The sequence below is a fragment of the Leptospira langatensis genome, from assembly GCF_004770615.1.
GTDB lineage: Bacteria > Spirochaetota > Leptospiria > Leptospirales > Leptospiraceae > Leptospira_B > Leptospira_B langatensis.
Map to the genome: position 1 here is coordinate 172,453 of NZ_RQER01000011.1, position 230,686 is coordinate 403,138.

A 230,686-nucleotide genomic window follows, 5' to 3' on the forward strand; every position below is an offset into this window, starting at 1 on the left:
AGCTCGCCTTCCAGCAAGCCTACCAGGAATCCGGAAAGACCGCTAAGGATATCCAAGTCGCTGAGTTGCACGATGCGTTCACCATCTTCGAGATCATTGCGGCAGAAGATGCAGGCCTTTTTGAAAGCGGAAAGGCACTAGCAGCAGTAACGGAAGGGATCACAGACAAGAGGGGAAGGCTTCCTATCAATCCTTCCGGAGGTTTGAAAACCAGAGGACATCCGGTAGGAGTTTCCGGTCTCGCACAAGTTGCTGAGCTTAGCAATTATTTACAATCGAATTCTGCAAATACGGCACTCGCTCTTTCCATCGGAGGATTGGGTGTGAATAACTTTGCTACGATCCTGGAGGCGAAGGACTGATTATGAAAGAGAATATCCTTGTCATACAAACTGCCTTTCTGGGAGATCTCATTCTTACTACTCCATTGTTCCGGGAGATCAAGAAGAAGTTCCCAGACTCCAAGATGACAGTGATCGTGAACAAGGGAACGGAAGCTGTACTCGAAGCAAATCCGTGGATCGATGAGATCATTCCTTTGGACAAGAAGCAGATCAAATCCTCTCTCTTCGGATTTTGGAATTTCTGCCAAGCGATCCGAAAACGAAAATTTACTCTTTGCATCAGTCCTCATTTTTCTTTTCGATCTTCCATCATTGCCTGGAGAAGTGGAGCCAAGAAAAGGATCGGATACAAGAGCGCCGGGTTTTCCTTCTTGTTGAACGATAGAAAGCCGAGACCATTACTCGGTCCTCATGAAGTGGATAAACTTCTTTCCCTTCTCTATACGGAAGAAGAAAGAAAGAAGATCTCCCGAAGACCGGAGCTGTTTTGGAAACCCGAATCGGTTATAGGCATCCAAGCGGAAATGAAGAAGCACGGCTTGGAGAAGGGAAACTTCATCCTTGTATCTCCTTCTTCTGTCTGGGAAACAAAACGTATGCCCGCCGAGAAGTTTCGGACCGTAGCCGAGGGACTTGCCGAGAAGACGGGATTCAAGATCGTTCTCACCGGAGGCAAGGGAGACATTCCTCTTTGCGAAGAAGTAGGAAAAGGATTCGGTATCAATCTGGCTGGAAAGACCAGTCTTCCGGAGATGAGTTATTTGATGAGCCAGGCGGCGCTTCTTGTGACCAACGATTCTTCTCCCATTCATTTTGCCTCCGCCTTTAATATTCCCACCTTAGCCGCGTTTGGGGCCACCATTCCCGCCTTCGGTTACACTCCGCTTGCGGATAAAATATTTATTTCCGAGATATACGGACTAGACTGCCGTCCTTGTGGGATCCATGGGGGAAGGGTTTGTCCCAAGGGACATTTTCGTTGTATGTTAGAGCAGGATACGGATGCTATGATCCGAGAGGCGCTCCGTCTAATAAAAGGATAAACATGGACCAAAGTATTTTTCGCAAACGCATTCGTAATGTCCAAGATCATTTGAAGGAATCCGAAGTCCTTCTCGTATTCGCCGCTCCTCAGCGCATTCGGAACAGGGATGTAGAGTATAAGTTCCGACAAGACTCCGACTATTATTACCTCACAGGCATTGAAGAAGAAGACGGGATACTTGCGCTACGTCGCGATTACTCCACTCATTTTGCGCTTCCTAAAGACAAGGAAAGAGAGATCTGGACCGGCATTCGTCTCGGAAAGGAAGAGATCCAAAAAAGATTAGGATTGGATGAGAGTTTCTCTTTGGGGGAATGGGATGCAAAGATCTATGAAATACTCACCAATCAGTTCACCCTCTATCATTTTTTCGGAAAAGATAAGGAGAGGGATGCAAAACTACTGGAGTTGATCAGCTCCTTGAATCTCAGACTGAGAGAAGGAAAATTCGGGCCTCAGAGATGGGAGATCCCGAACTTCTTGCATGAGATGAGAATGTTCAAGACTCCGGAAGAGGTTGAGAAGCTAAAAGAGTCTTCTCGTATTACTGCTCTCGGTCATGAAAGATTGTTCAGGGAAACAAGAGTGGGCATGTATGAATTCGAACTGGAGTCCATTCTGGAATCCGAATATTTGAAACATGGTGCCTGGGGTGGAGGCTATGGACATATAGTCGCTGCCGGAAAGAACGCTACCATTTTGCACTATACAACCAACCGAGCCAAGATCGGAGAGAATGAGGCGATCCTGGTGGATAGCGGTGCAGAAAAGGATTATTATACCGCAGACGTTACTCGGGTCTTTCCTTCCGGAAAGAAATTCACGCCGGAACAAAAGACGATCTACCAACTCGTACTCGATGTGCAGAAGAAAGCGATTGCGGAATCAAAGGCAGGAGTGGAGTTCAATTCCGTTCATGAGAAGACCATTCACAATCTGGTGCTTGGCCTTTTGGATCTAGGTTTACTGAAAGGAAGCGCTTCGGATATCATAGAGAAGGGCGAATATCGCAAGTTCTACATGCATAGGACAGGACATTATTTGGGAATGGATGTGCATGACGTAGGAAGATACTTCGAGAACGGAAGAAGTAAGCCGATGAAGGATGGACTTGTGGTCACGGTTGAGCCCGGACTGTACTTTGATCCGACGGATGAATCTATTCCCGCTGCATTTCGTGGGATAGGGGTTCGGATCGAGGACGATATTCTAGTGAACGGGGATTCTCCGATCGTTCTGACTTCCATGATCGCTAAGGAAGTGGACGAGATCGAAGCGATGAGAGGTTAGTTCTTTAGTTTATAAGGCGCTTTTCTAGGTTTGAGATGTTTCTATTCCATGATTCGCGGTTTCGAAGCGTTTCTTGAAATCGTGAAGTGCGCATTGTCTTGGATTAGCTGTCGAAATTGCTTTCCGTCTTAAGTCTCTAAAATTTACGCGATAGATCCATTTGCCGCAGTATCGCGTAATATTTGCAAAAATTTTAATATTCCATTCTCTTTCTGATTGAGAGAAGGAGTTCCTACCACTTCTATGCACTCCGTAAAACGGAGGAAATATGAAAGAAGAGATCCAAACAAACGAAGAAACGGGGATGATCCAGATCGACTGGAGGATCCCACCAGAGGCGGAACAGGCCTGGAAGGATTCTATCCAAGCTTTCGGAGAACCAAGGAAAATACTCAAATACTTGGTAGGAAGTTTTCGACGAAGAAAACGCTTTGGAAAGATCTCCGCATTAAAATTCGATCAAGTAAGAGTTGGCGACTCGCGCAAAAGGATAAAGGTCTTAGGTTTCGATTATTGGGAGGCACAAAGCTTTGCGAGAGGATTCAATGTGTCCGTAAGTAGTTTCTTGTCTTCTATTCTATATGCGGAGTGGAAAGAGACTTTCGGATTCCGTTCTGACAAGATCAAGGCGGAATATCTAGAAGAGAAAAGCGAGGAAGAAAGAAACGCCGAGGAGAAGATCAAAGACTTCCCGGTGCAAAAGGGAAGTCTCTTGCCGAAAGGTGCCTAATTCTCTTCTAGATAGAGACGAATTGCTTCTTTCATCACGGAGAGTCCGATGGGAAGGGAGCTTTCGTCCAGATCGAATTTGGAGCTATGATGAGGATGAACAAATCCCTTCTCCTCATTCATGGAACCTATAAAGAAATAGCAACCAGGCACCTTCATGAGGAATGCGGAGAAGTCCTCTCCTCCCATGGTCTTTGTATGCTCTTCCGTAATAGAATCCTGTCCCAAGATATTCTGAGATGCCCTTCTCACAAGACTTGCCATATTGGGATCATTGATGGTAGGAGCATTCGTTCTTTCGTATTGAATGATCGCCTTCGCACCGAATGCAGAGGCAGTATTCTCTACTACTCTTTTGAAAAGTTCCGGAGCCTTATCGAACATTTCCTTGGTGAAAGTGCGGATCGTGCCTTTTAGTTCCGCAGTTTCCGAGATCACATTGAATGCATGACCGGAATGGAAGGCTCCCACAGTCACCACGCAGGAATCCAATGGGTCCGTATTTCGGGAGACAATACTTTGGAGAGCCGTTACGATATGAGCTCCTACTAAGATGGGATCCACAGTATGCTGAGGCATGGCTCCGTGTCCGCTCACTCCTTGGACGGTGATCTGGAACTCGTCTACGGCCGCCATCATGGGGCCGTCCACTACGCCTACCTTACCTACAGGGATATGGTTCCAAACATGAAGAGCGAGGGCTGCGGATACATTGTATTTTTCTAATATACCTTCTTCTATCATTTTGTCGGCGCCTTGTCCGCCTTCCTCGGCGGGTTGGAACACCAGTAAGACTCGACCCTTTGGAATAATGGATCGGATATCCTCCTTTAGTTCGGAGGCCAAACCCATTAACACGGAAGTATGAGCGTCGTGTCCGCAGGCATGCATGACACCGCTATGAATGGATGCGTATTCTACTTGGTTTTCTTCTATTATAGGAAGGGCGTCCATGTCGGCTCGAACGAGCAGGGTCTTGCCCGGGATGCCTGAATCGATCAGACAAGCGATCCCGGTCTTTGCGATCCCTTCCTGAAATTGGAATCCTAAAGAGCGCAAATGGGCTGCCACAAAGTCGGCCGTTCCCTTTTCTTCGTATTTCAATTCCGGATGCTTATGTATGAAGCGTCTATACTTGACTAGTTCTGCAAGTCTGGAAGAAGTTTGAGCAGTCATGAGTAAAGTGTTTTGGAACGGAATCTTTCCAGTCTCTTCTTTTTTAAAGAAGGAGGGCTTTTTCATTCGGAATCCCTGCAATCTAGAAAGCTTAGGGTTGTTTTTATCAAAGAAGAAGGATGCAATTCGAATGCAAATGGGTTTTGGGATGAAAAAGAATGGAGCCAGACTTCTTCTGATAGGGATTGCACATTTTGTTTTCTGTCTAGGGTGTAAACCGCCTGGAAATTCTTCTATACTCCCTCTCTTTTTCTTGGGGGAAAGCAAATGCACGGAGTCTAGGGTCCCTTCTTGTCTAAAGACTACCGAGATCGCTTCCGGTTTTAGTGCGTCTCTTTTTGTAGGAGCTCCTACAGGAGATACGACCCGTCTTTTCGTGGTGGAGCAGGGAGGAAAGATCCGGATCATTAAGAACGATACAGTACTCGGAACTCCTTTTTTAGATATAGGGTCCGAAGGAACGGATCTCATCGATTTTTCCGGCGAAAGAGGATTACTCGGTCTCGCATTCCATCCCAATTATTCTTCTAACGGAAGATTCTGGGTGGATTATACCCGCAAGTCCGACGGTGCCATAGTACTTGCAGAGTATTCACGCTCGGCAGGGGATCCGGATATAGCGGATCCTTCTCCTGTGAAGGAAGTATTCAATATTTCTAAACCTTTCGCAAATCATAACGGGGGAATGATCGCATTCGGACCGGACGGATTCCTGTACATTGGAACTGGGGATGGGGGAGGTGCCGGAGATCCGAACGGGAACGCGCAGAACCTGGAAGTGGGGCTCGGTAAGATCCTCAGGATCGATGTAGATTCTTATCCGACTCCCGCTCCTGGAAATAGACCCGCTACAGGTTTAGAAAATCCTCATATATGGGACTGGGGACTTCGAAATCCTTGGAGATTCAGTTTTGATAGAAGCAATGGGGACCTGTACATTGCGGATGTGGGACAGAGTCTATACGAAGAATTGAATATAGAAGCTTCCGGCCAAGGATTGAAAAACTATGGATGGAAGATCATGGAAGGCAAGCATTGCTTTAGTCCTTCTTTTGGATGTTCCGTTACCGGGATCACACAACCTCAATTAGAATACACTCATTTCACGGGACAGGCGATCACAGGTGGTTATGTGTATCGTGGAACGAATCTACCAGACTATGTGGGAAGGTATTTTTACGGGGACTTCATGACCCAAAGAATATGGTCCCTGGTTTGGGACGGGACCAAGATTGACAATATCATCGAGCACACCCAAGAGATGGGATTTCACTCTCCGCTTCCTTCCTTTGGGGAAGATGCAAACGGAGAGATCTATATCGTGGATTATAGCGGAAGGATACTAAGAATCGATGCTCAATAGATCACAAGGTCCTATCGTACTCGCTTAATTCCCTTTTCCAGACTTGGGTTCCGCAATAATGATCTCCTTCCGGGCAGTACGGTTTCACGTCTCCCTGGAGTCGGATCCAGCAAGGAGCCTTGATCCATTTCGCGATCTGAGGATGGACCTGGTTTAGGTCCGTAAGCTCGTTTATGGAAGCTTGGAAGATCTCTTCTTGGGCATTGTAGCAGGTGCGAGCTCTCCATTTATGATGAAGGTTCAGTAGGTCCCCGCCTTCATAGAAACGGATCGGGAAGGCGTTCGGAAGAAGATACGAAGCATATTCCGCGCTTCCTCCTGCCTCGATAAAACGGTTCAGGTTCTTGAAGATCCCATCCATCTTCCTTCTATACGTTTCTTCTAATTGAGAATATTTTAATACTACTTTCGGAACGATATAGTCCGGCATTCCCGTATACTGGGACATGAGCACCGGTCTTGCTCCTGGGACCATTCTATGTCTTTGGTCCTGGCTATCCGCAGTATGAGAGATCCTTTTCTTAAATGCATAATGCACATTGAACATGGCCCTTGCCAGAGGGCTCATAGTGGTCTCGTTCAGGGTCGAAGTCAGATGTTTATTCTTAGAAGGATCTAGTACCAAGCGGATGGCATCCTCGTCGTTTAAAGAGGACTTAGGGACTCCTAGGACGGAGCGCACAGCCGAGGCCAATACCTCCGGACCGCTGGAAGAATAAGATACCAAGCGAGAGTAACGTGTGTCCAGATCCTCATCGAATTCCCTCACGAAATTCTTAGCTGCCTCCGGCCTAAACTCGGAAGAACCGTCCTTATAGAACTCGTGGAAGAATCGGTATTCGGCAGTCTCTTCGAGAGGGATCGGGTCATCCATCTCTTCCACATAGAGAGGATCGATCTCTCTTACTTTTTCGATCATTGCCTCTACTACGATCCTTTGTTCTTCCGGAACGTCAAAAGAGTTCATGAGGCGATGGTATCTATGGAGAGTGAGCCCATTCACCGTGTGATATAGATATGTGAATGTTCCCAAAGGAAGAAGGTAACGTGCTACTTCCAAGCATTTCTTCTTGATCGGTTGCTGCCACTTCTCCGGATAACTTGCTCTCGCTTTATAAACCAGGAAATACTCATCCTGGATAAAAGGATGTAATAGCTCTACAAATTCGAAATACGCGTTAGACGCGAATTCGATCGCTTCCAAATACAATTCTCTTTGCTCTCCGCTGAGGGAAGGGGGAATATAATAATTCTCCTTTTTGACTTCGACGTATCTTTGGCTCACCTGCTCGGAGTTATAGTAAGGGTGGGAATGTAAAAAGGACCAAACGAACTGTCGGGAAACCTTGTCCAAGGTAAAAATAAAATGAGGATGTTGGCGAGTAGTTAGGTGGCCCGCCTTCTTGGTGGACTTGGCCACTTTGTCCCGGATTTCCAGGGATTTTTCCGTGCGGACCATATCCTCGGGAAGAAGGACCCCTTTGGAAGAGTAGCAAGTCCTTGCAGAAGCGATTGCAAGATTGAATGGCTCCTTGGTTGCATCTAGTAGTTGGACAATTGGTTTCTGGCTTTCCATGGGGGTTTGCTTACTCCGGAGCACTAACTTGGAATTCGGAGTAAAAGCGGAAAGCAAATTTCGGACATAATTCGCTAGTTATGTCTCGTATCAGGGATATTCTGGGGCTTGTAGGATCTTCGACAGGAAGGAGTTCCTTCTCAAATTTTGCTTGCATATAGTTACAAATTACAATATATATAATTTGAAACTATATGGAGGTTTCCGAATGCAATTACGAAAATTAGGTACAAATGGTCCCATGGTTTCCGAGCTGAGTCTGGGCTGCATGGGAATGTCCGACTTTTATGGCACCAAGGAAACGAGGGATCGGAAGGAATCCATCGCGACCATTCACGCTGCTCTGGATGCAGGGGTGAATTTGCTGAATACAGGGGACTTTTACGGGATTGGCCACAATGAGCTTTTGATCTCCGAGGCGATAAAGACTCGGTCGGAAAAGCCTTTGATCAGTGTGAAGTTCGGAGCACTTCGTACTCCGTCGGGAGATTTTATCGGCTATGACGCTAGACCTTCTTCTGTGAAGAATTTTGCGGCTCATACTCTGACAAGGCTCGGGACCGACGTGATCGATATTTACCAGCCTTCTCGTGTGGATCCGAGTGTTCCAATCGAGGAAACGGTCGGCGCGATCGCGGAGCTGATCCAGGATGGGAAGGTCCGTTATCTCGGACTCTCGGAGGCTTCTCCCGAAAATCTCCGAAGAGCTCATAAGGTGCATCCTGTCACCGCTCTCGAAGTGGAATATTCCTTGGCGACCAGAGTGATCGAGAAGGAGCTCCTACAAACAGCAAGAGAACTGGGAGTGAGTGTCGTCGCTTACGGAGTGGTAGGAAGAGGACTTCTTACTGGGGCGATCGAGACCAAGTTGGGAGTCGCGGATTTTAGGGCCAATTCTCCTCGCTTTCAGGGAAAAAACCTTGAAGCGAATTTGGAACGTGTGAGTCTGCTTCAAGAGCTTGCCAAGAAGAAGGGTTGTAGCACCGCTCAACTCGCGATCGCTTGGGTACTGCACAAGGGAGCTGATATCGTTCCTCTCATTGGATCTACGAGAAGGGCGAGTCTGAAAGAGAATCTGGAAGCGCAGTCCGTGAAACTAAGCGCCGAAGAAATAAAGACTCTGGACGAGACCTTCCCCGAAGGAAGCTTCCAAGGAGACAGATATCCTGCCCATGGGATGCAGCTCGTAGTTAAATGAACGAATGCCTAAGACTGGTCTAAAACCGGAAGAACTGCAAGAAAAAGTGCTCGATGCCGCCGAAATGGAAATTCGTCGGAATGGTGTCGAGCGCCTGAAGTTAACCGATGTTGCTCGGACCTTAAACGTAAGTCACGCCGCTCTCTATAAACATTTCGCAGACAAAGAAGCTTTGCTCGATTCCATTTCCAAAAGATGGTTGGATCGCATAGACACGGCCTTAGAAGAAGTTACTTCTCGTCCTGGGTCCTTGGAGCAAAAGATAGAAGATTGGTTTCTCACTCTTCACAAAATGAAACGGGAGAAGGTGCAGTCCGACCCTCGTATCTTTACCGCATTCAATATGTCCGCCGAAAAGACTAGGCCTTTCGTCCAAAAACATTTGCAAAGCATGCACGATCAGTTGCAAAAGATAGTGGGGGAAGGAATAAAAGAAGGTTTATTTTTTTGTAATACTCCTTTGGAAGGAGCAAAGATCCTATTCGATGGGACTCTGGCTTTTCATCATCCTCGCATCGTATTTGAACGGATCTCCGAAGACAGGATCGATCTCTTGAAAGCAGTCGTTCGAGCCCTGATCTCCGGCTTAAAGGAAAAGAAGAACTAGATCCTGAAAGGTCCGCAAGGTTAACGTTTCGTCTTCTTCTTGCTCCCGTTCTTGCTACGTTTGGATTTGGAGAAGGAGTCTTCCTCCTCTTCTTCCAGGATCTCCTCCGAATCCCAAGAGATCTCTTGTAATGGTTGCGTAGGTTCCGAGAGTCTTTCCTGAACCCTAGATGCTTGGAACTCTGCCTCTAATTTCCTTTTCTGGGCTCCCTTTCTTCTTTCCTGGTGCTGATATATATTCAGTAGGAACTCCATCACGATCGGAAGAAGTACCCGCGAGAGAACGGTCGCCACTATGACCCCGAAGATGACTACGGTCGCGAGAGGTCTTTGCACTTCCGCTCCCGCCATGGTAGAGATTGCCATAGGAATGAATCCTACCGCAGCGATGATCTCAGTTGTCATTACTGGACGAAGGGAATGCAATCCGGCAGAGATCACCGCCTTGGAGATCTCTGCTCCCTTGGCGAGTTCTTCTTTTAACGTAGAGGCATAAACGACGCCGTTCAATACTGCGATACCGCTTACTGCGATAAATCCTACACCTGCGGGAATACTGAAAGGAAGTCCTCGGAGCACAAGTCCTATGATCCCGCCTGCGACTGCAAGTGGTACTACAATGAACACTCCTGCAGCATAATATACGTTGCCGAAGGCAGCAATAAGCATGACAAATATGATTGCGAGTGCGATAGGGACCACTAGGATCAATCTGTTCTTCGCTCTTTGGAAGTTCTCGAATTGTCCTCCCCAGTCCGTTCTATATCCTTCGGGAAGGTTCTTTTCTATCTCTTCGGTGACTTTTTGTGCTTCGTTTACGAAGCCTACTAGGTCCCTTCCTCTCACGTTGGCCTCTACCATGATCCTACGTTTAAGGGATTCTCTATAGATAGCTGCGGGTCCTTCTACGAATTCGATGGAAGCTACCTGTCCAAGAGGGATGGTGAATCCTCCTGAGGTCATGACCGGGATATTCTCTAACTTATCCAGATCGGAGACATCCAATTGCAAGCGGACCACCAGGTCGAAGCGTTTGAAGCCTTCGAATACCTTTCCGGCCCTTCTTCCGATCCGTAAGGACTCCACAGTAGTGAGGATCTCTTCGGCCTCCACTCCGTAACGGGCCATTTTCTGTCTGTCTGCCTTGATCTGTATTAAAGGAAGTCCTAATACTCTTTGTACTCTTAGGTCTGCGGCTCCAGGGACCTTGCGTATCTTTTCTGCGAATTTTCCCGCGGTGTCCTTTAGGGTTTGCAGATCGTCCCCGTAGATCTTGATCACTACGTCTGCCTTGGATCCGGAGAGAAGTGCGTTCACCCTGTTCTCTATCGGTTGAGACAAAGAGATAGTGCTCGAAGGAACCGATTTCAGAATGGCATCCTTCATCTTGTCCATGAGTTCGTCCCTAGAAGAAGCGCTTACCCATTCCTTATGAGGAGTGAGCTTGACTGTTGTTTCTCCTTCTTCTGTTCCGATGGGTTCTGCAGCGGACTCTCCTCTTCCCATCTTACTTACGATACTAACTGCTTCCGGAAATTGAGCGATTACCTTCTCCATTTCCGTATTTGTATCCCTGGAATAATTGATCGCCGTGGAAGGGAGGCGTTTGATATCGATCGCGAACTCTCCTTCGTCGATACGAGGTAAGAACTCGGAACCCAATGTGGATCCTAATATTAAAGAAGCTGCAAATACTCCCAAACCTGCTCTAAGGAAAAGCTGCTTATTTGCCATTCCAAAATGAAGTAGTTGTAGATATTTCTCTTCTGCCATATCCCAGAACTTACTATGATGAAAGATGGGCTTTTGGAAGATAATGCTAACTGCAGCCGGGAAGGTAGTGAGAGAGAATAATAGAGCCATAAAAAGAGAAATGGCTACAGTCATTGCCATTGGCTGGAACATTCTTCCTTCTACACCTTCTAAGGTCATGAGGGGAAGATATACGAGCAGGATAATTCCCACAGAGAACGTCGCGGCCCTGGCCACTCTCACGCAGGATTCTGTGATGATCTGTTCGGCAGCGAGCTTTCTATCTTCTTGAGAATTTTGTAATTCGTAAAAGGACTTCTTCAAAATGAAACCGTGGAGCACTGACTCCAACATCACAATGGTCCCATCTACAAGGAGTCCGAAGTCAAGTGCGCCGAGAGACATTAGATTTCCCACGATCCCGAACATCCTCATGAAGATGGTAGCCGCAAGCATCGGGATGGGAATGGCCAAGCTAACAAGCAGGGCTCCTTTTACTGTCCCGAGAGCTAGTATTAGAACGATGATGACTAAGACAGCTGCTTCTGCTAGATTCGTGAAGATGGTCCCGAGAGTCCTTCCGATGAATTCGGAACGATCATAGAAGGTAACGATCTTCATTCCTTCCGGAAGTCTGGATCGTAGGACCTCTATTTTTTCCTTCACTCTCTTTACTACTTCCAAGGAATTTTGGCCCATGAGCATCATTGCGGTGGCGCCAACGACTTCTCCCTTGGCATCCTTGGTCATCAGTCCGAATCTAAGTGCGGGACCTGTCTCTACGGTAGCGATTTGTCCCAGAAGAAGAGGAACTCCGTCTCTTTCCGTTTTAACGGCTACGTTACGTATCTCTTCTATGGTCTTGAATTGGCTCTCTCCTCGGATCACGATCTGCTCCGAGCCTTTAGAAATATAACCGCCACCGGTATTCTGGTTGGAGCTTTCCAGTTTTTCGCAGAGTTGGGAAAGTGTAATATTATGAACTGCTAATCTTTGGGGATCTATTTTGATCTGATATTGTCTCGCTTCCCCACCGACGATGTTTACATCGATGATCCCTTCCGTGGATTTGATCTCCCTGGCAAGTTCCCACTCCATATAGGTCCTGAGCTCTTCAGGGGTATGTCGATCGCTTGTAAGAACGAATTCATAAATATCCCCTAGACCGGTAGCGATAGGAGAAAGTTCCGGCGAACCGTATCCTTTCGGGATCACTGCCTCTGCCGCTCTCAATCTCTCGTTGATAAGCTGTCTTGCAAAGTAGATGTCGGTCCCATCCTTGAACACGACGGTCACACTGCTCACTCCCGTTCTTGAAATGGAACGGATCTCGGTGACATGAGGAATTCCAGTGAGCTCCATCTCGATCGGATAGGTGATGAATTGCTCCACCTCTACCGGAGAAAGACCGGGAGACTGAGTGACCACGGAGACCTGGACGTTGGTAATGTCCGGGATGGCGTCGATAGAGAGTTGATACGCATTATACAATCCCACTACGGTAACGAGTCCGGTTAGGATCAGAATGATGATCCTATTCTTAATGGAGATGCGTATCAGTTTGTCTATCATGGAAGGTCCCCGGGCAAGGATACTTACAGATTCCTAGTCTCAATTTCGTTGTCGAATGGTTTTTCATAAAAACCATCCTCTAAAAAAATGAGGAAGTAGGGAACGGAGGGAAAGAAGAAGGGTCCTTAGATCCTCTTTAAAAGAAGGAAGTGCATTCCTCTCTTCTCTTCCCTTTTTTGGAGTTCGAATTTATGAATAGAAAGAGTTTGTAATATTCTATCTATCGGAAGCACCAATTTGTTATACGAACTCATGGCTAGATCCCATTTGTTTTCATTTTTATAATGAAATAGATCTGTGACCTCGGTCTTTTCCTTTCCAAAAGAAAGAATGCAGGAGAATATCTCGGATCCTGTGTCCCGGACAACGAAACCCATTTTTTCTCCGGGAGTCCCGTAACTCAGATCTCTATAACTTAAAAATAATAGACTTCCGGGTTTTAGGAAAGAAGACCAGAGTCTGACAAGATCTTCCCATTCCGTTTCGGATTCTAAATGAGTGATTGTGTCTCCCATGCAGAGTAAGAGTTCGGGAGCCTCTCCTTGGTACAATGCGGAAGATCTGATGTCTGCGACCTTGGTCTGGATGCGCGTGCTCGGATGTCTAGTCGCAATTTCCTCTAATAGATCTTGGCTGAAGTCGGCAGCTAGAACATCGAATCCTAAATTCTCTAACGGAATGGATTGGATCCCACTTCCTGCCCCTAGATCCCAAGCGATGGAATTCGATTTGGGAGAGATGCCAAAAGATTGGAATAAGGAGAGATGTTCTTTTTCCTTTTCAGAGAGATCTCCGAGCATCCAGGAATATCTTTTGGCTAGAAAACTTTCGTAATGTTCTTTAGGAGAACTCATATTAATGCAGTTTGTAAATGAACACTTCCTTGTCTCGTCCTTTTACTTTTACTGGAGGAAGGGACTCTCCTTGCACTGCATGTTTCACTTGTTCGTACACCGAATCAGTTACAAGAAGAACAGAACCGAAGTCCTTGTTCAATTGTTCCACTCTCGAGGCTAGGTTGACCGTGTCTCCAATGATCGTGTATTCTTTTCTCTGAGAAGATCCCACATTACCCGTCATTGCCTCTCCGGAATGCAGGCCTATTCCTATCCTGGTTTCCGGGATCTTGCCGGAAAGATTTAGTTCCAAAACCTTATTTTGGATCTCTATAGAAGCTTGCACCGCATTCTCCACATCCTTTCCGTTGTCCGAGATAGGAGCTCCGAAGACTGCCATGAAACCGTCTCCTAAGAACTTGTTTATGATCCCATTATGTTTGTTCACGATCTCGATCATATCTTCGAATAGAGTGTTTAAGTATTCGATGACCTCTGCCGGACTCTTGTTTTCCGAGAATTTTGTGAAATTGCGAATGTCCAAAAACATCACACATACGTCCTTGTTCTCCGAGACCGCTTCCGTTTTCTGGCTCATGAGTTTGTCTACTACGGAAGGAGAAACATATTGACCGAACATTCCTAGGACCTCGTTCCTTTCTTCCAAATGACTGACCGAGTTCTTTAATACGTTCTTCAATCTCATCGCCACGAGTCCGGCGACTAAGCCTGATCCGACAAACATTCCTGCACGAATGTACATTGGGATCCTGGAATAGAAGAAGTTATAGGCGTAGTCTCCGGTCGGAATATTATCCGGTACGAAATATAAGGAAAGAAGAAGATACTGAACCCCTGCGATGATCCCGGTGAAAAAGGAAATGCCAAACTCCATTCTCAATACGGAAAGTATTATGAAAATTAGATATAGGTTCGGAATGGGAGAGTTGAGGGGAACTACAGGATACAAATGCTTTTGGACTAAGAATAAGAGTACAAATCCAGGAAGGGAGGTTTCGATCAAGGCATTCCCATACCTGGGAGGAGAAGGGAGCCTTCGCTCATTTTTCTGAAGGAATCTCAGAAGGCGCAAAAAACCGGATTCATAGATCGCGCCGAATACTAAGGTCCCGATCAGCAAATGGAACGGGAATGGCATCCCCATAATCTCATCGAATTCCTTTTGGAAAAACGCGAATACGATGATCCAGATCAAGCTGGCTGCGGAAAGCACAGCTAATAGGATCTTGCTACGGATCTGTTCGCTTTTTAAAATCTCCTTTTCTAGAGTATTGGATAAGGTGTCGAAATGTTTCAAGAGCATCTTCGTTTTTCTTTCTCCCATTAGCGGTTCCATCGGACAAATAAGTCCCGCTGCAGTTTCTTCTCCCGTTTTACAAGAGCAAGAGAAAATTAAGGGTCCAGTGAAGACTTAGGGGCTTTCGATCGGAAGAATTCATAAGCGAACGTGATGTATACGATGGAATGTTCCAGAATCATGACCCAGGTCTGGTCCCCAAATTGTGCAGTGGAGTAGGTAGAATAGGAAAGGATCCAGACCGCCCCCACCGCAAAAGGCCAAAGATTTCCGGAAAAGGTCGCAGCTCCCAAAATAGGAAGAACGTACCAAGGGTGCAAAGTGCTGGAAAGAATATAATAAATCCCGCATATACTGACCCAGATCTTAGGTAAGATCTCGAATTTGTCCTGGCCTTCCTTTCGAGAAACAAGAAAGGAGTAGATGCAGATCCATAGAAAACTAATAAAACCTAAGGCCGGTGCCGCAGAATACGGATACCATGTATACTTCATGGGGATCTTGACAAGGTAATAGATCGCTCCATGAAATTCGAATAGATTGAAATAGACACCCAATCCCTTTGTCCATTGTTTCCGTAAAAGTTCGTTTTCTAAGAATGGAGTAAAGAACCAATAGCTAAATCCAAAGAACAGAATGGATCCGATGCCAAGTATGAATAGGATCTCCTTACGGGATCTTTTACGGATCCAAGAAAAGAATAGATATGGAGCCAAGACCAAGGGAAGGATCTTAGTTAGGATGGAACCTATGTAAAATAGGAAGGCTAGAACCGATCTTCCTTTTTGCCAAAAGACTAAGCTCAAAAGCAAAAGCAAAAATAAGATCGGCTCAGAATGACCATTGGCCACGCCTTCCCATAGAACCAAGGGATGGAGCCAATATTTTAGAAAGGCAGTCTTTTCTTCTTCTTTGTTCCGGGATCGTATTATATAATAAATTCCTAATTCTGCCAGAAAGACTAGGATCTTCCATGAGAATACCCCGAAGAATACGGAACCGCTCTCTTTTAAGATAAAGGAAGGAAATAGGAAGAGTGCCTGAAGAAGAGGAGGGTAAACGGAATAGTACCCGGGAGAATTCATCTTCCTGAGTAATTCTTCTTTCCAGGATTCATTCGAGAATAGGAGGACGTCCTTCGGCAAAATCGAATAGGGAGAGACTCCTTCCTGGACTAAAAGCCCGTCCCAAAGGAATCGAAATACATCTTCCGAGAGAAATACCGGAGTGAAAAGTAAGCAGATCCGGAGTAGAATCCCTGCTCGGATCCCTGTGGAATAGGAGAGTCCTTGGTAGGAACTCCTTCTCACCAAAAGGAAATATCCGATCAGGCTTAAGAAGAAATGCCCCCAAAGCGCCAAGATATCTGATCTCTGGAAGAACCAAGGGAAAGCAGCTAAGGGAAGGGCCCAGAGGAGGAGGTTTGTCGAAGTTACTACAAAACCCCTGGGTTTAAAATATTCTCCATTTGTTAAATTGGATGATATGTTTGATATAGTGAAAATATTCTTGCCTTCCATGAGATTCTGTCTAAGTTAGGAAAAAGGTTTAGAAGAAGAACAATGATTCGAATCGGTAATTTTCCGGATACTGTCAATGAATATGCAGCGAGAAGCGTGGCCGGTCTCGTTGTAATCCTCAGTTTATTCACAATTTTTACTCAATCCCTATGGCTTGCGGGCGCCTTATTCTATGGATTTGCCGCGAGGGTTCTATACGGACCGAAATTCTCCCTTTTTGCAAAACTCGCCATCCATGGGATTGTACCATTATTCGGTTTAGGGAGCAAAACGGTTGCAGGTCCTCCCAAAAGATTTGCACAACTGGTCGGACTCATCTTCAGCGGATCGGCATTCGCACTTCTATTCTTCGGCCAAATTTTCTTCTTTCAAATCGTTCTGAGTGTCTTAGTATTCTTTGCGATCTTGGAAAGCGTTTTGGGCTTCTGCGCCGGATGTTTCGTATTCGGATTTTTGATCAAATGGGGACTCATTCCGGAAGAAGTTTGCGAAAAATGTAATCAACTGGATTTCGCTACGAAGAAGTAAGCGTGATCGCGATATTTTCGCATATTCGAAAAAGCAAAAACTAGAAAGCGAACCTGCGAACGAGAAAGAAAAATATTTGGGGGAACCCAGTGTCTCAAAACAATACTTATTATCACCCGGAAGATCTAAAGAAATTCGGAAACATAGGAGAATTCCAACCCGATCTGGCAAAGAAATTCTTCGATTATTATGGATCGGTTTTTGCAGACGGAGCCTTGAGTGCAAAGGAGAAGTCTCTCATCGCACTCGCAGTGGCTCATGTGGTCCAATGTCCTTATTGCATCGATGCTTATACTACTGACACTCTGGAGAAGGGAGCAACAGAAGAGCAACTATGGGAAGCGATCCATGTAGGAGCGGCAATCCGAGGCGGAGCGAGTTTAGTCCATAGCGTACAAGCTCTGAACAAAGTAAAAGAGCTCGGGATCTGATCGAAAGGTCTTTGCATGAAATCACTTCTTGCCCGAGGGAGCGAGCTTGCTTCTCCCAAGGAACAGCTTCGGATCCTATCAGAGGTTTCTTCTCGTAAAGGACTTCCTTTATTCGAGGAGAAACTACAGGAGATCGGATCATTTCCTCTTCGTCCTACGGGAATAGACATCTTACAAGTCAATGTAGGAAAACTTTGTAATCAGAGTTGCAAGCATTGCCATGTGGACGCGGCTCCGGATAGAAAGGAAGTCATGTCCAAGGAGACCATGCAGGAATGCCTGGTTGCATTAGCAAGTCCTAATATTACAACCTTAGATATTACGGGTGGAGCTCCCGAGATGAACCCGAACTTTAAGTGGTTCGTAGAAGAGGCTTCCAAACTAGGCAAAAAGATCCTGGTCCGTTGCAATCTCACCATCGTTCTCGCCGGAGAGAAGTATAGGGGTCTTCCTGAGTTTTTTGCTAAGCATAGAGTCGAAGTTATCTCGAGCCTTCCCTATTTCCAAAAACGTAGAACGGACGCTCAAAGAGGGGAAGGCGTATTCGACCGTTCCGTCCAAGCATTACAGAAATTGAATGAAATAGGTTATGGGATCCCTGGTTCCGGTCTGATCCTGAATTTGGTGTACAATCCTGGAGGTGCCTTTCTGCCTGGAGGACAATCCACTTTGGAATCCGACTTTAAGAGAGAGCTGAAGCAACACTTCGGTGTAGAATTCAATTCTTTATTCGCTCTTACGAATATGCCGATTAGCCGTTTTCTGGAATTTCTTTTGGAAAGCGGGAATTTGGACTCCTATCTGGAGAAGCTTGTGACTACTTTCAATCCGTCCGCTGCGGCCGGGGTCATGTGCAGGAATACTCTTAGCGTGGGTTGGGATGGTAGTCTCTACGATTGCGATTTTAATCAAATGCTCGACATGCAATTAGAAGGGGAAGTGACCAAGATCTCCGATTTCAATCAGGCCAGTCTGGATGCGAGAGCAATTCGTTTGGAACAACATTGCTATGGTTGTACTGCGGGGGCGGGTTCTTCTTGCGGGGGATCCTTGGCCTAATCCTTGGTTGGGTATTTTAGGATAGCCTCCGCCATTCCAGGTAGATCGTCTAACGCTGAAATTTTTCCGGTAAGCTTCCAGATCTGCAAGACTCCTTCGTAACAGGCGAAAACCCTTCTCGCGAGTATTTGGGAATCTACGGCTTTGGGAACCTGTCCCTTACTCTGTGCTTCCTTTAAATAGACTGCTAAGAAATCAATGGTCCTTTGGGTCAGCTTCTTCACTTCTTCCGAGATAGGAAGGGAGGTGGATGCGATCTGAGCTGCGATATTTGCCATGGGACAGCCTGCAAATTGACTATTCCGCGCCTGTCTCCTTAATATTTGGGTCCAAGCTTGGATGAATTCCTTTGCATTCTTAGATCTTGCTTTCAATTTTTCTAATAGAACGATCTGCTCTTTCCCGTAAAATTCTATATAGGCACGACCTAACGCGTCTTTAGAGGGAAAATAATCATAAAAACTGGCCTTAGCAGTCTTGGATTCTTGTATGATCTGGTTGATCCCGGTATTCCCGAATCCCTGGAGTTGGAAGAGTCGGACTGCAGTTTCTAAAATTCGGTCTTTGGGGCCAGTTTCTCTGCTTGACAGTTTTGTTTTCATGGGGTTTCATAACAGACAGACTTGTCTGTTCGTTTTCTATCTGTTTAGAAGATACTAAAAACGTTCTAAAAAGCAAGTCCAATTCGGAGGTTTTATATGTCTTCCTTCTCCTCAGAACTGGAATCTATCGATATTGCAGGGGTCTCTTCCACCGTCGAAGATGCAGTCTTTACTAGGCACAGCATTCGAGATTACGAGTCTAGAGCAATTGAGGATTCTGTATTAAAGGATCTATTCTCTAAGTCTTTGCGTTCTCCTAGCTGGAAGAATAGCCAGCCTTGGAAGGTGCATGTAGTGAGTGGAGCTAAGAAAGATAGATTGGCAAAGCTTATGATGGAAAGAGCCAAACAGGACTCCGCTCCTGTTCCGGATACGATTTGGCCCACCGGTTTTCCTTCCGATGCGAAGAAGAGAATGTTTGATCTGGGAATGAAGATCTACGGAGCGGCTGGCATCGAGAGAAAGGATAAGGAGGCCAGAGATAAATTTATGCTCCGTAATTTCGAATTCTTCGGGGCTCCTACAGGTGTCTTTATTACTACAGAATTCGATCTGAATTTTTATATTGCCTTGGACATAGGTTGTTATTTGAACACCGTCATGCTCCTTGCTAGAAGCTATGGATTAGGGAGCGTTCCTCAGGCGGCTCTTTCTGCTTTTCCGGAAGTAGTGAGGCAAGAGCTTGGACTTTCCGAGTCGGAGAAAGTGGTTTGCGGTCTGAGCCTCGGTTATCCGAAAGCGGACTCTAGTCTCAACCGCTTCCATACTCCTAGGGAAGAAGTTTCCAATTTAGTAAAATTCTACGAATGAGAAGAAGGGAAGACGACCCTCGTCTTCCCGGATCTTAACGGGAATTTAACGCCTTCCCATCTTCTTCTAATTCGGCTTCGCATTGACGAATTCCGAAAAAATAGGTAGGTTTTTCTTACCTGGCGTGAGTGTATTTCAACGCCAAGGAGGAGCAACTTGTCTTATCCATTTCTTATCTTTCTAGTGCTCGCGCTCTGCGGGTATCTAACGTTTGCGATCGTTCGGCCGGAAAAATTTTAGGAGATCTGAATGAACGGAAACGATGCGATCTTCTTCTTTCTATATTTTGCGGCACTCTTCCTTCTCTCTCCCTGGCTTGGGATCTATATTGCAAGAGTCATGGACGGGGACCTTCCGAAAATATTCGGACCGATTGCCCACTTGGAAAGTCTCTTCTATCGAATTACCAAAACGAAAGAAGAGACTCCTTCCGGCTTCGGAAGATATGCCTGGGATATTCTTTCATTTACGATCCTTTGTCTATTCTTCGTAACGTTAGGGCTTCATTTCCAGGAATATATACCTGGAAATCCGGAATCCAAACCGGGAGTTCCTTGGGACCTTGCTTGGAATACCGCAGTCAGTTTTGTGACGAACACGAACTGGCAGGCGTATTCTGGAGAAGTTGCGCTCTCTTATACAAGCCAGATGCTTTTGCTCGGAGTGCAGAACTTTGTAAGCGCGGGCGTTGGGATTGCAGTTCTTGTCGCCTTAGTAAGAGGGATTGCTTCTAAGCCGAGCGGATCCGGAATTCTCGGGAATTTCTATCAGGATCTTACGAGAAGTATATTATATATTCTTTTACCGATCTCCCTTGTGGTTGCACTCGCCTTAGTCGCTCAAGGAGTCGTGATGGATTTTTCGCCTTACGTGAACTCCATTGGATTGGAGGGACAATCGGTTAAGATCCCTCTTGGACCGGCGGCTTCTCAGATCGCGATCAAACAATTGGGGACGAATGGGGGAGGATTCTTTGGAGTGAATTCCGCTCATCCGTTCGAGAATCCCACTTCTTTTTCCAGTTGGGTCCAATGCCTCTTGATCCTTTTGATCCCGGGAGCTCTTCCGTTTGCATACGGAAAATGGGTGGGTTCTTGGAAAGCAGGGCTTTCTATTTTTCTTGGAATGGCGATCCTATTCGCTATCAGTCTGGGAGTGGCTCTATATTCGGAACATATCTTTTCGGGAGCTTGGGAAGGAAAGGAAACTCGCTTTGGGATCTCGCAAAGCATTCTTTGGGGGACTGCTACTACAGCAGCGTCTAACGGATCAGTGAATGCGATGCATGATAGCTTTTCTCCCTTAGCGGGAGGTGTGGCGGTTTGGAATATACTTTTAGGGGAAGTTGTCTTTGGCGGAGTGGGAGTCGGTCTCGTGGGAATGCTGTTCTACGTCATTCTCACCGTATTCATTGCGGGCCTGATGGTAGGAAGAACTCCCGAATATTTCGGCAAGAAGATAGAATCCAGAGAAGTGAAGTTTGCACTACTTGGTGTCTTAGCACCTGGTTTGAGTATCTTGGTCTTCACTGCAATTGCACTCGTCTCCGATCTAGGATCGTCTTCGAGAGCGAACCAGGGGCCTCACGGTTTGACGGAGATCCTATACGCGTTTGCTTCTGCGGCGGGGAATAACGGGTCTGCATTTGCGGGTTTGAACGCGAATACTCCTTTCTATAACTCGGCTCTCTCTTTCTGTATGCTGCTTGGAAGATTTGCAGTCATCCTTCCTGCCCTTGGACTGGGCGCGGCCTTATTGGGTAAGAAGCAGGCTCCTAAAGGAGAAGGTACATTCTCTACAGAGAGTCCACTCTTCGTACTGCTGCTTCTTTCCATTATCATTTTAGTGGGAGCTCTCACATTTCTCCCTATGTTAGTGCTCGGACCGGGAGTGGAGCATATCCTTCTTCCCGCGGGAACTAAGTTTTAAGGTTTTATAATAGTATGAAAAACAAAAATACTTCTTTTTTCCAAGATCCGAAGTTGATCTTACGGGCCGTTTTGGATTCCTTCTTGAAATTGGATCCCAGGATCCAATGGAAGAATCCCGTCATGTTCCTGGTATATGTGGGAGCTATCCTTACTACAGTGGATCTTTTTTCGGAGAAGGGCAATTTCTATTTCGGAATGCAGATCTCTCTTTGGCTTTGGGCCACAGTTCTATTTGCGAATTTTGCGGAGGCATTGGCAGAAGGGCGAGGAAAGGCCAAGGCAGAATCCTTGAAGAAGACTAGAAAGGAATCCCAGGCACGAAAATTAAACGGCTCCTCAGAGATCAGTCTTCCTTCTTCCGAATTGAGAACGGGAGACAAGGTGATTTGCGAGGCAGGCGATCTGATCCCGGGAGACGGAGAAGTGATCCAAGGGATCGCCTCTGTGGATGAATCCGCGATCACCGGGGAATCCGCACCCGTGATCCGAGAATCCGGAGGAGACAGATCCGCAGTCACAGGAGGGACCAAGGTATTAAGCGATAAGATCATAGTGCAGATCACTACCGACCCGGGAAAGACCTTCTTGGATAAAATGATCTCTCTTGTCGAAGGAGCCTCTCGCCAAAAGACTCCGAATGAGATCGCTCTCTCTATATTATTATCCGCATTGTCCTTGGTATTTCTAGTGGCCATTACGGCTCTCGTTCCTGCAGTTTTCTATAGCCAAAAAGAGGGAGGAGGAAGCTTGGGTCTCGCCGGATCCTTTCCTGCGTTAGTCGGTCTATTAGTGTGTTTGATCCCTACTACCATCGGAGGACTTCTTTCTGCGATTGGGATCAGCGGAATGGATCGCTTGATGAGAAGGAATGTGATCGCTAAGTCGGGAAGGGCTATTGAGGCGGCCGGAGATATCGATGTGCTTCTTCTCGACAAAACAGGAACAATCACTCTCGGGAACAGAATGGCGACCAGATTCGTTCCTTCTCCAGGGATCAGCGAACGCACATTAGCTGATGCGGCTCAACTTTCTTCTCTCTCCGATGAAACTCCGGAAGGAAGATCGATTGTCGTCTTGGCAAAGGAGAAGTTCGGTTTAAGAGCAAGGAATCTTTCCGAGTTAGGAGGAAGGTTCGTCCCGTTTACCGCAAAGACGAAGATGAGCGGTGTTGATTTCGATCCTAGTCCGGACAGGAAGTCCAAGCCTGGAATTCGAAAGGGAGCCTCGGAATCCATTCGAAATTATATCGTTAGCTTGGGAGGAGAATTCCCTAGAGAAGTCACCGACATCGTGGATGAGATTGCAAGAGAAGGAGGAACACCTCTGGTTGTCTCCGAAGGAAGAGAGATCCTGGGAGTCGTACATCTGAAAGACATAGTGAAAGGGGGCATCCGAGAAAGGTTTGCAAGACTTAGGCAGATGGGAATTCGGACAGTGATGATCACAGGGGATAATCCATTGACTGCAGCGGCAATCGCAGCGGAAGCGGGAGTGGATGATTTTATCGCGGAAGCAACGCCTGAGACCAAACTCAAAAGGATCCGAGAAGAACAGGCGGGCGGTAAGTTAGTCGCAATGATCGGAGATGGAACGAATGATGCGCCTGCTTTGGCACAAGCGGATGTGGGAGTTGCCATGAATACTGGGACCCAAACCGCAAGGGAAGCGGGGAATATGATAGATCTGGATAGCAATCCTACGAAGCTCATCGAGATCGTAGAGATAGGAAAGCAACTATTGATGACAAGAGGATCTCTCACTACATTCAGTATTGCGAACGATGTTTCCAAATACTTTGTGATCCTGCCTGCTATGTTTGCGGGACTCTATCCCGTATTTGGGAAAGGAGCATTATCGATCCTGAATATTCTGGGATTTGAAAGTCCTGAATCTGCAGTATTGAGTGCGGTGATCTTTAACGCATTGATCCTGGTATTTCTTGTTCCTCTCGCTCTAAAGGGAGTGGAATACAAGCCCATTGGAGCGGACTCTGTGCTTGCAAGGAACGTATTCATATACGGGTTTGGAGGACTGATCCTACCATTCTTGGCGATCAAGCTGATAGACATGATCTTGAAATTTACAAAAGGAATCTTTGTATGATACGAGCATTGGCGCATTTTATACTTTGGAGTCTGGTCTGTGGGATCTTATATCCCGCCTTTGTGTTTGGGACCTCTAAACTTTTCTTTTCTAAGGAGGCTTCCGGTTCCATATTAAAAGAAGGGGATAGAGTAGTGGGGTCGGAACTACTGGCTCAGCAGTTTGCATCCCCCAAATACTTTCATGTAAGACCCTCCGCTTCGAATTACGATCCGTCGGCAGGGGGAGCTTCCAACCAGGGGCCTACGAGTTCTAACCTGCAAAAGAGTGTGGAAGAAAGAAGAAGCTATTGGATGGCAAGGGGCGGGGAAGGTCCGGTTCCTTCCGAATTATTGCATGCATCTGCAAGCGGTTTAGATCCTCACTTGAGTCCGGAGGCGATCCGATACCAGATCCCTTTGGTCGCGAAAGAAAGAGGATATTCTAAAGAAGAGTTGCAGGCCTTAGAGAATTTAGTTACGAATTCTATAGAAGGACCTCAATGGGGATTATTCGGATCCCCTAAGATCAATGTGCTGAAATTGAATATAAAGCTGAATACGATCAGATAAGGAAATATTATATAATAATGATGTGTTTTCAGTGAGTATACCTGAAGAAAATAGATTGGATCCGGATGAATTGCTTTCTAGGATCGGAGGGGAAGAGAAGCCACACCGAGGAAGACTGAAGATCTTCTTCGGAATGGCCGCAGGCGTAGGTAAGACGTTTGAAATGCTCAGAGATGCACAGAAGGCAAGGTCGGAAGGAGCTGATGTCTGGATCGGTTATTTAGAAACTCATAATAGAAAGGAGACGGAGGTCCAAGCGGAGGGACTTCCTAAAATTCCCCGCAAGAGAAGTAAGTATAAGGGCGTCGATCTGGAAGAGATGGATCTGGATTCCATCCTAGAAAAAAAACCGGATCTGGTACTTGTGGATGAGCTAGCTCATACAAATGTGCCAGGCTCTAGACATCCGAAGAGATACCAGGACGTTTTGGAGATCCTAGATCACGGGATCAACGTCTACTCCACGTTGAATGTGCAACATTTAGAGAGCCGTGCAAGCATTGTGGAAGAGATCTCCGGAGCTCCAGTCATGGAAAGAGTTCCCGATTCCATTTTAGAAGTTGCGGATGAGGTGGAGCTCATCGACTTAGTTCCTGAGGATCTGATCAAGCGATTGAAAGAAGGGAAGGTATATCCGGGCGAGAAGGTTCCCCAGGCTCTGAATTCCTTCTTTCGGGTCCCGAACCTGACCGCCCTGAGAGAATTATCCTTAAGTTATACATCAAAACTAGTAGATCGAGAGCTTTCTCGTTTGGAACCGACTAAGGATTCCAAACTTTCGGAAAAGATCTTAGTTGCGATCGGCCCGTCAGCGGGAGGTGCGGAATTAATACGTTATGCGAAACGAATTGCATTCGGTCTGAAATGTCCTTGGGTTACGGTCTATGTGGACGAAGGAAAGAATCTAAGCGAGGAAGATAAGAACACTCTTCGAGAAAATCTACAGTTTGCCAGAGAGTTGGGATCTGAGATCCTAAGCCTCTCCGAAAAGGATCCTGTGAGAGGGATACTTCGTGCGGTCCAAAGGACCAAGGCCACTCATGTGGTGGTAGGAAGAAGCGGGAAAACAAGGATCTCATGGCTTTTAGAAGGCGGATCTTTCGTAGATAGATTGAGCCGTGAATCGGGGGATTTTCAGGTCATTCTTGCTCCAACGGACGCTTCTAAGGATAAGGCGCCAAATCGTTTCAGTCCATTCTGGTGGGGGGCCCGTTCTAAGCCGGTACAATACTTTCTGTCTTTCTTGGCGCTCATGGGGGTTACCTCCTTTAATCTTTTGTTAAATACCTTCGCAGGATATTGGTCTATAGGCCTCATATATCTATTTTTTATAATGTTCGTTTCCCTATTTGCGGGAAGAGGGCCGGTCTTAGTCACCGCTGCCTTAAGTGCAGTCTTCTGGAATTTTCTTTTTATTCCCCCCAAGTTCACATTCTACATAGAAAAGATGGAAGACTGGATGATGTTCGGTACCTATTTTTTATTAGCGATCGTGCTCGGGGTATTGACCACGCGACTTAGGTCCAGAGAGGACGCTCTGCAAAGCGGAGAAGAGGCGCTTTCCGGACTATACAGGCTTTCAACATCTTTATCTAAGGCTCATTCGTTAGACGAAATTGTTTCCGTTGCTATGGAATCCATTCGAAGTACGTTTCATTCCCCCATTCTATTGGTATTGGCGGATAAGGAAGGAAGGCTTTCCAACACTCCGAACGCAAAAAGTGATTTTAGACCGGACATGAGAGAGTTCGCGCTCGCAAATTGGACCTTCCAAAATAGAAAACCTTCCGGAAAGTCTACGGATACAGTCCCTATGTCGAGAGGCTTATATCTTCCTCTATTATCTCCTGGAGGATGTTTCGGAGTACTCGGACTAGACCGGGAAGAAAAGCCTCCCTTGGAATTAGAAGAAGAGGCACTTCTATTTTCCATGCTTAGCCAACTATCTTTAGCATTGGAAAGGATACAGCTCTTAGGGATCCGTGCCACTGCAAAAATGGCCGAGGAGTCGGAGAGATTTTACTCTGCTTTATTCAATTCCGTTAGTCATGACTTTAGGACTCCGTTGACCGTTATTCGTGCTTCCTTGGATCTGCTGGAAGGAGCGGATCCTTCTCTTTCTACCAAGGATTCCAGTCTGGTCTCTGAGATCAGGACAGCGTATAAGAAATTGGACCGATTGGTATCGGATCTTTTGGACATGTCTCGCTTAGAGTCCGGAAAATTGCATTTGGATTTGCAATGGGAAGATCCTGCCGATCTCGTAAACGATGCAGTGAAATTGGCAGAAGATGAGAAGGAGGGACATTCCTTGGTGGCGATTGCCGACGAGAATATGCCCTTAGTCAGAATGGATCATCGGTTGATGGGACAGGTTTTAGTGCATCTCATCCAAAATGCATTCCTACATTCAGGAAAGAATACTTCGGTAGTTTTGCGAGCAAGCGTTCCGAAAGATCATCTTCTATTAACGGTAGAGGATAATGGACCTGGTGTTCCTCCTGGTCAGGAAGAAAAGATCTTTGAGAAATTCCTAAAGGGTCCTGGAGAAGTGCAGGGGACAGGGCTCGGTCTATCCATTTGCAGGGGTCTCGTAGAAGCGCAGGGAGGAAAGATCTGGGCGGAGAATAAACCGGAAGGTGGGGCCAGATTCTCCATACGGATCCCGGTTTTGACCTTCCCACCTTTGGAGGACGAATTTGTCTAGCCCGATCATTCTCGTCATAGACGACGAGGTGCAAATTAGAAGACTATTGAGAATGGCCTTCGAACAAGAAGGCTATAAAGTAGAAGAAGCGATCTCCGTCGAAGACGCGTTATCAAAACTTTATATGGTCCGTCCGGATGCGATCATCTTAGATCTAGGACTTCCGGACAAGGGAGGAGAAGAATTCTTAAAGCAGATCCGAGAGTCCGGTTCCAAGGTCCCCGTCTTGGTCTTAAGTGTGCGTGCCTCGGAGAAGGATAAGATCCTTCTTTTGGATGCGGGAGCGGACGACTATCTTTCCAAACCCTTCGGCGTGGGAGAATTGCTTGCAAGAGTTAGGGTCTTACTCAGACATTCCTCTCCCGAAAAGACGGATGTAAAAGTAAGGATTGGAAATCTGGAGATCGATTTCGGGTCCCGCAAGGTTACGATCGACGGAAAAGAAGTTAGGCTCACTCCTACTGAATATTCTTTTATGAAATTGTTGGCAAGTTATCCCGGCAAGATAGTGACGCAAACCCAGATCCTGAAGGAACTCTGGGGCCCGAATCAACTAGGAGAAGCGGGTTATTTGAGGGTCTACGTGAACCAGATCCGAAAGAAGATCGAGAAAGATCCTTCGAAGCCTGAGATCCTGATCACGGAACCAGGAGTAGGGTATTTCTTGAGATCGGAGGATTAGACCAGCACGGCCCCCACCCAATCGAACGACCCATAGGGAGTGAGATTCCCATTAGGGTTGCTGAGCAAAGTGAAGCAAAATCAAGTTGGATAAGAAAGTAGGGCGGCCCCCGCCCTCATCGGGTGGGGAGGTGGGTCCCCAGTGGGACGCACTCCGTCGCTATATCAGAAAAGCCCTTTCTTTGCAAACGCAAAAATTCCCTTTAAAAGCTGTGGGAACTATGCACATGGCAGTATATTGCCTTTTTCTAATTTTCTTTTTCTTTATAACGGACCAAAAGCAGACCGGCGCCGTCGGAGAGTTCCCAGTTTCTTAATTCGGTCTCTTCTTCCCAAGTTTCGAGGCCGCAAAGAATAAGATCCGCCTCGGAAAGAACATGGGGATCTTCTCCACGAAGGATCGGGGTCTTTTCTTTTTTCAGAAGGTTCCTATCTTTTTGGGAAAGATGAGGCACTCTTCCTCTTGGGTCCCATAGAGAAAGTTTCGCACCCAGATTCTTAGAGAGGGATTGGGATAGATTCAACAGGCTCACGTCTTTGTCGGAATAAACAGCTAAGATGATCTTCTTGATATCTCCTAATTTTTCTGAGACCAATATTCCGGCGTTCCCATCCGATTCGGAGAGAAGGGTACGGATCTTCCCCCCTAACACATCGTCGCTGAATAGCGATCTTGCTCCCCCTGTTAGGAACATGCTGTAATTCCCGGTCTGAATAGTTTTCAGGATATCTCTGGTAACATTATCCGAAGGTTTGTATAATGTATTTAATTTGAGTCCGAGTTCTTTAGAAAGTTTGAATAAAGGTTCGAAGCTGGTCTTCTCGTATTTTTGCGCAGTCTTACCGGAGATCCATGAATCCGGGGTCAGGTGAAGTGCGGTAACTTCTTTTTGTCTATTCCCCTTGCTGAATAAACCACCTGCAAGTCTGAGTAGGTCTACTCCTCTCGAATGCAATGCGAATGCTACTAATATCCCGCCTTCTTTTTGGTCCTTCTCCGCGGTGAATAATTTCTCAATTAAATTTAAGGTAGGTCCGGTCATGTAAGTGGTTACAAGAGCCATGAGCACCATCATAGAGAATACTTGAGAAGAAAGAACGCCTATATCGTATCCGATATTCAGGACGATGAGTTCCATAAGACCTCTCGTGTTCATGAGAGCTCCTAAGGAGAGGGATTCTTTCCAATTCTTTCCGGAGATCTTGGCAGCGATCGCACTACCTAAGAATTTACCGGAGATCGCAACAAGTAAGATGAGTAGGAAATCGGTCCAAAGATGTCCTTCGGATAGGAGTCCGATCTGCGTTCTAATACCGGTTAACGCGAAGAACAAAGGGAGGAAGATGGCGGTGCTGACGTCCTCTACTTTTTCCGCGAGAAGTGTCCTAAGCTTGGGTTTGTCAGGCATAACAACGCCTGCCAAGAATGCGCCGAATAGAGCATGGATACCGATGGATTCAGTGATCCAAGCGGAGGCAACTGGGAATAATAGAAAGAATGCGACGGCCATCTTAGTGAAAGCTTCTCTATTGGTAAAGATCCTCCCTGCTCTATGCATAGCAGGTTGGACGATCTTCCACATAACGAAAACATAAACTAAGGCAAGGACCATTGTAAGAAGGGCAGGCAATAGACCGCCTGCCTGGACTAATGCGATCACTAATGCAAGAAGACACCAAGCCGTTATATCGTCGGAGGCCGCGCAGGTAAGAGCCAGGCCGCCTAATTTTGTCTTAGTGAGCCCTCTTTCCTGAACGATCCTTGCCAGTACCGGAAATGCTGTGATACTCATTCCTATTCCCATAAAAAGAGAGTAGGATAGGAAGTTTACTCCCGGAGGGGCCAGGTTCGTATACTGGGACATCGCGAGTATCGCACCCAATAAAAAGGGAAGAAGAATACTTGCGTGAGAGATGAGTATTGCGGAGTCCGCCTGGTTCCTGAGGATCTTCAGATCCAATTCCATTCCCACCACGAACATGAAGAAGACCAGTCCGATCTGGCTTAATAACTGCAAGGATCCCAGAGAGGTCTTGGGGAATAAGAACTGGTACATTTCGGGCGCCAGAGCGCCCAATAGGGAAGGTCCGAGCAGAATACCCGCGAGGATCTCTCCGATCACGAAAGGTTGTCTTAGTTTTACCGACAATTTCCCCACGATACGAGTGGCGACAATTACGATAGCGATTTGTAATAGTAGAAGAGGAAGAGGTTCGTGAAATCCCTTCCAAAGACGCGCTCCGGCTTTCTTCCAAGTCTCCAAAGCCGAGTCGGTGGTGATCTGCGTAGAGGCGGTTTCTGTGATCGTTCCGATCTTAGCCACTTCCAACGATTGGCCTTGTTTAACGACGAGTAGGAAGGCAGCAACGGAGAAAAGGATCAATAGCAGATAGAAGATTACGTTTCGTTTCATTCTAAAATTCTAAAAAACCAACCGGCAAGAATATATTCCATATTGCTAAAACTAATCAATTGAGAAAAGAAGAATCTGATGCTATCAGTTGGAGAAATATCTTTCCCAAAGCCCTTTTTCCCGTAAGTAAGAGATTCCGAACTTTGCCGCCTCTAGGGAAGAGAAGCTTTCTGTTTCGCTTTCTAATCGAGTGAGGAATAGATAGGATTTCTTTTCCTTCTTCCAAAGGAACCAATACCAAGAAACGCTTCTTCCTCCGGCATAGCCAGTGCCTGAGTCCGAATAGAACTCCTTATACGATCCCCAATTCCCTTCCAAGCGATGAGAGCCGGACGGATTTTTCACTTCTCCCGGGATCCTTTCCAATCCTTCTAACACTGCTCTTTTGTTTTTCTCGCGAAGGTCCAATTCCCCATCGAACAATTTCCATAAGAAGGAATAGAATTCCTCCGCGGTCCAAACATAGCCTCCGTCCATCCAGAATACGCGGTTCGGATCGCTTGGGACCGATGTGGGAAGTCCTATGGCGCCGAGCCAGCCTCCGATCTTCGCTGCACCGGTGTCCATCCAAAGCTTCTGGAAATACCAGATCGTAGAATTCTCTAAGGCGGATCTTAAGTTCTGTTCCTTCTGCCAGCGCAAGTACGGGAATTTGGTCTTATCCCAAGGAAGATTTCCATGAGGATCCTTTAAGCCTCCGGTTTCCAAGGCAGCAAGCGCAAGTACCGGTTGAAATATATACATAGAAGGAGCAGTTTGCTTGCAAGAGGCTTCTCCTACACGGAGAAGGTTCCCTTCTCCCAATTCTGCGAGAAGGATACAGACCTTTTTGTCGGATAAGGAGAGTTCTTCTTTTTCTAACTTAGGGGAATCGGTTCCTGTTCTTACGGAACAAGATACAAAAATTAGAATACAAGAGAAACATAATATAACTTTCATGAGAACCAGGCGTAAATAGTCAGATAGGTCACAAAAATTGCGATCGGAATATAGAAGAATAAAAAGATCCTGCCTATCCTTCTCCAATTGATCCGGGTATGATCCTGCACGAACTCCGTCATTTCTTCCCGATCCATGGAATAGAGCTCGCTTGCATCGTTCCAGCCGAAGATATTACGGGCTAGCCTTCCTACGATCTCCTCCCGATGCGAATGGATGGTTTCCCAAGCAAGATCCCTTTCGGAAGCATCGTTTGAGAGAAGCCCAAGAAAGATCTTCGGGACGAGATAGACTCTACCGATCATAAGGCTCGCAGTCCTAGTAAACAATCCCAAAAAGAACATAGCGGAGAAGAGGGGATCCTCTTTTTTGAACGCAAATACGATGGATAAGCTGATTACGTAAGCGCCATACCCGATATAGAGTCCTGCGAGTTCGAACCTTCGGTTCGTTCTCTTCTCCCGAAGAAATTCTTCGTACAAGGATCCTATCGTTTTGTTTGCCAGCATTCTTTCTCTCTCGTTCTTTCCTCTCTAAACAGAGAAGATATTGCTAGCATTTCTCGGTTCTTCTTCCGGACAAGTATTTCCGTAGGACTTCCCAGTTTCGTTTTTTATGTCCCAGACAAGTTTGTAAAAAGCCCGCGGCCAATTCGCTCCTTCTACCGAAAATTTAGAAAAGAAAGGCGGGACGGATGAACGGAGCAGTTCGCAAAAAAGAAAGAAAGATACTAACCGGGGAATTCTGGACTTCCAAACAAAGACAGGCTCATCCGATCCATTACGTCGTTAGCTACAGAGCCTCTTTCAAACCGGAGCTTCCTTCCTTCTTCATCGGGAAATATTTGGGAAATAAAAGAGGAGTCGTATTCGATCCGTTCGGTGGAAGAGGGACCACTTCTGTCCAAGCGAACCTAGAAGGACATGCCGCTATCCACAACGATATCAGCCCAATGTCCTTGTATTTAGCGAAGGCGAGACAGTATGTTCCTTCTCTTGAAAAATTGGAGAAGACTCTTTATTCTCTGGATCTAAAGAAGAAGCTTCCGGAAGAAAAAGAAGACTCGGACCTTCTGCATTTCTATCATAAGGATACCTTAAAAGAGATCAAGAACCTGAAGAGGATCCTTTCTCAGGAAGATTCTCCCGAGTTGCAGTATCTTGGACTGACCGCACTTTCTCGTTTGCATGGCCATAGCAACGGATTCTTTTCCGTATATAGTTTTCCTCAGATCTCTATTCCTCCCTTGGCCCAAAAAAAGAATAATGAGAAGAAGGGACTCTTTCCGGATTATAGAGAGATCCAACCTAGGATCTTCCAGAAGATGAAGCGGGATTTGAAGGAGATCCTACCACCTTTCTACCATGAGTTTTCTTCCCGAAATCGCTATACCAACAATTCTTCTTTGGACCTATTGGATCTGCCTGAGAGCGCGGTGGATCTGGTAGTGACAAGCCCTCCCTTCTTGGACAAGGTCAATTACGAGGAAGACAATTGGCTCCGTTACTGGTTCTTAGATATCCAACTAGAGAAGGACCAAAAACCCAGCATCTTCGCGACCTTGGCGGGTTGGTGCGAATTCATTCAGGGAACCCTGGCTGAACTTTCCCGAGTCGTGAAGCCTGGCGGGATCGTGGTAATGGAAGTTGGAGAGGTTCGAAAAGGAAAGACTGTCTTCAATCTGGACGAATATGTGATCCGCTGTGCCGAAAATACCGGCCTGGTTTGGGAGAATACCTATATCAATGACCAAAAGTTCACGAAACTCGCCAATTGTTGGAATGTTTCGAATAATGAGAAGGGGACGAATTCCAATCGCTGCGTAGTGTTCCGGAACCTGAAATAGAGTCTGTAGGATCTCCTTCCACCGAAAATTCCCCGGAAAAACGCCAAAACCCCTGGGGAAATTTCGGAATCCGCCGATAGGTACCCAGAGGTACAACTCAAATGATGCGTTCTCTTTGGACCGCTGCGACAGGAATGATCGCACAGCAATTTCATATAGATACGATTTCCAACAACTTGGCGAACGTAAACACCACCGGATTCAAAAAGAACCGAGCCGACTTCGAAGATCTCGTTTACCAGCATATGGTACTGGCAGGAACTCCTGCTACTTCCGTGAGTGAGATCCCCACCGGAGTGAATGTGGGTCACGGGGTAAGAGCGGCCGCTTCTCAGAAATTATTCGAGATCGGTTCCTTTCAAGCAACCGGGAATAAGCTCGACCTCGCGATCACAAGCGAGATGGGATTCTTCAAGATCCAAATGCCGGACGGAAGTTTCGCTTATACCAGAGACGGTTCTTACAAAATAGATTCCAACCAACAAGTAGTTACCTCTAATGGATATCTATTAGAACCGCCTATCATTCTTCCGGAAGGAGCCATCCTGAACACACTCATGATCTCCGAGCAAGGAGAAGTTACCGTAAAGATCGGCGCTGATATTCGTCCGACTGTGATCGGACAAGTGGAATTGTATCGCTTCGTGAACCCTGCCGGTTTGCAAGCGATCGGTAAGAACTTATTCCAAGAGACAGTTGCATCCGGTCCGGAGATCCCTGGAACCCCAGGCATGGAAGGGTTCGGGAATGTTCTCCAAGGTTTCTTAGAGATGTCTAACGTGAAGATCGTAGAAGAGATGGTGAACATGATCGTGGCTCAAAGAGCATACGAATCCAATTCCAAGGCCATCCAAACTTCCGACAATATGCTTTCCACTGCGATCGGTCTTAAACGTTAATTAGGATGAGCCTGCGTCTTTTCCTTCTATTCTGCATTCTGACGGGGTTAAGTAGCCTTCGTTGGAATTCTTTGGATGCGATGGACGCAGTATACCTACGTGGTAAATTACTCACTCAAAAAGAAGAAGTCACACTTTCCGAGATCGCAAAACTTCCGGGCGGGATCAAAGATAGGGTCGTTCTAAGGAATATAAAGGAGCCCATTCTTTTGAGGCCGGACGATCTAAGACAGATCTTACCTGAGATTGCGGTGAGCGGAAAAGAAACCTTGATCCTACCTTTGAACTCTGAACTAGATCCGGAAGATCTCCAAGAAAGTCTATCTCAAGAGATCGCAAAACTTCCGGAAACCAAGTCGGAAGATTTTAGGATCACTTATCTAGATGGAGAAAGGTTGGTTCCGAGCAAGGGAGTGGATCTGAAATGGGCCGGTCTTCCCCAGGTATTGCATGCGGGCCAGATCGTAGCTTCTTTAGATTTTTATTATGAACATAGAAAGGTCCATACTCAAAGGATCAAATTCAAGGTAGAGAAGAAGACTTCCGCACTTTTCGCAAATAAGGAAATCCCGAAAGGCCAAAAACTGAAGGCGAGCGATCTGGAAGAAAGGATCGTATATATGGAAGACACCTTTACGGACGGTCTCTCGAATGCGGATATCGGTTCTACCGCATTGAAAGATATACAAACCGGAGAGCTACTTCGTAAGAAACAGTTCCGGTTCCTATACGATGTGCAAAGAGGCGGGGATGTAAACCTCGTGTATACTAAGGGAAACCTAGTCATAAAGGCGAAGACAAAGGCATTAAGTTCCGGTAATATAGGCGAGTCTGTAGAGGTTTCTTCTCATTCTAAAGAAGGGAAACTCATGGCAAGAGTTGTGGAGAAGGGCACTGTCCTTTTGGAGAATTGATATGATCCGTAAAGTTTTCCAAGCACTGATCACTCTTCTGCTTTTTAGCCTGGCGGGAATATTCGCTCAGGATCTTTCTCAATGGCAGGATAAGAATCCGTATTCTCGCAATCAGAACTTGAGAGTGGGTTCTACCATCTTCGTGAAATTGAAAGAAGGGTTCACCGCGGATTTCGAGATAGAATCCACTGCGGATGAGAATATCACGATCAAGGCCGTTCCGGATAAGAAGATCATTCCGGACAATCCCGCTTACAATACCGACCGTACGATCGTCAGAAAGAACAAAGGCAAGATCAAGTCCTTAGGAAGATTGAAAGGGAATATGACCGCTGTAGTGACTGCAGTGGACGCGAATACCGGACTTCTAACTCTGCAAGGCCAAAGATCTTCTACCTATAACGGAGAACCTTCCCAGGTCCTACTAAGCGGAAGAGTGTCTCCTGAATTCTTGGCGAGAGATAATTCGGTAGATGCGGATCGGATCGCAGATCTGCAGATCCAATTCACCGGAAGAATAGAACCTAAGAACCTGCAGCCTCCGATCGCTCTGAAAACGATCAATAATCCGGATGGAACGGTTACCGTAAAAGCGGAACTTTCGGAAGAAGAAAAGCAAAGATATATTTTAGAGCAGTTGAATCGACTCTTAGGAGAATCTAGATGAGAAAACTACTTTTTCTTTTTCTAATATTCTCTCTTTCCTTGTCCGCTGCGGAAGTCCGTTTGAAGGATTTAGCAAAGATAGAAGGGATCCGAGACAATCAGATCACAGGTTATGGGATCGTGGTCGGTCTTCCTGGAACGGGAGATACGAAGACTCCTATGACCAGCGAGGGTTTGAAGAATTACTTAAAGAATCTTGGCGTGGATGCGAATCTCAAGCCCGAGCAAACCAAGAATATCGCATCCGTATTGATCACCGCTAATATTCCTTCTTACGCAAGAAAAGGGGACAGACTGGACGTTACCGTTTCTTCTATAGGAGATGCAAAGTCTTTGGAAGGCGGTGTACTCTTACAATCTCCTCTGAAAACTGCAAATGATAAGATCTATGCGGTTGCAAGCGGGGTCATCTCCTTTGGAGGTAAGGCCGAAAATGCGACAGGACTCGGTAGAGCCTCTAAGAAGACTGTTGGGATCGTCCACCAAGGTGCTATCGTAGAATCGGAAATGAAGGAAGACTTCTTTTCGAATCGAAGAGTAGTCGTCCGTCTCAAGTCCCAAGACTTCTCCTTAATGAACAATGTGGTCAATCGCATCAAAGAGATCGTTCCCGAGAAATTCGGCATCAAACCGGAAGCAATCCAAGCATTGACTCCCTCCGAAGTAGTAGTTGAAGTGGGCACCGGTTTCTCTGCAAAATCCCCGGGTTTACTGGATCTTCTCTCGGATCTGGAAAATCTAACCGTCGAATCCAGCTCTAAGGCAAAAGTAGTCATCAATGAAAGATCCGGGGTCATCGTTATGGGAGGGAATATTTCCATAGACGAAGTTGCGGTCGCTCGTTCGGGCTTAAGTCTTTCCGTTGCGGATAAGAACAGAAGACCTGCAAGACTTTCGAGCAGAGAGACTTTGCCAACGAAAGAAACCTTCTTGATCGAAGAGTCCACTCAAGTTTCGGATGTGGTGGAAGCATTGAACAAGGTGGGAGCTTCTACAAGAGATATTATCGCAATTTTAGAAGCGTTGAAAGCGGCAGGGGCATTGCACGCAGAACTGGAGATACAGTAATGATCGACCATATCCAAGACTATCAAAACCGTTTGAATCTTACTGAAAGACCGGAAGTGCAAAGGCTTCTGAGAGAAGAGAAAACCTTAAAGCAGGGAAAGACATTCCCAGAGGCTTTAAGAGAAGAGTTCAACGAGAATCTCTCCGGAAAAGTTTCCTCTTCCGAAGTGAAGATGCCTCATAATATTAAGGAAGAGATCAACCAGGATCCGTATCGAAAGAAGCTATATGATGCATCCGTCGAATTCGAATCCATTTTCGTTAAGATGATGTTGAAAGAGATGAAAACCACCGTCCATAAGTCGGGACTTATAGATGGGGGTTACGCAGAAGAAATTTTCGAAGATATGCTCTACGACGAGTATTCCAAAAATCTTTCCGCAAATTCTTCTCTTGGTCTTGCGGAACAAATTTATCAGTCCTTATCTTCGAATCTTCCCCCGCTTTCCAAGCTAAACGCAAAGGTCTGACGGAAAAATTTCGAAAGGGAACTAACTTTCTTTTTCTTTCCATATAGATCTCTCTTAGAATTTTCCTCTTAATTCTCGCTGAACTGAGGCGTAGGGGTCGATTGCCCTTGCAACGCCTGAGCTTTGCCCTTTACCAATCGATCTACTTTGTACATCATTAGCACGGTGATAAAAGTGGTGCAGGCTACGACATACCCTAGGTTTGCGTATCCTATCAGATATCCGCTTGGAGCTTGGACAACGATCATACCTGCAACCCCGGCGGCAACTCCTCCGGAGACCTGTTGCATCGAAGAGCTGATCGCCATATATGCTCCTCTATCCTGTACCTCCGGTACTGCCGAGTTCAGTGCGCTTGCGGAAACGATCCTAGAAGTGATCGCAGCGAAGAGCACGCAGTTCACTGTGATCACGAACCAAAGTGGCGTCGCGCCTAAACTGGTATAGTAGATGACAATCGGGATCGCTGCAATCGAACCTGCTGCAAAGACCGGATATTTTCCGACGGCGTCGCTGATCCTTCCCATGATCGGTCCAACTACAATGGAACTGATCCCGGTGATCATATAAATAAGAGCCAAGCTTTCCGGCGCTATTCCCATATTATGAACTGTGAATGCACTTCCGAAAGGCATAAGCATGTATCCGCCGGTAGGAAGAAGCATAGTGGCAGCGAACCCCGGCAGGTACTTTCCCTTGCCCAAGGTAGAGATCAGGTGAGTGAATGGATGCTTTTCCGTTCTTTGGTTTAAGTGTCCGACGATCGGTTCCATATAGACTAAAGCGATGACCCCGGATAGACCTGCAATGGCTGCGATCATTAGGAAAGGAGCTCTCCATCCCCAGATTGTGGAGAAATACATTCCGATCGGAAGTCCCGCAACTTGGCTGGCGGCGAATGCGGTCATCACTAAACCCATTACTCTTCCTCTAACTTCCATTGTGAATAGATCCGCGATGATCGCGAAGCTGATAGAGGAAATGACTCCGGCAAAGAATCCGGTGATGATCCTTGCCATCAGAAGGAAATCGTAATTCGGTGCGATCCCGCAAAGTACTGTGCCTATAACGAAACCTGCGTAAAAGAATAGCAGGAATTTTTTTCTGTCGAATTTATCCGCAAACCCCGCGGCCAAGATCCCGGAAATACCCGCACTGAAAGCGTACGCGGATACGACTAAGCCGAATTGGTTTGTTGCGATCTTCAGTTCCTTCATCACGAAGACTCCCATAGGGGAGAGGATCATAAAATCCAATACGATGGTGAATTGTAGAAAAGCTAATAAGACTATTAGAAAAATTTGATATTTAGTAAAAACTGGTTTCATGTTTTTCCGATTGGTAAACTTTTTTTAAGGTATATTCTACAAGTTAAAGTGCACTTGAAGTAAAGCCTTCTTGCAGGATTTTTCCTAAAAAATTTGCATTTTTAACTATTTTTCGACCGGGGTCGGTAGGGAATCAAAACCTCAAGCTAAAGTGAACTTGACATTTAAGATCTATAGGTTTCAAACTTCGGACATGGACGATTTACTCACCATCAGCGAGGTCGCGGAAAGAAGCGGCGTAGCTTCTTCTGCTCTTAGATTTTATGAGGATAAGAAGTTGATCCGCTCTGTCCGCGCAGGCTCCGGCCATAGGCAATATCCTCGGCATGTACTGAGAAGGATCGCATTCATCGTATTCGCTCAGAAAGTAGGATTGAGCTTGGAGGAAATTGCAGAAGAGATTGCAAAGCTTCCGGAAGATCATACTCCCAGCGGACAGGACTGGTCTAAACTTTCTAAGAGATGGACGGAAAGAGTAGAGGAGAAGATCGCAGAACTAGAGAAATTAAGAAGTGGACTGACTGCATGCATCGGTTGCGGATGTCTTTCCTTAGCTCGCTGTAAGTTTGCAAATCCGGGAGACAGATTGGGGAATTATGGACATGGTCCTCTTCGCTGGTTGGTGAAATCCAGAAAGAAAACAAAGTGAGAGTCCCCATCATCTGAGATCAGACGGATGGGATGAAATCCTTTAATCCAACAGATCCCTGAAATGGATCTGATCCAAATCCTTCTGCAGGGAGTTTTCCGCCTTTTCTATCTTGTCCTTGATCTTATCCGGATAGATCTGAAAGGAAGGATCTTCCTTTAAAAGAGCTTCCGGGATCTTACGATAGAAATCGCCCAGGCTCAAATCTTCTCCCGAAACGACCGGAAGCCAGGTGGATCCTTCGCTCGTTTCTACTAAAAGACCTGCTTGGGTCAAAGTCTTCGTGAGCCTTGGGATCTCTTCTGCACGTAAGCCGGAACAGTGGGCTAGGTCAAGATTCTTAGGAGGGACTTTATTCTCTTTTTGTACCTGATACACCGCTTTCAATACTGCGATCAGTTTTCGAAACTCATAGCTAAAAGAAGTATGATGCTCTTCTATCAATTGAAAAGGAGCGTAATATCTCTCCGGGTATTGGACGCAGGCGGTTACTTCCGCACCGAATAGAACGATCAGAGAAAGAGAATATACTCCGATCAAAAAGATCGGAATGGAGGCGAGCGCCTTATATACGATCATTGTAGTTTCGGAGAAGGAAGTAATATAGATCTTAAACCCGTATAGGAAGACTAGAAAGATCACACTAGTAAAACCGGAGCCCCAAGCGGAAGCACGAATAGGGACCTTTGTATTCGGGATGAGAGTGAATAAGGCCAAGAAGAAGAACCAAATTCCCGCCAAGGGAAATGAGAATTTTAGAATATTATAAGCGGAGAATACGGATTCCCCTCCTTGTAAAATAACGGTCTCATACTTTACATCCTTGTATTCGGAAAGACTGATCTTTTGATATTCTCCTATATTCAAAAGCCTGAATCTACCGTTCTCGCTCCTGTCCAGAAGAACGGAAGCGAATACTTTTCCTTTCGCAGGTACATAGAAAGTATTCCAATGCTCTCCGCCGTCAATGGAGACGAGTATATTTCCGAGGGCATCCAAGAGGAATATGTCTGTCGATTCTTCGTTAGAAACAGTCCAGATCTTACTGAAAGTATAACGCTTGTGGCTTAGATTCTTCCAGGAGTAACCGCCGTCCTCCGTCTTGAAGATAGAGCCTCTCTCTCCAGTTGCGATCAGTTCACCAGGACGGATCCTATGGATGTCCTTCAAACCTTGGCCGGTGATCTTAGTGGCAGACCAGGTAAATCCGCCGTCTTCGCTTTTCCAAACATTTCCGTCTTCGTCCACTATATAGCCGCGATACGATTCCGGAAAATACACCCTGTTTGCTCTCATTCTGAGAACATTCGGAAAGACAGGTTTGTAACTTCTGCCTTGGGTAAAGAAATGGAGAACTTCTCCGTTCGAGAAGATGAGATAGAAATTCCCTTCCGTAATATATTCGAAATCCTTAAAGCTCGAATTGTCGAAATAGATTGCAGTCCATACGGAGCCGTCTACCGGTTTGGAGAGAAGGAGCCCCTGAGCGGAAAGTGCGTATACCTTGCCGTCACGAACGGAAACCCGAACAAAACTTTCCTTGGAAAGATCTGGCTTCTCGCAGAAGTCCATTCGAACTCCGAAAGAATCCACGCACCGAATGTTCTTCAGATCCACATCCTTTTCGTCGATGAAGTAATCCTTTTTCAGGTTGGGATCCAGACGAAATAGGGTGCCGTTCTCTCCCGCGATCCAGATGCGATTTTCGGGATCCTTGTCCATGCTTAGGAAATGGGAAGGACGAAATACATCGGTGACCTTCTGGGCCAGATTGTCCCCGATCACAAGAAGAAGGGGACCTATGGAAAGTACGAAAAAGTAAAATACGAATTCTTGTATTAGGGATCGGTTCTCTTCGATCCTCCAGATGGAATTGAAGGAATTCTCCAAGGATCTAAGAACTGTGGTAGCGGAAAAGACGAGCAGAACGAAACCGATGGCACCTATCTGTCTCGCAGCATCTATTAATTCTCCCAGAGTATCCAGATACGGATTGATATCCAGATTGATATTGCTCTTAAGAAAAAACACATTAATTTTATCGAATATTTCTTCCTTACGATTGTCTAGTCCCGAAGTGATCGTAAGAAGGGATAGAGCCACTACTAGCATGGGGATCAGGGAAACGATGGTAGTATAAGAGATCCCGGATGCCTTGATGAGACACTCGTCCTTAATGAAACGATAGGCGGAGGCAGCCAAAACCCGGATGGTAAAATTCAATTTTCGTCCAATGCCCGCATCCGGGATATAATCGAAGAATCTGCTGTATTTTGTATTTGGATGAGGATTCATTTCTTGATCGCGTAATGCACCATGGAAGAAGTGAGAGGGCGACCCTGCTTAGAGAACTTACTTTTCCAGTGATATAAGGCGATCCTAAACCACTTCCAGTAATCCTTCCAACTAACGAAGCTTCCTCGAGACTTTAAGAGTTTCGCAGAAAGAGGGAAGTCCACTCCGAGGTAGGTAATTTGCCTTCGAAAGCTTCGATTGGCAAGAATTTTCCGAAGGTTTTTTTCAGAATAATAATATACATGACCCGGCAAATAATAGTGATACTTGCTTCCTGCTTCGATTGCCTGCCAGCCCTCGAAGTTTGCGGTCTGTATTAGAAGAAGTCCTCCCGGCCTTAAGATCCGAGAGAGTTTGTCGAAGACCAGTTTCGGGTTTTCCAAATGCTCGATCACCTCGATCAGGGTGATCACATCGAAGAAATTCTCGGGCAGATCCGCATCCAAGAACTGGCCTTCCCAAACTGTGAAGCCTCTTTCTTTCGCGATCTTTGCGGAGTAGGGAGAGATCTCCACACCGAAGGGAACGAATCCTTTCTCTTTAGCACATTGGAGAAAGCCACCGAAGGAACAACCGATATCCAAGAAGTTTCCCGAAGACTTGAACTTAGAAATATTCTTCAGCCTTGCAAACCAAACATAACGGTCGAATTTCTCGGTCTCTCTTTCGTCTCTGTAGGTAAATCCTTCTTTTCCTGTATAATATTCTTCTGTGTATAAGGACTCCGGTTCCGGTCTCGGAAATTGTGCCTGAAGACCGCAGGTCTTGCAGACTTGGATGGGAAGGTGAAAATCACCGAAAGAGGATTCGTAAAGAGGGACCCAGTCGCAATTCCCTTCGAGAGGACATTCTTTGTAGATTATTTCCGAGCGAGAAAGATCCAATGGCAAATCCTCTCCTCTAATTTTCCTAGAGGAGTTCTTTCCGTATAGCCCATCTCGAAGGAAGAGAAATTACTTAATAAATCTTGAATATCATTTTGGGAGTAGAACCAGGTGGCTCCGCCCTTTAGGTCCGAGGCCCCGATCTTTCCTTGCTCTGCCTTTAAATGGGTATCACCTACGGCTCGAACGGAGGCCGCCAAATAACCGTCCTTTTTTAGAATCCTATGTTTTTCGTTTAATATAGATTTGGCGAGATCGGGAGAATTATAATGCAAGACTCCCCAGCTAACGATCAGATCGAATTCCTCATCCGAAAAAGGATAAGGAGGGGATTGAAGGAGAGAGACCTTGGCCCAAGGATAGGATTCTTTTATGGAATGTACAGAATTCTCGCTATAGTCGCAAGCGCTTACTTCGTAACCGAAGTCCTTTAGCAAAACACAATGTCTTCCGGAGCCAGAACCGAAATCCAATGCTTTGGGAGAGGGGCTCATCGGCTGTATTTTAGACAGCATCCGAACCAAGTTCTCATCCGGATAAGAAAGCTTGGATTTGGATCTTGTATAATGAGTTTCCCAGGCTTCTTTGGAAGGATGCTCAGCGGACATCGTACTCCGCCTTCATTCTGTTTTGAACGGAACCGTTCCATTCTTCCTCCGAATTAGAGGATTTGGTTTTAATACAAAGCACTCTGGTTCTCGTTTCATTTCCAAGAGAAGTATCCAGCTTTGCACCGGGCTCTTTTAGATTTTGTTGGAACAGGATTGTCTCAGCAGAGTACGTAGGAAAATCGTCCCAGTGCTTTAAAACCGAGATCCCTCTCGGGGGAACGTCGAACCTCACCTGGGACTTTAGTTTTTTAGAAATTTCTAAAGTACTCGGAGGAGGTTCTATTTCTTCTCCGATGAGTAAATGCACAAGATTCGAGAAATAGTCATATCCGGAATATCCGGGAACAAGAACGTCCGCCAGGTATTCGCCGCCTACTTCGGGGGCAGCTTCTATCAAGACCGGTTCTCCGTTCCGATCCAAACGGAACTCGGCAACGAAAGGACAGTTCTTGAGACCGGTAGCTTTTGTGATCGCTCTGCATTGCATCTTGATCTCTCCCTCTAATTCTGTGAGAGGGAAGGGAAGTCTGTGAGCCGCTTCTAAAAAGGGAGGGAAGCTACTGGTTTCCTTCAAGGAAAGACTGACCAAATGAAAATCGTGCGAGTCGATCAGACCTAGAACGGTACATTCTAAACCGCTAATATATTCCTCTAAGATCCATGTTTCCTCGGGCTTGGACTTGCCTGCAACCTTGGATTTTGTTCCCTTCTTCGCGGCGGAAATATTAGAAATATGTTTTAGATCCGAATCGGATTCGATGAGTTGGACGCCAGTTTTGCCGGAGCCTTGGCTTGGTTTTGCGATCCATGGATAGGGGAAGGATTTGGACTTTGCCTTGATCTCGGTGAGTGGGATCTCTTTGGGGACCCGGATCCCTTTAGGCTCCAAGGTTTCCTTTAGGACCTTCTTATCCGAAAAGCGAATGACTGCGTCGGTGCTTGCATATCTCAGCTTTAACTTCTCCGCGAGATAGGCAGCGCTAAATGTGGCCTTTCCAAAAGACCTAGTTCCCACACCTAAGATCGGAGTAGGAAGGGGATTCTCCGCTACGGCCCTGAGTATCCTGCGATATTCATGAGTAGACTCGATGATCCTAAGACTGGAAAGAGCGAAGCCGGGAGCCTTGTCGTCCTTGTCCACGGAAGCAACATCTAAGCCCAAGGACCGAGCTGCAGAGATCAGGGGCAATTGGTTCTTGCCCGCTCCTAAGGAGAGAAAGTAACCTTTCTTCTGCTTCTTTTTCATTCCTCGGATAGATAGCCTTCTGCGAACAAGACTGTCAAAAGTTTTTTAGGAATGAGACAAATTTTGCGGTTTATGTCCTCAAAAACGTAAGGCGATTCGCGAAACGGTCCGATCCTAGATGCATAGGGAGAAGGACATGCTAAGAGGACTCTATACCGGATCCAATGGAATGATCATCCAACAGACTAGAATGGATGTGATCTCGAATAATCTTGCGAACGTAGACAAGACTGCGTACAAGAGAGACACCACTGTCTTCAAGACCTTTCCCGAAATGCTATTACATAGATATAATGAGGATGGAGTGGGGAAGGTGCCGATGGGTTCCTTCGATACCGCACCCGTTATCGGCAAACTAGGATTAGGTGGAGAGGTCAATGAGATCTATACCAGATTCGAACAAGGTGCCGTGAAGAAGACGGACAATCCTTTCGATCTGATGTTGCAGGATCGTCCAGGTTCGGAGCATCCCGCATTCTTTAGTGTTCTTACCAATAGAGGAGAGAGGCTTTCCCGCTCCGGAGCGTTCGTATTAGATACGAATGGATACTTGGTAACACCGCAAGGATTCCCTCTCATGGGAGAGAATGGGCCGATCAAAGTAGCTCGGGGAAATTTTTTGATCCGTGAGAATGGAGAGATCTGGATCAACGGAGAGATCGGTAACGATCCCAGAAATTCCACAGGAACGGACAAGAACCGTTTTGAGACTCCGGTACTTTTAGATAAGATCAAACTTCGCACAGTGGATCAACCCAGACATTTGGACAAGGAAGGAGATTCCTTCTATAACGAGACACCTGAGTCTGGAGAGGCTCGACCTCTTCTTGCTGACGAAGAGCCGAACCTGCTCCAAGGTTATTTAGAAGCTTCTAATGTTAGCGTAGTGACCGAGATGGTGGAAATGATCGAGGTGAACCGTTCTTACGAAGCGAACCAGAAAACCGTTCAAACCCAAGACGGTATGCTAGGCCGCTTATTCGAAGTATTGCGTTAGACGCTATTTCTTCTCGCTGAATAATCTATAATCATTTACTTTGAGAAGACGATGATAGGCTTGATGTCATAGACAGTCTTTGTTGAACCTTTCGTTTGCTTTGTCGATCAGTATAGGCAATAATCTTTCTATTATTTCCTTTTGTCGATTCTCAATGCTTTTTTCAAGAAGAGGAAGCCCGAGTATACCTCCTAATACCCACAAGTGTACTGTCCAATTAGCCTTTACTTCACGTAGAAAAGTTACCTTGCCGGCATTAACAATCATTAATTTGATCATCGACGATCTTTCGGTGCGGAATGGGATTAATCCTAATGTAATATCAAAGATGATATTTGAAATGCCTGCAGGCTCTGTTATTTCCGTATATTCGATCATTGCATTTGAAGCAATTGTAGTATTTTGGGGAAATCTATCTAATGCGGTATTAATGAAAGACCTTAATTGCAATGTATTGAACGGATCTTGAAATGTGAGCCTTCCTTCACTTGAGCTATTTGGATTAGAACTTTTGCTTAAGAACTTTGTCTCAAATGCCTTGAAGGGCAAGCGACAATGAATGGTGGATTCGATTAAGTTTCCATTAGAAAAATATTCAGGATTGCCCGAGCTTACACAGCTTGCTGTGATTAGGAGAAGCAAAATATAAATTCTTTTCATCTCATTTCCAAATATTTCTGAATGCGAGGTTAATTTTCAATAGAATTTATAGGGTAGTCTAAGCGCCATCAAAACAAGTTTGCCATAATAATTTATGGCAAGGAAGATTGTTCCAATGAAGGAAGGTGGCGTTGCTTTGTATATCGCATATAAAGCGGCACAGAGTTCTCGGTCTCCTATTGCTCAACGCCGTTTCCACTTTACTTTAATATTGTTATTCTGTAAGATTATAAATATTGAATTTACTATCTGATTGCCTCGGTCTTCCACCAACGCCAGCCTAGAAAGAGGGCAATGATTGCTATGGAATAGAGCACGATCGGCAATCTCAAGGAAGGTTTAATCGCATAACTTTCTGTGATCCGAACATCCACGTTATTTCCGATATCGTCGGAATTGGTATTTTCCACCTCACCCATTTGGATCTTTCCTTGATAAGTCCAGAATCCGTTACAGGTTTCCGCCCTTCTGATTTTTTTACAACTTGTGACTTTTGCGGTTCCGGGAGTTCCGACCGACTGACGATAGGCGAGATAACTCCCTCCGGTGATACTTCCTAAAGAAAGTATTAAGATAATTACCCTGGTGATTATATTCTGTTTTTTGCGGTTCATAAGTCCTTACGCTCTTTTATTTCTTCCTGTATATCCGTTCCAACAATTTTTAGGAAATGATTTGCTCAGGAAATTTACGGCACGCAATTACCTTTATCCGAGTACCGTAAAAATGGATTGCTTATAAGTTTTAAGGCTTAGCCTTAAAGGATATGAATGATTGTAAGGCCAAACGAATTTTCCGTTGCTGGTTCCTTGAAAATTTACGTTTGTTCAGGCGTTTGTTGCTGTTACTACTTTCGGATATCGAATTAGGGGTTCTTAAAGGATATATCCGAACGCCCATGTTGGTATTTTATATAATGAAAAACTCGCCGACATAACCTAATGCAGCAAAAGAAGTACTCATTAAGGTTATAAAGATGTGAATTCTCGCGGATATTGTAACTAACCTAGCAAATAAACGCAGCGCCTAAGATGACCCACAGCAATTCCTAAGATAGTTGCGACTCCAGCGGGTGCTCAACGAATATAACTCTTACGCCCTCAGCCGTTGCCATTAATTGCGTAATAAGAACGTAAAAGGATCCTGCTGTTAGAGCGACTGCATGCATTAAGACAAGCGGCGCCAATGCCGCATCTGCTGCTCATGCCCGAAATCTCCTACCTGAGTTTTACTTGTATACGTTATGCGCTGAATTGTACCGCGGACAGAATTCCAGCGCCTGGAGTTTCTAAATGTTGCTTTAGTTCGTGGGCGGATGAGCAGCTCTTTTTATCCTTTTGAATTCTTATAGGTCTCTTTCAATTAGTATTCCAAAGAAACTTTTAAGAATTTGTCGTAAAATGGAAAAATGTACTTCGAACTTAACTTTCCGTTGTGAAAATATGTAATGTTCTTTGTTGATTAAGAGTTATTCTTTTAGGCACTCATTATTGGAATACCCACCTAGTCAGTAAAAGCACCTTTTGAAAACAAAAATTATAAAATGGGATGGCGAGATGAAAAAAACTCTTTTACTTTTTATCATTCTTTTTCCTTGTACGTGGACGCATATACACGCTCAAAAACTCGAAAACAACCAAACATCAATTCAAAAAGCATTGCACGAAGTTGAAGGCGCTTCGTCCGAATTTAATAGTAATCTGGAAGGTCAGCTTGGACTAGATTTTGCAGTGGATAAACTGATCAAAGATAAACGAATTCAACCTGAAAACGAATTTCATCAGTTTGTATTGGGAAATCTTTTGCTTCCATTCAAATTGGATTTGGCATTTCAGTATCATGAAGCAGCGCTTAAAAAAAGGCCGAATGATCAGAATTTTGTTATGGAATATGCGATCGATCTACATCGAAAACAGGAATTTGCAAGAGCCGTCGAATATTACAAAAAGTTTGCGGCAGCATTTCCTAAATACAATGATATTTATGTTTGGTTAGCTGATTGTTATATCAATCTCGACGATCCGAAAGCTGCTGTTTATTATTGGCATCGAGCGGATCATGCTCGTCACCATGCGAATATTGATTTCGCGATTTATACAATTTATGGAGTAAATACTTATCTTAAGAGAAATTTGTATCTTTCAAAACTAAGAGACGGACAGAAGGAAGCATTATATGAATTAATTGCTCTTGACGCGAAGTGGGATACCGATTGGTGGAATTTTCATACAAAAATGAAGGTAATGCAAAGTGATATTGACTACGCCATCAAAAAGTTCGGAAATAATAACGAAGCAGTAAGAATATCGATCGCTTTCCAAAAAATTAAGGCATCTCAGGATCGAAATTTAATAAAAACTACTTTAAAGAAAAACAACTTAATTATAGAAAACGGAAAAATTCCTGAAAATGGAAGTATCGCTTCTCATCTGCTTGAAATATGCATACAGAATAAACTCGTTGATGCCGCCGATTTTTATAATAAAAGAGGAAATGAAGTCCTTGCCTTAGCTAAAACTCTTAAGGACGAACGAATGCTAAATATATATGCTCATATGCAATTGGCGGCAAAAGGTGTTGTTGATCCGGAAACTGCCTTACTCGGCTGGAAAGAATTCAAAGACGAAATGTTTGCGTATGATTTTTTCTTCCATAAAACGGGGAAGTTGAACTGCGACCAATCCGAATTGGACAAAGCTATCAAAGATTTTCCGAATTCTTCTCTCCTGTATAGTATTAAGTATGAATGTAATAAGAATAGCTTCTTTGGTGAATCTAAAAAAACTTTATTGATCGGATTGATAAAAAGAGAATTTAAATCTCTCTCAACGGATCCAATGCGATATTCGTATAAACTTAAGCATTATTTTAATTTATTGGAGAAGGAATTATAATATTTCTGTTCATAATTATAAGGAGGAATCGTTACCAGAGTAGAAGAGACATTCGTTCGGGAAGAATGTGAAAAAAGGATTTCGAACACTGTTGAACCGACTGTTTTATGGTTTTCCGAAACTCTTTAAGATATGAATTACTTTCTTAGGTATAACTATAAGAATGCTCTCGTCAATCTGCGGATGCCTTGATGTGAAAAGCTCTACTCTCAGATCCCCATCCATAAGAGACCTTCTTTGCGATATCTACAGAAAGTCTCTTTTTGGGGTTACTGCCTTTTTCTTTTTCTGGTTAAGGCTTCGATATATTTTCGCGAAGGTAAGGGCTTCGCTGTATTCGTTTCGCATTTTGTTTCTTAGGGCCTGAAGGTTATATTCGAACTTTCTGAGGCCGGGTAATAGATCTTTGTCTTGTTCGAATTTTAATCCTAGATACAATCTTCCTTTTTTATCCATGGTGCGCCAGCGAATTTTCGCGTTCATATGAATTGGAGGTTTTCCTTTGAACACGAGGTCGAATTTAAGGGAATCACTCGGGTAGACATTGTATATAATGTTTTTCTGATTTATCTTTATTCTTATTCCAGACTCGGAAATATCCAAAATGTCGAATCGATTAGTTGCTTTAATGGAATCCGAGCTTTCAATTTTTGCGATGATCTTTTCCGCGAGTGAAAAAAGTCCCGGTAGATCTTCCGAAAGAATTGGCTCTACTTTGCTTCGGACCCACAAATAAGCTCTCGGGATAGAATCCTTATCATTTTTATCGTAAAGGATCGGAAGTATAAGTTCGGAAGTAATGAATTCGTTCTTGTACTTTCGAATTGCTGAAAGGATATTCTTCCCGAAATACGTAATGTAATTCACGAATTGAGGTAGGCTTTCCGTGTACGAACTGGCCTTGCTTGCATTCGGTATATAAAAGATCTTCTTTGTTTTTCTGACTATTTCGAATTTGACATCTTGTCCCCGTTCGAATAGTCCAACTTTTATTTCACCGAATTTGGGATGCATTAAGTCCTTATTGAACGTTTCGAGTATCTCCCTAATGATGTTGGGAGACATATGTCTTTCTATCTCGAATCTTTTCGGGTGATATACTATATTTGTCGCAAATACGGAATCATTTTTAATGCGGATCCTCTCTTCTCTTCTGTTGGCCTTTGCAATATGGATCGATTCGACTTGCAGCGTGTATTCGCTATTCTTGACATGAGTCAATACTTTGCAGTTTAATTCGATATGCCTTTTGAGAGTCTTTTGGAGGAATATTCTCTCGTTCAAAACAGGATTGAGATTATTCGAAAAAGCAACGGAAATGATTCCAGAGTCGCCGAATATCTTCGTTACTATACCTTGATCCTCTTGTAATCCTCCTTTTATTCCCACATTCTCTTGATATAAGAAGGATTCGATTATTTTGGAGATTACGGAGTGATTGGATAAAGTCTCGTAATCCCTACCATGAGTTTCTCGGCTGCCCATAATTCCTAAAGTCCGTTAACCGCCATTTCTATAATTTCTGACGAAAAACCTAAGTGACCTCAACAACTTTCCTAAGATGGAAATGTAGGTCCGTTCTAAAAAGTTTGAAATATTCTATTTGTTAGATTTAAAGTGTCTTTGCTTGAAGGCTAAGATTTGTCAATATATTGCTTGAATGTTGCTCAAAATAGGTTTATGTAATTACGTTCTTCGACAACTGCCTTTGCCTTTTTACCGTTATGCGGCTTGTTTGAGGGGGGTCGGGCCTTCTTCAGGGATGTAATATTCAATTCGGAGTTAGTTGTTGGGGCACCTATGTTCAATAATACTTTTAAAAGCACATGACGCTCGTTTGCGGCGATTTGCTTACAGAAGGCAGGCTTATGCATACAGAATTAAATAAGAACCTAGCAGCGCATTCTTCTCCTACGCATTCGCAAGCCGGCAGAATATTGATTTTGGAAGATTCGTCCGAAATCAAACTACTTTACGAAAATTACTGTAGAAAAATGGATTTGGATTTCGATATCGTATCGAACGGAAAGGAGGGTATGGCGAAAGTCCTTTCCGCTAAAAACCCTTATTCTGTTTTTCTAGTCGACCTTCTTATGCCCGAACAAGACGGCTCTACCTTTATACAAAATTTAAAGCTGGAAGATCCGAATGCTATCATCATCGTCCAGTCCTCCTTGGAAGAGCCGGATCGAATTATAGAAGTGATGAAACTAGGGGTTTTCGAATATCTGATCAAACCTGTTGACCGAGAATCTTTCGAACGGGTGATAGGCCTGGCTTTTCGATATAACAGTTTGCGAAATTTCCAAGCGAATGTGGAGCAAGAAAATCGTGATGTACTAAAAAGACAATTGGATTGGCTAACATATAAGGAATCTATAAGGAAGTCAGATCAAAATTCCCTCGCCCTAACCACCATTAAGTCCCTTAACACGTCTTTTTCCCAAGGTTCAGGTATCGGTACCATTCTTTCTTTATTAGATCTTTTGAAAATGGGGTATAGGAAAACTGAAAACGGAGCTCTGGTAAGTAACGAGATATTGGATCTTCTCTATTCGAATCAGGAAATCCTTAGAAAGCAACTAGGTGGACTGTCCAAAATCCTCTCATTAGCGGGAGAAGATCCCAAAATGGAGATAATACGGAGTACGGCACTCATAGACTTTTTGAGTGAGAAGTCACAGTTCATTCTTCCGTATTTAGAAAAGAAAGGATTAAAGATGCGATTATCCACTTCGAAAACTTCGGAGTCCGTTAAAATTAATAGAGAATGGATCCAAGTCGCATTCGATGAGATCCTTTTAAACGCTTTAAAATATTCTAAAAAAGGAACCAACCTTGATGTGTATTTCGGCAGGATAGATGGCTATCTGTGTATTTCCGTCAAGAATGCAGTGGTTTCCCACCAGCCGCTTGCGGACGAGGAACAGAAAGAGCTTTTAGTGACTCGTCCTTTCTATCGGTTGCTTCCCCCTGTAGAGGAGTTTTCCGATCTCGAAGAATATGGAATGGGATTGGGCTTAACGGCAGTTGAACTCATCGTGAATAAACATGGGGGAGTTTTCAACATACATAATGTATCCGATCACACCTCCGACTTTATTGAGCCGTGCGTGATGGCGGAATTCTTTCTCCCGGTAATTGTGACAAAGCAAAATTGACTTAAGGAGAGATCGAATCGAAAACAACTATTAACGTTATGTCCCAATTAATTGATGTCATTTTGCGAACCTTTAGTCATAATAAAGAGAAAGATGAAGGTTTTGTATATAAAATCGAAAATAATTGACTAAAATCAAATTATAATGTCTAACTTGATTTCGTCTTTTTCGATATAATGAGACCGAGTTGTGTTGCTCAGGTCTTGGCTGAGAGTTTTTTTCGGGAACTGTGATAATGGAAGTCGATTACGAAAACCTATTAAAGGACTACCTCGTAGAAACGAGAGAGCTTTTAGATATAGCCGAGGAATCAATCCTGGACTTAGAGAAGGAATATCATCCTGATCATGTCAATACTCTGTTTCGTGCAATTCATACGATTAAGGGTAATTCCGCCATTTTCGATTTGCCCTTAATAACAAGTCTTACTCATTCATTCGAAAACCTTTTAAATCTTAAGAGAAAGTCGGAAGTGAAGCCTACTTCGGAGGAAATTTCTCTCTTTCTGAGATGTTTAGATGCGCTAAAGGATTTGAATGAGAACGGAGGTAATACGAACGAATCGGATATAAAAGATCTGATTTCCCAGATCGAGATATTCCTTAAGGATCCGGAAGCGCGGTCGGAGAAAGAAGAGAAGCCTTCATTCGGATTATACTTTCTACCTAAGAAGAAATCGGCTCCTTCGATAGAGAACGGAAAAGTCGAAGTGAAAGACGGGAAGATGCTGATACCGAAAAGTTACTTGAAGAAAGCGGATCACGAGCATTGCTTTCTCTTCTTAGTCAAATTCTTAGAACAGGAGAAAGATGCCGATTGTTCCGAGTTAATGAATGGATTTTCCAGCTTTGCCGAAATCTTGAGTCATGGTCATTTTTTGAACGGAGGAAACGGGCATTCTGCTTCTAACGGAGTCCATAAAAATGTTCATTATGCAATTATTATGTATTCTGGAGACAAGGAGAGTTTGGCAAAGCAATCTCCTGTCTCGTTGCTGTCAGCATCGACGATATTTACCCCTACTGAAAATTATGTAAAACCTTCGTTAGTTCCGAAAGGAGAATCATCGGAGCAGATGTCTCCTGCTCGTCAATCATCGGACTCGAAATCAAGGACTAAAGACATAGCCGCGGAATCGTATTTAAAGATCCCGTTGCAGCTATTGGATCATATGATAAATCTTGCAGGGGAAACGATCATCGTCAGAAATCAACTCGTCCAGAAGATCGAGTCATATGACGATCCGTCTTTGCTCTCGATCGTTCGGAATCTCAGCCAGCTAATCACGTCTTCTCAAGAGAGCGTTATGCGGACTCGCTTGCAGAAATTGGAGATCCTTTATAAGAAAATTCCAAGATTGATACATGATTTGGAGAAGACAACGGGAAAAGAAGTCGAATTGATCCTCGAAGGGGGAGAAGTCGAACTTGATAAAAATATAATAGATTCCATATCCGATCCTATCACACATATGATACGAAATTCTGTCGATCACGGGATTGAATCCCCTGAAGAAAGGATTGCTGCCGGTAAATTTAGAAAAGGAAAGGTATTTCTGTCCGCTTATTTGCGCGGGGGAAACGTGATCCTTAAAGTTGAGGATGACGGAAGAGGATTAAATTATGAAAAGATTCGGACCAAGGCAGTAGAGAAAGGATTCTTCAGTGATGCAGAAGCAGAAAAGAAGTCCCCGGAGGAATTATCTGAACTGATCTTTGCTCCCGGGTTTAGTACTGCCCAGTCTGTTTCCGAGACATCCGGCCGAGGAGTCGGAATGGATGTGGTGAAAATGAATTTTCAAAAGGCAGGTGGAACGGTTTCGATTAGCTCTCAACAAGGACTGGGCGCCTGCGTAATTGCAACCTTGCCTCAAACTCTTTCGATCATCAATTGTCAAATGGTCCGAATCTCCGGGATGCTATTCGCGATCCCGCAGCAAAATATCTCTGAAATGATCTTATTGGACAGGAAGTTGATATCATTCGTGGAAAAAAAGGAAGTATACCAGTTGCGGGGACACCTTCTCCCCTTGATCGATTTAGGATTGGAGTTGGGACTTTCGAAAGGAGGGCGGGAGAATAAGTATGTCGTCGTCGTTCATACCGAAAAGCATAAATACGGATTCTTAGCAGAAGAAATCGAAAATCCGGAAGAGATAGTAGTTAAGCCTCTTTCAAAAGACTTGGCAAAATTAAATCTATATACTGGGGCGGCAATCTTAGGAGACGGAAACGTTGCGCTCATCTTGGATATTTCCGGCATTAGTAAACTCCTAAAACTGCAAGCGAACACTAAGGAAGAACTTCGATCTAATGGACGACAAAAGCAAGACAATCAAGTTCATTATTTACTCTTCTCTTGCGGTGGCAATCTTTTCGGATTACATTCAAAATCGGTAATTCGCATTGAACAGGTCGATTTAAATAAAATCGAAAGAATGATGGATCGCGAGATTATGCAATATCGGGGAGAAGTTATCGAGCTTTGCCGATTGGATCGCTATTTCCGTTTCCAAAAAAATAACGGGATCCCAGAAAATACGATGGTCCTTATTCAAACGAATAAAGGTAAGAAAGGAATTCTCGTCCAAGAAATCCATAATGTGGTCAATGAAATTGATGCCTTGACTAAGAACGATGACCAAGCTTCCGGGATAATTGGAAGTGGAATCGTTTTGGGACAAACTGTCATAGTTATCGATCCTTTAATTGTTTTGGATAAGATAAGCAAAGATCTCATCCGAAACGATTTCCATTCGGAGTGAAACTTTATGGGGGAATCGGAAAATATCAGGCAATATCTATGCTTTAATATCGGTTCGGATGTTTACGGGATCCCCTTGGATGGATGTAGGGAAGTCGATCAGAATAAAAGAATATTAAAAATACCTCATGCACCGGAGCATATTGAAGGGATAGTGAATCTAAGAGGAGATTTGGTAACTATTCTCAATCTTCGTTCTTTGTTTGGGAAAGATAAGGAAAGTTCTGAAGATGGAAAATATTCGCTTATTCGTTTAAAAGGGAAAAAGGAATCTTTTGCAATATTGTCGGATTCCGTAGCTGATATTGTCGATGTGGCCGATCGAGATCTGGAAGGATGTCCGCCACATATGAACGAGAAGGAAAGTAAGTTTGTACAATCGGTAACGATCTTAAAGAATAGAACTATGATAATTTTGAGCAGGGAAGAATTACTTCGTCTCGAAGATGAGTAAGGAGAATATATGTTTGGTTTGATTTTTCAGGCAAAAGATAAGGAAAGCGAAAAAAAGCAAATGTCTGTCGTGCTGACGGATCAGGAAAGAGTAATGCGAGACGGCACTACTCTTGTCTCGATGACTGATTTAAAGGGCAAGGTAACTTACGCTAACAAAGAGTTTCTGGAAATTGCCGGCCTTACTCAGGATGAGATCATAGGGAAGCCGCATAATATCGTTCGGCACCCTGATATTCCCAGAAGCGTATTTAAGGACTTTTGGGAAACCATCCAAAGCGGTCAGCCATGGAGGGGGATTGTTAAAAATCGCTCAAATAACGGCGATTACTATTGGGTTGATGCAAATGTTGCACCTAAAGTAGAGAATGGAAGTATCGTCGGCTTTATGTCGGTAAGAAGAGTCCCTTCTCGTCAACACATCGAAAATGCTTCAAGTCTATACAAGGACATTATTTCCGGAAAAAGGACTCTGGAGCCGACGAATAAGAAAAAGATTTCGATTAGAGCTAAGTTCCTTTCTTTCATCCTTTTCACCGTATTAGGCCTCGGGTTTCTTTTAGCTTCGGAAATTCTGAAGTTAGACTCCATCATTTCGATCGGAATCGCCGCAACTTTTGCTGCAATTCAAATTGGGATAGGACTCTATTTTATTTCCTACATTTTGAGACCGCTGCGAGAGACTACTAATTTGATCAATAAAATAGCTACTGGAGATCTTTCGGTAAATATCGCCCACAATCGCAACGACGAAGTAGGTGAACTGGGCAAAGCCACGCTCAATATGTTGATCAATACTGCTGCTTTAATATCACGATTAAAGGAAAACGGTGATATCCTTCTCTCCTCTTCTCAGGATTTATCGGGAGCGAGCTTAAACTTATCGTCGGGAATAGAAGAAATGTCCCAACAGTCCCAAACTATCGCAGCCGCAGCAACTCAAATGAATCAGAATTTGAATGTGGTATCGAGTTCGATAGAAGAGATGTCGGTCTCCGTTGGAGAAGTCGCTAAAAAGGCGGCGGATTCTGCAAAGATAGCAAGAGAGGCAAATTCAACTGCAATTGAAACAAGTCGCGTTGTGACCGAACTGGGCGAGAATGCGAATGAGATTGGAAACGTCATCGAAAGCATTTCCAACATAGCGGCACAAACGAAATTGCTTGCATTAAATGCTGCGATAGAAGCTGCCGGTGCAGGGGAAGCTGGAAAGGGATTTGCAGTTGTGGCTTCCGAGGTCAAAGAACTCGCTCGCCAATCGGCTGAATCCTCGGAAGAGATCAAAAGTAAGATTTCGGCAATCCAAAAGAGTACAGAGAAAGTCATCGAGTCTATCGGAAAGATTACAAGTGTGATCGCCGAAGTGAATGAAATAAGCGGAAGCATCGCATCTGCTGTAGAGGAACAATCAATAACTACGAAAGAAATAGCGGCTAACGTAAGTCAAACTTCTCTCACTTCTAACGATGTTACTAAAAACATTAACGGGATATCGACGGCTTCCCTTGATGGAGCTAAGGATTCAAGTAGTGTTTCGAAGCTTTCACAATCTTTGCAGGATCTGGCAGCCGGAATGACCATGTTAGTCAATCAATTTAAGATATCTAATACGACTAAATAAAGACATTCTAATGCAGATCCCTACAGAAAAAAGAAAAATGGCGCGCAAAGCTTCGGTCTTCGTGGTGGATGATTCATTGGTCTACCGAAATCTCTTGCGCAATGCTTTTGCGCAAGATGATGAGATCGAATTTTTAGGAACGGCAATCGACGGAAAATTTGCGCTTCCTAAAATAGCGCAACTTAGACCCGATTTCGTGATTTTGGATGTGGAAATGCCCCAGATGGATGGAATTCAAACTTTGGAAGAGATCAAAGGAAAATTTCCGGATACACAAGTGATTATGTTGAGCTCATTAACACAGGAAGGAGCAAAAGTTACCCTAAAAGCGTTGGATAAAGGAGCTATAGATTTCGTGTCTAAGCCGGACGGCAAATTAGATGGAGCGATCTCCGATACCTTAGAGTCCTTAGTGTCCAAAATAAAGGCGCTTCACTCTCAAAAGAGCTATCATGAAACTAAATTTGAAAGCAGGTTGCCTGTTGAATTGCCAATCTTACATAAACATGGGAAGACATATAATATTTGCGCGATCGGAATATCGACCGGTGGACCGATCGCATTACGAGAACTGTTTAAAAAAATTCCGGCAGACATAGACGGAACGATAGTAATCGCGCAACATATGCCTCCTTTGTTTACGAACTATCTCGCCGAAAGTCTTTCGCAAGCGGCGAACATTCGGATCAAAGAGACAGAGGACGGAGAGATCTTACAGAAAGGGATGGCGTACATCGCACCGGGAGGAAAGCAATTAGAGATTGTAAACTCTGCGAATGGCCCAGCCGCGCGAGTGTTTAACGGCCCGGAGGAAGAGTTATGTAAACCTGCCGTGAATATTCTATTCAAATCTTTAGCGGAGAATTTTCCGAAGGAAACTGTGGCGGTGATCATGACTGGCATGGGAGAAGACGGATATTTAGGAATGAAAGAATTAAAGAAAAATGGGTCCTACCTAATTGCACAAAATAAAGAGTCCTGTACTGTTTTTGGAATGCCGAGTAGACCTGTGCAAGACGGCCTTATAGATGAGATCTTGAATGTGGAAAGGATTGCAGAAAAGATCGTATATCTATTGCAAAAAGTTTTATAGAGATGGACGAATCTACCGCCGAACTAATGGAAACGATTAAGCTGGTTACAGGTATATCCCTAACCGAGGAGAAGACATATCTTTTAGAAAGTAGATTATCCGATATAATGTCTGATTATAATTTAACCGACTTTAAAGAGTTATCCGCGAAGTTTAAAAAAGGTTTGGATGAGGAATTTAAAGAAAAAGTTATAGATCGGATCACAACCCATGAAACTCGTTTCTTTCGGGATGAAAGTATTTTTGGCGCTATTTTAGAGCGCATAATCCCTGAAATAATGGAAAGGAAACAGGGGAAAATTCCCTCAATCCGTATTTGGTCCGCCGCTTGCTCTAGCGGACAGGAGCCTTATTCGATAGCCATTGCCATTCATGAGAGATATCCGCATCTATTTGGGAATATTCGGATTCTTGCTACGGACATAGCCAAGGAGACGATAGAGAAGGCGAAGTCGGGAATCTACTCTGCATTCGAGGTGGGTAGGGGACTTTCAGAAATGCATTTGAGTAAGTATTTTAACCAGATAGCAACGGGAATTTATCAGGTGACTGATGAAATTCGTTCGGTTATCGAATTCCAGCAACATAATCTTATTTCAGATCCTTATCCGAGCAATTTCGATCTGATATTATGCAGGAACGTTTCTTACTATTTCGATCTGCAGGAGAGAAAGAATCTCTTCAACAAGATCGAAAAGGCCCTTAATCAAGATAGTTTTTTAATTCTCGGGTCGGCAGAGTCTATAACCGAATATTCAAGAAATTTTATTATTCGGGAGTTCGGCTTATGCCGTTTCTACGAATTAAATCCTTCCAACTTTACATTATTTATTAAAGGAGCATAATTTATGGCCAACGTAAAGATACTAGCAGTGGATGATTCCGCGACAATGAGAAGTCTAGTACAGCAGACTTTAGGGATCGGAGGATATGAAGTTGTGCTCGCTTCGGATGGTAAAGATGGGATCGAAAAATTCGGTGCATCCCCTTTTGACCTAGTAATCACGGATATCAATATGCCTGTGATGGATGGAATTGCATTTATCCGCGAGGTGCGAAAAAGGAATACTGACGTGCCGATCCTTACGCTCACGACAGAATCTGAAGACAATATGAAGCAAAAGGGTGCGGAAGCCGGTGCAAACGGATGGATTGTTAAACCCTTTCGACCGGCACAATTCTTGGATATCATAAAGCAAGTACTCCAATGAGTTCGATTCTTTCCGACAAACCGGTATCTGTACTTCCAGGTTCGATAGAGACTAGAGTCCTATTCGTCTCTCCAGATTCAGTTGCAGGTAGAAAGATATTTTCGGAACTTTCGGAGTACACTCTTATTTTCTCGAACTCTCCATCAGAAGGGTTGGACGAATGTTTGAATTACTCTCCTCAATGCATCATCTTGAATGTGGACTTTGATTCCACTGATGATCTTTTAAAATTTGTCGCGGCTTTCCGGAGAGTACGTCCGCAAGCAATCGTCATTCTGTTTTTGCCGAGCGAGTATTTAGAGAAAGAAGCGAAACTAAAGTCCATTATTCCGGATATTTTCGATCGCTCTCATATGGAAACTATTCTCCGCAAGGAATTACGAGGAAGACTTAGTTCAAGCAGATCGCTTTCCGACTCTAATTCAGAAATTGAAACGGATGTCAGCGAAGTTATTTCCGAATTGGAATGGTTAGTTTGGAAAGAAACCTCTAAATCCGCTAAAGGAAATTTTCCCGGAAGGAATATTATAGATAACCTTACGAATACTCTGGCTCAAGGACTAGGTATCGGACCATTACTTTCTCGCTTGGAGATGGTGGAGATCTTTCTTAAGAAGGGAGTAGACGTTGTTCGAATACCTAAGGATCTAATGGCGTCCATTTTAGAGAATAAGAACCGTTTGAGAGAAAGGAATGAAAGTTTAGATAGATTTAAGAATCTCTTCGATCTAAAGGTCGAAAAAAAAATAATACCGTCATCCGAAATGGGTGAACTTGTTTCAAAGATAGTCTCCGAATTGGGGAAGGTCGCTGCAGAAAAGGGGCAAAATATTCAATACGATGTAAAGATTCCCGATGTTACTGCTTTGGCTCACATGAATTTCCTTGAATTCGCATTTCAAGAATTGTTCGCGAATGCTTTAAAGTTCTCACCCGCGGATAGTACGATTACTTCTTATTTTTTCGTTACCGAGGATCGTTTGGTTTTTCGTGTAATAAACGATATTTTGTCGGTGTCCGAAGGGATAACCGGTATTCCTGAAGAGTTCGGATTCAGGTTATTCGAACCTTTTTTCAAGTTGAATAATATTTTCGATGAAAGGTTCTATAAATTAGAATTCGGAATGGGAATGGGTCTAAATCTAATTCAAAGTCTCGCTAAACAAGTAGATTGTAAGGTATTCGTGGCTGAAATTCCCATGGAAGGTCTTGCTCCGGATCAAAAGAAAATCTATTCCGAACTGCGGTTCTTGCTTTCGACGGAAAGCGCTGGGCAAGTCTCGGATTCGGTGTGACGATGAGCGGGAATGCTACGAATCGGACAGGAAGAGTATTTTATCGAATACTAATATTTAACGAGGAGGTATATGTGAGTAATTTGAGGACGGTTTCCTCAAATTTAACGACCGATTTTATTTCCGCGCCGGCGAGAATTGTAAGATTTGTTTTGGAAAAATTTCGCTCCTTATTAAAGAATACTCCATTTCAAGCTGCCTTAGTGGATATCTTCCCGCAAGAAATGGATCCAAGGTTCCAGGCAATTTGGTCGTCAAAGAAGATGTTCCTAATAGAGGATGCTGCGAAAGAGACGAGTTTTCGTTTGGTAGATGATTTATTTATAAATTATGAAAAAGAAGTAAGCGGAGATATATCCTCCGCTATGCGAATGTACGAAAAAACAGGGATAAGATCGGAAATTATATGTCCTGTTTTATACTCGGAATCCTCTTCAGATAAGGTGCCGGTAGGATTCATCAGAATAGCGGAAAAATCTTCTTCACTGGATAAAGCGAACGGGAAAGAACTCCTCTCTCTTACAAACAGTATCGTCGATGAAATTCATAGCTTAAATAGTTCGCAAATAGATCTCAAATCGAAAGTGGTCGATATTTCCTTTTCCGGAATTCGCCTTCGCATTCAAGATGATACGCTTAACGAACTCCCGTTTCAGGGACAGGAGTTCCTTCTCGATCTGAACTTTCAGAAAAATGTCGGCATTGCAGTAAGAGCTTCGTTGAAATGGTGGTCTAGGGATTCCGACGGATTACTGGAACTTGGATTAGAAATTTTGAGTTTTATTGGAGGGGCTGAACAAAGGAAAAGATTTAAAGAACTGATCGGGGAAATGCTTTTGCATAACCGGGAAAATTCGGATCAGAAAGAGAAGGATCCTAATGGAGAAATAGTCAAAGAGCGAATACTGCACTTGGATCAGGACATTGAAACCCTGCTTCGTGTTAAATCTCTCCTATCTGAAAACGGATTTGACGTACACAGTGTGGCAAAAGTCTCCGAAGCTTTGGATTATAGCGTAAAGAATTCTCCTAGTTTGATCATATTGGATGCAAATCTACAAAATGTTAATTCAGAAAAGCTGCTTAGAGGGTTGAGAAGAGTGTCACCGGGAAGCATTTTTATAATTCTTTCCGAAGTTTCTAAAGTTCACTATTTAAGCTGGATTTGGGCACACTTTGAAAAATCTAAGTTTGATGAAGTGCTTGTGGAAAGCGTTCGAGAGGCCTTAGACTTTTATGACAAAAGATTAGGCCAGTACAAAGTCGCGAAATCCGATCAAATCGGTCTAAAAGGCGAGATTGAATGGCTCTTATGGAAAGATTATCATCGAAATACGGAGCAACTCTCTTTCGGAAAAAATGTATTAAACAATATTACGCATAGTATGTCCCAAGGATTGGGATTAGGTTCGATGCTGATCCAGATAGATTTGGCCGAATATATGATGAAAGAGGATGGAGCCGATTACGTAGTCCCTAACGATATTATGAATTCCATCCTCGAGAGCAAAGGGATCTTAAAGGATTGGATAGATAAGTTGGATCGCATTAGGCAATTGTTTCATCTCGATGTGAAGCCTGAAAGAATTTCTGCAAACGACATTATGGAGAGAATAGCCGTTCAGGTTAAGAAATTAACAAAAATCGCATTAATAAAAAATAATCGAATCGCATTCACTAATCGGAACTTTTTCCGAGACGTTTCTGCCAGCAAAGAGGTTGTTGATTTTGTAATTCATGAATTGCTAGTAAACGCTTTGAAATTTTCTCCAAAGAATACCAAAATCCACGTACTAGTCCATAATTTTAGCAGCTTTCTTTGTATCGATATACTGAACGAGATGGAGGTATTCGGAAATCATAGCGAAATTGCGGAGCAGCAATTTTCTCTAGAATTGTTTTCACGTAGAAGTCATAATTACGATGAAAGATTTTTCTCCTTCGATTTTGGTTTGGGGATCGGGCTTAATTTGGCAAATCACTTGGCCGAAAAAACAGGAGCGAAATTGGCGGTGAGGGAAGTAGTAGACCACTCTAAAGAGATTAAGGTTAAGAAGGTCTCCGCTCAAATACTCCTTCCCCTTATGACGGAAGCCGCTACGGCTTGACAATCTCCCTTTGCTGCATGAGAGATGGGAGGAGTTTCGCTTCTATGACTGTTGCGTTTTATATCTTGTTCATTGAGGATTCAAATCTTCAAACGGTTTGGTTTGATCTTCAGGATTTCCGAACCAGGAAGAGGCTTTCCTAATAGATATCCCTGCATAAACTCGCAATCGATTTCTCTTAGAGCTCTATACGCTTTTTTCGATTCTAGTCCTTCGGCAATGACCGGAATATCCAAGCATTTTCCGAGTTGCAGGATTGTCTTTACTATGGTTGTCGCCTTGAGATCAATTCCATACTGCGAAATGAAGGACTGATCGATTTTTAAAGCATCGATCGGAAAGTTTAATAGATAATTCAAAGAGCTATAGCCGGTCCCAAAATCATCCATATAGATTTGAATTCCGAGTTCCTGCAGCTCTTGCATTATTTTTACACTTTCGGGAAGGCTATTGAAATCCAAACCTTCCGTTATTTCGATGCGAATCAATTTTGAAGACACACCATACTCTTTGCAGTATTTTCTAATTAGTCCGGCGAGGTCCTGTCGAAAGAATTGAATGGGCGAAACGTTGATACTGATCGGTATCATTATTCCTCGGTCCTGCATTCGTTGCAGTTGTTGGCAGGTTAGCCTGAATACCAAATCACCTATATCGAGGATCAGTCCCGATTTTTCAGCAATGGAAATGAATTCTGCAGGAGAAACCATTCCGTATTTCTGATGGTGCCAACGTATTAAGGACTCGAAACAGATTATCTGTTTATGCTTCCAGGAATAGATAGGTTGGAAATATAATGTTAAACTTTCATTATGAATGGCGTTTCGTAGATCGGTTTCCAAATTGAATGCCGACTTCATATTTACGTACATCTGGGGGATGAATATATCGAATCCATTTCCTCCTCTCGCCTTGACACTATAGAGTGCGATATCGGCGTCCCTTAGTATTTCACTCGAATTCTCGTACAATTCGTTTTTAATTGCGATCCCGATGCTTATTGTAATGTTCACTCGATGCCCGTCGGATAAGAGAATTGGCTCTTGCAGCTTAGCTTTCATATCTTCTACGAGGGATGTCACTGATTCGATAGACTGAAAGTCCGTGACCAAGAATGCGAATTCGTCTCCACCCAATCTGCCAAAGAAAACATTCGAGTTATCTATGAACGTCTGTTTCAACCTCTTGCCTATGGACGAGATTACTTCGTTCCCCATTAGGTGGCCTAGGGTGTCGTTGATATATTTGAACCTATCTATATCGATGAATATGACGGCTAAGCGGGGACCCTTATAAGAAGGGCGATCGTAGAACGCTTCTTCTAATTTGATCTTGAAATATTTTCTGTTTGGGATCTGGCAAAGATCATCGTGCAACGCATGGAACTTGTATTTCCTTAATTTTAATACGGTAGTCGTTACATCTCGCCCTATTCCGGATACTTTGGAACGACCGTCCTTCAATGAGATCAATAAAGTTTGGAAATGGAAGTCCAAATAACCTCCGTTTTTTGTTTTGATCCTGACGGATTGCTCGGTTGAGCTGGAGCCGTATCTCACTTCTTCTTTAAATCGACCGAATATAAGAGACTGATCTTTCGGATGAATGAGGGAATAGAATTTCTTCCCGATCCAATCATCGACCTCCCAACCGGTTACTTTTCGAAAGGCAGGATTCAGATATCGAATCCTGCCATCGGATGAAAGCTCATAGATAATATCATTCGTTCTTTCGATCAGATCGGAATAGACGGAACTAGGATCGTTCGCTGTCTGGGCATAATGATCCACCACAGCATTTCCAATAAATATAATATATCCGTTATCCAATCTACTGATTCTAAAATCTATTTGGATCGAGGTATCTTCTTTCGTAAAGAATTCGTATCTAATTTGATTGTTGCCGTCCCCGTCTTCGGAAAGTAGGGAATATTTAATCGAGCTAACAGCTTCCTCAGAGAAATAAAATGTCCAAACCGTTTCTTCTTGTGGGGAGCTTATAGCAAGGCTATCGGTGAGTCGGTTGAAGTTTTCGTTCGCGTATATGATCGTATCGATATTCGAGGCCAGAAAAATGATTTCGTTCGAATTGTCCGCTACGTAGCGAAGCATCGGTAAACAAACTCCGCTTTCGGAATTTGAATCTGTAGCCTGAAAGTAATTCATATTACTAAATTTAACTCCCTATTCCTTGCGGTTTCTAAATGAAATAAGTAAGAAATTTATTCAGATACTTCTCGTCTCGATAAGCGTCTGGCATTTCGTCATTATTTGTTAAAAGGAAGGATTCTTGAGCCTCTTAGAAATGATCTAACGATACATTTTAAGGAATTAACGCTCGGTCCCTCGCTGAACTTTCGTTGCAAGTTATAACAGTGTTTAAATAGAGGAGCCCTTCAGATCATAAAAAAAATCGTTCAAATTATAAATTGGAATAAGTGGGACCTATCATATATAATTTCGATGAAAACTTTGTCAGAACTATGAGTTTGTTTCCATGTGCATTATCTTACTTTTGATATCAAAAGATCTCTTCTGGCCCGAAGTTGATCGCTTTAGATAATCCGATCTGAACAGAGGTTGCCTTCGTACTGGATCCGATCTGGCTTGCGTAATAATTTTGAGATATACTGTCTATCAGGGCTTGCTGTGGACTCGGAGCCGTCGTTACTTGATAGGTTACAAAATCACCTTTCTGGAATTCGTATCGCCATCTGTAAGTTTCGATCCCAATCCAAAATCCCAATCCCATTTTCCAAAAATACGTTACTCTGAAAGATGCGTTGTACCCTTTTGCCTTCCAATCGATGATATCTGTCGAAGGAAGTTCCGTTAACGTAAACGGAGGGGTTACTGGAGAATAGATAAAATCTTGGCGGATGGATTGACTCCCTTTCAGGGTAATGGATTCGATCTCTGTTTTGATCTCCCATTTCGATCCGAAATGATAAGCGAAGCCGAGTCCGATCGACATTCCCTTTAGGTTTTCCAACGCATGGAATGTGGAATTCCCTGCTAAATTCCCAACTTGAAGAAGTGCTGAATGATCGTCTTTCGTTTTGTTCCAAATTTGCAGGTATCCGAGTGTAGGATAGAATTCGTAATTCGGTTTTGCAAGGAATGAATAGGAGATTTTTGCGGTAGCTCCTCTGAGTTCTTCCGGATAACTTCCTGAAATAATAGCCGGGTTGGCTGTTCCTACACCAACGTTTTGAGAGCTTGTAGTCGAACGGATCGAAAACCCTCCTGCCTCCACATTGAATCTTTTGTACTTATAGGCCGCACCTCCGGAGGTTGCATCTTTAGATGTTCTGTTTGGGCCGCTCGCGAGAACAAAAGGAATGTCTGTTGCTATGATATTTTTTATACTCTGGACTTTATAGAAGAAGCCAACTGTATGAGAGGAAAGATTACCGCTTCCTCCTCCGACATAGAATTCCAGAAAATGTCTCTGTAAAGGATCTCTAACTATTCTTGTAGGTAATTTGGGACCTGTGTTTGGAGGATTGTTGCCTTCCGTTGCGACTGAATTAACGGGGGCTTGTTCTTTGCGGGGTTCTTCTGTTTGCTCGACTAAAACTTTAGGTTTCTGAGGATCCGATTTGCCAAATGAGATTTTAAGGATCGCTTTTTTCTGGATCCGCAATACTTCGTGATTCGGTAACTCCAAGTCGACATACGTCGCCGTCTGGTTGATTATTTCTCCATCCAAAACTTTACCGTCTCGCAGATAGACTGTTTTGGCTTCAAGATCCAGGAAGGACGAGGAAGATAAGGTGAATAAGAAAATTAGAATGGAGCGTGTTTTCATTGTGAGTTACTTTCCAACTTTTCTGTTTTGTTTTCTTTCGTGGTATTCTTCGCTTTGTTTTCGATGGGGGCTCCATGTTTCCAAATCTCCTTCTTCAGCTTCTTTGGAGAAAGCCCCGTGAATCGAATGCAAGCTCGGCGAAAAGAGGAATCCGAGTTGAACCCGCATTCAAGGCCGATATCGATCAGATTTTTATTAGCGTTTTGGAGAATCTTTTGGTAGGCTTCTTGGATTCTGAGTTTGTTGATAAAATCGGTGTAACTTATTTTCTTATATTTATTTAAATAGTAAGAAACCTGATGGAGAGTGACTCCTACGTAAGCAGAAAAATCCTGCAGTCTCAACTCTTCGTGCAAAAATACTTTTTCATCAATGAATTTCTGGATCTTATTTTCCATTTGGATCAGATCGATTCCATAGAGAATGTTTAGATCCTCCTTCTCGGATGAGGAAGTCTGCAATTCATCCGAATAATGTTGAATTATCTCTCTTGATCCTGCATAGCCGTATATTCCGGAAATTCGGTGTCCGACAAATTCTTCTTCGATGACTTCGGGAAAATTTACAGCAAGAAAATAGAAATATATTATTAAAAGGCTCGGTATTGAGTCTGCGATTTTTAGTAGAAGGGGATCCGAATACATCACACCCATTAAATCAAGAATATTGCATATGCTGGCTAATAGCGCGATTGCACAGGCGTTTAAATAAACTCGAGAGAGTCCGTCCCGAAAGTAAATTACAATGGTTTCTACTAACGTGAAAGTGGAAATGAGTAGGCAGATCTGATCGCAGTAGAGGATTATTTGCAAATTATCCCTTAAAGCAAAATTCAGTAGTAGCATGATCGCTAATGAATGAGAAAAATTTATTAGAATCGCTTTAGGGTGATTTGGATAACCTAACGATCTGCGGATCAGCACCCTTAACATTAAACAGGAGAATATTAGAATGCCAAAATATATATTGATATGAACTGTTTCTGGTATTGTATTTTGGTCTCCGATCCTTGCTTCGAACCCTATAATCTTTGCAAGGAGTTGGAAAGATCCAACGCTGATGAAGACTGCCGCGTACTGTAAATTCCGCGTCTGTCTTCTTGCTTGGGACAATCTTTCCAATCCTATTAACAGACAAATTACGATCCCCGCTAGATGGAAGAAATCGGCAAACTTGTTCAGAAGTTCTGGAATGAAGATCAACATAATGAAAACCTTCTGGATCCTTTCTTTCGTTTAATATGGATCTCGGTCGCCTTCAGTGGTGTATTATAAAAATGTAAATTTGTGCCTTTGCCAAACCGGCAAAATGAAGCAGAATAATTGTCTATTTTGGTAAATGCTGAATAATGATTAAAGCTGCTGAATGCTCGATCCATGCCCGAATTCTTTACTTACTAATCGATCAGTAAGTTGATCAATGTCAATCTAAATTTCAGAATCTTATTTCCAGAGTTTCAGATCGACCTAAGATCGAATAGAGTCATGTTGAGACTTTATATAAGCTAAGAATAGAAATAAATACAAAAGGAATTCGGCTGCTCGGTGGGTTGGGAATGGACGCTACTTTTATGGGTATTAAATATAAGGTCGATGCTCACTTCTGCTTTGCTAATCCTTGCAACTGAACTGAGTCCTCGCTTGTGTATTCCAGATTGCAGCTCTTTGTATTCCTGCATATTTGATTAGAGGTACAGTCCTGTCCAGTTAGTCTTTTTGAGGCGAATCGATTTAATGTTCCAGGACTGAGCTTGCGTTACATTTCGGGATCCATGCTTATTTATATTTTTATAATGCTTTATTTAATCCTTCGCCATTGCATTGGGGGATTTTTATCGGATTGGGGAGAATTTTGTGTTTGGCACTTGGGAGAAGTGGGTGAGCTAACTTTATTCTCGTAAGCCTAACGGAGTGTTTAGGAAATTCTTGAGGTGGCTGATTTTGACTGTGCGGCCTGAGCTGTGAGGTTTATGATTTCTGAATGCAGATTTTTTCTTTCTGAATAAGAGAACGGTTTTATTGACTTAAGTCTTCCGTGTGTTGTTTGTTTATTATCTTCCTGGCACATAAAATAGATTTGTTCCGATTTGATAAAATGCTTGGGAATTGCCCGATCATCGTTTTATCGAGGAGATCTGTATTTAAACGCCTAAATAGCATTTTACGAGTGATTATAAATTACGGAAAATCCTTACTTTCGCATTGCTATTTTTCATGTTTGTCTTATACTGAGTGCCATTGTTTTATAGAAGGACCTAATATAGCCGATCACGACTTTGAATAGGCTTTGCGATAGGCAAGGGTGCAATTCGATCGCATGATTTCTAATATAGAAAAGGATTAAGGAGTGCTCTTGGGGGATAATAGGAGCTAACGTAAAGGGAGCAAGAATAGAGTTGACATAGTGTAAAAATTTAATCTTGTAACTTTAGGTAACGGTTTTTTAAGTCTCAGGTTGGTCTAAATATCATGCAAGAAACAAGTCTACGCGAAACGATTGTGACTGTTGCCGGCGAGCTTTTTATAGACCGCGGTTATAATGCAGTTTCGATAAAGCAGATTGCGGATGCGGCGAATTGTACAACTGCCGCGCTTTATTACTATTATGAGGAAGGAAAAGGGGCGATTCTAAAAGGCGTTCTTCGCTCGCTCTTGCCTGAGCCGGAGCTTGTTTTTCAAGAATGTGCGAACGCGACATCACTCAAGGAATTGTTTTCTTGTATTACGATAAAAGTTTGCGCACACGAATCGGCCAATGTTAAGAAAGACCGCTGGCTTTTGGCTGAGTTTCCGAACTTTGGCGAATCCGACAGGCAAGTAATCTATGAGAAACTGCAGGCGGTCCATTCTGCCATCTGCACGCAAGTGAGCCGTTTTCTGGACGATCCAGAATCTGTACGAATCCTATCTTGGGTCTTTATGTGCACGAGCTTTGGCTACGGACAGCTATTTGGCACATTGCAACTGGGCAAGGTCGCTCCATTCTCCATCGAAGATTTTGCCGAGAAAATTTCTGACTTACTCTCCAATAGCGTAGCGATCGACAATAAGATCGTGTAATTGGTTCTTCTTTTTGTAGCACTTAAGGGATGACCCATTCTGGGGGCTATGTTTTTATTTGACTTACTGATCGATCAGTAAGTCAAATAGGCCATAAGAGACCTGCCTCAATCGAATCAGGCAGTACGATCTCTTATTTAGAACATTTCTAAATTAGGGGAATATCAAATGATCCAAAAATTAGAGCAAATTAGGGAAGAACAGAGGAACTCTTGGAATAGATTTTCATCGGGCTGGAAAAAGTGGGACGACCTCTTTATGGACTTTTTAGAGCCGATGGGGAATGAGATCATCCGATTGCTTGATCTGAAAAGTAAAGATATAGTTTTAGATGTGGCTGCAGGAACTGGGGAACCGGGACTCACTATTGCATCGCAGATCAATAACGGATATGTAATCATTACCGACCTCGCTGAAGATATGCTAGCGATAGCAAAAGAGAATGCAGCTGCTCGCGGAATCAATAATATAGATACGATTGCCTGCGACGTAAGTGAATTGCCTTTTGGAAATGAAACATTCGATTCTATTAGCTGTCGTTTCGGCTTTATGTTCTTTCCGGATATGACATTGGCGATAAATGAAATGGTGCGGGTCCTTAAGCCGGGAGGAAAAATTGCTGCTTCCGTTTGGAATGTTCCCGAAAAGAATTTTTGGATCACCGCCATTATGGGTGTTATTAATAGAAATATGGAGATACCGGCACCTCCTCCTGGTTCACCTGGAATGTTTCGCTGTGCAGGTGACGGCGTCATTTCGGATCTTTTTTTAAAAGCAGGCCTGAAGAAAGTCTCTGTTAAAGAGGTCAATGGAAAACTGAAATGCGGTACAGCGGAAACATATTGGAACGTTATGACCGAAGTGGCCGCACCTATCGTTGCGGCTTTGAGCAAAGCCGATGATGCGATGAAGGAAAAAATAAAAAGGGAAGTGCTTGAGTTGGTTAATCAGAAATACCCGAAAGACGGTGTGATGATAGATTCAAGCTCTTTAGTCGTTTACGGACAGAAACCTTAATCGATAATCGTTGATCTACGGATCGAGTGCGATCCGTAGATCACTCTTCTATTGTATAATAAGAACCAAATAAGAAATTTAATAATAAATCGTTTTCTTACTTTATTCTTTCTTAAACTATTAAAATACTCGCAGGCCTTGATCGAATAAGATCGAAGATGCAACTGCTAATGTAAAATAACCAAAACCGCTTTTTAGATACTTTTCATTCATTTTAGAGGAAAGTGTCTGTCCTAAGATCATTCCTCCGATCCCTAAAATGCTAATGATCAGAAGCAAGGGACAGCTTTTGCTTTGCGCAGGCGTGAAACTGATTGCAAACCCGAAGAGAGAGTTTGCGGCGATAATAGCAAGGGATGTGCCGATTGCCTGCCGTATTGAAAATTTCAATAATAATACAAGAGCTGGGATGATGAGAAAGCCTCCGCCAGCTCCTACAAAGCCGGTGATCATTCCTACTGTAAGACCTTTGAAGCCGATCGCTAAAAAATCATAAGGCTCTGTTTTGGGTTTAGAAGATTCCTGACTGTTAGGATCATTGGAGCGGATCATTGCAAAAGCACTAAAGGTCATTACGATCGCAAATACGGTCATTATCAACGGGGATTTTGTTAACGTAATCCCGAATGGAAAAACCAATACATTTGGAATTGCGGGCAGAATGAGATTTCTTGCGATGTAAATGCCTAGAAAGCTTGGTATTATGAAAAGGATCCCAACCTTTATATTTGCATCTCCATTTCTGATCCTAATGAATGCTCCTACTAACGCTGCCGTCCCGACGATAAAGAGGGAGTTTGTTGTAGCGATAACCGCATCCTGTCCGAAGAGGTAAAAAAGTATGGGAACCGTTAGGATGGAACCTCCAGCACCAATCAAGCCAAGTAAGGTTCCCATAATAAAGGAGGAGATATAACCTAAGAGCAACATCTTAGGTCATTCAAGTTTGCTTTTTAGATGCATTTTCTTGTCTATGAATCCGAAGAGTAACATTCCGAATATGATACTTGCGAAGACGATGATCGGTCTGATCTCGAAACTCGCAAGAGTAGTGACTGAAACTGTAGGACAATAGCCACCAAGTCCCCAACCGATCCCGAAGATCAAACTTCCTATGACCAAAGCTGGAGTGATCTCTTGCCGGGTTGGAATAAACCATTCTTTAGAGAACATCGGCGTCTTTCTCTTACGTATTAATTTGTAAGTGATGAAATGGACTCCTACTGCGCCTGCCATAGTGAATAGCAGGGCAGGGTTCCATTTCCCGAAGACATCTAAGAATCCTATGATCTTTGCAGGTTGTAAGATCCCGGACACACCTAAGCCGATGGCGAATAATAACCCTACGATCAGCGCGCCTATATTATAAGTCATATCATTAACCCGGTTTTACGAAGGAAGGCTACAGCTGCCATTCCCGCCGACATGAAAACGATCGTTGCAACGATCGATCTAGGAGAAACCCTGCTCACTCCGCAGACTCCGTGTCCACTCGTGCAACCTCCTCCGAGCATCGCACCAAAGCCGACTAAAGTCCCGGCGAGAGCGCCTATCCATGTACTTGTCTGGACTTCGATCGCCAGGAATTGAGGAGCGGTAATTTTCAAAGAAAGTCCACCTAATAGTAGTCCGACTATGAAATACCATCTCCAGGCTATATCGCCTTTGTGAGGTACCAAGACCCCGTATACGATACTGCTCACTCCGGTAACTCTTCCGTTCCAAAGAAGCATGAGGGAAACGGCGATACCGATCATTGTTCCGCCGACTAAGCTCATCATCCATTCTGTTGACATTCTTCTGACTCCTTGGGCAGGTCTTTTTCATTCCAGTTCATCTGCCACCTGCCATGCTAGATGTAAATTTATAACCTAAAAGATTACTTTCGATCATTGATTTCACTACTTCGGATTTCCCACAGACATTGTTTGCAGGAAGAGCTATATGCATTTTCTTAGGGACAGCAAGTTGTAGCTCATCCATGATCTTTTGGAAGTCTTCCTTAGAGCGGTTCTTTCCGATCCTCGGATTGAGTTCCTTTTCCAAAGCGATAGTGGTACTTGATATTCCGTGATAATCATGAGCCGGATAAACTTGAATATCATCCGGAAGAGTGAATAACTTTTGCGTGATACTTTCATAAAGCTTGGAAGCGGATCCTTCTTGGAAATCGGTCCTTCCTGTTCCCCGGATCAGCAAGGAATCTCCCGTAAACAACATTCCCTCGAAGAGAAAGCTCATGCACGCGTTCGTATGTCCTGGAGTGGAGATCGCCTTTATTCTTTTTTCTCCCAGCTCTAAGACCTGTCCGTCCACGAGTAGAATGTCCGCGCAATCGATCTCCGCTAAAGCGCTTACTGCGGTTCTTGCCATGGTATTCTTCCGGATCTCGGAAGCTCCGGTAATATGATCCGCATGAATATGCGTTTCTAATATATACATCAAATAAAGACCTAGTTCGCTAATCAGTTTCAGATCCCTGTCTACGGTTTCCCAAACAGGATCGATAATTGCCGCTTCCTTTGTTTTTAGATCTGCTATCAGATATGTATACGTAGAAGATTGCGGTTCGAAAAGCTGGTAAAAAAGAATATCCTTCATACTTGAGTCTCATCCTTTGTAACGTGCATATACAGCAATATACATTGCCCTGATCCGTCCACCTTGTATATTCCTGCAGTTGTTTAGGAAAATTTTATGGAGAGGTTCATTTTTTTAGGGAATTTGCAGGATTATACAAGCAGTGAATGTTTTTACGTTAGTCAATAAGTGATACAGGAAGTATCACATGAAGACAAGAGAACGAGAAAGACTTCACAGGGACGGGCTTATTAATTTCTCCATGGCATTTACCGCTGCGGGTTTTTTATGGAGTATTCTATATTTTGCATTAGGGTTTCCACAATCGGCTATGATCCCGGGAGGATACGCGCTTTTGAGCCTAATGAGCCTATTATTTGTTTTTGCTACTGGCAAATACTTAGCTTTTCGATTTCTTCAGTTTCTTTTCATTTTAATACTTCCGGTGCTTCTGCAATTAAGCTTAGGAGGTTTTAATAATTCGGGAGCGGTCATCATTTGGGCAATCCTCTGTCCGCTCGGCGCGCTTTCTTTCGCTCCGGTCCGCCACGGCTTGGTTTGGTTCGGATTATTCCTGATCGTTCTGGTTTCTACCGGAGTCGCCGAAATTTACCTGGAGCTGCCTGCGCCTAAGGTAGAGCGTAATTTGCAGATACTGTTTTTCGTTATAAACATAATGGGTGCGGGGACCTTAACGTTTTTCAGCTTATACTATTTTATTTCAAAGAATAAGCAAGAGCATGATCGCGCAGAGAACCTTCTTCTGAATATCCTACCGGAACCGATCGCAGAGAGATTGAAACGAAATCCTTCTACGATTGCAGACGGATATCAAATGGTTTCCATACTATTTGCAGATATAGAGAACTTTACCGTGATCTCTCAGAAAGTTTCTCCGGAAGCCTTGGTCCATTTTCTGAACGATGTGTTCTCTTATTTCGATATTCTCGCTGAAAAATATGGAATGGAGAAAATCAAAACGATAGGAGATGCATATATGGCGGTTGCTGGAATTCCGATTTGGAATGAGCATCATGCGGAGAGTGCGATGCAAATGGCGATCGAGATGCAAAAATTCGTTAGGACCTTAAAGGATCCTTCCGGAAATCCCATGAAAATGCGGATCGGAATTCATTCGGGACCTGTTGTCGCCGGTGTGATCGGGAAAAAGAAATTCGCTTACGATCTTTGGGGAGATGCGGTAAATACCGCAAGTCGATTGGAATCCCATGGAGTATCCGGTAGGATACAGATCTCCGAAACGACTTATGATCTGTTGAGAGATACTTCTAAGATCGAAATTCGTAGATTAGTGGATGTAAAGGGCAAGGGACCGATGACAACCTATCTCAGTTATGAATGAAGAACTTAATGTCTTACGACAATTAAGCTTCTACATAACTTGCGGGCACTTCGATAAATGATCTCAGATGTCTAGTGCTTCTGAATATTTCGGATGGAGGTAAACCGAAAGTGGAGCGAAAGGTCCGAGTAAAATGAGCGGAGTCGAAAAATCCTGCCCGGTGCGCAGAATCAGTATGGCTCATTCCATGCAGAAGGGAATACACTGTTAATTTAAGTCGGAACCAAGTACGAAATGAATGGAAGGGGATGCCGATCTCTTTCTTGAATTGGTGTTCCAGATTTGAAACGGACATTCCGGCATATTCTGCCAGATCCTTTGCGGAATGATCTTCATGCGGCATTGTAGTGATCAATTCTACGATCTTTTGGATACGAGGGTCTATGATCCTTGTTCCATCCGTAGGTATCGGGGGAATTTGATTCAATAATTCTAATATTTCTTCGTCGGAAACGGAATCAGTGGATAGGATCTGATTGATCTTATCGAACAGTTCTTCTTCTTCTCGCAAGCCTATAAAAATACCTTCATTTTCTCTTTCTTCATTCGACGATCTTAGGGATTCATAATTGGGACCACTTAGATCCATAAAGAGTAGTACGCAAAACTTTCCCGAGAATCGAATCGAATGATCTACCATGGGAGGAATGAGTGCCGTCCGAAAATTGAGCCAATCGGTATCGTTCAAAGAAACTTGGAATTCCCCATCCAAGCTTATGCATACGGTTGCTGCCGCTCTTCGACGTAATGTTAGGTCGGGCAGATAACCTGCAAATAGGCAACGACTTCCCCAAATGAATATCCTTTCTTGGCGATCGAGTGGACGTGAATCAGTTATCATAGCAAGAGCCTGGCAAAGTTTTTATTCAAAGTTGCAGAATTATACAAGGAGCTTTCATCTTCCGCAAATATAATCAACCTGTCACGGAGAATTTAACCTACCCTGCGCTTGGGTAGAAGGTTGGAACGAATATACTACTCTATAATATGATCTATTGCTATATGATAAAGCTGGCTTTGGACGCAAAAACGGAAAATCCGAGCGAAAAAATATCGGAGAAGGGCGTTTTTGCCGAGATTTCTAAGCTTGCGAGTGGATCCGGAGAGGTTCCCGTAAATGACCTTGAGATCAGACCTTCTACTTCCTTGAAAGTAACAGTTACTCTGTGACGGATTCATCCCAAGAATTAAAACGTCGTGCCCTGGTCATATTGTTCGGGGTGACGATCCTGCTCGTTCCTTTCTGGTCCTTGACCTATTGGTTTTATGATCTGTATTTGGCGGCGATCATTCCCGTTATATACTCTGCCTGCGGGTTACTTACTCTTCTTTATTATTGGTGGAAGGGGGAGTCGGGTTTCTCCGTCTTTATGGTTACTTGCTTTGGACTATATTTTATCTTGCCTCCAATCTTGCAGGGAGCGTTAGGCGGGTATCAAAATGCAAGCGGTGTCATTCTTTGGATGTTTCCGGTAGTGATCGCCACGTTCATTTACCAAGGGGCCCGCAGCGCGTTTTACTGGGGATCCGCCTTCATGTTGATCGTTGTCGGATCGGTTTTTTCCCCCAAGCTGATCGGGAATCCGTCGGGACACAGACTTCCGGAGCAGTTGATAGATATCTTTTATGCGCTCAATATAGTTGCTATCGGCGGGATCGTATCTATGACGGTCTACTATTTGATAACTACTATATCAAGAAAGTCTAATCAATTAACTCTTGCTTTAGGTGAGGTCACTAAGGCGAAGGAAATGCAAGAGAAGGATTATTTCCTGATCAGCTATTTGAGCAATCCTCTCAGTCAGGTAAAAGAACATGCGGGACCAGTGAAGGTCGAATCCTTGATCGAGCAGAGAAAGAAATTCTATTATAAGAACCAGATCCATGAGATCGGCGGCGATATTTGTATTTCCGATCGGATCACTTTACGAGGTAAGCACTACACAACCTTCTTAAATGGAGATGCGATGGGCAAATCCCTCCAAGGAGCCGCTGGAGCCATCATCATGGGCAGTGTGTTCCGAGTTTGTCTCTCTAGGGCCATGGCAAAGAAATACCAACACCAATATCCGGAGCAATGGATCAAGGCTTGCTACTTAGACTTTCAGAAAATTTTCGAATCCTTTGACGGCTCTATGTTCATGTCGATTGTCTTCGGATTGGTCGACGAAGAAAGAGGGTTTCTCTATTATATCAACGCAGAACATCCTTGGACAGTTCTGTATAGGGACGGTGATGCTCGCTATCTGGAGGATGAGCTTTATATACGTAAGTTGGGTATGCCTATCATTGACAGGATCATCCAAGAAGGAAGCGACTCTCATCGCATTGAGAATGTTTTTACGTTGAAAACATTCTTACTCAAACCGGGAGATTCGATCATTCTTGGCTCCGACGGAAGAGACGATATTTCTATCAAGAAGCCGGAAACAGGAATGCAAGAGATCAATGGTGATATAGAACTTTTCCTGAAGGCTGTTCGAAAAGGTAAGGGGGACTTGGTTGAGATCAAGGATTTCCTTGTAAACCAAGGAGACCTTACGGATGATCTAAGTTTGATGCGTATTTCGTACAATGTGGAAGGCAAGAGAGAGGAAAAACCGATTGCGAATGAAAAAGAGTATGTTCGTGCAAATGGCCAAGCGCTTCGTAATGCACTGGAACGAAAGGATTTTGCGTCTGCTGCTAAAATTGCCCAGGAGCAAATCCATCATTTTCCTGAGAACGATACCATGTTTCTGATCGCATCGATCAGTAATCGAAAGATCAACAATTTAGAGCTCGCAGCAGATCTAGGAGAATGCTACCATTTCCGTTATCCGAACAGTAGAAGCAGTCTCATGAATCTGACAAAGATCTATTATTTGGCCGGAGAGCATGAACGGGCCAAGTATTTGCTGGACAGATTGAAAGCAATCGATCCGGAATATGAGCCCTTAAAAAAATTGCTCCAAAAGATCAGGAGCAAGAATCGTATTTATAATTAAGGGCCAGATCGGAAAAATAGCGACTGACTCGCTATGCAGGTTCCATGTTCGTAAAGAACTCTAGTAGGCTCTCAGGTGCATTGTCGCCGTAACAGGCCTCAAAGATCACCTCGGCGTCTAGAGCCGCAGAGGCACTGCGAGTGAAGAGTTCTTTTTCATAGGCAGCCAAGGCGACTTCAATATTTCTTGGATTCGCTGCAATCTCTTTGGCAAGTTCGGCACCGTCATACATCGCTAAGTTGGCTCCCTCTCCGGAGGGCGCCATCAAGTGTGCTGCATCTCCTAATAACGTAACCCCAGGAACGCGGGCCCATTTATGATCTGCAGGAAGGGAATGGATGGGACGAGGGGTTGCAGTCTCACCTTCCATAATAAGAGCCTTTAATTCAGGAGCCCAGTCATCAAATTCGTCGGCAACACTTACCAAGGCTTTCGTAGGATCGGAGAAGTCGATCTTCTCGATCCAGTCCTTCGGCTTCTTTAAAGCCACGTAGGTATGTAATACTCCGTTGGTCTCCTTGTGGGCCACAATTCCTTTATCCGGCGCAAGTGCGAACAACGCGCCTCCTCCGACTACATCTGCACTTGTCTTGTGGCGGTTCTCGCTATCAAATAGATACGTCTCAACGAAAGAAGTGCCAGTGTATACAGGCTTTGCTTCCGAAACAAGCGAACGAACTCTGGACCAAGCACCGTCAGCGCCAACGAGTAGGTCAGTAGTCACAGAAGAGCCATTCGCAAAAATCAATACATGACGCCCTTCACCGATCGAATATGCCTCCTGGATCTTGTGTCCCCATTGGATCGTGTCGGAAGGAAGCGAGTTGATAAGAATTCGACGAAGATCTCCTCGAAGTACTTCGGGTCTAGCGCCTGTACCATCATCGGGCTCGTCGAGTAGGATATTGCCTTCTTTATCGAGTAATCGAGTTGCTTGGCCTCCGGCATGAATGATCTTTAGAAATTCTTCAAACAGTTCTGCCGCCTTCAGAGCCAACTGTCCATTGTCTTCGTGGATATCGAGCATGCCTCCTTGTGTTCTTGCGCTTTCGGAACTTTCTGCCTCATAGATTTTAGATTTAATGCCGTGAACATGGAGAACTCGAGCGAGAGTTAAGCCTCCTAACCCGGCGCCGATGATTGCAATCGGAATGTGGTTCTGTTGGTTCATATTTAGATCTCCTTTTTATAAATAAGACGTCGGTCTTTATTTTTTAATTGACTAAAATATTTAAGTCAATTAAATTTTATTAGAATATTTAAGAACCGAGAAGGATTTTTGATTTTGGGATTACGAGAGATAAAGAAAGAGCAAACCCGCAAGGCGATCTCAGATATGGCGACAAAGCTTTTTATGGAACAAGGCTATCATGCGGTCACAACGGCTCAAATCGCCAAACTAGCCAATGTCTCTGTGCCAACCCTATTTAATTATTTTCCAAACAAAGAGTCTCTTGTCTTCGATGAGGATATAGAAAGGGAAGAACGACTACTGAATGCGGTCTTGTCCCGGAAAAAAGGAGTATCGATACTGGACGCGCTTCTTGACTTTGGATTGAAGAATCCTGCATTCAACTCTGTGAATCGCAAGCTTGTTCGAGACTTTAGGAACTTTATCAAATCGACCCCGGAACTTTCTCATTATGAGAGGCAAATTACGATGAGATATGAGAGCTCTCTTGCGAAAGTCCTTCAGAAAGAGGCGAAGAATAAATTGGGCGATGTAGAAGCGGGATCCATTGCGCATTTTATCCTAGATGCGTTCTTTAGAGCTAGCGATTCCTCTCGTCCTCAAAAGACTTTAGAATCGCTTTTTGAGATCTTAAAGAACGGATGGGAGGAATGACGTTTATTCCTTATAATAGATCCCTGTCATGCTTTCGGAAATTTTCCAAATTTTGTCGGCTGCATTTTTATCCAAAGCCCATGGCCTAACACCGAATGGAGCCTTACTGTCGATAGGAACAATAGGCGCTATATTACAGTCTTCTAAATATAGTCCTCCTTTTCCATTTAGGTCGGAACTGACCGCAGCCCAAACAGTAGTAGCGCCTCCTTGCTTTACAGTTTTGTAAATATCTCCGATGTTCTTCGGTCTTCTCAGGAAATTTAGAATTTCGGTAGCATAGAACGTCCTCAGTGTTACGGCTAATAATTTACTAAGATTTACTTTATATTCTGGTGAATAACCCACCATTGAACCTGCAAAAAGATCGGAAGTGGGAATTGGGCCCGGATGCACTGCAAAGGCTCGGATATGATATTTCTGTAAAAGCTCGTCTTCTTTTACAGTCAGAAGGGATAATGCAGTTTTACTTTGAGCATACGCTACCATTCCGTTGTATGGAGTATGTTCGAAGTTAATATCCTCAAAGATCACATTGCTAAGTCGATGTCCGCGAGAAGATAAATTCACGATCCTTGCTCCATTCGCTTTCTTCAGAGCGGGAATGAGCTTGACCGTAAGTTCGAAATGTCCCAGAACATTTGTTGCAAATTGCCGTTCAAATCCTCGTGCATCTCTTTGTAATGGAGTATTATGGATACCGGCACTGTTTACCAAGATGTCGATTTGTCTGTTCGACTTCAGAAATTTCTGTGTGAAACTTTCTATAGAAGAAGGGATCAATAAGTCCAAGTATTCGATCTCTACATTCTTTAATCCCTTCAAATTGCTTTTGGCCCATTCAATATCCGGTGCCAGTGCTATGACTTTTGCTCCGACGCTCAGAAATGCCTTTGCAGCTTCTCTTCCCGTTCCGGTGTGTCCTCCGGTCATTACTATTATCTTTCCAGTTAGATCTAGCCCTTTGACTACATCCATCGCCTCCGTACTATGACCGAAACTGTTTTGGATCGGTTGTTGCTCTTCGCTCGGAATGATCGGTCCTGAATAAAGCGGATCGGCAGATGATCCATCATTTTTTATTAATATGAATAATACAACGGCATAAAAAAATACAAGAAGAGTGAGCGGAATAGCTGCAATCAATATTGTTTTCCTTTTAAAAGAGATTTTGGGTTTCATAGTGATTTCCTTTTCCTATGGTAAGATAGATCGAGAGAGTTTGGCTTTCGGGAAAGGTTATTTGGCAGTATACTTCTTTAAGAACTTTGCAACCGTTTCTCGGTATTGTTCCGGCTGATCGTGATAGGACATTGCATGCAATGCGCCGGGAACAATCCAGAGTTCTTTAGGGCAATTTGCCGCTTCGTAAAGCTTTTGTGCCATCCACACTGGGTTATAATTGTCCTGTTCTCCGTGAATAAATAGAGTAGGGGTCTTGGATCTTTTTACTGCTTCGAGAGCACTTGCCTCTTCAAAACTATATCCGGCCTTGTCTTTCGTCTTAGAACTTGCTAAGTTCAATAGCGGGAAAGTAGGTATATGATATAAATTGTTAATTTGATGAGAAAGTTCATCATGAACTGAAGTATACCCAGAATCCTCTACAATTGCCTTTATCTGCGAAGGTAATGCTTCTCCGCTCATCATCAAGACGGTGGCTCCCCCCATGGATACTCCATGGAGTACGATCTTAGTATCTTTCCCTAATTTCTTAATTAGAATGTCGATCCATTCCAAATAATCTAATCTGTCCAACCATCCCATTCCAATGTATTCTCCTTCACTGCTCCCGTGGGCTCGGTTGTCCGCCATAAAAACGTTATAACCTAAATGTTGGTATAAGACCGCATATTTTGCCATCATTCTCGCATCAGCTCTATGCCCATGTATTAGAATTACTAATTGTTTCGAAGGACGATCATTTCGGATGTAGTATCCATGCAAGGTGGTCCCATCTTTCGCTTTTAATATTAAAGATTCTGCATTTGACTTTTTCAGCCATTCGGCACCGAATTCGTTATCCTTATAGATCATCACGCTTACAGGATTCGCAGGATTTACTTTTGGAGTCGTAGCTGGTTGCCGAACGATTGCTCCGTTGAAGACCGGGTTGCACGCGTTTAGTCCTATAAGGACTAAGAATCTCAAGAATTGATTTCTCATGTAAATCTCCTTACTGCTATCTGTTGGATCGTTTGCAATACGATCGTAAAGACTGCATATCTTAATTCTATGACTGAATAAACTATTTAATTACTTTACTAAAATAGTAAAATTAGTCAACTTAATTTAAAATTAACGTGAGCTAATAGTATGGAAATGCCGATCAACTCTTGACGAATTGTAATTCCTTAGGATTGGCTGGGGGTTTACGGGGTCTGGTTAGGTTTCGATTTGGCAGCAAACACGAATGCAAAGGCCGAATTTTTTTATTAGATCGGCTCTAGAAGTCACATCCTCTTCCTTCCAAGTGAGTCCGCAAAGAAAAAGCACTTGTGAGATCTCTTTAGGGGAATAGATATTTTTACTTCGTTTAAACTCTGTCGATTCCGCTATTGCCTTTGCTATCTTTGATCGAAACATATCTTTATATTTTTCGATCTGTACCCCGGATATACTATTGCCGGTCTTGATGATATCGAAGGATTTCGGAGAAAATGTGGCGTAATGACGACCGAACCAAGCATCCATCGCTCCAAGAAGTCGGTCATATAAGGAAGAATTTCCTTTAGATAGCTCTTCTTGTACTAAGATCAATCCATCGTCTAAGTATTTTTGTAATGATGCTAGAAAGATTTCCTGTTTGCTGGAAAAATGAAGGTAGAGCCCTTGCTTGGACAAATGAGCTGCTTCGGCTATATCGTCCACGGACGTTTTTTGAAAGCCAAATTGACCAAAGACACCGATTGCCGCATTCAAAATGCTTTCTTTTTTTGTCGGACCTTTTTCTGACAATTGGGCCATTTGATCATACTTTACTATATTAGTAAATATAGTAAAGTATATTTACGGAAACTTACATTTCTTCCGCCTAAAGAAAAAGGCCGACTCGAGTTGAGCCGACCCTAACTTCGGTCTTATCGATCTTTTAGGTAAAGAAGATCCGCCTAAAAGCTACTTGATGGATCAGCGATTCTGAACGGTAACATTTTCCGTCTTCACGTATGAAGTATCGTACCACCAGGCACGTACTTCCATAGGACGATCTACCTTGTCCGGTGAGATGCTAAAGTCGAGATCCAAATTGGTGTAAAGACCGGGGCCTGCGAAATCATGACGATACACATCTCTTGCCGCTAAGACATTCTGCCCGTCGAACACATCTAAGGTAACTACCTTATCGTTATTCGCATTTGTCACATCCACCATCATCCGGAAGATCGCTTTCTTATTTCCGCTCCCCCAGCGAGCCCTATCGTAAGGACCGTACAGAATATGATCTGCCCAGTTGTCCGCAGTGGTCACGACCCATGCGTCTCCTTCTGCGAAGCCTGTGCGATGGCCCAGATCCTTGGCCTTATATACCAAAGGAAGGTCGCCGATCGCATTCCGGTTTTGGACAGTGACGTTATCTATCTTCACATAAGAAGTGTCATACCACCAAGCGCGTACTTCCATAGGACGATCAGCCTTGTCAGGGGCAATATTGAAGTCTAGGATAAACGGAGTGTATTGGCCGGCACCTATGAATTCTTTTCTATAGATATCTCTGGAGGCCAATACGTCTTGACCGTCAAACACATCTATTGTGAGAACCTTATCGTTATTTGCGTTCGTCACATCCACCAAGATGCGGAAGATCGCTTGCTTATAGCCGGTGCCCCAACGACCTCTATCGTAAGGTCCGTAGAGAATGTGATCCGCAGAATAATCCGCGGTAGTCACGGCCCAGGCATTTCCATCCGCAAATCCTGTACGATGGGAAAGGTCCTTCGCATTATAGACCAAAGGCAGTTCTCCGCTTAAAGGAGAAGAGCAACAAAGAAGAGCAGCAGCCCCGCCGTTTCTTTGCGCGATCCCAGCAACATATTCCACATCGGCACATTGGCCTTTATAAGAACCGGGGGCCCAGTCGCCAGCACGTTGAGAAGAACGATTATCGCCACGATCGAACCAAACGGTTCGGCAAGAGTTTGCCAGAGGGATCTTGCTATGCGCACAGAGAACACCACTGGTTCCCCAGGAATGCTTGGTGGCGCCGGCAACATAATAGTCCGTAGGACATTCATACTTGGTGAAGCCACCGGCCCAATCCCCGGTATCATGAGAACGAGTAGGAGTCTCATACACTGCTTGCACATTGATCGCACGATCGCTATTCCAAAGTTTGCCGTACTTAGTATCCCCGCAGAGGGCACGTTGGTCTTGGCTTAAGCCTAAGAAGCGTTCTCCGTCGGGACAAGTCCCTTTATTCGCACCGGACAACCAATCGTTATCGATCGTGCTCGCGTTATCATCCACACCGTTAAAGTTCAAACGAGTGAAATGATCCACGTTAGACACTGTTCCTGTCTTACCATTGTTCGAGATCAAACGGCTCAAATGTTCAAAGCGCCAGTCGTCCATTCTGGTTTGGGACCAATCCGATGTCACGAGACCCCATTCGTCTTCTCCATTCAAAGGCCAGATCGCAAAATCGATATCCTTATCGATCAAGTAGTCCACGATCCTCTTTAACCATTCTCTATCCGCTGGATTGGTCTCTCCGGGCGAAGCACCGAATTCACTTAACCAAACCGGATAAGTGGTGATCGTATCCGGATTCGTTACATATCCCCATTCATCCGTGATCGTATTGCGGAAAGTATCCAGATCCATGTCCTTGTATTTGATATTCCCGCCGGAAGTGGCATCGTCCCCATTATGCTTAGGGCCGATATAAGCATAGTTATGTGCAGAATATACCAACTTGTTCATCGCACGAATATGAGCCTGAAGATCACGTACAGGTTTTAAGAAGGGACGTTCTCCGGAACCGAGGATCGGGATCGCTCCCCACCAATTGATCCCTTCGATCACGATCAAGATATCCGGATTGATGCGAAGAATATCATTTGCCGCATTTTGAGAGGCCAAGCGCCAATCGTCGATATTCCCCCAGCCCCAATTCGGACTATTCGGGAGATATGTATCGTTGAAACGCATAGTCCTCACTTCATTACGAAGATCCGCAGCAGCTACAAGCTTATTGCTTTTATAGCGATCCGCTAAGAAAGCCCAATCCGCTCTCCACATCTCCGGGGTCTGGTTGTATGCAAAAGAAGAACCGGTATGATACCATTCTCCATTATAATCGAAACCGCAACACCACTCGGAGAAGGTCGTATGGTTATTCAAGACCACGACAATCCCGGCAGAAGTCAGAGCCTGCACGGTTGCATCATAAACTTCTAAAGCAGTTTTGCCGAATAACTGAGGGTTCGCAGAAATATAATCATTCGGAACGACACTCGAATCGTGCAGCATCTTATTTGAAAAAGGAAGACGGACCGAATTAAAGCCCCATTCCTGAATCAAGGAAACGATATGCGAGATAGGCTGTTTATCCAAGCCGCCCACAACCTGACGAGTATCGCTAGCGCCATACCAGTTTACCGCTTTCAACTTAAAGCGGTTATTATTCGAATCTACGATATACCTGCCGCTCGTGCTCAAAGGGGGCACGGGAGGAGTGCTAAAGCCGGCCAAAGACATCGCAGAGAAAGCAACAGACTTAAAAGACTGGGATGCCTGCGAAAAGAACGGAAACAACGACTGCTTCGAGTCAGGCGAGCAGCTGGCCGCCGAGACCCAAAGCACTAAGATGGAACAGAAAACCTTCAATCTTTTTCCAATAAACATTTTAAATTCTCTCCAAAGAATTCCCAATCAATCACGGATGTTTGTATATGTTCGCACTATTAAACGGAGCACACTTATAAATCATTTATATTACTGAAGGGATCTAGCGTAGAACAGCCACTTTTTTCTTTTTAAAGCGTTTGTTATGTGTAGGAAGAGCAAGTTCTAATGTGAGGAAAGGGAGGTAAATTATAATTACTTAATATATACTTTCCCGGAGAGGCGGATTAGATTCTCATTATGGATGCTGTCTTGGTAAATTTGGATTAATTCCCATTTGATTAAAGCTGGAAGATTTTCGTAAACTTCCTTGCTATAGGGTGAGAAATAATATCTATGAGTAGAGGCGGTCATACCACCTAAGAATTTCATAAAAAGAGAAGGCCATGACAAAGAGTAATTTGCTGGAAATGCACAATGTAGGTATCGTTGTTGAGTCCCTCGATACTGCAATTTCATTCTTCAAAGAGATAGGGCTGACGCTAGAAGGGAGAATGATGGTCGAAGGGGAATGGGCCGGGCGAGTAACAGGATTGGGAAATCAATCCGTTGAGGTCGCAATGATGGTTACTCCGGATGGGCATAGCCGACTCGAACTCTCTCGGTTCCTTTCGCCTCAAACTGTGGCAGATCACAGGACAGCTCCTGTGAACTCCCTCGGATACCTTCGCATTATGCTCCGGGTCGACAATCTTGACGAATTGCTTTCCAGGCTCATGAGGCAAGGCGCTCAACTCGTGGGAGAAGTCGTTCAGTATGAGAACATATATCGGCTTTGCTATATCCGCGGAGTGGAAGGGCTTCTTATTGGACTCGCGGAACAAATCTCTAATTAAACAGGGATGGACATTCTAGAGAACTCATGACAAAGATTTCTATTGATTTCTCGCTCATACCTCGGTCGCTAAGTCCTAATCAAAAAATAATTTTCTTAATGAAAATGGAAGACAATCTTTCTATATATAGATAAATTCGATTTTTCTTTTACGATAGAGGGATGATATTATGAGAAAATTAATAATGTGGAATGTAGTTACCTTGGACGGGTACTTTGAAGGCGAGAAAAATTGGGACCTGAGCTTTCATGAACTCATTTGGGGGAATGAGCTGGAGGAATTGAGCCTCACTCAATTAAGGTCGGCCGATATGCTTGTCTTTGGTGCAAACACCTACAAAGGGATGGCGGACTATTGGACAAAGGCGGAAGGTGGGGACGAAGGAGAGGTTGCCAAATTCATGAATGGGCTTCCAAAGATCGCATGTTCATCTTCTCTTAAAACGGCGGACTGGAAAAACACTACGATCGTAAAAGATGCTGTGGCTGAAATTCCCAAATTGAAACAGCAAGGCAACGGAGATATGTTTGTGTTCGGTAGTGGTAACCTTTCCGAATCTTTACTGAAAGCTGGACTGTTTGATGAGATCCGCTTATGCATTGCCCCCGCACTTTTAGGGAAGGGCAAGCTCCTATTTAACTCGGGTATTCCTTATAAGAAACTCAAACTGCTGGAAGCTCGTCCTCTTGCTACTGGCGGCACAATCGTTCGATACGTTCCAGAGTAAGGATTAATAACTGTCGACGATTCCATAGTGTTTGGATATCGCTTCGTGACTCGCGAGCGATCGCTGCACATTTAGAATATATCTGAGAAGAGCGTACTTTGCTATTATGTAAAAAGTACGTTCTTCAAAGCACCTTATCCAGAAAGTAAGTTATAATAGAAAAGATAACGCGCAAGCAGGGCCGGCTAGGCTTGTCGTTATATGTGTTGCATACACTGCTAAGAAAACCAATTCGGAAGTTTTATGGGTCAATTTGGAATATCGATTTCATCGAGTGATACATATCGTGATGCCTACAGGGAATTCATGAATGCATTCAATGCCAATGTAGAACTCCAAGTTTTGTCCAACGAGATCCGCGAGAAATTTTCCTCATCCTTGGACGATCCGGACGAAGCCAATGATATCCTCTTTGCCATTGCTAAGGCGGAATGGGATTGCGGATCCTTGTCGAAAAATACCTTAACGGAAATCTCGAGGATTGTCGAATCCGGCGCCGACATTGCGCGGTGGAGGCAACTGGGAGCAAGCCCAAAAGATCTGGCAAAGCGCAATGAAGCTTTGTTAGTATTTCTAGAGAAACTAAAGACAGCTAACCCTCGTCCGAAGAAACCCAAAAAGACGAGACTCCGTGATTCTATTTTCACAGCTGGCGATTGCTTGGCAATAGATTTGAAAGGGAATTTTGGAGGTGCAATTGTCCTTACGGGGCAAAAGGAATCCGAATGGGGTTTGAATCTGATATTGGTCCTGGATTTCATGATGCCCAAGTTTCCTTCTATCGAAGATTTCAAGAAGGGCCAATGCTTGATGGTGAAAAACTTTCGCGAGCAATATGAACCCTACCTCCAATACTGTTACGCAAAGTTTTTTAAGAAAGCTGAATATGATTTTCAAAAGATCGGTAATATACAAGTAGGCGAGTCTTACGATGCTGAAAACGAAAGGTACAGTTACGGTCACTGGAACCATATTCCGGAATCTATCCTGAAGTATAATTCCAATCCTCCGACGGATGTGAAACCCAGGAAAGTCTCCGAAATGATCTCGAAAGACCCTTTTGGTTAAGAATCATGGATTATCATCATTTCCAAGCAAGCTTGCATGCGAGAGATCTGCATGGTCCGTTTGTTAGGAACATTGCTTTTACTCTTTGGAGATTGAATGTCAAAGTTATATCGTTTAACATTTGAGGATAATAATAGCGTGATGACAAGCAATGAGACCATTTCCGGCGAGAAATTGTCTTCTGCTCAACGCGTTCATTATGATTGGATGTATGCAGAGAATGGTAGCATTCATCATTCATTATGCGAGACATGCGGGAGCAAAAAGTCATTCGATTACGTTAATCCGGATTTTAAGCTAAAAAGAGGAGTTTATGACCTGAGTATAACATATGACGGTTATCTAATTGCTTCTCAAAGGTTTAAGGATTTCTGTGTCCGGAAAGATTTTTCTGGCATTCAATTTGAAAGGATTCGCCATGATGTAAGTTTCTATATTCTTAGAATAAATAATGTTCTTCACTTGAATGAGAGTAAAATGACGCATAGGAAGACGAACTTTTGTTCTTCCTGCAATGAGTATTCGTCTATCGTTAAGCCAGGGACACTACATTTTTCTGAAAATATAGATGAAGTGGAAAATTCTTTATTTGAAAGTAATATTCATTTCGGTTCTTCTCACGAGAAGCATCCATTAATTTTAGCGACGAGCGATATTGTTGACGAGTTCGCAATCGAAGGGTTTAAGGGATATTATATTAATGAAGTCTGATGAACCGGCTTGTATGACTTCCTTTGTCTATACGCCTGCTAGCCAACCTTCGGGATAGCCTGCTTAAAAAATTAAGCTGCTATCCCTCTGACAAAACAGACTACGCGAGTGTGGAAAGAAGTTTCTCGAGTCCCTGGTAGTTTTCTTCCCATCCTTCTACCATGCCGCTTTCGAGTATCTCTTTGCGCGCTTCGGCCGATGCAAACTGGCAGACATGGGTCATCAATGTCCCGTTTCCTTGCGCAGTGAAGGTCCGTGTCTCCACAAATGCGTTCGGATCTTCCGGAGCATTTGGATCAAAGGTAGTCATGTCCATCGCGTAATTTTCGGTATTGGCTACGATTTCCGGTACAACCACTTTCCGAAAACTTCCATAGACGCCGAATTTCTTTCCTTCTGCAGCGGCATAGACAAATAGGTATTTGCCTCCCACTTTAAGGTCAACCTCGCAAATTTCCAGCACCATACCTTCTGAGCCTAACCATCGACGCATCAGTTCCGGTTTGGTGTGGCAGTCGAATACTAATTTACGCGGAGCGTCAAAATAACGCGTGAATACGACTTCGGTTTCACCTTTTAATTCGATCTTCAGTTTTGGGTCAGCGTTCATTTTTGATATCTCCTGGTATTTGCATAGCCGTATATTTATATAACTATATGGATATATAATGAGTAATTGTCAAACTTTTTCTTTCTTGCCGAAGATCTTGCATTGGTTCATCTTTATCTAAAACGTACTTTACTTTCAAGTGATTATGCCTTCTTTAAGAGCTTGAAATGTGCTTTGTGAGTGGGATCTGGAGAGATCCGATTGGAACGGGGAGAGAGAATATCTCCAAAAGAGAATTTCGGAGAAGATATAAAAAATCGTAAGCAGGTAGAATAATGAGGAAAGTTATTTTTGCGATCAATATGAGTGCGGATGGATATTGCAGTCACACGGACATGGTAGCGGCCGATGATGAGTTACATAAGTATTTTGCAGATCTATTGCGTAATGGGGATGTCTTATTGTATGGAAGGGTTACTTACGAATTGATGGTCCCTTTTTGGCCCGATGTCGCGAGAGATCAGTCGGAGTCAGAGATCACGAATGAATTTGCCTTAGTGTTCGATTCAATGGAGAAGATTTTATTCTCTAAAACATGGAAAAAGGTAGAGGACCCACATACTAGACTTGCGAAAGAGAGCCTTGCGGACGAAGTTATTTCTCTAAAGAAGAAGCCGGGAAAGGATATCTTGGTCGGCAGTTTGAGTCTTGCTTCGCAGCTTTCAGAACTTCATTTGATCGATGAGTATCGTTTCGTGATTCATCCGGTAATTTCGGGGAATGGTCCTAAGTTATTCGATGCCGTGAAGTTAAACGAAAGGCTTCGGCTAGACCTTCTTGGTTCGGAAACTTTCGAGTCCGGCGCCGTTGCCCTTCGTTACAGAAAAAGTGTGTGAGTGGAATTCTTTTCTATTGAGCCGACGTTATCTTGCAAGAGCGATACAACGTCGGCTTTGAACTACCACTGTTGGTTTGTGCTATCCCAATTCCTTGGAGCCAACCAGAGAGCCTCTGCGATTGCCACCAATCGTTTCGAGTCTGATTGGAAAATAGCAGTCATGACTTTGAAGGCTCTGGACATCTTCTGCAATCTCCAACTTGCTACCGTATAGTTTTCTTCGATCTTCGGACGCTCTAGGATCTTACCGCGTATTTTACTTAGTACGATTAGTTGAGGCTCACCCAAGACAGCGGCAAATCCTCCCGGGCAATCCAGGGCTCCCCAAATTGCCGCATCTCGAACAAATCCATCGTGTGAAGAAACGGTATTGTCCGGAAGCCAATGGCCTAGCATCAGGTTCTCGAATCCGATTTGTTCGGGTGCAGGGCCGACAAAGATCCGCATTCCGTCGTGCACTTCTCTCTTCGGGCCACATACAAAGCATGTAGGGAAGGGATGTGTAGTAAATCCCGGATAAAAGGCAGAGATCTTCTTTGCATCTTCCAGATCGGGAATCACTGGTAAGGCATATTCTGGAAAATCCTCATTCTCGATCGATCTTAACGTTGCGAGTGCCTTCTTTGAATCATCGTAAAGTGTTCCTCGTTCTCCTTTTTCCGATTCCATAAGAATAGATGTCTCGACGGGAGTAGGATTTAGTAAGCGTATTTCGGCTGCATTTGTTCCGACTGCTTCTACTAAAATGCCGGCAGTAAAGCCGCCGTTACCTGTCTTTGGCGGGCCGCAGAATCTTCGGGACAATATCATATTATCAACTTTCATATTTTTCCTCCGATTGGATCTTTTGCAGTCCTTTCCTTTTGCTTAAGAGAAGGCAAAAGCATAGGAACGGTGCGTTTATATTGAAGATACTTTTCGCCGAAATTACGGACCAAATCCCTTTCCTCGAACCAGGTCCCGATGACAATATAAAGAGTCATTCCCAAGGAAAGAAGAAGGTGACCTGCATTCATAAGCGGTGTGCTCCAGAGCATCAAAAGGATCCCAAGCATCATCGGATGACGCACCACCTTATACAGCGATGGAGTAACGAATTCTATTGGCTGTGATCCGCTTCCGATAAGGGAATTCCAGGGTTGCTTTAATCCAAAGAGATCAAAATGGTCTATCATAAAGGTAGAAGCAACTGCCAAGAGAAGGCCTATTAGGAAAATAGAATAGGTTGCATACATTCCGAAGTTCGTCTTAATATTCCAGATCTCAAAATGGATTGGTTGCCAAAGGCAGGAGAGAGCGATCAAGGAAATACCGGCCACTAAAACGTAGAGACTTCTCTCGATCTGCATAGGCATTATCTGCTGGGAGTATTTCTTGAAGCTACTCCTTGCCATAATGCTATGCGGGACCCCGAAGAGCGCTAGCAGAGCAATATTCATGCAGATCGATCCTGCTAGTCCAATTTGGAATTCATACGTAATAGCTTCCATGAATTGAGTGGCATCGAGTAAGCGTAATACGAATGTGATCATGCTTAACACAAAAAGCATGTAAGCGATGAGGGCGAAGATAAAATGAAGTATCCTCGTAAGTATATTTCCCATAGACAAAATTGCCTCCTAAATGCTTGGTATTCAAAGCATTCTAAAAATTCTCATCTCAGCTGGAGAATGGGAGATCGTAGCTGTAAATAATAAATCCGCAAAATCTATTTTGCGTTTGAGAATATTGCTTGGTATTCAAAGCAATATTTGTATATATAAAACTGTTCTTTAGGAAAGGTAAGGGAGAACTGGAAAAAGAATGAAACAAGATAGACTGTTAGTCCTGATTACCGTATTGCGAGATCAAATTCTGGACGAATTGAAGAAAGATTACTCCCGCTTCGGCCTTACGAATATAACTCCTGCTATGGGGGCAGTTCTCTGCGCTCTTAAGAGCGAGCGTCCCCAATCAATGAAAGAAATAGCGAAACAAATTTTAAGAGACCAGTCTAGCGTTACTCCTTTGGTGCAGAAGCTGGTGGATCTGGATCTCGTAATCCAAGAGCGCTCCTCCCTGGATGCAAGAGAGAGCCAGGTCCGATTGACAGCGATCGGGAAGAATACACGTTTGAAGATCATCCGAGCAGGAAGAAAAATGAATGCTCGTTTGTATCGAGGCATGTCAACCGGCGATCGAAAGAGCCTCATCTCCTTGTTGGCCCAGTTAAAAAAGTAGGATGAAGCCTGCTTAAATACCTCCGATTGACGCCTATCATCCTTAGATCAGGACCAAATATTCTCTCCTGCAAACCCTTTTCTTAGCCTTTGCAAAATCAGGAAGGAGGCGCCTTCGGCACGCGTACAGGTCGAAAGTCTCCTTTCTTGAGCACTCTTTTTCCCGATTTTCCTTTAGACCGTTTTAATTAAATCTCGGTTTTTTGTGCATTTCGAAATTATTGGTTGTAGTATAATTATATAGTTACTACAATTTTATACTTTATATTGTTTTATGAGGGGCCTTAGTTTTGGAATTGAGACCAATTAGGGGAGATTTAAGAATGGGATTGAGAGAAACCAAGAAGCAAAGGACTCGAAAACATATCTCGGATCTGGCGAGGGATCTCTTTATAGAAAGGGGATATGCAAATGTTACTGTTGCTGAGATCGCCGAAAAAGCGGAAGTTGCAGTTACCACTCTGTTTAATTATTTCCCGACCAAAGAATCGATTATCTTCGATAGAGAGGATGACATCGATTCCGAGATCATAGATTGCATTCGTAATAGAAAGAAAGGCCAATCTATTCTAGATTCCTTACATGAATATTTTCTGGCTAGTAATCTGATCAATCCGCCGAATAAAAAGGTCTTTTCCGAATTTATAAAACTTTTGAGGTCCTCACCGGAGCTTTCGACTTATTTCCGTGGGATATGGGGGAAGTATGAGAGCACTCTGGCCAAAGAGATCAGGAATGATTCCGGTACGAATAAAATAGAATCCGAATGTATGGCAAAGCTAATTCTGGAAGGTGTGAGCTTTGCCTGTAACTCAGCATCTCCTAGGGATGCATTGAATCTCACGTTTAAAGTCTTAAAGAATGGATGGAATAAATGAATGATAATCAATCTAACTACGATGTAATTATTTCAGGAGCAGGGCCTGTTGGTCTATTCCTGGCTTGCGAGCTTGCTTTAGCTAAATGCTCGGTCTTGGTACTGGAAAAAGCGGAGGATCCGAATGCACCAACGAAGCAACTTCCTTTCGGAATACGAGGCCTCTCTGCACCTACGATCGAAGCATTGTATCGACGTGGGTTATTAAACGAACTCGAAATTCATAAGCGTCTTAAAAATCCCCATCAAACCCCGATACAACAAGGAGCTCGTAGGCAAGTCGGCCATTTTGCAGGGATTCCTTTTCACGAAGGAAATATTGATCACTCACAGTGGGAGAATCGTCTACCAAGTTCCACCGACACAAGTTTGATTTCAGAAATGCAGGAGATGGAAACTATACTAACTCGAAGAGCGGTGGCATTGGGAGTAGAGATCAAGCGTGGGCTTGCGTTGACTTCTTTTCAACAAAACGAAGAAGGGGTGGTCGTGCATTCAGGTGAACAATCCTTTTCCTGCGGATGGCTTGTTGGTTGCGATGGGGCCCGTAGTGTAGTTCGAAAGGAAGGAGGTTTCGAATTTGCAGGAACGGAGCCTGAATTTACCGGTTATTCCACCAAGGTTGAGATCGCGGATCCGGAGAAGCTCGGCTCGGGGCGTATTCTTACACCGAAGGGGATGTATTTGCAATCCCAACCTGGCTTTGTAGTCATACAGGATTTCGATGGAGGAGAATTCCATTCTTCCGGAATGCACCTTACACTGGAACATTTACAGGAGGTCCTGCGTCGGATCTCAAGCACAGACGTTACTCTCACTGCATTGCATTTTGGGACTACTTGGACCGATCGAGCAAGACAGGCAACAAACTATCGCAACGGCAGGGTCTTTTTGGCCGGAGATGCGGCTCATATTCATTCTCCCTTGGGAGGCCAGGGACTGAATCTGGGGCTCGGCGATGCAATGAACTTAGGATGGAAACTGGCTGCTACCATTCACAAAAAAGCACCGGAAAGTCTATTATATAGTTATCATATAGAGCGGTATCCTTTGGGTGAGCAAGTTCTGGATTGGTCACGCGCCCAGGTTGAGATCATGAAACCGAATCCGGGAGCCCGCGCTCTCAATTCGATTGTTCGCGATCTTCTGGACACTCGCGATGGTGCGACTTATATCGCAGGAAGGGTCTGGGGGATCCATACCCATTACGATCTTGGAGAGGGTCATCCATTGATCGGCTATAGCGTACCTAACTTCGAATTCGAGGATGGCACAAAACTTGGAGAAGTCATGCTACATGGTAAGGGGATCTTGCTTGATTTCGACGCCAATACTTCTCTGCAAGCAATCGCAAATAAATATACCAACTCTATCGAATATGTTTCCGGAAATGTGAAAGATAGATTGGGAATAAGTGCAGCCTTGGTCCGTCCTGATGGGATAATCGCCTGGGCTTCTGAGAAGGATCCGGATCCAAGTCAATTCCAGGAGGCTCTTGCACTTTGGTTTGTTCGCAATTCAGAATGAAATGCACGATGAATAGTAAATCTATTCCGGAAGGATATCTTCTCTCTCTTTGTATCCCACAAACGAGTGATATTCAATTTTTTTAAAATTTAATACTTATAGGACAAAGTTAACTCGAGCAAATGAATTATTTTATTTCTTTGGTGAGTCCTATGGTCGATGCTTGCTAAAAAGAGTCGATACGAATGGATTCTATCAGTCTGATCTTTAATTCAATCTTTCGAGTAGCAAAGCCTTTTGCTCTTGCCGGTGTTTTTTCCTTCTTCTTACAATGCGGCGCCATTTCGAAAGAGACTCCTTGTGATCCTTCGAGCAACGATTATATAAAGAATCAATTCTTGAAATTCCTATTGAATGATACTAGCTCTACTTGTGCGATCTCTTTGCAAGAATGCGGTGCTTTAAAGCAGGGAGAGGCCGCAAAGATCGTCCTCGGCCAACCTGATTTTACGACTGCCGCTTATGGCGGCGCAGGGGCGAATCAGTTCTCTCCTTCCGGCATTGCCTTAGATCACAAAGGTGGACTTTGGATCTCCGATGGAAATACAAATCGAGCCATGCATTTTTCCCCTCCTCTTCGCAATTTCCAAAACGCAGATATCATACTGACTGGCTCAAATGTACCAAGGGGTATTGCTGTAGATGCGAGCGGAGGTCTTTGGGTGACGAACAGTTTAGGCGATTCTGTTTTTCATTATCCTGCGGGAATGACTTCTTCGACTACATACGATATTATGCTCGGTACTGGAACGGGTACGACCACTCAAAATACAATGAACAATCCGTTTGATGTTAAGGTGGATTCTGCTGGAGGAGTTTGGGTCACTGATTACTTTAATAGCCGAGCTTTGCATTATTCTCCTCCGTTTACTACGAGTATGAATGCGGATATAGTACTTGGACATCCGGATTTTACAACGGGTGGAGGTGGGACTTCATCCTCCAAATTTAGTACCGCTTTCGGCGTGGGTGTGGATCCGACAGGCAATGTTTGGATAGCGGATACTGGCAATCATCGTGTGCTTAGATTTAGTCCTCCATTTTCAAATGGAATGGCTGCAGATCTAGTTCTTGGTCAGCCTGATTTCATTTCGAATACAGGTGGAACGAGTCAAACCTCTTTGTACAATCCGAATGCGTTGACTTTTGCTTCGAACGGTGCAGTTTGGGTAGGAGAAAGTAGCAATACGAGAGCAGTGCGTTTTTCCCCTCCTTTTTCTAACGGTCAAGCGGCAGATAATGTGATCGGCCAACCGGATTTTGTTTCTACCAATACTACTGCAGCGGTTTCCGACAAGGAAGTATATGGAGTTCCTTCTCTTGAAATGGCTCCTTGCGGTTTATGGGTGGTGGATGGTTCGAACTACAGGGTACTGTACTTTCCTTAAAAATTATACAGAGATCTTTTCATTTATTCTTATGAATGAATAGAACTATGTTGGAATCAGGGAGAATCCTTTTCCAACATATAGAATGATTCTCGGTCTTTGCTTAGGCCTCTTCGATTACCGTTAGGATTTGGTCTCCTAAGTCGACCCTTCTGTCAGCGGTCCGGATAGAAGATCGGATCCGATCCTTCGGCTGAAGATATTCCTTTCGTTTCAATTGACCTTTTACGAACAATTCCCATTTCTTTTTCTCCGATAAGAGAGCAGCTATTTTCTGGATCAATTTTCCCGGAGCCCTTAATGCACAACCTGAGGGAGTCCCTGTGATCAGAACATCACCCGGAGTTATATTACAAAATTTTGATAGTTCAACAATGGTCTCCGCAGGTTTGAAAACCAAGTTGGAAGCGGTATCATGTTGGCGGATCTCGTCATTTACAAGAAGGGTAAGTTCCAGATTTTCCAAGAGCGAAAAGTCGCCCGGTTCTAAGACGGCGAGCATGGGGCCTGCAGGTAGGAAGGTTCTATAAGATTTTCCCTTATACCATTGTAATTGAGGAAGCTGAACATCTCTCGCGGAGACATCGTTTGCCATGAAGAATGCGGCTACGAACTGCGGGGCATTTTCGAGAGTGACCTTGGAATCAGAGTCGATCTTTTTACCGAAAACCAGTCCTAGCTCGATCTCATAATCCAGAAGCTTCACATGTTTGGGGCGGATGACGTTCCCGACGGGAGAAGTGAGAGAAGCATCCGATTTTGTGAAGAACATGTTGTAGGTCTTATCGTCCGGATTTAATCCGGATTCGATCAGATGTTGTCTATAATTGGCACCTTGACAGACGATCTGACAAGGTGCAGTTATAGGAGAAAGAATGGAAAGCCCGTCTAGTGAAACTTTCTTTTCTGTTTTTATATTCGGATCTTTTTGAATGGCTTCTAAAAATTCCTGAGTGCTGATCTCTCCGAATCCTAAAGGGGTCACAGATCCATCTTTGTAAAATCCCCAATCTACTTTACCTTTGTCCTGAAATCGAATATAGTTCTTTGCCATTTTTTCTTCCTTAGTATTTGATCCATTTTCGAGGAGACAGAGAGGCCATTGCCTTCATTTGCATTAATGTTCGGATCCGGATCTCTCTTTTTGCAAAGATGCCCTTGATGAGTTCCTTTAAGGTACGGAAATTCAATTTGGAATCCAGAAAATCTTCCGGCATATCCTGTCCCCATTGGTATAGGCTTTTACGACTGATCTCATGGAATCCTACCGGTACAGAATGATCGAACTTATCACCATCGGTATAATGTTCCACTAACATTCCTGTGGGATCTCTTTGGTAGTCGAAAATCTGACTGCCTAATAAATGTCTACCTAATCCCCAAGCAGGTTTCCAGCCTTTAGTAAGTAACCATTCTCTCCCTTGCGCGATCTCATCTAGATCCTTCAGTTCGAATGCGCAGTGCTCTAAGCGATCTTCTGCCCCTGAGGCGATCACGATCGTATGATGATCCGTCAATTCTTTCCCTCTATCACATCTTAAGAAGGCAAGGACCGGCTCCTTGGATCCGGGAAGCAATTGTATATCCGATGGGATGAGCCCGAATGTATCGCAATACCATTGGGCATTCTTCAGGAATTCCTGTTTTAAGAAAACTGCATGTCCTAATCGGATCACTTCCGGGGGTCCGGAAACGCTCGGTTGGGGCATATTGATCCGCTTTGTATGATCGAATCGGTTCCAAATACGATTTGGATTCTGCACTGGTATGCTCGGATCGGAAGAAGAAAAGACCGCATCCACTGGAAGTCCGGAAGGATCGAGTAGGGATACGGAAGGTGCATCACCGAACCTTCCTTCGGAGCGGAAGATCGCATCATCTAACTTTCGCAATTCTGCAAATTCCTTCTTGTCCGAAATGAAGAACCCAAAGCCCAGCAAAAAATCCCTATTGGCCCTTTCGATGGACCAACAGGGGAATTCGGAGCTAATAGCATGGAAAAGAATTCGGTCCTCCGTTCGACTCTTAACTTTTAAGCCGAAATCAGTGTAGTAATGATACGCAGATTCCAGGTCTTTTCTGCCTAATCTAACGTAAGCAATGTCTTGTGCCTTACTGATCGGACTTTTTGAGTGTATCGGAATACGTGTTGGCATATCGATTATAAATGAGAGAATTGTCAAAAATGAATAATAAGTCAACTGTAAAAGAGGGTTTATTTGCGTAAATTTTCCTTCAAGGCATCTTCGATCTCTATTTTTAAGGCCTTTGTCGAGTAATGGATCTCTAGTAAAGAATATACGAGGGACAGGATCATCAATAGCAAGGATGCTCCGAAAAAAGACCAGGCCAGATCATTCTGTAGTGAGATCGATCCGATAGAAAGTATACAGGAGATCAAGCTCAAGATCCCGAAAGATTGTGAATATCGTACTAATGAGATCCTAAATCTTAGATTTTTTACCTGAGCCACCAACAATTCCTCTCGGGTTTCCCTGTATTTGTCTAAAAGTTGTCTTGCGAGGGAGGCAAGTCCGAAGAATCGATTTGTAAACGCTAACATCAAAAGGGAAATTGCGGGAAATAGTAAGCCTGGAGTATTGTACGAAAGTTGGGCCATATAAGGTCAGCGACTAATGCTCATTGATAATAAACAATCAATAAATGAGATATCTCTCAATATTGTAGTTGCTCCAGTGGTCTTCCGTATCGAAATGGTAATGATGGCAATTACAAGACATAGAAAAGTCCTTCTCCCAAAACGGGAGAGAACAAGAGCTCAGATTATGAATGCTGCTTTAAGAATCTTCGCCGTTAAGGATGCCGGAGAGACTTCGATAGCGGAAGTTTCTGCAGAAGCTGAAATTGCAAACGGTACTTTTTATAATTATTTCAAAACGAAAGAAGAACTATTAGAGGCTTCCGCTCTTGCTTTAGCCGAGTCTTTGGTAGCCGAAGCAGTTACTCTTATGCCCGATATCACCGACGGAGCCGAAAGAATGGCTTTGGGCGGAATGCTCTTCTTGAAGAGAGCGAGAAACGATGCAGATTGGGCCTGGGCATTGATCCGTGTGGCCGCAGTCGCACCAAGGATGAGCGAGCTTCTGCGCGCTCAACCTTTGAAGGACATGCAAAAGGCAATAAAGTCCGGAAGATTCACCATCGATTCCGAAGAATCCGCATTGGGATTGTATGTTGGCGCCTTGCATTATGGGATCCGGAATATTTTGGAAGGAAGAGTAAAGAATAAGTCTCACGACGTAGAAATGATCGCTTTCGTCTTAAAGGCCTTCGGCGTCTCTGCAACTACTGCGAAAAATATTAGCCAAAGAGCCTTCGATAGAGCCTGGAAAGAATAAAGAGACATTGCGATCATCGGTTCCGAGCCTTAGAAGCCAAGCTTACGAATCGTTTGATGACTTGGAATTTGATCGAAGAGCGTAAGCTCACTTTGTCGAAAATAGGAGCGGTTCCGGAAATTTCTCCTTTGGCTGCTAAGTTCGGAAAGAGCTTCAAGGCATGTCCTCTATCAATTCCCGAAAGAGTAGAAGAAGAAAATTGTTTTAATCTGCTTAGTTCTTCTCTTTGATGAATCAATAGCGGTTCCGGCGCGAATGGGAAATCGCTACCGAATAGAATATGATCCGGTTCGACCAATTCCTTCAGTGCGGCCATTGCAAAGGGAGAAGGGGACAAGGCAGTATCGAAATAAAACCTTTTTAGATAGGTGAGTATTCCTTGCGGTGTCTTTTCTGAGATCTCCGGAAGAAGATTTCCTAAGGACACTCTCCAGGCCACATAAGGTAAGAATCCTCCCGCATGCGCCAGGATCCATCTGATCCTCGGATATTTTTCGAGTGTTCCTGAGTAGATCAGATTGACTGCGGCTCTCGTAGTATCACATAGAAATTCCAAGATGAAACCGGGTGTTTTTAGTCCCAATGTTTCGCTGCTTGGGTGAATATCGGGATGCACGAATACAACCGCATTTCTTTTATTCAACTCTGCCATAAGCTCTTCAAAGTCAGGATCTCCTAAGAATTTTCCTCTGGTGCTTGCAAGAAGAACGATCCCTTCCGCTTTCAGAGTATCCAATGCATAGATCGCCTCTTGGGTAGCTTCCTTCGGTAAGGGCATGGGAAGGATCGCAAAGGATCCGAATCTTCCGGGATATAACTCCTTTATTTCTTTTGCATATTCGTTGCAGCGGCGGGCCAATGCTACTGCGGCATCTCGATTCCCAAAATAGACTCCAGGCGAGGAAATAGAGGTGATTGCAGTCCTGATCCCATTGATATCCATAGCATCCAATGACCTCTTTGGGGCCCAAGAAGGAAGGGGAGCCCCCGCAACGATCTTAATTCCCTGCTTCTCCAAAATTTCGGTATAGAACGAAGGGATGAAGTGGTGATGCACATCGACTATATTGATTTCCTTACTCATAAGCGTGTCTCCCCGTCTCTTAAGACTAACTCTTGTTGGTTCATTTTAAATAACGATCGTAACATAAAAAAGATATATTTCATAAATATGGATACTATTTTAAAATGAGAGATATTTCAAAAATAATACTATAGTCAACTACGTTTAATCCACTCCTCTTGAAAATATTTCCCTTCGCCGGGTACGCCATGTCATTTTTGGTTGACAAAAGTTTTTTATGAGGAAGATTGCAAAAAATAATTATATATTTAAAAATGAGAGTTATCTCATAAATATGACCATCAAAATATAACGTATGTTCGAGGAAGGGATATTGGGATGAAAACGTTGGATACTCAGGTAGGCGCAAGGCTCCTACCTGTCGGAACAAGAAAGATCCAGTTCTATGAGACTGGAATAGGCGAGCCTATCTTAATGTTGCATGGGGGAGGTCCTGGGGCTTCCGGAATATCGAACTATTCGAGGAATATAGAAGCTCTTGCTGAAAATTTCCGAGTGATCGTTCCGGATATGCCTGGTTACGGAGGATCCTCGAAGGGGATCAATCGAAAAGATCCGTTTGGCGACCTTGCAGGAACAATGCTCCAGTTTCTGGATGTCCTTGGGATACCCAAAGCGCACGTGATCGGAAATTCTCTCGGTGGAGGTTGCGCCTTACGGATGGGATTGGAAAGGCCGAATCAGATCTCTTCTCTGATCCTCATGGGGCCAGGTGGAGTGGATACGACTAGATCTCTCCCTACAAAAGGCTTGAATCGTCTTTTCAACTATTATTCCGGTACAGGTCCTAGCTTAGAAAAGATTACGGAATTCATTCGGGAATACCTGGTATACGAAGGTGCTAAGGTTCCTTCTTCTTTGATCGAAGAAAGATATAGATCAAGCATTGATCCTGAAGTTGTGCAAGCCCCTCCTTTGAGAAGGCCAAAAGGCATTCCTAATTTCAAGAATTTGGATTTCACCAGAGATCCTCGGCTTTGGAAATGCGAGATCCCAACCTTAGTTCTTTGGGGCACGGAAGATAAGGTAAACCGACCAAGCGGAGGCCCTTCCCTACAGAAACGCATGCAGAATTGCGATCTGTACTTATTCAGCAAGACAGGCCATTGGGTACAATGGGAAAGAGCGGAAGAATTCAATTCGATTACGAAATCGTTTATTAAGAATCGATCACAATCTGAATTGTCAGGGAGGAACTAGGAGATGTTCGAAATTCCTTCTGTACATCCATTTAATTTTGCTCAATTAGGTTATGCGATTATAGACTCCGAACAACTGGACCAGTGGCTGGTATTCGGAAGGGATGCGATAGGACTTCATGCTGAATATCTTTCAGAAGATACTCTTTCCTTTCGGATTGATCGACATGCGAGAAGATTCCTGATCCAAAAAGGAAAAGCGGAAGACTTTACCTGTTTGGGATTTCAGATCCAAGATGAGAGTTCCTTAAAGACCATATTAGGAATATTAAAGAAAAAGAAAATAGAGGTCAGAAAGGGAAACGGAATAGAAGCGGATCTAAGAGGAGTGGGCTCATTTTGGCAATTTTCGGGACCCAAGGGATTGAAAATTGAGATCTTCACCGATCCGATCTTAACGAACACTCCTTTGACAATGCTGTCCGAGGGTTTCGTTACGGAAGAGTTCGGAATGGGACACGTGGCATTAGTCTCCAAGCAGCCTGAAAAACTGGTGGAGTTTTGGATGGAGATCTTCGGGGCCAGGATTAGCGATTTCATCGAACAAAAAATGTCCGGGGTCACCTTGGATATTACCTTCCTGAGAATGAATCCTCGTCATCATTCGGTAGCGATCGCGGCGACGAGAGGTCTTCGTATGGATCCTATTTCCAAGAAGATCCAGCACTTGAATATAGAAGCGAAGAATTTGGAGGACATGACCCAGGCTTATCATCGTTGTAAGCAGTTGGGATTCGAGATCGCTCACGGGATCGGGCAACATCCCAACGATCAAGAGTTGTCCTTTTATGTGATCACGCCTTCCGGTTTTGAGTTCGAAGTGGGATGGAATCCTATTTCTGTAAGCGAATCTCATTGGAAGCAGAATACATACAAACAGATCAGTGCGTGGGGACACCAACCGGAGATCTCTACAAAATTATCTAGGTGGAACGAATTCAGAAGGGGGTTCTTCTCCCTTTTTCGTTCCGAATACGTCCCGTTTTAATGGTGGAGGATTTTATATTATGGAAAGTTTAAATAGATCGGATGAGCCTCTTTATGATGTGGCAATTATAGGATTAGGTCCTGCAGGATTGACCCTTTCCCATATTTTGGGGAGAAGAGGTCTAAAAGTGATCGTTATCGAGAAAGAACCTGTGTTTTACGGAAATGCGAGGGCTGTATACACGGATGATGAATGCCTTAGGATATTCCAAGCAGCAGGAGTGGCGGATGACGTTCATAAGGACATGATGTTCGATATTCCCGTTCAGTTTACATACGAGGACGGGACACCGATCGGTCAATACATTCCTACAGGAACTCCGAATGGATGGCCAATCGTTAATTTCTTATACCAGCCTTATTTGGAGACAAAGCTAAGCGAGAAACTTGGCAAGTATGATCACGTTAAGATCCTAAGAGGAAGAGAATTTAGATCCCTTACCCAGGACGAAGAGGGCGTAACTGTTTATCATATTGCATCGGAAGGGACAGGTTATGGGCAAAAGCAAGAAAATCCAAAACCGAAAGAAGAGGAGGATGAGCGATCGATCCGAGCCTCCTTCGTTGTTGGTTGTGATGGGGGTAGAAGTAAGGTCCGTGAATTCCTAAACGTAAAATTGAAAGGGAAAAATTTTCCAGAGCCTTGGTTGGTCGTGGATTTAAGGCAAAAGAATTTAGAATTGGGGCTACGTCATTTACCTTATTTCAACTTTTATTGCGATCCGAATGGACCGGTCGTGAGTTGCCCTCAGCCTGATGGGCATCATCGTTTTGAGTTTCGACTCAAGACTGGAACTTCGAAGGAATATATGGAAAGACCGGATACGATCCGAAAGCTGCTGTCCAAGCACGTGAATCCGGATCATTTCGAAATAAAACGTAGATTAGTATATACATTTAACGGACTCGTCGCAGATCGATGGAAGGAGGGGAGAGTTCTCTTGGCAGGAGATGCTGCTCATATGACGCCTCAGTTCATGGGGCAGGGAATGAGTTCCGGGATCAGAGATGCTTTCAATCTTGGATGGAAATTGATCGAGGTGATCCACGGAAGAGCGGGCGAGAGACTACTGGAAACGTATCAGACTGAGAGATACTTTCATGCTAAGGAAATGATCCAGATCTCCACTATTTTAAAGGATGTGGTTTCTTTGGAGAATAAGTTCTTGGCTGCGATGCGGGACGGTTTCCTAAGAGCGGTTCGATTGATCCCGAGCGTTTATAAAATTTTCCAAGAAGGAAAATTCAAACCGAAGCCCAAATACAAGCAGGGTAAGTATTTCGGCATTCCTCGGAATTCTTCCAATCGACATGCAGGAACTTTAATGCCTCAGCCGGATCTTCAGATCATGGACGGTACTAATCGAAAAATGGATCAGATCGCGGGGGACTCCTACGCTTTGATCGGACAGGGTATCGATCCGAGAAAAGGTCTATCCGAGAAGTCTCTTTCTTTTCTGAATTCCCTCGGGACTAAGTATATTACGATTTATGAAAAAGGAAAAAGGCCACAAGGGATCCGAGGGGTGGTGAGGGATTTCGATCCAGGGTTGAACGAAGTGGAAGATATCTACAGTCTCCTAAAGCCTTGGTTCAAAGAAGCGGGATACAAGAAGAACGGTGTCGTACTACTTCGTCCGGATAAATTCGTATTCGGAATGGCGAAATCCAATTCTAACAAACTTGTAGAAGAGTTAGAGCGTCAACTGGATCGGCGACCGGTGCATCGTGCTGCACAAGTAAGATCCTTTGTTCAGGTTTGATATGTTAGAAGAAGATCCTTCTAAGATCAGAGCCGCAGCCTCCGCATTGTGGGAGGCGAGAAAGAATAAGAAGCCGATCCCGCCGATTACGGAAACATACGGCATTCGTGGTTTAGAGATCTCTTATGAAATCGCTAAGATAAACAATGCAGAAAGACTGAGCACTGGAGTTCGGCAGATTGGAAGGAAGATAGGACTTACCTCTAAAGTAGTGCAAGCCCAATTGGGAGTAGATCAACCCGATTTCGGGACACTTTTCTCCGATATGGAATACCTGGATTCGGATAATATTCCCATTTCTAAACTTCTCCAGCCAAAGGTGGAGGCAGAGGTTGCTTTTGTACTTTCTAAAGAGGTCCAAGGACAGATGCCGAGCTATGGAGAATTCCTAAATTGCATCTTATATGCTCTTCCTGCTTTAGAGATAGTGGATAGCGCCATTGAGAATTGGAAGATCAAACTGGAAGATACTGTGGCGGATAACGCATCTTGCGGGCTCTTCGTATTAGGAAACCAACCTGTCTCTTTAGGGAATCTAGATCTGGCAGGTGTGGGAATGTCCTTAAGAAAGAATGGGAAGATCGAATCCATTGGATCTGGTGCTGCCTGCTTAAACCATCCTTTGAGAGCCGCTTACTGGCTTGCAAAAAATCTAATAGAAAGAGGTCAGGCCCTAAAAGAAGGGGAAATCATTCTTTCCGGTGCCTTGGGGCCTATGGTGTCCGTACAGCTGGGAGACGATATACATGCGGAGATCCAAGGTTTAGGAAGTATCTCCTGCAAAATGGTTTAATTCGATCTTTATAAATTAGGTAATTATTATGGAAGGAAAGAAAAAAGTCGCGATACTCGGATCCGGCAATATTGGCACGGATCTAATGATAAAGATCCTGCGAAATTCCAAGAATTTGGAAATGGGTGCTCTTGTGGGAATAGACGAAAACTCCGACGGACTGGCTCGGGCGGATCGACTCGGAATATCGACCACACACAAAGGGGTGCAGGGACTCTTGGAGCTTCCTCATTTTTCGGAGATAGAGATCGTATTCGATGCTACCTCTGCCTCTTCTCATTTGGAGAATGAAAGGATATTAAGGAAAGAGAATCCGAATATTCGAATGATAGATTTAACCCCTGCTGCGATCGGCCCTTATTGTGTTCCGGTAGTCAACTTGGAGCAAAATCTGGATCGAAAGAATATCAATATGATCACTTGTGGAGGGCAGGCCACCGTTCCGATCGTATATGCGGTTTCGAGGATCGTGGAAGTGCATTACGCGGAAATTGTAGCATCTATCAGTAGCAAATCGGCCGGACCGGGAACGAGAGCGAATATAGATGAGTTTACGGAGACGACCTCCAAGGCTTTAGAATTCGTCGGCGGAGCCAAAAAGGGAAAGTCCATTATCGTGATGAATCCGGCTGAACCTCCGCCTATGATGAGGGATACGATCTACATTCTCTCAAAATTAGAAGATCAATCTAAGATAGAGGCATCCATCCTAGAAATGGTCGATGCAGTGCAAAGTTACGTGCCGGGATATAAGCTAAAACAGAAGATATTATTCGATATCATTCCCGAAGACAAACCTTTGAGGATACCGGGCATAGGATCTCTTTCCGGATTGAAAACCACAGTCTTTATACAGGTAGAAGGTGCGGCACATTATCTGCCTTCTTTTGCCGGGAATTTAGATATCATGACTTCGGCGGCCTTGGCGACCGGGGAAAGAATCTCTAAATTAGAAAATTTTAAATTACAAGGGATCTTATAATGACTCTTCCGGAAAACAAGAAACTATTTATATCCGATGTGACTTTAAGGGACGGGAGCCATGCGATCCGTCACCAGTATTCTCTTTCTCATGTGAGAGAGATCGTCCGGGCTCTGGACGATGCAAAGGTGGACAGCATTGAGATCGCACATGGTGACGGATTGCAAGGATCCAGCTTCAACTACGGATTTTCGGCTCATACGGATCTGGAAATGATAGAAGAAGCGGCCCGGATCGTTCAGCACGCGAAGATTGCCACTCTTCTTCTGCCAGGAATTGGGACCATTCATGATCTAAAAGATGCATATAACGCAGGTGTCCGTTCCGTAAGAGTAGCAACTCATTGCACCGAAGCGGATATTTCCAAACAGCATCTAGAATATGCAAGGCATTTGGGAATGGATGCAGTCGGATTTCTGATGATGAGCCACATGATCTCTCCGGAAAAGCTAGCAGAGCAAGGCAAGCTAATGGAGAGTTACGGAGCGGAATGTATCTATGTAGTGGACTCGGGCGGAGCCATGAATATGGGCGATATACGGAATCGTTTTCGGGCTATGAAGGATGTATTGAAGCCGGGGACCCAAACCGGAATTCATGCACATCATAATCTTTCCTTGGGAGTGGCAAATTCCATCGTAGCGGTGGAAGAAGGTTGCGATCGAATTGATGCAAGTCTTGCCGGAATGGGAGCCGGAGCAGGAAATGCCCCTTTGGAAGTGTTTATCGCTGCAGCTTCCCGAATGGGTTGGAACCATGGGACTGATTTGTTTATTCTAATGGATGCGGCAGAAGATCTGGTACGTCCTCTGCAAGATAGACCGGTTCGAGTGGACCGAGAAACATTAGCTCTCGGTTATGCCGGAGTGTATTCCAGTTTCTTACGTCACGCGGAAGAGGCTTCCCGTAAATTCGGTATCAAAACAGTGGATATTCTGATCGAATTAGGAAAACGCAAAATGGTCGGAGGCCAAGAAGACATGATTGTCGACGTGGCCTTGGATCTTTTAAAGTAAACCGGCTCTTACATAATTCCGGAGGTGGGCACCGACGCTCTTCATATGTTCTGTGATCGTGGAATCTAATTCGGTCAGGGAAGGTTGATCGATATTCGGCAATAGTTTCCCTTCTGCAAATCCGTTTAACAGATTCGAATCGTCGATCAGAGTGTCGATCCGGTCCGAAATATCCCAGCTTTCCTTGGTTACCACGTCGACTATATAAGAGTCGTTGTATTTTCCGAATCCTTCGTCTCGATCGGTTAGCTTTACGCTTCTGATAAACGGATGCGTTAGATCCTTCTTTGCATACGCATTTTTTAATACACTAAAATGGTATTTTTCTATTGTCTGGTGTCTATTGGAGATGCGATCGATCGCGTCGTTCTTGGCGTTCTCAAATCCGAAGATCGCCTTGATATTGATCCAAAGCATGCTCAAGGTCCCGTAATTCGGAAGTACTCTTGCATGATAGGGTTGGGTCAGATCTCCTATATAATGCATTCCCCAGCCGAGAAAACGGTATCCCCAGTATTTATGACCCGTTTGGAAGGCATAACGAGACAAGGTCTGGAATTGGAATACTCTGTATCTCGGGTATGTATGAGTGAGAAAGTCCGCAGCTAAAAAGATGATCGGGGACTCGTGATAATAACCGATGTGGAAAGGGACTTGGGTTGCATAATATACTTTAGAATCCCCGAAGGATTGTATTCCAAAACCGTAATCCTTGCCTAACTCTTCCCCATTGTCCAAGAATAGGTTCAGGTCCAATCCGAAATCGGGTTCGTCTCCTGCTGTGGCAAGAACGTCGATAGGACTTACTAGATCACCTATTCGAATATCATAAAATTCGTAATCTTGCTTTAGATCCTTTTCTCCGTAAAGGCTAACTGTGTTCGGGTCTGTCTTTTTTCCGGGAAGAGGTTGTCCCGGAAGGTTCTGTAGATAATAACCGAGTGGTGTGCCTGTATTGACCCGCAGAGCTCTTAAGAAACGATCTCGGATCGATTTTCTGTCCCCACCTTTGAAGGCGAGTATCTCAGGTCTGGGAGCATTCTTGGAATATGTGGAGTTCGCTTCATTTTCCATTTTGTCCATAAGAGAGGCAAGGCCATCTTTTTCCTTTAGCAAGAAATTTTCGAGCGATTCTACCTGGACCTTAGGTGATGAAACTAGTTCCGGCATAGATTCGAGCGCCGGTCTATTGAATAAGAAATGATTCCACCACGCATGTGCCGGTGTAGTGAACAAGCTAAATGCAAATACGCAAATTAAGATACGGTAATACTTAAACACAGCGAGGACATTCTTTCAGAGGAGCAGGAAAGTCAACATAGAATCTCAACCCAAAAGTATATCATGAACGAAGACCTTTGGTTTCCTTTTGGAACAGTTCCGTAAAAAAGCCTTGCTGTCTTTCTTTCTAAGATCCTAAATCTCCGAAAACCGCTAGAATCTATTTCTTGCGCGTATTGGGACCGATGCAAAGTATACTAGTTGATTACGTTTATCTTGTTTTGATCATTCTAGGATTGGTTATGCTTGCCAATCGTATAGGCTTAGCGTATCCGATCGTTCTAGTTGTGGGAGGGCTCGTTATCAGTTCTCTCCCTTTCTTTAGGGATATAACGATCACCCCCGAGCTTGTGTTCCTGATCTTTCTTCCCCCATTATTGTATGAGGCGGCTTGGCAGGTTTCTTGGAAAGAGTTCTGGAAATGGAGAAGGATCATTGTAAGCTTCGCTTTTTTGATCGTGATCGTTACTGCCTGCGTGATCGCATTCGCTTCTTCCGCATTGATCCCCGAATTTACTTTGGCATTGGGCTTTCTTTTAGGCGGGATCATTTCTCCTCCGGATTCGATCTCTTCCGTTTCCATCATGCGTCAGGTCAGGGCGCCCAAAAGCCTGATCAGTATTGCAGAAGGAGAAAGTCTACTGAACGACGCTTCCTCTCTTATTGTATTCCGTTTTGCTTTAGCGGCGGTGATCACGAGCCAGTTCCATTTGCAAGACGCTGCGTTTAGTTTTGTCCTGGTGGTATTTGCTGGAGCCTTGATCGGTCTCGCAGTCGGTCTCGTATTTTACGCGATCCATCGTTGGCTTCCGATGACTCCGAGTATAGAGATTGTTTTGACCTTCGTGACTCCGTATTGCATGTACTATTTGGCGGAACATTATCACTTCTCGGGAGTTCTCGCAGTGGTTTGCGGAGGTCTTCTTCTATCTAGTAGACGCAGGGATTTTTTAAGTTATGCGAGCCGTATCCAAGGAGTGAATGTTTGGAATAGCATCGTGTTCATTTTGAACGGGTTGATCTTCTTATTGATCGGATTGCAATTGCCTTCCATCGTTGGACAACTAGGTGATATTAGCCTAACAGAGGCTATCTTTTACGGTCTTTCGATTTCCTTGATCTTGACGATCACTCGGGTCCTACTTTGCCTGGGTGCCTCGGGCTTTACTCGCTTTATGAGCAATTTTATTACTGTGGCCGAAGTGAATCCAGGTTGGAGATTACCTATCGTTCTAGGATGGTCGGGCATACGAGGCGTCGTTTCTTTGGCAGCTGCTCTTTCTATTCCTTTGTATATAAATGAAGGTCAACCCTTTCCTTATAGAAATCTAATATTGTTCATTACCTTTATCGTGATCTTGACTACAATGATCCTGAACGGACTATCCCTTCCTTGGCTGATCCGTAAGTTGGATGTGAGGGATTTTAACGAAAGTATCCCGGTCCACACACAAGAAGTGATCATCCAGAAAAAGTTAGCCGTCCATTCTTTGGAGTATTTAGAAGCCAAAGGCAAGGGCACCGGAAAGCAAAACAAGCATCTTCAGAATCTGATCGACCGGATGAAAACGGAGCTTGGTTATTTTGAAGAAGAACTGAAAGGTTTCCGGAATTCGGAAAGAAGGGACTACGGAACCGTTTATTTGGAGCTATTGCAGTACCAGAGAGAATTATTGGATAAGATCAATCATCAGTCGGAGTTCGACGAAGAGCTGATCCGAAAATACCATGCTCTCGTCGATATCGAAGAGTTTAAGACGAGGGAAAGTGACCCGCTCGAACCGGGATCCATTTCTTGATCCTTCCTGGCAGCAGGACCCGGTAGACAATTTAATATTCCTTTTTCTTGAATTGTCTTCCGGGTTCAGATCACTTATTCAGACTCGGTGCAGTTAAGTCCTTGTCTTGTTTGTTGTTATCTTCGGTATTAACGTCTATGCCGCCGGCAGGATCCGGTTTCTTGCCTGGAATATCGAAGATATTGAACGGTTGGATCTTGTCATCCTTAGGCAGCTGATCATACTTCCAGCCACCGCCTAACGCACGGATCAATCGTACGGAAGCCTTGTTCAATTCCATTTTGACTAGAATGGCATCGATGCGAGCTTCCATAGTACTGACCTGAGCATAGATCAATTCCAAGCTGTTGCTGAGTCCCCCTTGGTACAATGCCATCGTCATATTCTGTACCTGCAAGGCCGCATCCACTGCTGCATCCTGGCGTTCGGATTGAGAAGACATGAGGGAAGTTTCCGTCAGACCATTCTCAACTTCTCTAAATGCGTTCAAGACAGTAGAGCGATAGTTGTCTTCCGTTTCTCGGTAGGCAGACCATGCTTGTTGTAATTGAGCACGACGATAGCCCCCTTGGAAGATCGGAAGGGAAACAGTCGAACCGTAAGACCAGAAACTATTGGCTAACTGGACCAGGTTCATTCCCCCTTCGAAACCCCCTCCTGCATTAAACGAGATATTAGGGAAGAAGGCGGCTCTAGCGATCCCGATATTCCGGTTTGCTATCGCCATTTTACGTTCCATGGAAGCTACATCCGGTCTACGCTCTAGCAATGTGGAAGGAAGAATACCCGGCACCTTGAACGAAGCCATCTGTAAGTCTTCTACAGGAGGGATCCTGAAATTGGATGGAGCTCTGTTGACCAAGATCGCGATCGCATTCTCGATCACTCGCATCTTAGCCTGTATATCCAAACGTTTCGCCTGAGTACTAGAGAGAAGGAACCTTGCTCTCTGCACATCCAGCTCCGGAGCAAGACCGCTCTTATACCTTTGCTCTACGAGAGAGAGAGATTGCTCATAATACTCGATGGAAATTCGATATGTATTGTCTTGCGCGTTCAAACCTCTGAAAGTAAAGTAATCCGATGCAAGCTCCGCTTGTAAGCTCAATCTTGCTAGAGCGTAATCAGCAGCCACGGACTGAGCTGTATAGATCTTTGCCCGTGTAGAATTACGGATAGAAGACCAAAAGTCAGGTTCCCAAGAAGCAAGGCTCCCGACATTGGCAGTGCCTTCGTAAGTATGTTCCCCGTCTCCGCGAAATAAACGATTATCGGATTGCTTGTTATTCGATCCGCTAAGGCCGACCCCTAAGTGAGGGATCAATTGGGAACGGATCTTAAGCATTTCATCTCTTGCTTGTACGAAGCGTTCCGCTGCAGCTTGTAAGTCCGGGTTTGCGGAGATCGCAAGCTCTTCCAGTCGGTTCAGTACAGGATCGTTAAATAGTTTCCACCAATCGCTTTGGATCGCTTCTCCTTCGGAAGGATTTGCTTTTACAAACGGACCGGATCCGCTCCAAGAATCCGGAACCACAAAATCGGTGCTCTTATACTTAGGGGCAAGGTCTATCGCAGGGCCGCTCAAACAAGAAACAAGTAAAACTGTTAATGGAAGGAGTGAGGCCCATTTTTTATAAACCATATGCAAGGCGGTTGTTTTATTTTTCTTTATGTATAAGGTTTTGCTCATTTGGACGCTACGGGTTCATGTTTTGTATTATCTTTCTTAACAACATTCATATCCGCATATCCAGTTCTAGGCTCGACCACTTTCACTTTGTCTCCTTCGAGAAGAGAAGCCGATGGGTTATTTACAATACGATCGTTTGTATCCACTCCGTCCCTGACTTCAATGATCGTATCGACGATCTTATTGATAGTGATCGGTTTGAAATGGATCTTATTGTCATCGGTCACTGTAGCTACCTGTGTGCCTTTTTCATCGAAGACCAAGGAGCTGGAAGGAATTGTTAAAAGATCCTTTTTTACAGCCGCGGTAAGGGTCACTTGAGCAAAAGAACCTGGCCATAGGGACCTGTCCTTATTGTCGATCGTGAACTCGGCTACCACAGTCCTCATATTCAGGTCGAAACCTTTCGCCATGGTAAGGAAGTTAGCGATGAATTTCCTGTTCGGGAATTGCTGAACGGTCAATTCCGCAGTCAAGCCCGGCTTGAGCAGATACGCGAAGGTTCCAGGAACAGAAACGAATAATCTCATCTTATGGATCTCCGCCACGGTGAAAAGGTTAGAAGGAGTTTTGCTGTCGTCAATATTCCCTTCTTGGTTTACATAATCCCCGACGTTGATATTCCTTTGGATCACGACTCCTTTGAATGGAGATACGATCGTCTTGAAGTTCATTCTTGCCTTGAACTTATCCACGTTCTTCTCGGCGGATTTCATCTTAGCTTCTTCGGAGTTCTTGTCTGCGACTGCGACCGAAATGGACTGCTCGGAAACTGCATGAGAATTTCTTAATGCTAGATAACGATCCGCGGTGACTGCTGCAAGTTTATACTTTGCTCTTTGCGAGTCTAGATCCGCTTCTGCCTGCGCATATTCCGCATCCAGCGCGGGAACTCTGATCCTTGCTAGAACATCTCCTTCTTTCACTTCCGCGCCATAGTCCTTGTACCACATCTTCACATAGCCTGATACTTGCGCATAGATTACGGCTTCATACCATGCTCTGATTGTCCCGGGAAGAGTGATTGTCTCTAACGGGTTCGGAGGCTCGGGATTTACAACGGAAACCTTCGGAATGGATCCTTCCAATGCTTCCTGTTTGAATTTCTCCGCGCTATGGATCTGCTGATAGAATACATAGCAAAGGAATATACCTCCGAATGAGATCGAAGAAAGTGTTAAGAGTTTTCTTTTAGGTAATTTTGGGATCATGGGGTTATCCTTTCTGGGCGTTTGATTTGTTGTTATATATGATCGCATAGATACATGGCACGAAGAAGAGAGTAGCGAATGTTGCCACTAACAGTCCTCCGATTACTGCACGACCTAATGGAGCGTTTTGGGAATTACTCATGGACATAGGGACCATTCCTATGATCATCGCAGAGGCAGTCATGATCACCGGTCTGATCCGAGAATAGCCCGCTTCGATCGCTGCCTTGACTGCGTCTCCGTGAACCATCAAGCGGTCCCTTGCGTAGGACACGACTAAGATCGAGTTTGCAGTCGCAGTTCCCATACACATGATGGCACCAGTTAATGCTGGCACCGAAATGTATGTGCGTGTGAGAAATAGGGACCAAGCAATTCCTGCCAAGGCTCCCGGAAGTGCCGTGATGATAATGAACGGGTCCGTCCAAGATTGGAAGTTAACCACGATCAATAGATACACGAGTAAGATCGCGAGGACTAATCCGCCTAATAGCTCGATATATGCGCTTCTCATCGTTTCTGCCTGACCAAGGATCTCGATCGCGGCTCCTCTTGGAAGCTCGCTCTTCATAGATTCCATGATACGTTCCGCGTCCGAAAGAACGCCGCCTAAGTCCCTTCCTTCCGCAGAAACATAAACGTCAATCAGAGGAAGAAGGTTTTGGTGAGTTACGAGACCGGGAGTTCCCGTAGGAGTAATGGTTGCTAGATTTCCTAAGAGTTGGATCCGATTTTCCGAATTATCCTCTAAGTCGCCTTTATTAATGGGCACAGTGAGTAAGTCTTCTGTCCTTCTCATCTGAGGCTGAGGCACATAGATATTGATCTGATAAGAAAGACCGGTTTTCCGATCCATCCAATATTCTTGATCGATCTGTTGGCTTCCCGAAGTCGCTAAGAGCATATTCTCCGCGACCGCTTTCAGAGGAAGGTCTACGTTGATCCCAAGACTTCTGTTCCCGTTCACAAGAAGTGTAGGAGTGCTCATTGTCTGTTGGATCACAACGTCCGCCGATCCGGGGATCGTCCTCAGTTTTCCCTGGAGTTTTTGAGCGAACTCGAAGTTCTTCTCCAGATCCATTCCATTGATCTGAATATCAATAGGAGAAGGGGAGCCGAAGTTTAGGATCTTCGCAGTCAAATCCGCAGGTTGAAAGGTGAATACGGTTCCAGGATAGAGTTCGCTTAATCCTTTTCTCAGGGTTTGTCTATAATCCCAAACCGGAGACTCTTCGTCTTTCAGCTCGATCGTTAAGTCGCAGTCCTGGGAACCGATCGTAGGAGTAGGAATGAACGCAAGGTTGTGAGGACCGACTGGAAGACCGCAGTTACTCAGAACACTCTCCACTTTATCCGGAAGCAATTTCTTAATGTCTTCCGAAACAAGGGTGGCTATTCTTCCTGAAACTTCAATACGAGTTCCTAGAGGAGCGCGCATATGCATTTGCAGAGTTCCCGCCTTGATCTCAGGGAAGAAGTCCCTTCCGTTCAGATAGAATAGAACAAGGGAACCTGTAGCAATTGCAAGGAAGACAGTCACGAACTTCTTACGATTCGCTATTACTGTTTGCAATAAGATATAGTAGCGCTCTCTGAAGTCCGTGAATCCATGTTCGAAGCCTTTTTGAAAACGTTTCAGATATCCGATCGCTTCGCCTAATAACGCAATACGAGGATTTGTTTTCTTCGTCACAAACACTTCATGATGAACTACAGGTGCGTGCTTAGATTTGCCCGCCTTGGACGCAGATCCATGGTTGTCAGCAGCATGCCCATGTCCATGATCATGTGCGGTGAGTAGATACTTGGCCATGGTAGGAACAAGAGTTCTGGAAAGAATGAAAGAAGCGATCATCGCCAATGCAACCGCTTCGGCCATAGGCATAAAGAGCCAACCGGAAACACCGCTCAATTGGAAGAGAGGGAACCAAACGATAACGATTGCAAGTGTCGCAACGAAAGTCGGGATCACGATCTCGTTCGCAGCATCGATGATCGCAGTTTCTAACGGTTTACCCATCTCGATGTGGGTGTCTATATTCTCGATCATCACCGTCGCATCATCCACAAGGATACCGACGGCTAACGCTAAACCACCCAAGGTCATCACATTGATGGATTCGTGGAGCAAATGAAGACCGATGAGAGAGCTCAAGAGTGAAAGAGGAATAGAAGTCGCAATGATTGTCGTAGCTCTCCAAGAACCTAAGAACAATAATACTACGAGTCCGGTCAGACCGGCAGCCAATACCATCTCGTGAACCACATTCTCGATCGAGTCTTTAACGAATACCGAAGCATCGTTTAACATCTTGATCTCAACATCGTCCGGAGCGATCTGTTTGATCCTTGGCATTACTTTACGGATCCCGTCTACCACATCCAATGTGGAGGCCTCGCCGCTTTTCATTACAACGATCAGAACGGATTGTTTTCCGTCTACGAGGACGGAGTTCAATTGAGGAGGACCGCCTAAGGCAACGTTCGCAACGTCTCTCATGAAGAAGGTGCTATTCCCCACGCGTTTGATAGGAATATCGTTAAAATCTTCCACAGCGAGAGGGATAGCATTCGTCATTACCATCCAGTCGGTCTTACCGATCTTCTGGTCTCCCGCAGGTAGCACGGCACTCTGCTCATTGAATGCCTTAAACACGTCCATGGGGGAAAGATTTCTAGAAAGAAGCTTTTGCTTATCCAATGAAACTAAGAGCTGCATCGGAGTTCCGCCGTAAGGCTGAGGAATGATCGCACCCGGGATCGTAACGAGCAAGGAACGGATCCTCATGAATGCGAGGTTATAGAGTTCCGCCGGAGTCATCTTCTCCGAAGTAACCTGGAGCATGGCAACAGGAACGGAAGAGGCCTCCAAGCGCATGATCATAGGTGGTGAAATGTCCGGAGGCAGGGACGTCACCACCGTCTGCGAGATTGCCGCTACCTCCGCTTCGGCACCCGCAAGGTTCGTATCCGGTTGGAGTTCGATATTGATGATACTACTTCCATAATAGGATCTACTGTTGATGGCTTTGATCCCTTCTACTGTACTGGTTAAGGCTCGCTCGAAAAAGTAGGTGATCCTTCCGGCTACGTCGGAAGGAAGCATACCTTGGTATCCCCATACTACGGAAATAACCGGTATCTTAATATTGGGGAAGACGTCAGTCGGTGCCTTGAATATGGATTGGATCCCGAATAAAAGGATCAGGATCGCGAGCACCACGAAAGTGTATGGTCTCTTAAGTGCGATGAGTACTATTTCGTTCATGTATGTAAAACTCCATCGACATCTACCGTCCTTACGGAGAAACTTAGCCTATAGCGACTTGAGCAAGGGGCCGGCAAGAGACTAAATCGACTTGAGAGCGGCCACATTGCCAATTCTCGGTGGGAAGAGCTTGGCGGTGTTTTTTGTTTCATTTTCTGTTCCTCTTATATTAGTAGCATTATATAGAGGTAAAATCGTCCCGGTTTATAAGCCTGGACTGAATTTCAGAGAACCAACTATGAGTAGACTGACAGTATTTCTCGTTTTAGCCCTGATTTTTGGAGTGTCCACACAGACATATGCCCAAGGGGATGAGAACGGGGTCGGGCACCTGCGCATTCTCAATCGGGATCATGCGAACTGGAAGCAGATCGATGATTTCTCTGTGCTCCTAGACTGGGGATTCTATTCGGAGCCCATCGATCTACGTTTCCGGATCGGCAATTTACCAGAGGAATCCAAAACCGAATTCTTGATCTTTCCTTGGAGCCATTTGGATTCCGTTCAGGTCTGCGATCTCAAGGAGGAGAATTGCGTTCAGGCTGGCTTCGGGCATCCGGTGGATGAGTGGTTGATCCCGGGAATATTCCCCGTTTTCCCGCTGCGAAAATTCTTAGAGCATAGTTCTGAGATCAACGTAAGGATCCAATCCAGGAACTATATACTCTCCGAAGTCCGTTTAGTGAGCGCGGAGGAGTTGTATTCTATTACGACCTTATATTCGGCGATCATGTTCTCCCTTCTTGCGGTTGTGATTGTCCAGATCGCATATCTGTTGAATTCCTATTTTCGCCTTAGGTCTAAATGGATCTTGTATCAGATCCTGTTTTCTTTCGGGATGGCGCTTACATTTCTGTTCGTATCCGGGATCGCTTCTAGATATCTTTTTCCAGGATTTGGTTTTCCTCTTTCCTTAGGTAAGAAGATCATGATCGGTTATTTGATCATCTCCGGAACTCTATGGGTCTCTCATTTCCTGAAGATCAGGCAGAACTTCAAACCGATTTGGTACTTCTACAATGCGGTGAACTGTATCTCCGGGATATTGATCGTTTTAAGTTTCACTCCATTCCCTAGGCTATTCATTTCCCGTTCTTTTACGATCCTTTACTTAGCGGTGACCGGGATTGCGATCGTTTTAAGTATCATCGCTATGAAACGCAAGACGATCCAGACCCGTTGGTTCGTAATGAGTATGTTCTCCCTTCTCGCAATAGAGATATTGAATATTATCTCGTACAAGACCTATTTCTCCTTTGATGGTAAGAGCTTCCTATTCTTCATGGGATTCTTCGTTCCTATAAATATATTCCTGACGAGTCGAGTTGTCCGTACTCGGATACGTGAATTGGAATTTGAGATCGCCTTAAGAAGAAAGGAACTGGAAAACTTTCAAAATGGTATAATGGAGAATCAGTCGGACCCTAGCGGCGAGAAAAGAAAGTCTACCATTATCGGCATCAATGTAGAAGAGACCTTGGCTAGATTGAATCGACTCCTGGATGAAGACAAGATCTATATGGAGGAAGAATTGCGGATCAGCGATCTTGCTGCCGTTTTGGGTCTGTCGGTGCATCAGGTGTCCGAGCTTCTGAACCAGGTGCTGAATATTTCCTTTCCGGATCTACTTAAGAAATATAGAATAGAAGAAGCGAAACGGATCATTGCAAACAATCCTTCTGTAAACATATTGAATCTTGCCTTTTCTGTGGGCTTTCAATCCAAATCTTCCTTCTATGATTCTTTTAAGAAATATACGGGACTGACTCCTCAGGAATTTCGGAAGACTTTCTTACCGGATTCGGATGAGGAGCCAGAAACATAGTCTTACAGTCGGAATTCGGGATGAATTGCAATATTCATCCAAATTCTAGGCATGATATTTGCTTTTAGATCCCATTCTTCGGCATTCCAATTTACTTTGTCTGCCTCTTCCTTTGCTAAATATGTAATATAAACTTCTATTTCCGCGCCATTTCCATAGTTATCTTTCATAGGAAAAAAGGCTCCGATTTTACATTCTCCGACATTCTTGTAATTCTTATATATGGAGATATAGGATTCTGCCATTTTCGTTTTAATCCAGTCGATTCGTAATTTTTTCGGATAATCAAGGGTACCCTTAGCGTCGAATTCAATTTCTATTCCTAGCAATCCATCGGCAGCGCGGGTAATGTCAATCTTTTTCAGGGCATTTTCTCCGATCTGCTTTTTCACGATCAATTTGATTTGCTCTTCTTCACTTAAGGAAGCGATCTCTTCTTTGCTCAGCTCATACTTAGGGGGAGAGAATGCTCCAAAGAGAGCCAAAGAAATGATAAAAGGGATACCAAATAGAAGAGAGGTCTTCTTTCTGGTCGGATCCTTGATCCATTTAGAGAATATCTCCGGTTTCTTGAGTCCGGCAATGAATGCCAGTAATAGGGCTAATGTCACGATGGTCAAAATTTGATGCATGCGGAAGGATGTAATATTAGCAATAATTATGTAAATGCTAAATTATTTATTACTAATTAACTTTTTGCGAATGTTGTTTCGGATATATCTCAATTGGGTAATGGATTTTAGATATCCAATTTGTGTGGTGGGATTTCAAGTGAAGGGAGGGTTGGTTTCAAAAAAGATTTTCACTCCTTTTCGAAACCAATCCTTCAGATCTTAGTACCAGTTAATCAATTCAACTACAGTAGTTGGGCTGGACTCTTTGACTAAGGCCTTGAATTTTTCCGTATCACTCAGGCCGTCTTTCCCGCGGTAATGATATGGATAAACTACTTTCGGTTTAAAGTCTTTGACTGCATCTGCCGCTTTTTCTACGGACATCGTGTAGGGCTGGTTCATGCAGAGAAAAGCGATATCTATATTCTTCAGAGCTCTCATTTCTTTGATATCTTCGGTATCTCCGGAGATATAGATCGTCTTTCCGCCGAACTTGATCAAATATCCGTTTCCTCTTCCTTTCGTATGTTTATCCAAATGCTCTTTGGTGATATTGTACATTGGGATCGCGGAGAAGGTGATATCTCCTACGGAAGTGGACTGGCCGTTCTTCAGGCGAGTGATATTCGTATATTCTTTCGCTTCTTTGGCCACTGCTTCCGGAGCGATGATCGGTGTTTCTTTCGTTGCAATCTCGCCTAAGGTCTTTAGGTCCATATGGTCCGGATGGATATCCGTAATAATGATCAGGTCCGGTTTTTTCAGATCCTTGTATTTTTCTCCTCCCCAAGAAGGATCCACATAGATCGTTTTATCTCCGATCGTGAGTACCATACTTCCATGAAAGATCGGTTGTATTTGGATAGAAGTTGGAGTGCTTGGAACTTCTATTTTTGGTTTTAAGGACGCACTGGCGCAGGCTACAAGAGCGAGCGAAATTGCGGTCCAAAGAACGACAAGGGATGCGGTTCTTTTAGTTAGTAAAAGATTACTCTTTGATTGCATTAAGGTCTCCTTATTTTCGATCGTGATGCTTGCGATAGATAGAAAGTCGAGCCGATCGAATGGCCAAGGTATTTCTCTTTTTGCAGACTGTAAAGATAAGTACTCGATTAGACCGAAGGACAATCGTCTAGTTTAAGTTTCTCTAAAGCCGATGAAAAATGGCTACATTCGCATGAGATTCGGCTACAAGAATAATCTAACTAGAACGAACTTCTAATACTCAAAACGGATCGGAATTACAAATACAGTTTCTGCAAGGATCTCTTAGCAAGGAGAAGGTATAATGAAGATCGTAGTTACAGGTTCGTTAGGGAATATTAGTAAACCTCTTACGGAGGAATTGGTACAAAAAGGTCATTCGGTTATTGTGATCAGCAGTAATCCGGAAAGAAAGAAGGAAATAGAAGCGTTAGGAGCGATTGCTTCTATCGGAAGTATGAGTGACAGTAATTTCTTGTCTAAGACCTTTCAAGGTGTGGATATCGTGTATGCCATGGAAGCGCTTGGATATCATAGTTTCTTCGATCAAGACTTGGATGTAATGGAGGAGATCAACAAGATCGCTTATAATTACAAGGAAGCCATCCAAAGATCTGGGGTTAAAAAGGTGATACATTTGAGTAGCATCGGAGCGCATACCGATTCAGGGAACGGAATCCTTGCCTTTCATTACAATGCGGAAAATATCCTTAAGCAATTGCCGGAGGATGTTTCGATCAAGTTCATGCGTCCCGTAGGATTCTATTACAATCTGTTTTCCTTCATACAAACGATCAATGCGCAAGGCTCGATCGTTTCTAATTATGGAGGGGACGAGAAGGAACCCTGGGTCTCTCCTAAGGATATCGCATCGGTGATCGCAGAAGAGGTCGATGCGGGATTCGAGGGAAGAAGCATCCGATATATTGCAAGTGACGAGCTTTCTCCGAACGAAGTTGCAAAGATATTGGGAGAGGCGATCGGGAAGCCCGACCTGAAATGGCTGGTGATTTCAGATGAGCAGTTACTGAATGGCATGATAGGCGCAGGAATGAATCCCAAGGCGGCAAAGGGTTTTACGGAAATGAACGCTTCTAGACGGGGAGGAGTATTATATAAGGATTATAATAACCATAAACCGGTACTGGGAAAGACTAAGTTAAAAGACTTTGCAAAGGATTTTGCGGAAGCCTACAATCGGCAAAAGTAGATTCGTCATGATAGATAAGAAGCCGTATAGAATCAGAACGATCAGCGAATTCCACGAAGTAAGGGGATTGCCTAAACCGGAACATCCTCTTATTAGTGTGGTAGATTACTCGTCCATAAAGCATTCCTCCGAGTTTAATGTCACGAGTTGGACTTTGGATTTTTATTCAATCTCTCTGAAACGGAACTCCGCCGTGAAAATGAAATACGGACAGCAGGAATACGATTTTGACGAAGGGATCCTGTTCTTTATGGCTCCCGGTCAGGTTTTTCGGATTGAAGTGAATGCGGATCTTCGGGCAGAGCATTCCGGATGGATCTTGCTTATCCATCCGGACTTTATTTGGAATACTTCACTGGCAAAGAATATTCGAAAATATGAATATTTCGATTATTCGGTGAATGAGGCTCTCTTTCTCTCCGAAAAGGAAGAGAGTACGATCAATAATATTATCCAGAATATTCGCCAGGAATATCATTCTAATATAGATAAATTCAGCCAAGGGATCATTATCTCTCATATAGAGACACTGTTAAATTACGCGGAACGATTTTACGATCGACAGTTCATCACAAGAAAGATCTCCAACCACCAAGTCTTGGATCGGTTGGAGGAGATTTTGGGTGAATACTTCGAAGAAGGGGATCTAAGACAGAAAGGACTTCCCTCCGTGCAATACGTGGCCGATCTATTGAACGTTTCTCCGAACTATCTGAGTGGTTTATTGAAGGTGCTTACCGGGCAAACCACTCAACAGCATATTCATGATAAGCTGATCGAAAGAGCGAAAGAGAAATTGTCCACTACGGATCTTCCAGTGACTGCAATTGCATACGAATTGGGATTCGAGCATTCTCAGTCCTTTAGTAAATTATTTAAGAGTAAGACGAATCTGTCTCCTCAGGAGTTTAGACGTTCTTTTATGAGAGAATTCTAATTTTGGATCGGATTCGAGGTTAGGAAACCTTTCATTTCGGGGATCATTTCTTCTTTTGTATCTTCAAAGAAAAAATGGTCCGCATCCTGGAATTCGATCGTTTTATGTTTTACAAATATTCTCTCGAAACGTCCTTTTTCCTCGATAGGAAATCCTTTATCTTTCAAGGCCCAAAAGATCAAGGCGGGTTTCTCTTTTAGGGCGGGAATAGAGTCTTCGATCTCTTGGAAGAACGAATTTGCCTGAGTGATCTGGCCCGGATAGAAAGCCGCGATCCCTCTGCGGTACGGTGAAATAAAAGGGCGAAGATAAAGATCCAATACTTGCTTGGGTAAATTGCGAACGATCCCGTTCTGGATGCCTGCGGAAGCGAATCCATTGAAATTGATCTGCATGAATTCGCCGATCGGTCCGCCTACAAGAAAGGAGAATATTCCCCTGGGAGAATTGCGATCTGTTTTCCAGGCCCAAGTGCTTCCTAAGATCACTCGTTCTACCAATTCCGGATGACGTCCTGCAAAGCCTAATCCTATCGGTCCTCCCCAGTCCTGCATCACTAAGGTGAGATGATCTAATCTTAACTCTCGGACGAACTCTTCTAATACGATGCTTTCTTCCCTAGGAGTGAACCCGAAACCTTTGGAAGCGCTGGACTGACCGAACCCAGGATAATCCAAAGCGATACAGCGATACGAGCCTTTTAGTCCTGAGATGAGATCTCTCCATTGAAAGGACCAAGAAGGGTTTCCGTGCAAAAAGAGTAAGATCTCTCCTTCTCCTTCATCCACATAATGGATTCGGGCACCGCTAGGAAGATCTATGAATTTCTGCTCTGCTTGGAAAATCTCTTTAGGGATATCGAATTGTATTTCTGAAGAAGGAGCCGAAATGTCCAAGGAAACCGCGATAATAAAGGAGAACAGTTCTAATCCTCCCATTAGGAATATTAAGATCTTAGAACGTAAGGAAAATTGAATACGATCCAGAAAGATAGGCAGATACCAAGCGGAGACTAGGAGCATTCCCAAGAGGATGACAAGACTATAGATCGTCGGGCCGGAGCTTCCTAAGACTAGAACTCCTGATCCGGTCAAGAGTAGCTGGACGAATAGGGCTGCTGCCAAGAAAGATCTGGGTCGTTTGGATCGAGTCTTCAGATATCTATATAGGAAGCCGTTTAGGATACCGATCGAGAAGCAAAATGGGAAGAGTAGGCTAATCCTCAGCTCCGGTTGGAATCCTATTCCTCTGGCATGAGGTACTGCTTCCACTAAGACGGTTGCGAGAAAGGCGAAAAGGATAGAAAAGAAAACACTTTTAAAAAGAGTACGGAGGAAAGAGTCGTTAAGGCTCCCTTCTGAGATATTTTGCGAAATGCTTTCTTTTGGATTTTGTATTCTTGCTTTCATGCAATAGAGAATACTCTAAAGAAGAAATGCAAAATTGTAAAAATTCAGGAAATTACCAGAAGCGTCTCGGAGAAGTAGATCTGAAAAACTCTTTCGGGGTCTGGCCTGTGAATGCCTTGAAGTCCTTATTGAAATGAGCCTGGTCAAAGAAGCCCGCCTGCATCGCAGTTTCGGTAAGGCTTTTTTCCGGGGAATAAGAAGCGATCAGATCCCTCATTCTGATCATTCCGGCATATTGCTTTGGACTCGTTCCTATAATTTGTCTGAACTTCTTCTCGAGGGAATCCCTGCTGATAGGCATTCCTTTGATCAGGTCCGCTATTCTTAGATCTCCTTTTGCGCTCCGTATCCTTCGGACGGTTTCTCGAATGATGGGATCGAATTCGGATCCTCTCCACTCCGAGACCAGGATATTTTCCAAACGAGAGATCCTTTCCTGATCTGTCTTCGCTTCCGACAATCTTTCCTCTATCTCTCTGACCTTACTTGCTTGCATCAGATTTTCCATAGGCAGGCCCATTCCGAAAATCTCATGCATTGGTTCCCTAAAAAAGGAGGATGCGGCACCTTCCTTAAAAAGTACGAGTAGCATAGAGGAGTTTGGGGAATAGCGAGCGATCCTAGCCTTCTTCCTTAGGCCGCTCAATCCGAAAAGAGGAGTGGAAGTTTCGGAACCTTCTTCCAATTCGGAAACGTTTCCTCTGATCCGGAAGAATAGTACGATAGAAGAGCCCGGGAGGAGAGTATTCTTCAGTTCTTCCTGACTTTCTATGACCAAGTAGGTTTGAATGAAAGGTTTCAGGAATTCACTGGGAGAATATCTTCTCATACTTCCAGTTGGCAAAATGATCGGCTGGGAGGCGAGGGACATCTTTCTTCCGATCTATTCTTCTCGTTCTAAATTAGGAATGTCAATGTTTATATGAAAGGGATCCAAGACCGGAACCGATTTTGATTGCTCGGACCGAAGTATAGAAAGGCATAAAAAAAGCCGGTGTAAACCGGCTTTCTAACATATCTTTCCGAAAGACTTTTATTGGTTAGCCTTCGCGTTAGACATCATTTTGAGGAAGTAACCTTCCACATCGTACCAGGTCTTGCCTGAGTTCAATGTGTTTGCAGCCTGCAAATGGTCCACTCCAGTAGTGAATAATCCATAATCAGGACCGCCTTTGAAGGTTCCCCATTTCAAAGAAGAATAAGGAACGAGTCCGTCGCAAGTACCGCCGTAACCATTGATCAATCCACCGGCTATACAAGCAGGTTGGATAATTCCCATGAGTGGGTGTTGGATCAGATCCGGAATGGTGATATAGGAACCGTAAGAGAAATATTTCACATTCGGGTTATCCGGAGTGTGAGAATTGAAGAGAGCAGTTCCCGAAGCGGTCAAGGAGCCAAGAGCCGCTAATACGTCTTGGTTGCTTTCATTCCATACCAATTGAACGAACACATTCAGAATGGCTGCCACGAACGGTTTGATCCAGTCAGGCAGAACAGTGGTGATGATGTCCGCGATCGGAGAACCTCTATGAGGAGTATTTAATGTAGTTAAGGTAGAGACTTTAGGACCTAAGGCCAGGTTGGACACAGCATATCTGCTATCTAATCCACCTTGAGAATGTCCCAAGATATGCACCTTGCTAAAGCCGTTTGCGGCCATATATACGAGTACCTTGCTGCTCAATTCCGCCCCACGATTCTCATTAGATTGAGCCGCAGTTTTTGCGGGTGCATACACTGTAGCCCCTTGGGACTGAAGGTAGCTGTCCATTCCACCCCAGTAGCTGAGCAGATTGATCAGACCAGTATTATCGTTTCCCCAGCCGAACAATCCATGAGATAGTACGATCGGGTAGGAACCAGCCAGGGGCTTGGAGGAAGATCCTCCTCCGGATGCGAACAATTGTCCGCCACAAAGAAACGCAACTAGAAGCGCTATACTTAGCTTACGCATTTCGATTTACCTCTTCACATCATTCAAATTTCAAAATTCCCGATCAGATCCGGACTTCTATTTTTGTATCGACCGTTACAGAGCGGGCTCATGAACGATGTTGGATGAGCTTGGCCTGTCAAGAGAAAAGGATTGGTGAATCTGTATTTTTAATAACAGTTGGTATGCAAACTAACTTGTTTATAGAACGATTGTAATCTTTTAAGAAGAAGGAACACCAGCAGACCTGTTCGTTCCGAGAAAGGAGGGTTCTCCTCTCTCACTTGAATTCGTAGCGATAATCTCCGTCGAAATAAGCCCTTGCTCCATGGAATCCGGAACAGGCAACTTCTTCTACTTCGATCCTGGTATCGAAGGTTTGGAACTTGAGGATGCAACATTCCGGATCTTCTGCCTTGCAATTTTGCGGAGAAGACCAAGTCCATTTTCCTTCCGGATTGGGAGTCCAGTCTCCGTCCATTTCTCCAAGATGAGCGGTCGGTCCTCGCACTACGTTCAATTGGAAACGGTCCGATTTTCCTTTTGCTCGAAAGAGTCGGAGCCTTCCTCCGAAGCCGTCCGTATAGATCCCTAATCCGTCTTTCGGGAATTTTCCAAAGATCCAAACTTTTTGCAGATAGGAAGTCCTTGCCTTAGTGGCATCGGCCTTGCAGGAAATGGTCTCTATTCCTGTTTCGTCGCTGGAATACATGGGGCCTTCACAGACCCCATCCCTATATCCGATCCATAGTCTTTGGACTTTTTTTAATTCCTCCTTGTCCGGATCTGATAAGGACTTGCGAACATTCTTATATACTTCGTTCAGTTCTTTGTCCGCGGTTTGGTATTGTTTCTGGAAGCATTCCTTTTGTTCCGCTTTGTCCTTCTGATTTGAACATGGATTGGGAGATTTTGCCTCTAAGGTAATAAGAAAAAGGGGAAGGAGAAGAAAGATGGGATATCGTATCATAGAATTGTAAAATAGAATCGGAATTGTTTTAGTTGGAAGCCGAATAAACATAGAAACAAAATTGTAACATGAATTTCGGAGGATTCCTCTCAGAATAACAAGCAAGATCGGATTTGTTGCTTTTTTATTCGGTCTTGACCCATTGTATTCTATCTTTTAGAATTGTCCATCTACGCTTCCTTTGTAAGCGTTGTACATAGATTCTTTTACGCAATTTTACTCGTGTTTTTCCGAAGCCTATTTGCTATATTATTTCTGTTCAGCAACTGCATTCTTGTCGGGGTAGAGGGTCGCTTGCAAACGAATCTGATCTCTCGGAGCGAGGCCAAGGATAGGATCTCGGGAGTTTCCGATCTCAGATTTTCGGTATGTCTGAATCAGAGCATAGTTTCCGATTTTATCGAGACCACAGACTATACAAATTATCTTACCTGCGAGGGTAAATGTTCCGATTCTACCTATTATCGAAAAAACGATATAGATGCTCTTTATAGGGCGATCCTAGTCCTTCCTTGCGATCCGAACGCCTCTCTCTTGATACCCGTGATCGCTCCTTTTAAAGCAGATGAGTTCCAAGGAAAGTATATCGGATTTTGAGGATCTGCCTCTTAGAAAGTAGGCGGGTCGGATCGCGTCCAATGGATCTATTGGATTGAGATTACCATTCTTTGTCCGGGAGCGATCTCCTTGTCCCAAGCATTCTCTATATTCTTCAGATCTTCTTTATGGATCTCTAATGTAAGGATCCCTTTCGCTGCAAGCTGGAACATTTCAGGCAAGATCTCTTGGTTGAAAGTGTGGATATCTTGCGAAGATAGACTACCCAGTCCGGAACCAAGTATTTGTATATCGGAACTTCTTAAACTACTGGATTCTAGGGAAATGGTCTTGCCGGCCATATCTCCCACGGTTACGATCTTTACCGGATGAGTGAAGGAGTCGATCCCTCCTCCTTTAAAAGATCTTAGTAGGAGCTCCACGGGTCTTCCCCAAAGATAATCCACTACTATATCGATAGGGGTTTCCTTATGGATCTGTTTGATCTGTTCTACGAATTCTTCTTCGCTTCTCTTAAGGGAGATGACTATATCCGCTCCGAATCCTTTTAATTTTTCTAGGGATCCTTCGTTTCTTCCTGTTGCAATGATCTTTGCGGCACCGTAATGTTTGGCGACCTGCACCGCAAGTTGTCCGGTGACTCCAGTCGCACCATTGACGAGAACTACATTTCCTTTCTTTAAATGTACTCTGGAATGAAGAGCCATTGTCGCCCCTATGACTGCATTCGGAAGTGCGGCAGCGAGAAACAGATCGATCCCATCCGGCAGTATGGTAAGTCTGTTCTTGGAAATTAAGGCCTGCTCTGCAATTGTCCCGGTGATCCCTTGCGCGTACACCTTGGTCCCGTTTTCCAAGACTCCCACTCCGTCTAATCCTACGATCGCAGGAAGTTCTTTATAGCTCGCGTAATGAGTTCCGCTCGCTCTTAATTTATCTATATTCTTGATCGCAGCGGTCTTAACGTGCATGAGGACCTGATCCTGACCTTGCGGATTTGGGTTTGCGAATTCTTCATATACTGGTGGTTTTCCAAATTCTCTTAATATTGCGGCTTTCATGAGAATGATCCTTATGCGTCGTCTTCTTTGGGAGAAGACTTCGTATTTTTTAGTACCGAACGGTCTTGCTTACAAGGCTTTCGCGGGATCTATTTCCGTCAATGGATTCCATTACAGTAATTCCCGACTAGGCCGCGGTGCAAAAGCGGAAAGAAATACCGGAATCGTTCAAGCGAGACGAAAGGAAACCTGGTATTCTCATTCGATGCAACGTGGGAAACTCATCTTATTCTTTAGCTTAGCGATCTTGGTCGCAGCTCTCTGGAGCATCTTAGAAGTTCCGGAGAAATACTTTCCCGAACAGATCCAAGAGAGTGTAATCTTCCCGCATAATTCCGAGATCGATGCTGTGAAAGATCCGGAAGATCTAAGTAAGAAGGGGATCCGGCTATTAGATGGAAATGTGCCTGCACAAGATGAGGTCCTATTGCAAGAGGATCTGGGCCGGGCATTCATCGCTTCTATGGATGGTTCTATTTGGATCCTGGATCTAAAGAAGAACCAAGCGGAGCCGTTCGTTCGAACTCCTCTTTTGCCTGGGGGAATGGTGGCTCATCCGAAGGATCCGGACCGGATCTATTTCTGTGTTTCTCGCGGAAAGAAGGAAGATCCTGTGGATCCGAACGGACCTGGGATCTACGAGCTGAGGGTCTCGACCAAGTCGGTCCGAAAGATAGCAACCTTTGTTCCTAAGGTCCCGGATCGGTTAGGGAATACGATAAGTTCTTATGGGAAATTCTATCCGAACTCCAAGCAAGTAACATTACGTTTTTCTGAAATGAATGGAGAGAATAGCAGAAGGGTAGAAAAGGCGGATGATCTTGCGATCAGTAGGGATGGGGAGAGGATCTATTTTACGGAACCTTATGATCATCCGGGAGCGATCCTGGGAGTAAGCACCCAATCTAGGAATGAGGCCTTGACCCTGGGCAAGAATGGAAACATTTGGAAGATCGATCTGAAAGCAGGAACCGTAAGTTTAGTCGCTCATAAGTATTCCTATGTGGACGGGATCTTGTTGGAATACGCAAACAATTCCGATCAAGAGACTTCTATCCTTGTGAATGAACTCTCTCGGTTTAGACTGCTTCGCTTGTATCTTTCCGGAGATAAGGCAGGAGAAGATGAGATCGTGATCGATGGGTTGCCGGGCTTTCCGGATGGAATGGACAGAGATCCGAGCGGAAGGATCTGGATCGCTCTTGTGATCGAGAGATCTAAGCTAGTGACTTGGTTGCATGCTCATCCTTTTTGGAAACATCTAGTTCTCTATATTCCGGAAAGGATCCAACCCGTGTCCAGACGAACGGCCTTACTCATATTGTCTCCGGATGGAAAGACTCCTCTCTACTATGGAGTTCATAACGGCTCCTTGTTCTCTTCTCTCATTGTAGTGATCCCCGGAAAGGAAAGGATCTACTTGGCGGTATATGAGAAGGACCATAAAGGCCTGCATATTATGCCTTATCCGATCTGATATTTGCTGTCCCTTTCTCTTTTGTTCTTGCTATAGGTCTTCTTTTCCGAAGAATCAACCTTCTTCGGAATCTCTCATGGATCTGGACCCTAAAGGAATTGTTTATCTATGGACGACTCGGGTCTTATTTGCGACGAACCGGATGCAAACGGAGTTCCATGAGCATTATGCTGCTTCTCTTGCGATTGCATTAAACAGTCCGATCCATATAGAGACTGAAACGAGCAAAGATGATTATAGTGTAGCCTTAGTGGGTCCGAATACATATCACCGGACCTTATCACCGGGAAAAGAAATGGTGGTGCTACTCATCGATCCGGAAACCTATGAATACGGTTCTATTTCCGATTTCGGCAAACCGGGAGAAGTACGGAAGTTGGATCCTTCTCCATTTCTACCGTTGATGGAAAGACTTTGGGATCTATATTACGGAAATATAAACGACTCGGATGCATGGGAACTGCAGCTCGATATGCTACGTTGTGTCTTTCCATTCCGAAAGAAAGAGAGGAATATCGACGATCGGATCCGAAAGATCGCACATAAGATCCGAACAGAACTGCCTGATAGTATTCGGATGCGGGAGATCGGAAAGGATTTCTCCATTTCCGAAGACAGGCTCATCCGTCTCTTTAAGGAAAACCTGGGAATCCCGCTCCGAAGATATTTGCTGTGGGTGAGGATCCTAGCTGCCAGTAGATTCTTAATGGAAGGAATGAATATCACGGAAGCCGCGCATTCTGCCGGATTCTCCGACTCCGCTCATTTTACTCGGACATTTAAGGAGAATTTCGGATTTGTGCCTTCCTTCTTCTTTGGTCATTTGAAATCCATAGAGGTCCGTTTCTGTGAATCGGGTGAATATGTTTTCTAAAATTCCCGATCATACCGGAATCATTCAAGCGAAGATCGCTCATTCTTGTTAACCTTCTTCTTAGAATAAGAGAGAAGGTTATGCCAGTAGAAACGAAGAGAGGGATCTTATCCAAACTTTCCGGGAGAATCTCCAAATACGGTTCCAGCTCGGTCCATATTCCAACGGACGAAGAGAAAGAAGGCTTTCTAAAAGCGCAAAGACTCGCGTACGAATGCGTTACGGAGATCGAAAAGGAAATGAGAGAAGGTTGGACGGAGATCCATACTGCAAAGCGTATGGATACTTTTTTGAGAGACCATGGTGTGAAGGTATTTTTGCATCGTCCTTTCGCTTGGTTCGGAGAACACGCTCGTTTCGACGGATATAAACGTTATACGCAATTTCATCCTGGGAAGAAGAGGCTTTTGCCTGACGAACCTTTTATTCTGGATGTTTCTCCTGTTGTGGACGGATACATTGGGGATATAGGATATTCTTCCTGTCTTCGTCCGAATTCGGAGTTGGATGCCGGAATGAAGTATTTACTGAAACTCAGAGAGGAGATCCCTAAGTATTTTTCTTCTTCTATGAGTTCAAGGGAGATCTGGTGGAAGATCGATCGGGAAGCAAAGGAGAATGGCTTCGACAATGTGCATTCCTTATATCCGTTTGCGGTTCTGGGGCATAGAGTGTACAAGGTGCATTTTCCTAAGATTTCCTTCCCGATATTGCCGATCAGTTTCGCCAGTTGGTTCTCTCTCCAAGGCTCGATCGAATTCTTAAGTCATAAGGTATTACCAGAACTTTTAACTCCGGACCATGAGGGAGACAAGACAGGACTATGGGCAATAGAACCACATTTCGGCCGAGGCAAGGTTGGATTTAAGTTCGAGGAGATCTTAGTGGTAGAAAAAGACAGAGCCTATTGGTTGGACGAAGAAGTCCCTCATGTATTGCGTGCTAAAAAATTACAGGGAGTAAGATGAGAATGTATAAAAATTCCATAATATTCTTTTTCTTCTTCTGCGTTATCGCCTGCAACCCGGGAAAGATCAAGATCGGAAAGGCCTACTCATTAGGAGAAACCCCTGCCCAGATCTTGGCTCTAGAAACAAAAGAGGATCCTTTCCTGTCCGGACTCAAGGTAGAGATGAAAGATCTACCCGGACACGATGATGTGATCTTCGATGAGAAGGCTAAAGTTGCCTATGCTTCCGGAATGGACGGTTGGATCTGGAAATTGGATCGAGAAAACGGCAAAGCAAGCCAATGGGTTCGTCCTCCGGTCAATCCGGCGGGGATGAGATTCTCAGATGAAAAGAAAGAAAAGATCTTAGTCTGCGCGTCTAGATTAGGCGGGGAGACGTACGAAGAGAAAGATAGAGTCGGCTTGTATGAAATAGAGATTGCAAGCAAGAAGGTCCAACCTCTCGTCTTGGACCTTCCTAAAACGGAAAAGGAAGAATTCGAAAGAGTATATAAACCCTCCGAAAGGACTGCAATTTCTCTGAAAGATCTCAACCCATCCAATTCGAGACCGATTTCGCTTTGTAACGATCTGGCAGTGTCCAAGGACGGAAATCGGATCTATATTACGGAACCCTTTGAAAGGGAGAATGCGGCTATGGGAAGCGGAGCGGTCCCGGAAGCGATCGGGCTATTTCCGCATGGAAAACTTTGGATGTACGATCGCAAACAAGGCACGATCACTTTGGTGCTAGACGGATTTACATTCATAGATGGGATCTTATTGGAAGAAGATACAACAGGGAATGAAGAGTCGGTACTATTTACGGAGACTTCCAAGTTCAGGCTTCTTCGCGCGTATACCAAAGGACCCAAGCAAGGAAACTTCGAGATCCTCTTCGAGAATCTGCCCGGGCTTGCCGACGGTTTGGATCGGGACAATGAGGGAAGGATCTGGATCGGTATTATTAAGCGAAGATCCGGGCTCATGAATTTCGTTCATAAGAATCCTTGGTTGAAATCCTTTTTACTTTCTGTTCCCCAAAAGATCTTACCTATCTCTAAAAGGACAGGATTTATGGTCCTAGATAGAAAAGGAGCGAAGGCTCTCTATTACTCGATGCATGACGGATCCAAGATCACCGATATTTCGGTTGCCGTTCCTTTCGAGGGACGAGTGTATTTTCCAAGTTTCGATCCTCATTCCAGGGGGCTTTATTCTCTTTCAATTTCGGAGTTAGGGATCAAAGATTAAAAAAATTGAATTTTAGAGAGTGAAGGGCATCTCACTCTCTAAATGATTCTTGCAAATTCGCTTATCATTTTTTGAAATATGAAATCGGATGCCAAAGACAAGTTTCGATATTCTGTGGATCATTCTCTCCTCCGGGCTGGTCTTTTTTATGCAGGCAGGGTTCCTCTGCTTGGAGTCCGGGCTGACCCGCACTAAGAATTCGATTAACGTTGCCATTAAGAATATTACGGATTTTGGAATTGCCACCTTGGTTTTCTTTTCCGTAGGTTTCGGCCTAATGTTCGGGACTAGCTTCTACGGTCTGGTCGGACACGATTTTTTCTTTCCTGAGTTTTCTTGGGAGAAGCCCGAGATCCCAGTTTTCTTCTTATTCCAACTCATGTTCTGCGGAACCGCCGCCACAATCGTGTCCGGCGCGGTAGCGGAAAGGATGAAGTTCGGAGCCTATATCGTAGTAACTACGATCATCTCTTCCTTGATCTATCCTATCTTCGGGCATTGGGCCTGGGGAAAGGAATTACAAGACTGGACCCAAGTCACTGGCTGGCTGGGACGTTTGGGCTTCGTGGATTTTGCCGGATCCACTGCGGTGCATAGTGTAGGCGGATGGGTAGGACTTTCCGCAATGATGCTCATCGGAAATCGCACCGGCAAGTATGGACGAAATGGAGAGGTCCGAAAGATCACAGGTCATAATCTTCCTCTGGCGATGCTCGGGACATTGATCCTTTGGTTCGGATGGATCGGATTCAATGGGGGAAGCACCCTTGCATTCACTCCTAACGTTCCAAGTATTATCGTGAACACGATGTTCGCTGCCTCCGGAGGAATGGCTTCCAGCCTGATCTACGGATGGATCCGATTAAAATATGCGGAGGCGACCCTTCCGTTGAACGGGACTCTCGCTGGACTCGTTGCGATCACTGCTCCTTGCCATGCGGTGAATTCCCTGGAGGCGATACTCATCGGATTAGTTGCAGGAATTCTAATGTTCGAAGCGGGAGAGCTTCTGGATCGGCTCAAGTTGGACGACGCAGTAGGCGCGATCCCCGTTCATTTGGTCGGTGGGATCTGGGGAACCTTGGCAGTCGGATTCTTCGGGGATCCTCAACTTCTGGGGACCGGATTGAGTAGAATGGACCAAATACTCATCCAGTCCTTAGGCGTTGTATCCTGCGGGGTCCTTTCCTTTGGGGTAAGTTACTCCCTTCTTTCGCTGATCAATCGTTATTATAGACTTAGGGTCTCTCCTCAGAACGAATACCAAGGACTGAATTATACGGAGCATAGGGCAACTACGGAACTCATAGATCTCTTCTTGGAAATGGAATACCAGAAGCAGACCGGGGATCTCAGTAGGGATCTTTCCATAGAGCCGTTTACGGAAGTGGGGCAGATCGCTGAGAGATACAATCTTGTATTGGAAAAGATCCGGACCAATATTAAGGAAAAGGAAACCTTGGCCCACGAACTGGAGCATAACCTGAGTTTGATCCAAAGCGATCTTTCTACTGCGCGAAAGATCCAGTCCGGCATTATCTCACAAGAAGATAAGACCACTGGAGAACTGGAGATCGTGGTCCGTTATCTTCCTTTGAATGAGGTAGGAGGGGACTTTTTCGATATTATGGAACTTCGTCCCGGTCTTACTCGGATATTTCTCGCGGACGCCACCGGACATGGGGTACAGGCGGCCCTTCTTACAATGGCGATCAAGGCAATTTACGAATCCTTAAAGCGTGGGATCTACAGCGTTACGGAGATATTATTCCATCTGAATAATGAGTTTTTGCATACATTCAAGAATTTGAATCAATTCTTCACCTGTATCGTTATCGACATAGATACGAATTTGAATATAGTCCGATACGCATCTGCCGGACATATCCCTCAGTACATTCTACAAGGGAAAGAGATCCATACCTTGGAGAAAACAGGAAGGATTATGGGCGTCATTCCGAATACAAAATACACATCCAATGAAATGGAGTTCAGGCAGGATTCCAAGGTGATCCTGTTTACGGACGGTCTTATAGAACAATGGAATTCCTCTAAGATAGAATTCGGGGAGCATAGGGCGGAGGCTCTGATCCGGAATTTGGGGGAGAGCCCTATGAAAGAAGGGATCGATACTATATTAAAAAAACTGGATGAATTTCTGGCGGGAGCTCCCAAGCAGGACGATATATCCATACTAGGGATTAATCGGAAACCCAAAAAGTGATCTATCAACAAGGCCGACCCCTCGCTTTCGCGAGGGCCGGGCTGCTTCGGGTTCGCTTCCGCTCATCCCGGAGAAACATTCACACATGGTCTCACGATTCTTATAGGCGTATCTCCGGGACAAGCCCTGCGCATCCCTGTCGGGTAGAGAACCTGGATCTTATTTTATAAAATCATAATTCTCTAGGACAAGAGCTATTCCTTGGCCTCCTCCTATGCACAAAGAAGCGACGCCGTAGCGTAGGTTCCTGCGTTTGAGTTCGTACGCTAAGGTCAATGCCACTCTGGTTCCGCTCGCTCCCAAAGGATGTCCGATCGCTATCGCTCCTCCGTTCACATTGGTCCTCTCCGGATCTAAACCCAGTTCTTTAATCACTGCCAGGGTCTGGGAAGCGTATGCCTCGTTGATCTCGAAAAGATCGATCTCCTCTAATTTTAGGCCTGCTCTTTGTAGAGCAACCGGAATGGCAAACACAGGGCCGAGTCCCATCATCTTAGGATCGCATCCCACATTCGAATAACCTAATATAGAAGCGAGTGGCTTTTTCCCGCTCTTCTTGGACCAATCGGAGGATGCTAGTATCACAGAAGCCGCTCCATCATTGATCCCGGAGGCATTTCCGGCAGTAACAGTACCCTCTTTCAGGAATGCGGTCTTTAAGTTCTTTAGCTGAGGAACGCATTCTTCCCCGCGGATCTGCTCATCTCTTTTGAATAGAGTAGGGGTTTTTCCTCCCAATTGGATGGGGATCATTTCTTCCTGAAAAAGATCTTGGTTGCTCGCTTTCTCTGCGCGGACTTGAGAGATTCCCGCCCACTCGTCCTGTTCTTCTCTAGAGATATTGAATTTCGTCGCGATATTCTCGGCGGTCATTCCCATGGTGAGATCCACGAAACAGTCCGTTAGGCTCTGTTCCAATCTGTCTTCTGCGATCGTATTCCCGTATTTATTTCCCCATCTCGCATTCTTTAATACGAAGGGAGCATTGCTCATGGACTCTGTGCCGCCGGCAAGGATCAGATCGCTCTCTCCGCTTAAGATCTTTCGCGAACCAAGTATGATGCTTTCCATCCCGGAACCGCAAAGTCGATTCACTGAGAGTGCACTCGAGCTTTGGGGAAGTCCCGAACGAAGAGCCACATGCCTTGCTAAATAAGCGGAATCCTTATCGTCCTGTATTACATTTCCATAAATCGATTCCTGCAGGAGGGAAGGGTCTACGCCCGATCTTCGAATGACTTCCTTGGCGGTGATGACTGCCAGGTCCGAAGAGCTGAACTCTTTTAATTTTCCCCCGAATTTCCCGAATGGGGTGCGGGCTCCATCGACTAAGACTACCATTTGCATCTCCTTATTATATTGTATATACACTATATGATTTCAAAAAATCCGTTACACCGCTTCCGATCCGGGATTTAAACTGAATTTGCCTCTTCTAGGATTGGGAGTCTTCTTACTTCGGATAGGATCTCTAAGGTTTCGTTCAATCTTGATTTTCCAAGAGCTTGGGAGATCTGCGCCTGCGCTTCTTTCCAAAGAGATATCGCTTCTTCCAATTTGGATTCTCCTTTCTTTGTAAGAAAGAGATTCCTGATATTCCCAGCTTCCTTCTTTTCGATCCGGATGAGTCCGTCCCTTTTTAGGATCTCTAGACTTCTCTGGAGAGTGGTCCTGTCTATGTCGGTCAGTCTGGAAAGATCAGTAATACTACAATCCTTCTCCAAGCCTATGCTGACTAAGATCGTGAATTGAGTGATCCTTAGGCTCGAGGGCTTTAATGCGGAATCATAAAAGGAAGTGATTTTTCTCGTAGTCCTTCTGAGGCTAACATTCAGGCAGGATAGGCCTATTTTCTTCAGATCTTCCGGTTGTAGTTTCTGTTTCATGCCTGATACGTTCTTTGAGTGACTCTTCTATTAGACTAAAATGTATATGCACTATTTTGCTGTCAAAAGCCTTTTTTCCGGCAAAATGGGAATAAAAAGCGCAAATGGAACTCTAAATTTTTGAGTTCTCATCTGCGCTCAATCGATCTTACTTTTTGGTCTTTTTGCCTTTTAAGAAGGTAGAGGACTTCTTGCGGTTTTTGCTTGTCCTACTGGGGGAAATGGATCCTTCGTAATCCGAATGCTGATCGTCACCCTCGTAGCTGGAAATTGCTTCCGGGTGCAATACTAGGGAGCTGCTTGTAGAAGGATAAGAATGTTCTTCTTCTCGCTTCTTCATCACTAGGATGTATAAGCTGGGCATTACAGTAAGAACTAAGAGTAGTGCGGACGTTAGTCCACCTACCATCACTGTCGCAAGAGGTCTTTGTACGTCGGAACCGACGCCGGTCGCCATAGTGGCCGGGATCAGTCCCAATAGAGCGAGTAACATGGTCATCAAACGAGGACGGAGTTGGGTCACTGCGGAAGCGATAGCAGCTTCTCTTACATTCATTCTTGGTGCTCCCGGAGTCTTATCGTGCAAAAAGTGATTTGCCTTGGATACGAATAGGATCCCTGCCATAGTAGCGATCCCAAACAAGGAGATAAACCCGACTCCGGCGGATACGTTGAAGTAATATCCCCTCATAAGAAGCGCGTAAATTCCTCCGATCAAAGAGAGTGGAATACAAGAGAGTGCCACGAATACGGATCTTAGATCTCTATAAAGTAAATATAATAGACCAAAGATAATCCCGATCGTTAAAGGGATCACGATCGCAAGCTGCTTTCCTACTCGGGCCAGGTTCTCATACTGACCTCCGTATTTCACTTCGTAGCCGTCTGGGAAATGGACTTCGTTCTTTACCCGTTTTTGCAATTCCGCTACGAAACCACCTTGGTCCCTTCCTCGTACGTTCAAGCGAACTGTGACGGTTCTTTTTCCGTCTTGGCGGAAGATCATTGTAGGAGAATCTTCTTGGGTGATATCTGCAAGTTCGGAGAGAGGGATCCTTTCTCCTTTAGGGGAGATGATCGGGATCCTTGCGATTTCTCTAGCGGATTCACGATAGTCTTTGGAGAAACGAGCGACGATCCCGAAAAGAGCACGTTCTTTAGGAGGATTATCCATCGGTCCTTCGTATAGATAGCTGATCGGTTCCATACCGACAGCCGCTTCTATCAATTGCTGGATATCGCTTACATTGATCCCATAACGAGCGGCCACATCCCGTTTGATCCGGATCACCAACTGAGGAGCCGGACCTTCCTGTTCGATCCCGTATTCGCTCGCTCCTTTCATTTCGGCTACGATCTTTAAGATCTGGTCTGCGAGATCCCGCATCACTCTCATGTCCTGTCCGGAGACGAATACCGCAAGGTCGGCGATGGTCCCCATGATGGCTTCCGAAAGGTTGTCCATGATCGGCTGGGAGAAGCTGACTCTCACGCTAGGGAGTCCTTCTTCTAGGTCGTTTCGGAGTCGGATCAATAATTGCTCCTTAGTGATCTTCTCCTTCCACATTTTATAATCTTTTAATCCTACGTAGACTTCCAATCGGTTCGGAGGAAGCGGATCTGTCCCGTCGTCGTTCCTTCCATACTGGGATAAGATGGTGTTTACCATCTCATTCTTATAAATGATCTGTCTAACCTTAGGAATGAATTTCTTAGCTTCCGGTAAGGAGATGCCTACAGGGAAATAGAGTCGAAGTGTGAATCCACCTTCATCGAGGGAAGGTAAGAATTCTGTTCCCAAGGTAGTCGCTCCGATTACGAGCAGGACCCCGACGACGGAGAATGCGATGGCCACGACTCTCTTAGATCTTTCCACCAAATAGTGAACGATTGATTCGTACTTCTTCTCTACCCAATGGTAGATAGGGTTGTGCATCTCTATAGGTCCCGGGTTTGGGGACTCGAAATAATTCCTAAAGAAGTACGACATGAGCACGGGAACTATGGTCATGGTGAATAGAAGCGCCCCGAAGATGGCAAAGGAGAGAGTGAAGGCCATCGGTTTGAATAGCCTTCCTTCGATACGCTCAAAGGAGAAGATAGGGAGATAGGCGAGAATGATGATGAGGATCGCAAATAGGATCTCCGTAGCCACCTCGGAACCGCAATCTTTTGTGAATGCAACGATCCCTCTCTGTTTATCCTGAGGAGTCGCATTCTTGTACCGCCTCATGATATTCTCTACCATCACCACGGCACTATCCACCACGATCCCGAAGTCCACAGCTCCGAGGGAGAGTAAGCTTGCCGAGATCCCGGAGGCATTCATCATGGTAAAGGAGAATAGAAGGGCAAACGGTATCGTGGCCACCACCACTATGGAGGCTCGTATACTTCCGATAAAGAATACTACCACCAGGCTGACTAGGATGATCCCTTCTAAGAGAGTGATCCCTACCGTGCGAAGAGTATACTGCACTAGATCCCCTCTATCGTAAGTGTTCCTCAAGCGAGTTCCATCCGGCATGTACTTCTCGTTGATCTCTTTTACCTTGTCTCGAACTCTTTCCAGGAATGCGTTAGGCTCAACCCAACGACGCATAGCGACTAGGCCTTGAACAGAAGAGTCCACATCGATGAGACCCTCTTGGTCGTTTTGGATGGTGTATCCAAGCACACCGCTTGGGATCGGAGGAGCGATCTCCACCTTACCTATATTTTTTATGAATACGGGTACTCCGTTCAGTGTCCTTACGACGATATCTTCGATCTGACCGATCTCTCGGATGGCTCCTAAGGATCGGATCGGAAGGGATTGCTCCCCTTGCAATAAGAAGTTACCGCCGGTGTTCAAGTTGTTGTTCTGCACGGCGTCTATCACATCCGAAACAGTGACATGATAACGGATCAAGCTTTCGGGGTTCATCACGATATGGAATTGTTTCGGAAGACCTCCGAAGGTAACTACATCGGCAATCCCGGAGATCTGTAGCATTTTAGGAATGACGATCCAATCCTGGATACTTCTCAACTCCATGGGAGTGCGAGTGCCGTCTATGGATTCCACGACGTAGCGATATACCTCGCCGACCGGGGAACTCATAGGAGCAAGGGTAGGTTCCACCTCGTCCGGGATGACAGCATCTCGGACCTTTTCCATGAGCCTCATCCTTGCGAAGTAATCGTCCGTACCTTCTTCGAATACGAACTGGAAGACCACGAGCCCGTTGATCGTTCTGGAACGTCTTACGATCACGTTAGGAGTGGAGTGAAGTACTCTTTCGATAGGCATGGTCACCCTTTCTTCCACTTCTAAGGTTGCCTTGCCGGGGAATTTTGCGACCAAGCGGACTTGGGTGTCCGCGATATCCGAATAGGCTTCCTTACGGATATGGATCCAGGACCAGATCCCTATGATCAAGGTGACTCCACCGATCGTTAAAGTGAGAAGCCTGTTCTTTAACGCAGCTTCTAGGATATCGTTGATGATCTTCATATCTATTTACCTAAAACCCAAAACTGAGTCCCTTTAGTAGAATTGCCCCGTCGCTCACGACCCGATCGCCTTCTTCCAAGCCTTCGGTGATGATGCTCTTTTCCTCGTCCACTTCTCCGAGCTTGATCTCTTTTAGAAGGAACTCACGTTGTTCGGTTTCCAAGAACACATAATTTTTTCCTTCGACAGATAGAACGGATATAGATGGAAGTATGATGTTTTTATAATTTACCTTTTCTTTAACTCTCAGTAGAAATCTTTCTCCGACCTTGAATCTTTCGCCTAAATTTCGGAATTTGATCTTCACTTTTAGGTTCCGGGAGATAGGATCCACTTCCTTTGTATTTAGGTTTGCCTGGCCTTCGAAGAGTTCATTGGAAGAGAGTAGGGGTCGGATATCGAAATGTTCGGACTCTTTTAGTTTGCCTACTGAGGATTCAGGGATATCCGACTCTATCCAGGCCATTCCTCGATCTATTTTTATTAGTTCAGCGGGATGATCTACATTAACGAAGTTTCCTCGCTTACTCACTTCCATTACTTTGATCAATTCTAGTCCAGGATCGTCTTGCCGGAATCGGATCCTAGTTCCGTCCTCGGAAACATGGGGAGGTTGGAGGTCGGGAAGATCCGAACCTTTTTTTTGGGTCAGTAAGAACCCGGCAGTGCAAAGAGACAAGGCTGCCGCTAGGATCACTAGGATCCGTATTCGATTTGTATAAGATAAAAACATCAGGTACTACACCCTGCCTCACAGTTTTGAGGAATTATAGTTCGAGATCGGTTTTCGAAATATGTGCAGGAATATACGAGATCATTAGAATTTTATCGAATTCTAATAGATGTAGCTTCGCTCATCATATGCTCATGCTTTTATTACGGTCGTTAGACCGAAGGGCCTGGGCAAAGCCTCTCGTAATACTTCCGATTTACTAAGATCGTAAAACTCGATCGATCCGTTGCCAGCTCTCGCGGACAGGATACGTCTGCGAAATAGGCTGTACTATCGTTTCAGTGGTAATTAGGCTAAGATTGGGGGAGGTAGATTGAGTAATAGGACGGAGATCCGCTTTGAGTAGAAATATTCATCCCAAGTAAAGGTAACAGAATAGAAAGAAGTTTTGAACTCCTCTAACTCTTCGAAATTCTGGATATGAAAATCAAGGAAGTCGAATCTTTGACGAAAGGAACGTGCATCAATGGAATTATCGTGAGAAGCATCAAAGTCGATAGCTTCGATAGATTGAGTCAAACCAGACGATAAAACGTCTATATCGGCGACTCCATCCTGTTCTGTCGGCAATATGATAATCGCCAATAGAAGCGCAACGACGCATTTATGTAAGAAATTCCCAAACACTGATCTCCAGATAATATAGAACTTAGCATGACGCAAGATTTTTTTCAAAAATGGGAACTTTCTATAGAAATTTAGATCGATCTTCTTTGCAATTCAGCCTTCCGATGTATTTCTATGATGAGAATGATCTAGAAAAGAATGCTACAAGGGATAAATTGCTTTTATTATGCACTTTAAATCGACAGGGAAGAAATCTGCTGTCGATTTAAAAACTACATTGTTGAAGAAATAGTAAATAGTGATCGGAAATGCGCTCGGATCAAAAAGAAACAATTCGTTCCGAGCTGCTTTCATCATTCTACTTAACGTACCGCTTTCATGTGAGCGACTAATTGATCCAATGCTTTTCCCCAGCCATCGTGGAATCCCATGTCCTCATGTTTCTTCCGAGCCTCTTCATCCTTATGTCTGGCCAATACTTTATACAGAGTTCCTTGCTTATGGTCTTCTAACGTAAGTACTGCAGTAAAGAATCCGCCTGGAGAAGGTTTATAGCCTGGCTCTAGCATATCCGTAAAGATCAGTTTTTCGTTCTTAACGATCTCCAAGTAGCAGCCCATGTTCGGGAACTCTTCTCCTTCCGGAGAACGCATAGTGGTACGAAAGATACCGCCCGGTGTCAGATCGATCTCGCAATCGATCGTTTGCCAAGGAGCCGGGGTGAACCACTTCAGGATATGTGCGGGAGTGGTCCAGGCAGCCCAGACCAGATCCCTTGGAACGTCTACGATCCTTTCGAAGGTCAGGTCTCTCTTCGCATCCGGTTGGTAATAATTAATTACTGTCATTTTGTTTCTCCTTTAGATCCAGTAAGTATGTATCAAGCTGATTGAGTCGTTTCTCCCAAGTCGCTCTTTGCTTCGCAAACCATAGTTCTCCCAATTCCAGTTGCTTATAGGTAAGCCGATAGGTCCTGATCCGACCCACTTTTTGAGAGCTAACAAGTACAGAGTCTTCCAACACATGTAAATGCTGCATTAGGGAAGGAAGAGCCATATCGAAAGGCTCAGCTAATTCCCCCACTGTGGCGGGACCCAGGCTGAGACGCTCCAAAACGGATCGCCTGGTCGGATCTGCCAATGCATGGAAGAGGTTGTCCAATGTAGAAGTTTGGTTAGGCATTTACCTAAGTATAGCACAGGAATTTAGTTAGGTAAATACCTAAGTTTATAAAAAGTGCAAAAACTCCGGATTTTTTTTCTGAGGATTGTCCAATTCCCCGGATCTCGGTCCTTATCCGGTTGAGATCGCAAATCGCGATCAGGAGAAAACAATGTCGAATTCAACAAGTTACCAAGAAGAAGGTTCCGCAAGTCTGGAAGCCAAGAAGGAGAAATGGATCAAGACCGCTAAATGGATCTACTGGACTCTGATCCTGTTCATCTCGATCACAATGATCATGGCCGGGGTCGGTTACCTGGCGAGCTTTCAACCGAATGTGGATGGGATTCTTCTTTTAGGATATCCTGTTTATATTTTGAAGATTCTAGGCACTGCAAAGGTGCTAGGTGGACTGGGCCTTCTTCAGAATAGATTTAAGACTTTGAAAGAATGGGCCTATTCGGGATATTCATTCAATTTGCTGGGAGCTGCCGCTTCTTACGCATTGTCCGGAGTGGGTTACGGAAAGATGATGATCCCTCTGACCCTCTTTTTTCTTCTGATGATCACGTATCGTCAATGGAAAACGGGTTGGATGTGAGAAAAAGAATATATTCAATATTCTGAATATTTAAAGGAGAAGGAAATGAAAGAATTCATGCTGCTTTTTAGACAGCCAAGTTATGATTATAGCAATGCGTCTCCCAAGGAGATGGAGGCTCTCGGAAAGAAATGGAAGGAATGGGTGAGCGGGATCGCCGCCCAGGGAAAACTCGCAAGCCATGGACCTAGACTCGCCTTAGAAGGAAAGGTATTGAAAGCGGGAGGAGTAGTTACCGACGGACCATTCGTGGAGATCCGTGAAAGACTGGGAAGCTTCATTATCGTCAAGGCGGAGAGTCTGGAAGAAGCGACCACCTTGGCTCACGGCTGCCCGGCAGTAGACGCGAATGGTAGTGTGGAGATCCGACCTATCTACGAATAGATTGTAGGCCAATGGAAGAAGATCAGGAATCCTTAAAATACTTATTCCAGCAGGAGTTTTCCAAAATGGTCGCAGTGATCAGCGGCCTTTATGGTCTACAGCATATAGAGATCGCCGAGGACATCGTTAGCGAGACCTTTTTGCTTGCTGCTGAAAACTGGGGGCTCAAGGGACTTCCTCCGAATCCGACTGCTTGGCTCTATGTGGTAGCAAAGCAAAAGACTCTCTATTATTTCAGAAGGAATAAGATTTTCCAAAATAAGATCCTTCCGGAGATCGCTCCTAAGACGGAAGATCCGGAAGGATCGGAGGAGCTAAACTTCTCCGAGGAGAATATAAAGGATAGTCAATTGAGAATGCTGTTCGCGATCTGTAATCCTGCGATCGCTAGCGAGGCTCAGATCGGTCTAGCCCTACGGATTCTTTGTGGGTTCGGAATAGACGAGATCGCGGAAGCCTTCCTTACGAATAAGGAAACGGTAAACAAGAGACTCTTCCGAGCCAAGGAGAAGCTTAGGGCGGAGAAGATCAAAATGGAGCTTCCTCCGGAGAAAGAGATCCCTGCGAGATTGGACAATGTGCTGCACATTATATATTTATTATTTACGGAAGGATACTATTCCAAGACCCAGGATCGTATCTTAAGAAAGGATCTCTGTTTGGAAGCGCTTCGCTTAGGGGTCACCCTCGCCGAATACGAAAAGACAAATCTTCCCAAGACCAATGCCTTGCTCGCGCTCATGTGCTTTCATGCGTCTCGCTTCCATGCCAGACAAACGGATACGGATCCTATGATCTTGTATGAAGAACAGGATGAGAGTCTTTGGGATCAGGATCTGATACGCCAAGGGATCCACTTTTTGGATCTTTCTGTTCAGGGCAAAGAGATCAGTTCCTACCATCTGGAGGCAAGGATCGCCTATTGGCATTGCAATAAGCAAGATACCCCCGAGAAATGGGAGGAAATCCTGGATCTATATAACAGACTTCTTCTGATCAATTATTCCCCTAGCGTTGCTCTAAACCGGATCTTTGCATTATATAAGGTGAGGGGAAGGGGAATCGCATTGGCAGAGGCGGAGGTATTGCGCTTAGAGAACAACCATTTCTATTACCTTCTACTGGGGGAACTGTATAAGGAAGTGGATGAGGAAAGGTCCAGGTCTAATCTGAAAGCCGCCTATTCTTTGGCCAAAACCCAGACGGAAAGGCAGGGGATCCAAGAAAAATTATTTCTGCTGGACGAAGCCCGAGATAAAAAAGGAAAATAGGATCAAATCTATCCTTCCGACTTGTTGTTGTTAAGTTAGTAATCTAGGCTAGGACGTGGACCATGCCAAGCGAAATCAAACCCGGCCCTTTTCAGGGAAGATCATTTTTATCTCTAACTATCCTACTTCTCTCTCTGCAATTTACGGATTGCAATTCCGCCAAAGCAATGAATTTGGACATGAGCCATGCCAGCGGTCTTTTGCTTTCGGTGGTTACCTCGGATATCATTACCTCTAGTTCCTGCCCCGCTAGCGGAGGTTTGGCCCTAGGTGAGAATGCCGCACTCGTTTTAGGCCAAATCGATTTTACTTCGAATGGGAGTGGTTCGGGAGATGCACAATTGCACCAACCCCAGGGGATTACCCATGACTCCAAAGGGATCTGGGTTTCCGATACCCAGAACAATCGTGTGCTGCATTATCCTTCTTCCGTGGCAAGTGGGGGGACCCCGGATATAATCCTGGGTGGAACGGTCGGCACCGGCTTGAACCAGTTCAATAATCCCCAAAATCTCGCAGTTGATTCCGCAGGCGGACTTTGGGTAGCGGACTATAATAATAATAGAATATTGCATTTTCCGAATGGAGTTGCTACCGGGGATTCTGCGGATAAAGTGATCGGCTCCAGTACTGGAGCTTCTGGGGTTTCCGAAGTATTACTCAATCATCCTCGGGCTGCGGTCGTGGATTCTTCGGGAGGAGTTTGGGTCGCTGATTCTGCGAATAATCGCGCCGTTCACTTTCCTTCTCCGATCCCTGCGAGCGGCGCTTTTGCGGATCTAGTGCTTGGTCAGACGAGTTTTACTTCCGGCACTTCGGGTGCCGTGAGTAGTTCAACTTTCTCGAATCCGATCGGGATCATTATGGAATCTTCCGGAAGTCTTTGGGTTTCCGATACGGCACACCAAAGAGTCATGCATTTTTCTTCTCCTTTGTCCAATGATATGTCTGCGGATATTGTTTTGGGGCAGTCTAGTTTTACAGCCTCGGTGAATGCCACCTCTCAGACCGGACTTTGGACTCCGACAGGACTTGCCACCGATTCGAAAGGGGGTTTATGGATCTCCGATTATTCGAACCAAAGGGCGATCCATTTTTCTTCTCCGTTTGGGATCGGTATGGACGCGGATAACGTGTTAGGCGAGCCTAATTATACTACGAGCAATCCGAATCTGACTCTTTCCCAGTCTCAGTTGGCTGGGCCGAACGCTCTTACTCTGACTTCTTGCGGACTTTGGGTCGCGGATTATACGAACAATAGAGTGGTGCTATACCCTTAAAAAGAAAGAAGCCCTGTTCCGTTTTAGACCAGGACTTCTTAAAAAGAGATCGGATCAATGAGGAAAGAAGAAGAAGGCTATTGCAGCCCATTGGCGACTAACGCCTGTTGCTCTTCCGATTTGTTGGCCGGAACCTCCACGCACAGTTCCATCCGAGTCCACTCTTCCAATCTGTTGTCCTGAGCTTCCTCGTACGACTCCATCCGAGTCCACTCTTCCGATTTGTTGACCGGAGCTTGCTCTCACGGTTCCGTCGGAATCTATTCTTCCAATTTGTTGACCTGAATTGTCTCGTACAGTACCGTTGGAGTCGATCCTTCCTACGTTTCCGGAGGAATTTCGGATCGTTCCGCTGGAATCCACACCGGCTCTATCGTTTCCATTAGAGTTTCTTAGACTCTGCGCGAATAATCCCTGTCCACTTAAAAGAAGCAACAAGGCCATCATTCCCAAGCTAATCAGCAAGTTTTTCATTCTATTCTCCCTTTTATAAATAAGTATATTCTAAAATAATGATATAATCAGAAGCAGTTCGAATCCGATTCGACGGCGCCGATGGAGATCCCATCTCCTCCGATCGGAGTGAGCGGGTTTGTGATCGTAGTTCTTCCGTTCCCGGAAAAATCGATCCCGATATAAGGGATAGCGGCCAGAGGTAAGCCGATCGTGCTGAGATCTATTCCCCCATAGAGAGAAGAACAGGGAGAATCGGTAGGAGAAGAAGTTCCGCTGGAGCTAGTGAAGTTCCAGAGCTGATCGATTAGGGTCGTGCTCTTAAATCTAGGATTCGAGTTATAATTGTTGGAGTTTACGAGAGAACCCGTAACGACAATATCTGTGCCGGTGAAGTAGTTATTTCCTCTCAGGATCGTACTAAAAGGAGGGGCAGGGGGTTCGGAAAGTAGGATGGCTAGTGTATTTCCTGTGGAACCTGCAACCGTAGAGAATATTTGATTGTTCAGGATGAGAAAGGAACCGTCTATATCTCCGTTCGCGGCGATACCTACTGCCGGGCCCCACATTCCGGATTGCGAATCCGGCACGAATATATCGTTATTGAATATGTAACTAGTTCCTCCGAACGCGTCGTCTATCATGATCCCAGCGGAAATGACGGCTACCGGAGTTGGGTTCAGGAATTGGTATGCGTTGATCTTATTGTTGGCAATGATCGCCGCAGAGAAGTCTAGATCGATTGCCGCGCTGATGCCGGAATCTGCGATCATCCCGTCTATGATATTCCCGGTAATGATGATTGGCTGAGATAGGCCTGAGCCGATCAAAAAGATCCCTTCGGATGAATTCTTTCGAGAAGGGCCTCGGATCGTATTTCCGGAGATCACAATATTTTCGGAGCCTGCTACTTCGATCCCTCTTCCATTTGAATTCACATCGCTACCTGGTGGTACTGTAAGATCCCCTAAGATCGTATTTTGCGTTATGCGTATTTGCCCGGAGTTGAATTTGCATCCGTTCAAGAGGATCCCTTCCGAATAACTTGCAGAATTGACCTGTATCGTGAACCCGCTCACTGTTAAGCTCGTAGAAGCAGGATTTAGTCCTACAGTGGATATGGATACGGCTATACAAAAGTCTGTCGGAACCGCCCCGCATCCGATCCTAGTATCTTGGATCAACGTTACATGATTGACCGGATCCGGGGCCAAGCTAGAGAAACCGGAAGGAAAACCTCCGACCAGAGAGGTGGTATTTCCTAAGAAAATTTGGGACACAACTGGATACGTACCTTCCGCAACGAATACGGAACAAGGAAGTCCCGAGGCGTCGCATTCCGTGATCCCTTGCGGTATGCTCCTACAAGGAGGATCTCCTAATACTCCACAGCCCGGAGTATCTCCTGCGCTCGGATCATTTACATCTACGAAACGGATATTAGATGCCACCGTGAGATTTAAGAGGATCGGATTTCCGTTCGAGATAGGAAGTCCTCCTCCGGTGCAACCGCTCAGTTGGACGAAACCTTCTCCGGAAGGGCCCCAAAAATCAGGGCCGTTCGGAACGAGAACGATCGTATTATTGTTTGTCCCGGAAGGATAAGTAATGCTAGGAGGACTCGCCGTCGCAGCTGCATTATTTTTTCCTGATATAGTTATGAAGTCGAAGCTACAGCTACCGGGATCGATCCCATGATAGGAGAGTTGTATCGAGACTTTGCTTGAAGGAGCTAGGATCCCGGTCGAGGGAATATATTTTAAAGGAGAAATACAATCCAGAGTAAGCGTCAAGGGGCCGCCGGAAATATTCCCGCTTCCTGAGGTAACCGGAATAAAAGAACAGGTATGTCCTTTGGGAACGGAAATGAGACTAACAGAATAACTTGCACCGTCACCTACTTGTGTGGCGAATTTCTTTGTCCCATCCGCATTAAAGGAAATCCGATCTCCCATATTCTGTAGGATCAATGGATCCGTTGCGGCTACTGTCGGATCTAATCCGATTACGTTTACGGAAAGATCGTAAAAGACCACTCCGCAGGTAATGAAGATGGTCGTCTGAGGAAGAAGGATAGGTCCGTTCGGATTACTGATCTTACAGGTGAGATTGACGCTTGCCCCAACCGGTCCAGACAAGGTGACCGAATAAGCCGACTTATACTTTACCAGAGTAGGAAATTTTTGGGCTCCATTGGAGGTGAACGTCAAGGTTTCTCCCAGGCCGTTGGTTACGGTCAAGGTCCCGGAACTTAGACCGGAAACTTGTGCGAATACTGGGACCGGGGTGTCTATCGCATCCAAGCTAGTCTTGAAATTGAAGAAGTCCAGTAGCCCTCCTCCAGGAGGAGGCTTATAGCAAGAGCAACTAAAAAAGGATAAGAAGAGTAGAAGAAGAAATCTCAATCTATAGACTAATGCTTGTTTGGTGATAAACGATTTGATTCGCAAATACATCTTCTTAGATCTTCTATAGTTCGATTAGATAGCGGATATTCTCTTGTCCGTTATTGGGTTACCGTTTGGATCGGAAAGTCAGGACCGTTTCCGGGAGAAGCCGACATGAATTTCAGGAATGTATCTGTGCTTCCGTCTATCCCAGGATCAAAGAGATAAAGTCCGTCTGATACGGCTCCTGCGCTCGTATAGCAACGGGACTTTCTACAAGCTGTAGAAGCTCCCATGGTAAAATTCGCGGGTAAGATCGGACCAGAGTAATTAATATGTGAAGTGGCCGCTCCTGTGCTCGGACTAATGGGAGCATGATACACATTGTAGTTATTGATAGAAGAAGTCGCACAACGTAAGTCGTAACCGACTAGGATCTTATTTCCGAAGTTCGTAGCGGAGGGAACATATAGCTGGTACCCCGTATTCGGATTGCAACCTCCGGGAATCGTATCCTTGATGATCTGGGTTCCGCTGGACCCGGAATTTCTCCATTCCATCAAGCTTGCGTCTACCGTTTTATCTAGAGAATCCACATTGCTACGATTATAGAAGAGCCAGGTATCCGTAGCAGTCCTAAGGAAATTCGGATAAGCCGCTCCAGTCGTTCCCACCGGAAAGATCGCCCCAGTGGAACCTGTCCCACTGAATAAACTGAGTTTCGTAACGATGCTTGGAGTTCCGTTCGTGAAACTATACAGATCTACGTAGTTATTTGGAGCATCGTCCGTATTATTATCATGATCTTCGAATGCGGTCAGATACTTACTTCCGTCCCAAACTATATCTGCGTATCCGAACAAGGTCCCGACGCTTCCGATCACCTGTGTTATTACAATAGGAGATCCTATAAGGGTACCATCCGGTTGGACTCGGATGTATTTTACGGAATTCATCGCAGTAGAAACGCTTCCATTATCGGAAAACACCACCGCATATTCGTTGAGAGTAGAATTGTATGTTACAGCAACCGATTTGATAATGGTTCCGCTCGCGATCGGGAATTCGGCGGTTAGAGGAGTGAATTCCATATCGAATAACCTTCCTTTTACTGCGGAAGTGCCAGGAGAACCATTCCAGACCACAAAATAGTTCGTACCATTCCAAACCATATCGATGGCTGGGACCGAGGCAGATTGAGAGAGAAAGATAGAAGATCCCACCTGGGTCTGGGTGATTTGATTGATCTGGAACAATCTCGCAACCGGGATGCTGCCTGCAAACCAAGTGGCCGCAATAGCAAGATTCCTCTCACAATCTATTTTAGGGGAGGCGCTCGTGCCGATCGTTCCAGTGCCTCCTGTTAAAGAGCAGTTCTGTCCGCCAGTGTAAGTACCTAGACTGACTGTGTATCCGGAAGCAGGATTTAAGGCTGTCCCAAATGTATAAGAACCATCGGCGGTGATCTGCAGACTTTGGTCGCTCACGACTCCTGTGCTGTCTGTAAGAGTAAGATTCATCGGCTTTCCCGCCAAATTTTGGTACCCGCTCACGCTAACTTTCACAAAGGGAGAAGTTGTGCCTCCAAACAAACCACTGCTCCCGTCGGACAAGAGTGCACCGATCACAGAAGAGCTCGCGTCTATATTCAAGGCCTGGGCGTTATTACAATCCATCAAGGAATATATGGGAAAAAGGAGACAAATGGTCTTCGCGCCGACAAATCGAGCTATTTTAGAAAGATAGAATGTATTTCCGTCCGAGTATTTCATCCGAGAATCCTTCGCGAGAGATTTGTACAGCGTTACATCTGATACCAAATAAACAAACGAGTTCCGATTGTTTGAGCTATTAATAGGGGAAACTAACAAATAGCCGACGTATCGGAAATGAACGTTACAAAATCAGGAACCAAATAGTTCGGAGTTGCAACTAACGTTTGTTACTGAATTACCGTTAAAAATCCCTGGTCCGAAGCGGCGATCGGAAAAAAATTATTTGGAGTCCCATCTAAATTCGGGTCCAGAAGATAGAAATTATTAATGAATGTCCCGGTGCTCGTATAGCATTTGTCCTTTCTGCAGGTCATGGAAGAGCCATAGGAACGGTTATGCCCAGTGGACACTGTGTACAATTGAGGGGTGCCTGGGACTCCGTTGCTCGGATTGATCGCCAGATGGAATATATTATCGAATAAGAACGGGCTCGAGATTGCTTCTTCACAGTGAAGTTCGTAATTCAAAAGGATCTCCCCGCCTAGATCCACTGCATGGGGAACGTAAAATTCCAGACCGTTTGCCGGATCGGTTTGTGGAGGACAACTGAAAGGGTTTAGGTCCTCTTTTATCTTTGTAGGGGATCCGGAAAAGTTTTTCCATTCAAAGAGACTGGAATCAGTTACTGTTAGCTCGTCGCTGGAATTTGTTCGGTTAAAGAATAGCCAAGTGTCGGTTGTCGTCCGCAGAAGATTTGGAAAGGCAACGCCGATTACCCCGTTAAACGCTTGATTCGTTGGTGTGACCATGCCGATACCAATGCTTAGAGCAATTCGATTCATCAGAGAGGCTGTTCCGTTTGTAAAACTAAAAACCGCTAAATTATTGCTTAAATCCAAATTGTTGTGTTCTTCGAAAGCTACAATATACTTGCTTCCATCCCAAATCACATCAACATTCCCGAAATTAAGACCGGCTCCCAATGATTCCACGTTATTGGAATTCAAAACAATCCCCACAGAATTTAACCTAACATATTTTACCGCAGGAGTAGTATCAGATAGGACGATTGCGAATTCATCCGAATTAGAATTATATTCGGCTGCCAGCGATCTGATCGTAGTTCCTCCACCGGCATAAATGGGGAAGTTCGAACCGATCGGATTTAACGCGATATCGAAAAATTGACCGGATACCGAGTCGCCAGCCGTGGTCCATACTAAAAGATACTTATTTCCGTTCCAGATCAGATCGAGTTGGATATAAGTTGCTGACGAAGAAATAGGAACGGAGGTCCCGATCGTAAAAGGACTAGTCTTGTGATTGATCGGATAGAGGACGATCGGTGGACCGGAAGGGCCGCAGCAAGTAACAGCGGCCGCGACGACTAGAGTCCTTTCGCAATCGATCTTTGCAGGAGAAGAAGAGCCCGCAGTTCCGGTGTCACCTGTTAGAATGCATGCCTGGCCTTTGGTATAATCGTTCAGGGTAATCGAATACGGATTTCCCGGATCCAAAGATGTTGAAAAGGAGAATGTACCGTTATCCGAAATCTCTAGGTCCTGGGTCAGAGTGGTGCTCGTATCGGTAAGGGTCAGGCTCATAGGACTGCTATCCAGATTTTGATACCCGGCCACAGTTACCTTGACTGAAGATTTAGAAGGACCTGAGAATAAGCCTAGACTTCCATCCGAGAGTAAGGCGCCGATCACAGAAGAGCTCGCATCGATGCTGATCGGCTTTGCAGAATTGCATTCTAATAGGAAGATAGAAACTATACTTATATAGATATAGGTCCGGAGGGAAGATCTCTTTTCCAGTGAAGAAAGTTTGTCGGACAAAACGAGTTTCATAGCAAGACTCCTATCAGCTAACTACTGTTTGTTGCTGAAGTAATGCGCTCTTTGCATTCTTTCCTGTTGGACAAGGACGCAGGCAAATCATTCTCTAAAACCAAAAAGTCAAAACGGCAGAATTTGCTCGGAAAAGGGTTCGGATTAGGGGGCTTGGCAACGGACGCTAAACGGATCGGAACAAACGGAAGGCCAATAAAAGATTTGCAATTTAATATAAGAAAAGCAATCTACTCGGTCCAGCTAACAAATACAAGTTTTGCAAGGATGAATCGTGCAATGAAAAAGATACTCCAGTGCCTTCTTGTGCTGAATTTCGCCCTATTTATTTCTATGGGTTGCGATAAAGGCAAATCGGATAGGAAGAAGGGAATTATTACCTTCGTTTCCGGAAATGTAACAATTGAAAGAGGAGACCAAAAGATCAAAGTGGCTCCACTCCAAGAGTTGCAGAACGGAGATGTAGTCGAGACCGAAGACAGATCCACTGCGGTCATTACCTTTGGAGAAAATTCTACATTGGTAGAAGTTCAGTCCAATTCCAAATTCCGTTTCACCGAAAAGGAAAACGAAAAATTATTCATCCAAGAGAAGGGGAGCACTTGGCTGACTACAAAGAAACTCCTAAAAGGAGAAGGCGTTTCCTTACATACGCCAACAGTTACTGCCGGAGTAAGAGGAACTTCCTTTTATACCGGAATGGTTGAGGATATGACCATGATCTGTCATTGCGAGGGTCATGTGGAATCCGAAAATAATGCAAGCCACTCCAAGAAGACAAACGATTCCGATTACCTTGCAGTCACTAGGGGATCTAAAACGATCTATTTAACTCCTGCGGATCTACGCAAAGAAAATGTTCCTTATGGACATGATCATAGCGAGTTAGCGGATTCTCCTCTGGGGCACAAGAATGAAATGAGTCTGAAAGACTTCCAAGCCGTGATCGCTCTCGCAAAGAAGCGATTGGACGCAGCTCCTTAAGCTTCCGACAACATTCAAGAAAATGGAAAGCCGAGATCTAAGGGTCTCCTTACTCCAGATCGATTCAAATATAGAAAAGCCGAGGTCCAAGGATCTCGGCTTTTAATTATCTTTTGAAAAATGAAAAGAATGCTACAAAGGCAAAAATCCTCCGTAGCATTCCGATCCGGCACCTTCTTTAAAGGCGCGAATCAATCTCTTAACGAGTGAATTTAAACTTCTCGTTATCTGTCCAAGCGCAAGGCCATTGGATGAGAAGACCTCCGTCTCCCATTGCGGCTCCTGCAATGTCCAGACATTGACTGCTATGCTTCGCCTGGATGGAGAAGAATCCGTCGCTATAAGGAAGCAGTTGGAACCTTTGGTTCGTATTTCCACTGCAAGAATATTGGACCACATTGGTCCCTGCAGAAGTAGAGGCTCCCTTCACGTCCATACACTTACCGCTATGCTTAGCGATGATCTTGTAATAGCCGTCTCCTGTGGATTCTAAGGACCATTTCTCATTGTCCACGTTCCAGTTCGAATACTGATCTATGTTCACGCTGTCGCTTGTGCTTGCTCCAGGAACATCCAATACTCTTCCGCTATGCTTTGCAGTGATGGCAGAATACTCCGAGCCTGTAGGATCGTTTTGGAACGGAATATCCGCGTCCAAAGAGGACCAACCGCATCCGTCTTTTCCGCAACCTCCCATGGAACGAAGATCTCCTGTTTGCTCGATTGGATGTCCGATCCCGTCGAAGCAACTATCCCCAGTACAATTCATCCAATCCGGGAAATCGCTTCCTCTGGAAAGAAGTTGGAGATTATTCCAAGTGTCCATATGATAATCCGCGCTTCCCGGATTCCTATAATCGTCGAAATAGAGACAGCCTCCGGATCCTCCCGAGTTATGAAAGGTCCCATGTGCATTCTTACCCGCATAACCCACTGGGTGAGTTCCACCTACGACTTCATAGTTCCCTGGTTCTCTTGTATACCAACCACCATGTTGGAAGTAAGCCACTCTTTGCAGTTGTCCATTTACGATCAGCACGACCATGGATTCCCAATCTGCTGGGTGATTCCCGAAACTTAAGAAGCATGTACTTTGATAGGAATAAAAGAACCAATAACGGATCGCAACTGCATTCGTCCCGACCTGGCTTGCCATATAGTAGATAGGAACTTGGTTATTGGAGATGGTGGAATAATCCTTATTACAAAGAGATTGAGGAGTCGCTCCTGCTGCTCTTTGCGCATAATAATATCCTGCGTCGCTAGGAAAACATTTGCTCGAGTCTCCGGATCCGGTAGTCGTCTCCTGATCGAATCTCAGACGAGGTGCATATTGATGAGCCAATGCATCCATATCGAAGGTTGGTCCGCCATTATCTGCTTGGCAGAGATACAATGACATATTATCGCAATAACGGCCGTTGCAACTCGCACCCGCAACGTACATGGATTGAGGAGCCACGAATTTTCCGCCTCCCTCTTCCGAAACACCGGCAGTCCAATAGCAGCCAGTGCGAACTCCGCTATTATTCAATTGAGAACAACGTAAGGAAACGTTATCGCAATAACTTCCACTGCACTGTATTCCTGTTACAAAACCGTTATTATCACAGATACGATAATTGGTACCTTCTTCTGAAAAATAATCCGTCCACCAACTGTTGGTTTGCGTATAAGAAGTTTCCGTTGCGAGTAGATTCACATCATCGCAGTAACGACCATTGCATCGTAAGCCCTGAGTTAGAAAAGGACTGTCCATTTGAATAGGCGCAGAACCGTCCGTCGTCCATTGCAGCCAATGCGGAGGATAGATCTCCGTATGGAAATAACTGCTAGCCGCATGAACCACGGAAGAAGTCTTATTCCCCAGCAAACCTTGTAAACCGCTCCCATTTCCGAGCGAAGACAGAGCTCCTGTCAACGCAGCGAATTCCGAACCACTTCCCGGATTCTTGTCGCTACATGCCATTTGCACACTTGCGAGAATCCCGGCGACTGCCAGCACACTTAGGCGCTGAACGAATTTTCTCTTCATCTTAACCCTCTTAGATATTTTTTTGAGGCAGTTAGTATTTAAAGGATAGGGGTATAAAAGCTTCTTAATTCTCACTTATTTCCGGGACCTTTCTCCTCAGATCCTGAAAAAAAGTGCTTAGAAAGCTGTTAAATAGGGGGAAAAGAAGAGAATCTAGGCGGGAATCTACAAGTTAGAATACTAAGCATAACAATTTAAGAAAGATTGACGCAAATTTACCAAAAATCGTCCTACTTTTGAGAATTTTACTGTCCTCTAAATCCTTCCAGATGGTTAAAGACTATTAGAAAGATAGAGCGCATATAAACTATTTTTGAACAATATTACGGATGGGATAAGAGTTCCAATGATGCGAATTACGCGAGTCCAATATAAAAAGATCTTTGCTATATTTTCCTTCCTCCTGATTTTACTGAGTGTCGAGTGTTCTCCGGTTCCCCTGTTCAAGTGGGGGAATTCCTTCGACGGTCTTGTAGTATCATACAATTCGGAAGAGTATGTTTCCGGAAATCGTTTGAATCTAGGGACCCAAGTGGCTGGGGATTCAAAGACGATCACAGTTACTTTGGTCAATCGTAGTACAAACACTGTGAACCTGACCGGATCTCCTGTGGTAAGTATCGGAGGAGCGAACTCGGCTCTATTTACGATCCTGGCGCAGCCTACAAATACAAGCTTGGCTCCGAATGCGAATGTCGCATTCAAATTAGTATATACTCCTGGGGCTTCCAATTACGGTGCGCATAACGCAACATTGTCTATTCTTTCCGATCAGCCCGATGTTCCTAAGTTTTCTCTTTTGCTAATGGGAACCGGAACTTCGAGTAAACTTCCTATGATCCAAGTAAAGGATGAGAACTCTCCAATAGATATCGCTGCCTATTTTACTGGGAGCACTGCGGTTCCTTCTATCGCTGCATTCGGAGCGGTCCAATCGACTACATCTTCTGCTAAGACCCTTACTGTTCGAAATATAGGACAGAATACTCTAAAGATCGGAACTGTAAGTTTTACTGGTACCGCTTTTACGGGAACCATTAAGAAGTCTAGTCTCGGTGCAAACGAATCCACCGACTTAACAGTTATATTCTCACCTACGGCGGCCTCTACGTATACCGAAACGTTGACGATTACGAGCAATGATGCGCTTTCTGGGAATTTAACGAGTTCTAAATTCGTCTTTACATTAAAGGGGACTGGACTTGCTAGTTCTAGTCCCAAGGTCCAGGTGACTTCGGATGGGATCGATTTGACTGCAAGTGGACTTTCCGTGAATTTTGTTGGAACTAAAACCACTGAGAGTTTTACGAAGGCATTTATCTTAAGGAACGTAGGAACAACTGATCTGGTTTTGGGATCGAATCCGGTCTCTATTGATAACTCTACGGATTTTACTGTCTTTCAACCGACGAATTTGACGATCAAGCCGGACCAGGCCGTTGCGTTTAACGTTATCTTTCATCCGAATTCAGCATCTTCTATCTCTACTACTTTGCGTATCCAGAGTGTTACGGATGGAGAGATCGATGTGACCTTGAACGGTATCGGTGGAACCAATGTTGCGGTCACCTGGCCCGCTTTAAAACAGGGCGCTGTCAACTCGCTCGGCGGCGGATACAAGGTCTGTTATGCAGGTTCGGCTACTGGTTCTGGATTCACTTTCACAAGTCTAACGAATGGAAATGCAGACGGCTGCAATATCGTAAATTATAACGGAGGAGCATATACTGCGAATCAAACGGTATTTACTCTTTCTTCCGGAACATACTACTTTAAAGTGCTGCCATTCACTAAGTTCGGATTTGCGGTCATCACTGAAACTGCGTCTGCTCCCGGAAGCATTACTTTCTAATTGGGTTGATAAAAGAAACACTATGAAATACATTATGAAACGATCTCTGATTCTCGCGATCCTCTTCGGATTTATGTTTGCGGGTGGTGGAATGCTTCTCGCGAAAGATTCCAATTTCCTAGGCGGATTTGGGCAAAGCGTGTTGCGAGCCTTTCAGACCTTTAAGCTTCCTCCTTCTCAGAAAAAGGCGAGCTCCCTTAGTTCTTCTAAGCAAACCCAGACCATCATCGGAAAGTATATGGCCGGGGAGATCATCGTTAAATTCAAAAAAGATTCTGATTCTGTTGTGCAATCCTATATCGTGCAATCTGCAGGGGGGGCTATAACGGAGGCGATTTCCGAACATGGCCATAGCCTGGTTAAGATTGCAAGCGTCCAATCGGTAGAGGATGCGGTATCTGCTTATTCGAATTTACCAAATGTGGAATACGCTCAGCCAAATTATATCTATCATAGCACAGTGCAGGTGCCAAACGATGCTAAGTTTGCGCAGCAATGGAGTTTGCATAATACATCTCAAACTGTGGCTACAGGAGATTATACTACGAATAATCCCGGAGTCGCCGGTAGCGACATGGACATGGAACATGCCTGGGACATTTCTACGGATTGTACGAATACGATCGTAGCGGTTGTGGATTCCGGAGTGAATTATAATCATGACGACCTGGTCGGCAATATGTGGTCCAGTTCTTCCTGCGTAAGCGATACTGGAAGAAGTCTGGGAAATTGTATCGGCTATGATTATGCGGATAACGACAAGGATCCGATGGACCTTGCCGGACATGGAACCCATGTCGCGGGGACCATTGGCGCCAAGGGAAATAATACCATTGGGGTCTCGGGGATTTGTTGGACTGCCAAGATCATGCCTGTTCGAGTTTTAGACGCTGCCGGTTCCGGAAGTACTTCGAACATCATGAAAGGTATAAATTTTGCGGCACGCAACGGAGCTAAGATCATCAATATGAGTCTAGGTGGCCCTGGCTTCGATTCAGCCTTAGATAGTGCGATTGTCCAAGCTGGAACTGTATATGATGTATTGGTAGTCGTTGCAGCTGGAAATGACGGAGCGGATGTGACCGATAGTACTGTAGGCTATCCATGCGCTTCTACAGCAGCGAATTTATTGTGTATTGCCGCCTTGGACCAATCCTATGCGCTTGCAAGTTTTTCGAACTACAATACTACAAATGTGGATATAGGGGCTCCTGGAACGAATATTGTAAGCACCTGGGCCGGTCAGAATACGACTGTGAACGTGACCGATTATAGCTCTTGGACACTTACAAACTCTTCCTCTTCTACGGGCTCTTCTTGGGGAACATCCAGCTGTACTATAAACTCCACTATTTATGCTACTTTATTGCTTCCTAATTCTTGTTATATAACGAATGGGACCGGTACTCCAATTGTATATAATAACAACGTTTCTTCCTACGCTTACACTACCTTTTCCGTCCCTGCCGGAGTAGATGCAGTCACTGCTTCCTTTTATACATTCTTGAGTACAGAAGCAGGATATGACGGTGTATTGGTAGGTTATAAATCCGGAACAGGCAATCCATTCACTCCACTGAATATTAATTTGATTTTGGATGCGATGACTGGAAGCTTAAACGGAAATTTCCAAGAGTACAGTCTAAAAAAATGTACCGGCGGAAGTGATTGTTCTTTCGGTTTCTTTTTTAGTTCCGATTCTTCTTTTGGCGGGTATGGAGCAGCCATTGTCCTGACTTCTTGGAACTACATGGACAAGGACATTCTCAACGTGTACAATACGATCGATGGGACTTCCATGGCGACCCCTCATGTGGCCGGACTGGCGACCCTGATCCGCTCTTTCAATCCTCTGTTTACGTATCAAGATACGATCAATTTGCTGACTACCAAAGGGGACACCTTAAGTTTATCCAGTAAGATCAAATACAATCTGGGAGCAGATGGATACAAAACGCTCGGATACTTGCCTACGCCTGCCGCACCAACAGTTGCTACGGTGCAGTAAGTAGTAATCCAAGATCGGATGTGGGATTCTCCGCATCCGATCTTTCCATTTCGAACTCGTCCAGCTCTTCTTCCTCCCATCATATTCCTAAAAATCGATTGCTTTTCCCTTTGTGAGGACCTATTTCTCTTTTATGAGCGACGTACAAGCAAGAGTAGAAGGCACTTCACAAAATTATAAAACGATCCTTAAGGCAGCCGGTCATGAATTGATCGCGGATGAGTCCAAGGAAGATGGGGGAGGAGATTTAGGACCTTCTCCTCATGAATTCCTGCTTTTGGCCTTGGGAGCTTGCACGGATATTACGATCCGAATGTATGCGCAGCGTAAGAAGATGGATCTCAAGAATGTATCCATAGAGTTGAATCTTACGAAAGCGGGGGACCATACTGATATTGAAAGAGTAGTGCTATTAGAAGGAAATCTAAGCGAGCAGGAAAGAGAGAGACTCTTACAAGTGGCAAATGCCTGTCCGGTTCACAAGACTCTCAGTAATCCGATCCATATCGATACTAAGTTAGCATGATCTATACCGTATAGGATCGACGATTACAGTCGTTCTATGCAAATACAGGAAGCATTTAGGTATAAGTTGGATCTCGAATTTTTCATTTTCTCGCTACGTTAGGCGAGAAAAACGGATTGAAAGATGTAAATTTAACATGATAATCCCTGTTTGTGCATAGTATATCGAACATCGATAAAAATGCCGAACGCGAATCTATTCCTGCTAGCTTCTCTTCTAATTCCTTGGGATCCGAAGAAGGTGGATCCGGAATAGAAGATCAAAACACACAAGAAGAGCTACTACGTAAGATCTCCATACTCAATCTTTTGCAACAGGTTGCCAGTTCCGCAAACGAGGCCAACGATGTGGATTCGATCTTGCAATTCTCCATTGATCGGATCTGTGCGATCGGAAATTGGAAATTGGGACAAGTATATCTCCTGCAAGAAGAAGATGAGTCTCTTAGTTTATCTCCTATTTGCTATTGCGAAGAAAATCCATCCTTAAAGAAATTTAGAAGAAGTCTCGGCCAAAAAGGATCGATCTTCTCAGAAAAGGTCCAGAGAGAAAGAAAGCCTATTTGGTTTACAAAAATTGCAACTAGTTTGGAGGAAGGATCCAGGGATCTTTCCTTGCAAGCGGAAATAGAATCCGCTTTTGCCCTGCCCATATTGGTTCGGGAGAATCTAGTCGGTGTCTTGGAATTCTTTTCGGAATCGCGAACTCCGGATCCTTCCTTCTTAGAGGCGATCACTCATATTAGTTCCCTGATCGGTCGTGTTTTCGAGAGACAGGATGCGGAGAATTCCTTAAAGAATTCCCAGGAACAGTTGAGAGCTCTATCCGCGAGACTTCAGGAAGTAAGAGAAGAGGAAAGGCTCTTAGTAGCAAGGGAGATCCATGACGAACTCGGACAACTTCTTACAGTGCTTAAGATCGATATTACATTATTAAAAAATAATATCCAGAAGAAGGACCCGGAAGCGTTCGAACTGTTTTCGGATATCAGATCTATGATCAAGGTCGCGGACACTGCGATCGAGTCTGTCCAAAGGATCGCTACAGAACTTAGGCCTTTGATCCTAGAGGATTTGGGTTTAGTCGAAGGAATCGAATGGTACAGTAGGGATTTTCAAAAGAGGACCGGGATCATTTGCGATCTTCGCATTCGAACGGAGAACCTGCCCAGTGAAAAAGAATATTCGATCGCCATCTTTCGTATTTTCCAAGAGGCGCTTACGAATGTGGCCAGGCACGCGAAAGCGAATAGGATCCAAGTTTCTCTCGAAGAGGAACCGTCCTTATTGCTTTTACGAATAGAGGACAATGGGGTGGGAATGGGACAAGATCGATGGAAGAACCATAAATCCTTGGGGTTGATCGGAATGAGGGAGAGAGCAGTGGTACTCGGCGGAGAATTAACGGTTTTAAGCAAAGAAGGGGAAGGGACTTCCGTGGTAGTGAGAATTCCCCTTCGTAGTAGCGGATTGATGGAGGACAGGTCATGATTTCTACGTTAATAGCGGATGATCATTTATTGGTAAGAGAAGGTCTGAAGAAGATTCTCTCTATGGAATCGGATATAGATATAGTGTACGAGGCTGAGAACGGTCAGCAAGTATTGGACTTTCTGAACCATCAGTCGGTGCAGATCATTATTCTGGATATCAATATGCCTACGATGAGCGGTTTGGATATATTAAAATACATTCATAAACTTTCTCCGGATGCGAGAGTGCTGATCTTAAGCATGTATCCCGAAGATCGCTTTGCAGTCCGTGCTTTAAAGGCAGGTGCTTCCGGTTATATAACCAAGGCAAGTGCCGGGGAAGAATTGATCGTTGCCATTCGCAAGGTAGTATCTGGCAATCGATATGTAAGCCCGGAAGCGACGGAGATCTTGGTGAGAGAATTGGCAAGGCCTTCGGATAAGTTGTCTCATGAGACTCTTTCCGAGAGAGAATTCCAGATCCTAATGCTTCTCGTAAAAGGAAAAAGCGTGCGGGTCATCGCTGAAGAACTCGCTCTGAGTGTGAATACGGTAAATACGTATCGATCCAGAATATTAGAAAAAATGAATTTAAAGTCCACTCAAGAATTGGTGAGATACGCTTACGACCAGAACCTGTTAGAATAGGCGTTTTGACGATATGGGGAAGGTTTCATCTTCCCTTTCTTCTTCTCTGGAAGAAATGTAGCATTTTATGTGACACGAAAAATATTCATTTAACGTAGGTAATACGGTTTAGTCGAAGAGTATTTTTTGTTGTTATTCTATTTCAAAGTCTCATACTCTTTTCGTTCCAAAACTATTTTTCCTCTTTACCTAGGGTGAGTGTATGAGAAGCCCAAAAACTACTGAGACGATCGATAAAGAATCCTTAAATCCAAAACAACTCTTAGAGGTGTTAACCGCTTTAAAGAGAGGCGATCTATCGAAACGGATGCCGGTGGATCAAACTGGGATCGCGGGAAAGATCGCAGACTTATTAAACGATATCATTGACCAAAACGATCGAATGGTGAAGGAGTTCGAGCGCATCAGTAATGAGGTAGGGCAAGAAGGAAAAATCTCCCAAAGGATCAGCGGCGTTTCCGCTAGCGGTTCTTGGGGGGCGAGTATGAATTCGATCAACTTGCTGATCGGAAACCTCGTGCAGCCGAATACGGAAGTAATGAGAGTGATCGGAGCCGTAGCAGGCGGGGACCTTTCTCAAAACATGTCCTTAGAGATAGAAGGTCGTCCCCTGAAAGGAGAATTTTTACGCACGGCTAAGATCGTAAATATCATGGTGGACCAGTTGAATTCCTTTGCTTCTGAGGTAACTCGGGTTGCCCGGGAAGTAGGAACAGAAGGAAAGCTCGGAGGTCAGGCGGACGTTCGAGGAGTTGCGGGCACTTGGAAGGACTTAACGGATAGTGTGAACTCAATGGCGTCTAACTTGACTGGGCAGGTGAGGGACATTGCGGAAGTTACGAAGGCTGTGGCAACCGGTGACTTATCCAAGAAGATCACAGTGGATGTGAAGGGAGAGATCCTAGAGCTAAAGAATACGATCAACACGATGGTGGACCAGTTGAATTCCTTTGCTTCTGAGGTAACTCGGGTTGCTAGGGAAGTGGGAACAGAAGGAAAGCTTGGGGGACAAGCAGACGTTCGAGGAGTTGCGGGAACTTGGAAGGACTTAACGGATAGTGTGAACTCGATGGCATCCAACCTGACTGGTCAGGTGCGGAACATTGCGGATGTAACGACTGCGGTGGCGCGAGGGGACTTATCTAAGAAGATCACAGTGGATGTGAAGGGAGAGATCCTCGAACTCAAAGACACGATCAACACGATGGTGGATCAGTTGAACTCCTTTGCTTCTGAGGTAACTCGGGTTGCTAGGGAAGTGGGAACAGAAGGAAAGCTTGGGGGACAAGCAGACGTTCGAGGAGTTGCGGGAACTTGGAAGGACTTAACAGATAGTGTAAACTCCATGGCATCCAACCTGACAGGTCAGGTGCGAAATATTGCGGATGTAACGACTGCAGTGGCTACCGGTGACTTATCCAAGAAGATCACAGTGGATGTAAAAGGAGAGATCCTAGAACTCAAAGATACCATCAACACGATGGTGGATCAGCTAAACTCGTTTGCTTCTGAGGTAACTCGGGTTGCCCGGGAAGTGGGAACGGAAGGAAAATTGGGAGGTCAAGCGGACGTTCGAGGAGTTGCCGGAACTTGGAAAGACTTAACAGATAGCGTGAACTCCATGGCATCCAACTTAACGGGTCAGGTGCGAAATATTGCAGATGTAACCACTGCGGTAGCCCGCGGGGACTTATCTAAGAAGATCACAGTGGACGTGAAAGGAGAGATCCTAGAGTTAAAGAACACCATCAACACGATGGTGGATCAGTTGAACTCCTTCGCTTCTGAGGTAACAAGGGTTGCCCGGGAAGTGGGAACGGAAGGTGAGCTAGGCGGACAAGCGGACGTTCGAGGAGTTGCCGGTACTTGGAAGGACTTAACGGATAGTGTGAACTCCATGGCATCTAACCTGACAGGTCAGGTGCGGAACATCGCAGAAGTAACGACTGCGGTAGCTCGCGGTGACTTATCTAAGAAGATCACAGTGGATGTGAAGGGAGAGATCCTGGAGCTCAAAGATACCATCAACACGATGATGGACCAGTTGAACTCATTCGCTTCTGAGGTAACTCGGGTTGCTAGGGAAGTGGGAACGGAAGGAAAACTCGGAGGCCAAGCAGACGTTCGAGGAGTTGCGGGAACTTGGAAGGACTTAACGGATAGTGTAAACTCCATGGCCTCCAACCTGACTGGTCAGGTGCGAAATATTGCAGAAGTAACGACTGCGGTAGCTCGAGGTGACTTATCCAAGAAGATCACAGTGGATGTAAAGGGAGAGATCTCGGAGTTAAAGAACACGATCAACACGATGGTGGATCAGCTAAACTCATTTGCTTCTGAGGTAACAAGGGTTGCCCGGGAAGTGGGGGCCGAAGGAAAGCTTGGCGGACAAGCGGACGTTCGGGGAGTTGCCGGAACTTGGAAGGACTTAACGGATAGTGTGAACTTCATGGCAGGGAACCTCACGGGCCAGGTGCGGGACATTGCGGAAGTTACGAAGGCAGTGGCAACCGGTGACTTATCCAAGAAGATCACGGTGGACGTGAAAGGAGAGATCCTAGAGTTAAAGAACACGATCAACACGATGGTGGACCAGTTGAACTCATTCGCTTCTGAGGTAACTCGGGTTGCTAGGGAAGTGGGAACGGAAGGAAAACTCGGAGGCCAAGCAGACGTTCGAGGAGTTGCAGGAACTTGGAAGGACTTAACGGATAGTGTGAACTCGATGGCATCTAACCTGACTGGTCAGGTGCGGAACATTGCAGAAGTAACGACTGCGGTAGCTCGAGGTGACTTATCTAAGAAGATCACAGTGGACGTGAAGGGAGAGATCCTGGAGCTCAAAGATACCATCAACACGATGGTGGATCAGTTGAACTCATTCGCTTCTGAGGTAACGAGGGTTGCCCGGGAAGTGGGAACAGAAGGAAAGCTTGGGGGACAGGCCAACGTTCGAGGAGTTGCGGGAACTTGGAAGGACCTAACAGATAGTGTAAACTTCATGGGTTCGAATCTTACGGACCAGGTGCGAAATATTGCAGAAGTAACAACTGCGGTAGCTCGAGGTGACTTATCTAAGAAGATCACAGTGGATGTAAAGGGAGAGATCTCGGAGTTAAAGAACACGATCAACACGATGGTGGATCAGTTGAACTCGTTTGCTTCTGAGGTAACAAGGGTTGCCCGGGAAGTGGGAACGGAAGGTGAGTTAGGTGGACAGGCAAACGTGCAAGGGGTCGCGGGTACATGGAAGGACTTAACGGATAGTGTAAACTTCATGGCGAATAACCTGACCACTCAGGTAAGGGGGATCGCGAAAGTGGTAACCTCCGTTGCAAACGGGGACTTAAAGAAAAAATTATACTTAGAAGCAAAGGGAGAGATCGCAGAGCTCTCCGATACGATCAACGACATGATCGATACACTTGGACTCTTCGGAGACCAGGTGACTACGGTTGCAAGAGAGGTAGGGATCGAAGGAAAACTGGGAGGACAGGCTAGTGTTCCTGGTGCGGCCGGTCTATGGCGAGATCTTACGGATAACGTGAACCAGTTGGCGAGTAACCTGACTACTCAGGTGCGCGCGATCGCAGAAGTTGCAACTGCGGTGACCAAAGGGGACTTGACCCGAATGGTTACAGTGAAGGCTGCAGGAGAGGTCGCCGCTTTATCCGACAACATCAACGAGATGATCCGGAATCTAAGAGAGACCACTCGGATCAATACCGAGCAAGACTGGTTGAAGACCAACCTTGCAAAATTCACCAGGTTATTACAAGGACAGAGAAACCTTGTAAACGTGAGTAAGCTCATCTTATCCGAGCTTGCTCCTCTAGTTTCCGCTCAGCATGGAGCATTCTTCATTACCGAGAATACGGAAGAGGGGTCCGAGCTCAAACTTTTGGTCAGTTACGCCTACCAAGAAAGAAAGAATGTATCCAATCGATTCCTTCCGGGAGAAGGTATGGTGGGACAGTGTTTCTTGGAGAAGGAGAGGATCCTGGTCGCTCAGGTCCCTTCCGATTATATCAAGATCAGTTCCGCTTTAGGAGAAGCGGCACCCCTGAATATTGTAGTATTACCGGTGTTATTCGAAGGAGAGGTGAAGGCAGTAGTAGAGCTTGCTTCCTTCTCTAATTTTACTCCGATCCATTTGAGTTTCTTGGATCAGCTTACGGAAAGTATCGGGATCGTATTGAATACGATCGCTGCCGGTATGAGAACGGAAGAGCTTCTGATCCAATCCCAAACCCTGACCGAGGAATTACAGGGTAGACAAGAAGAATTGACCAAGACAAACGAACGCTTGGAAGAACAGGCGAATTCCTTGCAGGCTTCCGAGGAATTGTTAAAGGACCAGAGGGAAGAATTACAAGATAAGAACGAAGAGTTGGAAGAGAAAGCAAGGCAGCTTGCGAAGAAAAACCATGAGGTGGAGCGTAAGAACGAAGAAGTAGAACAGGCAAGACATTCCCTAGAGGAAAAGGCGAGACAGCTTGCCTTAACTTCCAGATATAAATCAGAATTCTTGGCGAACATGTCCCACGAGCTTAGGACTCCTTTGAACAATATGCTTATCCTATCCCGTCTTCTTTATGAGAACGAGAATAGGAAGCTATCCTCCAAAGAGATAGAATACGCCAAGACAATACATAGCTCCGGAAACGATCTGTTGCAGTTGATTAACGATATATTAGATCTTTCTAAAATTGAGTCCGGTAAGATGAGTGTGGATCTGGATTCGGTGTCCATTCGGGAATTGGCGGAATATCTGGATCGCTCCTTTAAGGAGAGCGCTAGGAATAAGGATCTGAAATTCCATGTGGAGATCAATCCGGATCTTCCTCCTAGGATGACGACGGATTTGCAAAGACTACAGCAGATCTTGCAGAACCTTCTCTCGAATGCATTCAAATTTACTCATAAAGGAGAGGTTCGATTGAAGATCGATCCCGCCGTTTCCGGTTGGAGCGAAGAGCATAGGATATTGAACCGAGCAGGTAATGCGATCGCATTCTCGGTGATCGATACAGGCATCGGGATACCTCCCGAAAAGCAAAGCCTGATCTTCGAGGCATTTAGGCAAGCCGACGGTAGCACTAGCCGAAAATACGGAGGGACTGGGCTTGGTCTTTCTATCAGCAAGGAGATTACTCGACTTCTAGGAGGAGAATTAAGGCTTGAAAGTAAACCTGATGAGGGTAGCACATTCACTCTTTATCTTCCTCTCGTTTATATTCCTACAGACGAATCTCAGATAGATCAAGATCAGGTAAAATGGGAAGAAACAGAACAGATAGAGATGTCTGCCCCCTTTTCTAGAATATTCAGCGATTCTTATGTATGGAATAAACCGAGGACTTCTAAGAAAGTGATCGAAGAAGAGATCCCGAACGAATTCGACGAGAAGATACTGATCATCGAAGACGATGAAGTATTCGGCAGAAGGCTTATGGATTCTGCGAGAACGAACGGATTTAAGAGTGTCGTCGCTTTAGATGGAAAGACCGGCATCTCAGTTCTGCAGGACACGGATGTGCAAGCCGTTCTGTTGGACCTCCAACTCACCGATATGGACGGATGGCTGATCTTAAATTGGCTGAAGAGAAACTCTAGGTTCAGGCATATTCCCGTCCAAGTATTCTCGAGCGAGAACGACTGGAAGAGAAGTCTCTCTACAGGCGCGATCTCTCATTTTACGAAGCCAGTCCAGAACGCTTCCTTGGATGAGGCATTCATTAAGATACGGAACTATCTGAATAAGGAACAGAAAAAACTTCTTCTAACCGGACTGAACGAAGAACAACGTAAGACATTGGAAGAGCATCTTACGTATAGGGACCTGAGCATTCTCGAGGCTTCTTCGGGAAGCGAGACCTTGGAGACGCTCAAAAAGGAAAATGTGGATTGTATCTGCATCGGATCCCATTTATCCGATATGTCTTTCGTTGATCTTGCTTCCGAAATGGCCAATTCAGGATTCTATAAGGTCCCGATCGTTCTTTATTCGGATTCTGCATTGGATGCGATAGATTCGGAAAAGTTGGATCAATTAAACGAATTGAATATTATAAAATTTGCGGATACTCTCCAGAAATCCTTGGATGAAGTGCAGATATTCCTGCATGAGCCGAACGATGTCGAGACGTTCAAAGAGGGAGATTCTGGTGCCTTCTCCGGAGGGGACGATGAACTGTTGCAGGGACATAGAGTGCTCATTGTGGACGACGATATCCGCAATATCTTTGCGCTCACGAGTCTGCTTGAGCAACACAAGATGAGGATCCTATATGCGGAGAATGCGCGGGAGGGGATCGAACTTCTCCGGAATAATTCGGATATAGAAATCGTTCTCATGGACGTAATGATGCCGGATATGGACGGTTATGAGGCCATGAAGACCATTCGTTCTATGCCGGAGTTTGCGAATCTTCCGATTCTCGCCTTAACGGCGAAAGCGATGAAGGGAGATCGCGAAAAATGCATAGAGGCAGGGGCTACCGAATATATTACAAAACCGGTAAGCGTGGATCATTTGCTTTCTCTTCTCAGGGTTCTACTGTGTAGGTGATGGAGTTCGAGTATGAAGGTTAATGTTCTGCTTGTGGACGATAATCCCGATAATTTGCAAGTAATGGATCATATCCTGGACGATCCGGAGTTGAATCTAGTCAAGGCTCCTTCGGGCGAGGACGCTCTTAAGGTACTTCTGAAAGAACCGGAAGACTTTGCACTCATCTTTATGGATGTGAGAATGCCTGGCTTGGACGGATTCGATGCTGCTTCTATTATCCGCCAAAGGGAGAAATGTTCCAGGATCCCGATCATTTTCCTGACTGCTTATGGGAATAACGAAACAGGGATGTTTAAAGGATATTCTCTCGGCGCAGTGGACTTTCTGGTAAAACCCGTGGCTCCGGAGATCATAAAATCCAAGGTTTCGGTATTTGTCGATCTTCATAAGAAAAACAAGATATTGATCATGCAGGAAGAGCTCTTAAGGCAAAGCCACGACGAGTTGGAACTGAGAGTAGAGGAGCGAACCTCCGAGTTGAATCGGGTCAACAATGAATTAATGATGGAGATCACGGAGAGAAAAAAGGCGGAGGAGGCTTTGAAGCTCTCCCTTCGGGAAAAAGAAGTTCTATTGAGAGAGATCCATCACCGAGTGAAGAATAATCTCCAGATCGTTTCGAGCATCCTAAGTCTCCAAGGAAATTATATCACTGACAGAAGATCCTTGGAAATGTTCCAAGACTCCCAATCCAGGATCAAGTCTATCGCGCTCATCCATGAACTTCTCTATCAAAACGAGGACTTGGCCCAAACCGATTTTAAGGAATATCTGAATAGCCTCGTAACGAATTTACTCAGGACATATCGGGTGAATTCTAAGATCCATTTCGAGATAAATGCGGACCGGGTCCATCTCAGTTTGGACACCGCCATTCATTGCGGGTTGATCGTAACGGAATTGGTTACGAACTCCCTGAAATACGGCTTTAAGGAAAGGGCCCAAGGTAAGATCTCCATATCGATCAAAATGGCCGACGACGATTACTTTTTAACCGTGGAGGACGATGGAGTAGGGTTTCCGGAGGAAGTGGATTATAGACAAACCGACTCCCTTGGGTTACAATTAGTGAATACACTGGCCCATCAAATTGACGGTAATCTATCTTTAGATAAGAGCAAGGGGACTAAATTTACCTTGGTCTTTAGGGAAAGGAGTCGTGTTCGGAGATGATAACGGATCAGGCAAAAATTCTGATCGTAGAGGATGAAAATATCGTCGCTAAAGATATTTTTAATCGACTTGCAGGCCTTGGATATTCTGCGATCGCGATCGCAGCAACCGGTAACGAGGCCCTTGAGAAAGCGATTCTGGATAAGCCTGATATAATACTCATGGATATCATGCTTTCTCGAGGAGATTACGATGGAATAGAGACCGTTCAAGAACTTGCGGACAAGGCGGACATTCCGGTTATCTATCTTACTGCTTATGCAGACGAAGCTTCCTTGATCCGAAGTAAAACTACTCGACCGTATGGTTATCTCCTTAAACCTTTTCAAACGAAAGAACTACAGATCTCCATAGAAATCGCATTAAATAAACATAAAATGGAGAAGAAGAGGAAATCCTCTCGTAAGCTCTTATCGACTGTCATGAAATATGTGAAAGACGTCATAGAAACTTCCTCCAAAAAGGTGGGAGCATGAAGAATACGAGAATACTCATCGTTGAAGACGAGGGATTGGTCGCTCAGGATCTAAAGCAGCGTTTGATCCGAATGGGCTATCCTGAACCGAGCATCGCCTCTACAGGAGAAGTTGCTGTTAAACAGGCAGTTTCTCTCCAGCCGGATCTTATATTGATGGATATTATCCTAGAGAACGGATATTTGGACGGAGTCGATGCTGCCAGAAGGATTAGAAAGTTCTTAGATGTCCCTATCATCTATCTGACAGCTTCTTCTGACGCGCAAACGATACAAAGAGCCAAGCTGACCGAGCCGAACGCTTATATCCTAAAGCCTTTCCAGACACGCGAATTACAGATCATTATCGAATTGATCCTGTACAAATATCAGATCGACCATGAACTGATGGAAGAGGACCGGATCATTTCGGATGAACTAAGAAATTTGGAAGAAGGAATTATCGCCTCGAATTCGCTCGGAAATATCTCTTTCATGAACCCTGCCGCAGAAAGAATGACTGGCTGGATGGAAGAAGACGCGCTCGGGAAGCCACTCGAAGAAGTATTGAAGGTCAAAAAAATGGCAGAGGAGGCGGATTTCCAATTGGAGGAAGTTTCCGAAACGAATCAAAAGGTTCCTTCTCATGGATTGCTCGTTTCTAAGAATGGTTTGACCACTGAGGTGCTTACGGTCACTAAGACCTTGCCCGAAATCCAAGAAGTGGATGTGGACCATATCTTGGTGATTCGGGACTTAGTGAAGAGATAAGTAATTTTCTTAGAAGCTCGAACGCACAGAGATCCGAAACGATCTCGGAATAGCCGGGTGAGTGTGGATATCGTTATATCCTCCGTCGCTTGGGCCAACCGGCTCGTTCTTCAATCTGGATGCATAATAGTAATCTATATCGCTTACCCTTGCATTCAATAAATTGAATACTTCAAATACCATGCTCCAATCCTCTCCGAAGTTTTTTCCTATCTGAAGATTGACTGTAGTGCTTGCTGCTGAATGCTCCGAGTTGTCTTCGATCAGGGATCTGGGACCGAAGTATCGGACTCGGATCGATCCGAAATATCCGTCGAGGTCCTTTACTGTTATACCGGATGCAAATGTGCTTTTGATCGAACCTGGGATATAATTTCCGGCCGGATCCGTATCTCGAAATCTTGCCTTCGAGGTTGCAAAATCGGCATCGATCATCAGCCAAGAGCGAAACGAATAGTAATTCGCCCATTCGATCCCTTTTCGAGTACTAGGGCGACTCGCTTCGGTAGTCGCATTGTCTCCGGTAAACAACAATTCAGAATCCATATCCAATTGCCATAAGGAGAAGGTGGATTGCCAACCGCTTATGGGTTCCATTCTTATCCCGAATTCGCCCCCGCTTGTTCGTACGAGCGGATCTGCGGGATCTTTTTTTAAGACCACACCTCTTGCGTCATTGCTATGGAATCCTTTTCCCGCGCTGATATAAAATTCTGTCTTATTCCAAGGTCCGAAGATGAAACTTCCTTTGGGACTATAAATGGATGCAATTCTTCTGGAGGAAATGAATGTCTCCAGATCGTCCACTTTGAAATCGTAGCTATCTCCTCTGAGCCCAAGGACAGTCCTGAATTTCTTTGCCCATTGTATCTTATTTTCATAATATGCTCCCGTGCTCAATTGGATGATATTGTCCTCTTTTAATTTTTCCAATCTTGCACGACTTTGCGTATGGAATAGTCCATCAAAGATATAATCCCTTCTGATCTGGAGCCCGACTGTGTCCTCCATCTTGAGCCCAAAGATCTCATGAACGCTTTTATAACTGGATTTGCTTCCTAATACTGTGCGCCGATCCATTTGCTCATGTTGATCTCCTCTTTCGTGGTCGTCCAAGTAGTAGGTATTATTTGAGAATAATCTTAAATCGTAATATATTCCGTAAATCTGTATCTTTGCCTCATGGGATTTGTCGTTATGGTGTGCTTCCAGATTTAAGCTTGCTCGGTTTGACCATCCTCCGTCCGTTTTATCCACGCTATCGAACCTACCTAACCCGTCGGAATTCGGATCGAATGGATCTTTTCCTTCTGCTACGGCTCTCTTTGGGATCTGATCTGTGGAATGCCAGGATCCCCTGTAACCCATGCCACTCAGACTTATCCCTTTTCTCTTATCTCCCACAGAGTAACTGATCACTCCATTTGCCTTTCTGAAATTATCCGGGATGGTCCAAGGCCCGTCGTTATGTGAGGATTCCACCGCATATAATAGATCTCCAGGGCCGAGTTTATATGATTTAGCCAATAAGGCTCTGGCGTAACCCAGGCTTCCTCCTTCCACGTTGGCGATCCCTTTGCTTAAGGCTTTAAAATAAGAAATATTGAATGCTCCTGCCGAGGCGAAATCCCCTTGATCGGCATAATAGACTCCTTTCTTGTACTGCATCTGCTCGACTAATTCCGGTATCAGAAAGTTTAGATCCGTATATCCTTGTCCGTGAGCGTGGCTTGGATTGTTTACGGGCATCCCGTCCACACTCGTTGCCAGATCGGTGCCGTGATCCAAATTGAAGCCTCTTAAGAAGAACTGATTTGCTTTTCCGCCGCCACTATGCTGTGTTACGATCACTCCTGGGATCAGCTCTGCAACTTCTCCCGCTCTCAAGATGGGTCTCGTCCGGATCTGATCCGAACCAACGACTCCTTCGCTAGCTGAAGAGGCGAGTCCGATCAGATTGGATCTTCTGTCTCGGATAATGATCGCATCCGGTTTGTATTCGGATAACTTCTTTGTAAATTCCTGTTTTTGCTTCTCGGTATCCGTTTTCTTGTTCTTGTCTTCCTGCTCGTACGGGTCCTGAGCTAACAAGGGAGATCGTATTTCGCTTAGCGAATATGCGACGATTAGCATTCCGAGATATCGGAATATGGGTCTTTTCATTGTTCCGTCCGTTTTCCAAGGGAAAACTCCTGGAACCAAATATAGACTAATTACTGTTAGTCGAAATTATTCATTAATAAGTATATTTCTATATTATAATGTTTAAATCTCTTTAATTCCTTTGGTTCGGGAGCCCCGAATTTTAACTTTCGGGGCCCTTCGCATGAGCACGGACGTGCAAGGCGAGAATTGCGAATTACCTATCCTCGAGGTTCAAGTTCGCAGGGAGATCTGGCTTTTCGAGTTCCAAACGGATCGAATTACAGTTGCGGGTCAGCGTGGGATTTACACCCAACTTCATCCTAAAAGTTAGGATCCATGGTTTTTGCGAAGAAGATTCTTACAATGAAAAAATGAATAAGAGGCATGAATGATATTATACGTTTAGAGCGACTTCTTCCGGTTTGCTATAGATTATCTTTCGAACTTCGCAGTTCCCAATCTTTGTATGAGTTTTGGTTTGATCTGTAAATCTTTCACAGAACCTATCCATAACGAAGCCATGAGTGCAGATGCCTATCTTAGTTCGATTGTGCAATTGAATTAAGTCTTGGATGGTTTTGCAAATTCGATTGCTTGCCTCCTTCTTGGATTCTCCTCCCGGAAACCGAAAGGAATCGGAGTCGATCCCTGCTTCCTTCCATTGGGAATAGGCTTTCTTTCCGAATTTTGGGAGTATATCGGATTCAAGCAGCCCTTGCGCTTCTCCTAATGATATTTCTCTTAATCCTATATGATAGACGATATCTAACTTTAGGATCTTTGCAACAACCTGAGAAGTTTCCCTTGCACGAGTTAGGTCGCTACTGAACAGGATTTCGAGTCCTTCTTCTTTCAATACTTGACCTAGTTTTTCCGCTTGTTCGATTCCGTTTGGATTTAATTTGGTATCTGTTTGGCCTTGGAGCCTTCCTTCCGAATTCCAATCCGTTTCCCCATGTCGAAATAAGATCAAGTTGTATTCTTTAGATTTCATATGGAAAAGAAATTTGCGGATTGTAAGTAATTTAAAAGAAGAGTAAACGCTTTAACCGCTATTAGGTAAAAGAAAGCGGTAAGTATAGAAGCAAATAGGACGATCTTATTTGCATCGAGTATCTTCTGGGGTGTTAAGTTTTCGTTTGCTTCTCCTATCTTTGGCTTTTCGCTTAGCACTCCTTGATAATAATTCCTTCCACCCAGTTGGATATTGAGAGCTCCTGCCAGTGCTGCTTCAGAAAGACCGGAATTCGGGCTTGGGTTCTTGCGACCGTCCCTGCGCAAAATGTGTAAGGAAAGAAGAGAGTGGAATCCGAGCAAACCGGAGGCAATGGAAAGAAGGGGGGCGGTAATCCGGGCCGGGATATAGTTCGCGAGATCGTCTACCTTCGCGGGGACCCATCCGAATCGAATATAGGTTTCATTCTTATAGCCAAACAGTGAGTCCAGGGTATTGATCGATCTATATAGGATCGCCAAAGCGGGACCTCCGATAGCAGCAAAGAATAAGGGAGCGGTAATCCCATCCACAAGATTTTCTCCAACGCTCTCTACAGTTGCTCGAACGATCTCCTCTTCCGAGAGCGATCCGGTATCCCTGCCTACGATCTTTCCTACTTTCTCTCTTGCCATTTCCACATTGCCCTCTGCAAGAGCATGATAGACTTCTTTGCTGTGATCTAGCAGGTCTTTCAGGGCTACACTAGTATATATTATAAAAATAGAAAGTGTATATTCTAAGAACGGATGTATTTCGGAAGAAAGCTGTAGTAGGCTCCATGGCAAGAAGAAGGATGCAGAATATACGATAAGCGAAGTGACGCAACCGGCTAGAAAGGGAGAAGGGATAGCGAGCCTGCTTATCCTCTCCAAGTATCTGGCGAATTTTCCCATAAGCCTCACAGGATGAGGAAATCCTTGCGGATCCCCAAGGCTTAGATCTAAAGCGAGGGAAATTGGGATCAGCCAAAAAGGATTCATTAGATCCCGAGTATCCCATAGATCCGATTCATGTCCAAAGACTCTCTGACTTTCTTTGCTAAACGATCCAAGCTTGTCTCCAGTTCGTACTTGGCTTGGATCTTAGCGAGAGGTCTCTGTCCTTTCTTTTGGCGGATCCTATCTAAGAACCATCTTCTGAATTCGTCCTCGTCAAAGATCCCATGCAAATAGGTTCCCCAGATATTCTCAGACATTCCTTGGTGGCCGATCGCTGCTCCCATTGAATTTCGAAAAAGAGGTTTCAGGTCCGTATTCGTTTCAGTAACCCCGTGATGGATCTCATATCCGATCACTTTTTTTCCGGAAGGAAGATGATTCCCTTCTGTCTGCTTTAGATATTTCTGTTTTTCTAAAAGGGTCCGGACTCGAATGAGGCCTAGGCCGGAGGCGGAGCCTCTGTCGCTCTCGATCTGATGTGGATCATGTACGGACTCTCCGAGCATCTGGTATCCACCGCAGATACCTACGATCTCCGTCCTTCCTTCTCTATGAAAATTTAAAATTTCTTCGAAGATCCCGGACTCTTTAAGGTAATCCAGATCCGTGATCACATTCTTGCTTCCTGCGAGGATCAACACGTCCGGAGAACCCAATTCTTCTTTTCTAGTTACGATCCTGACTCTTACATCCGGTTCTATCCTAAGCGCATCCAGATCCGTATGATTGGAAATCCTGGGTGTATCGATAAGAGCGATATCGATCCGGTCTCCAAGAGGAGAAGTATCGTTTAAGCTTCCTGATTTGAATTCCAAAGAATCCTCTTCCGGTAGCATCAGATTGTTTAAAAAGGGAACGATGCCGAAGACTTTCTTTCCTGTGGCTTCCTCGAGATATTCGATTCCCGGATCCAGAAGTTGCTTGATCCCTCGGAACCGATTGATGATAAATCCTGCGACCAGTCTCCTTTCCCATTCGGCAAGGGTCTCCATGCTTCCTATGAATGAACCGAATACTCCTCCGTGATCAATATTACCGATCAATAATACTTTGGCCCTTGCATATTCGGCCATTCTCATATTGACTATATCTCTTTCTTTCAAATTTACTTCGGAGATCCCTCCGGCACCTTCTAAAACGACAAGGTCGAATTCTTGGGATAGGGAATCGTAAGATTTCTTGACTTCCTCAAAAGCGTTCGCTTTGAATTTCATGTATTCTCGGAAATCCATCGCATCCACTGGTTTTCCGTTTAATATCACCTGAGAGTCCTTTTCGCTAGAAGGTTTGAGAAGGATCGGATTCATTCTATAATCGGCTCGTATTTTGCACGCCTGTGCTTGCAGTGCCTGTGCTCTTCCAATCTCTGCTCCGTCAAAGGTCACAAATGAATTCAATGCCATGTTCTGGGACTTGAAGGGCGCGACTTTTAGACCGTCCTGTGTGAAGATCCTACAGAGTGCAGTGGTTAAAATGCTTTTTCCCACATTGGAAGCTGTCCCTTGCAGCATGAGTGCGGGTTTATTTGTATTTTTATGCCTTTCTTTGATCTTTTTCCCGAATACAATAGAGAATGCATCTATCAGTCTTGAATTCTCTTCGGGAGTTCTGACTGCGATCCGAATATAATGTTTATTTAAACCATCGAAATTGTCACAATTCCGGACTCCGATCTTAAATTCCGTAAGTAGCTTGGAGGATATATACTCTGCACTTAAGCTTGTATCCAGTATTTCTAATAGAATAAAATTTGCATTGCTTTTATAAATTCTGAATGCGCCTAACTCTATGAGATCTTCTTCCAGGGAATTTTTCCAGGTTTGGACTTTTGCCTTGGTTTCCCTGAAAAATTCTTTGTCCTTACCGGATCTTTCTAGAACGGAAGCGCTTAAGGTATTTAAATTCCAGTCGGGGATCTGTTCCGAGACGGACCTTGCAATCTTCGGAGATGCGATTAAGATCCCTAGCCTAAGTCCCGGAAGAGCAAGGATCTTGGTTAAAGACCATACGATCCCCATATTCTCCGTTCTGTGATGTCGAAAGGAGACTTCTTCTTTATTGAAATCTACAAAGGATTCATCTATTATAAAAAAGGAATTTGGATATCGCTTTGCAATCTCTAAGATACGTTCTCTATCTAATAACTTTCCGGTGGGATTGTTGGGATGACCTAAGATTATGATCCCGGACTTTCCCCCCTTATTCTTTAAGATCTCTTCCAAGGAATTGGGATCCAAATGGAATTCTTCTTCTTTTTTTAGTTCTATAGGATAAGTCGGTATCTTTGCAAGCTCGATCGCTTTTTTATAATCTAGATAAGAAGGAAGGGCGATTACTGCGAAGTCAAAGTCCTGGATTCTGGGAATTGCATAGATCAGCTCGGAGGCTCCATTGCCGAATGCAATTTCACTTTCGGGGATTTTCCAGAATTCCTGGATAGAGAGTCTCGTTCGGGAATACTTAGGATCCGGATAAGAGGCGAGATCGCTGATCTTAGAATGGATGAGGGGTCGTACCCAATCTGGAAAGCCAAGAGGATTTAAGTTGGCGGAGAAATCCAAGATCTCGGAAGGAGAAACTTCTGCTAGCTCCGCCATTCTCTCTAGATTACCCCCATGCACGGGTTCTTTTGCGCTCAAGAGACCTTCTCCCGATTTGATTTTAAGAGGATGGGAATTCCGCTCACAAGGAAGTATGCTTCTTCAGAGAAATTTGCCAATGTTTGATTACAAATTCCTAATATATCTCTGTACAATCGTCCAATTTTGTTTTCAGGTACGAGGCCCATTCCAACTTCGCTTGTGACTACGAAAATCGTTTTGGCATCTGAATTTCTCATGGAATTGCCCAGTTCTGTGCTCAATATCTGGACTGAGTCTTGGGTGATCTGCTCCCCATTTTTTTCGGCTCGATACATCAGATTATTGATCCATAGGCTTAGACAATCTAATACGACTACGGTTCTGGATCGCAATTGGGTGAAGGCATGGGCAACTTGGGTCTCTTCTTCTATCGTTTCCCATCCGATTCTTTCCTTCTTGTGTCTTTCTATCCTCGAACTCATTTCATCGTCCAATCGAGGGCAGGTTGCAAGAAAGATTTTTGGACCTTCTTCTTTGCTAGCTTGCTCTATCGCAAACTTGCTTTTTCCGCTTCTGCATCCTCCTGAAATATAGATTATCCTGGCCATTCACATCTCCTTTGCAAGTTGGAGGGTACGATCTTGACCATACTCGCTTCCCCGTTTTGGTATACCTCTAAGAAGACAATGGTTGAAGGAAGGATCCGGAATTTGAGATAGAAGGATGCCGGCATCCCCAAGAGCAAGCAGAGTAATAGGGATAGGATCCCTCCATGTGATAATATTAAGATATTCTTATGTTTAGAGGAAAGGACGATGTCTTTGAATTTTTCCGCTCTGGAAATAATCTCTCCAATGCTTTCTCCGTTTGGGAAGCGGAATCCTGGAGCGAAATTGGCCCATTCTGTAAGCTCGGCAAGATGACCTGTCCCGAGCTCCCGGAATGAGTATCCTTCCCAATCCCCAAAGTCGAATTCCTTTAGTTCGTCTTTATATTCCAGGGAAGGATCCCGATCGATTTGTAGAGATGCAAGGGTCTCTAAACATTGCTTAGCTGGGGATAAGAATATTTTTCCTCCCAGAAACTGTGATGGAAGTTCTTTTCGTACTCTTTCTATTTCTAATAATCCTTCTGAAGACAGAGATACGTCCTTTTGTCCTATATAATGTCCCTGATAGACTCTGTCGATGCTTGCATGTCGTAAGAGGCAAAGACTTTTCTTCATAAAAATGTCCTGCCAAGTGCATTATGATTTGTGAATGTAGATCTTCCGTGTTTCCAACTTCTGATCCCCGCTTGCACGCTTTGGAAGACAGCGGTTCCGATAAGATGTCCGAATATAGTATGCTTGCCCACATAATCGATCGCATTACTTCGAGTTGGAGAAAGGATCCCGATGCAATCCGTTCCGGTCCCGGTTGCAAGACCTTCCCCGGCCTTACTTTGTATCTCAGCTTCTAATACTGCCAAGGTCCTTGCTTCCGTGGCAATAGAGACCGCTTCTAAGCTTGCTGAAAGAGTTAAGGACTCTGAGGTTTGCACTAGTACATTGATGGTCCCTATCTTTGGGGAAGGAGTGGGAAGATCGCCTACTCGAACAGAATTCCCGAGTCCCACCGTTGAGATGCAGCGAACATGGAATTCTTCCTTGCTTCGAATAACGACAGAATGATCCAGGAGAGAAGCACTTGTCATGAAGCCCAGAACTTCTTCTCTTTCTCCTTTCTCCGCGAGGCGATTCCGATAAAACTCTTCCGGGATAATATTTGGTCCAAGATCGGAATTATTGACCCGGATCCAATATACCTTCTCGATAGATATCCAGCCTCCACCTACGATCGCCCAACTCAAAGCTGAATGAGTTTCTTTAAGAGGTAGCTCTAACCATTTCTCGGATACGAGTAAAGGGGAGTCTGAGAATGGATTCAATTCTTGGACCTCATGCAGGCATTCACGAAATTTTCGGGAATTGATGGATTGGATGCCCAATGTGCATGCACGTAAGAGCCTAGGATATTTCCATTTGTATATCCTTCCGGTGTGCTTAAGTCTGATTTACGCTTTCGTATTTTATAAGAATATAATTCTTCTCTCTCTTCTTCTAGGACCAGATCGGAATATCTGAACTGATGTCCTCTGAAACGAGTACCTGCCTCTCCTAGGATCGTGCCTTTTTCGGTATGCACTTCTACATAGCCTAATGCTTTTAGTTTTGGTCCCATGATCGTCTTCCCAGGGATCAAACCAAGCATGGGATGAGAAACTCCTTGTAGATCTTGTATCTCTTCGGATAAATACATAAGTCCGCCACATTCTGCATAGATAGGCGCTCCCGAACCTGCTAGATCACGAATGTCTTTTAGTAGGTTTGTATTCTGAGATAGTGCAGGGGCGTGCAATTCCGGATATCCTCCGCCTAAATACAAACCATCTACCTCGGGGAGGAATTTGTCGTTTATCGGGGAGAAATAGACTAATTCCGCACCGGATTCTTGCAATCTCCTCAGATTTTCTTCATAATAAAAATGGAATGCATTATCTTTGGCTACCCCGATCCTACACACGGATTGTTTGGTCACTCTTCCTTCTTCTTTTTGGAAGGAAAGAATAGGAGCTTTCCTTGCGATGGAAAGGATCTCATCTAGATCCAGATAGGATTCGCAAATATTTTTCCAGAAAGAAAGGCTTTCATTACTTAGGATCTTTGCAGTCGCGGAATGTAAGCCTAGATGTCTTTCCGGAAAAGATTGCTCGGGAAATTTCGGTATCCCTCCTAAAAGAGGAAATGGTTCCATTGCGGATTTAAGTACGGAAGTATGTCCTTCGCTTCCCACAAAGTTTGCGATAAACCCCTGGATCGGTACTTCTGGATCGTAGTTTAGAAGTCCCGACGAAATCGCTGCAAAGGTCCTTGCCATTCCGGAAGCATCGATTAACGCGATCACTGGCGCTTGCAGCCACTTGGCAATTTCCGCCGTGGAGCCGATATCCGAATGTGGAGAATGTCCGTCGAATAATCCCATGACTCCTTCGATGATGGTTAGGTCGGAATCTCGTGATGCCTCTATGAAGCTAGAAAGCACGCTCTCTTTTCCCATCAACCATCCGTCCAGATTTTGGCAGCTTTTGCCTGTCGTATGGGAATGATATGTGGGATCTAAATAATCGGGTCCGCATTTAAATGCGGAGACCTTAATACCTCTTGCTTGAAATGCCTTGGTTAGTCCGACTACTAATGTGGTCTTTCCGGTCCCACTTCCGGTGCCTGAGATCAAAATGCGGGGAATATTCAATTCGTGTAACATATTTCTCTAATAATCGATCCCGATCTGTGCGGGGATACCTTGTTCATGAGGATGCTTACGGGATTCTATGAAGCTAACCAGATCCGCAATCTCTACGATATTTGCAGGACAATTCCGTCCGGTAATCACCACGTGTACATCCTCCGGTCTTTTTCTTAAAACCTGGAGGACTTCCTCTGACTCTAACCAACCATAATGAAATGCGTATGTGATCTCATCTAATATTATGATCTTATAATTTCCAGAGAGGATCATTTCGGCAGATTTCTTCCAGGCTGCTCTTGCCGCTTCCTTGTCTCGGTCCAGATCGTCGCTTTCCCAGGTGAATCCTAAACCCATCACGTGAAATTCAAGGTCGGGAATGGTTCTTGCAAACTTTCGCTCTCCTGTTTCCCATTTTCCTTTTAGGAATTGCACGACACCGCACTTGATCCCTCTACCGAGTGCCCTGAATAGGATGCCTAGTGCTGCGGTAGTCTTTCCCTTCCCCGGTCCGGTATGGACTAAGATCATCCCTTTCTTCTTGGAACCGGAGCTCATTCGGATCTCTTTTCCTTTTTCGATTTTCTGAATTTATGAGAAAAATCGGAGGCATACAATCTAGAATCCGCGAAATCATGACAGTCCAAGACCTTGCCGACGAATATGATCGCCGTGCTTGTGATCTTTGCATCCTTCACTTTCGTCGTAATATCTTCTAATATACCTGTAATGATCTTTTGTTCGGGCCAGGTGGCTCTTTGCACTACTGCTACAGGACAATTTGCGCCGTAATGAGGAGTTAGTTCCTCGACTAATTTACGAATATGCAAAACACTTAGAAAGAAGACAAGGGTCGCACCTGTGGAGGCGAATACGGAAATTCTTTCCTTTTCAGGCATCGGGGTTCTCCCTTCCGCTCTTGTGATGACCACGGATTGAGATACTTCCGGAAGAGTGAGCTCTTTGCCCAACATGGCTGCTGCTGCAGTAAAAGAAGAGACTCCCGGAACGATCTCGTATGGGATCCTTAGCTCGTCTAATTTTCTCATTTGTTCCGCGGTAGATCCGAAGATGGAAGGATCTCCGGTATGTACTCTGGCAACGTCTTGGTCTTTTTCGTAAGCATCCTTCATGATGGAAATGATCTCTTCTAAGGTCATTTTAGAAGAATCTAATACAGTTGCATTTTGACCGGCCCTCTCTAAGACCCGAACGGGGACAAGAGAACCCGTGTATAGTATGATCGGACAGGTCTCTATTAGACGAGCCCCCTTGAGCGTGATCAATTCCGGATCTCCCGGTCCGGCTCCGATAATATAAACTTTCATATTGCTTCTAACATTTTAAAAGAGTTTCCCGGAAAACGGACCAGATCTGCCTTGGGGAATTTCCAAGCCATCGGGCATCTATATATTCCTTTCCGTTCCATAGTGTATTTTGTCCGTTATCGAGAACGTAATTCCACAAACGTTCACTCACAGAAGAGTTTCGATAGATGGCGAAAAGATCGTATATGAACTGAGGATCTCTCTCTTTCGGAGGAGATATCAGGACTTTAAATTGGATCTGATCTGTTAAGCTTTGATCCTTGATCTTAAGCGGTTGGAAATTTTCGTATTGCTCAGATATATTAAAGAATCCAAAAGTTTCCAGATCTATAGGTTGCTTGAGTTTTCCTACTAGGAAGAAATCGTTTTGGTCTTTAAGAATAATTCCGCCTCCCAATCTTCCGAGAAGTGAGATCTCTTCCTTAGAATGTAATTCCTCGCGAAGAGTATCTTTCGTTTGGATCGGTTCCAAAAATTGAAGAGCAGCTAATGCGTTTGCCGCAGATGTATCCGGCTTAATGTCTTCTTCCTCTGGATCGAAAACGGTAGTGCTTGTTCGAACAAAGGCGCCTTGGATCTTTGTAATATTCAAATTTGGAAGAGAACCGTGTTCTATCGGACGACTAGCCAAGTCGCCTTCCCCGCGTAAGGAGATCGCTCTGGTTTGTCCCGGTCTTACTGAACCATCTTCCAAAGAATATTTATTGCCATAACCTCTTGGGGTCACAAAAAATCCTTCGTATACAAAGGATTGTGAAGATCCGATGATAACGGTCGTATTCATTCCTATCTCGAATTCCAGGAAATGATCTAGGTCTGAAAATTGGACCATCTCTTGTCTGCGATATGCGCTCTTTACTAAGGCGACAGGAGTGCCACCAGGTCTGTATTTTCGAATGATCCTTGCCGCTTCTACGATCTGTCTTTGCCTTCTTCCGGAAGCGGGATTGTATAGATTTATTACGAAGTCTCCCTTCGCCGCGCTTTCGATCCTGTTCTCGATCACGGACCAAGGAGTGAGAAGATCCGAAAGAGAGATCCGAGCGGCGTCATGAACGAGAGGGGCTCCTACAAGGGAGGCACAGGAACTATCCGCAGTGATGCCAGGGATCATTTTGATCTCCGGAGAATCACCTTTTTTCCAACCGATATTTCTTAGTACTTCAAATACGAGCCCTGCCATACCATATACACCAGCATCTCCGGAAGAGATCAAGGTAACCGTCTTGCCCGATCTTGCGGTATCCACCGCAGTCTGAGCCCTTGTGATCTCTTCGGTCATTCCTGTGCGAGTGACTTGCTTGCCGCCTAGATGATGTTTAACTAAATTAATGTATGTCGTGTATCCGATCACATAATCTGCTTCTTTAATAGCGGAGAGCGCAGCCGGAGTAATATGTTCATCGTTTCCAGGTCCGATCCCGACTATATTCAGTTTTCCTGATGTTAGGTTCATGCCGAAACCGCCATATTCTTGGAATGTAATTCGGGCCGAGTGGGGAAGGGAATGCGTGAGATTGCGACGGTCAGGTTTTTGCCGTCTTCTCCTTTGTATTTTTGCTTCTGGACTAGGAGCCGTTCCGCCCCGGAGTATAATAAAGAGGCGGCTTCACTTACGGATCTGGTTCCGACATATTTTTTAGCTGCTTCCGAGGATTCGGAGATCCCTTCTACTTGGTCCAATTCCGAAGCGGGGAAGGTGCCGAATTCCCAGCCAAATTTACGACTGATCTCTAAAAAGGCGGGCTCGTTCTTCTTTGCGTCTACGCTTGAGATTGCCTTTACGCTTTCGAAGGAAAGTTTATTTTCTTCTAATATTTCTCGGATCCCGTTCTCAACGACCGAAGGATCTATCCCTTTGTCGCATCCTAATCCTATCACAAGGGATTTTGGCCTATATATTACTGAATTATTATATATTTCAGAATTGGATCCGAGATCCGTCCGATCACTTGCGATCAGTAGGATCTCATACTCTTTCGGATCGACCTGATCCAGATGGATCGAATATTCTACCCCCTTAGGAAGAGGTTTGTCCAAAGGCCAAAAATTCGGTTCTCCAGTTTCTTGTACAAATAGGACTTTGGTTTCGTTCACCACTGCCGCGCAGGCGCGGGTCACATTCCGATCCTGGTCTTCTAAGCTCCAACCCAAATCCCTGCCGAGTATATCCACGGTTAAAGTCCCGGAAACATCCGAAGCAGTCGTGATTACTGCGATATTTTTTAAATGGTCGGAGATCTTTTGTGTAAAGAAATTTCCTCTTCCTACATGTCCGGAAAGAAGGCAAATCGTAAATTTGGCCTGATCATCTATACAGAGAACTGCAGGATCTACTTTCTTATTTTTTAATAGAGGAGAGATCATTCTGACCACGGCTCCCACACTGATCACGAAAATATGGCAATCGTATTCCTGAAAAGTCTCCTTTAGGGTAGGTTCCATCGGTAGGCTTAAAAGTTGGGAACCCATGGGAGCTTCTTCTAGGAATTTAGGAGAAACGAATAGATCCGCATCCTTTAAAGAAGAATATAGATCGGATCCCGTTTTCAAGCCGTGCTTAGTGATCACATAGATCGCATACGGTTTTCTATTCGGACTCATACTGACTTCCTCGTAGAATTCCTTTTCGTTTTCGGATGGAGAGGACAACCATGGAAAAGTAATCACAACTTTCATTTTGGATAGACTCTAGATCTCGAACGATCTTTTGTTTATCGGTGGTTCCATAGGACACGTAGGTCGCATTCTTAAGTAAATTCAGTTCTTTTAATATACGGATCAGTTCCGGGACCACCTGGCCTACTTTGGTCAGAACGATCGTATCGAAGTCCTCTGTAAGTTTAGGAAGATCTTCTAGACCGTAAGTTCCCGGCAAAACGCAGAATCTTTCTCTTCCATCTGCGAGAGGAGTTAGAAGGCTCGCAGGGATCGCGGTAATGGAAGAAACCGCCGGGACGATCTCTATCTCTATTCCTGGCCATCGATCGGGCGCTTCTTCTAAAAGGTAGCTCCAAGAGCTGTAAACGGAAGGGTCTCCTTGGGTAATGAATGCAACATCTTGTCCTCTTTCCAATCTTTGCCCTATCTCCGTAAAGGCCTTGTCCCATGCAGGGATCAGGACATTCGGGTCTTTGCTCATCGGAAAAAGAAGAAAGAGCCTTTCTTGCGCGTCGTTATCCCGAACAATGGGAGAACAAACCCTCCAAGAAAAAGAGGGGAGATGTTCGCTACTCTTAGGGATGGCAAGCACAGGGACAGTGTTCAGTATATTTACCGCTCTAAGCGTGATCAGATCGGTGGCTCCCGGGCCTACCCCTACGCCGAATAATTTTCCGTATTTCGTTTTAGTAAGCATTCAGGTATTATAATTTCCTTATTTTGAATATATGGATCGGGTTTAGAGCTTCATAACGAAGATAATCTGCGAGTTTTTGCCCTCTGGAGATCTGGACTAGGGTGACTTCGGGAAGATATCCTAATTCCCGGAATATTTGGTAGGCTTCGGATACATTATCCAAAGTGATCGCATTTACCACTAAGCAGCCTCCGGTCTTTAATCTAGCAAGAGAGAAATGAATGATCTCGTTCAGGCTCCCTTTAGATCCCCCTATGAATACAGCGTCTGGCTCTTCTAGTCCCTCTAATGCCTCGGGGGCTCTTCCGTGGATGATGGAAACGTTATCTGCCTTGTGGGATAGTATATTTTGTTCGCAGATCTCGATCCCTTCCGGATCGATCTCTATTGCATGGACTCTTCCTTCTCTTGCTATCTTGGCGGCCTCAATCGAGACCGCTCCCGATCCCGCTCCGATGTCCCATACGACAGAATCGGGACGAAGTTCCAGGGCGGAGAGGGAGAGGATCCGAACTTCTTTTTTAGTGATCAGTCCCTTTTTAGGAAGTCGTTTCGCATACTCATCCTCTCCTTGAAAAGGAAGGAGGGGAGTCGGTCTCCAATCAGGGTTCTTTCGAAGAAGGATGAGCACATTCAGATCGGAGATACCTTCGGTCTCGGAAAGTTCTTCTACTGTGAACTCTCTGATCCTTTCTTCCTTTCCGCAAAGGTTTTCGCAGACGAATACTCTCCAGTCGGACTCCCCGTAGCTCAACAGATACTTTGCGATCTTGGATGGAGAGTTTGAATCGTCTGTCAAGCAGGCGAGCTTGCTGAGAGTTTGGAGCTTTGTGATAAGCCCCTTGATCGGTCTACCATGAAAGGAAAGGATTTCCGCATCGTCCCATTTGACTCCTATCCTGGAGAAAGCATTTTGAATGGAACTTGGGGCCGGGATGAATTCCACATGCTCTTTTCCTACTTTACGGATAATTAAAGTACCGATTCCGAAGAATAACGGGTCTCCGGAAGCAAGAACACAAACAGTATGCTCTGCGGACAATTCTGCGATCCGATCTGCACTTTTGAGTAGATCACCTTTAATTACGATCCTTTCCCCATCAAATTGAGGGAAGAAGTCTAAATGCCTTTCTCCACCCGCAAGGACTCTCGCTCTTGCGACTGCTCCCATTGCCTTGCTGGAAAGTCCGACGCAACCGTCGTCTCCTATTCCTACTACTGTAACTGCCTTCATGGATTCTCCTTTGCGGACAGAAGTAAAAGAGCATGGATGATAGAAACCGCGATCGTACTTCCTCCTTTTCTCCCTTGGGTCAAAATATAGGGGATAGTATGCAAATTTTGGAATTTAGGATCTAATAATGCTTCTTTGGATTCTGCTGCGGATACGAATCCTACGGGAACCCCTATGACCAAGGAGGGTCTAGCTCCTTCTTCTTGGACTAACCGAACGATCTCCAGGAGAGCTGTCGGAGCGTTTCCGATTGCAATAATACTTCCTTCTAAGAGGTGCGAGTTATGCGCTTTTCTCATGGATTCTATCGCACGAGTAGAGTTGGATTCTTTCGCCTTTTGGATCACATCCGGATCGCTGATAAAACTATAGGTCCGACAACCATACGTGTTTAGACGCTCCGTATTCAATCCGGCCAGGATCATTTGCACGTCGCAGATAATGGAGCATCCATTCCGTAGCGCCTGAATTCCGTCAGAGATCGCATTCGGATGTATCTTAGTTAGATCCCTATACTCGAAGTCCGCAGTAGCATGGATGATCCTTCGGACCACTTCCCATTCCTTGGGAGGATGCGAATGTGTTCCCGCTTCCTCATCAATGATGGAGAAGGAATTGTTTTCAATTTCCCTTCCTAGGGAAGTCATTTGGCGCATATCGCTCATTCTGAAATTTCCTCTTTGATTCCCCAACCTTCCGGGGCTTCGAATTTGCCAAGAAGTGTTCCGTCGAAGTCCACCATATAAGTGGACACTCTTAATCCTAAACCGTGCTTGGAGCAGTTATGTGATACGATCTCGCAGATCTTAGTCGTAATATGGAAGAAACCAGCTTCTTTACAAAGATCTAATACATGTCTTGCGGTATTCGCTTCCTCTATTTCATTACAGAGGAATTCGGGCATATCTATGGATCTTGCGATCCTTGCAAGCATCTTGGTGTTGACGGAGGAACCTCCTCTATGTGTCATCATAACTCCGTCCGCCATCTTTGAAAGTTTACCGATCATCCCCACGACGATCACATGATCCATACTTTCCTTAATTGCAGTCTTGATCCCAGTCCCGATAAAATCGCCGACTTGTATGAAAGCGACCTCATTGATCTCCGGCAAGAGGTCCATAGCGAATTTCTCCGATTTGCCTCCGGTGGTGAGAATGATCCGATGTTCGCCGTATTCTCTCGCAACTTGGATCGCTTGTATTACACTTGCTTTATATGCCGCAGTCGAGTAGGGCTTAACGATCCCGGTAGTCCCTAGGATAGAGATCCCGCCGATCAATCCCAATCTTTCGTTCATCGTCTTCTTGGCCATCTCTTGGCCGCCAGGCACGCTGATCACTACCTCCGCTCCGGAGAAAGCGGAGCCGATCAATTCTTCTAAGATCATTTCTGTGATATTCTTTCTTGGGACGGGATTGATGGCGGGTTCTCCAATTTCCAGTCCGAGGCCTGCCTTAGTCACCACAGCCACTCCTTCTCCTCCTTTCAGGACGATCTGGTTCTCTGTGTTTAAGCGGACTTCGGCAGTAAGCTCCGCACCGTGAGTACAGTCCGGATCGTCTCCCGCGTCCTTGATGATACTGCAGATGGCTCCGTCCTCTGTGAATTCGCAACGTTTCAATTCGAATATTACTTTTTTCTTATTTGGAAGGGTAGTCTCTATCTCTTTTATAGGTTGGCGGAGAAGAAGGATCCGAGTCGCAGCTTTTGCGGCCGCCGCCGAGCAGGCTCCGGTAGTAAATCCTTCTCTTAATTCCTTTGCCGCCATCGGATGGTCCTAAGCCGGATAGATCTCGTGCACAAGGTCGTGCATCTCTTCCAGATCTAAATACAATGTCTTGAAGGATTGGGCGGAGTTCTTCAGATCCAATTCCACTTTCTTGGTAAGGATCAAGAGAGAAGTGTAATAAGGGATCTTCGGATCTCCGGATTGTAGCGCGGAGATCTTTTGTTCCAGATCCGTAAGACTTGCTTCGAAGAATCGGATCAGGTCCTCGAAATTATTCGCACTTGTAAGAGAAAGGATAGGTCCCGGATGAGAGAGAGCCTCAGGGCCTATTTCGTTCTTTTCATGTTCAATCACGGATTGGTCCTTGATCCCTAGGACATTCATCATCCCGATCCTAAGTGCAGCTATTTCATGGCATGCCATACTATATTCCTATTGCATAATATTGTCGACCAACCTGGATACGAGTCGGTCTTGTAATAAATGTTCGTTGACTAGATCTTCGGCGTCTTCTTGGTTCACTCTTTGGTACCATACACCGTCCGGGTAGACGACCACAGCGGGGCCTTCTCCGCACCTTCCCATACAAGAAGATCTTGATATTTTAAAGTCCTTGTTTTTTCCCTTTTCCTTTAGGATGGATCTCATTTTTGAGACGAGAGAGGAACTTCCCTTGTTAGCGCAATCAATACTGTCGCAAACAAAAACATGTTTCTTTAAATTACGATGCGGGAATTCGTGCGGAGCAGCTTGGTTATGCGTTTCTAAATGACGGATGCTCCAGAGAAGCGCTTTCAATCCGCCGACCTTATTCGAGAGTCCGGGAAGCTGAGATCTATACTCGCAAGTATCACAGGGAAGGGAAGATCTTCCGGAGATCGCGTCATGGATCCTTTCGTTCATTACGAAAAAAAGATCCGGATCAGGCCCTATGTAATCGGAAAGTTCCGTCTTGATCCAAGGGAACTTCCGAGAGAAGTCTTGGACGAGCTCTTGTATCTTTTGGATCAACCTTCCCCCGAAAAGGAAATACGGAAGCACCAAAAGTCTCTCAGGTCTCAGTTTAGCCGCCATCTCCAACGTTTCCGGAAGAAGGGGACTCGTGATTCCTATGAAAGAAGGAAGAACGAAGGAGAAGGAATTCCCTTCCTGAAAGAGACGGACCAATTTATAAAAATCGCTATTCGCATCGGGATCGGAAGAACCGCGATTGACCAGGATCACTCCGGTTTTCGCTTCTTGCTCGGGAGAAATTGAAAGAAGGGAATGGCTCCTTCTTCTCATCAGGTCGATCAGATTGGAATGGACTCCCAGGCTATTTGCGATCTTAAAGGAATGTTCCGGGAACTCGGCTCGAATTCTGTCCAAAACGATCGGAATATCGTTCTTGATATGGCCCGAAGTGAATAGAAATAAAGGAAATATTATAATATTAGAATGTTCTTTTGATAAATCCCGGAGCGAGGACTCCAGGTCGGGCTTCGCTAATTCAACGAATGCATGGCTGATCTTCCATTGAGGTTTGGTTTGCGCATAGGAGTCAACCAGAGAGATGAATTCCTGATTCGAATTCTCTTCCCTGCTTCCATGTCCTAATACCAAGATGCCCGGAGAAGTATGATTCATGCTCGCCCTAGATCGCTTATTGGGAGGGATCTCTTTCTTTGTAATAGGAAGAAGCAAAGAGATAGAACCAACCAAAAGAGAAAGTTCACGATCCAAGAGATCGTTTCGAATTTGGACCGAAGGTCCAAGGGAGTAATGGATTCTTCCGAAAGAATAGGAGCTCCAGATAGAAAGGGAAGGGAGATGCTCGCAAAGAGGACTGCCAATCCCAATCCCCATTTCCAGACTTCTCCGCGTTTAGAATACGCAAGAAGTCCTGAAAAGAATGCAAATCCGCAAGAACAAGAGAGTACGCAGAAATACCACCAAGTCTGTCTGGCCCCATAATCCGCTTCCCCCGCTAATCTTCCGGGGAGTTCAGGCGGTAGCCCCATCGCTGGGATCCCGAAGAATATTAGAAATCCTGAAACTGCAAATAGGATCGAATTTAAAAGGACTTTTAAGAGACTCTCTTTTCCTTCTACCGAAAAAGGAGGAAGAAAATGGGTCCAGAGAGCGCAGAGGATCCCGAATCCGATCCCTAAAAGGATAGAACCGAAAATGGTCCAGAGATTCCTTTTGGAAAGAATATAGGCCTCATCTTGTAATTTAAATTTATCTAAAGTATTTGAGGTATGAGGTCCGTTTGTATGAGAATGAGTATGTTGACTTTGCCCATGCACATTTAGATCAGCATCTACATGCGTTTTTAAGGGAGAAGTTTGCGTCTCAAACTTCTCCGCTTCTAAGATGAAAGGAGAATTCAAAAGAAAGATCAAGATCCCCAAAAAGAAGCCGGAGACTATTCCGGATAGTATGCCTATCCAAGTGACCTCTGCAAGATTCGATCTCAATGGCATGGAAATCCGGTAGAATGCCTTATATCATGGAAAGCATCGTGCAGATACAGCATAGGTTCCAAGCCAACGAAATAGACGATGGAAAGAGCAGAGAATGCCAAAACCAAGGCTAAGGAAGTCGCGATCCATGACCTGACGGCAACGGACGAGACTCCTGAAACGGAAATCGCGCGCATATACATCCCTCCTAAGAGATGATCACCTAACACGAAACAGACGAAATGCGAATATGACGCAACTAACCGTCGGTTCGCTATGTTAAAACAAAATTAATTTAGCTACGCATCCGTCTTACATCCGAGACTGGATACATACTTCAGGATCTTTGTGAGGCGTTTTCTGACTTGAGATCGACCTACTCGACACGTCTTCCCAGGTATGAACCCAGTGACATCGTGTGCCTTTCGTCCCTCTTACAGCGGCGGGTACCGTGACGGATTTGCACCGTCTTCCCATAGATGCATGGACATCTATGATCCTACAAAAATAGACTGAGATTCCAGGATTTAATTTCGTTTGAATGATTGTATAGCATTTTTTTAGTCCTTGGCCCTTAAAATTAAAGACCAAGGAATGCCGGAAGGACATGATCTAAGATCAGGGAGACTTCGGGCTGGCCGATAAATATCAAGATTTTCGCTTCATTTTTTCCCTTGTTCTCCCTTTATTCTATTTTCATTATACGTTATTCTGTATTATAGTTTGTGACCGGCTCGCTACGGCAGAGTGCGGCCGAAAGGATGTGAAAGATGCACAGAGAAAATAGGGTAACGTTTCTTGCAGTGGTTGGAGCGATTCTTTATATATTAACGAATTGCCAAGTAGTGGACCAATCTAACCAACGCGAGTTTGCAGATAACGAAGTAAAATTCCATTCTGTTACCGGAAATGCGATCAAAGCATATGCAAAGAATGATAAACAAACAAAGAAACCCTGGAAGGTAAGACTCGTCGCTTTGGGGATGATACCTAGTTTTGATCAGGACGTCTCAGAAGAAGCTTTTGAGAGCAAATTAAAAGTAATCTACGTAGATAAGCCTGAGTTAAAGAATTTAAGCAATGTATTGAAAGCGAATAAAGGAGAGACGCAGGCCGCACCTCCGATCCAACCTCCTGAGTTTTCCGCTTTTCTCGGACTGGATGCTTTTAATCTAGAAAAACTCGCAACGACAGCGACGAACTCTTCAAAACAGAAGAAGTTGCCTTTTTCGTTTTCTGGAAAAGATGGCGAGGAGGGAGAGCTGATCGTTTATTTATTTTTTCAGAATATTCCACCCGCGTTTAGTAGGGCGGGGATCGTTCCTGACTCCACCAAAGGACATCGGATCTTGGATTCTTCCATTCGAGTCAGTCTTTTCTTGAAAGAGAGCGGTTCTAAATTAGAATCCTTCCGCTGCCAAAAGCGTATTCTTACGGAGTATCCGAGCGATTGGTTGCTTACCGATTGGCTTTTGTCTAAAGGATCCACTGTAGATTCCCTTGTGATCGGCAAAGGGCTGCCGATCCGTAAGAACGAAATAAAGATCGGACAAGAAACCTACTCGGTTGAAGCTGTCCTTTCCGAATGTTTCCAGGGATTAGCGAAAGAGATCTGATCTACTGTTTCTTTCGGGGAAGTATATGATAAAAATAAGATATACTTCCCCTTGCGTCTCAAACGGCTCCGCGTCCTTTTTGGCTGGCAAAGTAGACATGCTTTCTGGCTCTCATCACATCTCCTAAAGGCTTATGCTCCAAGAGGGCTTCCCAAGGATCGAAAATAGTCTCTTCCACCTTTTTCTGAAAAGATTCCCCATCTGCGGAATTCAGGTCTTGTTTCGGAAGGATGAGTTTTGCGATCGTAAGATAGGGTGCCTCTGATTCCGGCCAATTTACGGATGCATCTTCGATCGGAGTCGTCTTCTCGTCCGCAAAGAATTGTGCCTGGAGTTCGTAAGTTAAGGATCCCTTTTGGAGCCTGGATTTCATATCCTCTCCCCAGTCTTTAGATGCATTCTTTTCGATCTTCTCTTCCTTGGGAGGCAGAAGGCGGAGCCTTCCCGCATACGCACCGAAAGAGATCGGTGCGGCACTAAAGAACTTCTCGGTTGCAAATCCGCTGAAAGGCTTATTGAAACTGGCGCCTGCCTTTTTGATCTTTGCGAGCGCTCCAAAGAATCCGTAAGTCTTAAATAGATATTTGAGTAAGGCTCCTCCTCCGTTTGCCGCGGCGACGACGATCCCGACAAATTCATCGCTTTTAGGAGAAGAGAAAGCCTCTAGGTTGATGAGCAAAAAATCCTGGAAGGATGTATTTCCATTTCGTAATGCACTTGGGCCGGATACTCCGCTGACCTTAAGTGCGAATCCTCGGATGTCTCCGATCCGGTCTGATTGTAGCTTCATGCTTCCGCTAGAGAGACGGATCCAAGTCTCGTAGCGCCCCGGTTTGGAGAATAGTCCTTGTTTGGCGTGTTCCGGCAAGTCCGACAAGACTTCCAGTTGGGCCTTGATCCCCAACAATTGCTTTCTATGCAAAGTGCGTCCTTTTCCGAATTTTGCCGAATTTACTTTTTGTATGGCTTGGAACTTCTTTACATATCCCGCATAACGTTCTTCCTCGTTAGCGGCTATATCTTCCTTCCAGTTCTTGCTGATCGGTTTCATTTTAGGCTCCCATTCTTCTTTTTTAATCTGGCTTGCGCCGCTTTCAGTTCGGAATCGGCAATTTTCAGGGTAAACTCCGGAAAATGTTTGAATAAGGAATATTGCAGCCAAGAATCCCAGCCGGTATATCCGAAGAATTTCCTATTCGGGATCCATTTCAGTATTGCCTTAGAAACACTTTCGATCGAATGCACTTTGTTCAAAGAAGAACCCATTTCCATCTCTTTACTGATAGGGGGCTTGTCTTCGTTCTCTTTTTCTAATCCGGGAGTGTTCGTAGTAGGTGGTAGGAATAATTTTACTTTTACGTTATGGAGCATCATTTCTTGTCGGAAGGCTTGTGCGAATCCGGAAATAGCGAACTTACTCGCGGAGTAGGCTCCATATCCGTAAACGGAGAATATCGCTAAGGTGGATGCTAAAAATATAATATCCCCTTTTCCTTGGGCCCTGAAATGATCTTGAAAGGCAAGAGCCACATTCAAGTGTCCGAAGAAGTTCACGTCCATTAGCTTTCTAAACGCGTGGTCTTGAAGATCGGAAGCTTCTCCTGCTTGCGCATAACCGCTATTGCAGATCAGTACATCCAAACCTCCTAGGGTCTTTAATACCTTCTTCGCTGCAGCTTGGACTTGCTTCTTATCGGAAACATCCAAGACAACATAATCGAAAACGGCTCCCGGAGATCCGACGGACTTTAATTCCTTTACTGTCGCATCTAGATTGGATTTGCCTCTAGCACAGATCATCACGCTGGCACCGGACTTTGCCAGTGCGATCGCGATCCCTTTTCCTATCCCTGCGGAACCGCCTGTAATAAAAACTTTTTTGCCTTGGTAGTATTTGGACATAGATTAAAGAATTCTCTCACTGATCTTTCGAACAGGGCAGGATTCTCATTTTTCGAAATCTCATCAATCGTAAACTTTCGCAAGAACATGTTATATGGATAGTTTCCGGCTCTTTTTTCGGAAAAACGGAAGCAAATCAAACCTGAGACAAAACATATCTTGCCTTTTCCATCCCATGCTTACGATAAGCTCGGTTTTAGTTTTATGTCTGACCTTCCTCTCATACAGCAGATAAAGAAGAGGATCCCGAATTTGGAAAAGAATTGGGATCGTTATAAGCATATGCTTAGAGAGAGAAAGGTGCCTGCTAAAACGGTCCTATTCAAGGAAGGAGAGTATGCGAAGACTATATTCATAGTCAGGAACGGATGTCTTCGCATAAAGTTCGATGATAATGGAAGGGATATCACCATCGCTTTCATTTTCGCGAACCGTGCGGTGACTTCTATTCATAGTTATCGGGGAACCCATAAGGAAAGTCGTTTCGGTTTGGAGAGTATAGAGCCTTCCGAGATCTATTATATCACAGAAGAAGATGCGACCACTCTATATAAGGAGAATGAAGGGCTAAAAGAGATCCTACTGGAATTTACCTTAGAACGGTTTGAGAATTACTTAGGACTTTTTCTTTCCCGGATCAGGGACAGTCCCGAAGAGAGATATCTGAACCTGATCAAGCAACAGCCTGACATAGTAAGTCGGATCCCTCAGCATTATATTGCATCCTATCTGGGCATCACTCCCGTTTCCTTAAGTAGGATCCGAAATCGGGTTTGGAAGGAGCATAGCTAGAATATTATATATTTTGAATTTTCTTGAGAATAGATTCAAAATGATACGGTTTTTGGATAATGCATTTGATCCCTATTTCTTCTAGATCCGCTTTTATCTTCGGATCTATATAGCCGCTGGCAAGGAAGAGGGGAAGGTTCCGATCCTGAGCCCGGATCTTCCGGAGCACCTCGAGCCCGTTCGCTTTAGGAAGATTTAGATCGCAGATCACAACGTCTATATCCTCCTTGTGCTGGGAATATGCCGCAATTCCTTCTTCTCCGTCTTGAGCTACGTATAGTTTATGTCCGAACTCGGAGAGATAACCGGCAAGGGGAATACGTATCATCTCCTCGTCTTCAATAAGAAGCACAGTTCTCGTATCCTTCTTCTCGTCTTTAGGGGAAGTTTCAAAGAATGGGTCCTCTTTTTTACTTTCGGAAAGCACCGGTAAATAAACGGTAAACTTTGTTCCCTGCCCAAGAGAGCTTTCCACAGTAATTCTTCCTTTATGATTTTCTAAAATACTATAGACAAGGGCCAAACCTAAGCCTGTACCTTTTCCCGGTTCCTTTGTGGTGAAGAATGGGTCGAAGATCTTACGCTTGGTCTCTTCGTCCATCCCCGTCCCATTGTCCTTAACTTCCAATAAAGCCATCTTGGACCCTTTTTCGGAAAGTGGATCTTCGGCAGTCCGGAGGCTTACCGAAATATTTCCTCCTGTAGGCATAGCGTCTTTTGCATTCAGGATGAGATTTAAAAAGATCTGATGGATCTGGGTGTAATCGGCGTTGATCTTGATCAGGCCAAGAGGTATATCCGAATCGATAGAGATGGATTTCGGGAATGTGGACTTGGCAATATTCAATGCTTCCGAGATCAGATCGTTCAAAGCAATCGGCCGAAAGAAGGACTCTACCTTTCTTGCCAAAGTTAAGAGTTGCCTTACTAAAGATGTTCCTCTTTCCGCAGTCTTTCGGATGACCTCAACGGATTGTAGGATCTTTTCCGGATTCTCTCTGTTCCTTTCCAGTAGGGAGGAGAAACCTAGAATCACTGTAAGTATATTATTGAAATCGTGAGCGACTCCTCCTGCAAGCGAGCCGATGGATTCCATTCTTTGGGAATGAGCCAATTGCCTTTCCAGCTCATGCTGTTGGGTAACGTCTCTCGCTACACCTAAGATTCTTTCAAAGCTACCATCTGCGCCGAATACCGGAAATGTGCGAAGTCGTATCCAACGCTCCGCACCATCATCCAATCGGATCCGGAACTTCTCGTTCTTATTCCCATCTTCCTTTTTCTTAGGGATGGTTTGCAGAGCTAGATGTAGGTCGTCAGGATGCACCGAGTTTAGCCAAGAATCGGGATTCTCGAATAGACTGTCCATAGACCTTCCCCAGATCCTTTCATAAGCAGGACTAACGTATAATAGCTTTTGCGTTTCTGCGTCTTTCATCCAAAACGCTTCGTCAATGGTTTCCGACAATTGGCGAAATTTCTCCTCGCTTTCCTTTAATGCCTTTTCCGAGCGTTTTCTCTCCGAGATCTCTTGCAGTTGGGCTGCAAAATACTGAGGAAAACCTTCCTCATCACGGATCAGGGTTAGATCCAATTGGATCCAGACATATTGCCCATTCTTGTGTTTGTATCTTTTCTCTCTTCTGAGAGAGGAACCATCTCCTGCCATAAGAGCCTGGACAGAATCCAGATCGGATCCAAGATCATTCGGATGAGTAAGAGATTGGTAATTTAGATCCTGAAATTCTTTTTCTGTATATCCTAGGATCCTGCTGAGCCCGGGATTCACGCTGATATATTTTCCTTCTAAAGAGATAATTGCATATCCATCCGAGGAATGCCGGATGATATTCTTAAAGTGTGACACTTGGCAAAACCAGTCGTTCCATTTTACTTTGCCGGTTGTATCCGTTTCACTATATAAAGAAAGGTGATCTAAACTGTTCGGATTCTCTTTGCAATCTTGCATTTCCTCATCCTCTTTCATGGAAGATCCTAACTCGTATTCTATATTTATACGACAGATTCCCATATGCTTCACTTCTTAACCATTGTTAATAAATTTTGGACCCAAAAGGATGCTTTCTTGCGATCTAATGTTCTGGAAAGAGAGTCTAATGCAAAGTTATAGAGAAAAGATCTCTTGCTAAGAAGCAGTTAACTTCTTTAGAGATCATACGATCGTTGTGAAATGCGTTCGGAAAGAGGAAGTAGGATTATTTCTTGCTTGAGGACTTCTTCTTTGCTTTGGGGGTTAAGAATTCGATCCGGACATCGTCTGCACGCAGAAGCCTTCCGTCCTGGGATCTGATCTCTATCGGCTTGATCTTCTTTCCGAATTTCTTATCTACCAGTATCTGCTCTGGACCTGACTCATCAAATAGACAGGATTCTCCCCATTGGCGTAAGGCAACTAGTATCGGAAAGAGCTTCTTTCCCTTTGCGGACAGATTGTATTCTTGGTAGGCACTTCCATCCGAGGCAGGAGAGATCTCCAAGACCCCATGATTGACTAGACTCTGTAGTCTCGCGCTAAGTATATTCTTTGCAAGACCTAGGCTCTTTTCAAATTCTCCGAATCTCTTTTTACCCAGGAAAGAATCACGTATGATGAGAAGAGACCACCATTCTCCGATCTCACCCAGAGATCTTGCGATTGGGCAAGATTCATCTTCTAAGCTTTTGCGTTTCATGGTCCCTCCTCATACATTATATTTACGAATTCCTTTTATTTGCCAAGATAAATAGGCGCTCCCGCAGAAGAACCTGTGGCGCCTCCGTCCACAACCAACTCTGTCCCTTGGATATAGGAAGAATCGTCGGAAGCTAAAAATAAGACGGCTTTTGCGATCTCCTCCGGTTCACCTATTCTTGCCATGGGAATGGAGCGAGTGATTGCTTGCAGTCTTGCTTGGGTTGCTGGAGTTTCTTGTCCCCAGATCGGGGTTTTGGTTGCTCCTGGTACTACAACGTTCACTCGAATTCCTTTGGAGCCAAGTTCAGTGGCGAGCACTCTAGACATTGCCCTAACACCGGCTTTGCTTGCTGCATAAGCGGAGCTTCCTCCGGATCCTATGACGCTCATCACGGAACCATTCAAGACTACCGAAGATCCCTTCTTTAATAAGGGAAGGGCCGCTTGCACAGTGAAGAAGGCCCCAGTGAGATTTGTGTGCAATACTTGGTTGAAATCTTCTTCCGAGGTAGCTCCTAGAGGACTTGGTTTTATGATCCCTGCATTTGCAAAGAGTGCGTCTAGTTCTCCAAACTTTTCTTGGATGATCCGGATGGCATTCTCCCTTTCTTTCGGATCGAGAATATCCGCTTTGATTGCGATCGCATTCTCTCCTAATTCTATCTGAGCGGAATCCAGTGTATTCTGGTCCCTACCTGTGATCGCTACTTTTGCGCCTTCTTGTATCATTAGCTTAGCGGTAACGAATCCTATGCCGCTATTTCCTCCGGTAATCAAAACCTTCTTGTCCTTGAATCTCATTTTATTTTCTCCTGAGCCGTTTTGGTTTAATAATGAAACCACTTATAGGTTGGACAAACTGGTTTAATAAAAAAACCAAAAAAATGGAATGTTTTTGGAAGAGAACAGTGAAAAAATGTCCGCTTAGCGGTTCAGGCTAAGAAAATCCTGGATTTTATCGAACTGGGTTGGGAAACAATGTCCGTGGTTGTTAGCGAGAAAAACGGTCTACTAGGATCCTCACTCTCTTCGTTAAGGTCTTGAGTTTGGGAAGATCCGCAGAGAGCCCTTCCAGGCTTAGATAGAAGGTTTCCGCCGCCTCCTTATCTCCGAGGACTGCATGAGCATATTTTCGGATCTGCCTCTCATATTTCTCCGTGCTCTTAGGGGAAAGTTTGGAACATGCCTCGTAGAATTCGTCCGTCTTAGGGTGACCTTCTATCTTTGCCCAAGGTTCTATAAGGATCAATTCGCAGATACGAAAGAGTTTTTCATTAGGGGGAAGCTTTTCCTTCAATACCTTGTCTGCCTCTACATAACGGCCTTCTAAGGTAAAATCGAAAATGCTTTCGAATAGATCTTCCTTGTTCTTGAATTTCAAGTAGAGAAGAGGCCGAGAGAGTTCTGCCTTTTTGGCAATATCATCCATAGAAGTCTTGGAATATCCGAATTGCAGAAAACAATACAGGGCCGCATCCAATATTTCCTTCTTTCTATCCTCGTCTCCGACGGTTTTCAGGATCTTGGCCATAAGTTGATTTGACAAATTTTATAAAAAATGTCAACTTCTATAATTTTGTAGGGTCTATGGTATTGACAATTTATATTAAATTTGTCAAAATGTAGGAAACTAAATGAAACCGAAACAGAGTCCCCTTGGGGTATTTAAGAATCGATACGTGTTTGCAGGGATCGCAGTTTTGCTCCTCGGAACCTTTTCCACATGCGAAAGCATCGGACAGAAGGCGCAAGGAGAGAGACTGGAGAAGGTTCAATCTTCTCCTCAATGGAGAGAGGGGAAATTCGTGAATCCGCAACCCCTTGTGAATTTTACTTGGAAAGCGATCCAAACCCTTTTAAATCCGAGTCCACATGTGAATCCTACCGAACCGGTCCCGGTTGTCGCGGTAGAAAAAGAAAGATTCTCTAAATTCCCGGAGAGCGGGTTGCGGGTAACTTGGCTTGGGCACTCTACGAATTTGATCGAGATAGATGGCCTACGTATCCTGACCGATCCGGTCTGGGGAGATAGGACCTCTCCTATAAGCTGGATTGGGCCGAAACGTTGGTATCCTCCTCTGATCGAACTGAAGGATCTGCCTGAGATCGATTTGGTGCTCATATCCCACGATCACTATGATCATTTGGATCTTGCAACGATCTCTATTATAAAAACATGGAATACTAAATTTGTAGTTCCCTTAGGAGTGGGTGCCAATCTGGAGTATTGGGGAGTCCCTAAGGAAAAGATCGTAGAAATGGACTGGTGGGGAAGTTTACACCTAAAGGGTCTAGAGGTAGTAAGCACTCCAGCGAGACATGCTTCCGGAAGATATCTCTTAGACAACGATAAGAAACTCTGGTCAAGTTACGCTCTTCTTGGGCCGAAGCATAGAGTCTATTTTTCGGGAGATACTGGTCTATTCCCCGCTATGAAGAAGATCGGAGAAAAATACGGTCCCTTCGATCTGACGATGATAGAGACAGGACAGTATGATCAAGCTTGGCCGGACTGGCATATCGGGCCGGAACAGGCAGTGATCGCACATACTCAATTGAAAGGAAAGAGATTGCTTCCGATCCATTGGGGACTATTTGCGTTAGCCTCTCATTCTTGGACGGAACCGATCGAGAGGGTGATGGCAAAGGCGGAAAAACTCAAGGTCACCGTACTTACTCCTAGACCTGGAGAGAGCACCGAACCGGACCTGGATCCTAAACATAGTTCTTGGTGGCCTAAGCTTCCTTGGAGGACCGGGGACGAAAATCCGATCGTATCAGGGCAATTGGAAGATCCCGAGGAGGATGAAGCATTATGAAAATCAAAGTAATCATAACTGGAGCCACTGGAATGGTGGGAGAAGGAGTGCTTTTGGAATGTCTGGAAGATCCGGACATAGAAAGTATTCTATTATTAAATCGTAAAGCATCTGGGTTTCAACACCCTAAGATCAAGGAAATCGTGCATACGAATTTCTTGGATATCAGCTCGATCGCAAATGAATTGAAGGGATACGATGCCTGCTTCTTTTGCTTAGGAGTCTCTTCTGTCGGAATGAAGGAAGAGGAATATTTCAAGCTGACCCATACTCTTACCATGCATGTGGCAGAAATACTGGCAAAGCAGAATCCTAAGATGAGCTTCTGTTATATTTCCGGGGCACATACGGATAGCACGGAGAAGGGGAGGACCATGTGGGCCAGAGTGAAAGGCAAGGTAGAAAACGATCTACAGAAACTTCCCTTTGCTAGAGTTTACAATTTTCGCCCAGGTTATATGCAGCCTAGCAAGGGGGCAAAGAACACTCTTTCGGCTTATAAATACATCAGCTGGACCTATCCTGTCCTAAAGAGACTATTCCCCGATAGCGTTAGCACATTACAGGAGCTCGCGCTAGCAATGATCCACTCCGTTACAAAAGGAACGGATAAAAGAATATTAGAAGTACGAGATATACTTGAGTTAGCCAAAAAGTAGATCGGATTAGGCTTGCATTTCGAAGGAAATGTAGTATCCTTTCTTTCGATGTCCAGGTTTAAGCCCAAGGTCCCAGTCCTTCATTTGTCCGATCTTTCCTTGGCTAGAGAGGAAAAGATCTTTTATGCGGGCAGATTGGAGGATCTTCCGCCCAGCTTTACGGAATACGATAGTTCTCATAGGCATTCGTACTTTGCGATCTTTTTCTTTCTCAAGGGAAAAGGAACTCATAGCATCGACTTCCAAAAATTCGAAATAGAGAGGAACTCCTTATTCTTTTTGAAACCGGGCCAAGTGCATTCTTGGACATTTCATAATAAACCAGAAGGATTCGCCTTAAAGATCTCTCCTGAATTCTATTCCGAAATTTCGGACCGGACCGGTGAACTCAGGAGTTTCCCGTTCTTCTCCTTCTCTCAGAGTTATCCTAAGATCGTTTTGAAACCGGACCCTAGATTGGTATCGGATTTCCTGAGGCTCTCTCAAGAATTCGAAGAAGGTTCCGAACCAAAGATCCTTTTCTTCTTAAGCCAATTGATCCTTTTACAGATCAAAAAAGAATACGAAAAGTTCTCCGATCCACTATTGACTGACAATGGGCCGGTGTCCGAATTCCAGATTCTATTAGAAAAACATTTTATTCAAGAGAGGGCTACATCCTTCTATTCCAGGAGACTTGGCCTGAGTCCGAGTGCCCTCAATCGGATTTGCCAATCCGTTTTGGGAAAATCCGCTAAATCTATAGTGCATGATCGGGTCTTGTTGGAGATCAAAAGGCTCTTGTTGCATTCTGAAATGAGTATCACTCAGATCTGTAGGGAGCTTTGTTTTTCGGATAACGCGTATTTGAGTCGTTATTTTAAGGTCCAGACCGGTCTTTCCCCCGAACAATTCAGGGACCTGAAACGAAAAGCACAATAAAATAAACGATCCGTCCATTTACTTTCTTCCATCCGTCGCTATTCTCTTTGGTGAATCGAGAGATTGTTTTTCTTCTCTCATATTAGGAGATTTGCATGTTGGAGAAATTCTTTTCCACAGAACCCAATTTTATTCTTACAGTGGCAAGGGTCACCCTTGGATTGGTCATGATCCCTCACGGATTCCAAAAATTATTCGGATGGTTAGGAGGATACGGTTGGAGCGCAACCCTGGGTTTTTTTAGCTCACAAGGAATTCCGGTTATCCTGGGTATCTTAGTGATCCTTGCTGAATCCTTCGGGGCGCTCGGATTGATACTCGGGTTATTCACAAAACTTTCCGCATTCGGGATCGGATTGACCATGCTTGGTGCGGCCATCTTCCAGAGACAAAACGGATTCTTCATGAATTGGTTCGGTTCTCAATCCGGAGAAGGGATCGAATATCATATTCTAGCGATGGGGCTTGCCTTCGTGCTTCTGATTGCAGGAGGGGGAGCTTTCTCGCTAGATTGGTTGATCTCTCAAAAATTGAAATAGGATGCTAAGGGGCTTCCCTCATTTCTTCTTGAGGGAAGCTCTTTCTATTTGGAATTCTTTCCAACCGAAGTAAAGATTTCCGAGTCCTGAGGTCATGAAGCCTACGCCCGTCCAAAATACTATCGTAAGTATTCCTATTAAAGGAAAAAATAATATTAGAACCGCAAAGGCCAACGTCAGTATCCCGGAAAACAAGACCCAACCCCAAGGGTAGGATTGACTGGAGTGGATCTGGATTGCGAAAGAGATCAAAGAAACCGATCTGAATATGAGCAGCATCCCAAAAACGAAAGGAAGCGTCGCTACTGTAATTTCGGGATGAACAGTTAGCAAAATACCGGCGGCAAGATCAAGGATCCCTAAGGCTAAATTCCATCCTAATAATCCTACGTTCTTACGATTATAGAATGCAAACAATAGATGGCCGCTTCCGGTAAGGATCAATATTACCGAGAATGCCAACGCGATGCCTAGATAGCTTTGGACCGGGAATAGTATCACAGAGATCCCGGCAGCGAACCAGATCGCTCCGATCAATATGTGTAACCACCAATGCCTATTTTCCTGGTTCATATTCAAATACATTAAATTTTCCTTATTATTTTACACCGATCTTGATCGGAGACTTCTTTTGTTCCGTTTCGGTCTTCGGAAGGGATAGCTTCAGGACCCCGTTCTCGTAAGAAGCGGAGATCTTATCCTTTTGGACGGAATCCGGAAGAGTAAAAGATCTGCTAAAAGAAGAATAATTGTATTCTCTCTTGCTATAGTCTTTATCCTTTTCGGAGGTCTCGCTCTTCTTATGAGCGCTGATCGTCAATAGGTCCCCTTCGATATCCACATCGATGTCCTTTTTATCCAGGCCAGGGACTGCAAAATCCATTTCGAAGCCTTCTTTGGTCTTGATCACATTGACTGCCGGGACGTGACGGAAATTATCCTTGTGCAGGAATTCGTTCCATGTCTGAAAAAAATGATCTAGAGAAGACAGACCGGAAGAATTATCCGAAAGTTTGCTCAAACTATTCATAATGTTTCTCCTTTTGTCCTTATTTTGTAAATGATCCGTGCGATTAAGTCAATTGCACTAGAGGGAAACGGTAGAATGGAAGGACGATCGGCGAATTCACAGGGTTTGAGCTATCAGCTTGGAATTTGACTTGTTTTCTTTATTTCTCCAACTATCTTCGTTTCTTTTAGTGTTCCTAATTATTTTGCGAGTTGTATAAGAAGAAATGAGCGAAAGCAAAACCGAGACAAGGCAAGGTCAGGTCTTAATCGATTTCCTGGATTTCTTTCTCTCTATCCAAGAGATTTCCCTTCCTGCGGATCGTGTGCTTTCTAAGGTCCAGGAACGGATAGGTAACGGTTGTGGTTTTGATTTTTCCCAAATTTGGCTGAAATCTGAAGCAAACGGAGCTTTTCATTTCGAAACAAGCTGGCAAATCGAAAAGATCTCTACCGAAGACGATCTTATTCGAGAAAATTTGAAAAAGAGATCGGAAGAGGCGAGAGATCTCACCGTTCTCTTCTCCGCGAAGAGATGGAGCCTATTGCATGAAATGGGGCATAATTCCCCGCATTCCTCCCTCTCTTCCTTTACTTCCGATCTAAGATCTATCCTGAGCATTCCTCTTCTAACAAAAGAAGATACGGTAGGATACATTTTGTTTTTCTCCGAAAAGAAGTTGGAGATAGAAGAACCCTATCCTGCCTTATTCGATCTCATCTCCTTTCATTTGGGAAGCTTACTGCAAGAAAGACAGGACCAAGACGGTATAAAGGAAAACGAAGAAAGAATGAGAGACGTATTGGAAAATATGCCGATCATGTTCTTCTCCGTGGATGAGAATTTTAAGACCATATCTTGGAATCATGAATGTGAAACGGTATTAGGTTATTCCGCGGAAGAGGTGATCGGTAACCCTTCCTTTTCCTTCCCAGATCTACTGTATCCTCTTAAATCCCAAGGTAAGATAAGTTTGGATTCTAAGGTCCTGGATGTGGATTTTAAGAATTTGGAATTAAATCTGATCTCTAAGGATGGAAAGGATAAGCTGATCTCTCTCTCCAATGTCTCCTCCGGTTTTCCTCAATATCTTCCCCGAAAATGGTTTGTGGGAGTGGATATCACTCGCACAAAGGAGATCGAAAGGGAACTAAAGAGTTCCTTAAAGGAGCTTTCCGATTTTCAAACTGCTTTGAATGCGGTCTCTATCGTGGCAATCACGGATAGACAGGGCAAGATCATATATGTGAACCAAAACTTTTGCGATATCAGCGGATACTCCAGAGACGAGCTGCTCGGTCAGAACCATCGGATCATCAACTCGGGCTATCATCCGAAAGAATTCTTTCATGAACTCTGGAAAACCATTTCTAAGGGAAAGATCTGGAAGGGGGAGATCAAGAACCGAGCTAAGGACGGAAAATACTATTGGGTAGACACTACTATTTCCCCTATCTTGGACGAGAATGAAAAGCCCTATCAATTCCTCGCGATCCGGAACAATATTACGGAAAGAAAGGAGACGGAAGAGAAGGCTCGGCACGCAGAGAATAACCTGAAGACGTTACAAGACAGGATGAGCCCACATTTCCTGTTTAACACGTTAAGTATCATTCATTCTTATTTACAGACGAATCCCGAACTTGCGGATTCGGCCATTCTCATGCTTGCGGACAATTACAGGTTCTTGACGGACCAGGCCTCTAAGTTATTAGTGCCTTTCGATATAGAATGGAAATTTACGGAAAATTATCTGCAGTTACTGAAATTGAGATTCTCCGATTTTCTGGAAGTGGAGATAGAGAAGGAAGGGGATTTCAGGAACTGTCAAATCCCTCCTTTGACCTTACAGCCGCTGGTTGAAAATTCCTATATCCACGGTGTCCGAGATAAGAGGGGAAAGGGAAAGATCATCCTAAAGGCCACCGTAGAAGGCGGGACTACACAGATCGTTATCCGCGATAATGGGAACGGTCTCAAGACCCAGAACGTTTATTCTCGCACGATCGCGAACATAGCGGAGAGATTGAAATTTTATCTTTACGAATCGGAAGTCAAGATCGAAAATCATCCTGAGGGTGGGGCGGTCGTGACGATACGCTTCAATTATTCCTCCAAATAGAATCCGTAAAATTTGTCCCTGATGACAGTCGCAAAGAAAGAATGGAAGGCATTGATCGTAGAGGATGAGGCTCCTACTCGGGATCTACTGATCAATTACTGTCTCTCCCGTCCCGAATTGAAACTTACCAAGGTTGCAAAGGACGGTGAGGAGGCCTTGGAATACCTACAGACCGAGGAATTCGATCTTGTTTTTCTGGACATCAATCTTCCCTTGCTTTCCGGCCTGGACATTGTGGAGAGATTGGAAAATCCTCCCTATATCGTTTTTATTACTGCGGTTCAGGACAAGGCGATCAATGCATTCGAATTGGGAGCGATAGATTATCTTCTCAAACCCTTTTCCAAGGAAAGATTCTTTAAGGCAGTGGATCGTGCTCTCGAATTCCTGCAACGCAAGGAAGAGAAGCCTGCCGGAAATGTTTTTAACGAGCACGGCCTGTTCGTCTTAGAAAAAGAGAATCATTTCCTGATCCCTTACAACGATATCAACTATATCTCTTCCAGGGATAATTTCAGCGTGGTGCATACGGAGAAGAGACAGTATGTTACTTATAAGTCCCTGAAAAGCTTGGAGACCAAACTTCCTCCCAATCGTTTTTTAAGGATTTATAAACAATATATTATTAATATAGAGAAAATGTCCCACATGCAAAGTGATAATTCCGGGAATTATCTGGTCTATCTCAAGGACGAGGACGAGACCCAATTGCCAGTGGGCAGAAAATACGTGGCAAAGATCAAAGACCTTCTCTGAATTTTACCCTGTAAATCCGCAGTTTCCCTTCCCATTTTACCCCTTCCGTCGGCGCCTATTGACTTTTCTCTAATTGGCGCTACATTCAAAGAAACCGCAGCGGATCGCCGTTTTGAGATCCGGTGGTCGGTTTGGAAGGATATAAATGAGCGAAACAAACCGAATGATCCTACAGTTTTTGGGAGGTGCCGGAACGGTTACCGGGTCCAAATACCTCCTCCAGGCATTCGGAAAAAGCATCCTGATCGACTGCGGACTCTTCCAAGGGGAGAAGAAGCTGAGGCTTTTGAACTGGAGCTCTACTCCTTTCGATTCTTCCCGTATAGACGCAATCTTATTGACCCACGGTCATTTGGATCATTGCGGCTACCTTCCCCGGGTAGTAAAGAAAGGATTTCATGGTCCTATCATTGGGACAAAACCAACATTAGACATAGCTAATATTATTTTACAGGATAGTGCCAAACTCCAAGAGGAAGACGCCTCTATGGCAAATTCAGGAGGCTACTCCAAGCATAAGCCGGCCCTTCCTCTTTACGACTCAGAAGATGCGGAGAAGGCGATACGATTGTTCGAAAGTAAAGGATTGAACCAATGGTTCGATCTATGCGACGGGATCTCCTATAGATTCAGATACAACGGTCATATTCTCGGGGCCAGCTTCATCGAATTGAAGGTCGGGAGTAAAAGGATCGTATTCTCCGGGGATATAGGAAGAAAAGAAGACCCTCTTCTTTTTCCTCCGGAAAGACCCGAAGAAGCGGATATCGTTCTTATGGAATCCACATACGGTAACCGGATCCATCGGGGAAATCCGGAAAAGAGACTCGCACAGCTCGTGAGAGAAACTGCAGAAGCGGGTGGCTCCGTTGTGATCCCTTGTTTTGCCGTGGAAAGGATCCAATCTCTCATGTATCTACTCTGGAAAATGAGAAAGAGCGGGGAGATCCCAAATATCCCAGTCTATATGGATTCTCCTATGGGGCTAAAAGTATTAGAATTATTTAATGTATATGGATCCGAATGGCATAAGATCAAAGAATCCGAATTCTCTCATATAGCTGAAGATATCACCTGCGTCACGGATTCGTCCGAAACTAGGAAACTCGCTACCAAGAAAGGACCTCGGATCGTGATCGCAGGCAGCGGGATGGCAACCGGGGGAAGGGTACTTACCTATATGGAGAATATGCTCGGAGATCCGAATTCCCTCGTATTGTTCGTCGGATACCAAGCAATCGCTACCAGAGGAAGAAGACTACTCGACGGAGAGACGGAGATCAAGATCCGCAGCAAATACTATGAGGTCCGATGCGACGTTCAGAATATAGACGGACTCTCCGCGCATGCCGATCAGACCGAATTGGTGGACTGGCTCTCTAATGTAAAAAAGTCTCCTGAGCATTTATTTATCGTTCATGGAGAGGGGGACGCATCCCGAACTCTTGCGGACAAAATTGAAAAACGATACGGCTGGAAAGCCGAAATCCCGGAAAGAAACGAGATCATGGAGTTCGAAGTATAAAGAACCCCCGGATCATATTGATATATTATAAAATTAGAATAAATATAGGAATTTAGTCGGATGTTTATGAATGCAGCTCAGATAGAATACAATAACAGTCCCGTTATTACGAATATTCAGGGATCAAAAGAAACAAACGAATTCGGCACGATCGGCTTCACTCGCAAGAGAATTCCGAAGAGCAATGTCTTATTCTCCCAAGGGGAACCTGCTAAAGGATTCTTTATCGTAGAGAAAGGATCCATTCGTTCCTATAGGACCGGTTCTGGAGGAAGACAGCAGACCTTTAAGATCTATACTCCGGGTACTTGGGTCGGTATACGGGATGCTGCTTTCGGCGGAACGTACTTGCATCATGCGGTCGCCCTAGTAGATACCACCGTATTATTCATCGAAGAAAAAGAACTGAAACGATTACTCGTAACCGATCCTGAATTCCAAAACTCGGTCTTCAAGCAAGTCACGAAGGAATGTGTAGAAGCGGAGAATAAGATCTATTCTTTAGGAACGCGCCAGGTTCATGCAAAACTTTCCGAGTTCCTACTTCAGTTGGCCGACTCTATGGACGGAGAAGAGGAGCTTCCTTTTACAAGAGAAGTGATGGCATCCGTGATCGGAGTTACGACAGAAACCCTCGTAAGAGCCCTGACCGATTTTAAAAGCAGAGGCTGGATCGATATCGGAAAGAAAAGAATTACCATTCAAAACGAATCCGCATTGAGGAAATTACTGGATTGATCTCCGATTTTTCCATAGTTCAAAAAGAGACGCGAATGAAAAGGGCAGATCTACAGATAACGATCCGTTTTCAGATCAATCGGATCCAGTTGTCCGGAGATCTTTTTCTTCCCGTTGATTCTAAGTTATTGGTGGTCCTTGTTCTGGATGAAAAGGATGAGAAGTTCGAGCAAAGATTCAGTCTGTTGAATCGAAAACTGAATTTTGCAGGGATCGCCACATTGCTCTTGCAGGATCTGTTGACTGCCGAAGAAAGAGAGATCCATGCAAATCGATCGGACGATGCTCTGCTTGCGGATCGATTGGTGGAAATCACCAAGTACCTTCGAAACAGAAGGGATATTAAATATCATAAATTTGCCTATTTAGGTCTTTCTTCCGCGGCAGAAAGATTGTTTAGGGCGGGATTCGTGTTAGCTCAGGATGTGGACAGCATCGTTCTCATCGGTAACGGGCTTCCCCATTCTAAGATCTCCCTTTCTGCAGTTCCGATCCTGAATATCATAGGTGGCCTGGATTTTTACGGAATAGAATCCAATCGTTCCGTTCTTTCTAAGATCCAATCGCCTGTTAAAGGAATTCATTATATACCTGGATCCCCTAGTCATTTTGAGGATAGAGGAAAATGGTCCCAGGTAACGGACGCAGTACTTCGCTGGTTTAAATCCCCCCATTCCAGAAAGATAGAGTTCCCAGAACTGGAATTTCTTTAAACAATCAGCTCATCAATGATGATGCATGGAAGAATGGTCGACTTCGGGACCTTCTTCCGAATGATGAATGTGGTGAAATCTCTGAAAGATCATAAATAAGGAAAGAAGAAGGATCACACCTCCTACGATCCTCATCCGATTCGGATGCAGCTTAGAGGCAAAGGATCTGAAGCCCATCCCTACTAGGAATAAAGCAGGGAAAGTCCCCAGAAAGAAACCGGCCATGATCATGGCGCCAACAAGTGGTGATCCGCTGGCATAAGATATTATAAAAACTGGATAAAGGATCCCACAAGGCAGAAGTCCTGTGAAAAGGCCGAACCCGAAACCTAAGAAGGCTATATTCCGATTGGAAGAAGGTTTTCCTTCCGAATTCTTAAGCATAGGAGAAAGGAATTTGCTGACTACCTTTCCGAAATAAGGACTGAAATTCACGTTCTTTCCGAAAAGATATGCGATCCCAAAGAAGAGTAGTGCGAGGGCTCCGATCCAAGCCGCAATTTCCTGAATCGGCAATAGCTTTGATAAAGACAGGTTCGTTACTTCTCCCAAGAAACCGAGTGCAAGTCCGATGCTTGTATACGAAAAGAACCTTCCTAGATTATAAGAGAGTTGTAATAGACGATTTTTGGATTTTCCGGAGTTTGCGAACTTCAGACTTAGGCTTCCTGCCAGAGGCCCGCACATTGCCGCACAATGTATGGAACCGGTGAGTCCATTCAGGAAAGAGGCGAGTGCTAAGCTTAGAAAGAGTTCCATATTCCCTCCTTATTTACGGGGATTTTCCTCGTCGAAAAGCATTCTATATTTAGGGCCCTCGATGTCCTCATATTGCCCGGATCTGTAATTAATAATAAAAACGTAAAACGCTCCGAACGAAATGATGAGAGCGATCGGAATGGTAAGATATAGGATGTTCATAATTGAATTCTACTCCTCATGGAAACCGAATTGAGCACCACAGTAAAGGAACTTAAGGTCATAAAGCCGGCACAGATCACCGGAAGCATGAGCCCAGAAAATGCAAGAGGGATCATAATGGAATTATAAACTAAGGAAAGGCAGATATTCTGGCGAATGATCGCTCTCGTTTTTCTGGCTATCGAAATGGACTTAGGAAGGCTGTCCAATCGATTCTTAGTCAATATAATATCCGATCTATCTAAACTCAGATCCGAACCCATTCCCATGGAGATCCCGATATCTGCCTGAGCAATGCAAGCGGAGTCGTTGATCCCGTCGCCTACCATCGCCACGATTTCACCTTGAGATTGAGCATCGAGGATCCTGTCCCTTTTTTGGGTCGGAGAAAGATTAGCAGAATATTCTGAAATACTTAACTTAGAGGCGAGCTCTTTCACTTTTGCAGGAATATCTCCGGATAGGATCTCCAGATTTTGGACCAAAGATCGTAGTTTTGAAATGCTTTTCTGCGCTTCCGCTCTTTCCTTGTCCTTAAATTCCCAGGCGGCCAAGAGTCTCATGTCCTTGGAAAGATAAATGAGTCCGTCATTCTCATATAGGGAATCGCTTGTAAATTTTCTATTCCCGATCCTATAGATAGAATCCCCGATCCTTCCTTCCATTCCTTGCCCCGGCAATTCCTCCAATGAATTCCAAGAGATCGGTCCTTCCGAAGTTAGGGCGAATGCCTTCGTAAAGGATCTTGCTACCGGATGAGAAGAATGTCTCTCCAGATCCACTGCAATGCTTCTGTATTCGTCGGCTCTTTCTGCTTTTTCTAAAATGAGTTCCCTTGCAAGTTCCAATTTCCCGACGGTAAGGGTGCCAGTCTTATCGAAGAAGATGCGATCCACTCTCGCCAAGGTTTCGGCTGTCTCCGGACTCTTGATCAGGACTCCTTCTTTTGATTGCAGAAGATGGCTTACTACGAGGGCCGCAGGAACGCTTAGGCCTAAGGCACAAGGACAGGCTACGATCAATACGCTGATCGTATTCAATAAGGCGGATTCCAGGCCGTCAAATTTCCACCAATAGAAGAATGTACAGATCGCGATCACGAGCACGATCTTGATAAACACGGATGCCATCCTGTCTGTGGTCCTTTGGATTTTAGGCTTTCTTAATAAAGATTCCTCTAATAGTTTTCCGATCTGAGCTAAGGAACTTTCTTGGGAGGTCCCTGAAGAGAGAAATAATACATCGCTAGACAAGCATAGAGAGCCTGCCTTGATCTCTTCTCCTGCGGTTCTGCGGATCGGCTCGCTTTCCCCTGTAAGCACTGCTTCGTCGAAAAATGCCTCTTGGCTCTTTAATGCCCCATCCACAGGGGCCTTGCTTCCGTGGACTAGTTTGACTAGATCCCCTTTTTGGATATTTCTCGCGGGGAATTTGCTCCAGGTTCCTTCTCTTTGCACTTCGTATTCTTCCGGAAGAAGGGACAATAGCTCTCCGATCTTAGTTCCTGCCTTGTAGCGGATCATGGCTTCCAGATATTTTCCTAGCAGGATGAAAAAGTAGATCGTACATACGGAGTCGAAGTAAACTTCTCCTCTTTCCGATACGGTAACGTAAATACTATAGAAATAGGCGAGGCTCACCCCTATGAATAAAAGTACATCCATGGAGAGAAGCTTATGCTTCCAAGCTTCGAAGGCTCCCTTCCAAAAAGGATAACCTGAATAAAAGAATACGGGTGTGGCAAGCATCCAGGAAACGTAATGAAATAGGTTTTTCATATTTACGTCCATTCCCTGGAAATAACCCGCATAGAGGCTTGCGGAGAAGAGCATGATATTTCCCCAACAGAATCCTGCGACTGCCATTCGAATACCTAGGTCCCGAAACGGTTTTTCTACTTTAGACTCGGCCTTTAGGGGAGAATATAGACTAGGAGAATATCCTAATTTTCTAATTAACTTCAGAATGGAGCTGAGTCTGACTTTGGAGGGATCGAATTCTACCTTTAGTCGTCCCGTTCCGAAGTTCAGTCTTGCGTCCTGTACTCCGTCCGTTTTAGGAAGTACTGTTTCTATCAACCAAACGCAAGCCGAGCAATGGATCCCGGAAACGGTGATAAGCCCGCTATATCCTGCTTTCGTTTTTTCAAGATACTCGGAGTAAACGGACTCGTTATCATAATCCGGAGAGGAGCCTTCTTCCGAGGAGCCGTTCCGGATGGGGTCCATGGTCTGTCCGCCCCGGATCTCATAGAAACGATCTAAGCCGTTTTCCAAAAGCATGGAAGAGAGCTCGGCGCAGCCATTGCAACAATACTCTCTTTCTTCTCCTTTTAGGACCCGAAAGATAGGAGTTCCTTCTATGGGAGAGTTACAGTGAAAGCAAAGAGTCTTTGTAAGGACAGAACTCAAATGGTAACCTTGATCTGTTTGGTCTTTTCTAAGATACCTTGTTTTGTTTTGGCTTTGATCTCTACTCTCCAGGATTCGGCGAATGGGATCTCTAATTCCCCCGAATAATTTCCCGGTTGGATCTCTTTTAGGACTACGGTTTTGTTAAAGGAATCCGTGGCGTTTCTTTCCAGCCTGAATTCCATATCTGCTCCGGTGATCGGTTCATTTCCTTTCTTTAAGGAAACGAGTATATTCTGTTTTCCTACTTTTAAGGGATGTAATTCCGAGAGAAGGGGTGATTCGAAATGATAACCGCTCGCGATCATTTCCTTTTGGGAAGCGACTGTTTGGTCATAACGCAATCCCTTCTCATAATAATCGGAATCAACCGGTTGAGTGTGTCCTGCCAAGGCGATCTTGACAGTAAAGAATGTTGCCACGAATAGACCTAAAAAAGTCAGTTTTATAAGAAGGAAGGCTCGTTTAAGACTCTTATCCATAATGTCCTCGCAACGGATTGGTTTTTCTTTTTCGCAATAGCGACCGGTAAAAGGAATGGGACCACATTGGTCTTTTTAAAGCTCGGATCATGAATATCAGAAACTTTTAATGTAATCTCATGGCTTTTTTTGGAAGCATCCAGTGCAGTCGGTTCTAGTTCTATAAAAAGCCTGTATCTTTTGTCGGAATTTGCCGGAAGTTCGACCACGGCCTCTTCCGTCCCTCCGATCCAAAGTCTTCTAATCCCTTCCAGATCTGTTTTCTCTATCTCGAATTTCAGATTTCTATTTTGTAGGGTGAGGTTTTGCATCTGTGCCTCGTAGAAGTTGCGGACCTTTCCGTCTCCTACATCCACAGGTTGTATATTCCGATCCGCTAATATAGAAAGATAGAGGGGAACTCTTTCCCAAAGAAGAAGGTTTAAAACGGTAAGTACTAATACAAGTCCTCCAGCATACACGACCGTTCTAGGACGGATCCATTTGAATGCCTTTGTTTTTTCGCGGATCTGGTTCTCCGACCAGTAACCGATCAGGGTCTTCTTCCCTTCTTTTTGCATTTGTTTGGTGCATGCGTCCGAACATTTTCCGCAGGCGATACACCATACGTTCGTGCCTTCTCGAATATCGATCCCTGTCGGACATACTACAAGACACATATTGCAGGCAGTGCAATCACCGATCTTGGTGGTTCCCTTTCTTCTAGGTTCACCTCGATTGAAATCGTACGTGATATTGATGGAATTCGTATCCATCATCACTGTCTGGAAGCGGGCATACGGGCAGGCATATTTACAGAATTGTTCTCTCACAAATGCGATATCCGCATACATCGCGAGAGTAAAGAATCCTAAGAAATAGGCCCAAGTAGGGATTTCGGATACGGATCCGAAATTTAGAAAATAGGAGAGCATGATATGCGGATCTGCAAAGTAAGCGATCCAAGCCGCCGAGGCGAGTGCGCTCACTAAGAGCCAGATCGTATGAGTAAGTGCTCTCGATGCGAAGGGAGAATCTTTCTTACCATATTTGGAGCCTTGGATCAAGCCTCCGATATAATCGAATACATCCGAATAGATCGTTTGAGGACATGCCCATCCACACCAGACTCTTCCGATAAGAGAAGTGAAGAAGAAGAGGCAAAGTCCCGCTCCGATCAAGAAGAGATGTAAGAAATAGCCTTCTTGAGGAACGAAGATATTGCCGAAGAGAAAGAATTTTCTCTCCGGAATATCCAAACGGATCAGCTGCATTCCGTTCCAACGCAGCCAAGGAGTGATGAAGAATAATAGGATCAAGACTGTTTGCACATAATTTCGTGCGGTCCTGATCTTTCCGGACATGGGGCGGGAAATAATCATATATTCTTCCTCAGCTTCCTTTCTTTAGTTCGAGGCCTTTAGATCGGGATTTCGAGAAGCGAGCCAAGCCATAACTTGGTAGATCTTCTCCGAACCCAGAGAGTTCTCATGTGCCGGCATAGGTCCTCTTCCCATTTTGGCTTTCTCCACTGGGATCCCTTTCATTACGGTTTCGTAAATCTGTTTGTCCGTATTTCCGTGCAGCCATTCCTTATCCATTAGGTTCGGGCCAACTAAGCCTTCTCCAGTCGGGCCATGGCAGGCAACACAATAGGTTTGGAATGTGGTTTGTCCCGCTGCGATAGCCTCAGGCTTGCCTCGGAAAGGATTCACTCCATCCACGGATTCTACTTTTACGTTCCGATTCGGGAATTCCTTCTCATAGTCTTGGACTTGAGCGGAATAATAGTCTGTCGTTCCCCAGTTCGAATATTTATGAAAATAGATCGCGTAGAAGATCGCGAAAACTATGCTTCCGAAGAAGACCCATTTCCACCAAGTGGGAAGGGGATTATCGTCTTGTCTAATCCCGTCGAATTCTTTGTTTGGGTCGCTCATGGATTAATCCTCCTCCAGCATTTTGTATTTAGGTTCTTCCATTCTTTCCTTTCTCGAACTCTTATATACGTAAAAGATAATGTATAAGATAGAGAATCCAAGAAGAGGAAGTCTAAGAGCTTTATAGATTTGTAAAGTATCTAGGTCCAATTTCGTTCCTCACTGAAGATTCTTGGAGAGTTCAGCCGTGTCTTTTCCTAACTTGAGAAGATATGCTACGAGGGCGTCTCCTTCCGTTTTTCCGGAAACAAGGGTCGCCACAGAGGCTATGTCCTCATCGGTATAGGGAACTCCTACCTTTCTTAAACCTTTCATATGATTTGCGATATCGGTCGCATCCAATGTGGAAGATTCTTCGAAGAGCCAAGGATATGAAGGCATGATGGAGCCTTTTGCAGTATCCCTAGGATTGATCAAGTGAGTCTTATGCCATTCCGCAGAAGGCTGGATCTGGGACTCATGAGCTAGATCCGGGCCGGTTCTCTTGGAACCCCAGAGGAAGGGATGATCGTAAACGAATTCTCCCGCTTTGGAATATCCGTCTTTTCCATAGGAATGCTGTGGATCGAAACGATCCACTTCCCATTTGAAAGGCCGAACCATCTGAGTGTGGCAGTTATTGCAACCTTCTCTTTGGTAGATATCACGTCCTGCGAGTTCCAGAGCGTTATACGGCTTTGTTCCGGCGATAGGTTCTGCGGTTTTTGTCAGGAAGAAGGGAGGAACAAGTTCGAATATTCCTCCGATCAAAATGGCAACGGTAGTGTAAGCAGTGAATTTGACCCCATGCTTTTCCCATTGCTCGGTAAAACCGGAGAACCAATCTAATAATTTATCAAACCAATTCATTGCGCTTTTGCCTCCTTGAGACCGACGCGTAAGTCGATTTCCTTGAACCCGTCACCGGAAGTGCGGATCGTACGAATTACGTTGTATATCATTGTTATGAGACCCACGAAATAGAGTGCTCCTCCGATACCTCGGAACAACCTGTAAGGTTTCAATGTCTCAGTGATCTGTACCCAGTTCGGATATTTCAATGCGCCGGTAGAGTCGATCGCTCTCCACATAGAACCTTCGGTGATTCCGGAGACCCACATGGAAACGATATAGAGAAGGATCCCAAGCGTTGCGACCCAGAAGTGGAAGTTCGCAAGTCTTTCCGAATATAGATTCGTATTCCAGATCCTTGGAACAAGATAGTAGATCGCTGCGAAGGACATCATTCCCACCCAGCCTAAGGTTCCGCCGTGAACGTGGCCGATGATCCAGTCGGTATTATGGCCAAGACCGCTTACGGAACGAATGGAGAGAAGAGGACCTTCGAAAGTGGACATACCGTAAAAGGTGACCCCAACGAGCATCATCTTCAAGGTTGCGTCGGTTTTGATCTTCTCCTTAGCTTGGGTAAGAGTAAGGAAACCGTTCAACATTCCCCCCCAAGACGGCATCCAAAGCATGATACTGAATACCATTCCTGTGGTTTGCAACCAATCCGGTAGAGGAGTATAGAGTAGGTGGTGAGGACCCGCCCAAATATAAATGAAGATCAAGCTCCAGAAGTGGATGATCGATAGTCTGTGGCTATAGATCGGTTGCTTAATATGCTTCGGAAGATAATAATACATCAATCCTAAGAATGGAGTAGTAAGCACGAAGGCTACCGCGTTATGCCCATACCACCATTGGATATTCGCATCAAATACACCTGCAAAGACGGAATAGGATTTGATCCAGCTCACCGGAATGGAGAGGTTATTCACGATGAATAAGATAGGGATGGTGACCCAAGAAGCGATATAAAACCAGAGCGCAACGTAGAGTTGCTTTTCTTCTCTTGTGAAGATGGTCCCGAAATAGTTCACTATAAAGATAACGAACCAAACCACGATCAAAAGGTCCAAAGGCCATTCTAACTCAGCGTATTCTTTGGATTGGCTTAAACCCAAGGGAAGGGTGATCGCCGCAAGAATGATCGTTAGATTGTACAATACCAAGTGTAAGTTGGCCAGTTTATCGCTCCAAATTCGGACCCTGCAAAGTCTTTGGACTGTGTGATACCCAGTGGCAAAGATGATACTGAGTGCGAACCCGAATATGGCTGCATTCGTATGAAGAGGACGTAATCTTCCGAATGTGAAGTATGGCCCGATGTTCAGCTCGGGATACACCATTTGGAAGGCAATCCAAACCCCGACGAGCATGGAGGCAATTCCCCAGACCAACGCCGAAAGCAGGAATCCTTTTACGATTCCATCGTTGTATTTTTGTTCAAAAGAACTCATTATTAATCTCTCCGGTTTTTCCGTGAAGAATATCTTCCACTATGAGATAGGATTCCTAAAATGCAAGAAATCCGGCCGGGAAATCTTATACAATAGCGTTGATATATGTCAACCGATATTTTGAGACTAAGTATTAATTGATATATTTATAATATTATTAAAATATAATTTACTTTCTTGTTGAAGTGAAAGTGAGTTTTTTATGAGTCGATCGTTCTGCCTGGAACGTTTCCGTTTGGGCAGTATGATCGATTTAGTTAGAAGTGGGAGCCTTTGAACCTTTCGGCGGCTTGTTTTTCCAATTCATTTCTATGGTCCGGATGAGCTATGTCAATAAGTAATTTCGCTCTTTGTCTTAGGTTTTTGCCATAGAGATTTGCTACTCCATACTCGGTGATCACGTAATGCACATTGGCCCTTGTAGTAGTGACGCTTCCTCCCGGTTTCAGGATAGCAGCGATCCTCGACAATCCTTTGGAGGTTGTGGAGGGAAGTGCGATGATCGGTTTTCCTCCTTCGGAAAGAGAGGCTCCCCTGATAAAATCCATCTGTCCGCCTACTCCGGAATACTGATAGGTCCCGATCGAATCCGCGCATACTTGGCCCGTTAGATCCACTTCGACTGCGGAATTGATCGCGGTGACCTTGGGGTTCCTGCGGATATTATCCGTGTCGTTAATATAGCCCATGTCCAAGAAGACTACCTCAGGGTTATCGTCCACGAAATCGTAGAGCTTGCGGGTTCCCATTACGAACGCAGTTGCGATCTTTCCTCTGTGGATCTTCTTCTCCGAGCCTGTTACTATTCCTTTTTCTACCAAAGGGATCACTCCGTCGGAGAACATCTCCGTATGGATCCCTAAATTCTTATGATTGGTAAGACAGGAAAGTACCGCATCCGGAATGGTGCCGATCCCCATTTGTAACGTTGCTCCATCTTCTACCAGGCCGGCGATATGTTCTCCGATCTTGCGCTCGATCGGATTCGGATCGGAATGCTTCGCTTCTAGGAGAGGAATATTACCTTCTACTAATTTATGGATCTTGCTTGTATGGATCAGTCCGTCTCCGTGAGTCCTGGGCATGTACCGATTTACTTGCGCGATGACTATTTTTGCGGAATCCACCGCAGCCTTGCTGATATCTATGGATACTCCCAAAGAGCAATACCCGTGTTTGTCGGGAGGGGAGACTGAGATCAGTACCACATCGATAGGAAGTATCCTCTTTCTGAAAAGGGAAGGTGCCTCGCTTAGGAAGATCGGTAAGTAATCGGCTCTTCCTTCTGCGACAGCCTGTCTTATATTGCCGGATACGAATAATGCATTTGTCCTAAATGCGGACTCTTTACCATCTTGAGCATACGGGGCTTCTCCTTCCGTATGGATGTGAACGATCTCGATATCCCGGAGATCCTTCGGGTTAGAAGCGAGACTTTGGATAAGAAGAGATGGAGCGGCAAATACGCTATGGATAAAGACCCTATCTCCGTTTTTTATCTCTGCAATTGCTTCTTCAGGGGAAACGAAATCCATAGTACTTCCTTTAATCTCTAAATCGTAAATAAGATCCGAAGAATGAGTCAAGTGGGATCGTCAGGATCTCATTTGATATTTGTCTTTCTACTCCGGATCGTGACAATGCTAAAGAACCCTCCCTCGAATGAGTAGCTTTTTCTTGGATCGGAGGATTAGGGTTCTTGGATTCTTTCGGAATTCAATACAAGGGAACGTAAAAAGGTTTATAATTTCGGAATGTTAGAAACAATGCTGGGAGATGCGTTTGTCTTTTTCCGGGAAAATCGTTTGGGGCATCTTGGTCTCGACCCTTCTTCTCTTTTTCGGATGCAAGGATCTTCTAAACCGGGAAAAGAAACCCGTGGCAAAGGAAGGCGTCCTGGATCTGAGTGCGGGTTGGGATTTCCAAAACCAAGCCCCTTTAAATTTGCAAGGAGATTGGGCATTCTTTTGGTCTAAGCTGTATCCGGAAGCAAAGCAGGAACCGATCCGGAATTTCAAACAACACAAAGATTCACTCACGGACCCAAGCTATGAGAATGTTCCGGACGCTTGGAATCATTATAAGATCGGAGAAAGCTCTTATCCGGGCTTTGGCTATGCGACGTATCGTTTGATTCTAAGGCTTCCTCATACGGAAGAGAACATGGCAATCAAGATGCTCGAAGCCTCTACCGCTTACACTCTGTATGTGAACGGAAAGAAGGTGATCTCGAGTGGCGTAGTAGGCAGGTCGCCTGAAACTGCCAATCCTTTGTATCGGCCAGGAGTGAGCGAGCCATTCATATTAGAAAAAGAGAATGAGATTGCGATCGAAGTATCCAATTATTCCCATTGGAAGGGAGGACCTTGGGCTAATATTCTATTAGGAAAACGGGATTCTCTTGTTTCGATCCGGCGCAGTCATATCCAGTTGGACGTGTTCATGGCGGGAGGCTTGTTCGTTTTAGGGCTTTACCATCTTAGCCTTTTCGCATTCTTAAGAAGAGAGGCTTCCACGCTGTATTTTGGGATACTTACTCTCTGCTCTACGATCCGAATTACAATGACGGGAGAAAGGGTATTCTATTCCATCTTTCCGAAATTCGATTTTGAATGGGGATACAGGGTAGAGCTTATTTCCGTGTATATCTTGGGGATCTTCTTTCCCTTATTCTTAAGGACATTGTATCCGGGAGAGTTCAATCGAAAGGTCTTAGTCTCCGCTTCTGTCGGCTTTTCCTGCATCTCTCTTGTGGTCTTATTCACCCCGCTGATAATCTTTTCCAAGACCATTCCAGTTTTCGCTATTTTTGTAGTCCCTTCTTGCTTCTACGTAACTTACGTGCTCATCCGTGCCATACAGAATAGGAGGTTAGGGGCAAGGATCGGTCTTTTTATCTTTCTGTTCTTATTTGCGGTTACGGTTAACGATACACTGTATGCGAATATGATCATCAATACGGCGTATTTCTCTTCGTATGCGATCGCTTCTTTCTTTGTGGCGCAGGCATTCATGGTATCGCAAAGATTTTCGAGTGCATATGCGTTGTCCGAAAAATTGGCTCACGATCTGCAGGAATCCAACCAAAGACTTATCTCTTTGGATAAGTTAAAGGATGAATTCCTTGCAAATACATCTCACGAATTGAGAACCCCTTTGCAAGGGATCATCGGGATTGCGGACTCGTTAAAGAGAGGAGTAGGCGGACCTCTTGCGGAATCGGTTGAAAGACAACTCGGAATGATCGTCACAAGCGGACGAAGATTGTCCAGCCTTGTGAATGATATTATAGATTTCTCCAAACTCAAGCATAGGGATCTTAGCCTTCATCTTCGTTCCGTGGATCTTTACCAAGCGGTGAATTTTACTTTGGAACTGAATCGGGTCGGAGTGGATGAGACTAAGATCAGACTAAAGAATGAGATACTTTCGGAGTTTCCGGAACTTCTCGCAGATGAGGATCGCTTGCAGCAGATCTTGCAGAACCTTGTGAGTAACGCCATTAAGTTTACGGAGAAGGGTGAGATCTCAGTCAGCGCAAAGATCAAGTCCTTAGGCGTGGCTGAGATCAGTGTGAGAGATACAGGGATCGGGGTCAAAAAGGAAGAACAGCAAAAGATCTTCGAGTTTTTTGAGCAAGTAGACAGAGGAGACGCGAAGAATGCGGCAGGTGCCGGACTTGGGCTCTCGATCAGTCGTGCTCTTGTCACCTTGCATGGCGGCGAGATAGGAGTCGAATCCGAATTAAATAAGGGTTCCAGATTCTATTTCACGATCCCTCTTGTTTCCGGAAGGATGTTATCCCCGAACAACGGTGTATTGAAGAATCATAGAGAACGGGATATTCATATTCCGGACCTGATCCGAACAGAGGAAGATAGGTCGAATTCGCAGGATGCTCCTCGGATCCTGGTTGTGGACGACGAACCTGTGAACCTTCAGGTGATCCAAAATTATCTTTCTCTAAAGGATATGATCTCCGTTACCGTAAATAGCGGATTAGACGCATTAGAGATCTTGAAAGAAGATCATGCATTCGATGCTGTCATCATGGACGTGATGATGCCTAAGTTTTCCGGTCTGGAAACTGCAAGAGAGATCCGAAAGACATTCTCTACCTTGGAGCTTCCCATTCTGATGTTGACCGCCAAAAATCAGGACAAGGATCTGATGGCTGCCTTGAATCACGGTGCGAACGATTATCTGATCAAGCCTTTCGATTTCGAAGAATTGATCCTACGCATCAATAATCTTTTGGATCTTTCCAGAGGTCATAAGAATCAGCTCGCCCAGGAAAGTGAGAAGAGGATCGCGGTAAATAATGTGAGGCAAAGGATCAATATAGATCTACATGATCATTTGGGCGGAAAGCTTACCGATCTGAAATTCCTGTCGGAGGAATTGCTTGCAGACGGCAATGGAGATCGCCCTATCTTTAAGAAGATCAATGAGGCGATAAACCAGTCCATTCATATCCTAAGAGAGCAGATGCTCAAGATAGAGGACTTAGGGTTATTATCCGAGAACTTCATTACGGGGATCAATTTGGTCTTATTGAGAAGATATTCGGACGTGGAAAGGGAAATGGAGTTCCAATGCCAAGAAGAGCTATTGCAGTTCTTCGAGACCCAGAGGAATGAGACGAGCATAGTAGAGCTCTATAGTGTCGTAAATGAGATCACAAATAACGACCTGAAATACGGGCAAGGAGTCTCCAAATGGAATTTCTCCATACAAGACCAGGAAGTCTGCGTGGATATGAGATCCGAATCCGTATACCATGTCCAAAAACATAAGACGGGTAGAGGCACAGAGAATCTCATCTACAGGATCTCCGGCCTGGGAGGAAAAGTAGAGATGTCCTTAATGGAAAATCTGTACGAGATCCATATAAAGATCCCAGTAAGTAAGTTTTCTGTAATATTGTAATATAAAAGAATAGGCGGCATAGCAAAATGAAGACATCCGATGTAAAAGTAGGGATCGTAGAGAACGACGAGAATTTCAGACAGCAAATCCTGAAGGCCTTGGAGTCGATTCCGGAGATAGGAGGCATTTATTATTGGGAATCAGCGGAAGCCTATCTCTCCGACGAGAAAGGGCGGAGCCTGGACATACTATTCTTGGATATTATGCTTTCGAATATGAACGGGGTGGAGCTGGCAGGAAAGATCTCTGCAAGGGATCCTGAGATCAGTAAGATCATGCTTTCCAATATGAATTCGGATGAGTTGATCTACGAATCCCTTCGAAATGGAGCGATCGGTTATATACTCAAGTCGGAACTTAAGGATATTACCGATGTGATAGATACGGTGCTCAAGGGAGGCGCTATCATTACTCCGACCATCGCCTTTCGAGTATTAAATAGTTTTAAGCAAAAGGATATTTCCGGGGAGTTCAAGCTTACCCCTAAGGAAAAGCAGATCCTAGACGAAATGGTAAAAGGGAAAACGATCGGAAGAGTGGCAGAGTTCTTAGGGGTGAGTAAGTATACGGTCCAACATCACGTTAAGAATATCTACAAAAAGCTCAACGTGCACAATAGGGCCGAGCTGGTAAGAAAGGCGAGCGATATCGGTCTATTACCTTAGGGACTAGGCGACGTGACAATTGAACCTTCTTTTTTTTCACTTTTTTTAGGAATTCGTTCATAAGCCGTTTAAGATTCATTCACATCATACGTCTATTGAACTAAATCACTTGTTTGTTTTCATTAGGGAGGAATAATGAAAGGGACGGTTGCTGGAATCAACGAGCGCTTTAGCAGAATGATCATACTAACGGACTCCGGATATACGTTCGGGATCGGAAATGTAGAATATATGCAATTAGATCATATAGTCACTGGGGATTTAAGAAGCAACGGAACTGAGATACTGACGAATATTACGTCAGGAGATGATTTCATTCTGGATATTGAGGCCTATGATTGCGATAAAGAATCCGCACTCACACTCTTAAACGAAGATTGATCTTCAGTTCTATCGTTTAGTGAAACCCGAAGAACCCTTGGGCCTTCGGGTTTTTTATTTTCTGATCGTACTTAACTTCGATTAAGAAGCAAGATTACTTAACTCATCTAAGAAGGAGACTGCAAAGCTTCCTGTTCCCTGGGATTTCTTGGCAGCGATTGCTCCCACATGACCGAATACGGCCGAAGCAGAAACGGCAGCTTGTAATCTGTCCTTTTGGACAGCTAACATGGATGCGATGAGTGCGCCTAAGGAACAACCTACTCCAGTCACCTTAGTCATCAGGATATGACCTCCCGGAACGGCTATAGTCTCTTTTCCATCGGTGATATAATCGATCTCCCCGCTGACTGCGACCACTGCTCCTGTTCGTGCTGCGAGTTCTTTTGCAATATCCACTGCTTCGCTGGACTTAGCAGTAGAATCCACTCCCTTACCGCCTCCGGAAGCACCGGCTAACGCTAGGACCTCGGACGCATTCCCGCGGATCACGGTAGGCTTGTAATTCAATAGTTCGGTTGCGATCTCCGTTCTATACCTGAGCGCTCCCGCCGCGACTGGATCCAAGACCCATGGGGTCCCCGCTTTTTGAGCTGCAATTGCAGCAGCCTTGATCGCCTTTGCATCAAAACTAGTGATCGTTCCTACGTTAATTAAAACGCCTCCTGCGATCGCTGCAAAGTCGGAGACTTCTTCTTCTGCGATGACCATGGCGGGAGAAGCTCCTGCTGCAAGAAGGACATTCGCAGTCCAGTTGGTGACCACTATATTTGTAAGTACGTGAGTGAGGGGGGCCTTGGCTCTGACTTCTTTTAGGTCGGCAAGAATTTCGGGGGCCGACCAAGTTTTCTCTTTATAGACTGACATTCGCTTTCTCCTGGGAGACCTGTTCCCGGTTCGGGTTGATTTTCCCAATAGCTCAGGAGAAGGGCCAGAAGCCAAACAAAAATGGATTTTAAAAGAGATTCGGAACAAAGAGGAAGGAGTTCCTTCACTCCTTGTTCCAATGGGGCGATTATCGTCCGAATTTAGCGGTGAGTTTTCCTTCTGCCAATTTCATAGAGTTGGCATAGAATCCAACCATGGCTCCGGAAGCGTCAGCATCCAAAGGGATCTTGTCTTTTAGAGCGATCACTTTGAAGATATAACGGTGAGGCTTGTCTCCCTTAGGAGGGCAAGGTCCGCCATATCCCGGTTTGCCGAAGTCGGTCCTTCCTTGGATGGCTCCTGCAGGAAGTGGTCCCTTCTCGTTTCCTGCCTTAGCAGCAAGACCGGTCGCATCCGCAGGGATATTGAAGACGGTCCAATGCCACCAACCGCTTCCGGTAGGAGCGTCCGGATCGTACATGGTCACTGCGAAAAATTTAGTGTCCTTAGGGGCTCCGGTCCATTGCAGGTCCGGAGAAAAATTCTCTCCGGTGCAGCCGAAACTGGAAAACACTTGGGCGTTCCCGATCATAGCACCTTCTTTTACAGAAGAACTAGTCACCTTTAGATCCGCGGCAAATGCCGAACCGGCTAACAATAAAACGGCTAAGACCAAACCGTTTCGGAAAGATTGAAATCTCTTCATAAAACCTCCGAGTTCTTTCGAAGGAGAGAATACATAAGAATATGCGCCGCGCATTCCAAATTTGGAAAAAAACAGGGCTTATGTCCGGACTCGATCAAGGATTGTGCCGTTCCGATCAGTTAGGCTTGTTTCCTTTCGGAGAACAGTGGGGGAATAGCCAAATCTGTCCCGGAATCGGACCGCAAACCTGGAAGCGGAATCGTATCCTGCTTCCTTAGCGATCTCACCAATGGAGCGATCTGTTGCCTGCAATAGGGACAGGGCAAAGGACATTCGAACGTCTATGAGTATTTCGGAGAAAGAGACATTCTCTCCAGCCAGCCTTCTTCGCAAGGTCGCCTCGCTAATTTCCAATCGGTCCGCTATATCGATTGCCTGCCAATCTCGGGCCGGGGTAGAGCTTAAAAGATTACGCACCTTTTGGGACACAGTTTCAGAAGAAGGGACCTTGAATTTCTTTCCAAACTCTCCCATCCAAAGAAGGATCTCCGTCACTCTATGAGCTGCGATCTGCTCCGAGATGTTCATCCGAGTGGTGATGGATTCTGTGGCAAGACGGAATGCGTCGGTAAATCCTTCGCCTAATGGGGAGAATACGAATGCGGATTCTATATTCTCCAGATCGTCCCGAATGGGCTTGTAGTTTTGGATGACATTCGGATGGAATGCGATCCAGGCGGACTGGAATTCGTCTCCGGAAGGACGGTTGACCACATCGAATGCCTGGCCTCCTGCGATTGCCACTGCCTCTCCCTCTCGGATCACGAACTCATTCTCGTTACCTTTTAGGGTCTTGGTTCCTTTTCGAACGAATACGAGTGTAGGAAGATCGGCTACGATCCGAGCCAAATACAATTCACTTTTCTGGATGACTGTGGCAGCTAACCCGACACCTTCTCTGGATTGGATGGCTCGTTTCATTGGGCTCTTTTTCCGAATAGCATCCAACTTAGACCGACCGATCCGGTCACTTTAGCGGGATTTTGACTAAAAAAATGACGATTATATTGGAGCCGATCGTAGCTTTTACTAACGAAAGTCTTGGTCTTCCAAGACATCTGGCAGGTGCTATAGGGCGCAAGATCTCGGATCTGCGGCTTCTACTCCTAAGAATCACCTTGAAGAAATATATTTCCAAAAGATCGCTATCTCAAAAGAAAGACCCATATTTCGTTTCATTTATTGGATGCGTTCTTTCTCTCTCTTCCTTACGAATAAAAAAAGAATTTATTTTATTCCATGCCGATCGGATACAAGCCTGAATAAAAAGCTAAATCCTTGTTTGAATTTATAGAGTATTCATAATATTTAATATAATTGATCCTTAAACAATATATTGAACGGGCGCGAAAGAAATAAAAAGAGGGTCTCTCGCTCGGATTCAAGTTCGTATACTCGATTTAAAATAGGAAAAGCGAACCTACAGGAGACCCTCTATGGCTGACAATGGCCAAACTCAACATTCTCTCGGAGACAGATCCGCCCGAGTACTTGCGAATACTACCAAAACCCCGCCTCAATACGATCTGATCACGCCTAGATGGCTTGTCCGTTTATTGGATTGGAAACCATTGGAATCCGGGACACTTAGAGTAAATCGTGTCAAGGACAACAGTTCTGTGGACGTTCTCTGCGGACAGAAGGATGAACAACCACTTCCGGAAACATTCGTAGACTACGAAGAAAAGCCGAGAGAATACACGTTAAGCGCTATTTCTACCGTTCTGGATGTGCATACACGGGTTTCGGATCTTTTTAGTAGTCCTCACGATCAGATCAAAGAACAATTACGTCTTACCATTGAAAGCGTAAAAGAAAGACAGGAAAGCGAACTCATCAATAACGACGATTACGGACTACTGAAGAATGTTCCGAAGGGTCAGAGGATCCAAACGAGAAAGGGAGCTCCTACACCTGACGATCTGGACGAGCTGATCGCGAAAGTATGGAAGGAGCCTTCCTTCTTCTTGGCTCACCCCTTGGCGGTGGCTGCTTTCGGTAGGGAATGTACTCGCAGAGGAGTTCCGCCGGCCACGGTTTCCCTTTTCGGTTCTCAATTTTTGACCTGGAGAGGACTTCCTATCATTCCTACGAATAAGCTTTTGGTCGGAGGAGAATCTTCTCCTAAGGCTCCGGGTGGAACCACTAACATTCTTCTCTTACGAGTAGGCGAGAAGAAGCAAGGAGTGGTCGGTCTTTATCAACCTGGCTTACCGGGAGAGCAAACTCCTGGATTGTCAGTGCGGTTTATGGGGATCAATCGGTCTGCGATCGGTTCTTATTTGATCTCTCTTTATTGCTCTGCGGCTGTTCTCACAAACGATGCGATCGGAGTATTAGAGAACGTAGATGTAGGAAACTACTATGACTACAAGTGATCCCTTTCCGGGCGATCTGAATGGCTGGAATTTTAGAAATTCAGGAAGAGAGGTTCCCATCGATCCGAACCTGATTGCGGAATTAGCTAGGGAATTTCTCGGCTCTTATTCGAGATCTACGGGAACAGAAGAGTTCATTTTATCGAATGCATCTGATCCGACTAGAGTTGGCTCTTCTGCAGGGAATGTTTCTTCCCCGCAAGTGCTTGAGAATATCCCTTCGAAAGCGCCTTCTACAAATTATGCGAAAGAAGTTTCCGGAACGGAATACCAGAGAATAGCTGATCCATTTAGTTTTACTCCGAGTCTGATCCCTTCGGTGGAATTATCTTCCGGGAATTTCGATCTATCTTATGCAAGAAAGGATTTTCCCATCTTGCAAGAGAAGGTGAACGGAAGGGACTTGGTTTGGTTGGACAATGCGGCCACTACTCATAAGCCTCAATCCGTGATCGATAGGCTCTCTTATTTCTACCAACATGAAAATTCGAATATTCACAGGGGAGCTCATACTCTCGCCGCAAGGGCGACTGACGCGTATGAGGCTGCTCGGGAGAAGGTGAAGCAATTCTTGAATTCTTCTTCCTCCGAAGAGATCGTCTTTGTGAGAGGAGCGACCGAAGCGATCAACCTAGTCGCGCAGACATGGGGAAGAAAGAACATTGGAAAGGATGATGAGATCCTGATCAGTTGGCTCGAGCACCACGCGAACATCGTTCCTTGGCAGATGCTTTGTGCAGAAAAGGGGGCTAAGCTCAAAGTAATTCCTGTGGACGAGACCGGTCAGATCATTCTCACCGAATACCAAAGACTTCTTACTCCAAGAACAAAGTTAGTTGCATTCACTCAAGTCTCCAATGCCTTAGGGACTGTGACACCTGTGGAAGACATGACGAGGCAGGCTCATTCGATAGGAGCGAAGGTGCTTGTGGATGGCGCACAGGCTGTCTCTCATATGAAAGTGGACGTGCAAGCGATCGATTGCGATTTCTACGTATTCTCCGGACATAAGGTTTTTGCTCCGACTGGGATCGGTGTGCTTTTCGGTAAGAAGGACGTACTGGAGGCAATGCCTCCTTGGCAGGGTGGTGGGAACATGATCCAAGATGTTACCTTTGAAAAGACGGTATACCAATCGGCTCCTTTTAGATTCGAGGCAGGCACGGGAAACATTGCGGACGCGGTAGGCCTTGGTGCTGCCATCGATTATCTGCATAGGATCGGAATGGATCGGGTAGCAGAGTATGAACATTCGCTTTTGGAATATGGGACCAAACAGTTGCAAAGAGTTCCCGGCTTAAGAATGATCGGAACTGCAAGGGAGAAGGCGGGTGTCCTGTCCTTTATACTCGACGGTTTTAAGACAGAGGATGTGGGACGTTATCTGGCACAGGAGGGGATCGCAGTTCGGTCAGGCCACCATTGTGCACAACCGATCTTAAGACGTTTCGGATTGGAAAGCACAGTTCGTCCTTCTTTAGCGATCTATAATACTTGCGAGGATATAGACGCGCTTATAAACGCTCTATTCGACTTGGTAGGGGGAAGGAGTTCCGGTCCTCTGTAAGGAATAAATCCGGATCTAAGCTAAGCCTTGGCCTGATCCGGATTTAGTATATTTGAAAAATAGTAAGTGTAGAGCGCAATACTTCGGATTTTCCTTTTAGATGGAAAAATCGATCACGTCGTCCAATTCTTTGGAATTTCGGACCCTTACCTCATTCTTCTGATACACGACCGAGAAAGGAGGGACACTATGGGTGAGCCAAGTATTTCCTCCGATCACACTATTCCTCCCGATCACTGTGTCCCCGCCTAGGATGGTAGCCCCCGCGTAGATGATCACGTTCTCTTCGATCGTAGGATGACGTTTTATACTAGCAAGACTCTTGTCCACGGACAAGGCCCCTAAGGTTACTCCTTGGTAGATCTTAACATTGTCCGCAATTATGGAGGTTCCTCCGATCACGATCCCTGTTCCATGATCCATGAAGAAGGACTTGCCTATCTTTGCACCCGGATGGATATCGATCCCAGTCTTTTCATGGGCGAACTCACTTAGCATTCTCGGAAAGATAGGAACTTGCAATTTATGTAATACATGGGCGACTCGATGCACTGCGATTGCATAGAAACCCGGGTAGGCAAGAATGACTTCCTTCACGCTTTCGGCGGCAGGATCTCCTTCGAAAGCCGCAATCGCATCCATCCAAACGGAATCATACAGGTTCGGCAGCTCGCTCTGGAATTTGGACAGTACGTCGTTTATATTCAAAGAAGAAGGAGCCGAGTTGCTAGTAAGATAGGGTTGCAGTTTCTTCTTCGCATCGAGTAGGAATCTGGAAATACTGTCCTCTACTTGGGTCTTATCCCGAAAGCTCAGATCGGAAAAAAAGCCTGCGAAAAGAATATCGAACAATTCCCGGATAAAATCTCCGGCAACTTGGCGTCCTCCATAGCTATGAGGATCTTCATTTTGTTTCCTATGGATCGAATCCAAAAAGAGGGAATATCTATCTTCCGATCCTGGGCGGATCAGATTCCCATTCGTTTTTTCTAAATTGCTCAAACTTGGCTTCTCTTTAGTTTCCTGCATTCGGCGCCAGCTTTCTCTTCCGTTATGATGAAAGAATAAATTAGATTCCGAAGTTAGACTGAAAATATTTTAGTATAGTAGATTCAATATTCGCTTAATGAGAGAATTTTCCATCTAAACTCGAATGATATCGAGGTTTACTGCCCATTTTGTTTAATTTGCTTATTCCAATGTCTAAGCAGTTGATTTACCTGGATCGCAATTGTCTGTTTTAGTGAAAATTTTGATGTTATGATGAAACTTGTTTTGCCTCACTTTGCTTAAACACCTAAAAGCACAGGAGAGGCCGAATGCAAGAGAAAGAGAAAGGGCCAGATACATTTCGCCCAATAAGTAACGACATACTCGGATCAAAAAAGAATAAGATCCAAAAACATTCATTTTTTCTAATATTCTTGGTCTTGATCCTAGGCTCCGGGAATGGACTTCTTGCGATCGACGGATTGTATTTTAACGCGATCAATGCAAGGTATTCCGGTCTCGCTGGGGCGGGTTACGGTCTGGGAGGTTCTCCCGTAGATGTGGATCTGAATCCGGCCAACCTTTCCCTAACAAAGGGGAAGAAGATCGAATTCGGTTTGGGAGCCTCTCTCATTCAGAACAGATACAAGGATCGATTCGAAGATTCGAATCCGAACCTGAATTATCAAAACGATAAGTCCACGAATGTATTGGGCCCAGGACCATATATCGCTCTTAAACTTCCGGTTACGGATACGATCGATTACGGTATATCTCTTTATGTAGCGGGTGGGGCCTCGGGAGGTGTGGATAAGAT

Annotated in this window: 200 protein-coding genes and 1 riboswitch (2 of these 201 running past the window's edge); of the genes, 97 read left to right on the forward strand and 103 right to left on the reverse strand. The window is 44.7% G+C overall.

Annotation, left to right across the window (positions count from 1 at the left end; genetic code table 11):
- The 4 genes from EHO57_RS16900 to EHO57_RS16915 form a co-directional block, all read left to right on the forward strand.
- Positions 1 to 362, forward strand: partial view of a thiolase family protein gene (locus EHO57_RS16900; RefSeq protein WP_135643260.1) — the 3' end only. The gene continues 763 nt to the left of window position 1, outside the view; 362 of the gene's 1,125 nt are visible here — the last part of the coding sequence; its start codon lies off the left edge, out of view; its stop codon occupies positions 360 to 362.
- Between the two features lie 2 nt (positions 363 to 364).
- Positions 365 to 1,387: a glycosyltransferase family 9 protein gene (locus EHO57_RS16905; protein ID WP_135642048.1), complete on the forward strand. Its 1,023-nt coding sequence runs from the start codon at positions 365 to 367 to the stop codon at positions 1,385 to 1,387.
- 2 nt (positions 1,388 to 1,389) lie between these two features.
- Positions 1,390 to 2,679, forward strand: coding sequence for an aminopeptidase P N-terminal domain-containing protein (locus EHO57_RS16910; protein WP_135642050.1), 1,290 nt, complete (start codon positions 1,390 to 1,392; stop codon positions 2,677 to 2,679).
- 268 nt (positions 2,680 to 2,947) lie between these two features.
- Positions 2,948 to 3,409 (forward strand): hypothetical protein, encoded by a 462-nt coding sequence (locus EHO57_RS16915; RefSeq protein ID WP_135642052.1) that lies wholly within the window; start codon positions 2,948 to 2,950, stop codon positions 3,407 to 3,409.
- Here EHO57_RS16915 and EHO57_RS16920 read toward each other — a convergent pair.
- Entirely contained in the window at positions 3,406 to 4,584 is a 1,179-nt protein-coding gene (locus EHO57_RS16920; protein ID WP_135643262.1) for a M20 metallopeptidase family protein, read from the reverse strand. The genes EHO57_RS16915 and EHO57_RS16920 overlap by 4 nt on opposite strands.
- Before the next feature lie 130 nt (positions 4,585 to 4,714).
- On the opposite strand from EHO57_RS16920, the gene EHO57_RS16925 reads away from it, so the two are divergent.
- Positions 4,715 to 5,947 (forward strand): PQQ-dependent sugar dehydrogenase, encoded by a 1,233-nt coding sequence (locus tag EHO57_RS16925; RefSeq protein WP_135642054.1) that lies wholly within the window; start codon positions 4,715 to 4,717, stop codon positions 5,945 to 5,947.
- 1 nt (position 5,948) lies between these two features.
- Here the strand turns inward: EHO57_RS16925 and EHO57_RS16930 are convergent, their stop codons facing one another.
- Entirely contained in the window at positions 5,949 to 7,523 is a 1,575-nt protein-coding gene (locus EHO57_RS16930) for an FAD-dependent thymidylate synthase (RefSeq protein ID WP_135642056.1), read from the reverse strand.
- A 208-nt stretch (positions 7,524 to 7,731) separates the two neighbouring features.
- Between EHO57_RS16930 and EHO57_RS16935 the strand changes: the two genes are divergently transcribed.
- Both EHO57_RS16935 and EHO57_RS16940 read left to right on the forward strand, forming a co-directional pair.
- Positions 7,732 to 8,721 carry an aldo/keto reductase gene (locus EHO57_RS16935; protein ID WP_135642058.1) on the forward strand — a complete coding sequence of 330 codons (990 nt, stop codon included), beginning with the start codon at positions 7,732 to 7,734 and terminating at the stop codon, positions 8,719 to 8,721.
- Positions 8,722 to 8,725: 4 nt separating this feature from the next.
- Positions 8,726 to 9,328, forward strand: coding sequence for a TetR/AcrR family transcriptional regulator (locus EHO57_RS16940; RefSeq protein WP_135642060.1), 603 nt, complete (start codon positions 8,726 to 8,728; stop codon positions 9,326 to 9,328).
- A gap of 20 nt (positions 9,329 to 9,348) precedes the next feature.
- On the opposite strand, the gene EHO57_RS16945 is transcribed toward EHO57_RS16940, so the two are convergent.
- The 4 genes from EHO57_RS16945 to EHO57_RS16960 form a co-directional block, all read right to left on the reverse strand.
- Entirely contained in the window at positions 9,349 to 12,651 is a 3,303-nt protein-coding gene (locus tag EHO57_RS16945; protein WP_135642062.1) for an efflux RND transporter permease subunit, read from the reverse strand.
- Positions 12,652 to 12,776: 125 nt separating this feature from the next.
- Complete coding sequence (locus EHO57_RS16950) at positions 12,777 to 13,505, reverse strand: class I SAM-dependent methyltransferase (RefSeq protein WP_135642064.1); 729 nt, start codon at positions 13,503 to 13,505, stop codon at positions 12,777 to 12,779.
- Position 13,506: 1 nt separating this feature from the next.
- Positions 13,507 to 14,811, reverse strand: coding sequence for an adenylate/guanylate cyclase domain-containing protein (locus EHO57_RS16955; RefSeq protein WP_135643264.1), 1,305 nt, complete (start codon positions 14,809 to 14,811; stop codon positions 13,507 to 13,509).
- Between the two features lie 89 nt (positions 14,812 to 14,900).
- Positions 14,901 to 16,166: an MptA/MptB family glycosyltransferase gene (locus EHO57_RS16960; RefSeq protein ID WP_246050765.1), complete on the reverse strand. Its 1,266-nt coding sequence runs from the start codon at positions 16,164 to 16,166 to the stop codon at positions 14,901 to 14,903.
- Positions 16,167 to 16,367: 201 nt separating this feature from the next.
- Between EHO57_RS16960 and EHO57_RS16965 the strand changes: the two genes are divergently transcribed.
- From EHO57_RS16965 to arsS, 3 genes are all read left to right on the forward strand, one after another.
- Entirely contained in the window at positions 16,368 to 16,853 is a 486-nt protein-coding gene (locus EHO57_RS16965) for a DUF4395 domain-containing protein (protein WP_135642066.1), read from the forward strand.
- An 89-nt stretch (positions 16,854 to 16,942) separates the two neighbouring features.
- A complete protein-coding gene (locus EHO57_RS16970) occupies positions 16,943 to 17,284 on the forward strand; it encodes an arsenosugar biosynthesis-associated peroxidase-like protein (RefSeq protein WP_135642068.1) in 342 nt (113 codons plus the stop codon).
- A gap of 15 nt (positions 17,285 to 17,299) precedes the next feature.
- Positions 17,300 to 18,343 (forward strand): arsenosugar biosynthesis radical SAM (seleno)protein ArsS, encoded by a 1,044-nt coding sequence (gene arsS, locus EHO57_RS16975; RefSeq protein WP_135642070.1) that lies wholly within the window; start codon positions 17,300 to 17,302, stop codon positions 18,341 to 18,343.
- Here arsS and EHO57_RS16980 read toward each other — a convergent pair.
- Positions 18,340 to 18,945, reverse strand: coding sequence for a TetR/AcrR family transcriptional regulator (locus tag EHO57_RS16980; RefSeq protein ID WP_246050766.1), 606 nt, complete (start codon positions 18,943 to 18,945; stop codon positions 18,340 to 18,342). The two genes, arsS and EHO57_RS16980, sit on opposite strands and share 4 nt — an antisense overlap.
- Before the next feature lie 96 nt (positions 18,946 to 19,041).
- On the opposite strand from EHO57_RS16980, the gene EHO57_RS16985 reads away from it, so the two are divergent.
- The 7 genes from EHO57_RS16985 (at position 19,042) to EHO57_RS17015 (ending at position 27,729) form a co-directional block, all read left to right on the forward strand.
- Entirely contained in the window at positions 19,042 to 19,755 is a 714-nt protein-coding gene (locus EHO57_RS16985; RefSeq protein WP_135642072.1) for a nitroreductase, read from the forward strand.
- Between the two features lie 156 nt (positions 19,756 to 19,911).
- Positions 19,912 to 19,995 carry a potassium-transporting ATPase subunit F gene (locus tag EHO57_RS19080; RefSeq protein WP_135643270.1) on the forward strand — a complete coding sequence of 28 codons (84 nt, stop codon included), beginning with the start codon at positions 19,912 to 19,914 and terminating at the stop codon, positions 19,993 to 19,995.
- Between the two features lie 9 nt (positions 19,996 to 20,004).
- Positions 20,005 to 21,684 carry a potassium-transporting ATPase subunit KdpA gene (gene kdpA / locus EHO57_RS16995; protein ID WP_135642074.1) on the forward strand — a complete coding sequence of 560 codons (1,680 nt, stop codon included), beginning with the start codon at positions 20,005 to 20,007 and terminating at the stop codon, positions 21,682 to 21,684.
- A gap of 14 nt (positions 21,685 to 21,698) precedes the next feature.
- A complete protein-coding gene (kdpB, locus tag EHO57_RS17000) occupies positions 21,699 to 23,789 on the forward strand; it encodes a potassium-transporting ATPase subunit KdpB (protein ID WP_135642076.1) in 2,091 nt (696 codons plus the stop codon).
- A complete protein-coding gene (kdpC, locus tag EHO57_RS17005) occupies positions 23,786 to 24,340 on the forward strand; it encodes a potassium-transporting ATPase subunit KdpC (protein WP_135642078.1) in 555 nt (184 codons plus the stop codon). Before kdpB ends, kdpC begins: the two co-directional genes overlap by 4 nt.
- Before the next feature lie 31 nt (positions 24,341 to 24,371).
- The gene (locus tag EHO57_RS17010; RefSeq protein WP_135642080.1) at positions 24,372 to 27,047 is read left to right on the forward strand and encodes a sensor histidine kinase; all 2,676 of its coding nucleotides are present in this window, start codon (positions 24,372 to 24,374) and stop codon (positions 27,045 to 27,047) included.
- Positions 27,040 to 27,729 (forward strand): response regulator, encoded by a 690-nt coding sequence (locus tag EHO57_RS17015; protein WP_135642081.1) that lies wholly within the window; start codon positions 27,040 to 27,042, stop codon positions 27,727 to 27,729. The genes EHO57_RS17010 and EHO57_RS17015 overlap by 8 nt, the downstream gene beginning before the upstream one ends.
- A 247-nt stretch (positions 27,730 to 27,976) precedes the next feature.
- Here EHO57_RS17015 and EHO57_RS17020 read toward each other — a convergent pair whose 3' ends face one another.
- The 3 genes from EHO57_RS17020 to EHO57_RS17030 form a co-directional block, all read right to left on the reverse strand.
- Positions 27,977 to 30,142: a cation:proton antiporter domain-containing protein gene (locus tag EHO57_RS17020; protein WP_135642083.1), complete on the reverse strand. Its 2,166-nt coding sequence runs from the start codon at positions 30,140 to 30,142 to the stop codon at positions 27,977 to 27,979.
- Positions 30,143 to 30,226: 84 nt separating this feature from the next.
- Positions 30,227 to 31,081 (reverse strand): penicillin-binding transpeptidase domain-containing protein, encoded by an 855-nt coding sequence (locus tag EHO57_RS17025; protein ID WP_135642085.1) that lies wholly within the window; start codon positions 31,079 to 31,081, stop codon positions 30,227 to 30,229.
- Entirely contained in the window at positions 31,078 to 31,590 is a 513-nt protein-coding gene (locus tag EHO57_RS17030; RefSeq protein ID WP_135642087.1) for a hypothetical protein, read from the reverse strand. The genes EHO57_RS17025 and EHO57_RS17030 overlap by 4 nt, the downstream gene beginning before the upstream one ends.
- Before the next feature lie 185 nt (positions 31,591 to 31,775).
- Here EHO57_RS17030 and EHO57_RS17035 point away from each other — a divergent pair, with 185 nt between their 5' ends.
- The 6 genes from EHO57_RS17035 (at position 31,776) to EHO57_RS17060 (ending at position 36,944) form a co-directional block, all read left to right on the forward strand.
- On the forward strand, positions 31,776 to 32,927 hold the full coding sequence (locus EHO57_RS17035) for a site-specific DNA-methyltransferase (protein ID WP_135642089.1): 1,152 nt from the start codon (positions 31,776 to 31,778) through the stop codon (positions 32,925 to 32,927).
- Between the two features lie 101 nt (positions 32,928 to 33,028).
- The gene (gene flgG / locus EHO57_RS17040) at positions 33,029 to 33,826 is read left to right on the forward strand and encodes a flagellar basal-body rod protein FlgG (RefSeq protein WP_135642091.1); all 798 of its coding nucleotides are present in this window, start codon (positions 33,029 to 33,031) and stop codon (positions 33,824 to 33,826) included.
- Between the two features lie 80 nt (positions 33,827 to 33,906).
- Entirely contained in the window at positions 33,907 to 34,740 is an 834-nt protein-coding gene (flgA, locus tag EHO57_RS17045; protein ID WP_246050767.1) for a flagellar basal body P-ring formation chaperone FlgA, read from the forward strand.
- A 1-nt stretch (position 34,741) separates the two neighbouring features.
- Positions 34,742 to 35,407 (forward strand): flagellar basal body L-ring protein FlgH, encoded by a 666-nt coding sequence (locus EHO57_RS17050; protein WP_135642095.1) that lies wholly within the window; start codon positions 34,742 to 34,744, stop codon positions 35,405 to 35,407.
- Positions 35,404 to 36,474: a flagellar basal body P-ring protein FlgI gene (locus tag EHO57_RS17055; protein ID WP_135642097.1), complete on the forward strand. Its 1,071-nt coding sequence runs from the start codon at positions 35,404 to 35,406 to the stop codon at positions 36,472 to 36,474. Before EHO57_RS17050 ends, EHO57_RS17055 begins: the two co-directional genes overlap by 4 nt.
- A complete protein-coding gene (locus tag EHO57_RS17060) occupies positions 36,474 to 36,944 on the forward strand; it encodes a rod-binding protein (protein ID WP_135642099.1) in 471 nt (156 codons plus the stop codon). Before EHO57_RS17055 ends, EHO57_RS17060 begins: the two co-directional genes overlap by 1 nt.
- A gap of 68 nt (positions 36,945 to 37,012) precedes the next feature.
- Here EHO57_RS17060 and EHO57_RS17065 read toward each other — a convergent pair whose 3' ends face one another.
- Entirely contained in the window at positions 37,013 to 38,272 is a 1,260-nt protein-coding gene (locus EHO57_RS17065; protein WP_135642101.1) for an MFS transporter, read from the reverse strand.
- Positions 38,273 to 38,465: 193 nt separating this feature from the next.
- Between EHO57_RS17065 and soxR the strand changes: the two genes are divergently transcribed.
- Positions 38,466 to 38,921, forward strand: a complete 456-nt coding sequence (gene soxR, locus EHO57_RS17070) for a redox-sensitive transcriptional activator SoxR (protein WP_135642103.1) — start codon at positions 38,466 to 38,468, stop codon at positions 38,919 to 38,921.
- Between the two features lie 42 nt (positions 38,922 to 38,963).
- On the opposite strand, the gene EHO57_RS17075 is transcribed toward soxR, so the two are convergent.
- From EHO57_RS17075 to EHO57_RS17090, 4 genes are read right to left on the reverse strand one after another with little or no spacing between them, the layout of a single operon-like run.
- Positions 38,964 to 41,216 (reverse strand): YhjD/YihY/BrkB family envelope integrity protein, encoded by a 2,253-nt coding sequence (locus EHO57_RS17075; protein WP_135642105.1) that lies wholly within the window; start codon positions 41,214 to 41,216, stop codon positions 38,964 to 38,966.
- The gene (locus EHO57_RS17080; protein ID WP_167882225.1) at positions 41,213 to 42,100 is read right to left on the reverse strand and encodes a class I SAM-dependent methyltransferase; all 888 of its coding nucleotides are present in this window, start codon (positions 42,098 to 42,100) and stop codon (positions 41,213 to 41,215) included. The genes EHO57_RS17075 and EHO57_RS17080 overlap by 4 nt, the downstream gene beginning before the upstream one ends.
- Positions 42,076 to 42,708, reverse strand: coding sequence for a class I SAM-dependent methyltransferase (locus tag EHO57_RS17085; RefSeq protein WP_135642109.1), 633 nt, complete (start codon positions 42,706 to 42,708; stop codon positions 42,076 to 42,078). The genes EHO57_RS17080 and EHO57_RS17085 overlap by 25 nt, the downstream gene beginning before the upstream one ends.
- Positions 42,698 to 43,957 (reverse strand): ATP-grasp domain-containing protein, encoded by a 1,260-nt coding sequence (locus EHO57_RS17090; RefSeq protein WP_135642111.1) that lies wholly within the window; start codon positions 43,955 to 43,957, stop codon positions 42,698 to 42,700. Before EHO57_RS17090 ends, EHO57_RS17085 begins: the two co-directional genes overlap by 11 nt.
- A 136-nt stretch (positions 43,958 to 44,093) precedes the next feature.
- Here EHO57_RS17090 and EHO57_RS17095 point away from each other — a divergent pair, with 136 nt between their 5' ends.
- Complete coding sequence (locus EHO57_RS17095) at positions 44,094 to 44,954, forward strand: flagellar hook-basal body protein (protein ID WP_135642113.1); 861 nt, start codon at positions 44,094 to 44,096, stop codon at positions 44,952 to 44,954.
- A gap of 66 nt (positions 44,955 to 45,020) precedes the next feature.
- Here the strand turns inward: EHO57_RS17095 and EHO57_RS17100 are convergent, their stop codons facing one another.
- Positions 45,021 to 45,614, reverse strand: coding sequence for a hypothetical protein (locus EHO57_RS17100; RefSeq protein WP_135642115.1), 594 nt, complete (start codon positions 45,612 to 45,614; stop codon positions 45,021 to 45,023).
- Between the two features lie 245 nt (positions 45,615 to 45,859).
- Positions 45,860 to 46,228 (reverse strand): hypothetical protein, encoded by a 369-nt coding sequence (locus EHO57_RS17105; protein ID WP_135642117.1) that lies wholly within the window; start codon positions 46,226 to 46,228, stop codon positions 45,860 to 45,862.
- Positions 46,229 to 47,170: 942 nt separating this feature from the next.
- Between EHO57_RS17105 and EHO57_RS17110 the strand changes: the two genes are divergently transcribed.
- Positions 47,171 to 48,508 carry a tetratricopeptide repeat protein gene (locus EHO57_RS17110; protein WP_135642119.1) on the forward strand — a complete coding sequence of 446 codons (1,338 nt, stop codon included), beginning with the start codon at positions 47,171 to 47,173 and terminating at the stop codon, positions 48,506 to 48,508.
- Positions 48,509 to 48,754: 246 nt separating this feature from the next.
- Here the strand turns inward: EHO57_RS17110 and EHO57_RS17115 are convergent, their stop codons facing one another.
- Positions 48,755 to 49,993: a PilZ domain-containing protein gene (locus tag EHO57_RS17115; protein WP_135642121.1), complete on the reverse strand. Its 1,239-nt coding sequence runs from the start codon at positions 49,991 to 49,993 to the stop codon at positions 48,755 to 48,757.
- 383 nt (positions 49,994 to 50,376) lie between these two features.
- On the opposite strand from EHO57_RS17115, the gene EHO57_RS17120 reads away from it, so the two are divergent.
- The 9 genes from EHO57_RS17120 to EHO57_RS17160 all read left to right on the forward strand — a co-directional run bounded on the left by EHO57_RS17120 (position 50,377) and on the right by EHO57_RS17160 (position 62,213).
- Positions 50,377 to 51,669 carry a hybrid sensor histidine kinase/response regulator gene (locus tag EHO57_RS17120; protein ID WP_135642122.1) on the forward strand — a complete coding sequence of 431 codons (1,293 nt, stop codon included), beginning with the start codon at positions 50,377 to 50,379 and terminating at the stop codon, positions 51,667 to 51,669.
- Between the two features lie 235 nt (positions 51,670 to 51,904).
- Positions 51,905 to 54,433, forward strand: a complete 2,529-nt coding sequence (locus tag EHO57_RS17125; RefSeq protein WP_135642124.1) for a chemotaxis protein CheW — start codon at positions 51,905 to 51,907, stop codon at positions 54,431 to 54,433.
- A 6-nt stretch (positions 54,434 to 54,439) separates the two neighbouring features.
- On the forward strand, positions 54,440 to 54,886 hold the full coding sequence (locus EHO57_RS17130; protein ID WP_135642126.1) for a chemotaxis protein CheW: 447 nt from the start codon (positions 54,440 to 54,442) through the stop codon (positions 54,884 to 54,886).
- A gap of 9 nt (positions 54,887 to 54,895) precedes the next feature.
- Positions 54,896 to 56,506, forward strand: coding sequence for a methyl-accepting chemotaxis protein (locus tag EHO57_RS17135; RefSeq protein ID WP_135642128.1), 1,611 nt, complete (start codon positions 54,896 to 54,898; stop codon positions 56,504 to 56,506).
- Positions 56,507 to 56,516: 10 nt separating this feature from the next.
- Positions 56,517 to 57,599 carry a protein-glutamate methylesterase/protein-glutamine glutaminase gene (locus EHO57_RS17140; RefSeq protein ID WP_135642130.1) on the forward strand — a complete coding sequence of 361 codons (1,083 nt, stop codon included), beginning with the start codon at positions 56,517 to 56,519 and terminating at the stop codon, positions 57,597 to 57,599.
- Positions 57,600 to 57,601: 2 nt separating this feature from the next.
- Complete coding sequence (locus EHO57_RS17145; protein WP_135642132.1) at positions 57,602 to 58,444, forward strand: CheR family methyltransferase; 843 nt, start codon at positions 57,602 to 57,604, stop codon at positions 58,442 to 58,444.
- A 3-nt stretch (positions 58,445 to 58,447) separates the two neighbouring features.
- Positions 58,448 to 58,810, forward strand: coding sequence for a response regulator (locus tag EHO57_RS17150; RefSeq protein ID WP_135642134.1), 363 nt, complete (start codon positions 58,448 to 58,450; stop codon positions 58,808 to 58,810).
- Positions 58,807 to 60,105: a sensor histidine kinase gene (locus tag EHO57_RS17155; protein WP_135642136.1), complete on the forward strand. Its 1,299-nt coding sequence runs from the start codon at positions 58,807 to 58,809 to the stop codon at positions 60,103 to 60,105. Before EHO57_RS17150 ends, EHO57_RS17155 begins: the two co-directional genes overlap by 4 nt.
- A gap of 2 nt (positions 60,106 to 60,107) precedes the next feature.
- Positions 60,108 to 62,213, forward strand: a complete 2,106-nt coding sequence (locus EHO57_RS17160) for a DUF1577 domain-containing protein (RefSeq protein WP_135642138.1) — start codon at positions 60,108 to 60,110, stop codon at positions 62,211 to 62,213.
- A gap of 80 nt (positions 62,214 to 62,293) precedes the next feature.
- Here the strand turns inward: EHO57_RS17160 and EHO57_RS17165 are convergent, their stop codons facing one another.
- The 3 genes from EHO57_RS17165 to EHO57_RS17175 all read right to left on the reverse strand — a co-directional run bounded on the left by EHO57_RS17165 (position 62,294) and on the right by EHO57_RS17175 (position 67,228).
- Positions 62,294 to 64,324 carry a putative bifunctional diguanylate cyclase/phosphodiesterase gene (locus EHO57_RS17165; protein ID WP_167882226.1) on the reverse strand — a complete coding sequence of 677 codons (2,031 nt, stop codon included), beginning with the start codon at positions 64,322 to 64,324 and terminating at the stop codon, positions 62,294 to 62,296.
- 409 nt (positions 64,325 to 64,733) lie between these two features.
- A complete protein-coding gene (locus EHO57_RS17170; protein ID WP_135642142.1) occupies positions 64,734 to 66,023 on the reverse strand; it encodes an LA_0442/LA_0875 N-terminal domain-containing protein in 1,290 nt (429 codons plus the stop codon).
- The gene (locus EHO57_RS17175) at positions 66,020 to 67,228 is read right to left on the reverse strand and encodes a helix-turn-helix domain-containing protein (protein ID WP_135642144.1); all 1,209 of its coding nucleotides are present in this window, start codon (positions 67,226 to 67,228) and stop codon (positions 66,020 to 66,022) included. Before EHO57_RS17175 ends, EHO57_RS17170 begins: the two co-directional genes overlap by 4 nt.
- Positions 67,229 to 68,491: 1,263 nt before the next feature.
- On the opposite strand from EHO57_RS17175, the gene EHO57_RS17180 reads away from it, so the two are divergent.
- On the forward strand, positions 68,492 to 69,082 hold the full coding sequence (locus EHO57_RS17180) for a TetR/AcrR family transcriptional regulator (protein ID WP_135642146.1): 591 nt from the start codon (positions 68,492 to 68,494) through the stop codon (positions 69,080 to 69,082).
- 168 nt (positions 69,083 to 69,250) lie between these two features.
- Positions 69,251 to 70,099, forward strand: a complete 849-nt coding sequence (locus tag EHO57_RS17185) for a class I SAM-dependent methyltransferase (protein ID WP_135642148.1) — start codon at positions 69,251 to 69,253, stop codon at positions 70,097 to 70,099.
- Between the two features lie 120 nt (positions 70,100 to 70,219).
- Here EHO57_RS17185 and EHO57_RS17190 read toward each other — a convergent pair whose 3' ends face one another.
- The 4 genes from EHO57_RS17190 to EHO57_RS17205 are packed head-to-tail and all read right to left on the reverse strand — an operon-like array spanning position 70,220 to position 72,700.
- A complete protein-coding gene (locus tag EHO57_RS17190) occupies positions 70,220 to 71,029 on the reverse strand; it encodes a sulfite exporter TauE/SafE family protein (protein ID WP_135642150.1) in 810 nt (269 codons plus the stop codon).
- 6 nt (positions 71,030 to 71,035) lie between these two features.
- A complete protein-coding gene (locus tag EHO57_RS17195; RefSeq protein ID WP_135642152.1) occupies positions 71,036 to 71,473 on the reverse strand; it encodes a DUF6691 family protein in 438 nt (145 codons plus the stop codon).
- Positions 71,470 to 71,895: a YeeE/YedE family protein gene (locus EHO57_RS17200; protein ID WP_135642155.1), complete on the reverse strand. Its 426-nt coding sequence runs from the start codon at positions 71,893 to 71,895 to the stop codon at positions 71,470 to 71,472. Before EHO57_RS17200 ends, EHO57_RS17195 begins: the two co-directional genes overlap by 4 nt.
- A 37-nt stretch (positions 71,896 to 71,932) precedes the next feature.
- Positions 71,933 to 72,700, reverse strand: coding sequence for an MBL fold metallo-hydrolase (locus tag EHO57_RS17205; protein WP_246050769.1), 768 nt, complete (start codon positions 72,698 to 72,700; stop codon positions 71,933 to 71,935).
- 187 nt (positions 72,701 to 72,887) lie between these two features.
- On the opposite strand from EHO57_RS17205, the gene EHO57_RS17210 reads away from it, so the two are divergent.
- Entirely contained in the window at positions 72,888 to 74,042 is a 1,155-nt protein-coding gene (locus EHO57_RS17210) for an adenylate/guanylate cyclase domain-containing protein (RefSeq protein WP_135642157.1), read from the forward strand.
- Between the two features lie 22 nt (positions 74,043 to 74,064).
- Here the strand turns inward: EHO57_RS17210 and EHO57_RS17215 are convergent, their stop codons facing one another.
- On the reverse strand, positions 74,065 to 74,883 hold the full coding sequence (locus EHO57_RS17215; protein WP_135642159.1) for a helix-turn-helix transcriptional regulator: 819 nt from the start codon (positions 74,881 to 74,883) through the stop codon (positions 74,065 to 74,067).
- Between the two features lie 325 nt (positions 74,884 to 75,208).
- On the opposite strand from EHO57_RS17215, the gene EHO57_RS17220 reads away from it, so the two are divergent.
- Positions 75,209 to 77,029, forward strand: a complete 1,821-nt coding sequence (locus EHO57_RS17220; protein WP_135642161.1) for a PP2C family protein-serine/threonine phosphatase — start codon at positions 75,209 to 75,211, stop codon at positions 77,027 to 77,029.
- Between the two features lie 31 nt (positions 77,030 to 77,060).
- Here EHO57_RS17220 and EHO57_RS17225 read toward each other — a convergent pair whose 3' ends face one another.
- Complete coding sequence (locus tag EHO57_RS17225) at positions 77,061 to 78,200, reverse strand: FAD-dependent oxidoreductase (RefSeq protein ID WP_135642164.1); 1,140 nt, start codon at positions 78,198 to 78,200, stop codon at positions 77,061 to 77,063.
- Positions 78,201 to 78,365: 165 nt separating this feature from the next.
- Between EHO57_RS17225 and EHO57_RS17230 the strand changes: the two genes are divergently transcribed.
- Positions 78,366 to 78,875, forward strand: coding sequence for a TetR/AcrR family transcriptional regulator (locus EHO57_RS17230; RefSeq protein ID WP_135642165.1), 510 nt, complete (start codon positions 78,366 to 78,368; stop codon positions 78,873 to 78,875).
- 3 nt (positions 78,876 to 78,878) lie between these two features.
- On the opposite strand, the gene EHO57_RS17235 is transcribed toward EHO57_RS17230, so the two are convergent.
- The 4 genes from EHO57_RS17235 to EHO57_RS17250 form a co-directional block, all read right to left on the reverse strand.
- Positions 78,879 to 80,057, reverse strand: coding sequence for an SDR family NAD(P)-dependent oxidoreductase (locus EHO57_RS17235; protein ID WP_210409994.1), 1,179 nt, complete (start codon positions 80,055 to 80,057; stop codon positions 78,879 to 78,881).
- A gap of 57 nt (positions 80,058 to 80,114) precedes the next feature.
- The gene (locus EHO57_RS17240) at positions 80,115 to 81,041 is read right to left on the reverse strand and encodes an alpha/beta hydrolase (protein WP_135642167.1); all 927 of its coding nucleotides are present in this window, start codon (positions 81,039 to 81,041) and stop codon (positions 80,115 to 80,117) included.
- Positions 81,042 to 81,260: 219 nt separating this feature from the next.
- On the reverse strand, positions 81,261 to 81,842 hold the full coding sequence (locus EHO57_RS17245; RefSeq protein WP_135642169.1) for a TetR/AcrR family transcriptional regulator: 582 nt from the start codon (positions 81,840 to 81,842) through the stop codon (positions 81,261 to 81,263).
- A gap of 162 nt (positions 81,843 to 82,004) precedes the next feature.
- Positions 82,005 to 84,719: a glycoside hydrolase family 5 protein gene (locus EHO57_RS17250; RefSeq protein ID WP_135642170.1), complete on the reverse strand. Its 2,715-nt coding sequence runs from the start codon at positions 84,717 to 84,719 to the stop codon at positions 82,005 to 82,007.
- A 386-nt stretch (positions 84,720 to 85,105) separates the two neighbouring features.
- Here EHO57_RS17250 and EHO57_RS17255 point away from each other — a divergent pair, with 386 nt between their 5' ends.
- From EHO57_RS17255 to EHO57_RS17270, 4 genes are all read left to right on the forward strand, one after another.
- Positions 85,106 to 85,555, forward strand: a complete 450-nt coding sequence (locus EHO57_RS17255) for a VOC family protein (RefSeq protein ID WP_135642171.1) — start codon at positions 85,106 to 85,108, stop codon at positions 85,553 to 85,555.
- Positions 85,556 to 85,724: 169 nt separating this feature from the next.
- The gene (locus tag EHO57_RS17260; protein ID WP_135642173.1) at positions 85,725 to 86,282 is read left to right on the forward strand and encodes a dihydrofolate reductase family protein; all 558 of its coding nucleotides are present in this window, start codon (positions 85,725 to 85,727) and stop codon (positions 86,280 to 86,282) included.
- 306 nt (positions 86,283 to 86,588) lie between these two features.
- A complete protein-coding gene (locus EHO57_RS17265; protein WP_135642174.1) occupies positions 86,589 to 87,350 on the forward strand; it encodes a hypothetical protein in 762 nt (253 codons plus the stop codon).
- Between the two features lie 96 nt (positions 87,351 to 87,446).
- Positions 87,447 to 88,061: a hypothetical protein gene (locus EHO57_RS17270; protein ID WP_135642176.1), complete on the forward strand. Its 615-nt coding sequence runs from the start codon at positions 87,447 to 87,449 to the stop codon at positions 88,059 to 88,061.
- A gap of 100 nt (positions 88,062 to 88,161) precedes the next feature.
- Here EHO57_RS17270 and EHO57_RS17275 read toward each other — a convergent pair whose 3' ends face one another.
- Positions 88,162 to 88,671, reverse strand: a complete 510-nt coding sequence (locus tag EHO57_RS17275) for an SRPBCC domain-containing protein (RefSeq protein WP_135642177.1) — start codon at positions 88,669 to 88,671, stop codon at positions 88,162 to 88,164.
- Positions 88,672 to 88,946: 275 nt separating this feature from the next.
- On the opposite strand from EHO57_RS17275, the gene EHO57_RS17280 reads away from it, so the two are divergent.
- Complete coding sequence (locus EHO57_RS17280) at positions 88,947 to 89,507, forward strand: dihydrofolate reductase family protein (RefSeq protein ID WP_135642178.1); 561 nt, start codon at positions 88,947 to 88,949, stop codon at positions 89,505 to 89,507.
- Between the two features lie 62 nt (positions 89,508 to 89,569).
- Here EHO57_RS17280 and EHO57_RS17285 read toward each other — a convergent pair whose 3' ends face one another.
- Both EHO57_RS17285 and EHO57_RS17290 read right to left on the reverse strand, forming a co-directional pair.
- Complete coding sequence (locus EHO57_RS17285) at positions 89,570 to 90,334, reverse strand: hypothetical protein (RefSeq protein ID WP_135642180.1); 765 nt, start codon at positions 90,332 to 90,334, stop codon at positions 89,570 to 89,572.
- A complete protein-coding gene (locus EHO57_RS17290) occupies positions 90,331 to 91,113 on the reverse strand; it encodes a methyltransferase family protein (RefSeq protein ID WP_135642181.1) in 783 nt (260 codons plus the stop codon). The genes EHO57_RS17285 and EHO57_RS17290 overlap by 4 nt, the downstream gene beginning before the upstream one ends.
- A 199-nt stretch (positions 91,114 to 91,312) precedes the next feature.
- Here EHO57_RS17290 and EHO57_RS17295 point away from each other — a divergent pair, with 199 nt between their 5' ends.
- The 4 genes from EHO57_RS17295 to EHO57_RS17310 all read left to right on the forward strand — a co-directional run bounded on the left by EHO57_RS17295 (position 91,313) and on the right by EHO57_RS17310 (position 95,520).
- Positions 91,313 to 91,729, forward strand: a complete 417-nt coding sequence (locus EHO57_RS17295; protein ID WP_135642183.1) for a MarR family winged helix-turn-helix transcriptional regulator — start codon at positions 91,313 to 91,315, stop codon at positions 91,727 to 91,729.
- A gap of 322 nt (positions 91,730 to 92,051) precedes the next feature.
- Positions 92,052 to 92,606, forward strand: coding sequence for a TetR/AcrR family transcriptional regulator (locus tag EHO57_RS17300; protein ID WP_135642184.1), 555 nt, complete (start codon positions 92,052 to 92,054; stop codon positions 92,604 to 92,606).
- Positions 92,603 to 94,132: an FAD-dependent monooxygenase gene (locus tag EHO57_RS17305; RefSeq protein ID WP_135642186.1), complete on the forward strand. Its 1,530-nt coding sequence runs from the start codon at positions 92,603 to 92,605 to the stop codon at positions 94,130 to 94,132. The genes EHO57_RS17300 and EHO57_RS17305 overlap by 4 nt, the downstream gene beginning before the upstream one ends.
- A gap of 185 nt (positions 94,133 to 94,317) precedes the next feature.
- On the forward strand, positions 94,318 to 95,520 hold the full coding sequence (locus EHO57_RS17310) for an NHL repeat-containing protein (protein ID WP_135642187.1): 1,203 nt from the start codon (positions 94,318 to 94,320) through the stop codon (positions 95,518 to 95,520).
- A 103-nt stretch (positions 95,521 to 95,623) separates the two neighbouring features.
- Here the strand turns inward: EHO57_RS17310 and EHO57_RS17315 are convergent, their stop codons facing one another.
- The 3 genes from EHO57_RS17315 to EHO57_RS17325 all read right to left on the reverse strand — a co-directional run bounded on the left by EHO57_RS17315 (position 95,624) and on the right by EHO57_RS17325 (position 98,140).
- The gene (locus EHO57_RS17315) at positions 95,624 to 96,574 is read right to left on the reverse strand and encodes a fumarylacetoacetate hydrolase family protein (RefSeq protein WP_135642189.1); all 951 of its coding nucleotides are present in this window, start codon (positions 96,572 to 96,574) and stop codon (positions 95,624 to 95,626) included.
- Positions 96,575 to 96,584: 10 nt separating this feature from the next.
- Positions 96,585 to 97,412 carry a VOC family protein gene (locus EHO57_RS17320; protein WP_246050771.1) on the reverse strand — a complete coding sequence of 276 codons (828 nt, stop codon included), beginning with the start codon at positions 97,410 to 97,412 and terminating at the stop codon, positions 96,585 to 96,587.
- A 323-nt stretch (positions 97,413 to 97,735) separates the two neighbouring features.
- Positions 97,736 to 98,140, reverse strand: coding sequence for a DUF2721 domain-containing protein (locus EHO57_RS17325; RefSeq protein ID WP_135642190.1), 405 nt, complete (start codon positions 98,138 to 98,140; stop codon positions 97,736 to 97,738).
- Positions 98,141 to 98,306: 166 nt separating this feature from the next.
- Here EHO57_RS17325 and EHO57_RS17330 point away from each other — a divergent pair, with 166 nt between their 5' ends.
- A complete protein-coding gene (locus EHO57_RS17330) occupies positions 98,307 to 98,879 on the forward strand; it encodes a TetR/AcrR family transcriptional regulator (protein ID WP_246050773.1) in 573 nt (190 codons plus the stop codon).
- Between the two features lie 13 nt (positions 98,880 to 98,892).
- Here EHO57_RS17330 and EHO57_RS17335 read toward each other — a convergent pair whose 3' ends face one another.
- A complete protein-coding gene (locus tag EHO57_RS17335; protein ID WP_135642192.1) occupies positions 98,893 to 99,963 on the reverse strand; it encodes an amidohydrolase family protein in 1,071 nt (356 codons plus the stop codon).
- Between the two features lie 318 nt (positions 99,964 to 100,281).
- On the opposite strand from EHO57_RS17335, the gene EHO57_RS17340 reads away from it, so the two are divergent.
- Genes EHO57_RS17340 through dmpG form a run of 6 tightly spaced genes read left to right on the forward strand, consistent with a single transcriptional unit; the run spans position 100,282 to position 106,703 of the window.
- Positions 100,282 to 101,163 carry an alpha/beta fold hydrolase gene (locus tag EHO57_RS17340; RefSeq protein WP_135642193.1) on the forward strand — a complete coding sequence of 294 codons (882 nt, stop codon included), beginning with the start codon at positions 100,282 to 100,284 and terminating at the stop codon, positions 101,161 to 101,163.
- Between the two features lie 3 nt (positions 101,164 to 101,166).
- Positions 101,167 to 102,150, forward strand: a complete 984-nt coding sequence (locus EHO57_RS17345) for a VOC family protein (RefSeq protein WP_135642195.1) — start codon at positions 101,167 to 101,169, stop codon at positions 102,148 to 102,150.
- A 19-nt stretch (positions 102,151 to 102,169) separates the two neighbouring features.
- Positions 102,170 to 103,912 (forward strand): bifunctional 3-(3-hydroxy-phenyl)propionate/3-hydroxycinnamic acid hydroxylase MhpA, encoded by a 1,743-nt coding sequence (gene mhpA, locus EHO57_RS17350; protein ID WP_135642197.1) that lies wholly within the window; start codon positions 102,170 to 102,172, stop codon positions 103,910 to 103,912.
- Position 103,913: 1 nt separating this feature from the next.
- The gene (locus tag EHO57_RS17355) at positions 103,914 to 104,705 is read left to right on the forward strand and encodes a 2-keto-4-pentenoate hydratase (protein ID WP_135642199.1); all 792 of its coding nucleotides are present in this window, start codon (positions 103,914 to 103,916) and stop codon (positions 104,703 to 104,705) included.
- A gap of 28 nt (positions 104,706 to 104,733) precedes the next feature.
- On the forward strand, positions 104,734 to 105,687 hold the full coding sequence (locus tag EHO57_RS17360; protein WP_135642201.1) for an acetaldehyde dehydrogenase (acetylating): 954 nt from the start codon (positions 104,734 to 104,736) through the stop codon (positions 105,685 to 105,687).
- Complete coding sequence (gene dmpG, locus EHO57_RS17365) at positions 105,687 to 106,703, forward strand: 4-hydroxy-2-oxovalerate aldolase (RefSeq protein WP_135642203.1); 1,017 nt, start codon at positions 105,687 to 105,689, stop codon at positions 106,701 to 106,703. The genes EHO57_RS17360 and dmpG overlap by 1 nt, the downstream gene beginning before the upstream one ends.
- Here the strand turns inward: dmpG and EHO57_RS17370 are convergent.
- Complete coding sequence (locus EHO57_RS17370) at positions 106,695 to 107,984, reverse strand: phospholipase C/P1 nuclease family protein (RefSeq protein WP_246050775.1); 1,290 nt, start codon at positions 107,982 to 107,984, stop codon at positions 106,695 to 106,697. The two genes, dmpG and EHO57_RS17370, sit on opposite strands and share 9 nt — an antisense overlap.
- 185 nt (positions 107,985 to 108,169) lie before the next feature.
- Between EHO57_RS17370 and EHO57_RS17375 the strand changes: the two genes are divergently transcribed.
- Positions 108,170 to 109,783: a Na+/H+ antiporter gene (locus EHO57_RS17375; RefSeq protein ID WP_135642206.1), complete on the forward strand. Its 1,614-nt coding sequence runs from the start codon at positions 108,170 to 108,172 to the stop codon at positions 109,781 to 109,783.
- A 70-nt stretch (positions 109,784 to 109,853) separates the two neighbouring features.
- Here the strand turns inward: EHO57_RS17375 and EHO57_RS17380 are convergent, their stop codons facing one another.
- The 3 genes from EHO57_RS17380 to EHO57_RS17390 are packed head-to-tail and all read right to left on the reverse strand — an operon-like array spanning position 109,854 to position 115,952.
- Positions 109,854 to 111,473 carry an efflux transporter outer membrane subunit gene (locus EHO57_RS17380; RefSeq protein ID WP_246050776.1) on the reverse strand — a complete coding sequence of 540 codons (1,620 nt, stop codon included), beginning with the start codon at positions 111,471 to 111,473 and terminating at the stop codon, positions 109,854 to 109,856.
- Positions 111,470 to 112,684 carry an efflux RND transporter periplasmic adaptor subunit gene (locus tag EHO57_RS17385; RefSeq protein WP_135642208.1) on the reverse strand — a complete coding sequence of 405 codons (1,215 nt, stop codon included), beginning with the start codon at positions 112,682 to 112,684 and terminating at the stop codon, positions 111,470 to 111,472. The genes EHO57_RS17380 and EHO57_RS17385 overlap by 4 nt, the downstream gene beginning before the upstream one ends.
- Positions 112,685 to 112,688: 4 nt before the next feature.
- Positions 112,689 to 115,952 (reverse strand): efflux RND transporter permease subunit, encoded by a 3,264-nt coding sequence (locus tag EHO57_RS17390; RefSeq protein ID WP_135642209.1) that lies wholly within the window; start codon positions 115,950 to 115,952, stop codon positions 112,689 to 112,691.
- Positions 115,953 to 116,190: 238 nt separating this feature from the next.
- On the opposite strand from EHO57_RS17390, the gene EHO57_RS17395 reads away from it, so the two are divergent.
- On the forward strand, positions 116,191 to 117,777 hold the full coding sequence (locus tag EHO57_RS17395) for a helix-turn-helix domain-containing protein (RefSeq protein WP_135642211.1): 1,587 nt from the start codon (positions 116,191 to 116,193) through the stop codon (positions 117,775 to 117,777).
- 2 nt (positions 117,778 to 117,779) lie between these two features.
- Here the strand turns inward: EHO57_RS17395 and EHO57_RS17400 are convergent, their stop codons facing one another.
- Entirely contained in the window at positions 117,780 to 118,409 is a 630-nt protein-coding gene (locus tag EHO57_RS17400) for a hypothetical protein (protein ID WP_135642213.1), read from the reverse strand.
- A 201-nt stretch (positions 118,410 to 118,610) separates the two neighbouring features.
- Complete coding sequence (locus EHO57_RS17405; RefSeq protein ID WP_135642215.1) at positions 118,611 to 119,396, reverse strand: MBL fold metallo-hydrolase; 786 nt, start codon at positions 119,394 to 119,396, stop codon at positions 118,611 to 118,613.
- 283 nt (positions 119,397 to 119,679) lie between these two features.
- Between EHO57_RS17405 and EHO57_RS17410 the strand changes: the two genes are divergently transcribed.
- Together EHO57_RS17410 and EHO57_RS17415 are read left to right on the forward strand one after the other, a co-directional pair.
- Positions 119,680 to 120,585, forward strand: coding sequence for an SDR family oxidoreductase (locus EHO57_RS17410; protein WP_135642217.1), 906 nt, complete (start codon positions 119,680 to 119,682; stop codon positions 120,583 to 120,585).
- A gap of 7 nt (positions 120,586 to 120,592) precedes the next feature.
- Positions 120,593 to 121,522 (forward strand): helix-turn-helix domain-containing protein, encoded by a 930-nt coding sequence (locus EHO57_RS17415; RefSeq protein ID WP_135642219.1) that lies wholly within the window; start codon positions 120,593 to 120,595, stop codon positions 121,520 to 121,522.
- Here EHO57_RS17415 and EHO57_RS17420 read toward each other — a convergent pair.
- The 4 genes from EHO57_RS17420 to EHO57_RS17435 all read right to left on the reverse strand — a co-directional run bounded on the left by EHO57_RS17420 (position 121,519) and on the right by EHO57_RS17435 (position 125,837).
- Positions 121,519 to 122,793, reverse strand: a complete 1,275-nt coding sequence (locus EHO57_RS17420; RefSeq protein WP_167882228.1) for an alpha/beta fold hydrolase — start codon at positions 122,791 to 122,793, stop codon at positions 121,519 to 121,521. The two genes, EHO57_RS17415 and EHO57_RS17420, sit on opposite strands and share 4 nt — an antisense overlap.
- Before the next feature lie 190 nt (positions 122,794 to 122,983).
- On the reverse strand, positions 122,984 to 123,802 hold the full coding sequence (locus EHO57_RS17425; protein ID WP_246050777.1) for a helix-turn-helix transcriptional regulator: 819 nt from the start codon (positions 123,800 to 123,802) through the stop codon (positions 122,984 to 122,986).
- A 162-nt stretch (positions 123,803 to 123,964) separates the two neighbouring features.
- Positions 123,965 to 124,888, reverse strand: a complete 924-nt coding sequence (locus EHO57_RS17430; protein ID WP_135642223.1) for an esterase/lipase family protein — start codon at positions 124,886 to 124,888, stop codon at positions 123,965 to 123,967.
- Between the two features lie 259 nt (positions 124,889 to 125,147).
- A complete protein-coding gene (locus tag EHO57_RS17435) occupies positions 125,148 to 125,837 on the reverse strand; it encodes a lysozyme inhibitor LprI family protein (protein WP_246050778.1) in 690 nt (229 codons plus the stop codon).
- 162 nt (positions 125,838 to 125,999) lie between these two features.
- Between EHO57_RS17435 and EHO57_RS17440 the strand changes: the two genes are divergently transcribed.
- Complete coding sequence (locus tag EHO57_RS17440; RefSeq protein WP_135642228.1) at positions 126,000 to 126,434, forward strand: hypothetical protein; 435 nt, start codon at positions 126,000 to 126,002, stop codon at positions 126,432 to 126,434.
- A gap of 47 nt (positions 126,435 to 126,481) precedes the next feature.
- Here the strand turns inward: EHO57_RS17440 and EHO57_RS17445 are convergent, their stop codons facing one another.
- Positions 126,482 to 127,456 (reverse strand): quinone oxidoreductase family protein, encoded by a 975-nt coding sequence (locus EHO57_RS17445; RefSeq protein WP_135642230.1) that lies wholly within the window; start codon positions 127,454 to 127,456, stop codon positions 126,482 to 126,484.
- Between the two features lie 13 nt (positions 127,457 to 127,469).
- Between EHO57_RS17445 and EHO57_RS17450 the strand changes: the two genes are divergently transcribed.
- The 5 genes from EHO57_RS17450 to amt all read left to right on the forward strand — a co-directional run bounded on the left by EHO57_RS17450 (position 127,470) and on the right by amt (position 134,234).
- Positions 127,470 to 128,933 (forward strand): SMP-30/gluconolactonase/LRE family protein, encoded by a 1,464-nt coding sequence (locus EHO57_RS17450; RefSeq protein WP_246050779.1) that lies wholly within the window; start codon positions 127,470 to 127,472, stop codon positions 128,931 to 128,933.
- Positions 128,934 to 129,009: 76 nt separating this feature from the next.
- Entirely contained in the window at positions 129,010 to 129,807 is a 798-nt protein-coding gene (locus EHO57_RS17455) for a helix-turn-helix transcriptional regulator (protein ID WP_135642232.1), read from the forward strand.
- A gap of 80 nt (positions 129,808 to 129,887) precedes the next feature.
- Positions 129,888 to 130,775, forward strand: coding sequence for a M24 family metallopeptidase (locus tag EHO57_RS17460; protein WP_135642234.1), 888 nt, complete (start codon positions 129,888 to 129,890; stop codon positions 130,773 to 130,775).
- A complete protein-coding gene (locus EHO57_RS17465) occupies positions 130,772 to 132,010 on the forward strand; it encodes an SMP-30/gluconolactonase/LRE family protein (RefSeq protein ID WP_210409995.1) in 1,239 nt (412 codons plus the stop codon). The genes EHO57_RS17460 and EHO57_RS17465 overlap by 4 nt, the downstream gene beginning before the upstream one ends.
- A gap of 88 nt (positions 132,011 to 132,098) precedes the next feature.
- The gene (gene amt, locus EHO57_RS17470) at positions 132,099 to 134,234 is read left to right on the forward strand and encodes an ammonium transporter (protein ID WP_135642237.1); all 2,136 of its coding nucleotides are present in this window, start codon (positions 132,099 to 132,101) and stop codon (positions 134,232 to 134,234) included.
- 159 nt (positions 134,235 to 134,393) lie between these two features.
- On the opposite strand, the gene EHO57_RS17475 is transcribed toward amt, so the two are convergent.
- The 7 genes from EHO57_RS17475 to EHO57_RS17505 form a co-directional block, all read right to left on the reverse strand.
- The gene (locus EHO57_RS17475) at positions 134,394 to 135,581 is read right to left on the reverse strand and encodes a thiolase family protein (protein WP_167882229.1); all 1,188 of its coding nucleotides are present in this window, start codon (positions 135,579 to 135,581) and stop codon (positions 134,394 to 134,396) included.
- A 68-nt stretch (positions 135,582 to 135,649) separates the two neighbouring features.
- Entirely contained in the window at positions 135,650 to 136,120 is a 471-nt protein-coding gene (locus EHO57_RS17480; protein ID WP_135642241.1) for a MarR family winged helix-turn-helix transcriptional regulator, read from the reverse strand.
- 148 nt (positions 136,121 to 136,268) lie between these two features.
- Positions 136,269 to 139,616, reverse strand: a complete 3,348-nt coding sequence (locus EHO57_RS17485) for an efflux RND transporter permease subunit (RefSeq protein ID WP_135642243.1) — start codon at positions 139,614 to 139,616, stop codon at positions 136,269 to 136,271.
- Positions 139,617 to 139,626: 10 nt separating this feature from the next.
- A complete protein-coding gene (locus tag EHO57_RS17490) occupies positions 139,627 to 140,349 on the reverse strand; it encodes an efflux RND transporter periplasmic adaptor subunit (protein ID WP_135642245.1) in 723 nt (240 codons plus the stop codon).
- 288 nt (positions 140,350 to 140,637) lie between these two features.
- Positions 140,638 to 141,024, reverse strand: a complete 387-nt coding sequence (locus EHO57_RS17495; protein ID WP_135642247.1) for a hypothetical protein — start codon at positions 141,022 to 141,024, stop codon at positions 140,638 to 140,640.
- A gap of 254 nt (positions 141,025 to 141,278) precedes the next feature.
- Complete coding sequence (locus tag EHO57_RS17500) at positions 141,279 to 141,764, reverse strand: SRPBCC family protein (RefSeq protein WP_135642249.1); 486 nt, start codon at positions 141,762 to 141,764, stop codon at positions 141,279 to 141,281.
- Positions 141,751 to 142,098 carry an ArsR/SmtB family transcription factor gene (locus EHO57_RS17505; RefSeq protein WP_135642252.1) on the reverse strand — a complete coding sequence of 116 codons (348 nt, stop codon included), beginning with the start codon at positions 142,096 to 142,098 and terminating at the stop codon, positions 141,751 to 141,753. Before EHO57_RS17505 ends, EHO57_RS17500 begins: the two co-directional genes overlap by 14 nt.
- A gap of 151 nt (positions 142,099 to 142,249) precedes the next feature.
- Here EHO57_RS17505 and EHO57_RS17510 point away from each other — a divergent pair, with 151 nt between their 5' ends.
- The 4 genes from EHO57_RS17510 (at position 142,250) to EHO57_RS17525 (ending at position 145,613) form a co-directional block, all read left to right on the forward strand.
- The gene (locus EHO57_RS17510) at positions 142,250 to 142,678 is read left to right on the forward strand and encodes a DoxX family protein (RefSeq protein ID WP_135642253.1); all 429 of its coding nucleotides are present in this window, start codon (positions 142,250 to 142,252) and stop codon (positions 142,676 to 142,678) included.
- 45 nt (positions 142,679 to 142,723) lie between these two features.
- Positions 142,724 to 143,062, forward strand: a complete 339-nt coding sequence (locus EHO57_RS17515) for a YciI family protein (protein ID WP_135642255.1) — start codon at positions 142,724 to 142,726, stop codon at positions 143,060 to 143,062.
- A gap of 11 nt (positions 143,063 to 143,073) precedes the next feature.
- Positions 143,074 to 144,333 carry an RNA polymerase sigma factor gene (locus tag EHO57_RS17520; RefSeq protein ID WP_135642257.1) on the forward strand — a complete coding sequence of 420 codons (1,260 nt, stop codon included), beginning with the start codon at positions 143,074 to 143,076 and terminating at the stop codon, positions 144,331 to 144,333.
- A 62-nt stretch (positions 144,334 to 144,395) separates the two neighbouring features.
- Positions 144,396 to 145,613, forward strand: a complete 1,218-nt coding sequence (locus EHO57_RS17525; RefSeq protein ID WP_246050780.1) for an NHL repeat-containing protein — start codon at positions 144,396 to 144,398, stop codon at positions 145,611 to 145,613.
- A gap of 54 nt (positions 145,614 to 145,667) precedes the next feature.
- On the opposite strand, the gene EHO57_RS17530 is transcribed toward EHO57_RS17525, so the two are convergent.
- From EHO57_RS17530 to EHO57_RS17545, 4 genes are all read right to left on the reverse strand, one after another.
- Positions 145,668 to 146,087, reverse strand: coding sequence for a 5-fold beta-flower protein (locus EHO57_RS17530; RefSeq protein WP_135642259.1), 420 nt, complete (start codon positions 146,085 to 146,087; stop codon positions 145,668 to 145,670).
- A 47-nt stretch (positions 146,088 to 146,134) separates the two neighbouring features.
- A complete protein-coding gene (locus EHO57_RS17535) occupies positions 146,135 to 148,516 on the reverse strand; it encodes a right-handed parallel beta-helix repeat-containing protein (protein WP_246050781.1) in 2,382 nt (793 codons plus the stop codon).
- Between the two features lie 56 nt (positions 148,517 to 148,572).
- A complete protein-coding gene (locus tag EHO57_RS17540; protein WP_135642262.1) occupies positions 148,573 to 150,225 on the reverse strand; it encodes a hypothetical protein in 1,653 nt (550 codons plus the stop codon).
- A gap of 170 nt (positions 150,226 to 150,395) precedes the next feature.
- On the reverse strand, positions 150,396 to 152,021 hold the full coding sequence (locus EHO57_RS17545; protein WP_135642264.1) for a hypothetical protein: 1,626 nt from the start codon (positions 152,019 to 152,021) through the stop codon (positions 150,396 to 150,398).
- Positions 152,022 to 152,300: 279 nt separating this feature from the next.
- Between EHO57_RS17545 and EHO57_RS17550 the strand changes: the two genes are divergently transcribed.
- Complete coding sequence (locus EHO57_RS17550; protein WP_135642266.1) at positions 152,301 to 153,005, forward strand: FecR family protein; 705 nt, start codon at positions 152,301 to 152,303, stop codon at positions 153,003 to 153,005.
- A gap of 199 nt (positions 153,006 to 153,204) precedes the next feature.
- Here EHO57_RS17550 and EHO57_RS17555 read toward each other — a convergent pair whose 3' ends face one another.
- Positions 153,205 to 155,040, reverse strand: coding sequence for an RICIN domain-containing protein (locus tag EHO57_RS17555; protein WP_135642268.1), 1,836 nt, complete (start codon positions 155,038 to 155,040; stop codon positions 153,205 to 153,207).
- Positions 155,041 to 155,386: 346 nt separating this feature from the next.
- Between EHO57_RS17555 and EHO57_RS17560 the strand changes: the two genes are divergently transcribed.
- The 9 genes from EHO57_RS17560 to EHO57_RS17600 all read left to right on the forward strand — a co-directional run bounded on the left by EHO57_RS17560 (position 155,387) and on the right by EHO57_RS17600 (position 170,517).
- A complete protein-coding gene (locus tag EHO57_RS17560; RefSeq protein WP_135642270.1) occupies positions 155,387 to 156,892 on the forward strand; it encodes a choice-of-anchor D domain-containing protein in 1,506 nt (501 codons plus the stop codon).
- Between the two features lie 34 nt (positions 156,893 to 156,926).
- Positions 156,927 to 158,900, forward strand: a complete 1,974-nt coding sequence (locus tag EHO57_RS17565) for a S8 family serine peptidase (RefSeq protein ID WP_167882230.1) — start codon at positions 156,927 to 156,929, stop codon at positions 158,898 to 158,900.
- Between the two features lie 133 nt (positions 158,901 to 159,033).
- A complete protein-coding gene (locus tag EHO57_RS17570; protein ID WP_135642274.1) occupies positions 159,034 to 159,426 on the forward strand; it encodes an OsmC family protein in 393 nt (130 codons plus the stop codon).
- A gap of 152 nt (positions 159,427 to 159,578) precedes the next feature.
- Positions 159,579 to 160,916, forward strand: coding sequence for a GAF domain-containing sensor histidine kinase (locus EHO57_RS17575; RefSeq protein WP_246050782.1), 1,338 nt, complete (start codon positions 159,579 to 159,581; stop codon positions 160,914 to 160,916).
- Positions 160,913 to 161,545, forward strand: coding sequence for a response regulator (locus EHO57_RS17580; RefSeq protein WP_135642278.1), 633 nt, complete (start codon positions 160,913 to 160,915; stop codon positions 161,543 to 161,545). Before EHO57_RS17575 ends, EHO57_RS17580 begins: the two co-directional genes overlap by 4 nt.
- Before the next feature lie 202 nt (positions 161,546 to 161,747).
- Entirely contained in the window at positions 161,748 to 168,116 is a 6,369-nt protein-coding gene (locus tag EHO57_RS17585; protein WP_135642280.1) for a HAMP domain-containing protein, read from the forward strand.
- 12 nt (positions 168,117 to 168,128) lie between these two features.
- Complete coding sequence (locus EHO57_RS17590; protein WP_135642282.1) at positions 168,129 to 169,292, forward strand: histidine kinase dimerization/phosphoacceptor domain -containing protein; 1,164 nt, start codon at positions 168,129 to 168,131, stop codon at positions 169,290 to 169,292.
- The gene (locus EHO57_RS17595) at positions 169,289 to 169,768 is read left to right on the forward strand and encodes a response regulator (protein ID WP_135642284.1); all 480 of its coding nucleotides are present in this window, start codon (positions 169,289 to 169,291) and stop codon (positions 169,766 to 169,768) included. The genes EHO57_RS17590 and EHO57_RS17595 overlap by 4 nt, the downstream gene beginning before the upstream one ends.
- Positions 169,765 to 170,517: an ATP-binding response regulator gene (locus EHO57_RS17600; protein WP_135642286.1), complete on the forward strand. Its 753-nt coding sequence runs from the start codon at positions 169,765 to 169,767 to the stop codon at positions 170,515 to 170,517. The genes EHO57_RS17595 and EHO57_RS17600 overlap by 4 nt, the downstream gene beginning before the upstream one ends.
- 9 nt (positions 170,518 to 170,526) lie before the next feature.
- On the opposite strand, the gene EHO57_RS17605 is transcribed toward EHO57_RS17600, so the two are convergent.
- The 20 genes from EHO57_RS17605 to EHO57_RS17700 all read right to left on the reverse strand — a co-directional run bounded on the left by EHO57_RS17605 (position 170,527) and on the right by EHO57_RS17700 (position 190,765).
- Complete coding sequence (locus EHO57_RS17605) at positions 170,527 to 172,680, reverse strand: TonB-dependent receptor (RefSeq protein WP_135642288.1); 2,154 nt, start codon at positions 172,678 to 172,680, stop codon at positions 170,527 to 170,529.
- 376 nt (positions 172,681 to 173,056) lie between these two features.
- A complete protein-coding gene (locus tag EHO57_RS17610; RefSeq protein ID WP_135642290.1) occupies positions 173,057 to 173,656 on the reverse strand; it encodes a histidine phosphatase family protein in 600 nt (199 codons plus the stop codon).
- The gene (gene cbiB / locus EHO57_RS17615) at positions 173,653 to 174,639 is read right to left on the reverse strand and encodes an adenosylcobinamide-phosphate synthase CbiB (RefSeq protein WP_135642292.1); all 987 of its coding nucleotides are present in this window, start codon (positions 174,637 to 174,639) and stop codon (positions 173,653 to 173,655) included. Before cbiB ends, EHO57_RS17610 begins: the two co-directional genes overlap by 4 nt.
- Positions 174,639 to 177,194 carry a cobyric acid synthase gene (locus EHO57_RS17620; RefSeq protein WP_135643292.1) on the reverse strand — a complete coding sequence of 852 codons (2,556 nt, stop codon included), beginning with the start codon at positions 177,192 to 177,194 and terminating at the stop codon, positions 174,639 to 174,641. The genes cbiB and EHO57_RS17620 overlap by 1 nt, the downstream gene beginning before the upstream one ends.
- Before the next feature lie 38 nt (positions 177,195 to 177,232).
- Positions 177,233 to 177,787, reverse strand: a complete 555-nt coding sequence (locus tag EHO57_RS17625; protein ID WP_135642294.1) for a bifunctional adenosylcobinamide kinase/adenosylcobinamide-phosphate guanylyltransferase — start codon at positions 177,785 to 177,787, stop codon at positions 177,233 to 177,235.
- A complete protein-coding gene (locus EHO57_RS17630; RefSeq protein WP_135642296.1) occupies positions 177,775 to 178,404 on the reverse strand; it encodes a histidine phosphatase family protein in 630 nt (209 codons plus the stop codon). The genes EHO57_RS17625 and EHO57_RS17630 overlap by 13 nt, the downstream gene beginning before the upstream one ends.
- Positions 178,401 to 179,108 carry an adenosylcobinamide amidohydrolase gene (locus tag EHO57_RS17635; RefSeq protein WP_135642298.1) on the reverse strand — a complete coding sequence of 236 codons (708 nt, stop codon included), beginning with the start codon at positions 179,106 to 179,108 and terminating at the stop codon, positions 178,401 to 178,403. The genes EHO57_RS17630 and EHO57_RS17635 overlap by 4 nt, the downstream gene beginning before the upstream one ends.
- Positions 179,105 to 180,484: a cobyrinic acid a,c-diamide synthase CobB gene (locus EHO57_RS17640; protein ID WP_135642300.1), complete on the reverse strand. Its 1,380-nt coding sequence runs from the start codon at positions 180,482 to 180,484 to the stop codon at positions 179,105 to 179,107. The genes EHO57_RS17635 and EHO57_RS17640 overlap by 4 nt, the downstream gene beginning before the upstream one ends.
- Positions 180,485 to 180,490: 6 nt before the next feature.
- Complete coding sequence (gene cobO / locus EHO57_RS17645) at positions 180,491 to 181,024, reverse strand: cob(I)yrinic acid a,c-diamide adenosyltransferase (protein WP_135642302.1); 534 nt, start codon at positions 181,022 to 181,024, stop codon at positions 180,491 to 180,493.
- Positions 181,021 to 181,794, reverse strand: a complete 774-nt coding sequence (cobM, locus tag EHO57_RS17650) for a precorrin-4 C(11)-methyltransferase (RefSeq protein WP_135642304.1) — start codon at positions 181,792 to 181,794, stop codon at positions 181,021 to 181,023. Before cobM ends, cobO begins: the two co-directional genes overlap by 4 nt.
- A 7-nt stretch (positions 181,795 to 181,801) precedes the next feature.
- Positions 181,802 to 183,250 (reverse strand): precorrin-3B C(17)-methyltransferase, encoded by a 1,449-nt coding sequence (gene cobJ, locus EHO57_RS17655; RefSeq protein WP_135642306.1) that lies wholly within the window; start codon positions 183,248 to 183,250, stop codon positions 181,802 to 181,804.
- Positions 183,247 to 184,398, reverse strand: a complete 1,152-nt coding sequence (locus EHO57_RS17660) for a cobalt-precorrin 5A hydrolase (RefSeq protein ID WP_135642308.1) — start codon at positions 184,396 to 184,398, stop codon at positions 183,247 to 183,249. Before EHO57_RS17660 ends, cobJ begins: the two co-directional genes overlap by 4 nt.
- A complete protein-coding gene (gene cobI / locus EHO57_RS17665; protein WP_135642310.1) occupies positions 184,385 to 185,152 on the reverse strand; it encodes a precorrin-2 C(20)-methyltransferase in 768 nt (255 codons plus the stop codon). The genes EHO57_RS17660 and cobI overlap by 14 nt, the downstream gene beginning before the upstream one ends.
- A gap of 7 nt (positions 185,153 to 185,159) precedes the next feature.
- Complete coding sequence (gene cbiE, locus EHO57_RS17670) at positions 185,160 to 186,386, reverse strand: precorrin-6y C5,15-methyltransferase (decarboxylating) subunit CbiE (protein ID WP_135642312.1); 1,227 nt, start codon at positions 186,384 to 186,386, stop codon at positions 185,160 to 185,162.
- Positions 186,383 to 187,051, reverse strand: a complete 669-nt coding sequence (locus EHO57_RS17675) for a precorrin-8X methylmutase (protein ID WP_135642314.1) — start codon at positions 187,049 to 187,051, stop codon at positions 186,383 to 186,385. Before EHO57_RS17675 ends, cbiE begins: the two co-directional genes overlap by 4 nt.
- Positions 187,048 to 188,157: a cobalt-precorrin-5B (C(1))-methyltransferase gene (locus EHO57_RS17680; protein WP_135642316.1), complete on the reverse strand. Its 1,110-nt coding sequence runs from the start codon at positions 188,155 to 188,157 to the stop codon at positions 187,048 to 187,050. Before EHO57_RS17680 ends, EHO57_RS17675 begins: the two co-directional genes overlap by 4 nt.
- Before the next feature lie 9 nt (positions 188,158 to 188,166).
- Positions 188,167 to 188,541, reverse strand: coding sequence for a DUF3209 family protein (locus tag EHO57_RS17685; RefSeq protein WP_135642318.1), 375 nt, complete (start codon positions 188,539 to 188,541; stop codon positions 188,167 to 188,169).
- 9 nt (positions 188,542 to 188,550) lie between these two features.
- Positions 188,551 to 189,744 (reverse strand): CbiX/SirB N-terminal domain-containing protein, encoded by a 1,194-nt coding sequence (locus EHO57_RS17690; protein WP_135642320.1) that lies wholly within the window; start codon positions 189,742 to 189,744, stop codon positions 188,551 to 188,553.
- Complete coding sequence (locus EHO57_RS17695) at positions 189,741 to 190,577, reverse strand: CbtA family protein (RefSeq protein WP_167882231.1); 837 nt, start codon at positions 190,575 to 190,577, stop codon at positions 189,741 to 189,743. The genes EHO57_RS17690 and EHO57_RS17695 overlap by 4 nt, the downstream gene beginning before the upstream one ends.
- Positions 190,574 to 190,765, reverse strand: coding sequence for a CbtB domain-containing protein (locus tag EHO57_RS17700; protein ID WP_342776500.1), 192 nt, complete (start codon positions 190,763 to 190,765; stop codon positions 190,574 to 190,576). Before EHO57_RS17700 ends, EHO57_RS17695 begins: the two co-directional genes overlap by 4 nt.
- A 132-nt stretch (positions 190,766 to 190,897) precedes the next feature.
- A riboswitch (cobalamin riboswitch) is annotated at positions 190,898 to 191,079 on the reverse strand.
- 253 nt (positions 191,080 to 191,332) lie between these two features.
- Between EHO57_RS17700 and EHO57_RS17705 the strand changes: the two genes are divergently transcribed.
- Positions 191,333 to 192,178 carry a hypothetical protein gene (locus EHO57_RS17705; protein WP_135642326.1) on the forward strand — a complete coding sequence of 282 codons (846 nt, stop codon included), beginning with the start codon at positions 191,333 to 191,335 and terminating at the stop codon, positions 192,176 to 192,178.
- 58 nt (positions 192,179 to 192,236) lie between these two features.
- Here EHO57_RS17705 and EHO57_RS17710 read toward each other — a convergent pair whose 3' ends face one another.
- Positions 192,237 to 193,229, reverse strand: coding sequence for a catalase family protein (locus tag EHO57_RS17710; RefSeq protein WP_135642328.1), 993 nt, complete (start codon positions 193,227 to 193,229; stop codon positions 192,237 to 192,239).
- Entirely contained in the window at positions 193,226 to 194,080 is an 855-nt protein-coding gene (locus EHO57_RS17715) for an SDR family NAD(P)-dependent oxidoreductase (RefSeq protein WP_135642330.1), read from the reverse strand. The genes EHO57_RS17710 and EHO57_RS17715 overlap by 4 nt, the downstream gene beginning before the upstream one ends.
- Before the next feature lie 204 nt (positions 194,081 to 194,284).
- Here EHO57_RS17715 and EHO57_RS17720 point away from each other — a divergent pair, with 204 nt between their 5' ends.
- A complete protein-coding gene (locus tag EHO57_RS17720) occupies positions 194,285 to 194,872 on the forward strand; it encodes a Crp/Fnr family transcriptional regulator (RefSeq protein WP_135642332.1) in 588 nt (195 codons plus the stop codon).
- 4 nt (positions 194,873 to 194,876) lie between these two features.
- Here EHO57_RS17720 and EHO57_RS17725 read toward each other — a convergent pair whose 3' ends face one another.
- From EHO57_RS17725 to EHO57_RS17740, 4 genes are all read right to left on the reverse strand, one after another.
- On the reverse strand, positions 194,877 to 196,904 hold the full coding sequence (locus EHO57_RS17725; protein WP_246050783.1) for a hybrid sensor histidine kinase/response regulator: 2,028 nt from the start codon (positions 196,902 to 196,904) through the stop codon (positions 194,877 to 194,879).
- Between the two features lie 184 nt (positions 196,905 to 197,088).
- Complete coding sequence (locus EHO57_RS17730) at positions 197,089 to 197,565, reverse strand: winged helix-turn-helix transcriptional regulator (RefSeq protein ID WP_135642334.1); 477 nt, start codon at positions 197,563 to 197,565, stop codon at positions 197,089 to 197,091.
- 35 nt (positions 197,566 to 197,600) lie between these two features.
- On the reverse strand, positions 197,601 to 198,368 hold the full coding sequence (locus tag EHO57_RS17735; RefSeq protein ID WP_135642336.1) for an SDR family oxidoreductase: 768 nt from the start codon (positions 198,366 to 198,368) through the stop codon (positions 197,601 to 197,603).
- Between the two features lie 190 nt (positions 198,369 to 198,558).
- Positions 198,559 to 199,098 (reverse strand): TetR/AcrR family transcriptional regulator, encoded by a 540-nt coding sequence (locus tag EHO57_RS17740; RefSeq protein ID WP_135642338.1) that lies wholly within the window; start codon positions 199,096 to 199,098, stop codon positions 198,559 to 198,561.
- 103 nt (positions 199,099 to 199,201) lie between these two features.
- Between EHO57_RS17740 and EHO57_RS17745 the strand changes: the two genes are divergently transcribed.
- The 4 genes from EHO57_RS17745 to EHO57_RS17760 all read left to right on the forward strand — a co-directional run bounded on the left by EHO57_RS17745 (position 199,202) and on the right by EHO57_RS17760 (position 202,505).
- Positions 199,202 to 200,386: an MBL fold metallo-hydrolase gene (locus EHO57_RS17745; protein ID WP_135642340.1), complete on the forward strand. Its 1,185-nt coding sequence runs from the start codon at positions 199,202 to 199,204 to the stop codon at positions 200,384 to 200,386.
- Positions 200,383 to 201,045, forward strand: a complete 663-nt coding sequence (locus EHO57_RS17750; protein ID WP_135642342.1) for an NAD-dependent epimerase/dehydratase family protein — start codon at positions 200,383 to 200,385, stop codon at positions 201,043 to 201,045. Before EHO57_RS17745 ends, EHO57_RS17750 begins: the two co-directional genes overlap by 4 nt.
- 48 nt (positions 201,046 to 201,093) lie before the next feature.
- Positions 201,094 to 201,966, forward strand: a complete 873-nt coding sequence (locus EHO57_RS17755; protein WP_135642344.1) for an AraC family transcriptional regulator — start codon at positions 201,094 to 201,096, stop codon at positions 201,964 to 201,966.
- 95 nt (positions 201,967 to 202,061) lie between these two features.
- Complete coding sequence (locus EHO57_RS17760; RefSeq protein ID WP_135642346.1) at positions 202,062 to 202,505, forward strand: DoxX family protein; 444 nt, start codon at positions 202,062 to 202,064, stop codon at positions 202,503 to 202,505.
- An 18-nt stretch (positions 202,506 to 202,523) separates the two neighbouring features.
- On the opposite strand, the gene EHO57_RS17765 is transcribed toward EHO57_RS17760, so the two are convergent.
- Together EHO57_RS17765 and EHO57_RS17770 are read right to left on the reverse strand one after the other, a co-directional pair.
- Entirely contained in the window at positions 202,524 to 203,078 is a 555-nt protein-coding gene (locus tag EHO57_RS17765; protein WP_246050785.1) for an HdeD family acid-resistance protein, read from the reverse strand.
- 25 nt (positions 203,079 to 203,103) lie between these two features.
- Complete coding sequence (locus EHO57_RS17770) at positions 203,104 to 203,535, reverse strand: Hsp20/alpha crystallin family protein (protein ID WP_135642350.1); 432 nt, start codon at positions 203,533 to 203,535, stop codon at positions 203,104 to 203,106.
- A 205-nt stretch (positions 203,536 to 203,740) separates the two neighbouring features.
- Here EHO57_RS17770 and EHO57_RS17775 point away from each other — a divergent pair, with 205 nt between their 5' ends.
- From EHO57_RS17775 to EHO57_RS17795, 5 genes are all read left to right on the forward strand, one after another.
- Positions 203,741 to 205,636: a PAS domain S-box protein gene (locus tag EHO57_RS17775; RefSeq protein ID WP_246050786.1), complete on the forward strand. Its 1,896-nt coding sequence runs from the start codon at positions 203,741 to 203,743 to the stop codon at positions 205,634 to 205,636.
- A 21-nt stretch (positions 205,637 to 205,657) separates the two neighbouring features.
- Positions 205,658 to 206,392, forward strand: coding sequence for a LytR/AlgR family response regulator transcription factor (locus EHO57_RS17780; RefSeq protein WP_135643298.1), 735 nt, complete (start codon positions 205,658 to 205,660; stop codon positions 206,390 to 206,392).
- Between the two features lie 145 nt (positions 206,393 to 206,537).
- The gene (locus EHO57_RS17785) at positions 206,538 to 207,917 is read left to right on the forward strand and encodes an MBL fold metallo-hydrolase RNA specificity domain-containing protein (RefSeq protein WP_135642352.1); all 1,380 of its coding nucleotides are present in this window, start codon (positions 206,538 to 206,540) and stop codon (positions 207,915 to 207,917) included.
- Between the two features lie 66 nt (positions 207,918 to 207,983).
- Positions 207,984 to 208,655, forward strand: coding sequence for a Crp/Fnr family transcriptional regulator (locus EHO57_RS17790; RefSeq protein ID WP_135643300.1), 672 nt, complete (start codon positions 207,984 to 207,986; stop codon positions 208,653 to 208,655).
- Between the two features lie 35 nt (positions 208,656 to 208,690).
- Entirely contained in the window at positions 208,691 to 209,368 is a 678-nt protein-coding gene (locus tag EHO57_RS17795; RefSeq protein ID WP_135642354.1) for a dienelactone hydrolase, read from the forward strand.
- 12 nt (positions 209,369 to 209,380) lie between these two features.
- Here the strand turns inward: EHO57_RS17795 and EHO57_RS17800 are convergent, their stop codons facing one another.
- The 10 genes from EHO57_RS17800 to EHO57_RS17845 all read right to left on the reverse strand — a co-directional run bounded on the left by EHO57_RS17800 (position 209,381) and on the right by EHO57_RS17845 (position 218,921).
- Positions 209,381 to 210,127 carry a sulfite exporter TauE/SafE family protein gene (locus EHO57_RS17800; RefSeq protein WP_135642356.1) on the reverse strand — a complete coding sequence of 249 codons (747 nt, stop codon included), beginning with the start codon at positions 210,125 to 210,127 and terminating at the stop codon, positions 209,381 to 209,383.
- Positions 210,128 to 210,136: 9 nt separating this feature from the next.
- Positions 210,137 to 210,289 carry a cbb3-type cytochrome oxidase assembly protein CcoS gene (ccoS, locus tag EHO57_RS17805; protein ID WP_135589545.1) on the reverse strand — a complete coding sequence of 51 codons (153 nt, stop codon included), beginning with the start codon at positions 210,287 to 210,289 and terminating at the stop codon, positions 210,137 to 210,139.
- Positions 210,286 to 212,700: a heavy metal translocating P-type ATPase gene (locus EHO57_RS17810; RefSeq protein ID WP_135642358.1), complete on the reverse strand. Its 2,415-nt coding sequence runs from the start codon at positions 212,698 to 212,700 to the stop codon at positions 210,286 to 210,288. The genes ccoS and EHO57_RS17810 overlap by 4 nt, the downstream gene beginning before the upstream one ends.
- Positions 212,697 to 213,182 carry a FixH family protein gene (locus EHO57_RS17815; RefSeq protein WP_135642360.1) on the reverse strand — a complete coding sequence of 162 codons (486 nt, stop codon included), beginning with the start codon at positions 213,180 to 213,182 and terminating at the stop codon, positions 212,697 to 212,699. Before EHO57_RS17815 ends, EHO57_RS17810 begins: the two co-directional genes overlap by 4 nt.
- Positions 213,146 to 214,543: a cytochrome c oxidase accessory protein CcoG gene (gene ccoG / locus EHO57_RS17820; RefSeq protein WP_135642362.1), complete on the reverse strand. Its 1,398-nt coding sequence runs from the start codon at positions 214,541 to 214,543 to the stop codon at positions 213,146 to 213,148. The genes EHO57_RS17815 and ccoG overlap by 37 nt, the downstream gene beginning before the upstream one ends.
- Before the next feature lie 24 nt (positions 214,544 to 214,567).
- On the reverse strand, positions 214,568 to 215,101 hold the full coding sequence (locus EHO57_RS17825) for a cbb3-type cytochrome c oxidase N-terminal domain-containing protein (protein WP_135642364.1): 534 nt from the start codon (positions 215,099 to 215,101) through the stop codon (positions 214,568 to 214,570).
- Between the two features lie 3 nt (positions 215,102 to 215,104).
- Complete coding sequence (locus EHO57_RS19000; protein ID WP_135642366.1) at positions 215,105 to 215,251, reverse strand: cbb3-type cytochrome c oxidase subunit 3; 147 nt, start codon at positions 215,249 to 215,251, stop codon at positions 215,105 to 215,107.
- Between the two features lie 9 nt (positions 215,252 to 215,260).
- Positions 215,261 to 215,950 (reverse strand): cytochrome-c oxidase, cbb3-type subunit II, encoded by a 690-nt coding sequence (gene ccoO, locus EHO57_RS17835; protein ID WP_135642368.1) that lies wholly within the window; start codon positions 215,948 to 215,950, stop codon positions 215,261 to 215,263.
- Positions 215,947 to 217,386: a cytochrome-c oxidase, cbb3-type subunit I gene (gene ccoN, locus EHO57_RS17840; protein ID WP_135642370.1), complete on the reverse strand. Its 1,440-nt coding sequence runs from the start codon at positions 217,384 to 217,386 to the stop codon at positions 215,947 to 215,949. Before ccoN ends, ccoO begins: the two co-directional genes overlap by 4 nt.
- 257 nt (positions 217,387 to 217,643) lie before the next feature.
- Positions 217,644 to 218,921 (reverse strand): acetyl-CoA hydrolase/transferase family protein, encoded by a 1,278-nt coding sequence (locus tag EHO57_RS17845; protein WP_135642372.1) that lies wholly within the window; start codon positions 218,919 to 218,921, stop codon positions 217,644 to 217,646.
- Positions 218,922 to 219,162: 241 nt separating this feature from the next.
- On the opposite strand from EHO57_RS17845, the gene EHO57_RS17850 reads away from it, so the two are divergent.
- The 3 genes from EHO57_RS17850 (at position 219,163) to EHO57_RS17860 (ending at position 223,361) form a co-directional block, all read left to right on the forward strand.
- Complete coding sequence (locus tag EHO57_RS17850) at positions 219,163 to 222,315, forward strand: ATP-binding protein (protein ID WP_135642374.1); 3,153 nt, start codon at positions 219,163 to 219,165, stop codon at positions 222,313 to 222,315.
- 26 nt (positions 222,316 to 222,341) lie between these two features.
- On the forward strand, positions 222,342 to 222,980 hold the full coding sequence (locus EHO57_RS17855) for a response regulator transcription factor (RefSeq protein WP_135642376.1): 639 nt from the start codon (positions 222,342 to 222,344) through the stop codon (positions 222,978 to 222,980).
- 135 nt (positions 222,981 to 223,115) lie between these two features.
- Positions 223,116 to 223,361, forward strand: a complete 246-nt coding sequence (locus EHO57_RS17860) for a hypothetical protein (RefSeq protein ID WP_135642378.1) — start codon at positions 223,116 to 223,118, stop codon at positions 223,359 to 223,361.
- 81 nt (positions 223,362 to 223,442) lie between these two features.
- Here the strand turns inward: EHO57_RS17860 and thiM are convergent, their stop codons facing one another.
- From thiM to EHO57_RS17875, 3 genes are all read right to left on the reverse strand, one after another.
- Positions 223,443 to 224,228, reverse strand: a complete 786-nt coding sequence (gene thiM, locus EHO57_RS17865) for a hydroxyethylthiazole kinase (RefSeq protein WP_135642380.1) — start codon at positions 224,226 to 224,228, stop codon at positions 223,443 to 223,445.
- Between the two features lie 148 nt (positions 224,229 to 224,376).
- Complete coding sequence (locus tag EHO57_RS17870; RefSeq protein ID WP_135642382.1) at positions 224,377 to 224,934, reverse strand: YbhB/YbcL family Raf kinase inhibitor-like protein; 558 nt, start codon at positions 224,932 to 224,934, stop codon at positions 224,377 to 224,379.
- A 78-nt stretch (positions 224,935 to 225,012) separates the two neighbouring features.
- Entirely contained in the window at positions 225,013 to 225,855 is an 843-nt protein-coding gene (locus EHO57_RS17875) for a helix-turn-helix domain-containing protein (protein WP_135642385.1), read from the reverse strand.
- Positions 225,856 to 226,370: 515 nt separating this feature from the next.
- On the opposite strand from EHO57_RS17875, the gene EHO57_RS17880 reads away from it, so the two are divergent.
- Both EHO57_RS17880 and EHO57_RS17885 read left to right on the forward strand, forming a co-directional pair.
- On the forward strand, positions 226,371 to 227,312 hold the full coding sequence (locus EHO57_RS17880; RefSeq protein ID WP_135642387.1) for a family 2A encapsulin nanocompartment shell protein: 942 nt from the start codon (positions 226,371 to 226,373) through the stop codon (positions 227,310 to 227,312).
- On the forward strand, positions 227,299 to 228,879 hold the full coding sequence (locus EHO57_RS17885) for a family 2A encapsulin nanocompartment cargo protein cysteine desulfurase (RefSeq protein WP_135642388.1): 1,581 nt from the start codon (positions 227,299 to 227,301) through the stop codon (positions 228,877 to 228,879). Before EHO57_RS17880 ends, EHO57_RS17885 begins: the two co-directional genes overlap by 14 nt.
- Before the next feature lie 96 nt (positions 228,880 to 228,975).
- On the opposite strand, the gene epsC is transcribed toward EHO57_RS17885, so the two are convergent.
- Complete coding sequence (gene epsC, locus EHO57_RS17890; RefSeq protein ID WP_135642390.1) at positions 228,976 to 229,908, reverse strand: serine O-acetyltransferase EpsC; 933 nt, start codon at positions 229,906 to 229,908, stop codon at positions 228,976 to 228,978.
- Between the two features lie 290 nt (positions 229,909 to 230,198).
- Between epsC and EHO57_RS17895 the strand changes: the two genes are divergently transcribed.
- A protein-coding gene (locus tag EHO57_RS17895) for an OmpP1/FadL family transporter (RefSeq protein ID WP_135642392.1) crosses the window boundary here: on the forward strand, positions 230,199 to 230,686 show its start. It continues 988 nt past the right edge of the window; the window shows 488 of its 1,476 coding nt (coding positions 1-488); its start codon is at positions 230,199 to 230,201; its stop codon lies off the right edge, out of view.

What these genes read in the sequence shown, in the direction of transcription:
- EHO57_RS17455 (WP_135642232.1), top strand. Translation starts at nt 129,010, where the DNA reads ATGGATCTGGACCCTAAAGGAATTGTTTATCTATGGACGACTCGGGTC.
- EHO57_RS17020 (WP_135642083.1), bottom strand. Translation starts at nt 30,142, where the DNA reads ATGAAACGAAACGTAATCTTCTATCTGCTATTGATCCTTTTCTCCGTT.
- EHO57_RS17465 (WP_210409995.1), top strand. Translation starts at nt 130,772, where the DNA reads ATGAGAATGTATAAAAATTCCATAATATTCTTTTTCTTCTTCTGCGTT.
- EHO57_RS17335 (WP_135642192.1), bottom strand. Translation starts at nt 99,963, where the DNA reads ATGAGTAAGGAAATCAATATAGTCGATGTGCATCACCACTTCATCCCT.
- EHO57_RS17065 (WP_135642101.1), bottom strand. Translation starts at nt 38,272, where the DNA reads ATGAAACCAGTTTTTACTAAATATCAAATTTTTCTAATAGTCTTATTA.
- EHO57_RS17775 (WP_246050786.1), top strand. Translation starts at nt 203,741, where the DNA reads ATGAGCGAAAGCAAAACCGAGACAAGGCAAGGTCAGGTCTTAATCGAT.
- EHO57_RS17210 (WP_135642157.1), top strand. Translation starts at nt 72,888, where the DNA reads ATGAAGACAAGAGAACGAGAAAGACTTCACAGGGACGGGCTTATTAAT.
- ccoG (WP_135642362.1), bottom strand. Translation starts at nt 214,543, where the DNA reads ATGATTATTTCCCGCCCCATGTCCGGAAAGATCAGGACCGCACGAAAT.
- EHO57_RS17445 (WP_135642230.1), bottom strand. Translation starts at nt 127,456, where the DNA reads ATGAAAGCCGCAATATTAAGAGAATTTGGAAAACCACCAGTATATGAA.
- EHO57_RS17585 (WP_135642280.1), top strand. Translation starts at nt 161,748, where the DNA reads ATGAGAAGCCCAAAAACTACTGAGACGATCGATAAAGAATCCTTAAAT.
- EHO57_RS17060 (WP_135642099.1), top strand. Translation starts at nt 36,474, where the DNA reads ATGATCGACCATATCCAAGACTATCAAAACCGTTTGAATCTTACTGAA.
- EHO57_RS17245 (WP_135642169.1), bottom strand. Translation starts at nt 81,842, where the DNA reads ATGGCCCAATTGTCAGAAAAAGGTCCGACAAAAAAAGAAAGCATTTTG.
- EHO57_RS17115 (WP_135642121.1), bottom strand. Translation starts at nt 49,993, where the DNA reads ATGGGCAGCCGAGAAACTCATGGTAGGGATTACGAGACTTTATCCAAT.
- EHO57_RS17415 (WP_135642219.1), top strand. Translation starts at nt 120,593, where the DNA reads ATGATAGATAAGAAGCCGTATAGAATCAGAACGATCAGCGAATTCCAC.
- ccoO (WP_135642368.1), bottom strand. Translation starts at nt 215,950, where the DNA reads ATGAATTGGTTTGATAAATTATTAGATTGGTTCTCCGGTTTTACCGAG.
- EHO57_RS17390 (WP_135642209.1), bottom strand. Translation starts at nt 115,952, where the DNA reads ATGAACGAAATAGTACTCATCGCACTTAAGAGACCATACACTTTCGTG.
- EHO57_RS17715 (WP_135642330.1), bottom strand. Translation starts at nt 194,080, where the DNA reads ATGTCCAAATACTACCAAGGCAAAAAAGTTTTTATTACAGGCGGTTCC.
- EHO57_RS17570 (WP_135642274.1), top strand. Translation starts at nt 159,034, where the DNA reads ATGAGCGACGTACAAGCAAGAGTAGAAGGCACTTCACAAAATTATAAA.
- EHO57_RS17795 (WP_135642354.1), top strand. Translation starts at nt 208,691, where the DNA reads ATGAAAAGGGCAGATCTACAGATAACGATCCGTTTTCAGATCAATCGG.
- EHO57_RS17600 (WP_135642286.1), top strand. Translation starts at nt 169,765, where the DNA reads ATGAAGAATACGAGAATACTCATCGTTGAAGACGAGGGATTGGTCGCT.
- EHO57_RS17330 (WP_246050773.1), top strand. Translation starts at nt 98,307, where the DNA reads ATGAATGCTGCTTTAAGAATCTTCGCCGTTAAGGATGCCGGAGAGACT.
- EHO57_RS17140 (WP_135642130.1), top strand. Translation starts at nt 56,517, where the DNA reads ATGCAGATCCCTACAGAAAAAAGAAAAATGGCGCGCAAAGCTTCGGTC.
- EHO57_RS17050 (WP_135642095.1), top strand. Translation starts at nt 34,742, where the DNA reads ATGATCCGTAAAGTTTTCCAAGCACTGATCACTCTTCTGCTTTTTAGC.
- thiM (WP_135642380.1), bottom strand. Translation starts at nt 224,228, where the DNA reads ATGTCAGTCTATAAAGAGAAAACTTGGTCGGCCCCCGAAATTCTTGCC.
- cbiE (WP_135642312.1), bottom strand. Translation starts at nt 186,386, where the DNA reads ATGAAGGCAGTTACAGTAGTAGGAATAGGAGACGACGGTTGCGTCGGA.
- EHO57_RS17315 (WP_135642189.1), bottom strand. Translation starts at nt 96,574, where the DNA reads ATGGCAAAGAACTATATTCGATTTCAGGACAAAGGTAAAGTAGATTGG.
- flgA (WP_246050767.1), top strand. Translation starts at nt 33,907, where the DNA reads ATGGACGCAGTATACCTACGTGGTAAATTACTCACTCAAAAAGAAGAA.
- EHO57_RS17280 (WP_135642178.1), top strand. Translation starts at nt 88,947, where the DNA reads ATGAGGAAAGTTATTTTTGCGATCAATATGAGTGCGGATGGATATTGC.
- EHO57_RS17610 (WP_135642290.1), bottom strand. Translation starts at nt 173,656, where the DNA reads ATGAAATCTAAAGAATACAACTTGATCTTATTTCGACATGGGGAAACG.
- EHO57_RS17690 (WP_135642320.1), bottom strand. Translation starts at nt 189,744, where the DNA reads ATGAATCATACTTCTCCGGGCATCTTGGTATTAGGACATGGAAGCAGG.
- EHO57_RS17510 (WP_135642253.1), top strand. Translation starts at nt 142,250, where the DNA reads ATGTCGAATTCAACAAGTTACCAAGAAGAAGGTTCCGCAAGTCTGGAA.
- EHO57_RS17200 (WP_135642155.1), bottom strand. Translation starts at nt 71,895, where the DNA reads ATGTCAACAGAATGGATGATGAGCTTAGTCGGCGGAACAATGATCGGT.
- EHO57_RS17520 (WP_135642257.1), top strand. Translation starts at nt 143,074, where the DNA reads ATGGAAGAAGATCAGGAATCCTTAAAATACTTATTCCAGCAGGAGTTT.
- EHO57_RS16945 (WP_135642062.1), bottom strand. Translation starts at nt 12,651, where the DNA reads ATGATAGACAAACTGATACGCATCTCCATTAAGAATAGGATCATCATT.
- EHO57_RS17160 (WP_135642138.1), top strand. Translation starts at nt 60,108, where the DNA reads ATGAGCGGGAATGCTACGAATCGGACAGGAAGAGTATTTTATCGAATA.
- soxR (WP_135642103.1), top strand. Translation starts at nt 38,466, where the DNA reads ATGGACGATTTACTCACCATCAGCGAGGTCGCGGAAAGAAGCGGCGTA.
- EHO57_RS16930 (WP_135642056.1), bottom strand. Translation starts at nt 7,523, where the DNA reads ATGGAAAGCCAGAAACCAATTGTCCAACTACTAGATGCAACCAAGGAG.
- EHO57_RS17790 (WP_135643300.1), top strand. Translation starts at nt 207,984, where the DNA reads ATGAATGCAGCTCAGATAGAATACAATAACAGTCCCGTTATTACGAAT.
- EHO57_RS17760 (WP_135642346.1), top strand. Translation starts at nt 202,062, where the DNA reads ATGTTGGAGAAATTCTTTTCCACAGAACCCAATTTTATTCTTACAGTG.
- EHO57_RS17755 (WP_135642344.1), top strand. Translation starts at nt 201,094, where the DNA reads ATGTCCAGGTTTAAGCCCAAGGTCCCAGTCCTTCATTTGTCCGATCTT.
- EHO57_RS17485 (WP_135642243.1), bottom strand. Translation starts at nt 139,616, where the DNA reads ATGAAGATCATCAACGATATCCTAGAAGCTGCGTTAAAGAACAGGCTT.
- EHO57_RS16905 (WP_135642048.1), top strand. Translation starts at nt 365, where the DNA reads ATGAAAGAGAATATCCTTGTCATACAAACTGCCTTTCTGGGAGATCTC.
- EHO57_RS17215 (WP_135642159.1), bottom strand. Translation starts at nt 74,883, where the DNA reads ATGATAACTGATTCACGTCCACTCGATCGCCAAGAAAGGATATTCATT.
- EHO57_RS17565 (WP_167882230.1), top strand. Translation starts at nt 156,927, where the DNA reads ATGAAACGATCTCTGATTCTCGCGATCCTCTTCGGATTTATGTTTGCG.
- EHO57_RS17025 (WP_135642085.1), bottom strand. Translation starts at nt 31,081, where the DNA reads ATGAAAGTTATATTATGTTTCTCTTGTATTCTAATTTTTGTATCTTGT.
- EHO57_RS17150 (WP_135642134.1), top strand. Translation starts at nt 58,448, where the DNA reads ATGGCCAACGTAAAGATACTAGCAGTGGATGATTCCGCGACAATGAGA.
- EHO57_RS17725 (WP_246050783.1), bottom strand. Translation starts at nt 196,904, where the DNA reads ATGGGAATCTGTCGTATAAATATAGAATACGAGTTAGGATCTTCCATG.
- EHO57_RS17740 (WP_135642338.1), bottom strand. Translation starts at nt 199,098, where the DNA reads ATGGCCAAGATCCTGAAAACCGTCGGAGACGAGGATAGAAAGAAGGAA.
- EHO57_RS17595 (WP_135642284.1), top strand. Translation starts at nt 169,289, where the DNA reads ATGATAACGGATCAGGCAAAAATTCTGATCGTAGAGGATGAAAATATC.
- EHO57_RS17720 (WP_135642332.1), top strand. Translation starts at nt 194,285, where the DNA reads ATGTCTGACCTTCCTCTCATACAGCAGATAAAGAAGAGGATCCCGAAT.
- EHO57_RS17525 (WP_246050780.1), top strand. Translation starts at nt 144,396, where the DNA reads ATGCCAAGCGAAATCAAACCCGGCCCTTTTCAGGGAAGATCATTTTTA.
- EHO57_RS17450 (WP_246050779.1), top strand. Translation starts at nt 127,470, where the DNA reads ATGCGTCGTCTTCTTTGGGAGAAGACTTCGTATTTTTTAGTACCGAAC.
- dmpG (WP_135642203.1), top strand. Translation starts at nt 105,687, where the DNA reads ATGACTCTTCCGGAAAACAAGAAACTATTTATATCCGATGTGACTTTA.
- EHO57_RS16910 (WP_135642050.1), top strand. Translation starts at nt 1,390, where the DNA reads ATGGACCAAAGTATTTTTCGCAAACGCATTCGTAATGTCCAAGATCAT.
- mhpA (WP_135642197.1), top strand. Translation starts at nt 102,170, where the DNA reads ATGGAAAGTTTAAATAGATCGGATGAGCCTCTTTATGATGTGGCAATT.
- EHO57_RS17605 (WP_135642288.1), bottom strand. Translation starts at nt 172,680, where the DNA reads ATGAAAAGACCCATATTCCGATATCTCGGAATGCTAATCGTCGCATAT.
- EHO57_RS17075 (WP_135642105.1), bottom strand. Translation starts at nt 41,216, where the DNA reads ATGAATCCTCATCCAAATACAAAATACAGCAGATTCTTCGATTATATC.
- EHO57_RS16915 (WP_135642052.1), top strand. Translation starts at nt 2,948, where the DNA reads ATGAAAGAAGAGATCCAAACAAACGAAGAAACGGGGATGATCCAGATC.
- EHO57_RS17125 (WP_135642124.1), top strand. Translation starts at nt 51,905, where the DNA reads ATGGAAGTCGATTACGAAAACCTATTAAAGGACTACCTCGTAGAAACG.
- EHO57_RS17745 (WP_135642340.1), top strand. Translation starts at nt 199,202, where the DNA reads ATGAAACCGAAACAGAGTCCCCTTGGGGTATTTAAGAATCGATACGTG.
- EHO57_RS16925 (WP_135642054.1), top strand. Translation starts at nt 4,715, where the DNA reads ATGCAAATGGGTTTTGGGATGAAAAAGAATGGAGCCAGACTTCTTCTG.
- EHO57_RS17730 (WP_135642334.1), bottom strand. Translation starts at nt 197,565, where the DNA reads ATGAAACGCAAAAGCTTAGAAGATGAATCTTGCCCAATCGCAAGATCT.
- EHO57_RS17825 (WP_135642364.1), bottom strand. Translation starts at nt 215,101, where the DNA reads ATGAGCGACCCAAACAAAGAATTCGACGGGATTAGACAAGACGATAAT.
- EHO57_RS17860 (WP_135642378.1), top strand. Translation starts at nt 223,116, where the DNA reads ATGAAAGGGACGGTTGCTGGAATCAACGAGCGCTTTAGCAGAATGATC.
- EHO57_RS17355 (WP_135642199.1), top strand. Translation starts at nt 103,914, where the DNA reads ATGTTAGAAGAAGATCCTTCTAAGATCAGAGCCGCAGCCTCCGCATTG.
- EHO57_RS17480 (WP_135642241.1), bottom strand. Translation starts at nt 136,120, where the DNA reads ATGAAACAGAAACTACAACCGGAAGATCTGAAGAAAATAGGCCTATCC.
- EHO57_RS17505 (WP_135642252.1), bottom strand. Translation starts at nt 142,098, where the DNA reads ATGCCTAACCAAACTTCTACATTGGACAACCTCTTCCATGCATTGGCA.
- ccoS (WP_135589545.1), bottom strand. Translation starts at nt 210,289, where the DNA reads ATGAACATCCTATATCTTACCATTCCGATCGCTCTCATCATTTCGTTC.
- EHO57_RS17580 (WP_135642278.1), top strand. Translation starts at nt 160,913, where the DNA reads ATGATTTCTACGTTAATAGCGGATGATCATTTATTGGTAAGAGAAGGT.
- EHO57_RS17120 (WP_135642122.1), top strand. Translation starts at nt 50,377, where the DNA reads ATGCATACAGAATTAAATAAGAACCTAGCAGCGCATTCTTCTCCTACG.
- arsS (WP_135642070.1), top strand. Translation starts at nt 17,300, where the DNA reads ATGAAATCACTTCTTGCCCGAGGGAGCGAGCTTGCTTCTCCCAAGGAA.
- cobM (WP_135642304.1), bottom strand. Translation starts at nt 181,794, where the DNA reads ATGAAAGTTTATATTATCGGAGCCGGACCGGGAGATCCGGAATTGATC.
- cobO (WP_135642302.1), bottom strand. Translation starts at nt 181,024, where the DNA reads ATGAGCTCCGGTTCCAAGAAGAAAGGGATGATCTTAGTCCATACCGGA.
- EHO57_RS17880 (WP_135642387.1), top strand. Translation starts at nt 226,371, where the DNA reads ATGGCTGACAATGGCCAAACTCAACATTCTCTCGGAGACAGATCCGCC.
- EHO57_RS17340 (WP_135642193.1), top strand. Translation starts at nt 100,282, where the DNA reads ATGAAAACGTTGGATACTCAGGTAGGCGCAAGGCTCCTACCTGTCGGA.
- EHO57_RS17090 (WP_135642111.1), bottom strand. Translation starts at nt 43,957, where the DNA reads ATGAAAAAGAAGCAGAAGAAAGGTTACTTTCTCTCCTTAGGAGCGGGC.
- EHO57_RS17590 (WP_135642282.1), top strand. Translation starts at nt 168,129, where the DNA reads ATGAAGGTTAATGTTCTGCTTGTGGACGATAATCCCGATAATTTGCAA.
- EHO57_RS17325 (WP_135642190.1), bottom strand. Translation starts at nt 98,140, where the DNA reads ATGGCCCAACTTTCGTACAATACTCCAGGCTTACTATTTCCCGCAATT.
- EHO57_RS17700 (WP_342776500.1), bottom strand. Translation starts at nt 190,765, where the DNA reads ATGTATATGCGCGCGATTTCCGTTTCAGGAGTCTCGTCCGTTGCCGTC.
- EHO57_RS17460 (WP_135642234.1), top strand. Translation starts at nt 129,888, where the DNA reads ATGCCAGTAGAAACGAAGAGAGGGATCTTATCCAAACTTTCCGGGAGA.
- ccoN (WP_135642370.1), bottom strand. Translation starts at nt 217,386, where the DNA reads ATGAGTTCTTTTGAACAAAAATACAACGATGGAATCGTAAAAGGATTC.
- EHO57_RS17305 (WP_135642186.1), top strand. Translation starts at nt 92,603, where the DNA reads ATGAATGATAATCAATCTAACTACGATGTAATTATTTCAGGAGCAGGG.
- EHO57_RS17680 (WP_135642316.1), bottom strand. Translation starts at nt 188,157, where the DNA reads ATGGCGGCAAAGGAATTAAGAGAAGGATTTACTACCGGAGCCTGCTCG.
- EHO57_RS17545 (WP_135642264.1), bottom strand. Translation starts at nt 152,021, where the DNA reads ATGAAACTCGTTTTGTCCGACAAACTTTCTTCACTGGAAAAGAGATCT.
- kdpB (WP_135642076.1), top strand. Translation starts at nt 21,699, where the DNA reads ATGAAAAACAAAAATACTTCTTTTTTCCAAGATCCGAAGTTGATCTTA.
- EHO57_RS16980 (WP_246050766.1), bottom strand. Translation starts at nt 18,945, where the DNA reads ATGAAAACAAAACTGTCAAGCAGAGAAACTGGCCCCAAAGACCGAATT.
- EHO57_RS17265 (WP_135642174.1), top strand. Translation starts at nt 86,589, where the DNA reads ATGAATGCATTCAATGCCAATGTAGAACTCCAAGTTTTGTCCAACGAG.
- EHO57_RS17785 (WP_135642352.1), top strand. Translation starts at nt 206,538, where the DNA reads ATGAGCGAAACAAACCGAATGATCCTACAGTTTTTGGGAGGTGCCGGA.
- EHO57_RS17705 (WP_135642326.1), top strand. Translation starts at nt 191,333, where the DNA reads ATGCACAGAGAAAATAGGGTAACGTTTCTTGCAGTGGTTGGAGCGATT.
- flgG (WP_135642091.1), top strand. Translation starts at nt 33,029, where the DNA reads ATGATGCGTTCTCTTTGGACCGCTGCGACAGGAATGATCGCACAGCAA.
- EHO57_RS17055 (WP_135642097.1), top strand. Translation starts at nt 35,404, where the DNA reads ATGAGAAAACTACTTTTTCTTTTTCTAATATTCTCTCTTTCCTTGTCC.
- kdpA (WP_135642074.1), top strand. Translation starts at nt 20,005, where the DNA reads ATGAACGGAAACGATGCGATCTTCTTCTTTCTATATTTTGCGGCACTC.
- EHO57_RS17190 (WP_135642150.1), bottom strand. Translation starts at nt 71,029, where the DNA reads ATGTTGCTCTTAGGTTATATCTCCTCCTTTATTATGGGAACCTTACTT.
- EHO57_RS17800 (WP_135642356.1), bottom strand. Translation starts at nt 210,127, where the DNA reads ATGGAACTCTTTCTAAGCTTAGCACTCGCCTCTTTCCTGAATGGACTC.
- EHO57_RS16985 (WP_135642072.1), top strand. Translation starts at nt 19,042, where the DNA reads ATGTCTTCCTTCTCCTCAGAACTGGAATCTATCGATATTGCAGGGGTC.
- EHO57_RS17155 (WP_135642136.1), top strand. Translation starts at nt 58,807, where the DNA reads ATGAGTTCGATTCTTTCCGACAAACCGGTATCTGTACTTCCAGGTTCG.
- EHO57_RS17855 (WP_135642376.1), top strand. Translation starts at nt 222,342, where the DNA reads ATGAAGACATCCGATGTAAAAGTAGGGATCGTAGAGAACGACGAGAAT.
- EHO57_RS17255 (WP_135642171.1), top strand. Translation starts at nt 85,106, where the DNA reads ATGACAAAGAGTAATTTGCTGGAAATGCACAATGTAGGTATCGTTGTT.
- EHO57_RS16935 (WP_135642058.1), top strand. Translation starts at nt 7,732, where the DNA reads ATGCAATTACGAAAATTAGGTACAAATGGTCCCATGGTTTCCGAGCTG.
- EHO57_RS17085 (WP_135642109.1), bottom strand. Translation starts at nt 42,708, where the DNA reads ATGTCCGCTGAGCATCCTTCCAAAGAAGCCTGGGAAACTCATTATACA.
- EHO57_RS17375 (WP_135642206.1), top strand. Translation starts at nt 108,170, where the DNA reads ATGCAAAGTATACTAGTTGATTACGTTTATCTTGTTTTGATCATTCTA.
- EHO57_RS17765 (WP_246050785.1), bottom strand. Translation starts at nt 203,078, where the DNA reads ATGAACCAGGAAAATAGGCATTGGTGGTTACACATATTGATCGGAGCG.
- EHO57_RS16940 (WP_135642060.1), top strand. Translation starts at nt 8,726, where the DNA reads ATGCCTAAGACTGGTCTAAAACCGGAAGAACTGCAAGAAAAAGTGCTC.
- EHO57_RS17385 (WP_135642208.1), bottom strand. Translation starts at nt 112,684, where the DNA reads ATGATCCCAAAATTACCTAAAAGAAAACTCTTAACACTTTCTTCGATC.
- EHO57_RS17260 (WP_135642173.1), top strand. Translation starts at nt 85,725, where the DNA reads ATGAGAAAATTAATAATGTGGAATGTAGTTACCTTGGACGGGTACTTT.
- EHO57_RS17530 (WP_135642259.1), bottom strand. Translation starts at nt 146,087, where the DNA reads ATGAAAAACTTGCTGATTAGCTTGGGAATGATGGCCTTGTTGCTTCTT.
- cbiB (WP_135642292.1), bottom strand. Translation starts at nt 174,639, where the DNA reads ATGAATCCTTTTTGGCTGATCCCAATTTCCCTCGCTTTAGATCTAAGC.
- EHO57_RS16950 (WP_135642064.1), bottom strand. Translation starts at nt 13,505, where the DNA reads ATGAGTTCTCCTAAAGAACATTACGAAAGTTTTCTAGCCAAAAGATAT.
- EHO57_RS17660 (WP_135642308.1), bottom strand. Translation starts at nt 184,398, where the DNA reads ATGAGTCCGAATAGAAAACCGTATGCGATCTATGTGATCACTAAGCAC.
- EHO57_RS17620 (WP_135643292.1), bottom strand. Translation starts at nt 177,194, where the DNA reads ATGGCGGAGCTAGCAGAAGTTTCTCCTTCCGAGATCTTGGATTTCTCC.
- EHO57_RS17780 (WP_135643298.1), top strand. Translation starts at nt 205,658, where the DNA reads ATGACAGTCGCAAAGAAAGAATGGAAGGCATTGATCGTAGAGGATGAG.
- EHO57_RS17425 (WP_246050777.1), bottom strand. Translation starts at nt 123,802, where the DNA reads ATGTCCCTCGCCTCCCAGCCGATCATTTTGCCAACTGGAAGTATGAGA.
- cobJ (WP_135642306.1), bottom strand. Translation starts at nt 183,250, where the DNA reads ATGAACCTAACATCAGGAAAACTGAATATAGTCGGGATCGGACCTGGA.
- EHO57_RS17285 (WP_135642180.1), bottom strand. Translation starts at nt 90,334, where the DNA reads ATGAAAGTTGATAATATGATATTGTCCCGAAGATTCTGCGGCCCGCCA.
- EHO57_RS17435 (WP_246050778.1), bottom strand. Translation starts at nt 125,837, where the DNA reads ATGATACGATATCCCATCTTTCTTCTCCTTCCCCTTTTTCTTATTACC.
- EHO57_RS17110 (WP_135642119.1), top strand. Translation starts at nt 47,171, where the DNA reads ATGAAAAAAACTCTTTTACTTTTTATCATTCTTTTTCCTTGTACGTGG.
- EHO57_RS17345 (WP_135642195.1), top strand. Translation starts at nt 101,167, where the DNA reads ATGTTCGAAATTCCTTCTGTACATCCATTTAATTTTGCTCAATTAGGT.
- EHO57_RS17175 (WP_135642144.1), bottom strand. Translation starts at nt 67,228, where the DNA reads ATGTTGATCTTCATTCCAGAACTTCTGAACAAGTTTGCCGATTTCTTC.
- EHO57_RS17870 (WP_135642382.1), bottom strand. Translation starts at nt 224,934, where the DNA reads ATGAAGAGATTTCAATCTTTCCGAAACGGTTTGGTCTTAGCCGTTTTA.
- EHO57_RS17380 (WP_246050776.1), bottom strand. Translation starts at nt 111,473, where the DNA reads ATGAGCAAAACCTTATACATAAAGAAAAATAAAACAACCGCCTTGCAT.
- EHO57_RS17225 (WP_135642164.1), bottom strand. Translation starts at nt 78,200, where the DNA reads ATGAACCAACAGAACCACATTCCGATTGCAATCATCGGCGCCGGGTTA.
- EHO57_RS17500 (WP_135642249.1), bottom strand. Translation starts at nt 141,764, where the DNA reads ATGACAGTAATTAATTATTACCAACCGGATGCGAAGAGAGACCTGACC.
- EHO57_RS17630 (WP_135642296.1), bottom strand. Translation starts at nt 178,404, where the DNA reads ATGAAGAAAAGTCTTTGCCTCTTACGACATGCAAGCATCGACAGAGTC.
- EHO57_RS17135 (WP_135642128.1), top strand. Translation starts at nt 54,896, where the DNA reads ATGTTTGGTTTGATTTTTCAGGCAAAAGATAAGGAAAGCGAAAAAAAG.
- EHO57_RS17360 (WP_135642201.1), top strand. Translation starts at nt 104,734, where the DNA reads ATGGAAGGAAAGAAAAAAGTCGCGATACTCGGATCCGGCAATATTGGC.
- kdpC (WP_135642078.1), top strand. Translation starts at nt 23,786, where the DNA reads ATGATACGAGCATTGGCGCATTTTATACTTTGGAGTCTGGTCTGTGGG.
- EHO57_RS17275 (WP_135642177.1), bottom strand. Translation starts at nt 88,671, where the DNA reads ATGAACGCTGACCCAAAACTGAAGATCGAATTAAAAGGTGAAACCGAA.
- EHO57_RS17195 (WP_135642152.1), bottom strand. Translation starts at nt 71,473, where the DNA reads ATGACTTATAATATAGGCGCGCTGATCGTAGGGTTATTATTCGCCATC.
- EHO57_RS17555 (WP_135642268.1), bottom strand. Translation starts at nt 155,040, where the DNA reads ATGAAGAGAAAATTCGTTCAGCGCCTAAGTGTGCTGGCAGTCGCCGGG.
- EHO57_RS17490 (WP_135642245.1), bottom strand. Translation starts at nt 140,349, where the DNA reads ATGTTTTTATCTTATACAAATCGAATACGGATCCTAGTGATCCTAGCG.
- EHO57_RS17640 (WP_135642300.1), bottom strand. Translation starts at nt 180,484, where the DNA reads ATGTTACACGAATTGAATATTCCCCGCATTTTGATCTCAGGCACCGGA.
- EHO57_RS17750 (WP_135642342.1), top strand. Translation starts at nt 200,383, where the DNA reads ATGAAAATCAAAGTAATCATAACTGGAGCCACTGGAATGGTGGGAGAA.
- EHO57_RS17400 (WP_135642213.1), bottom strand. Translation starts at nt 118,409, where the DNA reads ATGCATCAAATTTTGACCATCGTGACATTAGCCCTATTACTGGCATTC.
- EHO57_RS17290 (WP_135642181.1), bottom strand. Translation starts at nt 91,113, where the DNA reads ATGGGAAATATACTTACGAGGATACTTCATTTTATCTTCGCCCTCATC.
- EHO57_RS17430 (WP_135642223.1), bottom strand. Translation starts at nt 124,888, where the DNA reads ATGCGTAAGCTAAGTATAGCGCTTCTAGTTGCGTTTCTTTGTGGCGGA.
- EHO57_RS17295 (WP_135642183.1), top strand. Translation starts at nt 91,313, where the DNA reads ATGAAACAAGATAGACTGTTAGTCCTGATTACCGTATTGCGAGATCAA.
- EHO57_RS17885 (WP_135642388.1), top strand. Translation starts at nt 227,299, where the DNA reads ATGACTACAAGTGATCCCTTTCCGGGCGATCTGAATGGCTGGAATTTT.
- EHO57_RS17030 (WP_135642087.1), bottom strand. Translation starts at nt 31,590, where the DNA reads ATGCTGGCAAACAAAACGATAGGATCCTTGTACGAAGAATTTCTTCGG.
- EHO57_RS17550 (WP_135642266.1), top strand. Translation starts at nt 152,301, where the DNA reads ATGAAAAAGATACTCCAGTGCCTTCTTGTGCTGAATTTCGCCCTATTT.
- EHO57_RS17095 (WP_135642113.1), top strand. Translation starts at nt 44,094, where the DNA reads ATGCTAAGAGGACTCTATACCGGATCCAATGGAATGATCATCCAACAG.
- EHO57_RS17145 (WP_135642132.1), top strand. Translation starts at nt 57,602, where the DNA reads ATGGACGAATCTACCGCCGAACTAATGGAAACGATTAAGCTGGTTACA.
- EHO57_RS17735 (WP_135642336.1), bottom strand. Translation starts at nt 198,368, where the DNA reads ATGAGATTCAAGGACAAGAAGGTTTTGATTACCGGAGGAAATAGCGGC.
- EHO57_RS16920 (WP_135643262.1), bottom strand. Translation starts at nt 4,584, where the DNA reads ATGACTGCTCAAACTTCTTCCAGACTTGCAGAACTAGTCAAGTATAGA.
- EHO57_RS17875 (WP_135642385.1), bottom strand. Translation starts at nt 225,855, where the DNA reads ATGAAACGAGCCATCCAATCCAGAGAAGGTGTCGGGTTAGCTGCCACA.
- cobI (WP_135642310.1), bottom strand. Translation starts at nt 185,152, where the DNA reads ATGCTTACTAAAACGAAATACGGAAAATTATTCGGCGTAGGGGTAGGC.
- EHO57_RS17675 (WP_135642314.1), bottom strand. Translation starts at nt 187,051, where the DNA reads ATGAGCGATATGCGCCAAATGACTTCCCTAGGAAGGGAAATTGAAAAC.
- EHO57_RS17395 (WP_135642211.1), top strand. Translation starts at nt 116,191, where the DNA reads ATGAGTAGACTGACAGTATTTCTCGTTTTAGCCCTGATTTTTGGAGTG.
- EHO57_RS17845 (WP_135642372.1), bottom strand. Translation starts at nt 218,921, where the DNA reads ATGGATTTCGTTTCCCCTGAAGAAGCAATTGCAGAGATAAAAAACGGA.
- epsC (WP_135642390.1), bottom strand. Translation starts at nt 229,908, where the DNA reads ATGCAGGAAACTAAAGAGAAGCCAAGTTTGAGCAATTTAGAAAAAACG.
- EHO57_RS17475 (WP_167882229.1), bottom strand. Translation starts at nt 135,581, where the DNA reads ATGCAAATGGTAGTCTTAGTCGATGGAGCCCGCACCCCATTCGGGAAA.
- EHO57_RS17035 (WP_135642089.1), top strand. Translation starts at nt 31,776, where the DNA reads ATGAACGGAGCAGTTCGCAAAAAAGAAAGAAAGATACTAACCGGGGAA.
- EHO57_RS17240 (WP_135642167.1), bottom strand. Translation starts at nt 81,041, where the DNA reads ATGAGAAATCAATTCTTGAGATTCTTAGTCCTTATAGGACTAAACGCG.
- amt (WP_135642237.1), top strand. Translation starts at nt 132,099, where the DNA reads ATGCCAAAGACAAGTTTCGATATTCTGTGGATCATTCTCTCCTCCGGG.
- EHO57_RS17300 (WP_135642184.1), top strand. Translation starts at nt 92,052, where the DNA reads ATGGGATTGAGAGAAACCAAGAAGCAAAGGACTCGAAAACATATCTCG.
- EHO57_RS17685 (WP_135642318.1), bottom strand. Translation starts at nt 188,541, where the DNA reads ATGGCATGCCATGAAATAGCTGCACTTAGGATCGGGATGATGAATGTC.
- EHO57_RS17405 (WP_135642215.1), bottom strand. Translation starts at nt 119,396, where the DNA reads ATGCAATCAAAGAGTAATCTTTTACTAACTAAAAGAACCGCATCCCTT.
- EHO57_RS17625 (WP_135642294.1), bottom strand. Translation starts at nt 177,787, where the DNA reads ATGGCCAGGATAATCTATATTTCAGGAGGATGCAGAAGCGGAAAAAGC.
- EHO57_RS17310 (WP_135642187.1), top strand. Translation starts at nt 94,318, where the DNA reads ATGGATTCTATCAGTCTGATCTTTAATTCAATCTTTCGAGTAGCAAAG.
- EHO57_RS17230 (WP_135642165.1), top strand. Translation starts at nt 78,366, where the DNA reads ATGGCGACAAAGCTTTTTATGGAACAAGGCTATCATGCGGTCACAACG.
- EHO57_RS17250 (WP_135642170.1), bottom strand. Translation starts at nt 84,719, where the DNA reads ATGTTTATTGGAAAAAGATTGAAGGTTTTCTGTTCCATCTTAGTGCTT.
- EHO57_RS17410 (WP_135642217.1), top strand. Translation starts at nt 119,680, where the DNA reads ATGAAGATCGTAGTTACAGGTTCGTTAGGGAATATTAGTAAACCTCTT.
- EHO57_RS17515 (WP_135642255.1), top strand. Translation starts at nt 142,724, where the DNA reads ATGAAAGAATTCATGCTGCTTTTTAGACAGCCAAGTTATGATTATAGC.
- EHO57_RS17170 (WP_135642142.1), bottom strand. Translation starts at nt 66,023, where the DNA reads ATGAAAACACGCTCCATTCTAATTTTCTTATTCACCTTATCTTCCTCG.
- EHO57_RS17710 (WP_135642328.1), bottom strand. Translation starts at nt 193,229, where the DNA reads ATGAAACCGATCAGCAAGAACTGGAAGGAAGATATAGCCGCTAACGAG.
- EHO57_RS17235 (WP_210409994.1), bottom strand. Translation starts at nt 80,057, where the DNA reads ATGAAACCCAAAATCTCTTTTAAAAGGAAAACAATATTGATTGCAGCT.
- EHO57_RS17205 (WP_246050769.1), bottom strand. Translation starts at nt 72,700, where the DNA reads ATGAAGGATATTCTTTTTTACCAGCTTTTCGAACCGCAATCTTCTACG.
- EHO57_RS16955 (WP_135643264.1), bottom strand. Translation starts at nt 14,811, where the DNA reads ATGCTCTTGAAACATTTCGACACCTTATCCAATACTCTAGAAAAGGAG.
- EHO57_RS17105 (WP_135642117.1), bottom strand. Translation starts at nt 46,228, where the DNA reads ATGAACCGCAAAAAACAGAATATAATCACCAGGGTAATTATCTTAATA.
- EHO57_RS17540 (WP_135642262.1), bottom strand. Translation starts at nt 150,225, where the DNA reads ATGAAATACTCGGACGGAAATACATTCTATCTTTCTAAAATAGCTCGA.
- EHO57_RS17560 (WP_135642270.1), top strand. Translation starts at nt 155,387, where the DNA reads ATGATGCGAATTACGCGAGTCCAATATAAAAAGATCTTTGCTATATTT.
- EHO57_RS17815 (WP_135642360.1), bottom strand. Translation starts at nt 213,182, where the DNA reads ATGGATAAGAGTCTTAAACGAGCCTTCCTTCTTATAAAACTGACTTTT.
- EHO57_RS17270 (WP_135642176.1), top strand. Translation starts at nt 87,447, where the DNA reads ATGTCAAAGTTATATCGTTTAACATTTGAGGATAATAATAGCGTGATG.
- EHO57_RS17185 (WP_135642148.1), top strand. Translation starts at nt 69,251, where the DNA reads ATGATCCAAAAATTAGAGCAAATTAGGGAAGAACAGAGGAACTCTTGG.
- EHO57_RS17850 (WP_135642374.1), top strand. Translation starts at nt 219,163, where the DNA reads ATGCGTTTGTCTTTTTCCGGGAAAATCGTTTGGGGCATCTTGGTCTCG.
- EHO57_RS17180 (WP_135642146.1), top strand. Translation starts at nt 68,492, where the DNA reads ATGCAAGAAACAAGTCTACGCGAAACGATTGTGACTGTTGCCGGCGAG.
- EHO57_RS17100 (WP_135642115.1), bottom strand. Translation starts at nt 45,614, where the DNA reads ATGAAAAGAATTTATATTTTGCTTCTCCTAATCACAGCAAGCTGTGTA.
- EHO57_RS17165 (WP_167882226.1), bottom strand. Translation starts at nt 64,324, where the DNA reads ATGCTTCGCTACGTAGCGGACAATTCGAACGAAATCATTTTTCTGGCC.
- EHO57_RS17130 (WP_135642126.1), top strand. Translation starts at nt 54,440, where the DNA reads ATGGGGGAATCGGAAAATATCAGGCAATATCTATGCTTTAATATCGGT.
- EHO57_RS17770 (WP_135642350.1), bottom strand. Translation starts at nt 203,535, where the DNA reads ATGAATAGTTTGAGCAAACTTTCGGATAATTCTTCCGGTCTGTCTTCT.
- EHO57_RS16965 (WP_135642066.1), top strand. Translation starts at nt 16,368, where the DNA reads ATGATTCGAATCGGTAATTTTCCGGATACTGTCAATGAATATGCAGCG.